The sequence below is a fragment of the Streptomyces yatensis genome, from assembly GCF_018069625.1.
Lineage (GTDB): Bacteria > Actinomycetota > Actinomycetes > Streptomycetales > Streptomycetaceae > Streptomyces > Streptomyces yatensis.
The window spans coordinates 5,376,092-5,603,829 of sequence record NZ_CP072941.1 but is presented as its reverse complement, the minus strand read 5'-3'; the positions used below and the strand labels follow the sequence as shown (position 1 = coordinate 5,603,829).

Annotated in this window: 211 protein-coding genes, 8 tRNA genes, 1 other RNA gene and 5 pseudogenes (1 of these 225 cut by a window edge); 83 read left to right on the top strand and 142 right to left on the bottom strand. The window is 70.7% G+C overall.

Features of this window, described 5'->3' with window-relative positions; translation table 11 throughout:
• The 7 genes from J8403_RS23565 to J8403_RS23535 form a co-directional block, all read right to left on the bottom strand.
• Positions 1-1,131 carry the 5' portion of a hypothetical protein gene (locus J8403_RS23565; protein WP_211124892.1) on the bottom strand. The gene continues 306 nt to the left of window position 1, outside the view, so the window shows 1,131 of its 1,437 coding nt (coding positions 1-1,131); its start codon is at positions 1,129-1,131; the stop codon falls past the left edge of the window.
• A gap of 106 nt (positions 1,132-1,237) precedes the next feature.
• Positions 1,238-2,023, bottom strand: coding sequence for an ABC transporter permease (locus tag J8403_RS23560; protein WP_211124891.1), 786 nt, complete (start codon positions 2,021-2,023; stop codon positions 1,238-1,240).
• Entirely contained in the window at positions 2,020-2,997 is a 978-nt protein-coding gene (locus J8403_RS23555; protein ID WP_211124890.1) for an ATP-binding cassette domain-containing protein, read from the bottom strand. The genes J8403_RS23560 and J8403_RS23555 overlap by 4 nt, the downstream gene beginning before the upstream one ends.
• A 148-nt stretch (positions 2,998-3,145) precedes the next feature.
• Complete coding sequence (locus J8403_RS23550; RefSeq protein ID WP_211124889.1) at positions 3,146-3,775, bottom strand: PadR family transcriptional regulator; 630 nt, start codon at positions 3,773-3,775, stop codon at positions 3,146-3,148.
• A 69-nt stretch (positions 3,776-3,844) separates the two neighbouring features.
• The gene (locus J8403_RS23545; RefSeq protein WP_211124888.1) at positions 3,845-4,414 is read right to left on the bottom strand and encodes a DinB family protein; all 570 of its coding nucleotides are present in this window, start codon (positions 4,412-4,414) and stop codon (positions 3,845-3,847) included.
• A gap of 117 nt (positions 4,415-4,531) precedes the next feature.
• Positions 4,532-5,989, bottom strand: a complete 1,458-nt coding sequence (locus J8403_RS23540) for an aldehyde dehydrogenase family protein (protein ID WP_211124887.1) — start codon at positions 5,987-5,989, stop codon at positions 4,532-4,534.
• A 90-nt stretch (positions 5,990-6,079) separates the two neighbouring features.
• Positions 6,080-6,943: a helix-turn-helix domain-containing protein gene (locus tag J8403_RS23535; protein WP_211124886.1), complete on the bottom strand. Its 864-nt coding sequence runs from the start codon at positions 6,941-6,943 to the stop codon at positions 6,080-6,082.
• Between the two features lie 305 nt (positions 6,944-7,248).
• Between J8403_RS23535 and J8403_RS23530 the strand changes: the two genes are divergently transcribed.
• Positions 7,249-7,740 carry an ATP-binding protein gene (locus J8403_RS23530; protein WP_211124885.1) on the top strand — a complete coding sequence of 164 codons (492 nt, stop codon included), beginning with the start codon at positions 7,249-7,251 and terminating at the stop codon, positions 7,738-7,740.
• A gap of 38 nt (positions 7,741-7,778) precedes the next feature.
• Here J8403_RS23530 and J8403_RS23525 read toward each other — a convergent pair whose 3' ends face one another.
• Positions 7,779-8,930 carry a site-2 protease family protein gene (locus J8403_RS23525; protein WP_211124884.1) on the bottom strand — a complete coding sequence of 384 codons (1,152 nt, stop codon included), beginning with the start codon at positions 8,928-8,930 and terminating at the stop codon, positions 7,779-7,781.
• Positions 8,931-8,992: 62 nt separating this feature from the next.
• Positions 8,993-9,274, bottom strand: a complete 282-nt coding sequence (locus tag J8403_RS23520) for a DUF397 domain-containing protein (RefSeq protein ID WP_211124883.1) — start codon at positions 9,272-9,274, stop codon at positions 8,993-8,995.
• Between the two features lie 255 nt (positions 9,275-9,529).
• On the opposite strand from J8403_RS23520, the gene J8403_RS23515 reads away from it, so the two are divergent.
• From J8403_RS23515 to J8403_RS44765, 6 genes and pseudogenes are all read left to right on the top strand, one after another.
• Complete coding sequence (locus J8403_RS23515; protein ID WP_211124882.1) at positions 9,530-11,215, top strand: bifunctional 3'-5' exonuclease/DNA polymerase; 1,686 nt, start codon at positions 9,530-9,532, stop codon at positions 11,213-11,215.
• 381 nt (positions 11,216-11,596) lie between these two features.
• Complete coding sequence (locus J8403_RS23510; RefSeq protein WP_211124881.1) at positions 11,597-12,634, top strand: rod shape-determining protein; 1,038 nt, start codon at positions 11,597-11,599, stop codon at positions 12,632-12,634.
• 170 nt (positions 12,635-12,804) lie between these two features.
• Positions 12,805-13,398 (top strand): sigma-70 family RNA polymerase sigma factor, encoded by a 594-nt coding sequence (locus J8403_RS23505; protein WP_059142437.1) that lies wholly within the window; start codon positions 12,805-12,807, stop codon positions 13,396-13,398.
• Complete coding sequence (locus J8403_RS23500) at positions 13,395-14,207, top strand: zf-HC2 domain-containing protein (RefSeq protein WP_211124880.1); 813 nt, start codon at positions 13,395-13,397, stop codon at positions 14,205-14,207. The genes J8403_RS23505 and J8403_RS23500 overlap by 4 nt, the downstream gene beginning before the upstream one ends.
• 158 nt (positions 14,208-14,365) lie before the next feature.
• Positions 14,366-14,911, top strand: a complete 546-nt coding sequence (locus J8403_RS23495) for an RNA polymerase sigma factor (protein WP_211124879.1) — start codon at positions 14,366-14,368, stop codon at positions 14,909-14,911.
• Positions 14,908-15,060 (top strand): annotated as a pseudogene (locus tag J8403_RS44765) (zf-HC2 domain-containing protein); the annotation flags it as partial. The gene J8403_RS23495 and the pseudogene J8403_RS44765, both read left to right, overlap by 4 nt.
• Positions 15,061-15,151: 91 nt before the next feature.
• Here J8403_RS44765 and J8403_RS23490 read toward each other — a convergent pair.
• The 5 genes from J8403_RS23490 to J8403_RS23470 form a co-directional block, all read right to left on the bottom strand.
• Positions 15,152-15,886 (bottom strand): signal peptidase II, encoded by a 735-nt coding sequence (locus J8403_RS23490; RefSeq protein ID WP_211124878.1) that lies wholly within the window; start codon positions 15,884-15,886, stop codon positions 15,152-15,154.
• 205 nt (positions 15,887-16,091) lie between these two features.
• Positions 16,092-17,366, bottom strand: a complete 1,275-nt coding sequence (locus tag J8403_RS23485) for a glycoside hydrolase family 5 protein (RefSeq protein ID WP_211124877.1) — start codon at positions 17,364-17,366, stop codon at positions 16,092-16,094.
• Positions 17,363-17,710, bottom strand: a complete 348-nt coding sequence (locus J8403_RS23480; protein ID WP_211124876.1) for a response regulator — start codon at positions 17,708-17,710, stop codon at positions 17,363-17,365. The genes J8403_RS23485 and J8403_RS23480 overlap by 4 nt, the downstream gene beginning before the upstream one ends.
• Before the next feature lie 306 nt (positions 17,711-18,016).
• Positions 18,017-19,090: a glycoside hydrolase family 6 protein gene (locus tag J8403_RS23475; protein ID WP_211124875.1), complete on the bottom strand. Its 1,074-nt coding sequence runs from the start codon at positions 19,088-19,090 to the stop codon at positions 18,017-18,019.
• Between the two features lie 18 nt (positions 19,091-19,108).
• Positions 19,109-20,095, bottom strand: a complete 987-nt coding sequence (locus tag J8403_RS23470; RefSeq protein WP_246585949.1) for a S8 family serine peptidase — start codon at positions 20,093-20,095, stop codon at positions 19,109-19,111.
• A 467-nt stretch (positions 20,096-20,562) separates the two neighbouring features.
• Between J8403_RS23470 and J8403_RS23465 the strand changes: the two genes are divergently transcribed.
• The 11 genes from J8403_RS23465 (at position 20,563) to J8403_RS23415 (ending at position 33,570) form a co-directional block, all read left to right on the top strand.
• A complete protein-coding gene (locus J8403_RS23465) occupies positions 20,563-21,072 on the top strand; it encodes a GtrA family protein (RefSeq protein ID WP_211124873.1) in 510 nt (169 codons plus the stop codon).
• The gene (locus tag J8403_RS23460; protein ID WP_211124872.1) at positions 21,069-22,364 is read left to right on the top strand and encodes a glycosyltransferase; all 1,296 of its coding nucleotides are present in this window, start codon (positions 21,069-21,071) and stop codon (positions 22,362-22,364) included. Before J8403_RS23465 ends, J8403_RS23460 begins: the two co-directional genes overlap by 4 nt.
• Positions 22,354-24,252, top strand: coding sequence for a glycosyltransferase family 39 protein (locus J8403_RS23455; protein WP_211124871.1), 1,899 nt, complete (start codon positions 22,354-22,356; stop codon positions 24,250-24,252). Before J8403_RS23460 ends, J8403_RS23455 begins: the two co-directional genes overlap by 11 nt.
• 24 nt (positions 24,253-24,276) lie before the next feature.
• Positions 24,277-25,794 carry a hypothetical protein gene (locus J8403_RS23450; RefSeq protein WP_211124870.1) on the top strand — a complete coding sequence of 506 codons (1,518 nt, stop codon included), beginning with the start codon at positions 24,277-24,279 and terminating at the stop codon, positions 25,792-25,794.
• Positions 25,795-25,950: 156 nt separating this feature from the next.
• The gene (locus J8403_RS23445; RefSeq protein WP_093462896.1) at positions 25,951-26,382 is read left to right on the top strand and encodes a hypothetical protein; all 432 of its coding nucleotides are present in this window, start codon (positions 25,951-25,953) and stop codon (positions 26,380-26,382) included.
• Between the two features lie 2 nt (positions 26,383-26,384).
• Complete coding sequence (locus J8403_RS23440) at positions 26,385-28,292, top strand: PAS domain S-box protein (RefSeq protein WP_211124869.1); 1,908 nt, start codon at positions 26,385-26,387, stop codon at positions 28,290-28,292.
• Positions 28,289-28,975: a response regulator gene (locus tag J8403_RS23435; protein ID WP_211124868.1), complete on the top strand. Its 687-nt coding sequence runs from the start codon at positions 28,289-28,291 to the stop codon at positions 28,973-28,975. Before J8403_RS23440 ends, J8403_RS23435 begins: the two co-directional genes overlap by 4 nt.
• A 213-nt stretch (positions 28,976-29,188) precedes the next feature.
• The gene (locus tag J8403_RS23430; protein WP_211124867.1) at positions 29,189-29,881 is read left to right on the top strand and encodes a phosphatase PAP2 family protein; all 693 of its coding nucleotides are present in this window, start codon (positions 29,189-29,191) and stop codon (positions 29,879-29,881) included.
• 5 nt (positions 29,882-29,886) lie between these two features.
• On the top strand, positions 29,887-30,576 hold the full coding sequence (locus J8403_RS23425; RefSeq protein ID WP_059142423.1) for a response regulator: 690 nt from the start codon (positions 29,887-29,889) through the stop codon (positions 30,574-30,576).
• The gene (locus J8403_RS23420) at positions 30,573-32,465 is read left to right on the top strand and encodes a sensor histidine kinase (protein ID WP_211124866.1); all 1,893 of its coding nucleotides are present in this window, start codon (positions 30,573-30,575) and stop codon (positions 32,463-32,465) included. Before J8403_RS23425 ends, J8403_RS23420 begins: the two co-directional genes overlap by 4 nt.
• A 49-nt stretch (positions 32,466-32,514) precedes the next feature.
• The gene (locus J8403_RS23415; RefSeq protein WP_211124865.1) at positions 32,515-33,570 is read left to right on the top strand and encodes a polyprenyl synthetase family protein; all 1,056 of its coding nucleotides are present in this window, start codon (positions 32,515-32,517) and stop codon (positions 33,568-33,570) included.
• Here the strand turns inward: J8403_RS23415 and J8403_RS23410 are convergent.
• Genes J8403_RS23410 through J8403_RS23400 form a run of 3 tightly spaced genes read right to left on the bottom strand, consistent with a single transcriptional unit; the run spans position 33,545 to position 35,313 of the window.
• The gene (locus J8403_RS23410; RefSeq protein ID WP_211124864.1) at positions 33,545-34,750 is read right to left on the bottom strand and encodes a glycosyl hydrolase family 8; all 1,206 of its coding nucleotides are present in this window, start codon (positions 34,748-34,750) and stop codon (positions 33,545-33,547) included. The genes J8403_RS23415 and J8403_RS23410 overlap by 26 nt on opposite strands.
• Entirely contained in the window at positions 34,747-34,917 is a 171-nt protein-coding gene (locus J8403_RS23405) for a hypothetical protein (RefSeq protein ID WP_014061701.1), read from the bottom strand. The genes J8403_RS23410 and J8403_RS23405 overlap by 4 nt, the downstream gene beginning before the upstream one ends.
• 39 nt (positions 34,918-34,956) lie before the next feature.
• On the bottom strand, positions 34,957-35,313 hold the full coding sequence (locus J8403_RS23400) for a PRC-barrel domain-containing protein (RefSeq protein WP_211124863.1): 357 nt from the start codon (positions 35,311-35,313) through the stop codon (positions 34,957-34,959).
• 165 nt (positions 35,314-35,478) lie between these two features.
• On the opposite strand from J8403_RS23400, the gene J8403_RS43745 reads away from it, so the two are divergent.
• Positions 35,479-35,646: a hypothetical protein gene (locus J8403_RS43745; protein WP_059142419.1), complete on the top strand. Its 168-nt coding sequence runs from the start codon at positions 35,479-35,481 to the stop codon at positions 35,644-35,646.
• A 223-nt stretch (positions 35,647-35,869) separates the two neighbouring features.
• Here the strand turns inward: J8403_RS43745 and J8403_RS23395 are convergent, their stop codons facing one another.
• Both J8403_RS23395 and J8403_RS23390 read right to left on the bottom strand, forming a co-directional pair.
• On the bottom strand, positions 35,870-36,769 hold the full coding sequence (locus J8403_RS23395; protein WP_246586369.1) for an RNA polymerase sigma factor SigF: 900 nt from the start codon (positions 36,767-36,769) through the stop codon (positions 35,870-35,872).
• A 97-nt stretch (positions 36,770-36,866) separates the two neighbouring features.
• On the bottom strand, positions 36,867-38,006 hold the full coding sequence (locus J8403_RS23390; RefSeq protein WP_211128391.1) for an MFS transporter: 1,140 nt from the start codon (positions 38,004-38,006) through the stop codon (positions 36,867-36,869).
• A gap of 199 nt (positions 38,007-38,205) precedes the next feature.
• Here J8403_RS23390 and J8403_RS23385 point away from each other — a divergent pair, with 199 nt between their 5' ends.
• Together J8403_RS23385 and J8403_RS23380 are read left to right on the top strand one after the other, a co-directional pair.
• Complete coding sequence (locus J8403_RS23385) at positions 38,206-38,619, top strand: ArsR/SmtB family transcription factor (protein WP_211124862.1); 414 nt, start codon at positions 38,206-38,208, stop codon at positions 38,617-38,619.
• Between the two features lie 123 nt (positions 38,620-38,742).
• On the top strand, positions 38,743-39,420 hold the full coding sequence (locus J8403_RS23380; RefSeq protein WP_211124861.1) for a DUF4232 domain-containing protein: 678 nt from the start codon (positions 38,743-38,745) through the stop codon (positions 39,418-39,420).
• Between the two features lie 119 nt (positions 39,421-39,539).
• Here the strand turns inward: J8403_RS23380 and J8403_RS23375 are convergent, their stop codons facing one another.
• The 14 genes from J8403_RS23375 to bldG form a co-directional block, all read right to left on the bottom strand.
• Positions 39,540-40,199, bottom strand: a complete 660-nt coding sequence (locus tag J8403_RS23375) for a response regulator (RefSeq protein WP_211124860.1) — start codon at positions 40,197-40,199, stop codon at positions 39,540-39,542.
• Complete coding sequence (locus J8403_RS23370) at positions 40,196-41,392, bottom strand: sensor histidine kinase (protein WP_425519825.1); 1,197 nt, start codon at positions 41,390-41,392, stop codon at positions 40,196-40,198. Before J8403_RS23370 ends, J8403_RS23375 begins: the two co-directional genes overlap by 4 nt.
• 79 nt (positions 41,393-41,471) lie before the next feature.
• A complete protein-coding gene (locus J8403_RS23365; RefSeq protein ID WP_211128389.1) occupies positions 41,472-42,395 on the bottom strand; it encodes an alpha/beta fold hydrolase in 924 nt (307 codons plus the stop codon).
• 276 nt (positions 42,396-42,671) lie between these two features.
• Positions 42,672-42,745: transfer RNA gene (locus J8403_RS23360), tRNA-Thr, on the bottom strand.
• A 103-nt stretch (positions 42,746-42,848) separates the two neighbouring features.
• Positions 42,849-44,393, bottom strand: a complete 1,545-nt coding sequence (locus tag J8403_RS23355) for an alpha/beta hydrolase (RefSeq protein ID WP_211124859.1) — start codon at positions 44,391-44,393, stop codon at positions 42,849-42,851.
• Between the two features lie 265 nt (positions 44,394-44,658).
• Entirely contained in the window at positions 44,659-45,879 is a 1,221-nt protein-coding gene (locus tag J8403_RS23350) for a DNA polymerase III subunit delta' (RefSeq protein ID WP_211124858.1), read from the bottom strand.
• Positions 45,880-46,418: 539 nt separating this feature from the next.
• Positions 46,419-49,733: a dTMP kinase gene (tmk, locus tag J8403_RS23345; RefSeq protein ID WP_211124857.1), complete on the bottom strand. Its 3,315-nt coding sequence runs from the start codon at positions 49,731-49,733 to the stop codon at positions 46,419-46,421.
• 103 nt (positions 49,734-49,836) lie between these two features.
• A complete protein-coding gene (topA, locus tag J8403_RS23340; RefSeq protein ID WP_211124856.1) occupies positions 49,837-52,671 on the bottom strand; it encodes a type I DNA topoisomerase in 2,835 nt (944 codons plus the stop codon).
• 211 nt (positions 52,672-52,882) lie between these two features.
• Positions 52,883-53,080 carry a hypothetical protein gene (locus tag J8403_RS23335; RefSeq protein ID WP_014061724.1) on the bottom strand — a complete coding sequence of 66 codons (198 nt, stop codon included), beginning with the start codon at positions 53,078-53,080 and terminating at the stop codon, positions 52,883-52,885.
• Between the two features lie 226 nt (positions 53,081-53,306).
• Positions 53,307-54,881, bottom strand: a complete 1,575-nt coding sequence (locus J8403_RS23330; protein ID WP_211124855.1) for a DUF7059 domain-containing protein — start codon at positions 54,879-54,881, stop codon at positions 53,307-53,309.
• Positions 54,882-55,046: 165 nt separating this feature from the next.
• A complete protein-coding gene (locus J8403_RS23325; RefSeq protein WP_246585948.1) occupies positions 55,047-55,619 on the bottom strand; it encodes a small secreted protein in 573 nt (190 codons plus the stop codon).
• Between the two features lie 238 nt (positions 55,620-55,857).
• Positions 55,858-58,296, bottom strand: a complete 2,439-nt coding sequence (locus J8403_RS23320; protein ID WP_211124853.1) for a sodium-translocating pyrophosphatase — start codon at positions 58,294-58,296, stop codon at positions 55,858-55,860.
• Positions 58,297-59,326: 1,030 nt separating this feature from the next.
• Entirely contained in the window at positions 59,327-59,755 is a 429-nt protein-coding gene (locus J8403_RS23315) for an ATP-binding protein (RefSeq protein ID WP_211124852.1), read from the bottom strand.
• 92 nt (positions 59,756-59,847) lie between these two features.
• A complete protein-coding gene (gene bldG / locus J8403_RS23310) occupies positions 59,848-60,189 on the bottom strand; it encodes an anti-sigma factor antagonist BldG (protein WP_014061729.1) in 342 nt (113 codons plus the stop codon).
• Between the two features lie 54 nt (positions 60,190-60,243).
• Between bldG and J8403_RS23305 the strand changes: the two genes are divergently transcribed.
• Positions 60,244-62,700, top strand: coding sequence for a DEAD/DEAH box helicase (locus J8403_RS23305; RefSeq protein WP_211124851.1), 2,457 nt, complete (start codon positions 60,244-60,246; stop codon positions 62,698-62,700).
• A 111-nt stretch (positions 62,701-62,811) separates the two neighbouring features.
• Here the strand turns inward: J8403_RS23305 and J8403_RS44760 are convergent.
• The 7 genes and pseudogenes from J8403_RS44760 to ssd all read right to left on the bottom strand — a co-directional run.
• Positions 62,812-63,009 (bottom strand): annotated as a pseudogene (locus J8403_RS44760) (Rv3654c family TadE-like protein); the annotation flags it as partial.
• A gap of 65 nt (positions 63,010-63,074) precedes the next feature.
• Entirely contained in the window at positions 63,075-63,560 is a 486-nt protein-coding gene (locus J8403_RS23295) for a TadE family type IV pilus minor pilin (RefSeq protein ID WP_246585947.1), read from the bottom strand.
• Positions 63,547-63,744, bottom strand: coding sequence for a DUF4244 domain-containing protein (locus J8403_RS23290; RefSeq protein WP_059142404.1), 198 nt, complete (start codon positions 63,742-63,744; stop codon positions 63,547-63,549). The genes J8403_RS23295 and J8403_RS23290 overlap by 14 nt, the downstream gene beginning before the upstream one ends.
• A gap of 126 nt (positions 63,745-63,870) precedes the next feature.
• Positions 63,871-64,713 carry a type II secretion system F family protein gene (locus J8403_RS23285; protein ID WP_211124850.1) on the bottom strand — a complete coding sequence of 281 codons (843 nt, stop codon included), beginning with the start codon at positions 64,711-64,713 and terminating at the stop codon, positions 63,871-63,873.
• On the bottom strand, positions 64,703-65,629 hold the full coding sequence (locus tag J8403_RS23280) for a type II secretion system F family protein (RefSeq protein WP_211124849.1): 927 nt from the start codon (positions 65,627-65,629) through the stop codon (positions 64,703-64,705). The genes J8403_RS23285 and J8403_RS23280 overlap by 11 nt, the downstream gene beginning before the upstream one ends.
• Positions 65,626-66,792: a TadA family conjugal transfer-associated ATPase gene (locus J8403_RS23275; protein WP_211124848.1), complete on the bottom strand. Its 1,167-nt coding sequence runs from the start codon at positions 66,790-66,792 to the stop codon at positions 65,626-65,628. The genes J8403_RS23280 and J8403_RS23275 overlap by 4 nt, the downstream gene beginning before the upstream one ends.
• On the bottom strand, positions 66,789-67,898 hold the full coding sequence (gene ssd / locus J8403_RS23270; RefSeq protein WP_211124847.1) for a septum site-determining protein Ssd: 1,110 nt from the start codon (positions 67,896-67,898) through the stop codon (positions 66,789-66,791). The genes J8403_RS23275 and ssd overlap by 4 nt, the downstream gene beginning before the upstream one ends.
• Before the next feature lie 453 nt (positions 67,899-68,351).
• Here ssd and J8403_RS23265 point away from each other — a divergent pair, with 453 nt between their 5' ends.
• Positions 68,352-69,188 carry an HAD family hydrolase gene (locus J8403_RS23265; RefSeq protein WP_211124846.1) on the top strand — a complete coding sequence of 279 codons (837 nt, stop codon included), beginning with the start codon at positions 68,352-68,354 and terminating at the stop codon, positions 69,186-69,188.
• A 368-nt stretch (positions 69,189-69,556) separates the two neighbouring features.
• Here J8403_RS23265 and J8403_RS23260 read toward each other — a convergent pair whose 3' ends face one another.
• Positions 69,557-70,384: a Fic family protein gene (locus J8403_RS23260; protein ID WP_211124845.1), complete on the bottom strand. Its 828-nt coding sequence runs from the start codon at positions 70,382-70,384 to the stop codon at positions 69,557-69,559.
• Positions 70,385-70,486: 102 nt separating this feature from the next.
• On the opposite strand from J8403_RS23260, the gene J8403_RS23255 reads away from it, so the two are divergent.
• The gene (locus tag J8403_RS23255) at positions 70,487-71,491 is read left to right on the top strand and encodes an ATP-binding protein (protein ID WP_211124844.1); all 1,005 of its coding nucleotides are present in this window, start codon (positions 70,487-70,489) and stop codon (positions 71,489-71,491) included.
• On the opposite strand, the gene J8403_RS23250 is transcribed toward J8403_RS23255, so the two are convergent.
• Complete coding sequence (locus J8403_RS23250; protein WP_211124843.1) at positions 71,488-72,759, bottom strand: polysaccharide deacetylase family protein; 1,272 nt, start codon at positions 72,757-72,759, stop codon at positions 71,488-71,490. The genes J8403_RS23255 and J8403_RS23250 overlap by 4 nt on opposite strands.
• 541 nt (positions 72,760-73,300) lie before the next feature.
• Here J8403_RS23250 and J8403_RS23245 point away from each other — a divergent pair.
• From J8403_RS23245 to J8403_RS43740, 6 genes and pseudogenes are all read left to right on the top strand, one after another.
• Positions 73,301-74,314 (top strand): annotated as a pseudogene (locus tag J8403_RS23245) (carbonic anhydrase); the annotation flags it as partial.
• Between the two features lie 114 nt (positions 74,315-74,428).
• On the top strand, positions 74,429-76,390 hold the full coding sequence (gene acs, locus J8403_RS23240) for an acetate--CoA ligase (RefSeq protein WP_211124841.1): 1,962 nt from the start codon (positions 74,429-74,431) through the stop codon (positions 76,388-76,390).
• A 289-nt stretch (positions 76,391-76,679) separates the two neighbouring features.
• Positions 76,680-78,071: a Na+/H+ antiporter NhaA gene (gene nhaA / locus J8403_RS23235; RefSeq protein WP_211124840.1), complete on the top strand. Its 1,392-nt coding sequence runs from the start codon at positions 76,680-76,682 to the stop codon at positions 78,069-78,071.
• A gap of 129 nt (positions 78,072-78,200) precedes the next feature.
• Entirely contained in the window at positions 78,201-78,662 is a 462-nt protein-coding gene (locus J8403_RS23230; protein WP_059142389.1) for a phage holin family protein, read from the top strand.
• Positions 78,659-79,585: an alpha/beta fold hydrolase gene (locus J8403_RS23225; RefSeq protein WP_093462938.1), complete on the top strand. Its 927-nt coding sequence runs from the start codon at positions 78,659-78,661 to the stop codon at positions 79,583-79,585. The genes J8403_RS23230 and J8403_RS23225 overlap by 4 nt, the downstream gene beginning before the upstream one ends.
• Positions 79,586-79,728: 143 nt before the next feature.
• A complete protein-coding gene (locus tag J8403_RS43740; RefSeq protein ID WP_078642266.1) occupies positions 79,729-79,932 on the top strand; it encodes a hypothetical protein in 204 nt (67 codons plus the stop codon).
• 193 nt (positions 79,933-80,125) lie between these two features.
• Here J8403_RS43740 and J8403_RS23220 read toward each other — a convergent pair whose 3' ends face one another.
• The 3 genes from J8403_RS23220 to nth are packed head-to-tail and all read right to left on the bottom strand — an operon-like array spanning position 80,126 to position 82,866.
• Entirely contained in the window at positions 80,126-81,325 is a 1,200-nt protein-coding gene (locus J8403_RS23220) for a MarP family serine protease (protein WP_093462939.1), read from the bottom strand.
• Between the two features lie 12 nt (positions 81,326-81,337).
• Entirely contained in the window at positions 81,338-82,024 is a 687-nt protein-coding gene (locus J8403_RS23215) for an NUDIX hydrolase (protein WP_211124839.1), read from the bottom strand.
• Positions 82,021-82,866 (bottom strand): endonuclease III, encoded by an 846-nt coding sequence (nth, locus tag J8403_RS23210; protein WP_388584699.1) that lies wholly within the window; start codon positions 82,864-82,866, stop codon positions 82,021-82,023. The genes J8403_RS23215 and nth overlap by 4 nt, the downstream gene beginning before the upstream one ends.
• A 248-nt stretch (positions 82,867-83,114) precedes the next feature.
• Between nth and J8403_RS23205 the strand changes: the two genes are divergently transcribed.
• Positions 83,115-83,789 carry a Crp/Fnr family transcriptional regulator gene (locus J8403_RS23205; RefSeq protein WP_014061749.1) on the top strand — a complete coding sequence of 225 codons (675 nt, stop codon included), beginning with the start codon at positions 83,115-83,117 and terminating at the stop codon, positions 83,787-83,789.
• Positions 83,790-83,951: 162 nt separating this feature from the next.
• Here the strand turns inward: J8403_RS23205 and J8403_RS23200 are convergent, their stop codons facing one another.
• The 4 genes from J8403_RS23200 to sp36 form a co-directional block, all read right to left on the bottom strand.
• The gene (locus J8403_RS23200) at positions 83,952-84,782 is read right to left on the bottom strand and encodes an MBL fold metallo-hydrolase (protein WP_211124838.1); all 831 of its coding nucleotides are present in this window, start codon (positions 84,780-84,782) and stop codon (positions 83,952-83,954) included.
• On the bottom strand, positions 84,779-85,837 hold the full coding sequence (locus tag J8403_RS23195) for an NUDIX hydrolase (RefSeq protein WP_211124837.1): 1,059 nt from the start codon (positions 85,835-85,837) through the stop codon (positions 84,779-84,781). The genes J8403_RS23200 and J8403_RS23195 overlap by 4 nt, the downstream gene beginning before the upstream one ends.
• A 254-nt stretch (positions 85,838-86,091) precedes the next feature.
• Entirely contained in the window at positions 86,092-86,562 is a 471-nt protein-coding gene (locus tag J8403_RS23190; RefSeq protein WP_211124836.1) for a RidA family protein, read from the bottom strand.
• Positions 86,562-86,717, bottom strand: a complete 156-nt coding sequence (gene sp36, locus J8403_RS23185; protein WP_020870215.1) for a Sp36 family protein — start codon at positions 86,715-86,717, stop codon at positions 86,562-86,564. The genes J8403_RS23190 and sp36 overlap by 1 nt, the downstream gene beginning before the upstream one ends.
• A gap of 72 nt (positions 86,718-86,789) precedes the next feature.
• On the opposite strand from sp36, the gene bagA reads away from it, so the two are divergent.
• On the top strand, positions 86,790-87,767 hold the full coding sequence (gene bagA / locus J8403_RS23180) for an ATPase BagA (protein WP_211124835.1): 978 nt from the start codon (positions 86,790-86,792) through the stop codon (positions 87,765-87,767).
• A 53-nt stretch (positions 87,768-87,820) separates the two neighbouring features.
• Positions 87,821-89,233 carry an ATPase BagB gene (bagB, locus tag J8403_RS23175; RefSeq protein ID WP_211128387.1) on the top strand — a complete coding sequence of 471 codons (1,413 nt, stop codon included), beginning with the start codon at positions 87,821-87,823 and terminating at the stop codon, positions 89,231-89,233.
• Between the two features lie 647 nt (positions 89,234-89,880).
• On the opposite strand, the gene J8403_RS23170 is transcribed toward bagB, so the two are convergent.
• Positions 89,881-90,216, bottom strand: a complete 336-nt coding sequence (locus J8403_RS23170) for a WhiB family transcriptional regulator (RefSeq protein ID WP_014061756.1) — start codon at positions 90,214-90,216, stop codon at positions 89,881-89,883.
• 385 nt (positions 90,217-90,601) lie between these two features.
• Here J8403_RS23170 and J8403_RS23165 point away from each other — a divergent pair, with 385 nt between their 5' ends.
• Positions 90,602-92,875 (top strand): transglycosylase domain-containing protein, encoded by a 2,274-nt coding sequence (locus J8403_RS23165; RefSeq protein ID WP_211124834.1) that lies wholly within the window; start codon positions 90,602-90,604, stop codon positions 92,873-92,875.
• A 255-nt stretch (positions 92,876-93,130) separates the two neighbouring features.
• On the opposite strand, the gene J8403_RS23160 is transcribed toward J8403_RS23165, so the two are convergent.
• On the bottom strand, positions 93,131-93,601 hold the full coding sequence (locus J8403_RS23160; protein WP_059148187.1) for a GatB/YqeY domain-containing protein: 471 nt from the start codon (positions 93,599-93,601) through the stop codon (positions 93,131-93,133).
• Between the two features lie 77 nt (positions 93,602-93,678).
• On the opposite strand from J8403_RS23160, the gene J8403_RS23155 reads away from it, so the two are divergent.
• Both J8403_RS23155 and J8403_RS23150 read left to right on the top strand, forming a co-directional pair.
• Positions 93,679-94,608: a metallophosphoesterase gene (locus J8403_RS23155; RefSeq protein WP_211124833.1), complete on the top strand. Its 930-nt coding sequence runs from the start codon at positions 93,679-93,681 to the stop codon at positions 94,606-94,608.
• 106 nt (positions 94,609-94,714) lie between these two features.
• Positions 94,715-94,788, top strand: a tRNA-Pro gene (locus J8403_RS23150).
• Between the two features lie 127 nt (positions 94,789-94,915).
• Here J8403_RS23150 and J8403_RS23145 read toward each other — a convergent pair.
• The 3 genes from J8403_RS23145 to J8403_RS23135 form a co-directional block, all read right to left on the bottom strand.
• Positions 94,916-95,269, bottom strand: a complete 354-nt coding sequence (locus tag J8403_RS23145; protein WP_211124832.1) for a hypothetical protein — start codon at positions 95,267-95,269, stop codon at positions 94,916-94,918.
• Between the two features lie 419 nt (positions 95,270-95,688).
• A tRNA-Trp gene (locus tag J8403_RS23140) sits at positions 95,689-95,764 on the bottom strand.
• Between the two features lie 397 nt (positions 95,765-96,161).
• Positions 96,162-96,674, bottom strand: a complete 513-nt coding sequence (locus tag J8403_RS23135) for a pyrophosphohydrolase domain-containing protein (RefSeq protein ID WP_485129827.1) — start codon at positions 96,672-96,674, stop codon at positions 96,162-96,164.
• 225 nt (positions 96,675-96,899) lie between these two features.
• On the opposite strand from J8403_RS23135, the gene J8403_RS23130 reads away from it, so the two are divergent.
• The 5 genes from J8403_RS23130 to J8403_RS23110 all read left to right on the top strand — a co-directional run bounded on the left by J8403_RS23130 (position 96,900) and on the right by J8403_RS23110 (position 99,846).
• The gene (locus J8403_RS23130) at positions 96,900-97,322 is read left to right on the top strand and encodes a TOBE domain-containing protein (RefSeq protein WP_211124831.1); all 423 of its coding nucleotides are present in this window, start codon (positions 96,900-96,902) and stop codon (positions 97,320-97,322) included.
• 194 nt (positions 97,323-97,516) lie between these two features.
• The gene (locus J8403_RS23125) at positions 97,517-98,092 is read left to right on the top strand and encodes a TerD family protein (protein WP_211124830.1); all 576 of its coding nucleotides are present in this window, start codon (positions 97,517-97,519) and stop codon (positions 98,090-98,092) included.
• A 144-nt stretch (positions 98,093-98,236) separates the two neighbouring features.
• Entirely contained in the window at positions 98,237-98,785 is a 549-nt protein-coding gene (locus J8403_RS23120) for a hypothetical protein (protein ID WP_211124829.1), read from the top strand.
• Positions 98,782-99,372, top strand: coding sequence for a TerD family protein (locus tag J8403_RS23115; protein ID WP_137966447.1), 591 nt, complete (start codon positions 98,782-98,784; stop codon positions 99,370-99,372). Before J8403_RS23120 ends, J8403_RS23115 begins: the two co-directional genes overlap by 4 nt.
• Positions 99,373-99,417: 45 nt before the next feature.
• Positions 99,418-99,846, top strand: coding sequence for a DnaJ family domain-containing protein (locus J8403_RS23110; RefSeq protein WP_211124828.1), 429 nt, complete (start codon positions 99,418-99,420; stop codon positions 99,844-99,846).
• Positions 99,847-100,035: 189 nt separating this feature from the next.
• Here J8403_RS23110 and J8403_RS23105 read toward each other — a convergent pair whose 3' ends face one another.
• Positions 100,036-100,422 (bottom strand): VOC family protein, encoded by a 387-nt coding sequence (locus J8403_RS23105; RefSeq protein ID WP_211124827.1) that lies wholly within the window; start codon positions 100,420-100,422, stop codon positions 100,036-100,038.
• Positions 100,423-100,702: 280 nt separating this feature from the next.
• Positions 100,703-101,485 carry a VOC family protein gene (locus J8403_RS23100; RefSeq protein ID WP_211124826.1) on the bottom strand — a complete coding sequence of 261 codons (783 nt, stop codon included), beginning with the start codon at positions 101,483-101,485 and terminating at the stop codon, positions 100,703-100,705.
• Positions 101,486-101,772: 287 nt separating this feature from the next.
• Here J8403_RS23100 and J8403_RS23095 point away from each other — a divergent pair, with 287 nt between their 5' ends.
• Complete coding sequence (locus J8403_RS23095; protein ID WP_211124825.1) at positions 101,773-103,050, top strand: cytochrome P450; 1,278 nt, start codon at positions 101,773-101,775, stop codon at positions 103,048-103,050.
• A 243-nt stretch (positions 103,051-103,293) separates the two neighbouring features.
• On the opposite strand, the gene J8403_RS23090 is transcribed toward J8403_RS23095, so the two are convergent.
• Positions 103,294-103,668 carry a nuclear transport factor 2 family protein gene (locus J8403_RS23090; protein WP_211124824.1) on the bottom strand — a complete coding sequence of 125 codons (375 nt, stop codon included), beginning with the start codon at positions 103,666-103,668 and terminating at the stop codon, positions 103,294-103,296.
• Positions 103,669-103,774: 106 nt separating this feature from the next.
• On the opposite strand from J8403_RS23090, the gene J8403_RS23085 reads away from it, so the two are divergent.
• A complete protein-coding gene (locus J8403_RS23085) occupies positions 103,775-105,622 on the top strand; it encodes a S9 family peptidase (protein WP_246585946.1) in 1,848 nt (615 codons plus the stop codon).
• On the opposite strand, the gene J8403_RS23080 is transcribed toward J8403_RS23085, so the two are convergent.
• From J8403_RS23080 to ffs, 10 genes are all read right to left on the bottom strand, one after another.
• A complete protein-coding gene (locus tag J8403_RS23080) occupies positions 105,528-106,472 on the bottom strand; it encodes an SURF1 family protein (protein ID WP_211124823.1) in 945 nt (314 codons plus the stop codon). The two genes, J8403_RS23085 and J8403_RS23080, sit on opposite strands and share 95 nt — an antisense overlap.
• Positions 106,473-106,644: 172 nt before the next feature.
• Positions 106,645-107,697 carry a DUF4232 domain-containing protein gene (locus J8403_RS23075; RefSeq protein WP_246585945.1) on the bottom strand — a complete coding sequence of 351 codons (1,053 nt, stop codon included), beginning with the start codon at positions 107,695-107,697 and terminating at the stop codon, positions 106,645-106,647.
• Positions 107,698-108,125: 428 nt separating this feature from the next.
• Positions 108,126-108,701 (bottom strand): SigE family RNA polymerase sigma factor, encoded by a 576-nt coding sequence (locus tag J8403_RS23070; RefSeq protein WP_030829843.1) that lies wholly within the window; start codon positions 108,699-108,701, stop codon positions 108,126-108,128.
• Positions 108,702-109,275: 574 nt separating this feature from the next.
• Positions 109,276-110,367 (bottom strand): aspartate-semialdehyde dehydrogenase, encoded by a 1,092-nt coding sequence (locus tag J8403_RS23065; protein WP_211124821.1) that lies wholly within the window; start codon positions 110,365-110,367, stop codon positions 109,276-109,278.
• Positions 110,364-111,644 carry an aspartate kinase gene (locus J8403_RS23060; RefSeq protein ID WP_211124820.1) on the bottom strand — a complete coding sequence of 427 codons (1,281 nt, stop codon included), beginning with the start codon at positions 111,642-111,644 and terminating at the stop codon, positions 110,364-110,366. Before J8403_RS23060 ends, J8403_RS23065 begins: the two co-directional genes overlap by 4 nt.
• A gap of 441 nt (positions 111,645-112,085) precedes the next feature.
• Positions 112,086-112,751: a DUF5063 domain-containing protein gene (locus J8403_RS23055; protein WP_211124819.1), complete on the bottom strand. Its 666-nt coding sequence runs from the start codon at positions 112,749-112,751 to the stop codon at positions 112,086-112,088.
• The gene (recR, locus tag J8403_RS23050) at positions 112,744-113,343 is read right to left on the bottom strand and encodes a recombination mediator RecR (protein WP_211124818.1); all 600 of its coding nucleotides are present in this window, start codon (positions 113,341-113,343) and stop codon (positions 112,744-112,746) included. Before recR ends, J8403_RS23055 begins: the two co-directional genes overlap by 8 nt.
• 352 nt (positions 113,344-113,695) lie before the next feature.
• Complete coding sequence (locus J8403_RS23045) at positions 113,696-114,031, bottom strand: YbaB/EbfC family nucleoid-associated protein (RefSeq protein ID WP_014061795.1); 336 nt, start codon at positions 114,029-114,031, stop codon at positions 113,696-113,698.
• A 129-nt stretch (positions 114,032-114,160) separates the two neighbouring features.
• Positions 114,161-116,728 (bottom strand): DNA polymerase III subunit gamma and tau, encoded by a 2,568-nt coding sequence (locus J8403_RS23040; protein ID WP_211124817.1) that lies wholly within the window; start codon positions 116,726-116,728, stop codon positions 114,161-114,163.
• Between the two features lie 64 nt (positions 116,729-116,792).
• An RNA gene (ffs, locus tag J8403_RS23035) (signal recognition particle sRNA small type) lies at positions 116,793-116,891 on the bottom strand.
• A gap of 73 nt (positions 116,892-116,964) precedes the next feature.
• On the opposite strand from ffs, the gene J8403_RS23030 reads away from it, so the two are divergent.
• A tRNA-Ser gene (locus tag J8403_RS23030) sits at positions 116,965-117,049 on the top strand.
• A gap of 65 nt (positions 117,050-117,114) precedes the next feature.
• Here J8403_RS23030 and J8403_RS23025 read toward each other — a convergent pair.
• From J8403_RS23025 to J8403_RS44375, 22 genes are all read right to left on the bottom strand, one after another.
• Positions 117,115-118,401: a tyrosine-type recombinase/integrase gene (locus tag J8403_RS23025; protein ID WP_211124816.1), complete on the bottom strand. Its 1,287-nt coding sequence runs from the start codon at positions 118,399-118,401 to the stop codon at positions 117,115-117,117.
• Positions 118,402-118,480: 79 nt separating this feature from the next.
• Entirely contained in the window at positions 118,481-118,708 is a 228-nt protein-coding gene (locus tag J8403_RS23020; protein WP_211124815.1) for an excisionase family DNA-binding protein, read from the bottom strand.
• A 338-nt stretch (positions 118,709-119,046) separates the two neighbouring features.
• Complete coding sequence (locus J8403_RS23015; protein ID WP_211124814.1) at positions 119,047-120,588, bottom strand: YfjI family protein; 1,542 nt, start codon at positions 120,586-120,588, stop codon at positions 119,047-119,049.
• Positions 120,585-120,860 carry a hypothetical protein gene (locus J8403_RS23010; RefSeq protein ID WP_211124813.1) on the bottom strand — a complete coding sequence of 92 codons (276 nt, stop codon included), beginning with the start codon at positions 120,858-120,860 and terminating at the stop codon, positions 120,585-120,587. Before J8403_RS23010 ends, J8403_RS23015 begins: the two co-directional genes overlap by 4 nt.
• On the bottom strand, positions 120,857-121,765 hold the full coding sequence (locus J8403_RS23005; protein ID WP_211124812.1) for a bifunctional DNA primase/polymerase: 909 nt from the start codon (positions 121,763-121,765) through the stop codon (positions 120,857-120,859). Before J8403_RS23005 ends, J8403_RS23010 begins: the two co-directional genes overlap by 4 nt.
• A gap of 117 nt (positions 121,766-121,882) precedes the next feature.
• On the bottom strand, positions 121,883-122,230 hold the full coding sequence (locus J8403_RS23000; RefSeq protein ID WP_211124811.1) for a hypothetical protein: 348 nt from the start codon (positions 122,228-122,230) through the stop codon (positions 121,883-121,885).
• Between the two features lie 172 nt (positions 122,231-122,402).
• Complete coding sequence (locus J8403_RS22995) at positions 122,403-122,705, bottom strand: hypothetical protein (RefSeq protein WP_211124810.1); 303 nt, start codon at positions 122,703-122,705, stop codon at positions 122,403-122,405.
• A 19-nt stretch (positions 122,706-122,724) separates the two neighbouring features.
• Positions 122,725-123,045 (bottom strand): hypothetical protein, encoded by a 321-nt coding sequence (locus J8403_RS22990; protein ID WP_211124809.1) that lies wholly within the window; start codon positions 123,043-123,045, stop codon positions 122,725-122,727.
• Positions 123,042-123,539: an AAA family ATPase gene (locus tag J8403_RS22985; RefSeq protein ID WP_211124808.1), complete on the bottom strand. Its 498-nt coding sequence runs from the start codon at positions 123,537-123,539 to the stop codon at positions 123,042-123,044. Before J8403_RS22985 ends, J8403_RS22990 begins: the two co-directional genes overlap by 4 nt.
• Positions 123,540-123,553: 14 nt before the next feature.
• Entirely contained in the window at positions 123,554-123,877 is a 324-nt protein-coding gene (locus tag J8403_RS22980) for a hypothetical protein (RefSeq protein ID WP_211124807.1), read from the bottom strand.
• A gap of 44 nt (positions 123,878-123,921) precedes the next feature.
• Positions 123,922-124,113, bottom strand: coding sequence for a hypothetical protein (locus tag J8403_RS22975; protein WP_206332822.1), 192 nt, complete (start codon positions 124,111-124,113; stop codon positions 123,922-123,924).
• A gap of 238 nt (positions 124,114-124,351) precedes the next feature.
• Entirely contained in the window at positions 124,352-126,706 is a 2,355-nt protein-coding gene (locus J8403_RS22970; RefSeq protein ID WP_211124806.1) for a P-loop NTPase family protein, read from the bottom strand.
• Between the two features lie 79 nt (positions 126,707-126,785).
• Complete coding sequence (locus tag J8403_RS22965) at positions 126,786-128,486, bottom strand: hypothetical protein (RefSeq protein WP_211124805.1); 1,701 nt, start codon at positions 128,484-128,486, stop codon at positions 126,786-126,788.
• Positions 128,487-128,562: 76 nt separating this feature from the next.
• The gene (locus J8403_RS22960) at positions 128,563-128,766 is read right to left on the bottom strand and encodes a hypothetical protein (protein WP_191064343.1); all 204 of its coding nucleotides are present in this window, start codon (positions 128,764-128,766) and stop codon (positions 128,563-128,565) included.
• 57 nt (positions 128,767-128,823) lie between these two features.
• Positions 128,824-129,159 (bottom strand): RRQRL motif-containing zinc-binding protein, encoded by a 336-nt coding sequence (locus J8403_RS22955; RefSeq protein ID WP_206332818.1) that lies wholly within the window; start codon positions 129,157-129,159, stop codon positions 128,824-128,826.
• Positions 129,156-130,760, bottom strand: coding sequence for a DUF2637 domain-containing protein (locus J8403_RS22950; RefSeq protein ID WP_206332817.1), 1,605 nt, complete (start codon positions 130,758-130,760; stop codon positions 129,156-129,158). Before J8403_RS22950 ends, J8403_RS22955 begins: the two co-directional genes overlap by 4 nt.
• A complete protein-coding gene (locus tag J8403_RS22945) occupies positions 130,757-131,248 on the bottom strand; it encodes a Pycsar system effector family protein (RefSeq protein ID WP_425508825.1) in 492 nt (163 codons plus the stop codon). Before J8403_RS22945 ends, J8403_RS22950 begins: the two co-directional genes overlap by 4 nt.
• The gene (locus tag J8403_RS22940) at positions 131,245-131,904 is read right to left on the bottom strand and encodes a GGDEF domain-containing protein (protein ID WP_206332816.1); all 660 of its coding nucleotides are present in this window, start codon (positions 131,902-131,904) and stop codon (positions 131,245-131,247) included. Before J8403_RS22940 ends, J8403_RS22945 begins: the two co-directional genes overlap by 4 nt.
• On the bottom strand, positions 131,901-132,275 hold the full coding sequence (locus J8403_RS22935) for a hypothetical protein (RefSeq protein WP_211124804.1): 375 nt from the start codon (positions 132,273-132,275) through the stop codon (positions 131,901-131,903). Before J8403_RS22935 ends, J8403_RS22940 begins: the two co-directional genes overlap by 4 nt.
• Complete coding sequence (locus J8403_RS22930; RefSeq protein ID WP_211124803.1) at positions 132,272-132,577, bottom strand: hypothetical protein; 306 nt, start codon at positions 132,575-132,577, stop codon at positions 132,272-132,274. Before J8403_RS22930 ends, J8403_RS22935 begins: the two co-directional genes overlap by 4 nt.
• 147 nt (positions 132,578-132,724) lie before the next feature.
• Complete coding sequence (locus tag J8403_RS44380) at positions 132,725-132,847, bottom strand: hypothetical protein (protein ID WP_269788926.1); 123 nt, start codon at positions 132,845-132,847, stop codon at positions 132,725-132,727.
• Between the two features lie 13 nt (positions 132,848-132,860).
• Complete coding sequence (locus J8403_RS44375; RefSeq protein ID WP_269788925.1) at positions 132,861-132,989, bottom strand: hypothetical protein; 129 nt, start codon at positions 132,987-132,989, stop codon at positions 132,861-132,863.
• Between the two features lie 662 nt (positions 132,990-133,651).
• On the opposite strand from J8403_RS44375, the gene J8403_RS22925 reads away from it, so the two are divergent.
• Both J8403_RS22925 and J8403_RS22920 read left to right on the top strand, forming a co-directional pair.
• On the top strand, positions 133,652-134,422 hold the full coding sequence (locus tag J8403_RS22925; protein ID WP_206332813.1) for a helix-turn-helix domain-containing protein: 771 nt from the start codon (positions 133,652-133,654) through the stop codon (positions 134,420-134,422).
• Complete coding sequence (locus tag J8403_RS22920; protein WP_211124802.1) at positions 134,419-134,892, top strand: NUDIX hydrolase; 474 nt, start codon at positions 134,419-134,421, stop codon at positions 134,890-134,892. The genes J8403_RS22925 and J8403_RS22920 overlap by 4 nt, the downstream gene beginning before the upstream one ends.
• Here the strand turns inward: J8403_RS22920 and J8403_RS22915 are convergent.
• The 8 genes from J8403_RS22915 to J8403_RS22880 form a co-directional block, all read right to left on the bottom strand.
• A complete protein-coding gene (locus J8403_RS22915) occupies positions 134,880-135,446 on the bottom strand; it encodes an HD domain-containing protein (RefSeq protein ID WP_211124801.1) in 567 nt (188 codons plus the stop codon). The two genes, J8403_RS22920 and J8403_RS22915, sit on opposite strands and share 13 nt — an antisense overlap.
• A 10-nt stretch (positions 135,447-135,456) precedes the next feature.
• Complete coding sequence (locus J8403_RS22910; RefSeq protein ID WP_211124800.1) at positions 135,457-135,903, bottom strand: GntR family transcriptional regulator; 447 nt, start codon at positions 135,901-135,903, stop codon at positions 135,457-135,459.
• 147 nt (positions 135,904-136,050) lie between these two features.
• Positions 136,051-137,142: a helix-turn-helix domain-containing protein gene (locus tag J8403_RS22905; RefSeq protein WP_281427945.1), complete on the bottom strand. Its 1,092-nt coding sequence runs from the start codon at positions 137,140-137,142 to the stop codon at positions 136,051-136,053.
• Between the two features lie 27 nt (positions 137,143-137,169).
• Positions 137,170-137,832, bottom strand: a complete 663-nt coding sequence (locus J8403_RS22900; protein WP_211124798.1) for a hypothetical protein — start codon at positions 137,830-137,832, stop codon at positions 137,170-137,172.
• Between the two features lie 222 nt (positions 137,833-138,054).
• The gene (locus tag J8403_RS22895) at positions 138,055-138,387 is read right to left on the bottom strand and encodes a hypothetical protein (protein ID WP_211124797.1); all 333 of its coding nucleotides are present in this window, start codon (positions 138,385-138,387) and stop codon (positions 138,055-138,057) included.
• A 1,035-nt stretch (positions 138,388-139,422) separates the two neighbouring features.
• The gene (locus J8403_RS22890) at positions 139,423-139,881 is read right to left on the bottom strand and encodes a flavoprotein (RefSeq protein ID WP_246585944.1); all 459 of its coding nucleotides are present in this window, start codon (positions 139,879-139,881) and stop codon (positions 139,423-139,425) included.
• 124 nt (positions 139,882-140,005) lie between these two features.
• On the bottom strand, positions 140,006-140,608 hold the full coding sequence (locus J8403_RS22885) for a hypothetical protein (RefSeq protein ID WP_211124796.1): 603 nt from the start codon (positions 140,606-140,608) through the stop codon (positions 140,006-140,008).
• A gap of 460 nt (positions 140,609-141,068) precedes the next feature.
• Entirely contained in the window at positions 141,069-141,635 is a 567-nt protein-coding gene (locus J8403_RS22880; RefSeq protein WP_211124795.1) for a TetR/AcrR family transcriptional regulator, read from the bottom strand.
• A gap of 131 nt (positions 141,636-141,766) precedes the next feature.
• Between J8403_RS22880 and J8403_RS22875 the strand changes: the two genes are divergently transcribed.
• Positions 141,767-142,708, top strand: a complete 942-nt coding sequence (locus J8403_RS22875; protein WP_211124794.1) for an NADP-dependent oxidoreductase — start codon at positions 141,767-141,769, stop codon at positions 142,706-142,708.
• Positions 142,709-142,748: 40 nt separating this feature from the next.
• On the opposite strand, the pseudogene J8403_RS43735 reads toward J8403_RS22875, so the two are convergent.
• Positions 142,749-142,901, bottom strand: a pseudogene (locus J8403_RS43735) (ABC transporter permease); the annotation flags it as partial.
• 298 nt (positions 142,902-143,199) lie between these two features.
• Between J8403_RS43735 and J8403_RS22870 the strand changes: the two are divergent.
• On the top strand, positions 143,200-143,631 hold the full coding sequence (locus tag J8403_RS22870) for a hypothetical protein (protein WP_211124793.1): 432 nt from the start codon (positions 143,200-143,202) through the stop codon (positions 143,629-143,631).
• A 16-nt stretch (positions 143,632-143,647) separates the two neighbouring features.
• Here J8403_RS22870 and J8403_RS22865 read toward each other — a convergent pair whose 3' ends face one another.
• On the bottom strand, positions 143,648-143,815 hold the full coding sequence (locus tag J8403_RS22865) for a hypothetical protein (protein ID WP_165449173.1): 168 nt from the start codon (positions 143,813-143,815) through the stop codon (positions 143,648-143,650).
• Between the two features lie 194 nt (positions 143,816-144,009).
• Between J8403_RS22865 and J8403_RS22860 the strand changes: the two genes are divergently transcribed.
• Positions 144,010-145,176 carry a sensor histidine kinase gene (locus J8403_RS22860; RefSeq protein WP_211124792.1) on the top strand — a complete coding sequence of 389 codons (1,167 nt, stop codon included), beginning with the start codon at positions 144,010-144,012 and terminating at the stop codon, positions 145,174-145,176.
• A complete protein-coding gene (locus tag J8403_RS22855; protein ID WP_211124791.1) occupies positions 145,164-145,808 on the top strand; it encodes a response regulator transcription factor in 645 nt (214 codons plus the stop codon). The genes J8403_RS22860 and J8403_RS22855 overlap by 13 nt, the downstream gene beginning before the upstream one ends.
• Positions 145,809-145,997: 189 nt before the next feature.
• Here the strand turns inward: J8403_RS22855 and J8403_RS22850 are convergent, their stop codons facing one another.
• Both J8403_RS22850 and J8403_RS22845 read right to left on the bottom strand, forming a co-directional pair.
• Entirely contained in the window at positions 145,998-148,529 is a 2,532-nt protein-coding gene (locus J8403_RS22850; RefSeq protein ID WP_211124790.1) for an FtsX-like permease family protein, read from the bottom strand.
• Positions 148,526-149,302, bottom strand: a complete 777-nt coding sequence (locus J8403_RS22845) for an ABC transporter ATP-binding protein (protein ID WP_211124789.1) — start codon at positions 149,300-149,302, stop codon at positions 148,526-148,528. Before J8403_RS22845 ends, J8403_RS22850 begins: the two co-directional genes overlap by 4 nt.
• Before the next feature lie 283 nt (positions 149,303-149,585).
• Between J8403_RS22845 and gdhA the strand changes: the two genes are divergently transcribed.
• Positions 149,586-150,932 carry an NADP-specific glutamate dehydrogenase gene (gene gdhA, locus J8403_RS22840; RefSeq protein WP_211124788.1) on the top strand — a complete coding sequence of 449 codons (1,347 nt, stop codon included), beginning with the start codon at positions 149,586-149,588 and terminating at the stop codon, positions 150,930-150,932.
• Between the two features lie 43 nt (positions 150,933-150,975).
• On the opposite strand, the gene J8403_RS22835 is transcribed toward gdhA, so the two are convergent.
• From J8403_RS22835 to J8403_RS22805, 7 genes are all read right to left on the bottom strand, one after another.
• Positions 150,976-152,109, bottom strand: coding sequence for a PP2C family protein-serine/threonine phosphatase (locus tag J8403_RS22835; protein ID WP_246585943.1), 1,134 nt, complete (start codon positions 152,107-152,109; stop codon positions 150,976-150,978).
• Between the two features lie 102 nt (positions 152,110-152,211).
• Positions 152,212-152,991 carry an IclR family transcriptional regulator gene (locus J8403_RS22830; protein WP_211124787.1) on the bottom strand — a complete coding sequence of 260 codons (780 nt, stop codon included), beginning with the start codon at positions 152,989-152,991 and terminating at the stop codon, positions 152,212-152,214.
• Between the two features lie 145 nt (positions 152,992-153,136).
• Positions 153,137-153,595, bottom strand: coding sequence for an SRPBCC family protein (locus J8403_RS22825; RefSeq protein WP_211124786.1), 459 nt, complete (start codon positions 153,593-153,595; stop codon positions 153,137-153,139).
• A gap of 164 nt (positions 153,596-153,759) precedes the next feature.
• Positions 153,760-155,025 (bottom strand): NAD(P)/FAD-dependent oxidoreductase, encoded by a 1,266-nt coding sequence (locus J8403_RS22820; protein WP_246585942.1) that lies wholly within the window; start codon positions 155,023-155,025, stop codon positions 153,760-153,762.
• Positions 155,026-155,114: 89 nt separating this feature from the next.
• Positions 155,115-156,539 carry an amidase gene (locus J8403_RS22815; RefSeq protein WP_211124785.1) on the bottom strand — a complete coding sequence of 475 codons (1,425 nt, stop codon included), beginning with the start codon at positions 156,537-156,539 and terminating at the stop codon, positions 155,115-155,117.
• A 192-nt stretch (positions 156,540-156,731) separates the two neighbouring features.
• A complete protein-coding gene (locus J8403_RS22810) occupies positions 156,732-159,059 on the bottom strand; it encodes a terpene synthase family protein (RefSeq protein ID WP_343245306.1) in 2,328 nt (775 codons plus the stop codon).
• Positions 159,060-159,170: 111 nt separating this feature from the next.
• On the bottom strand, positions 159,171-160,316 hold the full coding sequence (locus tag J8403_RS22805) for an acyltransferase family protein (protein ID WP_211124784.1): 1,146 nt from the start codon (positions 160,314-160,316) through the stop codon (positions 159,171-159,173).
• A 314-nt stretch (positions 160,317-160,630) separates the two neighbouring features.
• Between J8403_RS22805 and J8403_RS22800 the strand changes: the two genes are divergently transcribed.
• Positions 160,631-161,086 carry a tellurite resistance TerB family protein gene (locus J8403_RS22800; RefSeq protein ID WP_211128382.1) on the top strand — a complete coding sequence of 152 codons (456 nt, stop codon included), beginning with the start codon at positions 160,631-160,633 and terminating at the stop codon, positions 161,084-161,086.
• A 63-nt stretch (positions 161,087-161,149) separates the two neighbouring features.
• Here J8403_RS22800 and J8403_RS22795 read toward each other — a convergent pair whose 3' ends face one another.
• Positions 161,150-162,097: a M56 family metallopeptidase gene (locus tag J8403_RS22795; protein WP_211124783.1), complete on the bottom strand. Its 948-nt coding sequence runs from the start codon at positions 162,095-162,097 to the stop codon at positions 161,150-161,152.
• Between the two features lie 3 nt (positions 162,098-162,100).
• Positions 162,101-162,511: a BlaI/MecI/CopY family transcriptional regulator gene (locus tag J8403_RS22790; RefSeq protein WP_211124782.1), complete on the bottom strand. Its 411-nt coding sequence runs from the start codon at positions 162,509-162,511 to the stop codon at positions 162,101-162,103.
• Positions 162,512-162,806: 295 nt separating this feature from the next.
• On the opposite strand from J8403_RS22790, the gene J8403_RS22785 reads away from it, so the two are divergent.
• Entirely contained in the window at positions 162,807-164,093 is a 1,287-nt protein-coding gene (locus tag J8403_RS22785) for a cytochrome P450 (protein ID WP_211124781.1), read from the top strand.
• Between the two features lie 63 nt (positions 164,094-164,156).
• On the opposite strand, the gene J8403_RS22780 is transcribed toward J8403_RS22785, so the two are convergent.
• On the bottom strand, positions 164,157-165,746 hold the full coding sequence (locus tag J8403_RS22780; protein WP_211124780.1) for an SDR family oxidoreductase: 1,590 nt from the start codon (positions 165,744-165,746) through the stop codon (positions 164,157-164,159).
• A gap of 350 nt (positions 165,747-166,096) precedes the next feature.
• Between J8403_RS22780 and J8403_RS22775 the strand changes: the two genes are divergently transcribed.
• Both J8403_RS22775 and J8403_RS22770 read left to right on the top strand, forming a co-directional pair.
• Positions 166,097-166,396: a type II toxin-antitoxin system VapB family antitoxin gene (locus J8403_RS22775; protein ID WP_014061825.1), complete on the top strand. Its 300-nt coding sequence runs from the start codon at positions 166,097-166,099 to the stop codon at positions 166,394-166,396.
• A 132-nt stretch (positions 166,397-166,528) separates the two neighbouring features.
• The gene (locus J8403_RS22770; RefSeq protein ID WP_246585941.1) at positions 166,529-167,230 is read left to right on the top strand and encodes a LytR C-terminal domain-containing protein; all 702 of its coding nucleotides are present in this window, start codon (positions 166,529-166,531) and stop codon (positions 167,228-167,230) included.
• Positions 167,231-167,284: 54 nt separating this feature from the next.
• On the opposite strand, the gene upp is transcribed toward J8403_RS22770, so the two are convergent.
• Positions 167,285-167,920, bottom strand: coding sequence for a uracil phosphoribosyltransferase (upp, locus tag J8403_RS22765; RefSeq protein ID WP_211124779.1), 636 nt, complete (start codon positions 167,918-167,920; stop codon positions 167,285-167,287).
• Between the two features lie 187 nt (positions 167,921-168,107).
• Here upp and J8403_RS22760 point away from each other — a divergent pair, with 187 nt between their 5' ends.
• From J8403_RS22760 to J8403_RS22745, 4 genes are all read left to right on the top strand, one after another.
• Complete coding sequence (locus J8403_RS22760) at positions 168,108-168,275, top strand: hypothetical protein (RefSeq protein ID WP_014061828.1); 168 nt, start codon at positions 168,108-168,110, stop codon at positions 168,273-168,275.
• Positions 168,276-168,456: 181 nt separating this feature from the next.
• Positions 168,457-168,993, top strand: coding sequence for a tRNA adenosine deaminase-associated protein (locus tag J8403_RS22755; protein WP_185930066.1), 537 nt, complete (start codon positions 168,457-168,459; stop codon positions 168,991-168,993).
• Positions 168,994-169,094: 101 nt separating this feature from the next.
• Positions 169,095-169,595, top strand: coding sequence for a tRNA adenosine(34) deaminase TadA (gene tadA / locus J8403_RS22750; protein ID WP_211124778.1), 501 nt, complete (start codon positions 169,095-169,097; stop codon positions 169,593-169,595).
• Between the two features lie 69 nt (positions 169,596-169,664).
• Positions 169,665-169,751: transfer RNA gene (locus tag J8403_RS22745), tRNA-Ser, on the top strand.
• Between the two features lie 766 nt (positions 169,752-170,517).
• Here J8403_RS22745 and J8403_RS44600 read toward each other — a convergent pair.
• Positions 170,518-171,126 (bottom strand): annotated as a pseudogene (locus tag J8403_RS44600) (DUF6777 domain-containing protein); the annotation flags it as partial.
• A 390-nt stretch (positions 171,127-171,516) separates the two neighbouring features.
• Between J8403_RS44600 and J8403_RS22735 the strand changes: the two are divergent.
• A complete protein-coding gene (locus tag J8403_RS22735) occupies positions 171,517-172,401 on the top strand; it encodes a universal stress protein (RefSeq protein ID WP_211124777.1) in 885 nt (294 codons plus the stop codon).
• 4 nt (positions 172,402-172,405) lie between these two features.
• Here J8403_RS22735 and J8403_RS22730 read toward each other — a convergent pair whose 3' ends face one another.
• Entirely contained in the window at positions 172,406-173,431 is a 1,026-nt protein-coding gene (locus tag J8403_RS22730) for a 6-phosphofructokinase (protein WP_211124776.1), read from the bottom strand.
• Positions 173,432-173,658: 227 nt separating this feature from the next.
• Between J8403_RS22730 and J8403_RS22725 the strand changes: the two genes are divergently transcribed.
• The 4 genes from J8403_RS22725 to J8403_RS22710 all read left to right on the top strand — a co-directional run bounded on the left by J8403_RS22725 (position 173,659) and on the right by J8403_RS22710 (position 176,730).
• Positions 173,659-173,823: a hypothetical protein gene (locus J8403_RS22725; RefSeq protein WP_165449176.1), complete on the top strand. Its 165-nt coding sequence runs from the start codon at positions 173,659-173,661 to the stop codon at positions 173,821-173,823.
• A 161-nt stretch (positions 173,824-173,984) separates the two neighbouring features.
• A complete protein-coding gene (locus J8403_RS22720; RefSeq protein ID WP_059147253.1) occupies positions 173,985-174,818 on the top strand; it encodes an RNA polymerase sigma factor SigF in 834 nt (277 codons plus the stop codon).
• 188 nt (positions 174,819-175,006) lie between these two features.
• Complete coding sequence (locus tag J8403_RS22715; RefSeq protein ID WP_211124775.1) at positions 175,007-175,837, top strand: RNA polymerase sigma factor SigF; 831 nt, start codon at positions 175,007-175,009, stop codon at positions 175,835-175,837.
• A gap of 65 nt (positions 175,838-175,902) precedes the next feature.
• Entirely contained in the window at positions 175,903-176,730 is an 828-nt protein-coding gene (locus J8403_RS22710) for a hypothetical protein (protein WP_211124774.1), read from the top strand.
• Between the two features lie 92 nt (positions 176,731-176,822).
• On the opposite strand, the gene J8403_RS22705 is transcribed toward J8403_RS22710, so the two are convergent.
• Positions 176,823-177,023, bottom strand: coding sequence for a hypothetical protein (locus J8403_RS22705; protein ID WP_211124773.1), 201 nt, complete (start codon positions 177,021-177,023; stop codon positions 176,823-176,825).
• 203 nt (positions 177,024-177,226) lie between these two features.
• On the opposite strand from J8403_RS22705, the gene J8403_RS22700 reads away from it, so the two are divergent.
• Both J8403_RS22700 and J8403_RS22695 read left to right on the top strand, forming a co-directional pair.
• On the top strand, positions 177,227-177,715 hold the full coding sequence (locus J8403_RS22700; RefSeq protein WP_211124772.1) for a MarR family winged helix-turn-helix transcriptional regulator: 489 nt from the start codon (positions 177,227-177,229) through the stop codon (positions 177,713-177,715).
• Positions 177,716-177,843: 128 nt separating this feature from the next.
• Positions 177,844-180,342 (top strand): MFS transporter, encoded by a 2,499-nt coding sequence (locus J8403_RS22695; RefSeq protein WP_485129832.1) that lies wholly within the window; start codon positions 177,844-177,846, stop codon positions 180,340-180,342.
• Positions 180,343-180,467: 125 nt separating this feature from the next.
• Here J8403_RS22695 and J8403_RS22690 read toward each other — a convergent pair whose 3' ends face one another.
• Positions 180,468-180,671, bottom strand: a complete 204-nt coding sequence (locus J8403_RS22690) for a hypothetical protein (protein ID WP_211124770.1) — start codon at positions 180,669-180,671, stop codon at positions 180,468-180,470.
• Here J8403_RS22690 and J8403_RS22685 point away from each other — a divergent pair.
• Complete coding sequence (locus tag J8403_RS22685) at positions 180,670-181,521, top strand: YceI family protein (RefSeq protein WP_211124769.1); 852 nt, start codon at positions 180,670-180,672, stop codon at positions 181,519-181,521. The two genes, J8403_RS22690 and J8403_RS22685, sit on opposite strands and share 2 nt — an antisense overlap.
• Positions 181,522-182,042: 521 nt before the next feature.
• Here the strand turns inward: J8403_RS22685 and J8403_RS22680 are convergent.
• The 6 genes from J8403_RS22680 to J8403_RS22655 all read right to left on the bottom strand — a co-directional run bounded on the left by J8403_RS22680 (position 182,043) and on the right by J8403_RS22655 (position 191,131).
• Positions 182,043-182,825 carry a TetR/AcrR family transcriptional regulator gene (locus J8403_RS22680; RefSeq protein ID WP_211124768.1) on the bottom strand — a complete coding sequence of 261 codons (783 nt, stop codon included), beginning with the start codon at positions 182,823-182,825 and terminating at the stop codon, positions 182,043-182,045.
• A gap of 77 nt (positions 182,826-182,902) precedes the next feature.
• On the bottom strand, positions 182,903-184,426 hold the full coding sequence (locus J8403_RS22675; RefSeq protein WP_211124767.1) for an MFS transporter: 1,524 nt from the start codon (positions 184,424-184,426) through the stop codon (positions 182,903-182,905).
• 210 nt (positions 184,427-184,636) lie between these two features.
• Positions 184,637-187,042, bottom strand: coding sequence for a glycosyltransferase family 39 protein (locus J8403_RS22670; RefSeq protein WP_211124766.1), 2,406 nt, complete (start codon positions 187,040-187,042; stop codon positions 184,637-184,639).
• A complete protein-coding gene (locus J8403_RS22665; RefSeq protein WP_211124765.1) occupies positions 187,039-188,337 on the bottom strand; it encodes a bifunctional glycosyltransferase family 2/GtrA family protein in 1,299 nt (432 codons plus the stop codon). Before J8403_RS22665 ends, J8403_RS22670 begins: the two co-directional genes overlap by 4 nt.
• Before the next feature lie 26 nt (positions 188,338-188,363).
• Positions 188,364-190,151, bottom strand: a complete 1,788-nt coding sequence (locus J8403_RS22660) for a sensor histidine kinase (protein ID WP_211128380.1) — start codon at positions 190,149-190,151, stop codon at positions 188,364-188,366.
• A gap of 242 nt (positions 190,152-190,393) precedes the next feature.
• Positions 190,394-191,131, bottom strand: a complete 738-nt coding sequence (locus J8403_RS22655; protein ID WP_093463028.1) for a response regulator transcription factor — start codon at positions 191,129-191,131, stop codon at positions 190,394-190,396.
• A 266-nt stretch (positions 191,132-191,397) separates the two neighbouring features.
• On the opposite strand from J8403_RS22655, the gene J8403_RS22650 reads away from it, so the two are divergent.
• Positions 191,398-192,276 (top strand): LLM class F420-dependent oxidoreductase, encoded by an 879-nt coding sequence (locus tag J8403_RS22650; protein WP_211124764.1) that lies wholly within the window; start codon positions 191,398-191,400, stop codon positions 192,274-192,276.
• Positions 192,277-192,448: 172 nt separating this feature from the next.
• On the opposite strand, the gene J8403_RS22645 is transcribed toward J8403_RS22650, so the two are convergent.
• Both J8403_RS22645 and J8403_RS22640 read right to left on the bottom strand, forming a co-directional pair.
• Positions 192,449-193,315 carry an amidohydrolase family protein gene (locus J8403_RS22645; protein ID WP_211124763.1) on the bottom strand — a complete coding sequence of 289 codons (867 nt, stop codon included), beginning with the start codon at positions 193,313-193,315 and terminating at the stop codon, positions 192,449-192,451.
• A 45-nt stretch (positions 193,316-193,360) separates the two neighbouring features.
• Positions 193,361-193,588, bottom strand: a complete 228-nt coding sequence (locus tag J8403_RS22640; protein WP_211124762.1) for a hypothetical protein — start codon at positions 193,586-193,588, stop codon at positions 193,361-193,363.
• Between J8403_RS22640 and J8403_RS22635 the strand changes: the two genes are divergently transcribed.
• Entirely contained in the window at positions 193,587-194,225 is a 639-nt protein-coding gene (locus J8403_RS22635) for a hypothetical protein (protein ID WP_211124761.1), read from the top strand. The two genes, J8403_RS22640 and J8403_RS22635, sit on opposite strands and share 2 nt — an antisense overlap.
• 115 nt (positions 194,226-194,340) lie before the next feature.
• On the opposite strand, the gene J8403_RS22630 is transcribed toward J8403_RS22635, so the two are convergent.
• The 3 genes from J8403_RS22630 to J8403_RS22620 all read right to left on the bottom strand — a co-directional run bounded on the left by J8403_RS22630 (position 194,341) and on the right by J8403_RS22620 (position 195,498).
• A tRNA-Met gene (locus J8403_RS22630) sits at positions 194,341-194,414 on the bottom strand.
• 62 nt (positions 194,415-194,476) lie between these two features.
• Positions 194,477-195,010: a hypothetical protein gene (locus tag J8403_RS22625; RefSeq protein WP_211124760.1), complete on the bottom strand. Its 534-nt coding sequence runs from the start codon at positions 195,008-195,010 to the stop codon at positions 194,477-194,479.
• Positions 195,011-195,195: 185 nt separating this feature from the next.
• Complete coding sequence (locus tag J8403_RS22620; RefSeq protein ID WP_211124759.1) at positions 195,196-195,498, bottom strand: helix-turn-helix transcriptional regulator; 303 nt, start codon at positions 195,496-195,498, stop codon at positions 195,196-195,198.
• 82 nt (positions 195,499-195,580) lie between these two features.
• On the opposite strand from J8403_RS22620, the gene map reads away from it, so the two are divergent.
• Complete coding sequence (map, locus tag J8403_RS22615; protein ID WP_211124758.1) at positions 195,581-196,363, top strand: type I methionyl aminopeptidase; 783 nt, start codon at positions 195,581-195,583, stop codon at positions 196,361-196,363.
• 189 nt (positions 196,364-196,552) lie between these two features.
• On the opposite strand, the gene J8403_RS22610 is transcribed toward map, so the two are convergent.
• Positions 196,553-197,251: a haloacid dehalogenase type II gene (locus J8403_RS22610; RefSeq protein ID WP_246585940.1), complete on the bottom strand. Its 699-nt coding sequence runs from the start codon at positions 197,249-197,251 to the stop codon at positions 196,553-196,555.
• Between the two features lie 312 nt (positions 197,252-197,563).
• Between J8403_RS22610 and J8403_RS22605 the strand changes: the two genes are divergently transcribed.
• On the top strand, positions 197,564-197,905 hold the full coding sequence (locus tag J8403_RS22605) for a hypothetical protein (protein ID WP_246585939.1): 342 nt from the start codon (positions 197,564-197,566) through the stop codon (positions 197,903-197,905).
• Between the two features lie 57 nt (positions 197,906-197,962).
• Positions 197,963-198,511 (top strand): GNAT family N-acetyltransferase, encoded by a 549-nt coding sequence (locus J8403_RS22600; RefSeq protein ID WP_211124757.1) that lies wholly within the window; start codon positions 197,963-197,965, stop codon positions 198,509-198,511.
• A gap of 687 nt (positions 198,512-199,198) precedes the next feature.
• Here the strand turns inward: J8403_RS22600 and J8403_RS22595 are convergent.
• From J8403_RS22595 to J8403_RS22575, 5 genes are all read right to left on the bottom strand, one after another.
• Positions 199,199-199,774 carry a hypothetical protein gene (locus J8403_RS22595; RefSeq protein ID WP_211124756.1) on the bottom strand — a complete coding sequence of 192 codons (576 nt, stop codon included), beginning with the start codon at positions 199,772-199,774 and terminating at the stop codon, positions 199,199-199,201.
• A gap of 830 nt (positions 199,775-200,604) precedes the next feature.
• The gene (locus J8403_RS22590; protein WP_211124755.1) at positions 200,605-202,620 is read right to left on the bottom strand and encodes an NACHT domain-containing protein; all 2,016 of its coding nucleotides are present in this window, start codon (positions 202,618-202,620) and stop codon (positions 200,605-200,607) included.
• Positions 202,617-202,970 (bottom strand): hypothetical protein, encoded by a 354-nt coding sequence (locus tag J8403_RS22585; protein ID WP_143645228.1) that lies wholly within the window; start codon positions 202,968-202,970, stop codon positions 202,617-202,619. The genes J8403_RS22590 and J8403_RS22585 overlap by 4 nt, the downstream gene beginning before the upstream one ends.
• A gap of 209 nt (positions 202,971-203,179) precedes the next feature.
• A complete protein-coding gene (gene ribD, locus J8403_RS22580; protein ID WP_211124754.1) occupies positions 203,180-204,064 on the bottom strand; it encodes a bifunctional diaminohydroxyphosphoribosylaminopyrimidine deaminase/5-amino-6-(5-phosphoribosylamino)uracil reductase RibD in 885 nt (294 codons plus the stop codon).
• Positions 204,064-205,611 carry an NsdA family TPR-like regulatory protein gene (locus J8403_RS22575; RefSeq protein ID WP_211124753.1) on the bottom strand — a complete coding sequence of 516 codons (1,548 nt, stop codon included), beginning with the start codon at positions 205,609-205,611 and terminating at the stop codon, positions 204,064-204,066. Before J8403_RS22575 ends, ribD begins: the two co-directional genes overlap by 1 nt.
• Before the next feature lie 135 nt (positions 205,612-205,746).
• Between J8403_RS22575 and J8403_RS22570 the strand changes: the two genes are divergently transcribed.
• Both J8403_RS22570 and J8403_RS44920 read left to right on the top strand, forming a co-directional pair.
• On the top strand, positions 205,747-206,208 hold the full coding sequence (locus tag J8403_RS22570) for an ATP-binding protein (RefSeq protein WP_211124752.1): 462 nt from the start codon (positions 205,747-205,749) through the stop codon (positions 206,206-206,208).
• On the top strand, positions 206,205-206,498 hold the full coding sequence (locus tag J8403_RS44920) for a DUF7848 domain-containing protein (RefSeq protein ID WP_485129826.1): 294 nt from the start codon (positions 206,205-206,207) through the stop codon (positions 206,496-206,498). Before J8403_RS22570 ends, J8403_RS44920 begins: the two co-directional genes overlap by 4 nt.
• Before the next feature lie 1,020 nt (positions 206,499-207,518).
• Here the strand turns inward: J8403_RS44920 and J8403_RS22565 are convergent.
• Complete coding sequence (locus tag J8403_RS22565) at positions 207,519-207,953, bottom strand: GntR family transcriptional regulator (protein ID WP_211124751.1); 435 nt, start codon at positions 207,951-207,953, stop codon at positions 207,519-207,521.
• Positions 207,954-208,096: 143 nt separating this feature from the next.
• Between J8403_RS22565 and J8403_RS22560 the strand changes: the two genes are divergently transcribed.
• The 7 genes from J8403_RS22560 to J8403_RS22530 all read left to right on the top strand — a co-directional run bounded on the left by J8403_RS22560 (position 208,097) and on the right by J8403_RS22530 (position 213,788).
• A complete protein-coding gene (locus J8403_RS22560) occupies positions 208,097-208,435 on the top strand; it encodes an SCO3933 family regulatory protein (protein WP_147966917.1) in 339 nt (112 codons plus the stop codon).
• On the top strand, positions 208,432-208,635 hold the full coding sequence (locus J8403_RS22555) for a hypothetical protein (protein WP_137966505.1): 204 nt from the start codon (positions 208,432-208,434) through the stop codon (positions 208,633-208,635). Before J8403_RS22560 ends, J8403_RS22555 begins: the two co-directional genes overlap by 4 nt.
• Positions 208,632-210,023: an FtsK/SpoIIIE domain-containing protein gene (locus tag J8403_RS22550; protein WP_211124750.1), complete on the top strand. Its 1,392-nt coding sequence runs from the start codon at positions 208,632-208,634 to the stop codon at positions 210,021-210,023. The genes J8403_RS22555 and J8403_RS22550 overlap by 4 nt, the downstream gene beginning before the upstream one ends.
• A gap of 52 nt (positions 210,024-210,075) precedes the next feature.
• The gene (locus J8403_RS22545) at positions 210,076-210,744 is read left to right on the top strand and encodes a DUF2637 domain-containing protein (RefSeq protein ID WP_211124749.1); all 669 of its coding nucleotides are present in this window, start codon (positions 210,076-210,078) and stop codon (positions 210,742-210,744) included.
• Between the two features lie 130 nt (positions 210,745-210,874).
• Positions 210,875-212,338: a replication initiator gene (locus tag J8403_RS22540; RefSeq protein ID WP_211124748.1), complete on the top strand. Its 1,464-nt coding sequence runs from the start codon at positions 210,875-210,877 to the stop codon at positions 212,336-212,338.
• Complete coding sequence (locus tag J8403_RS22535) at positions 212,335-212,517, top strand: helix-turn-helix domain-containing protein (protein ID WP_211124747.1); 183 nt, start codon at positions 212,335-212,337, stop codon at positions 212,515-212,517. Before J8403_RS22540 ends, J8403_RS22535 begins: the two co-directional genes overlap by 4 nt.
• Positions 212,517-213,788 carry a site-specific integrase gene (locus J8403_RS22530; RefSeq protein ID WP_211124746.1) on the top strand — a complete coding sequence of 424 codons (1,272 nt, stop codon included), beginning with the start codon at positions 212,517-212,519 and terminating at the stop codon, positions 213,786-213,788. Before J8403_RS22535 ends, J8403_RS22530 begins: the two co-directional genes overlap by 1 nt.
• 91 nt (positions 213,789-213,879) lie before the next feature.
• Here J8403_RS22530 and J8403_RS22525 read toward each other — a convergent pair.
• A tRNA-Arg gene (locus tag J8403_RS22525) sits at positions 213,880-213,952 on the bottom strand.
• A gap of 425 nt (positions 213,953-214,377) precedes the next feature.
• A tRNA-Ser gene (locus tag J8403_RS22520) sits at positions 214,378-214,468 on the bottom strand.
• A gap of 402 nt (positions 214,469-214,870) precedes the next feature.
• On the opposite strand from J8403_RS22520, the gene J8403_RS22515 reads away from it, so the two are divergent.
• Positions 214,871-215,320 (top strand): SSI family serine proteinase inhibitor, encoded by a 450-nt coding sequence (locus J8403_RS22515; RefSeq protein WP_211124745.1) that lies wholly within the window; start codon positions 214,871-214,873, stop codon positions 215,318-215,320.
• A gap of 213 nt (positions 215,321-215,533) precedes the next feature.
• Positions 215,534-220,048 carry a PAS domain-containing protein gene (locus J8403_RS22510; protein WP_211124744.1) on the top strand — a complete coding sequence of 1,505 codons (4,515 nt, stop codon included), beginning with the start codon at positions 215,534-215,536 and terminating at the stop codon, positions 220,046-220,048.
• 394 nt (positions 220,049-220,442) lie between these two features.
• Here the strand turns inward: J8403_RS22510 and J8403_RS22505 are convergent, their stop codons facing one another.
• The 6 genes from J8403_RS22505 to J8403_RS22480 all read right to left on the bottom strand — a co-directional run bounded on the left by J8403_RS22505 (position 220,443) and on the right by J8403_RS22480 (position 227,012).
• The gene (locus J8403_RS22505) at positions 220,443-222,101 is read right to left on the bottom strand and encodes a long-chain fatty acid--CoA ligase (protein WP_211124743.1); all 1,659 of its coding nucleotides are present in this window, start codon (positions 222,099-222,101) and stop codon (positions 220,443-220,445) included.
• Positions 222,102-222,369: 268 nt separating this feature from the next.
• On the bottom strand, positions 222,370-222,900 hold the full coding sequence (locus J8403_RS22500) for a SigE family RNA polymerase sigma factor (RefSeq protein ID WP_078642344.1): 531 nt from the start codon (positions 222,898-222,900) through the stop codon (positions 222,370-222,372).
• A gap of 342 nt (positions 222,901-223,242) precedes the next feature.
• Complete coding sequence (locus tag J8403_RS22495) at positions 223,243-224,211, bottom strand: DUF1906 domain-containing protein (protein ID WP_211124742.1); 969 nt, start codon at positions 224,209-224,211, stop codon at positions 223,243-223,245.
• A 53-nt stretch (positions 224,212-224,264) separates the two neighbouring features.
• Positions 224,265-225,431: a lipid-transfer protein gene (locus J8403_RS22490; RefSeq protein WP_211124741.1), complete on the bottom strand. Its 1,167-nt coding sequence runs from the start codon at positions 225,429-225,431 to the stop codon at positions 224,265-224,267.
• Entirely contained in the window at positions 225,428-225,922 is a 495-nt protein-coding gene (locus J8403_RS22485; RefSeq protein WP_211124740.1) for a MaoC family dehydratase, read from the bottom strand. Before J8403_RS22485 ends, J8403_RS22490 begins: the two co-directional genes overlap by 4 nt.
• Before the next feature lie 61 nt (positions 225,923-225,983).
• A complete protein-coding gene (locus tag J8403_RS22480) occupies positions 225,984-227,012 on the bottom strand; it encodes a bifunctional MaoC family dehydratase N-terminal/OB-fold nucleic acid binding domain-containing protein (protein ID WP_211124739.1) in 1,029 nt (342 codons plus the stop codon).
• Between the last annotated feature and the right edge of the window lie 726 nt (positions 227,013-227,738).

Genomic DNA, 227,738 nt, shown 5'->3' with positions numbered 1-227,738 from the left:
GATCGCCTCGTCGGAGCGGGGACCGGCGGTCCGGAGGGCCTCCTGCTCCCAGGCGGCCGCCATCGAGGCGGCCTCGCTGTGCCGCCCCGAGTTGGCCGCCTCGAAGATCGCCGCGTGCGTGGCGGCGAGCGGATCGACCACGGGCGCCCGCCTGGGCGGCGGGGGCAGGGGGGCGTGCGTCGGCTGGGGCGGGCGCAGTGATGGTGGCGCCGGTCGGGGATCGGCGGGGAGGAACGATTCGGGAGGGCCCGGCGGCATGCGCGGCGGCGTGACCGCCACCGCCCCGGCCGCCCCAGCTGCCCCAGCCGACCCGGCTGCCCCAGCCGACCTGGCTGCCCCGGCCGGTCCGGTCCGCCCGGCCCATCCGGCGGCCTCCGGACCAGGAGCGGCCTCCGGGCCAGGAGCGGCGCCCGCGGCCGGATACGCCTCATCCGGCCCGGCGCCGCCCAGCAGCAGCTCGGGGCCGCTGCCCAACCCGGCCTCCACCGCGGCCCGCTGGTGCAGCAGCGCGAGCGGCGGGCGCTCGGCGGCGCCCCGCAGCAGCCCGGCGAACGCCCGGCTGTACTCCGGCGTCGCCATCCCCCGCCTGGGCGGGGCTCCCCGCTTGGGCGGGGCGGGCGCCACCGTGCCGTACAGCGTCAGTCCGGCGGCGAGTCCGGACGGCCCGGCGGCCCTCAGCGGCGGCCACGCCGTCTCGTCGGCCACCAGATCGGCGACCACGACGGTGCTGCCCGGCGGCCGCCGGCCCAGCTCGGCCGCCAGCCAGTGCCAAGGGAGCGCCGTATAGCGGGCGGTCCTCGGCGTCGTACGGGCCAACGCCAGGTGCGGCAGCCGCTGTTTGGCGTCGAGGGTGAGCTGGCCCGCGAGATGGACCAGCACCGGGCCGGGGTGGGCGGCGGCGGTGCGCAGATGCGTCAGCACGGTCTGCGGGTCGGCCGGGTCCACGAGTTGGACGACGCTGGCGCCGCCGGGCGTGCCCAGCAGCGCCGCCGGCGGTACGGCGGCGAGCTGGGGCAGCGCGGCGGCCGCGTCCATCAGTCGCTGTTTGCCGGCCGGGCCGGCGGCGAGCAGCAGGGCGTATCCGGGCCCGCTCGCCGTCTCCGCCCCCGTGCCCGACCTGTCGTTCCCCATATATGCACCGTATCCGCAACCGGCGACGACCGGATATGCACCGTATCCGCAACCGGCTACGACCGGTGGGGGTGTGACCCGCCGGACCTCCGGCCCCGGGCCGCCGTCAGCGGCTGAGCCGCCCGTAACGCCGCACGGCGAGCGGCGCGAAGACCGCGATGAGCGCCAGCGGCCAGCAGACGGCGAGGAGTTGGGCATGGCCGGCGGCCCAGCCCTCGCCGCCGCCACCGGGACCGCCGAACAGATCGCGGATCGCGGTGGCCGTCGCCGACATCGGGTTCCAGACCGCGAGGGCGCCGAGCCAGCCGGGCATGGTCTCGGGCGAGGCGAAGACATTGGAGAGGAAGCCCACCGGCCAGACCAGGATCTGGACGGCCTGCACCATCTCCGGGCGCCCGGCGGCCATGCCCAGGAAGATCCCGAGCCACAGCATCGCGAACCGCAGCCACAGCAGCAGCCCGACGGCGAGGAGCCCGTCTCCGACGCCGCCGTGCCAGCGCCAGCCCATCGCCAGACCGACCCCGAGCAGGACGAGCAGGCCGAGCGCCGACTGGAGCATGTCCAGCACGCTGCGCCCGACCAGGACCGCCGAGCGGGCCATCGGCATCGAGCGGAAGCGGTCGATGACGCCCTTGTTGAGGTCCTGGGTGATGGCGAGCATCGTCCCTTCGAGGCCGAACACCATGGTGAGCGCGAGCGTGCCCGGCACCAGGAAGTCCTTGTAGTCACCGCCGCCCGGGACGGTCATCCCGCCGCCGAGGAAGTAGGCGAACATCAGCAGTATCAGCACCGGGAAGACCAGCTGGACGACCACCTGGACGGGCTGCCGGGCCCAGTGGGCGAGCCCGCGGCGGGTCATGGTCCAGGAGTCGACGAGGGTCGCGGTCGTCATACGGGGGTCTCCTCCTTCGCGGTGTCCGCAGGTTGCCCGGTGAGACGCAGAAAGACCTCATCGAGAGTGGGGCGGCGCAGCACGATGTCCTCCGCCTCGATCCCGGCCGCCGCCAGCGCCCGTACGGTCTCGGTGAGCGCGGCGACCCGGTCGGTGACCCGTGCGCCGAGCCGCCGGCGGTCGGGGTCGGTCTCGACCTCGCCGGCGCGGATCGCCATGCCCACGACCGAGGCGGCGGCGGGCAGTTGGCCCGCGTCGCGCAGCACCACCTCGATACGGTCCCCGCCGAGCCGGGCCTTGAGCTCGTCGGCGGTCCCGTCGGCGATGGCCCGCCCGCCATCGATCACGCAGACGCGGTCGGCGAGTTGGTCCGCCTCCTCCAGGTACTGGGTGGTGAGCAGCACGGTCGTACCGCCGCCCACCAGCGAGCGGACCGCGCTCCACACCTCCGTACGGCCCCGGGGGTCGAGCCCGGTGGTCGGCTCGTCCAGGAAGAGGATCCGCGGCCGCATGACGAGGCTCGCCGCCAGGTCCAGCCTGCGCCGCATGCCGCCGCTGTACTGGCCGACGGCCTTGGTGCCGGTGTCGGCGAGGCCGAACCGCTCCAGCAGCTCGTCCGCGCGGGCGGCCGCCTGCCGGCCGCCCAGGTGGTAGAGGCGGCCGAACATCTCCAGGTTCTGCCGTCCGCTCAGCTCCTCGTCCACCGCGGCGTGCTGGCCGACCAGGCCGATGCGGTAGCGCACCTGGTCGGGGTCGCGCAGCACGTCGTACCCGGCGACCTCGGCCCGGCCGCCGTCGTGGCGCAGCAGGGTGGCCAGGATCCGTACGCAGGTGGTCTTGCCGGCGCCGTTGGGGCCGAGCACGGCGTGCACGGTGCCCTGCGGGACGGTCAGATCGAGCCCCGCGAGGGCCCGTTTGTCCCGGTAGGTCTTGCGTAGTCCTTCGACGACGATCGCGGGATCGCTGTCGGCCAAGGCCTTCCCCTCTCCTTCTGCGCTTCTCCGGCGCCGCGTAGTCAAGTTTGACTACGCGGCCCGGAACGTACTGCCCGCGGCGGCTACTAGTCAAACTTGATTAATAGGGACGACGGCCGTCAGCCGTCCTCCCCCGGCATGGTCTTCCTCAGTCCGCGTCGGGCGCGGCGTACGGGTTGCGGACCCCCTCCGGCAGCACCTCCACCGACCGCTCCCCCTCCCCCGCCATCACATACGCCCCGCCCTCGAGCCGCTCGATCAGCCCACGGGTCCACTCGGCGCCGCTGTCCGCGGAGTGCACCCAGAACTTCATGATCTCGCCGATATGGCCCCACTCCTCGGGGGTCCCGTCCGGCGGCGTCCAGTGCCGGGTCACCTCGGCCCGCCACTCCTCCAGCGCCGCCACCCGCTGTTTCAGCAGGGCGATCGCCTCGGCGCGGGGCAGGTCGACGATGAAACCCACCCCGGCCGTCAGCTCGTCGATCTTCTGGTCATGGCGCAGCAACGCGTCCCGCAGCAGCCGGAAGTACTCCTCCTCGCCCGCCTCGGTCAGCTCGTACTCGGTCCGCGGCGGCCCGCCGACCGTGCTCGGCGCCACGTCGTGCGCGCGCATCAGGCCCTGTTTGGCCAGCTGTTTGAGGGCGTGGTAGATCGACCCGGGTTTGGCGTTGGACCACTCATGGGCGCCCCAGAACTCCAGGTCGTTACGGACCTGATAGCCGTGCGCCCGCCCGTGCTGGCGCACGGCCCCCAGCACCAGCAACCGGATCGCTGACATCGCCCGCTCTTCTCCATCCTGGTCCCGGCCCCGCCGTGACCAGGCTAGGCCGTCGCCGGGCCCGGCGGATCACCCCTCCAGGATCGACCAGTCCGGCTCCGGCATCGCCCCCGTCTCGAAGACCAGGTCGAAGGCGCCCTTGCCGTCGATCGTCTCGCGGATGATGTCGGCGTGACCGGCGTGCCGGGCGACCTCCTCGATCAGATGGAGGACGGCCCAGCGCCAGGTGCGGGTGCCGCCCTCGTCCCAGGGCAGCCGGAGGGCCTCGAAGGTCGTGTCCAGCGACGGCAGGGCCCGCACCGCCTCCTCGGTCTCGCGCGCCACCTCGTCGTAGAGGGCGAGCATCGCCTCCACCGTCTCGTCCTCGGTGGGCTCGAAGGTGTGCTCCCACTCGGCCATCTGGTCCTTGGCGTTCCCCGGCGCCTTGCCCTGGAGGACGCGCAGCCAGCCGCGCTCGCCGGTGACCACGTGCTTGAGCAGCCCGGCCAGGGAGAGCGCGCTCGCGCTGGGGGTGCTGCGGGCCTGCTCCTCGGTCAGGCCGTGCACCGAGCGCCGGATGCCGCCGCGCTGCGCGTCCAGGTACGCGAGCAGCGCACCGCGCTCGTCGTTACATGCCTCGGGGTTCACGATCACGGGCATGGCTGCCGCCTCTCATCTGGAGGGCGCCCGGGTCCGGCGCCCTTCGATGAACCCCACGTTAGGAAGGCTTGCGGTCAGCTTCTGTCCGCGTGTCGGCGCGCGTTTTTCCGTGCCGGCTCAGAACGGGAACTGGCTCCGGCCGTGCTGGATGGAGATCCACTTGGTGGTGGTGAAGTCCTCGATCATCGACTCCCCGTTGAGCCGTCCGAGACCGGAGTGCTTCTCCCCGCCGAACGGCACGATCGGCTCGTCGTGGACCGTGCTGTCGTTCACATGGATCATGCCGGTGTGGATCCGCCGGGCGAACCGCACCCCGCGCTCGATGTCCCCGGAGTGCACGGCGCCGCTGAGCCCGTAGTCGGTGTCGTTGGCGATCCGGACGGCCTCCTCGTCGCCGTCGAACGGAATCAGCGTCACCACCGGGCCGAAGATCTCCTGTCCGAGGATCGCCGCGCCCTCCGGGACCCCGCTGAGCACGGTCGGCCCCATCAGGGTGCCCTCGGTGCGCCCCCGCACCAGCGCGGTGGCGCCCTCGGCGATCGTCTGCTCGACGAGCGAGGCGATCGCCTCGGCCTGGCCCTCGTTGATCAGCGGGCCGATATGGGTGGTGGGGTCGCCCGGGTCGCCCACCTTCAGCGTCTCCACCTTGGCCACGAACTTCTCGGTGAACTCCCGCTCCACCGCCCGGTCCACCAGCACCCGGTTGGCCGCCATGCAGACCTGCCCCTGGTGGACGAAACGGCTGAAGACGGCCGCGTCGACCGCGTAGTCCAGGTCGGCGTCGTCCAGCACGACCAGCGCGCTGTTGCCGCCCAGCTCCAGGACCGTGCGCTTGAAGTGGGAGGCGGCCACGGTGGCGACGTGCCGGCCGACCTTGTCGGAGCCGGTGAAGGAGATCACCTTCGGTATGGGGTGCTCGATCAGGGCGTCGCCGATCTCCGCTATGTCGGTGACCACGACATTGAGCAGCCCGGCGGGCAGCCCGGCCTCCTCGAAGATCCTGGCGACCAGGCCACCGCCGCACACCGGGGTGTTCTGGTGCGGCTTGAGGACGACGGCGTTGCCGAGGGCCAGCGCGGGGGCGACCGACTTCAGCGACAGCAGGAAGGGGAAGTTGAAGGGGCTGATGACGCCGACCACACCCACCGGCAGCCGGTAGAGGCGGTTCTCCTTGCCGTCCACCGGCGACGGCAGGATGCGGCCCTCGGGCCGCAGCGCCAGATGGACCGCCTCCCGCAGGAACTCCTTGGCGAGGTGCAGCTCGAAGCCCGCCTTCACATGGGTGCCGCCACACTCCGCGATGATCGTCTCGGTGAGCTCCTTCTCGCGGTCCTCGATGATCCGCAGCGCCCGCTCGAAGATCGCCCGCCGGCCATAGGGGTTGGTGGCGCCCCACTCCGGCTGCGCGCGCTCGGCCGCCCGGTAGGCCAGGTCCACCTCCTCGACGGTCGCCACGGTGATGGAGGCCAGCTTCTCCCCGTTGTAGGGGTTGAAGTCGACGATGTCCCAGGAACCGCTTCCGCCGCGCCACTCGCCGTCGATGAACTGAAGGGCCAACTCGGAGAAGTAGGACATGCCATCCCTATCTGCGGGACGCGGTGCCGGGCACCGACACCCGCGCATGTGTGGGGGGTATTCCTGACAGAACGTCATCCTACTGACGAGTCAGGCGTCGTGAAGGAGCCCTCGGAGCAAATCCCGGCTCTTCTCCGGGGAGAGGCTGTCCGCGCTGAGCCGCTCCAACACCCGCTCGTACTGGGCGACCTCATCGCGCTTGTCCAGATAGAGCGCGCTGGTGAGCTGTTCCAGATAGACGATGTCGGGGAGGTCGGACTCCGGGAAGCGCAGCCGGGTGAACGCCCCGCTCTCCCCCGCGTGCCCGCCGAAGGCGAACGGCATCACCTGGAGCGTCACATGCCGATACTCGGAGACCGCGATCAGATGGCGCAGCTGGGCCGACATCACGCCGCGCCCGCCGTAGGGGCGGTGCAGCGCGGCCTCGTCCAGCACCACATGGACCGCCGGGGCCCGCTCGGAGACCAGCAGCTTCTGCCGCTCCAGGCGCAGCGCCACCCGCCGCTCGACCTCCTCGGTGCACGCCTGGGGCTGGCCCCGGGTGACCACGGCATGGGCGTAGCCCTCGGTCTGCAGCAGACCGTGCACGAACTGGACCTCGTAGCAGCCGATATGGGAGGCGGCGCCCTCCAGGCCGACATAGGTCTGGAACCAGCCGGGCAGCACATCGCCGTAACTGTGCCACCACCCGGCCACATTGGCCTCGCGGACGAGTCCGAGCAGTGCCGTGCGCTCCGCGTCGTCGGTGACCCCGTACAGCGTGAGCAGATCCTCGATGTCCCGCGCCTTGAAGCTCACCCGGCCCAACTCCATGCGGCTGATCTTGGATTCGGAGGCCCGGATCGAATAGCCCGCCGCCTCGCGGGTGATGCCGCGGGCCTCGCGCAACCGTCTGAGCTGAGAGCCCAGGAGGATACGGCGCACCACCGATCCACTCGACTCGCCTGCGGCCATTTCCGCGGTCCTCCCTGTACGGAAAGCATCCTTGCGAACGGCGCCCCCGCAGCCTCTGAGGGTGAAGTCTGCCACTGTTCGGGCTCCGCGCTGTAGGCATGTCGTTACTCAGCCCGAGGTTGTACGTCAGTGTACGGAGTCAGATATCCGACTAAAAGTGATCGGACCGGACCAACTGATGTGCGTGCACGTGCATTTGCCCTTGCATCTGACGTGCGCATTCGGAACCATAGGCTGTGCGCACGTGCTAGCTGGTACGAAATCTGGCCAGAGTTCGTCACGGCCACGGATGCAGGAGTGCTCGCATGGGGAGCGAAGGTTCGGCCCTGCTGGAACCCTTGTGGCAAGGGCTTACCGCGATCGATCCCGCCGCCGTCTCCGGATCCGTCTCCTGCGCGCTTCCCGCCCGCTTCGAGGCGGTCAAGGGGGCCCGGCAGTTCACCGGCTCCACCCTGCGGCAGTGGAACATCCCCGAACTCCTCGACGAAGTGGCGCTCGTCGTCTCCGAACTGGTCACCAACGCGCTCCGGCACGCCCTGCCCGGCACCGCGGCGACGGCCGCCGAGCCGGAGCGTCCGGTGCGGCTCCATCTGATGCGCGGCCCCTCACGGCTGGTGTGCGCCGTACGGGACCCCAGCGAGGTGGGCCCGGTGGCCGGCGAGGCGGGCTGCGGCGAGGAATCCGGGCGCGGGCTCCATCTCGTGGAGTCCTTCACGGACGGCTGGGGCTGGGAGCCGCTGCCGGGCACCCCGCGCGGCAAGATCGTCTGGGCCGTCTTCCATATCCCCCCGGCGTGAGCCTCTCCTGCCCCTGAGCGCCCCTTCCGCATCAGCGGTCACGGGCGGGTGGACTCCGGCGGGGCCGTGGTGATGCCCAGGCCGTGCAGCTGGAAGAGCCGGTTCACATCGTGCATCGTGACGATCCCCTCCAGCTGCCCGTGGTCCACCACCAGCACCGGCATACCGCCGCCGCCCGGACGCGCCCGCTCCAGCACCTCGCTCAGCAGCTCACCGGGCTCGGCCACGGTGCACCGCGACAGCGGCGTGGCCACATCGCGCACCCGCTGGGTCTCCCGCGCCTCCGTCGGCACCGCCGCGAGCGCGCGCAGCTGGACGGCCCCGCTGGGCTGTCCCTCGAAGTCCAGCACCGGCATCACCGAATGCCGGGAGTGGGCCGCCACGTCGTCGATGAACCGTCCCACGGTCAGCCAGTCCGCCCCGGCGGCGACCGGCGCCGACATCGCGTCCGCCACCCGCACCCCGCGCAGCGCCGTGTTGACCCCGGCCCGCTGCCGCTCCGCGTTGGCGATGATCACCATGAAGAGGCCGATGAGCGAGAGCCACAGCCCGCCGGTGTTCCCGCGCAGGAAGGAGATCCAGCCGAGGGCGATGAGCGCCACGCCGAGGATCTGGCCGCTGCGCCCCGCCGCCCGGTCGGCCCGCTCCCGGTCCCCGGTGCGCCACCAGACCGCGGCCTGCACCACCCGGCCGCCGTCCAGCGGCGAGGCCGGCAGCAGATTGAAGACGCCCAGCAGCAGATTGGCCCAGCCCAGCCAGATCAGGACGGCGGTCGGCACGCCCCATCCGGTGAGCGCGTGCACCCCGATCCCCACGCCGAGGGCGGCACCGCCGATGACCAGGCTGGTGAGCGGTCCGACGACGGCCACCCAGAACGCGACCCCGGCGGTGCGGGGCCGTCCCATCTTGGTCATGCCGCCCAGCGCCCAGAGCGTCACGTCCTCCACCGAGACGCCCTTACGGCGGGCGGCGACCGCGTGCGCGGCCTCGTGCAGCAGCAGGCTGCCCATCAGCAGCACGGCGCCGACGACGCTGGCGAGGGCGTAGACGGTGCCGGTGCGGCCGGGGGTCCACGCGGGCAGCGTCTCGCGGCCCAGCCCGTAAGCGAGCAGGACGATCAGCACCGGGACGCTCCAGTGCATCCGCAGTGGAACCCCGAGTACGCGTCCGACCCGGACCGAGCCGCTCATCGCCGTCTCACATCAGTCGGGTGCCCCCGCTCGCCACTACCAGTGTCGCGCGTCCGCGGCGATCAGCCCAGACCGGCCGAATCGCGCGCAAGGTGGTCGAACTCGCCGTCCTTGGCGCCGAGCAGCATCGCCTCGACCTCGGCCGGGGTGTAGATCAGCGCCGGTCCGTCGGGGAACCGGGAGTTGCGGACAGCCACGTTCCCACCGGGCAGTTTGGCGAACTCGACACAGGAACCCTGGGAGTTGCTGTGTCTGCTCTTCTGCCAGACGACCCCCTGGAGGTCCGCGGCCGCCATGCCGTTGTAGGGGTGGTCGCGCACAGGGCTTCTCCACTGTTCGTGCATGCGTGCAGCTGTCAACTGTCTCGGATCATAGCTGCGTTCCTTTGCAAACGCATGGGCAAATGCATCTGCGTATGCGCAGGTAGATGCACAGGCAGATGCACGTGCACCATGCGTATCTGCATGATCACCCGACACCGGCATCTTCTGCCCGGAGTGAAGAAGAGCAGTCGTCATGTATGACGTCCGGGTCCCCCTCGGGGTTGAGCGGGCCTCGTTGTCGGGGCGTTGTCAGACCCCCCTGAAAGACTCACGGGCATGAGGTGGGCGGCGGCGGAGACGGGCGACGGGGGTGTTCGTCTCTGCCCGCTCGACCCGCGGGGAAAGGCCGCCGGGCCGGTAGTGGAGGTCACGGCGGCCCAGGGCGGGATCGCGGAGGCCGTGCGATCCCGCCCCGAGGCCGACCGGTGGGTGTGGCGGTCCACCGCCGAGGTCTATCCGCGGCTGCTGGTCGCCGGCGTCCGGGTCGAGCGGGCCTATGACATCGAGGCGGCCGAGGCGCTGCTCCTCGGCCATGAGGGGCGCTCGGGCGCACCGCGTTCGCTCGCCGCCGCCTGGGCCCGGCTGCACGGGCTGCCCGTCCCCGAGGATCCGCCGCCCCGGGCGGCCGGAGGCCAGCCGTCGCTGTTCGAGCCCGGTCCGCCGCCGCTGCCGCCGGGCGCCGATCCGCTGGAGGCGCTGCTGGCGGTCTACGCGGAGCAGCTGGTCCGTACGGAGGCGGCCGAGCACCCGGACCGGATGCGGCTGCTCACCACCGCCGAGTCGGCCGGGATGCTGATCGCCGCCGAGATGCGGCGGGCCGGGGTGCCCTGGAGCGCCGACCGCCACCGGGAGCTGCTGGACGAGCTGCTCGGCGAGCGCTATCCGGGCGGTCTGGAGCCGCAGCGCCTGGTCGAGCTGGCCGACGAGGTCTCGCGCGCCTTCGGCACCCGGGTCCGGCCCGATCTGCCCGCCGAGGTCGTCAAGGCGTTCGCCCGTGCGGGCATCGCGCTCGGCTCGACCCGCGCCTGGGAGCTCGAGCGGATCGACCACCCCGCCGTGGAGCCGCTGCTGCGCTACAAGAAGCTGTACCGGCTGCACACCGCCCATGGCTGGGCCTGGCTCCAGTCCTGGGTGCGCGAGGGCCGCTTCCGCCCGGAGTACCTGCCCGGCGGCACCGTCTCCGGCCGCTGGACGACGAACGGCGGCGGGGCGCTGCAGATCCCCAAGGTGGTGCGGCGCGCGGTGGTGGCCGATCCGGGATGGCGGCTGGTGGTGGCCGACGCCGACCAGATGGAGCCCCGGGTGCTCGCCGCGATCTCCCGCGACCCCGGGCTGATGGAGGTCGCGGGCAGCGGCCGGGATCTGTACGCGACGCTGTCCGACCGCGCCTTCTCCGGCCGCCGCGAGCTGGCCAAGCTGGCGCTGCTGGGCGCGGTGTACGGCCAGACCTCCGGCGACGGCCTGAAGCATCTCGCCGCCCTGCGGCGGCGCTTCCCGGCGGCGGTGGCGTATGTGGACGACGCGGCCCGCGCGGGCGAGGAGGGCCGGCTGGTGCGCACCTGGCTGGGCCGCACCTGCCCGCCCGTGGGCGGCGCCGAGGAGGCGGCCGACGAGGCGGGGCTGCCGCGGGAGCAGGAGGAGCCGTCGTACGGCAGCACGGCGAGCGCCCGCGCGCGGGGCCGGTTCACCCGGAACTTCGTGGTGCAGGGCAGCGCCGCCGACTGGGCCCTGCTGATGCTCGCCGCGCTGCGGCGGTCGCTGACCGGGGCCGGGCTGCGCGCGGAGATCGTCTTCTTCCAGCACGACGAGGTGATCGTGCACTGCCCCCAGGAGGAGGCCGACGCGGTCCGGGAGGCGATCGCCGAGGCGGGCGAGACGGCCGGGCGGATCGCCTTCGGAGCGACACCGGTGCGGTTTCCCCTGACCATGGCCGCGGTGGAGTGCTACGCGGACGCGAAGTAGGCGGCCCGGGTCCGGTGCGGTGGAGCTTCCCGGCAGCGACAGCAGCGGCTGACGCCCGGTGCCGGCATCCGGTGCACCGGGGCACCCGGCACCCGGCATCCGATGCACCGGAGCATCCGGCATCCGGCACCCGGCACACGGCACACGGCACACGGCACACGGCACCCGATGCGGGGGCGGCCCCGGCGGTCCCGCCGTAACCGGGCGGCGCGCCGTACCGGGCGGCGCGGGTCCGCGAAGAGCCACCGCACCGGGCCCAGGGGGCAGTCGCTCCCCCGACCGGCTCAGCCCCGCAGGCAGCGGCCCTGATCGTCCCCACACGATGAGAGCGGAGGGCCGCCGGGCGGCGGCCCGCCACGCCGCCCACAGGGGAGACCTGCCATGACCATCAGCCTCGAGGCACTGCGCCGCTGCTCCATCGCCGTCGACCTCGGCGCGGCCAGAACGCGTGTCTACCTCCGGCGTACCGGGCTCATCGTCGACGAGCCGACCGTCGCCGCCGTGAACACCCACACCGGCGGGCTGATCGCGGTCGGCGCGCTGGCCGAGCGGATGACCGGGCGGACGCCCGAGCACATCCGCGTCGTACGGCCGGTCTCCAACGGCACCGTCGTCGACATCGAGATGGCCCAGCGGATGCTGCGGCTGCTGCTGGGCAACAAGCTGCGGCGGGCGTGGCGGCGCCGCCCGCTGGTGAGCGCCGCCGTCTGTGTGCAGCACGACGCCGACCCGCTCGCCCAGCGCGCCGCCGTGGAGACGCTCACCGGTATCGGCGCCAAGCGGGTGGAGCTGGTGGACACCCTGATCGCCGCCGCCGTGGGCTGCGGTCTGCCGGTGGAACGGCCCGAGGCGACGATGATCGTGGTGTGCGGCGCGGCCACCACCCAGGTCGCGGTCCTTTCGCTGGGCTCGATCGTGGCCGCCGAGCGGGTGCCGGTGGGCGGGGAGACCGTGGACCACGCGGTCGTCCAGTACCTGCGCAACGAGCACGCGCTGATGCTGCCCAGCCAGGCCGTCCGCCCCCTGCAGCTGCTGCTCAAGCACGGCGCGGACGGCGCAGCGGCCGTGCCCGGCACCGAGGTGCACGGCCGGGACGTGGCCACCGGGCTCGCCCGGACCGTACGGATCGACGTCGGGAGCGTACGGAGCGCCATCCGCACCCCGCTCACCGGAGTGCTGGACGCCATCGGCACGGTGCTGCGCCGCTGTCCGCCCGATCTGGTGGCCGACCTCGCCGACCGCGGCATCATGCTGGCCGGCGGCAGCGCGGTACTGCCCGGGTTCGACACGATGCTGCGGGAGGCCACCGGGATGCCGCTGAACATCGCCGACCACCCCGACGTCTGCGCGGTCGAGGGGCTCGGCGCGATGCTCGACGGCAAGGTGCAGCCCCTGCTGCTGGACGCGATGGTCTCCTGACCGCCCCGCCCCCGCACCCGGACCGTCCCCTGGCCCGCCGGGCCCCTGGCCCCTGATCGGAATTTCTTCGCGACGCGTTGAGCGGCTGCCTCCCCCCGTGCGTAGTGAAGGGGGAAGAGGCCGACATGGCCGCCGATCCCCCCCGGGGCTCAGACCGGGAGCGTCCGTAGATGTCCAACTCAGGTCAGGTCCTGGAGGTTCAGGTGCACGACGACGCCGCCGTGGCCGATGAGCGTCCGTCAAGATCCCGGCGTGGTACGCCGGACGAGCACCTCATGCGCGCGCTCTACCAGGAGCACGCCGGGCCGTTGCTCGCGTTCGTCCTGCGGCTGGTCGCGGGCGACCGTCACCGCGCCGAGGACGTCGTCCAGGAAACCCTGGTGCGCGCCTGGCGGAACGCCGACCAGCTGTCCCGGGCCACCGGCTCCATCCGGCCCTGGCTGGTCACGGTCGCCCGCCGGATCGTGATCGACGGACACCGCAGCCGGCAGGCCCGGCCGCAGGAGGTCGACCCCTCCCCGTTGGAACTCATGCCCGCGGAGGACGAGATCGACCGTGCACTGCGGCTCATGACCCTGACCGACGCGATGCAGGACCTCAGCGACGCCCATCGCGAGGTGCTGGTCGAGACCTACTTCAAGGGCCGGACCGTCAACGAGGCGGCCCAGACCCTCGGCATACCCAGCGGGACGGTACGGTCCCGGGTCTTCTACGCGCTGCGCTCGATGAAGCTCGCGCTCGAGGAGAGAGGAGTAACGGCATGACAGCGCAGACGCACCACTCGGGACATGACGCCGTTGGCGCGTATGTGCTCGGCGTGCTCGACGAGGCGGAGGCCACCTACTTCGAGGAGCATCTGGCCGGCTGCGACCAGTGCGGACGGCAGCTCGACGAGCTGACCGGACTGGAGCCCCTGCTGGCCGATCTGGCGGCCGACATCCCCGGGATCCACGGCAGCCCCGGGCGGACCCAGCTCACCGGCCACACGCCACATACCTTCAGCGCCACCCCCAACGCCATCGAGACCCTCACCGCGCGCCCCGGCCCGGCGCTGCTCCAGCGCATGGTCGGCGAGGTGGCCGTATCCCGCGCCAAGCGGCGGCGGCGCGGGCTGTACCTGGTCGCGGCGGCGGCCGTCCTGATCGTCGGCGGCCCGGTCGGCACGATCGCGGTCACCTCCGGCGGTTCGGACAGCTCCGTGACGGCCGCCCCCAGCGAGAGCGCCCTCTTCTCGGGGATGCCCGACAAGGTGCAGGGCACCGACCCGGACACCAAGGTGAACGCGGCGGTCGCGCTGGAGGACAAGATGTGGGGCACCGACGCCGTGCTGCGGCTGAAGAACCTCAAGGGCCCCCTGGACTGCAGCCTGATCGCGATCTCCAAGGACGGCCACGAGCAGACGATGATGACCTGGTCCGTGCCCGAATGGGGGTACGGGATCGAGGACAGCCCCAAGGCGGAGGCGAGAGATCCGCTGTGGGCCCACGGCGGCGCGGGCATGAAGCGTGCCGACATCGAACGCTTCGAGGTCCGTACGGCCGAGGGAAAGCGCCTGGTCTCCCTGAACGTCTGAGCCGCGGCTGAGCCACGTCGACGCCTGGTCCGCCGGAACGTCCGATCCGCCACTCGGATCGCCGATCATCCCGTGCGGCGCGGTGAGCGAGATGTTACACAGAGTGTGATATGTCGTGCTTCGCGTCCCGGGGGGTCCGGATCCGAGGAGGCACCCCCGTGGCTGACCCGGACGCCCATCAGCAGCGCATGTTCGCTCAGTATGTGCTGCCCGAGGTCGAGGTGCTGCTGCGCGTGGCCATGTCACTGACCACCCAGCGAGCCGACGCCGAGGATCTCGTGCAGGACACGTTACTACGGGCGTACCGGGCAGTCGGCCGTTTTGACGGGAGACATCCACGGGCCTGGCTGCTGACGATCATGCGGCATGCGGAGGTCAGCCGGCGCCGCCAGCGCCGGCCCCGGCTGCTCGACGATCCGGATACGGAACTGGAGCGGCTGGTCCCGGCCCGGGACGCGACACCGGAGGAACTGGTGGTCGACACGACGTTCGACGAGGCCGTGGACGCCGCGTTCACGGCGCTTCCGCTGCGGGACCAGCAGGTGGTGCGGCTGGTGCATGTGGACGGACTGTCGTACGCGGAGGCCGCACAGGTGCTGGACGTCCCCAAGGGGACGGTGATGAGCAGGCTGCACCGGGCGCGCAAGCGGATCCGGAACCAGCTGCTGGACGCGGGAGCGGAATCGGAGCGAGGTGGCGCATGAGCAGATGGACATGGTGGCGGACCACACAGACCACCGGACGGCTCCGGACCACACGGTGTCCCCTGGGCGCGCCGATGCTCCAGTCGTATCTGGACGGCGAACTGGAGGCGCCGGCCGCGGCCCGGGTGCGGACCCATGTGGCCGAGTGCCACCGCTGCGCCCGTGAGCTCGCCGTCTACCAGCGGATCAGCGAGGCGCTGGCCGCCCACGGGACGACCGATGAGATCGTGCTGGACCGGCTCAGGGACTTCGCGGCAGTCCTCGCGGACCGGGAGAGTCATGTGCCGGGGACGGAGGCGGCGCCGCCGCAGCCGGTCCCGGGGGCGGAGACGGTGCCCGGGACGGTGCCGACGGAGGCGGAGCCGGAGCCGGTCCCAGGGAGGGCGCCGGGGCCGGATCGGGACGCGGATCAGGGCGCGGTGCACAAGGCCGGAGGCTGACGATCGGGTCGGGCCCCACGCCCCCGCCGGGCAGCGCGACGGCCCGTTCGCGCGAGGTTCTGCGCAGCAGCAGGGCCGCGGTGAGCAGGGTCCCGGTGATCAGGGCCACATCGGCGAGGTTGAACACCGGCCCGCGGGCGTCCAGCGTGATCCAGTCGATGACGGCGCCGCGCAGCGGGCCCGGCGACCGGATCATCCGGTCGGCGCCGTTCCCCATCGCTCCCCCGGCGATCAGCCCCAGCCCCAGCGCCGCGCCCCGGCCGCGGACCCGCAGCCCCGCGCCGGCCGCACCCAGCGTGGCCACCGCGCCCGCGAGCGTGATCACGACGATCAGCGCGGGCCGGCTGTGGCCCAGGCCGAAGGCGACCCCGGTGTTGCGGACCAGCAGCGCGCAGAACGGGCCGAACCGGGCCTGTGGCCCGGCGGTGCCGCTCCAGGCGGCCAGCGCCATCGCCTTGCTGAGCTGATCGGCCACGATCACGACGAGCGCGATCAGGGGGAAGAACAGCCGGCCGGTCGCCGGATGGGGCTTCATCATCGGCCTCCCTGGGGGTGGGGGCCGGTCCGCGGGCGCGGTCCGCGGCCCGGGAGGGAAACCCGTCGGGGGTCCGCCGCGCTTCCCTTCCGGCCGGGAAAAAGACGAGGGCCCGCAGGCGGCTGCCTGCGGGCCCTCGCTGCTGCCCACTGCCCATGACCTCCAGGTGGTCATCGGCGGTGTACCGAAGGGGTCACTCCGACGATTACTTCCCCTTCTTCGCCTCCAGCAGAGGCGTCTGGTACTTGGACAGCATCTTCATCTTGTTCTGGTCGATGGTCTTCCAGTCGTTCTTCAGCACACCGCCGGTGTCACCCGAGTCCGGGTTCCAGGTCCAGTAGGTGTAGCTGATCTGGTGCTTCTTGAGGTAGTCCATCAGGGCGTTCTGCCACACGGCCTCGGAGCTCTTACCGGCGGTCTTCTTACCACCGAACTCACCCATCAGCAGCGGGGCGATGTTCTGCTTCTTGATGTACGCCCAGTGCTTGTCCCAGATGGCCGGCATGTTCTTCGGGAAGTCCTTCGCCATGAACCAGTTCTGGTTGTAGACGCCCGGACCGTAGTCGTGGGCCGAGTAGACGACCTTGTTCGGCTCCTTGAGCTTCACCGGGTGCTTCTTCACACCCTGGAGGTCACCGCCCCACCAGAACTGCTCGTTCTTGTGGCGGTCCGTACCCTCGACGAAGATCAGCCAGTCCTTGTTGACCTTGTGGATGGCGTTACCGGCCTTGGTGGCCGCCAGCTGCCAGTCGGTCTTCGGGTTGCCGTCGCCCCACGTGGCCTGGCCACGCGGCTCATTGTGGAGGTCGGCGCCGATCACCCGGTCGTTGTTCTGGTAGCGCTTGGCCAGCTTGACCCAGTCGTCCAGCCACTGCTTCTCGGTGAGGCTCTGGGAGTACCACAGCTCACTCTGGCCGTACTGGTCCGGACGGTGCTGGTCCAGGATCACGCGGATGCCGCGGTCGGTGGCACCCTTCACGATCTTGTCCATGATCTGCTGGGGGGTGAGGCCCTTCAGATCGGGGTTCTTGTGCCAGTCGATGCCGTTGGGCTTGGCCGACGACTTGAACATCTCGTTCGAGTACGGCAGACGCATCGTGTTGAAGCCCTGCTTGGCCATCTGGTCCAGCATGGACTCCCAGTTACGGGTCCACAGGCCGTGCGGCGCGTAGGTGCCGGTCTCGAAACCGAACCAGTTCACACCGGTCAGGACGACCTTCTTGCCGTTCGCGTCCACGATCTCGCTCTTCTTCGTGGACAGCGGGCCCTCGGCGCCCGCACCGGTGGCCTTGGCCCCGGCGGCGGAGGTGGTGGTGGCCGACTGGCCATCGGTGTTGTTCACCGCGAAAGCGGTGACAGTGCCACCCACGGCAGCAGCAGCGACGACGGCCGCGGCGATACCGAAGCGGAGACGCTGCGAGCGCGGCGTGCGCTTGGTCTCGGTGGTCGGGGCGTTGTTCTGGTCCATGGGGGAATTCATTCGGTGATGCTCCTGAGGAATTCGGGTACTGCGGTCTTGAGGATGCTGGGGTTGTTCGTCGGAGATTCCAGACATTCCATCTGCGGGTCGGAGACTGCGGTCAGCCGGACAATCCGCGCGGACGGTAGGAGTTCGCCGATCAGGCGGACCAGCCGCTGCGTTTGCCAGCTGGGCTCATCCACGTCGATCAGCACCACATCCGGCTGCATGTGATTGGCCAGAGAAATTGCTTCTCGGACCGACCCTGCAATTCCGGATAGCTCCAGTCCGGGCTCCTCGACAACGAGATCGGCGAGAGCACTCAACACCAGTGGGTGGTGCTCCACGACGAGAACTCTGTGCATCGATGGGAGCTCCTTCGTGGCTTGTCCTTTCGCTCACCGACATTAGGGACTGACCGGGGCCCGAATCGCCGTACGGCTGACTGAAATCTGCGTACCTCAATTGCAGGAATTCCGGGCACACCAAACGACCGAATTCCGCCTACCTCAATTGAGGTAGGAGAATTCGGCCGTTTTATGGGGGTTATGTCCGATATGGGGGGGCGGTGCGGGGTGCTCAGGGCATACGAAAGGCGCCGGTCACGGGGTGACCGGCGCCTTTGAGGAGGTCAGCGGGGAGGGGAGCAGAGGGGCCAGGGGGCCCGCGACTCAGCGCGTCAGCCGGTAGGCGTACCCGGGGAGGAACATGCCCGCACCGGCGGCACAGCCGTCCGCCTGCCCCGGCTGCTTGACCCACAGGAAGGCGTCGATGCCGGGGATGCCGGTGGCGGCGGTGGGGGGCCTGCCCAGCTTGCGGCCCGGCGGATCGCAGAAGCTGTGCTTGCGCGTGGGCCCCGCCCCATTGCGGCTGGTGTCCACCACGACCCCCAGCCGGGGCCGCCGCAGCTCCCTGATCACGGAGAGTCCGTAGCGCACCTCGTCGGCGGTGGCGTTGAAGTTGGAGACGTTGACCGCTATCCCGTCCCCGTACCGCTCTATACCGGCCCGCCGCAGCCGATCGGCCATGGTGCGCGCGGGCTGCCATCCGGAGTTCCCGGCGTCGTAGTAGACCCGGGCCCGTGGCGCCCCGCGCTGGAACGCCCGCGCTGCGTACGACAGAGCCGCGAACCGCTCCGCCTGCTGCCGCCGCTTGAGACAGCTCATATGGGCCAGCGCGTCCGGTTCCAGGATGACGATGGCGCGCCCGTCCCCTATCCCCCGGGCCAGCGCCTCGCTCCAGCGCCCGTAGGCCGCCGCGTCCCCGGCGCCGCCGGAGCTCAGCTGCTGGCAGTCGCGCTGCGGGATGGTGTACGGGACCAGCACCGGCAGCCTTCGCTGTGCGGCGGCGGTGCGGACCAGGGCGCGGGTCCGCTCCTCGACCAGGGATTCATTGGTCTCGGTGAGCCAGGCGGCCTGGGGCTCGGCGGCGATCCGCTTGCCGATGGCCGCCGCCCGCCGGTCGTGCGGATGGTCCCGCACCCAGGTCGCGGCCGGGTTGTGGGGGTCGGTGTAGAAGCGGGTCGTCGCCGGGAAGAACGGCTTGGCCACGGGGAGTGACGGCTTGCCGTTCGGCTGCCGCACCGGGCCCACGAACAGGGCCTGCACGGTGGTGGCCGCCATCACCACCTCGACCACCAGCACCATCACGATCAGCTGGGCGATGCCCCGCCCCGCCCACCTGGGCTTACGTCCGCCGGCCGGCGGGCGGGGGCGGCGGACGCGTCCGCAGAGTTTCGTGATCATGGCGAGTCCAGCCCGGCCTCAGCCGTTGTGGGAGTTGTCGGGCGGGGGCCTGCGGCGGCTGATGAGCACCACCGCCAGCACCGCGAGCACCACCAGGACTCCGGCCACCACCCCTATCGTGACCAGGGCGGATTCATCCCCGTCGGTTTTGTCGGCGGCGGCCGGGGTGGCGGCCGGATGGCGGCGCGGGGCGGAGAGCTCGGCGGAGGCCGGTGGCGCGGCCCGGTCCGCCAGCGCCTTGGCCGGGGCGATCACCCCGTATCCATAGCGCGGGTCATGGCCCGCGGAGCCCTTGCGGTCGGCGGTGTCGATCAGCTTCTGGACGACCTGGTTGGCGTTCCAGCGGGGGTGCTCCGAGCGCAGCAGCGCGGCGCCCGCCGCGACCCAGGGCGCCGCGAAGCCGGTGCCGTCGCCGGTCCAGTAGTCGTTGTTGCCGGAGGTGGTGAGGATGGAGACGCCGGGGGCGGCCAGGAGGGTCTTCCCACCGTGGTGGGAGGAGGTCCAGACGGCGCCCTTCTTGTCGGTGGCCACCACGGCGACCACCCCGGGGAGGGCGGCCGGGTAGGTGGGCTTGTTGCCCTCCTTGCCGTTGTCGCCCGCGCCGGCCACGATCACGGCGTCCTTGTCGACCGCGTACTTCACCGCGGACCGCAGCGCGGGGGTCGGACGCTTGAAGGAGACGGCCAGATCGATGACGCGGGCGCCCTGGCCGACCGCGTGGCGTATGGCCTTCGCGGTGGGGTCGGGCTGGGCCTTTCCGTCGCGGTAGACGCCGAGCGGCATCACCTTGGCCTGGGGCGCGAGGCCGTACACCCCGTCGCCGCGGTAATTGCGGCCGGTGCCGGCGATGATTCCGGCGGCATGGGTGGACTGCTCCGCCGCCTTTCCGCCGTCCCGGGTGCCGAAGCCGCCGGTGCCGCCCGCGAAATCCTTTCCGCGGACCACGCGCCCGCGCAGATCCGGATGTGTCGCGTCGACCCCGGTGCCGATGACCGCCACGGTCACTCCGGCCCCTTTACTGATTTTCCAGGCGCGTTCCGCTTTGAGCGCCGTCAGCGCCCATTCGGAATCGTGCAGCCCACCGGAATGGGAACCACTTGCCGCAGCCGGCGTGGCCAGTGCGAGCGTCATCGCTGCGATGACCGCTCCGGCCCGGCCGGCGAATGGATGGCGTGACATCACGTGACCTGACATTACGTCACCTACTCTCTTCGCACGGGACGCAAGGCCGTCGGGCCCATTTCATCTTGGGCATCCCCCGCAGGTACTGACACCCGCGAGAGGGTGAGCCACCCGTCCCTTCTTTGGGGGACCGGTCGGGATGGCCGGGACCCGGCTCTCCCCAATACGGGGGAGCCGAGGGGTCCGCCGAAGGTGTACCACCCGCTCCCCCGGTCGCGGGTACTACCTCCTTTTCGGGTGACGCACTCTTGGGTCAACGGCGATAAGAGCCTCCTGCCGAGGGAGTCGCGATGCAGCGTTTCCGAACGTTCAGCGAGCGCACCGGAGAGCCGGACGAAGAGGCGGATACCTCCGCCGGCAACGCCCGTAAGCGGACCGGAATACTCTCGCGAGTACGCCCGGTCCGGAACCCGATGGCCGGTATGCCCGGGCTGGCCCTTCGGTTCGCGGTCGTCGGCGGGGGCGGTGTGCTCGTGAACACGGTGGTCCTCTTCGTTCTCTATCACTGGGTCGGACTTCCGCTCCTGGCGGCGTCGGCGATAGCGGTGGAACTGGCCGTGGTGCATAACTATCTGCTGAACGACCGATGGACCTTCGCGGTCGGCACCCCGTCCCTGCGGCGATTCATCAAGTTCAATGTCTCGGTCCTGGGCGGACTCGGGGTCAATGTGCTCATCGTCTGGTCACTGGTGCGCGGCGGAACGCATCTGCTGCTGGCGAATTGCCTCGGCATCGCGGCGGCTTTCGCGGTCAACTTCGCGTCGAGTACCGGCTGGGTCTGGGGGAGGCGGAGCCGATGATTGTCGCCATCATCTACCTGGTGCTGATCGTGGTCTCGATTCTGCTCACCGTGCAGTCGGCCCACGTCCTCTACCTCATGCTCTACACCTGGGACCGGGCGGATGCCGAACGGAAGGCCAGGGCACCGGATGAATTCCTGCCGCCCCAGATCTCCTTCAGTGTCCTGCTGCCCGCCCGGCATGAGGAAGACGTCATCCAGAGCACCATCGAGCGCGTGGTGCGGGCCAACTATCCGGCCGAACTGCTGGAGGTCTTCGTGATCTGCTCACAGGACGACGACGGCACGATCAAAAAGGCCGAGGAGAAGATCGACGAACTGCAGCGGAAAGGGCTGCGCAACGTGCGGGTCGTGGTGTTCGACGACAAGCCGATCAACAAACCGCACGGCCTCAACACGGCCCTTCCGCACACCGCCAACGAGGTGGTGACGATCTTCGACGCGGAGGACGACATCCACCCGGAGATCTTCAGCATGGTGAACACCGTGATGGTCCAGGAGAAGGTCAAGGTGGTCCAGGCCGGTGTGCAGCTGATGAACTACGAGTCCAACTGGTACTCGACGCTCAACGTCCTGGAGTACTTCTTCTGGTTCAAGAGCCGGCTGCACTACCACGCCCACTACGGCTCGATCCCGCTCGGCGGCAACACCGTCTTCTTCGCCCGTGAGCTGCTGCTGCGGCTCGGCGGCTGGGACGACCGCAACCTCACCGAGGACGCCGATATGGGCCTGCGGATATCCGCCATGGGCGAGCGGGTGCGCGTCGTCTACGACGACCGGTATGTGACCAAGGAGGAAACCCCGCCCACCCTCGGCCACTTCATCCGGCAGCGCACCCGCTGGAGCCAGGGCTTCATGCAGACCCTGAAGAAGGGCACCTGGAAGAAGATGCCGACGCGCAAACAGCGCTGGCTCGCCGTCTACGTCCTAGCGTTCCCGCGCGGACAGGCGCTGCTCGGCATCTATCTGCCGATCTCGCTCGGCATGATCCTGATCCTCAAGGTGCCGGTGCTGATCGCGCTCGTCTCCTATCTGCCCGTACTCCTGCTGGCCGCGCACTTTCTGGTCCAGGCGGTCGGTCTGTACGAGTTCACCAACGCCCACGGCCTCGAAGCCTCGCCGAAGGCCGTCCTGCGCATGGCCGTCGCCTGGTTCCCCTTCCAGATGGTCCTCGCGTACGCCGCGCTGCGGGCCATGCGGCGCGAGATGCTCGGCCGCCACGACTGGGAGAAGACACAGCACGTAGGCGCCCACCGGGCCACCACCGAGGAGGCGGAGTCGCGTGTCGGATAACCCCACGCCCTCGCGGCCGACGGCCGCCGACGCGGAAGACCGGAAGACCGCGGCGAGGAAGAGCACCGCGCCGGGCAGGAAGGCCACCGCGAACAAGAGCACCACGACAGCCAAGACCACCGCGACAAGCAAGAAGACCGCGGCGAACAAGAACGCCACAACAGCCAAGACCACCGCGACAAGCAAGAAGACCGCAGCGAACAAGAACGCCACAGCCAGGACCACCCCAACAGCCAAGAGCACCAAAGCCCCCGCGCGAGGTCCGCACCGCCGCCCGCGGTTCTCCGTGGAGCGCGGCTGGTTCCCGCCGCTTGGGAGCAAGGGCAGAATCGCCCTGGTCGCCTCCCTGCTGACCGGGCTGCTCACCCACGGCTACCACCTGTTCCGCTATCCCCTCTACCTCACCGACGAGGGCATCTATATGCAGCGGGCGTGGTCGGTGCTGCGGGAGACCAGCCTGTCCCCGTACACCTACGACTACGACCACGCCCCGCTGGGCTGGATCACCCTGGCCGGCTGGGCCTTTCCGCTGCCGAAGCAGTTCGAGACCTTCGGGAACGCGATCAACACCGGACGGTTTCTGATGCTGCTGGTGCATGTCGGCAGCGTCTATCTGTTGTTCGAGATCGCCCGGCGGCTGTCCGGCAGTGTGCTGGCCGCCACCGTCACCTCGTTCCTCTTCAACGTCTCGCCCATCGCGGTCTACTTCCAGCGGCAGGTCCTGCTGGACAACCTGATGATCTTCTGGCTGTTGCTGAGCCTGTTCATGCTGCTCCGCCGTGAAGTCACGATCAGATCGGTGTTCGGCGGCGGGGTGGCGCTGGGGATCGCCCTGATCACCAAGGAGAACGCGATCTTCTTCGTGCCGACCTTCATGTATTTGCTCTACCGAAGAATCAAGGGATCGCCCAGCCATCGGTTCACCAGGGCCCTCTGGCCGTTCGCCGCGCTCAGCCCGATCGGCGCCTATGTGACCTACGCCCTGCTCAAGAACGAGCTGCTGCCGAGCGGTTTCGACTTCGACCTCAACAATCCACCCGCGGACCACGTCTCGTTGCTCTACACCCTGTGGTGGCAGCTCAACCGCAACCAGGGCACGCTCTTCAGCCACACCGGGCTGTTGCAGACGAGCTGGCTGGTCCGGGACAAGTTGCTGCTGATCGCCGGGGTGTGCGCGATGGTGATCTGTCTGTGGGTCGGCGTGCGGGACCGCAAGCGCAACCTGGGCTTTCTGGTCGCCGGGACGCTGGCCTTCGGATACGCCTTCTATCTGGTGCGCGGCAGCGTGGTGCTGGACTTCTACGTCACCCCGCTGATCCCGATGTTCGCGCTCAACATCGGCATGGTGGCGGACCGGCTGCTCAAGGGCTCCTTCACCAATCGATTCATGCGCGGCGCGCATTCTGCGACCCGGGTCGCCGTGCCGTCGTTCGTGGCCATTCTGCTCCTGGCGTCACCGGCCTCCGGATATCTCGTCCACACCAATACCGAGGGCCATACGCAGATCGCCGACCAGTACCAGTCGAAGATCAATCTCACCGGAATGCAGCATGCCCAGATCGCCTGGGTGCGCAAGCACGTACCACCGAATTCGCGCATCATCATGGACGACGACCTGTGGGGTGAACTGCACGATGTGCGCCCGTTCTACCCGTACGCGCATTCCCACTGGAACGCCTCGTCCGACCCGGATGTCCGCGACAAGCTCTTCAGGAAGAAATGGCAGTACGTGGACTACATCATCATGTCGAACAAGATGCGCAGATCCATGATGCTCAACAATGGCGACGGCCGAGAGAACTGGATTCTCCAGGCGCTGCGAAATTCCACCCGCGTCTGGTCGGAGACCCGGGGCAATATCAAGCTGGAAATCTACCGTGTGCAGTAGCCATGGGAAGAGGAGGTGAAGGCCATGCCTGAGTACGACGACGACTGGGATGTTCCGGAGGACAGGGATGATCCCGAGAACGAGGAGGAAATCCTCGAGGACGAGGACGTCCCCGACGAGGAGGACATCCTCGAGGAGGAGGAAATCCCCGACGAGGAGAACACCCTCGGCGAGGGGAACACCCCCGACGGTGACAAGAAGAAAAAGCTCTCCTGGAAAACCGTCCTGCTGGCTCTCGTGGTCTTCGCGATCGTCGGATCGCTCGTCCAGGTGGTCGCGCGCGGCGGCTTCGGAGGCGCCCTGAACACCACCGGTGGCGGGGGCGGGGGCGCCCCGAAGAAGGAGCACTCCCGGCAGGAGCAGGAGATACGCCCGCCCAAGCAGCCCAAGACCATCAAGCTGGGCAACCAGCGGGTCCCCCAGGCGTCCGGGCCGATCATCGTGATCAACCCGGGTCTGGTGAACCCCGGCGGCAGCGCCGCGGTCGAGGGCGGTGGCTTCGACAAGAAGGCCACGGTGGACATCCTGCTCAAGGTCCGGAAGTCGGACACCAAGGGCCGCGCCATCGGCAGTGTGCGCTCGGACCGGTTCGGATCGATCTACGCCCGGTTCACCATGCCCGAGAGCGCGGGCAACCGGCCCGCGACCCTGGTCGCCCAGCAGCGCGGCAGCACCAAGGCGGCCGAGGCCAAGGTGATCACCGGTGGCGCCGTCGGCACCGCGAAGATCAACAAGCTGGTCGGCCGCCCCGGTGACGTGGTGACGGTCACCGCCCGCGGCTTCCGCCCGGGGGAGACGATCGACGTCTTCTGGGGACGGACCACCGGCACCCCCGTGACCACGCTGCACACCGACAGCAGCGGCGGCGTCGGCCAGGCGGCGATCAAGGTGGGGGTGGCCCCGACCGGCTCCAGCACCCTGGTCCTGGTGGGCAAGCGCAGCAAGACCACGGCCACCGCGCCGTTCCAGATGCTGGCCATGTACCCCTCGATGAAGTCCAAGCCGTACGCGCTCAAGGCCGGCCAGCGGATCACGCTGTCCGCCAACAAGTTCGCGCCCGGCGAGCGGGTGCTGGTCTACATCAACTCCACCGGCGGCCTGCCGGCCTTCACCGCCCAGGCGAACGCCATGGGGCAGATCCGCGACGTGGCGTTCAACGTGCCGTTCGGCCTCAAGGGGCGGCAGACGCTGATGGCGATCGGCGACCAGAGCCGGGCCGTGGTCCGCTCGGGCTTCACCGTGCTGCCGTACACCCCGTCCGCCGAGCCCAGCGCCTTCGGCGGCAGGGCGGGCACCACGCTCAGCTTCTATGTCGCCGGGTTCGCCCCGGGCGAGACGGTGAACGCCTACGCCGGGTCGGGCTCGAAGGGCCAGCGCAAGATCGGGACCTTCCAGGTGGACAGCCGGGGCAAGGCGTCGGCCGTGGGCTCGTACAAGATCACCCCGGCGGACGAGAGCGGTGTCGCCTTCCAGCTCATCGGCCAGAAGAGCGGTGGCGTCGCGAAGGCGAGCATCAACATGTCCCAGGGACGCGGAGATTAGGACGGCGATCGGCACCGAGGAAGAACGTGGGCCGGTCCGTGCCGGACGGCGAAAGCGGCCGAAAGGCGGGCCCACGTTCCAGGGAGCGGCCGGCCGCCGGCGGCCGTAGGGCGGCTCACCAGTTCCATAGATGTACCATGCGTCCTGGAGTGTCCTATGAGCGTAGTTTTCGGCCCTAACTCACGAAGAGTCCTACAATTCCTGACCCATATCGAGGACCTCTCCCCGGAGGAAATCGACCGGGTGGCCGATCTGTGGAAGCAGACGTCCAGCCAGACCCGCGCCGAGGGCTGGGCAGTGGTCCATCGCACCACCACGCCCGAGGAGCGGTACCGCATCCTGGTCGCCGCCTCGGTGGCGCGCCGGGCCGCCCTGGACACCGCGCGGAACCACCAGAGACACGACTGGGCCTTCTGGGCCGCGGTGTGGGACGCCGCGACGGCGGTCGCCGTATGCGACCGCATCGGAAGCCACTACAACGTGCTGGTCGCGCCACTGGCCGCGGTCATGCCCTCGCTGGCGCACTGCCGGCGCGATGAATTCAGCATCCGCGAACTGCAGGGTGCCGTCCTCAAGGGAGGTGGGTAGTGATGGGCGACAACCGGATCGATGTTGTGGTGGCCGATGACGACCCGGCCGTCCGGGAGGCGCTCGCCGACCTCATCGACTCCCACCCCGACCTGGAACTCGTGGGCCTGGCCATCAACCACGAGCAGGCCGTCCGCGCGGCGGTCGACCACCACCCCCGGGTCGTGATCATGGACGTGCACATGCCCCGGGGCGACGCCCCCAGCAGCGTCCGGGCCATCCGCGACCAGGTCCCCGACGCCCGGGTGGTGGCGCTGTCCGCCCACGGCGAACGCGAGACCGTGCTGAACATGCTCGCCGTCGGGGCCAGCGGCTACCTGGTCAAGGGCACCCCCGCCGAGGAGATCCTCGAGGCGATCATCCGGGCCGCCCGCGATCAGTTCAGCATGTCCGCGGAGCTCCTCGCGGACTGCGCCGAGCCGCTGCGCCGCGCCGAGCGCGCCTCCTGGCGGTTCGAGGACCTGGTCGGCAACCGCCTGGAGGACTCCTTCCTGGAGCTGCTCGGCCACGCGCCGTGCGGCGTGCTGATCGTCGGCCCCCGCGGCCGGATCGAGTACGCCAACGCCCACACCCGGCACATGTTCGGCTACAGCTCGGCGGAGCTGCGCGACAAGCGGCTGCGGGACCTCGTCCCCGAGCGCTACCGCACCGCCTCCGAGCAGTTGATCGGCCGGGTCTTCAGCTCGCCGTCGGCGATGAGCGGGCGCCGCCGCGACGGCACCGAGTTCCCCGCCCAGTTCAGCGGCGGCCATCTGCAGGGTCGGCAGCCCCGCGGAGTGGTCTTCATCGCCGACCTGAGCCAGCTCCGCGCGGCCGAGAGCCGGTTCCGCCAGCTCATCGAGTCCTCCCCGGACGCGATGCTGATCGTGGACACCAGCGGCCGGATCCAGGCGGCCAACAACCGCACCGAGGCGCTCTTCGGCTACGACCGCGACCATCTGATCGGCCGGGCCGTGGAGGCCCTCCTGCCCGACCAGCCGCTCACCGTCTCGCTGCGCGAATGGGACGACAGCCTGGAGGAGCCGGTGGGCCACAGCATGGAGCTGGTCGGCCGGCGCAGCGACGCCAAGCAGTTCCCCGCCGACGTCAGCATCAGCCCGCTGCGTACGGAGGAGGGCCTGCTCACCGTCCTGACCGTCCGGGACATCACCGAGGTGCAGCGCGCCCAGTTCGTCCTGGAGCGCAGCCTGGAGCTGCTGGAGGGCACCGACCGCGACCGCCAGGCGCTGCTCAGCCATCTGGTCCACGCCCAGGAGGCCGAGCGCGGGCGGATCGCCGCCGACATCCACGACGACACCATCCAGGTGATCACCGCGGCCAGCCTCCGCCTCCAGCAGCTGCGCCGGCGGCTGCGGGACCCGGACGAGCAGCGGGTGATGGACAAGCTGGACGAGACCCTGAAGCTCTCGCTCAGCCGGCTGCGGCAGCTCATCTTCGACCTGCGGCCGTCCAGCCTGGAACACGGCTGCCTGGCCGGGGCGCTGCGCGGCCTGCTGGAGCAGATACGCACCGAGACCGGTATCACCTACCGGCTGGAGGACCGGCTCACGGCCCATCCCCCGGCCGAGACGATGGCGCTGATCTACCGGACCGCCCAGGAGGCGCTGGTGAACGTGCGCAAGCACGCCCACGCCAAGACGGTCCACGTACAGCTCCTCGGGCTCGACGACGGCTGCCTGGTGCGGATCGTCGACGACGGCGAGGGCTACAACCCGCTCGAGGTGGAGTCCCGCCCCGGCCATCTCGGGCTCTCCCTGATCCAGGAGCGGGCCCAGATCGCGGGCGGCTGGTGCCGGATCGAGAGCGAACCCGGCTCCGGCACCACCGTGGAGTTCTGGGTGCCGCTCGGCGCTCCCCCGGGCGCGTCGCTCGACCCCGCCGACTCCCCCGAAGGGGACCCACAGCCGTGACCGCACCTCCCGAACTGACGAAGGTGCTGATCGTCGAGGACCACCGGGTGGTGGCCGAGGGGCTGTGGGCCCTGCTGGCCGAGTACTCGGATCTGACGGTGGTCGGCTGGGCGGACTCGGTCGCCGAGACCGTCCCCATGGCCAAGGAGCTGAAGCCCGATGTCGCCCTGGTCGACTTCCGGCTGCCCGACGGCACCGGGGCCGACGCGGCGGCCGGCATCCGGGCCCATGACCCCTCCGTCGCCATCGTGATCCTCAGCGCCGACGCCAGCGACTCGGCGCTGCTGGCCGCGGTGGAGGCGGGCGCCTGCGGCTATCTGCTGAAGTCGGCGAGCGGCGACGAGATCGCGGCCGCCATCCGCTCGGCCGCCGAGGGCGAGACCCTCATCCCGGCCAGCACCCTGGTGGAGGTGCTGGCACGGCACCGCGAGGACGCGCGGTCCACCGCCGAGCAGACCGAGCGCCTGGACAGCATGACCCCGCGTGAGCAGGAGATCCTGACCCTGATGAGCCAGGGCCTGGACAACCGGGCCGTCGCGGAGCGGCTGAGCATCAGCTACGCCACCGTGCGCACCCATGTCCGCAGGATCCTGGAGAAGCTGGACGCGCGCTCACAGCTGGAGGCGGTCGCGAGGGCCGCCGAATTCGGTTTCAAGCCCGCGCAGCCGGAACCGGAGGAGTGACGGGCTGACCCCGGAGCCCCTCCGGGTACGGCCATGGCCCCCTCCGGCGCGGGGGCCGTTCGCTTCCGCCGTACGGGGTCCTCACGGGCTCTCCCTCGTATGGGCCGGTACGAAGGGGGCGGACCACCCGGGCCGGGCGCACTGAGGGCCGAATGGGGCAGAAAGTCCCCCTTCGGATGGAATCGCGGGCATACCGAGACGGGTTTCCTCCCCATGCGAGTCCTTGGACGGATCCGATGCCCGCTCAGCCGCGGACACACGATCGCCTTCCTGGTGGCCGCCGCCTGTTACGCGGCGGTCCTCGCGGCCGTCCTCACCGGCTCGCAGCTCGTCCGGCTCGACTGGCAGGTGGCCCTGTTCAAGCCGTACAAACAGTGGCCGCAGCTCCGGCCGGTGCTGGACGCCTTCGTCATCACGGGCCAGCGCGGCCCCGCCGCCCTGGCCGCCCTGGCCTGGGCCTGCTGGCGCGGCGGGCGGACCCGAAGCCCGCGCCCGCCGCTGGTCCTGGCCGTGGCGCTGCTGCTGCTCAATGTGAGCGTCGGCGCCGTCAAAATCCTCACCGGGCGGGTGGGCCCCTCCTACGCCCAGACCCCCGGATCCGCCGAGCTCTTCCACGGCGGAATGGCCTTCCCCTCCGGTCACGCGGCCAACGCCGTCGTGGTCTGGGGCACCGTGGCCTATCTCGCCGGTCGCCTCCGGCGGACGGGCGCGCTGATCGCCTGTGTGATGGCGCTCGGCGTCGGTCTGACCACCGTCTATCTGGGCACCCACTGGGTGAGTGACGTCCTGGGCGGGTGGGTGGCGGGCGTCCTCGTCCTGCTGGTCCTCCCCCTCTTCGAACCGCTGATCGCGACCGTTTCCGCGTCCGTCTCCGCTCGTGCGGCGATGTACTCCATGGGCAGGTGAACCAAGTGGCGCTTCGCGTGCTGATCGCAGACGACCATGCGGTGGTCCGGCAGGGCCTACGCATGATCCTTGGGCTCGACAACGAAATCAAGGTGGTGGGCGAGACGACCAACGGCCGGGAAGCCGTGCGGCTGGCCCGGGAACTGTGCCCCGACGTCGTCCTGATGGATCTGCTGATGCCGGTGATGGACGGCGTATCGGCCACGGCCGAGATCCGTCAGGACCTCCCCGAGGTCGAGGTGGTGGCGCTGACCAGCTCCCTCGACGACGCCATGGTCATGGGCGCGGTCCGGGCGGGGGCCATCGGCTTCCTGCTGAAGAACGCCGAGGCCGACGACCTCCGCAACGCGGTGAAGGCCGCGGCCGCGGGCCAGATCCATGTCTCCCCGGCCGCGATCTCCCGGCTGATGGGCCAGGTCAGGGAGCCGAGCGGCCCCGAGCAGCTCACCGAGCGGGAGACCGAGGTCCTCACCATGCTCGCCCGCGGCAAGGCCAACAAGGAGATCGCCCACGATCTGCGGATCGGCCAGCAGACGGTGAAGACCTATGTCAGCCACATCCTGACCAAGCTGGGGGTGCACAGCCGGACCCAGGCGGCGGTCTACGCGGTGCAGTCCGGCCTGGTACCGGCGGGTGAACTCACCCCTCCGGAAGCACTGGAGTCGACGACGAGGGAGCAGTGGTGGTCGGCGTGATCAGTACACGATGGGCCCCGACCCGGCGACGGCGGAGCGCCACCGCGCTCGCCGAGGTCACCCAACACATCCTGGCGGGCGAGACCGCCGACGCCACGCTCCGGCTGATCGCCCGCCGGGTGCGTGAGCTCCTGGGCGCCGATATGGCCCGGGTGATGGTGCTGGAGCCGGGCGACGTCCTGACGATACGAGCCACCGACGGCGCACCGTGGACCGCGCCGAGCGGACCGCTGACGCCCGGCGGCTCCTCCCCCGCCCGCCAGGCGATCCGCGCCGGCCGGCCCACGGTCTCCAGCCACGAACGGCGGCCGCGCCGGCTCGGCCGGGACCCCCGGCACGCGGTCCCGGCCTCGGTGCTGGACGCGCCGCTGCTGGTGCGCGGCCACCCCGTGGGGGTGATCGAGGTGGCGAACCGCGGCGGCGGGCGGCGGCTCAGCCATGCCGATGTGAGCACCGTGGGACGCTTCGCGGCCCCCGCGGCCCACGCCGTCGCCCAGATCCGGCACCGGGAACATCTGCGGCGGCTGGCCTCCGCGGCCGCCGGACCGGGCTCCGCCGGTTCCGCGGGCTCCTCGGGCCCGCCGGAGCCTTCGGGATTCGCGGGGGCTTCCGTGTCTTCCGGGTCTTCCGGATCTTCGGGGCCCTCGGGGTTCGCGGGGGCGTCGGGAATCGCGGGAGCCTCGGGTCCCTCGGGTTCCCTTTGGGGCTCGTCCGGTTCCTCGGGGTTCGCCCGTTCCTCCGGCCCCTGCGTACGGCGGACCCTGGACTCCCTGGCGGCGGGCGCGGTGGCCCGTACCGGCGCCGCGAGCTGCACCGTCTATCTGCTGGAGCCCGGACCGTCGGCGAACCTGCGCCTGGTCGGCGGCGGCCACGGCCACACCCCGCCGTCCCGGAAACCGGCGCTGGAGGCGATCGCCGGGGCCGCGCCCGTCATCCACGGCGGCGGCCGTACCGGCACGGACGGCGACGGCCCGGCCCGGGGCGCGGTGGCCGCCTGGCCGCTGCTGCGCGAATCCACCGCGATCGGCGCGATGTGCTGCCACTTCCCGCCCGGCCGCGACCCCGGCGAGGCGGACATCACCCTCCTGGAGGTGATCGCGGGGCATGCGTCCTGCGCGGTGGAGAACGACCGGCAGCAGGGGGCCACCCAGGAGAGGTCCGTCCGCGAGGAGCGGCAGCGCATCTCGCGCGAGCTGCACGACTCGGTCTCGCAGGCGCTCTACGGCATCGCACTGGGTGCCCGTACCGCCCGCGAAATGCTGGAACGCGACATCGACAGCGCGGAGCCGGTGGGACGGGCCGAGACGCGGAGCCCGGGAGAAGGGGCGGTATTCGTCGATCCGGCACGCGGCCACGAGGCCGTCGGAGAGATGGTGGACCTCGCCGAACTGGCCGAACTCGCCGAGCCCATCGAGTACATACGGCGGCTCGCGGACGCCGCGATCGCCGAGACCCGGACCCTGCTGTGCCGGCTGCGGCCCGAATCGCTGGAGACCGAGGGCCTGGTCGCCGCGCTCACCCAGCATGTCGAGGCGCTCCGGGCCCGGTACGGGATCACCACCGAGGCCAAGCTCGACGCCGAACCGGAGACCACACCGGAGGCCAAGCACGCCCTGTACCGGATCGCCCAGGAGTCGCTGCACAACATCGCCAAGCATTCGCAGGCCCGGAACGTACGGCTCCATCTGCTCAACGAACCGGGCGCCGTCACCTTGACCGTCGCCGACGACGGCGTGGGCTTCGACTGCAAGGGCTCCTTCCCCGGCCATCTCGGGCTGCTCTCCATGCGGGAGCGGGCCCGTGAGGTGGGCGGCACGCTGAACGTGGACAGCCGCCCCGGGCAGGGAAGCCGCATCCGGGCCAGGGTCCCGGCCACACCGGAATCCTGAGCCGCCTTCCTGAGACCGGCCACCGACGACATATGAGACATTTCTGTCCATGCAGCCGACCGTGCGGGACCGCGCGCTGGCGGACGGCCTCCGGGCCGCCCAGGCGGCGGTCGACGAGGGCCTGTTGAAGGCCACCAAGAGCGATGTGCCGTTCATCACCGAGGCGGCGCGGGAGCTGACCCGCACGGCCGGGCAACGGCTCCGGCCGCTGCTGGTGCTGCTGGCGGCGCGGTTCGGCGACCCCGGCGCACCGGGCGTGGTGCCCGCCGCCGTCGTCGTCGAACTGACCCATCTGGCCACGCACTACCACGACGGCGTACGGGACGAGGCGACCGTACGCCGCGGCGCCCCGCGCCCGGACGCCAACTGGGACAACACGGTGGCGGTGCTCATCGGCGACTTCCTCTTCGCCCGCGCCTCGCACATCCTCGCCGACCTGGGGCCGCGGGCCGTACGGCTACAGGCCGAGGCGTTCCGGCGGCAGGTCACCGGCCAGATCCTGGAGACGACCGGACCGCGCGACGACCGCGACCCCGTCGAGCACCATCTGGAGGTGCTGGCGAGCCGGACCGGCTCGCTGACCGCCGTCTCCGGACGGCTGGGCGCGCTGGCCTCGGGGGCGGACGCGAGCACCGGAGACGCCCTCGCGCGGTACGGCGAACGGCTGGGCGTGGCGAGCCACCTCGCCGACGAGCTGGCGACCCTCACCGCCCGTCGCCCCACCTTGCCTGTGCTGCTGCTGACGGAGCGGGCGGGGGCGGCGGAGCGCACGGATCGTGGGGGCCGTGGGGATCGTACGGACCGCGGGGATCTCGCGGACCGTGGGGATCTCACGGACCGGGAGCTGTACGAGCTGCTCACCGGGCCCGCCGATCGGCCGGGGTACGCGGAGGCGGTGGCGCGGCTGCGCACCCACCCGGTCCTGGACCGGGCCCGCGAGGAGATCGCCCGTCAGGCCGACGCCGCCCGCGCGGCCCTGGCGACGCTCCCCGACTGCCCGGCCAGGACCGCCCTGGAATCGCTCTGCGAGACGGTGGTGCGGCGGGCCGACGCCGTTCCGCCGCCCGGGCCGGGCGCCCCTACGGCACCCAGTAGTTCTGGCTGACCACCAGCATCGACTGGAGTTGCACCCCGGCCGCGTAGGCGCGGGCCGGGTCGGGCGGGGAGCCGCACATCCGCGCCCACAGCGCGTCCAGCCAACGCTGCGCGGCCTCGCCCTCCCCCTCGCCCCCGTCACCGTCGCTCTCGCCCTCCGTCATCGCGGCGACCGCGAAGGGCGCGAAGAAGGCGGGCGAGCCCGGGCCCCCGTAGGCCGTGCCGTCGAGCCGGTATCCGCTCCGGATTTCCCCGGGGTCACCGCCCGTCGCCGTCCTCGCCCAGCGGCTGAGCCCGCGCGCGGCGGCCCGGCTCCGTTCGTCGCCGCTGATCACCGCGTCGGCGCCGAGCCGCCAGGGGACGCGGCAGGCGTTCCAGTGGTAGTCGCCGTCATGCGGGCTCTCCAGCACCTTCCCCGGCGCGGGCCTCGGAGCGCCGGACGTGGTGTCCACGACGAAGTCGGGGAGCAGCCCGATGGCCGGGGCATGGCGGGCACGCAGCGCACCGGCCGACGACAGGTGCGCGTCCAGCACCTCGTCCCACCGCGGATCGCCGGTCGCCGCCCGGAACGCCCGGAAGTGGTCCGGCATCCAGTCCGACGTACGGGAGACCTCGTCGAAGCGGCCCGAGGACCAGTCGCCGAGCTTGGTCAGCCGGGTGCCGGGGTGCACCTCGCACTCCATGACGGCGTCGATCCGCCGCAGTGCGAGCGCCTTGTAGTCACCGTGGCCGCCGCCCCACTGCCGGTCCGCGAGCAGCAGTCCGTACGCGATGTCGAGGTCGCCGTCGGTCGCGGAGTCCCGCCCCCCGACGTCCCGGCCACCGGCGTCCTGCTGGGCGGCGTGCAGCTCGGGGTGGTTGACGGAGGGGTGGGCCAGCACATGCCGGAGGATGCCGTCGAAGAGGGCGTGGGCGTCGGGGTCGGCGCCCGCCATCAGCGCGGTGATCACCAGTCCGTAGCCCTGGGCCTCGGCGACGAAGGGGTGTGCCGCGTCGGGCGTGAACACCGCGCACCGCCCCCGGCCGCCCACCTCATCGCCCGACCGGAGGAAGGACGCCTTCCACCGCCGGTAGTGCTCCAGGACCTGCCGGTCGGCCGCCGCCGGGTCGCCGACGGGCCGGAGCGTGCCGGGGGCGTAGGGGACGGAGTGCGCGCCGAACGGGACGGCGGCCGCCTCGCGTCCCGTCATCGGATCCGGTGCCGCCGCGACCTCCGCGCCAGCCGCACCAGACCCAGGACGATGTCGATCACCAGCACCACCACACCGATGACCAGCAGATAGCCCAGTCCGTGCACCACCCAGCCGATGAGGCCGAGCACGATGGCCACGATCACCAGGAACAGGAAGAGCGCCACGGCCGACACCTCTCCTCGCGCGTCAAGCGTCCTCGACCATCAGCGGCGTGCGAGCTGCCGCCCGCCGCCCGGACCCGACTGGTACGTCTTCCCGTAGTGCTGGAAGATCGCCCCCTCCTGCTCCGCGGGCAGCACGTCGTCGATGCCGAGCGAAGGGGCCTTCTTCACCAGCGCCCGTGGGTAGGAGACCTTCACATAGCCCGGCCCCACCACCGCGTCCTCCACCGGGACGAACACCAGCCGGTGGCGGGTGGGCAGTCCGGTGCGGACCGTGGCCATGGCGGGTTCATCGGTGGCGGTGGCCACGTAGATCGCCTCGAGCACCCCGATCTTGCGGCCCTGCTCATCGACGACATCCTGGTCACGCCACTCACGGATATCGGCTGGCTGGATCATGACGTATCACCCTCTGACCTCTGCTCCTCCAGCCTGCCTCCGCTCACCGTGGGACGCCAGGCCACCCATCCACCAGGGGTAACGGGGGTGTTCGAAACAGCATGAATTGATGAGGTGTGCTGGAAAGCCGACGGGGTACTCGCGGCGTCGAGGAGGTTGGTAATTATGGTCCCCCTGCTAGTCGTTCTTCTTCTCGCACTGCTTCTCTTCGGCGCCGGATTCGCCTTGAAGGCTCTGTGGTGGATCGCGGTCATTGTGCTCGCCGTCTGGCTGATCGGATTTATCGTCCGGCCGACGGTCGGTGGGCGACGTGGGCGGTGGTACCGCTGGTAGCCCGCAGACGGTGCGGTTAAATCAGGGACAGCGCAGACCGAAGGGGCCCGGCCGGAGAAATCTCCGGCCGGGCCCCTTCGGTCTGTGTTTCCTTTGTTCTGTTGTTGTGCCTGGGTTCTGCTGTAAAGGCCAGTGCGGCTGTTGTTCCTGGATTCTGCTGTAAAGGCCAGTGCGGCGGTCGAGCCGAATTCGCTACGCGGAGTACGCGACAAGCACCGCGTGCCTAGTCCTCGGCGAGCATTCCGCGCCGCAGCCGGCCCAGCGCGCGGCTGAGCAGCCGGGAGACATGCATCTGTGAGACGCCGAGTTCGGCGCCGATCTCCGACTGGGTCAGCTCCTCGCCGAACCGCAGCTGCAGAATGCGGCGGTCCCGCTCACCGAGCTCTTCCACCAGCGGCTTGAGCGCGTGCAGATTCTCCACGGCCTCCATCGCCGGGTCGACGTCGCCGAACCGGTCCGCGTAGGTGGTCACCCGCGTGGCCCCGCTCTCCTGCTCCGCGGGCGCGTCCAGCGAGGTGGTGAGATAGCCGTTGCTGGCCACCAGTCCGTCGACGACCTCGTCCTCGCTCAGCTGCAGATGCTCCGCGAGCTCGGCCGTGGTGGGCGACCGGTCCAGCCGCTGGAACAACTCCTCGTTCGCCTTGGCGAGGTCGATCCGCAACTCCTGCAGACGGCGGGGAACATGCACCGCCCAGCTGGTGTCGCGGAAGAAACGCTTGATCTCGCCGACGATGTACGGAACGGCGAAGGTGGTGAACTCGACCTCGCGACTCAGGTCGAACCGGTCGATCGCCTTGATCAACCCGATGGTGCCGACCTGGACGATGTCCTCCATCTCCACCGAGCGGTTGTGGAACCGCCGGGCGGCGTACCGGACCAGCGACAGGTTGAGTTCGATGAGGGTGTTCCGCACGTACTGGTACTCGTGCGTCCCCTCCTCCAGCTCGGTCAGCCGATCCAGGAACGTCTTGGTCAGCGCCCGTGCGTCCTTGGGCGCCACCTTTGCCGGATCGTCCACTGTGGGCAGATCGGACGTTCCGGCGTTTTCCGTTCCATTCAGAGCAATGTCACGTACCTGAACACCATGTGCTTGCTCAGCTTCGGCTGCCGTCAGTGTCGACATTGTCACGGGTGCCGTGTCGTTCACGTCGCACTCCCTGTATCGGCTGCGTGCATAGGCTGATTGGGGACCCGTCTACCCAGCCTCCATGCCCTCATGCCTACTTCCTGCGGACGGATCGCGGACCGGTGAGCACCACCAGCCCCCCGACGAGGGCCAACGCCATGAGAACGGCCCCGAAGACGGTCGCCCCCGTCGTCAGCCCCGCCGCGTCGCTGAGGTAACCCGCCGTTACCGGCAGCACCCCCGCGGGCACATAGCCCCCGACGTTGAGCGCCGCGTTGGCCTCCGCCAGACGGCTCGCCGGAACAACGGAGTTGAGCAGCGACAGCCCGCCGAGCTGCCCCATCCCCTGCCCCGCCCCGGCCAGCAGCGCGGCGGCGACGAGCAGCGGCACGGAGGAGGCGCGGACGGCGGCGATGAGTGCGCCCATGCCGATCGTCGTACTGACGGCTCCGGCGATCAGGATCGTCCGCCGGTCCAGCCGCTGGACCGCGAACTGCGCACCGGTCGCGGTGAGGAACATCACGAAGGCCATGGCCCCCGCGGCCACCGGGTTGGTGGTGTCCAGCAGCCCCGACAGCAGCGACGGCCCGAGGGACAGCACGAAGGAGGTGGCGGTGATGCCGGGCGCGAAGACGGCGATGCCCATGAGGAGTTGCCCGCCGCTCCCCCGCGGCACCCCGGGTATCCGCACCCACGCCCCCTTCGCGGGCGCGGCGGGACGCCGTACCGGCATCCGCACCACGGCCACGACCGCCGCCGCCAGCAGCACCGCCTCCAGGACGAACACCCCCTTGCCCAGCACCCCGGCGAGCAACGGCCCCAGCCCGGCCCCGAACACCATCGCGCACGAGGCCAGCAGCGCCGCCAGCCGCCGTCGCCCCGGCCCGGCCACATCGGTCACCGCCGCCATTCCGGCGGAGACGACGGCGCCCACCGCGATCCCGCTGAACAGCCGCGCCACGATCAGCGCCGCCACGGCCGACGCGCTCGCGAAGATCGCGCATGCCGCCATCGCGAGCCCGAGCGCGGGCAGCAGCACGGGCTTGCGTCCCACCCGGTCCGACACCACGCCGGAGACCAGCAGCGAACCGAGCAGTCCGACGATGTAGCAGGCGAAGATCACCGTCAGGGTGCCCTTGGAGAACCCGATCTCGCGCTGCCACCGCACATACAGCGGCGTCGCCGCGTTCGAGAGGACGAACACGGCGGTGACCGGCCATGCGGCCGTCCACACCCACCGGGTCGCGGCCGCTCCCTCCCCCCTCTCCCCTTTCTCCCCCTTTTCCTCATGCGCCTCCCGCGCACCCGGCACCGCCACGGCCCGACTCCCCGTCACGACAGCTCCTCCCGACGACCTCAGTACGACTCGAGTCGAACTTAGCATGCAGTACGATCGAACTCGTACAACGAGCCGCGCGACGAGGATCCCGCCGATGACCACCCGGACCACGCAAACCGCCCATACGGCACCACCACCCCAAAGCGCCCGCCCCGCCATCAAGGCGCTCCCCGAACCCCCCGACCTCCCGCCCCCGCTCCCGGAGCCGGCCGTGGAGGAGATCCGCCTGGAAACGGTCCTGGGCGCACTGAGCGACCCCCTCCGCCTCCGCATCGTGCGCAAACTCCTCCTCGAATCGGAGCGGTTCGATCACACCTGCGGCTGGTTCGGCCTGGACCGCCCCAAGTCCTCGCTCACCCACCACTTCAAGGCCCTCCGCGAGGCAGGCATCACCCGTCAGCGCCAATACGGCCTGGAGCGCCGAAGCCACGTCCGGGTCGCCGACCTCGATGCCCGCTTCCCCGGTCTCCTGGAGCTCGTGGCCGACTGGACCCCGGCGGAGCGCTGACGGCGGGCGTTAGCCGGACGTTAGTGAAGCGGCAGCGGTCGTTAAGGGAACGCCAGCGGCGGCCGACACCATGGATGGTGCGTAAGCAGGAACCGCACCATCCGGAAGCCCATGGGGGTCGTCATGTCGCACCACATTCTCAACCGCCGAGTCCGCAAGGCCGGTGTGGCCGCGCTGATCGCCGCCGCCTCGGCCGTCGCCCTCACCGCCTGCGGGAGCAACGACTCGTCGTCCGACGCCAAGGGGAACTCCTCCTCCCACGCGTCGTCCTCCGCGAAGTCGTCGCAGTCGGACTCCTCGATCCACAACCAGGCCGGCCAGTCGGACAAGCAGGCAACGGCCCTGGGCTCGGGGTCCGACAAGGCACGGGCCACCGCCGAATGCCAGCCGGGGACGCTGCGGGCGACCCTCGACTCGGCCGGTACCTCCCAGGCGGGGATGAACCACCGGGGTACCTTCCTGCGGGTGAAGAACACCGGCGACGAGACCTGCGTCATCAGCGGCTACGCCGGGCTGGCCCTGGAGGGCGCCGGACACACCGCCATCAAGACCACCGCCCGCCACGGCAGCACCTACTTCGCCACCGACCCGGGCTCCCACCCGATCACCCTCGGACCGGGCAAGAGCGCCTGGGCCGACCTGGTGTGGACCACCACCGGCGCCTCGACCGCCCACGCGAAGTACCTGCAGATCTCGCCGACGGGCAGCAACTCGCACAGCACCGTCGCCTTCGGCGAGGACCTCGACAACGGCACCCTGTCGCTGACGGCCTGGTCCTCCAAGCCCCCCATCAACAGCTGACGGCACAGCGGACAACTCGGCTGACGCCACGCCTGACAACACCGCTGACGACAGAGGAACCCCAGCCCGGACCCGGTCCGAGCTGGGGTTCCGCGCTCCCCGGGCGCCCGCGCGGCGGGTCAGGTCACCAGACCCTGGCGGTAGGCGTAGACGACCGCCTGGACGCGGTCGCGGAGGCCGAGCTTGGCGAGGATGCGGGAGACGAAGGTCTTGACGGTCTCCTGGCTGATCACGAGGGTCCCGGCGATCTCGCTGTTGGAGAGGCCGTTGGCGATGAGGCGGAGGACTTCCAGTTCGCGAGGGGTCAGCGGGATGTCGCGCGGAGGACCCTCGGCGGGCCGGATGCGGGCGGCGTACGTGCCCACGAGCTGCCGCGTCACCTCGGGGTCCAGCAGTGCCGCCCCGGTGGCCACGGTCCGGATGCCATGGAGCAGTTGGGACGGCGGCGCGTCCTTGAGCAGGAACCCGCTCGCCCCCGCGCGCAGCGCCTCGTAGACGTACTCGTCCAGGTTGAACGTGGTCACCACGAGCACCTTGACGGGATGCGGCACCCCGGCACCGGCCAGCAGGCGGGTGGCCTCGATGCCGTCGAGCACCGGCATGCGTACGTCCATCACCACGACCTCCGGGCGCAGCCGGCCGGCGAGCTCGACCGCGGTCTGCCCGTCCCCGCACTCGCCCACCACTTCGAGGTCGGGCTGAGCGTCGATGATCGTCACCAGTCCAGTGCGGACCAGTACCTGATCGTCACAGACCAGGACCCGGATCGGCTCGGTCACGACGGGCTCCTCGCGGGTATCCGGGCCCGTACGACGAAGCCGCCGCCCGTCCGCGCGCCCGCGCTGAAGTCGCCGCCCAGGACGTCGACCCGTTCGCGCAGCCCGGCCAGGCCCCGCCCGCTCCCACCGGGCGAACCGGCGGGGGACCCGCCAGGAGACCCGGCCCGCGAGCCGGAGCCGTCCGTGCTGACCTCCACGGTGATCTCCCTCGCGCCGTGGTGCACCTGGACCGAGGTGTGGCTGCCGTGAGCGTACTTGAGGGCGTTCGTCAGGGCCTCCTGCACCACCCGGTAGGCCACGAAGTCGGCGCTGCCGGTCGATTCCGCCGGCGTGCCCTCCTCGGTGAACTCCACCGGCTGCCCGGCCCGCCGGGTCTGCTCCACGAGCGTGCGAAGCCTGCCGACGGCCGGTGTCCTGGCCTCGGTGCCGTAGTCGGGATTGAGCAGATCGAGCAGATGCCGCAGATCGGTGATGGCCCGTCGGCCGGTGTCGGTGACGGCGGTCAGGGCCTGGTCGAGCCGGTCGGGCGCGGCGGTCAGATAGCGCGCCGCCTCGGCCTGCACGACCATCGCGGTCACGTGGTGGGTGACGACGTCGTGGAGCTCGCGGGCGATACGGGTGCGTTCGGCGGTGCGGGTGTGCTCGGCGACCCGGCGGCGGCGTTCGGCCTCCGCGACCCGGGTGGAGCGCAGCCATGACCCCATGCCCCACGGGAGGGCCAGCGCCAGGTAGTACATCAGGAACTCACCCGGCGATTCGGCGCCCGAACCGAGCCGGTAGAGCGCGACCGCCAGCGGCACATACGCCGCCGAGAAGAGGAGCGCGGTGGCGCGCCGGTGCCGTTCCAGATGGGACCCCACGCTCAGCAGCGCGACGGGCACCGCGGTCCCCGCGAACGAGTGGTAGCCGCGGAGCTGGTCGACGGCGAACCCGACCGACACCAGGGCGAGACAGACGACCGGCCACCGCCGCCGCACGGCGAGCGGAAGGCACTGGAGGGCGATCGCCACCACGGCCGGCACATCGAAGGGGCGGGCCGGCAGACCGCCGAGCTGCGTCCCGTGGTTGTGGAACGCCGGTACGAGCGACCCGGCGAGGATCAGCAGCCCGAGCGGCAGATCCCGGACCGTGACGTCGAACCGGCGCCACAGCTCCGGCACCCGCCGAACGGCCATCACCGGCACCGGTCTCATCATCGACTCCTTCGTCCCTCCACAGCCAGGGCGCCGCGGACGGAGGAAACGCTACGCAGGGAGATCTCCAACTCGGGCCCTACGCGCGGTCGGCGGCCTGTGAGGTGACGCGCTCTATCGCCCGGACGGCGACCTCGGGCTGGTCGACGTAGATGTAGTGCTCGCTGTTCTTGGCGGTGCTCAGCCTGCTGTGGCTGGAGACCGCGAGCCACTTGCGCTGACCGTTGGTCCACGCCCGCTCCAGGCCCGGCCCGTAGTCGGGAACCGCCGCGAGGTACTGCTTCCCGTGATGGATCACCTCCACCGGGATGTCCCCGGCGGAACGGACCTTGCCATCCGGCACCGTGAGCATCTCCGGCTCCCCTCCGTGAAGGATCGCGAGGGTCTGATCACGCAACGCGACCGCCGGGCCGGTCGCGGACTCGGGGATCCCCTTGTTGAGATCAGCGGTCTGCGTCGGCGAGGTGGCGTCCATCAAGACCAGCCCCTTGACCCTGTCCTGATGCTCGGGCGCATACCGGGCGGCGATCAGCCCGCCCAGCGAATGCCCCGCCAGCACGACCGGACGGTCACCGGCGACACGATCGAGCACGGCGGTCAGAACCTTCCCCGTGCTCTTGAGGGTCTGAGGCCCCTCGGGCTTGTCACTGGCCCCCTCGCCGAGCCGGTCATAGGAACAGACCCGATTCTTCTCGCTCAGGGTCTTCTGAATACCGGCCACCTTCTCCAGCCCATCGCCACCCCCGGACAGAAGCACGATGACCGGCTTGCCGTCCGCCGACGTACCCGCACAGGACACGTTCACCAACCGCCCGCCGACCTCGATCTTCTTGGTGCCGGTGAGCAAGCCCTCATCAGCCGCCTTCTCCGGAGCGGCGGCGGACCTCCCGCCGGCGGACGCGTCCGCATCCGCCTTCGTGGAGTCCTCACAGCCGACAAGCCCCACACCTGCCACGGCACACGCCAGCGCGATCACAGCCGACAGCCGACCATTGCGGACCATGTTTGCTCCCCAGTAAGAGAATTGACGCCGAAAAGGCTGCTTTTCCATGGCGGTCATGCAATGCGCCGCCATATCCGCAGCCGAACCGCCGCGGCGATCCCGAACGCTACGGATCCGGCCCCCCGGATTCGTCACCACACGGTGGACACCTAGGCGTAGCTCGCACGGGGGACAGCCCCACAAGGCCCGGCACAAGCCAGGTCACGGCATCCGCGCCGAACAAGAGCCGAACAAAAAAGGCCCAGGTCACAGAGAAGGTGACCTGGGCCTCAAATGAGCCGCCTAAGGGAATCGAACCCTTGACCTACGCATTACGAGTGCGTCGCTCTGGCCGACTGAGCTAAGGCGGCATGCTGCGGAGCCAGATTGGCAGCAGCAGCGTCGCCAAGTCTACACAGTTTCGAGGGGTGCTCCGTACGGGGCCGGGTGGGGCCCGGGCGGGGCCGGGGCTGGTCAGCGGCAGCGGGTGTGGGGGGCGGGCGGGCGGCCGGCGAGGAGGTAGGTGTTGATCGCGTTGTCGATGCAGCTGCTGCCGCGGCCGTAGGCCGTATGGCCGTCGCCGTCGTAGGTGAGGAGGGTGGCGGAGGAGAGCTGGGCGGCCAGGGCGCGGGCCCAGGGGTAGGGGGTGGCGGGATCGCGGGTGGTGCCGACGACGACGATGGGCGCGGCACCCTTGGCGTGCAGGGCGTGGGGGGTGCCGGTCGGGCGGACGGGCCAGTAGGCGCAGTTCAGGGCCGCCCAGGCGAGGGCGCCGCCGAAGACGGGGGATGCCTTCCGGAAGGCGGGGAGGGACTTCTTGACCTCGGCGGGGGTGCGGAAGGCCGGTGGGAGGTCGAGGCAGTTGACGGCTGGGTTGGCGTACATGAGGTTGGCGTACGAGCCGTCGGTGTCGCGCTCGTAGTAGAGGTCGGCCAGGCTGAGCAGACCACCACCGTGGCCGCGCATCGCGGAGCGGAGGGCGGTGCGCAGCTGGGACCAGGCGGTCTCGTCGTACATGGCGGAGATCACGCCCATGGTGGCCAGGGGCTCGCCCAGGGAGCGGGACTCGCCGGTGGGGACCGGGTGGGAGTCGAGGCGGGTGAAGAAGGCGCTGAGCCGGTCGCGGGCGGCGGCCACGGAGCCGGTACCGAGGGGGCAGCCGGTGCGGCGCACGCAGTCCTCGGCGAAGGCGGTGAAGGCGGTTTCGAAACCGGCGGTCTGGTCGCGGTTGATGCGCCGGGAGGACAGCGTCGGGTCGAGGGCGCCGTCGAGGACGAGACGGCCCACGCGGTGGGGGTAGAGGTCGGCGTAGGTCGCGCCGAGGAAGGTGCCGTAGGAGGCGCCGACGTAATGGAGCTTCCGGTCGCCCAGCGCGGCGCGCAGCACATCCATGTCGCGGGCCGCCTCGACCGTCGAGACATGGCGGAGGATCCGGCCGGAGCGGGCCGCGCAGCCATGGGCGAACTTCTTGTAGGCGGCGACGAGACGATCGGTCTCGCCGCGCCCGTCGGGCGTCTGGTCGGTCTGGGTGAAGGCGTCCATCTGCTTGTTGCTCAGGCAGGTGACGGGCTCGCTTTCGGCCACGCCGCGCGGGTCCATCGCCACCATGTCGTAGCGGGCGCGCACCCGGGTCGGGTAGCCCACGGCCGCGAAGCTCTGCAGATAGCCGACCGCGGAGCCGCCGGGGCCGCCGGGGTTCACCAGGAGCGAACCGAGGGAGCGGCCGGGGCCCGTCGCCTTCTTACGGGAGACGGCGAGCCTCAGATCCCGGCCGGTGCCGGGTCTCGCGTAGTCGAGCGGGGCCTTGAGCGTGGCGCATTCGAAGTCCGCGCCCCCGCAGGGGCGCCAGCTCAGCGACTGCTCGTAGTACGGCCTGAGGGCGGCGGGGACGGCCTTCTTCGACATCGACGCGGCGGGCGGCGAGGAGGCGTCCGCGGAGCAGCCGGCGGACAGCAGGGCGGCGGAGGCGAGGGCGGCGCCGAGGATCCGGAGCGGGCGGCTGCTGTGCGGGGTGTTCATGGGCTGATCCCTCGGTTCGCGCGGTCGAGTCGCGGGATCGCACCGGTCGGAACCTCCGGATCACGTCGAGCCGGGTGATCCATGTGGCCAGGGTCGTCAGGTGATCACCCTGATCACCCTGATCGCTCGGATCGCTCGGATCCTGGAGATCGGGTCCTGGAGACCGGGCCCATCGAGCCCTGGAGATACGGCCGGTTTGCCCCCTTACGGAGGGTATCCGCCCGGACACGCTTCATGCGCGCGACAGCGAACCCGTACGGGTGACTCAGCCGGCCCGCAGCGCCATGGTCATCGCCTCGACCGCCAGCAGCGGCGCCACATTGCTGTCCAGCGCCTGACGGCACGCCGTGATGGCCTCGATCCGGCGCAGCGTCCGCTCGGGCTTCGAGCCCGAGGCGATCCGCTCCAGCGCGTCCCGGACGTCGGTGTTGGCGAGCGCGACCTGGGAGCCGAGCTGGAGGGCCAGCACATCGCGGTAGAAGGCGATCAGATCGGTGAGCGCGAGGTCGAGGGTGTCGCGCTGGGTGCGGGTGGCACGGCGCTTCTGGCGGTCCTGGAGATCCTTCATGGCCCCGGCCGTGCCGCGCGGCAACCGCCCGCCCGTCCCGGCGGCGGCGCCCAGGGCGGCCCGCAGCTCCTCGGTCTCCTTGACGTCGACCTCCTCCGCCACCTGCTTGGCGTCCTCGGCCGCCGCGTCGATCAGCTCCTGGGCCGCCTTGAGGCAGCCGCCCACGTCGTCGACGCGCAGCGGGAGCTTCAGGACGGCGGCGCGGCGGGCCCGGGCCCGGTCGTCGGTGGCCAGCCGGCGGGCGCGGTCGATATGGCCCTGGGTGGCGCGGGCGGCGGAGGCGGCGCGTTCGGGGTCGATGCCGTCGCGCCGGACGAGGAGGTCCGCGACGGCCTCCACCGGAGGCGTGCGGAGGGTGAGGAGGCGGCAGCGGGAACGGATCGTGGGCAGCACATCCTCCAGCGAGGGCGTGCACAGCAGCCATACGGTGCGCGGCGCGGGCTCCTCGACGGCCTTGAGGAGAACGTTGCCCGCGCCCTCGGTAAGGCGGTCGGCGTCCTCCATGACGATCACCTGCCACCGGCCGCCGGCGGGCGACAGCTGGGCGCGGCGGACGAGCTCCCGGGTCTCCTTGACGCCGATGGTGAGCATGTCCGTACGGACCACCTCCACATCGGCGTGGGTGCCGACGAGGGCGGTGTGACAGCCGTCGCAGAAGCCGCAGCCGGGGGCGCCGCCGAGCGCCCGGTCCGGGCTGACGCACTGCAGCGCGGCGGCGAAGGCGCGGGCCGCGGTGGCCCGGCCGGAGCCGGGCGGGCCGGTGAACAGCCAGGCGTGGGTCATCTTGGACGACGCCATGGGCTCCTCGGCCGAGGCCGCCTCGCCCGCCGCCGTGACCAGGGCGTCCGCATCCCGCGCGGCAGCCGTCAGCTGGGCCGCTACTCGGTCCTGCCCGACCAGGTCGTCCCACACCGCCATGGCTGCCTCCGCCGTTCGTGCTTACCGGCATCCCATTGTGGGCCACCCCACCGACACCCGGGCACGACGGTCGAGGGCGGCGCCCGGCTGGGCGGCCTGTCAGCGGGCCCGGCCCCCGTCGGCGGGCCCCCGTCGGCGTCCTGTCCGGCTGCGGCTCTGGGTCAGCGGGCCTCGTCGACGCCTGCCGTCAGCGGCTACCCGCCGGCGCCCTACCGTCGGCGTGCACCCGTCAGCGCCCTGTCTCCAGCGTCCCAACGTGTCACCGTGCGGCGGCCCTGTCGGTGACGTCCTCGCCGAGATACCTCTCGGCGTCGCGCTGAGCTTCCGCAGCACCCGCGCGGAGAACTCCCGCGCGGTGTGGCTCTTGCCGTCGGCGTCTGCCGTCAGCAGGCCCGGTCAAGCGCCCCAACGTCACCGACCGGCGGTCAGCGGCCATCCGCCGGCGCCCTACCGTCAGCGGCTACCCGTCAGCGCCCTGCCTCCGTCGGCGGGGCTGCTCGGAGCCCTACCGTGAGCGGCCACCCGTCACCGGCCTGCCGTCAGCGGCGCCGGCCGTCCTCGTCGTCGCGCGGGCCGAGCAGTTCGTCGGCCAGCGACGGGAGGTCGTCCAGCGGGGTCTCCTCCGCCCACTCGGGACGGCGGCGGCGCGGACGCGGCGATTCCGCACCGCCCTGCGCCTGACCCTGACCCTGGTCATGCCCCTGCCCCTGGCCGTACTGCGGCATCTCGCGCGTGCGCTCGTTCCCCTCGCCCTGCTCCTGCCCCTGCTCCTGCCGGAACAGCCACGGCGGGACCCGCTCCGCCGGGTCGGAGGAGCGCTCGTCCCGTACGGGCGGCAGCACGGCCGTCTCGTCGGCCGCGTTCGTGGGCGGCTCGGCGGGCGGCTGGGGCAGGACGGCCGTCTCCTCGGCGTCCGGGCCGCCCCGGCGCTCCGGGCCGTCCTGGGGCCGTACGGGCGGCAGCACCGCGGTGTCACCGGCGTCCGGGCCGTTCTGGGGAGGCACGGGCGGCAGCACCGTGGTCTCGTCCGCGTCCGGCCCGGCGGCGGGACGGCCCGAGCCGCCCTCGCCGACGTACTGCGCCCACGGGTCGAACCGCGGTGTCTGGACCGTCTTCGTCGAGTCCGGGTCGCCGGAGGCGGGGCCCGCCGCGTCCCGGGCGCCGCCGGTGTCCTGGTAGCCCTCCGCGCCCCGGGGCCCGTCCGTGTCGTGGGGCGGCGGGGCCGGGGTCTCGGTCTCCACGGTCGGCGCCTCGGCCCCGGAGGAGGCCGCCGCATCCGCCGCGTCCGCGGCCAGCCGCGCCTGCTCCGCCCGCAGCAGCGCCTCCTCGGCCTTGCGCTGCTCCTCCTGGCGGCGCGCGTCGGCCTCGGCCCGCCGCAGCGCCTCCGCCTCCGCCTCCAGGCGGCGCCGCTCCTCGTCGGCGGCGCGGGCGCGGTCCTCGGCCTCGATGCGCTTACGGTCCTCCTCGGCCCTGCGGCGCGCGTCCTCGGCCCGCTGCCGGGCCGCCTCCGCCTGCCGCTCGGCCTCGCGCTGGCGGGCCTCCTCCAGCTCGCGGCGCTTGCGCTCCTCCTCCTCGGCGCGCGCCTTGGCGAGCGCCTCCTGGCGCTCGCGCTCCAGCCGCTCCTCCTCGGCCTTACGGGCGGCCTCTTCCTCGGCGCGGCGGCGGGCCTCCTCCTCGGCGGCCTTACGGGCCTCCTCCTGAGCCTTCACCTCCGCGTCGGACAGCGGCAGCATCTGGTCCAGACGGTGGCGCACCACGGCGGTGACCGCCTCCGGCAGCTGCCCGGCGTCGGCGACGAGATAGCGGGCCGGGTCGGCGGCGGCGAGGGCCAGGAATCCGGCCCGTACGCGCTGGTGGAACTCGGCGGGCTCGGACTCGAGCCGGTCCGGGGCCTCGGTGAAGCGCTCGCGCGCGGTCTCCGGCGAGACGTCCAGCAGCACCGTCAGATGCGGCACCAGGCCGTTCGTCGCCCAGCGCGAGATGCGGGCGATCTCGGTGGCGGCGAGGTCGCGCCCGGCGCCCTGATAGGCGACGGACGAGTCGATGTAGCGGTCGGAGATGACGACCGCGCCGCGCTCCAGCGCCGGGCGGACCACGGTGTCGACGTGCTCGGCGCGGTCCGCCGCGTACAGCAGCGCCTCGGCGCGGTGCGAGATCCCGGCGGACGAGACGTCGAGCAGGATCGAGCGGAGCCGCTTGCCGATCGCGGTGGCGCCCGGCTCACGGGTCACCACGACCTCGTGCCCCTTGGCCCTTATCCATTCGGCCAGCGCCTCCACCTGCGTGGACTTGCCCGAGCCGTCGCCGCCCTCGATGGCGATGAAGAAACCGGTGGCGGCCGGGGCCTCGTCCGCGCCCCCGCCGCCGAGCAGCGCCTCGCGCAGATCGCGCCGCAGCGGCACTCCCTGCCGGTCGTCGGTCCGGCCCAGGACCAGCGCGGCGACGGGCAGCAGCAGCGCGCCCACCAGCATCAGGGTGAAGGCCGCGCCGCCGTGGGCGAAGACGAAATCGCCGCTGCCGAGCCGGTGCGGTCCGATGACGGCGGCGAGCAGCGGCGCGACGACCGCGCCGAACCCGACGCTGACGCGGACGACGGCCTGCAGATGCGCGGTCATCCGGGGCCGGCGGGCCTCCTCGGACTCCTGGTCCAGGAGGGCGTGGCCGGTGTGGGCGGCGATCCCGGCCAGCACGCCCGCGACCAGGGCGATCAGCACGACGGTGGTCGTGTCGTGCACCAGGCCCGCCGTGAGCAGCGCGAGCCCGGTCAGCGCGACCGACAGCGCCAGCAGCCTGCGCCGCGACAGCCCCGGGAGGAACTTCGGGGCCCAGCGGATGCCGAGCGCCGGGCCTCCGGCCAGCACGAAGGCGAGCAGCGCGAAGGCGACCGGCCCGCCACCGAGGTCCATGGCCTGCAGCGGGGCGACGCCCACGGCCGCGGCGATCGCGCCCGCCACCCCGGCGCAGGCGAGCACCAGCAGCGGAACGGCACCGGTGCGGCCCTTGTCGGCGCCGGTACCGGAGGCGGCGCGGGGCCGGCGCAGCCCCTCCAGGGGGGAGCGGGTGCGGCTGGTCTGCGCGCCGGGCAGTTCGAGGAAGGTGAGGATGGAGATCGACGCGGCGAAGAGTCCGGCGCCGACGTACGAGCCGAGGGCGGCCTGGTGGGTGTGGAACCACTCCACTCCGGTGCCCAGCAGCCTGCCGATGAGGGTGACGACGAGCAGCCCGGCGGCGGCGATCGGCAGCGTCAGGAAGTTCGTACGGAGCGAGAGCCGCCGCAGCGCGTCCAGGTGGTCGGGCAGCGGGCGCACGGCCGCGCCCTCGGCGGGCGGTGCCGGGAGCAGCGAGGGCGCCGCGCCGTCCTTGGCGACGGTCCAGAAGCGCTCCGCGACGCCTACGACGAAGGCCGTGATGAGCAGCCAGGCGACGGCGTCGGCCGGGGCCCAGTCGATCCACAGCGGTGCGATGAGGAGCAGCACCAGCCGCAGACCGTCCGCGCCGACCATGGTCCAGCGGCGGTCCAGCGGACCGGAGGGGCCGATGAGCGCGGCGAGCGGCCCGAGCAGCACCGCGCCGAACAGCACGGTCGCCAGGAGCCGTACGCCCAGCACCACCGCGACCGCGAAGGCCGCGCCGCGATACCCGCCGCCGAAGGCGTCGGCGGCCACGGACGCCTGCAGCGTCAGCAGCACCAGCACCAGCACGGCGAGCGCGTCCCCCACGCCGCCGACGAGTTGGGCGCTCCAGAGCCGTCGCAGCGGCTGATAGCGCAGCAGGGCTCGTACGGCCCGCTCGCGGGAGTCCGCGGCAAGGGCACCGGAAGTGGCGGTCACGTCCGTTGGCTGCTCTCGCGTCATCCCGCCAGCCTATCCGGATCACATGAATCCACGGCCCCCCGGCCGAACAAACGGGCGGTGAGCCGTGGATGGCGCGGGGATTGCTCCGCCTTGCTCCGCTTTCCTACTCGGCGTTGGCCGACGACTTCTTGGCCGCCGCCGTCTTCTTGGCGGCGGTCTTGGCGGTCGTCTTCTTGGCCGTCGTCTTCTTCGCCGCGGTCTTCTTGGCGGCCGTCTTGGTCGCCGTCTTCTTGGCCGCGGTCTTCTTCGCCGCCGTCTTCTTGGCGGTCTTCTTGGCCGGGCCCTTGGCGCGCTTCTCGGCGAGCAGCTCGTAGCCGCGCTCGGGCGTGATGGTCTCCACGTCGTCGTCGCGGCGCAGCGTCGCGTTGGTCTCGCCGTCCGTGACGTACGGGCCGAAGCGGCCGTCCTTCACCACCACGGGCCGCTCGCTGACCGGGTCGGTGCCCAGCTCCTTCAGCGGCGGCTTGGCCGCGGCCCGGCCCCGCTGCTTGGGCTGGGCGTAGATCGCCAGCGCCTGCTCGAGCGTGATGGTGAAGAGCTGCTCCTCGCTCTCCAGCGACCGCGAGTCCGTGCCCTTCTTCAGGTACGGGCCGTAGCGGCCGTTCTGCGCGGTGATCTCCACACCCTCGGGGTCGGTGCCGACCACCCGCGGCAGCGACATCAGCTTGAGCGCGTCCTCCAGGGTCACCGTGTCCAGGGACATCGACTTCAGGAGGGACGCGGTGCGCGGCTTGACGGCGTTCTTACCGCTCTTGGGAGTGTCCTCGGGGAGCACCTCGGTGACGTACGGGCCGTAGCGGCCGTCCTTGGCCACGATCATGCGACCGGTCTCGGGGTCGGGGCCCAGCTCGAACTCACCGCTCGGCTTGGCGAGCAGTTCCTCCGCGTACTCCACGGTCAGCTCGTCCGGCGGCATGTCGTCGGGGACGTCGGCGCGCCGGCCGGTGCCGCCCTCGATCTCCGTCGGGCGCTCGACGTACGGCCCGTAGCGGCCGACGCGCAGCACGATGCCGTCGCCCACGGGGAAGGACGAGATCTCCCGGGCGTCGATCGCGCCCAGGTCGGTGACCAGCTCCTTGAGGCCGCCGAGGTGGTCGCCGTCGCCGTTCCCGGCCTCGGCGGCGCCGGCCTGCGCGCCCTCGCCGAAGTAGAAGCGCTTCAGCCACGGCACGGCCTCGGCCTCGCCGCGCGCGATGCGGTCGAGGTCGTCCTCCATCTTGGCGGTGAAGTCGTAGTCGACCAGCCGGCCGAAGTGCTTCTCCAGCAGGTTGACCACGGCGAAGCTCAGGAAGGAGGGCACGAGCGCGGTGCCCTTCTTGAAGACGTAGCCGCGGTCGAGGATGGTGCCCAGGATCGTGGCGTAGGTCGAGGGGCGGCCGATCTCGCGCTCTTCGAGCTCCTTGACCAGCGACGCCTCGGTGTAGCGGGCCGGGGGCTTGGTCGCGTGGCCGTCGGCGGTGATCTCCTCGGCGGAGAGCCGGTCGCCCTCGGTGACCTGCGGCAGCCGGCGCTCGCGGTCGTCGAGCTCGGCGTTCGGGTCGTCGGCGCCCTCCACGTAGGCCTTCATGAAGCCGTGGAAGGTGATCGTCTTACCGGAGGCGGAGAACTCGGCGTCCCGGCCGTCGCTCGCCTGCCCGGCGATCTTGACGGTGACCGAGTTGCCGATCGCGTCCTTCATCTGGGAGGCGACGGTCCGCTTCCAGATCAGCTCGTAGAGCCGGAACTGGTCGCCCGTGAGGCCGGTCTCCGCCGGGGTGCGGAAACGGTCTCCCGAGGGGCGGATGGCCTCGTGCGCCTCCTGGGCGTTCTTGACCTTGCCCGCGTAGGTGCGCGGCTTGTCGGGCAGGTAGTCGGCGCCGTACAGCTGCGTGACCTGCGCCCGGGCCGCCGTGACCGCCGTGTCCGACAGGACGGTGGAGTCCGTACGCATATAGGTGATGTAGCCGTTCTCATACAGCTTCTGCGCGACCTGCATGGTGGCCTTGGCCCCGAAGCCCAGCTTGCGGCTGGCCTCCTGCTGCAGGGTCGTCGTACGGAACGGCGCGTACGGCGAGCGGCGGTACGGCTTGGACTCGACCGAGCGCACCGTGAAGGCGGTGTCGGCGAGGGCCGTGGCCAGGGAGCGGGCACCGGCCTCGTCCAGCTGCAGGACGTTCACGCCGTCCTTGAGCCGGCCGAGCGAGGTGAAGTCGCGCCCCTGGGCGACCCGGAGGCCGTCGACGGCGGTAAGGCGGGCACCGAAGGTGCCGGGGTCGCTGACGTCACCGGCCCGGCCGGTGGCAAAGGTGCCGGTGAGGTCCCAGTACTCGGCGGAGCGGAAGGCGATGCGCTCGCGCTCGCGCTCGACGACGAGACGGGTGGCGACGGACTGGACCCGGCCCGCGGACAGGCCGCGCATGACCTTCTTCCACAGGACCGGCGAGACCTCGTAGCCGTAGAGGCGGTCGAGGATGCGGCGGGTCTCCTGGGCGTCCACCAGGCGCTGGTTCAGCTCGCGCGGGTTGGCCACGGCGGCCCGGATGGCGTCCTTGGTGATCTCGTGGAAGACCATCCGGCGCACCGGGACCTTGGGCTTGAGGACCTCCTGGAGGTGCCAGGCGATGGCCTCGCCCTCGCGGTCCTCATCGGTGGCCAGGAAGAGCTCGTCGGAGTCGGCGAGCAGCTCCTTGAGCTTCTTGACCTGGCTCTTCTTGTCGGAGTTGACCACATAGACGGGCTGGAAGTCGTGCTCGACGTCCACGCCGAGCCGCCGGACCTCGCCGGTGTACTTGTCGGGGACCTCGGCCGCACCGTTCGGCAGGTCCCGGATGTGCCCGACGCTGGCCTCGACCACGTAGCCCGGGCCGAGGTAGCCCTTAATCGTCTTCGCCTTGGCAGGCGACTCGACGATGACGAGTCGGCGGCCGCCCTGTGCGGTCTCGCTGGTGGTCGGGGACAACTTGGCTCTTCTCTCCGGTCGACGCTCGGTGAACGGGCAGTGCCGTGTGGGTAACGCTCACACGGCCTCCCTCTACGGTGACGCTGCGGAGTGTGACGGTACATCCCGCCCCCGTGTCAAACGGAAAAAGCCCGCAACGCCACTCGAACGGTAACCCGACAACCGACCTGTCTGCCGCCCGGACCGGCACGAGGCAGCGCGGAAGGCCCTGTCAGGCGTAACCGAGACACCAGATTCCGCCGCCGAGCGCGGCGACGCCGAAGAGAAGGGAGAGCGCCGCGGAAGCGACAGGACTCACACCATGTGCCACCGGTGCGCGCAGCCTCAGGCGCGCCGCCGTCCACAGCAGCAGCGCGGCGCCGAACAACACGAATGCCGTTCCGGCGAAGATCGCAGGTCCGCTCTCCATGCCGGGAGCGTGGCACGCACGGGAGGCGTGAGCGCGAACCCCGGGTGAACAGCGCGCGTCGCCTCGTACGGCCCGTGCCCCGGGTGGCCTGTTCTGCGCTCCGGCGGCAGCTTTCTGCCATACGGGAGCGCGCGGGAGGGCGCCGTACCACCGGCGTACGCCCCCAGCGCCTCGCCCGGCGCGCCCTTATCGCACCTCTATGCCCTCATCGCGCCTTTTATTGCCCTCATCGCGCGTCTATGCCGTCGTCGCCGACCGGCCGCAGAAATCCCTGCTCGACCAGGAGCCGGATGGACTGCGGGGTGCGGTCGCGCAGCACCACCGGGTCCTCCCCGAGCAGCTGGGCGATGGCGTCCAGGATCCGGCCCGCGCTCAGTGTGCCGTCGCACACGCCGGCGAAGCCCGCCCCGACCGTGTCCACCGTCGTCGCGCGCCGCATCCCCCGGTACTGCCTGAGCACCACATGCTCGGGGTCCTCGGCCCCGGGCGGGCCCACCTGCTCCTGGACGACCTCGTCCGCCAGCCGGAAGCCGGCGGTCAGCAGCGCCGCGTCGTCGTGCGTGCGCAGGAAGTCCTGGCGGTCGAAGTGGGCCATGACCTCGCCGCCCAGCGGCTGCTCGACCGGATGGGGCCACTCCTCCACGGTCACCGACGGCCGGTCGGCACCGGACTTGCGCAGGGTGATCCAGCCGAAGCCGACGGCCTTGGTCTTCCGCGCCTCGAATTCGTCCAGCCACGCGTCGTAGCGCGCCGCGTACGCCTCGGGGCCGGCCAGATGCTCACCGGCGTCGCGCAGCCACAGCTCGGTGTACTGGGTGACGTCCTGCACCTCGCGCTGCACGATCCAGGCGTCACAGCCGGACGGGACCCAGGAGGCCACCCGCTCGCGCCAGTCCTCCCCCTCGACGTGCTGCCAGTTCGCCAGCAGCTGACACCAGCCGCCGTCGGCGAGATGCCCGGCGGACTGCTGGACGAGCGTGCGGCACAGGTCGTCCCCGGACATTCCGCCCTCCCGGTAGACCAGCTCGCTGCCCTCCGGGGAGCGGGGGGAGATCACAAAGGGCGGGTTGGAGACGATCAGGTCGTACGTCTCGTCCCCGACCGGCTCGAACAGCGACCCCTCCCGCAGATCCGGCTCCGGCGCCCCGGACAGGGCGAGGGTCAGCCGGGCGATGGCCAGGGCGCGCGGATTGCGGTCCGTGGCGGTGACACGGGTGGCGTGGCGGCCCGCGTGCAGCGCCTGGATACCGGAACCGGTGCCGAGGTCCAGAACCCGGCCCACGGGCGCGGGCACGGTGAGACCGGCGAGCGTGGTGGAGGCGCCGCCGACCCCGAGGACGAGCCGGGAGCGGTCCTCACGGCCGCGCGCGCCGCCCGGGCCGCCGATCCCTCCGGCGCCGCCGACCGCGCAGCCCAGGTCGGAGACGATCCACCAGTCCTGGCCCTCGGGGCCGCCGTAAGGCCGCACATCCACGCTCGCGCGCACCTCGTCGCCCTCGCGCACCAGCCAGCCGTCGGCGAGGCAGTCCTCGGCCGGCAGGGCCGCGGCCGCCCGCCCGTACGCCACGGGGCGCTGCAGCAGAAAGAGCCGCACCAGGGTCTCCAGCGGGCTGCTCTCGCCCCTGGTGGCGCGCAGCGCCGGGACGGTCTCGCCGCGCGCCAGGGCCGCGTAGGCGGACGAACCGAGCAGATCCAGCAGACCATCGGCGGTGAAGGAGGCGGCCGACAGCGCCTCACGAAGGCGGGCGGTGCGCTCGGGGTCGGCGACGGGGAGGCGGAACGGAGGCTGGTGCGTACTCACGCCCCCATTGTCGGGGCAACCACCGACAGCGGGCGACGACAGTCGGCATCGGGACGACATCGCCCGCGTCGGCCGGGCTGACGATCCGGCAAAGGCGGCGTGAGGCGGCGGCGTTGCCCCTGGCGGCAGAAACCGGGGCGGCCTTGAGCGGCCCCGGGCAGTCCGTCAGGACTGCGCCGTGGCACCGCCGGCCGTCTTCGGCTTCTGGCAGCCGGACTGCTTGGCCATCGCCGAGCCGACCTTTCCTTCCTGCAGCTTCTGCAGGGCCTGGTCACCCGACTTGCTGAGCTTGTCGAGCTCGTCGGCGACGCCCTTGAGCCCCTGGGCGAACTTGGACTTGTCCGAGGTGTCCAGCTTGTCGACGGACGTCTTGAGCTTCGTGTACGCCCCCGAGGTGGCGTTGAGCTCCTTGACCGCCTGCTGCTGGGTCTTGTCCCCGTTGTCGACGGGCGGGGGGCCCGCCTTGTTCACGGCCTTGGCGAGTGCCCCGTAGGACTCGGAGATCTCCTGGAACGCCTTGGAGTCCGTCTGCTGCAGCTTCTTGGAGTCCTGCTCGTCGGCGGCACCCTGGATCGCGGTGTTGGCGCCCTGGATCTTCTTCAGCTGAGGCTGCACCTCGTCACAGACCGACTTGGCCCAGTCGTCGACCTTCTTGTCCTCATCGCCGCCCCCGCAGCCGCTCAGCGCCAGTACGAGCGCCGCACCGCCGGACAGTGCAGCCACAAGCTTCTTGTTCACCGGATTGGTCCCTTCCATGGCTCTCGGCCCCGGAACATACACGTCCATCCGGCGAGACCCACCCGGCGAGCGCCCCATATGGATCTCTTTTGAGCTATTTGCACCCCGCTCGTTGTGGACATGGCCTCATCGAGCGGACGGGACACCCCGGACAGGGACACGGGCGGACGGTGTGCTGTCGCACATCGCCCGCCCGCATGTCGCAGGGGCTTTCCCGGCCCCCTGGCCCCTTCCGGGGCTAGGACACCACCGCCGCGTCGGCTGACTTCGCCACGCGCTCGGAGTTGTCTTCGTCACCTACGACGATTCCGCGCCGCTTGGAGATGTAGACCGCGGCCACGATGATCGCGACGGCGATCCCGGCGACGACCGCACGCAGCCCAGGGCTGGCGTTGTCCCCGTAGGAGAACTTCACCACCGCGGGGGCGATCAGCAGCGCCACCAGGTTCATCACCTTCAGCAGCGGGTTGATCGCGGGGCCCGCGGTGTCCTTGAAGGGATCGCCGACCGTGTCGCCGATCACCGTCGCGGCATGCGCCTCGCTCCCCTTCCCGCCGTGATGGCCGTCCTCGACCAGCTTCTTGGCGTTGTCCCAGGCGCCGCCGGAGTTGGCGAGGAAGACGGCCATCAGCGTGCCGGTGCCGATCGCGCCCGCCAGGAACGAGCCGAGCGCGCCGACCCCGAAGGTGAAGCCGACGGCGATCGGCGCCAGGACGGCGAGCAGACCCGGTGTGGCCAGCTCGCGCAGCGCGTCCTTGGTGCAGATGTCGACGACCCGGCCGTATTCGGGCTTCTCGCTGTAGTTCATGATCCCGGGCTTCTCGCGGAACTGCCGCCGCACCTCGAAGACCACCGCACCGGCCGACCGCGACACCGCGTTGATCGCCAGCCCGGAGAAGAGGAAGACGACGGCGGCGCCGAGGACGAGGCCCACGAGGTTGTTGGGCTGCGAGATGTCCAGGTTCAGATTCATCTCTCCGGCCACGGAGGTGTGGACATCGCTCACGGCCTCCGCGATGGCGTCGCGGTACGAGCCGAAGAGCGCGGCCGCGGCGAGCACCGCCGTCGCGATGGCGATGCCCTTGGTGATCGCCTTGGTGGTGTTGCCGACCGCGTCGAGGTCGGTGAGCACCTGCGCGCCCGCGCCCTCGACATCGCCGGACATCTCGGCGATGCCCTGGGCGTTGTCGGAGACCGGACCGAAGGTGTCCATGGCGACGATCACACCGACCGTGGTGAGCAGGCCGGTGCCGGCGAGCGCCACGGCGAACAGCGCCAGCATGATCGAGGTGCCGCCGAGCAGGAAGGCGCCGTAGACGCTCAGCCCGATCAGCACCGCCGAGTAGACGGCCGACTCCAGACCGAGCGAGATACCGGAGAGCACCACCGTGGCCGGGCCGGTCAGCGAGGTCTTGCCGACATCCCGCACGGGACGCCGGGTCGTCTCGGTGAAGTAGCCCGTGAGCTGCTGGATGAGCGCGGCCAGCACGATGCCGATGGCGACGGCGACGAGCGCGAGAATCCGCGGATCACCGCTGTGGCCGAGGATCTCGCGGTTGGTGACCCCGTCGAGATCCGCGTAGCTGGACGGCAGATAGGTGAAGACCGCGACCGCCACCAGCGCCATCGAGATCAGGGCGGAGATGAAGAAGCCGCGGTTGATGGCGCTCATTCCGCTGCGATCGGCGCGGCGCGGGGCCACGGCGAAGATCCCGATCATGGCGGTGACCACGCCGATGGCCGGAACGAGCAGCGGGAAGGCCAGCCCGGAGTCACCGAAGGCCGCCTTGCCGAGGATCAGCGCGGCGACCAGGGTGACGGCGTACGACTCGAAGAGGTCGGCGGCCATACCGGCGCAGTCACCGACGTTGTCGCCAACGTTGTCCGCGATGGTGGCGGCGTTGCGCGGGTCGTCCTCGGGGATGCCCTTCTCGACCTTGCCGACGAGGTCGGCGCCGACGTCGGCGGCCTTGGTGAAGATGCCACCGCCGACCCTCATGAACATCGCGATCAGCGCGGCGCCGAGCCCGAAGCCCTCCAGCACCTTGGGCGCGTCGGCCGCGTAGACCAGCACCACGCAGGAGGCGCCCAGCAGTCCGAGGCCCACGGTGAACATGCCCACCACACCGCCGGTACGGAAAGCGATCTTCATCGCCTTGTGCGAGACGGCCGTGAGATCCACGCTCGGCTTACCGGGTGCGGAAGCGGCCGAATCGCCATTGACGGGTGTGGTGGGGGGCTCGGGGGTGGCCTCACGGGCGGCGGCGGCGACGCGCACATTGCTGCGCACCGCGAGCCACATCCCGATATAGCCGGTGGCTGCCGAGAATGCCGCACCGATCAGAAAGAACACCGAACGCCCGATGCGCTGCGCCCAGTCGTCCGCCGGCAACAGCATGAGCAGGAAGAACACCACCACGGCGAATCCGCCGAGGGTGCGCAGCTGCCGGGCCAGATAGGCATTGGCGCCTTCCTGAACGGCCTCGGCGATCTTCTTCATACTGTCCGTGCCCTCGCCCGCCGCGAGGACTTGTCGTACCAGGACCACCGCGACCGCGAGCGCCGCGATCGCGACGGCGGCGATCACCAGCACGATCACACGGTTGTCGTCGGTCAGCTCTGCGGCGGCCAGGGTTGGGGTGAGGTCCAGCTGATGAGGGGTGAGAGGCCCCGCCATTCGTCCTCCTTGACGTTTGGCACATGGGCGCGCAGCAGTTCTGCGACCGCAGAAGAGCCGCCGCGCTCAGGCGTCCTGAGCTCGAGATGTGGACGGATTGTAGGGAGCGTCACACGATCAAAACAGGGCGCCGGAATGGGAATTCGCCCGCACCAGCGAAGATCAATTGGTTTGGCGGTATGAATTCCTTCGGAAGAAGGAAGGTCGACAATTCACTGACGGATGTAAAATGATCTCTACAAATGATCTATATAGATGATCTAGCGGCAGTCCTGCGTCGTCGAGAAAAGCGCTGTTCAGAGCCTAAGCCAGAGATCGAAAAAGCGCGCGCCGAGAGGTGCGCGGGGACCACGCGGCCGACCGGGCGCGGGCATGCCAACAGCCGGACCGGCGATCATGAAACGGCCGGTTCGGAGGGTTCCAGCGGGTCCTGCGGGTCGGGACAGGTCGGAAGAGGGATGACGGACAGATGACCCTCACGAGGGACCCGGCTTCGGCGATCAGGACGAGCGAGGCCACTCCCGGCCCCGACGAGCCGTGGTGAAGAGGACCCGGCACGGCGCCAGCCGGACGCAGCCTGTGCGAACAGGATCCAGCCCGGCCCGGGCAGGGCTCAGCCCGACGCGGGCAGGACTCAGCCCGGCGGGACAGGGATCAGCCCGACGCGGGCAGGACTCAGCCCGACGGGACAGGGATCAGTCCGGCGCGGGCAGGACTCAGCCGGCGGAACAGGGATCAGCCCAACGCGGGCAGAGCCCAGCCCGGCGGGACAGGGCTCAGCCCGACGCGGGCAGAGCCCGAACCGACGAGAGCACGAGGCAGCCGGACGTGGCAGGACCCGAACCGACTGGGGCATGAACCAGCCCCCTGCGAGCAGGCCCCGACGAACGGGGGCAGGACGCAGCCCACCGCGAACAGGACCCGGCACGGCGAGGCAGCATTCAGCCCAGTGGGTCAGAGCCCGGCGCGGCAGGACCCGGCACGGGGAGAGACAGCCAGCCCGATGGGGCAGGGCCCGGCACTGTGGGGGCTAGGACACCACGGGCTGGGGTGACGTCGGCCAGCTCATCCGGATCACTCCACCGGATTCGCTGGTCGTCACCTCGACATCGTCGACGAGCCCGCTGATGACGGCGAGACCCATCTCGTCCTCGCCCTCGGCCTCGTCGTCCATCTCCGGATGGGAGCCGGACGCCAGGGCCGCCGAGGTCGGGGATTCGTCACCGACCTCGATGGAGAACTTCTTCTCCTCCTCGGTCAGCGACACCCGCACCGGCGCCTCCACCCCATTGCTCAGGTGGAGCCCGACCGCACGCGTGCACGCCTCGCCGACCGCGAGCCGCACCTCGTCGAGCACGGCCTCATCCACCCCCGCCCGACGCGCCACGGCGGCCGCGACAAGACGAGCGGTCCTGACGTGCTCAGGCAGCGCGCTGAAGCGGAGTTCGACGGTGGCCATGCCATCCCCCTCGGGCGTATGGGCGTGCTTATCGGGAGGGCCGGGCGTACGCCGCCCGGAACCCCCTTCTGTGTCTTCCTTCGGCGATCTTGTCAGTCGGTCGCCGCGACAGCGTCCTCGACCGAGGTGTGAATCGGGAACACCTTGGTCAGGCCGGTGATGCGGAAGATCTTCAGAATGCGCTCCTGGTTGCACACCAGGCGCAGCGAGCCCTCGTGGGCCCGCACTCGCTTGAGCCCGCCGACGAGCACGCCGAGTCCGGTGGAGTCGAGAAAGTCGACGCCCTCCATGTCGACGACCAGGTGGTAGTTGCCGTCGTTGACAAGCTCGACCAGCTGCTCGCGCAGCTTGGGCGCGGTGTATACATCAATCTCGCCACCGACCTCGACGACCGTGCGGTCATCGACGGTCCGAGTCGACAGGGACAGGTCCACGGATCCTCCAGCACCTTGCATCGAGCGGTCGCCCCCCATGGATCGGCAGCCGCGATGGCATTCAATCACTTACCAGCAGGCGTGCACGACGCCTTGAGACCATTGTCCGTCAGACCAGTGACACACTCGGTGTCGATGGCCCACGACCAAATCCCGCGGCAGGCGGGCATACGCCCCTCACCCCGGGCCGTCCTCGGTGGGCTGAGCACCGGGGCGGGCCGGGGCGCGCGCATCACTCATACGGAGCACTTGCCCCCGCGTCCGGGAACCCATGCCGACTGGCCCTCGGCGATCCGGCCGGAGGTGATCAACGCCATTCGCGCGGCCGGCATCGATCGCCCGTGGGCCCACCAGGCGCGTACGGCCGAACACGCGCTGCGCGGGGATTCCGTGGTCGTGGCCACCGGAACCGCCTCCGGCAAGTCCCTCGCCTATCTGGCCCCCGTCCTCAGCACCCTGCTGGATGGCTCGGAGGAGCCCAACGGGCGGGGAACGACCGCCCTGTACCTCTCCCCCACCAAGGCACTGGCCGCCGACCAGCGCCGCGCGGTGGCCGGCCTCACCGCCCCGCTGGGCACCGGCGTCCGGGCGGCGGTCTACGACGGCGACACGCCCGTGGAGGAGCGCGAGTGGGTGCGCCAGTACGCGAACTATGTGCTCACCAACCCCGACATGCTCCACCGCGGCATCCTGCCCGGCCACCCCAGGTGGTCCTCCTTCCTGCGCGCGCTGCGCTATGTGGTGATCGACGAATGCCACACCTACCGGGGTGTCTTCGGCTCCCATGTGGCCCAGGTGCTGCGCAGGCTGCGCCGCGTCTGTGCCCGCTACGGTTCCTCGCCGGTGTTCCTGCTCGCCTCGGCCACCGCCTCCGATCCGGCGGTCGCCGCGAGCCGGCTGACCGGCGTGCCGGTCGTGGAGATCACCGAGGACGGCTCGCCCCGCGGTGAGGTCGTCTTCGCCCTCTGGGAGCCGCCGCTGACCGAGCTCCACGGCGAGCAGGGCGCCCCGGTACGCCGCACGGCCACGGCCGAGTCCGCGGACCTGCTCACCGACCTGGCCGTCCAGGGCGTCCGTACGGTCACCTTCGTGCGCTCCCGGCGGGGCGCGGAGCTCATCGCGCTCATCGCCCAGGAGCGGCTCGCGGAGGTGGACCGCTCGCTTCCGGACCGGATCGCCGCCTATCGCGGCGGCTATCTCCCCGAGGAACGCCGCGCCCTGGAGAGGGCCCTGCACTCCGGTGAGCTGCTGGGGCTCGCCTCCACCACCGCCCTGGAGCTGGGGATGGACATCGCCGGGCTGGACGCCGTGGTCGTGGCGGGCTACCCCGGCACCCGCGCCTCCCTGTGGCAGCAGGCGGGGCGGGCCGGGCGTACCGGCGAAGGGGCCCTGGCGATCCTGGTGGCCCGGGACGACCCGCTGGACACCTATCTCGTCCACCATCCGGACGCCCTCTTCCGGCAGCCGGTGGAGTCCACCGTCCTGGACCCGGACAACCCCTACGTCCTCGCGCCGCACCTGTGCGCGGCCGCGGCCGAGCTTCCGCTCACCGAGCCGGACCTGGAGCTCTTCGGCCCCGCCACCGAGGAGCTGATGCCGCAGCTCGAGCAGCGCAAGCTGCTGCGGCGGCGGGCGACCGCCTGGCACTGGACGCGCCGTGAGCGCGCCGCCGACCTCACCGACATCCGCGGGGCGGGCGGCAGCCCGGTCCAGGTCGTGGAGGCGGCGACCGGGCGGCTGCTGGGCACCGTGGACGCCGCGGCGGCCCACACCACCGTCCACGAGGGCGCCGTCCACCTCCATCAGGGCCGGAGCTATCTCGTCAGGCAGTTCGACCTCGACGACTCGGTCGCCCTGGTGGAGGAGGCCGCTCCGCCCTACTCGACCACGGCCCGCGACACCACGGCGATCTCCATCCTGGAGACCACCACCGAGATCCCCTGGGGGGACGCGCGGCTGTGCTTCGGCTCGGTCGAGGTCACCAACCAGGTGGTCTCCTTTCTGCGCCGCAAGCTGATCACCGGTGAGGTCCTCGGCGAGTCCAAGCTCGACCTCCCGCCGCGCACCCTGCGCACCCGGGCCGTGTGGTGGACGGTCACCGACGACCAGCTCGAGGAGGCCCGGGTGCACCCCCAGGCCCTCGGCGGTGCCCTGCACGCCGCCGAGCACGCCTCGATCGGCATCCTGCCGCTCTTCGCCACCTGCGACCGCTGGGACATCGGCGGGGTGTCCGTCCCGCTGCACCCCGACACGCTGCTGCCGACCGTCTTCGTGTACGACGGCCATCCGGGTGGCGCGGGCTTCGCCGAGCGCGCCTTCCACACGGCCGCCCGCTGGCTGGCCGCCACCCGCGAGGCGATCGCCGTCTGCGAATGCGAGGCGGGATGCCCGTCCTGCATCCAGTCGCCCAAGTGCGGCAACGGCAACGACCCGCTGGACAAGAGGGCCGCCATCCGCCTGCTGACGACCCTGCTCGCCGGGGCCCCGGAGCAGCCGCCGACCGCCGAGTGAGCGCTGCCCACCGCCCGACGCCGGCGGCGGTCCGGTGAGGGGAGTGCCCGCGGGCCCCGCCCGTGCCCTGGCCCGGAGGGTGAACGGGCCCGTGCGCACCTCCGCCGTAAGGTCCGCGATCTCACCGCTCAGGGCACATCGCACCACGCGCGCCCCCTGGGCGGAGGCCACCCGCCGGGCCAGACCGCAAGCCGTTCGAGGGCCCTCCAGGCCGTGGTCCGCCGCCGCGAGCGCCGCCAGATCGGCGGCTCCGCCCGCCCGATGGCGCGCCACCATGGCCTGCCCTGCCGCCAGTACAGCCGCGAACACCGCGCACAGGGCCGTCGCGGCCAGCGCCGCCCAGACGGTGGCCGACCCCCGGTCGTCCGCCTTCCTCACGGGGCCGCCTCCCGGGCCGCACCACCCGCGTCCACCGCGCCCACCGCGTCCTCGGCGAGCGCGGCCGCCTCGCCGTGCAGATTCACCGCCAGCGGGCCGGGACCGGCGGCATGCGTCCGGACCCGCACCCGCACCAGGTCTCCCTCCTGCCAGAGCTCGACCCGCGCTCCATCCGGTGCAGCCGAGCGGGCGGCGGCCATCGCGTCCGCCCTCGGCTCCGAACGCGCCGCCGCCCTCGCCCCGGCCCTGGCCGCGTCCACGCACTGAAGCTGCGCGGCCGCGGCCATCAGCCCCCAGATCAGCATCAGGGCGAACAGCGCCAGCACCGGCAGCGCGACGGCCGTCTCCGCCGTGACGAAGGCGCTGTCCCGCCCCGTGCGCTGGGTTCTTGCGATGCCCCGGAGCCCTGGGACGCCCCGCGCGCCGCTTCTGGCGCGCGGGCCCGTCCGCTCCGCCGTCCCCGGCGCCTCAGAACTGCGCATCGAGCGCCCGTCCGATGACTGACTGCAGCGCGCCGCTGACGGTCCCGCTGGTCACCACCTTGTAGAGCACCGCGGCGAAACCGCATGCCGCGATCGTCCCCATCGCGTACTCGGCGGTGGCCATGCCCGCCTCGGCCTTCGCACGCGCCGCCGCATACCGGCGTACCCACCACTGCTTCACCATGTCGGCCCCCTTGTCCCTGTCCGCGGTGTCACTGACCGCGGTTCGTCGTTCGCCGTTCTTCGTTCGCCGTGCTGTTGTCGTTCGCTGGTGTGGTTGGTGCTGGTGTGATTGGTGGCCTCGCCGTGCTCAGGGGCCGTCGCCCATCAGGCCGCGGGCCAGCCCGATCATCACCGGGGCCAGGCCGACCAGCAGGAACGCGGGGAGGAAGCAGCCCGCGAGCGGTGCGTTGACCAGCACACCGGTGCGGTCGGCCCGTTTCATCGCCGCCCGGCCCTGCGCGGCCCGGCATTCGGCCGCCAGGCGGGACACCGGCTCCACCGCCGGAGCGCCCGTTGTCCCGGCCCGTTCCAGGGCGCGCGCCAGCCCCTGTGCCCCGGGCAGAGCCCCGATGCGCTCCCAGGCGTGGGCGGGTTCGCCTCCCAGCCGCAGCTCCGCCGCGGTCTGGGCAAGCCGCTCGCCTACCGGGCCGCCGAGCGAACCTCCCACCGCCTCCGCCGCCCTCCGCGGGCCCGCTCCGGCCGCCAGGCAGGCAGTCAGCAGATCGGCGGCCAGCGGGATCTGGCGCGCGGCAAGTGCCTCGAGGTGCCGGTCACGGCCGGGGCTCCCGGCCGCCGTGCGGCGGTGTCGCTGCCACCGCCAGAGGCCGTAGGCCGCGGTGAGCCCCAGCAACCACCCCGGCGGCCCTCCGACGAGGACGACAGGGATCGTCACAGCGCCGCACGGCGCCGCCCAGAGGGGCAGCGCGCCCGCAGTGGCCCCGGCGCGTCGGCGCCGCCACGGCCGCGCCCTCCTCGGCCGCCTGGGCCAGGCCCTCCTCGGCCGCTCGTCCTCCGCGCCCGGAAGCAGCGCCGCCAGCCGCCGTCGGGCGCCCCGCTCCCGATGGGCCTCGACCATCGCCATCACCGTGCACAGGACCGCCGCCAGGAAGGACAGCGAGATCCCCAGGCTGTGGACAACCTCAGCGCTCATCGGCCACCGGCCGCCCCGGCTCACGCGCCGCCCGCACCATCCGGCCGGTCCACACCAGGCCCGCCCACTCCAGCAGGCCGCCCACCAGGAGGCAGCTCAGCCCGGTCGTGGTGTGCAGCAGCTCATGCAGTGGATTGGAGCCCAGCAGCCCGCCCAGCACCAGCCCGACGACGGGCAGCACCGCCAGTGCCACGGCGGTGGCCTTGGCCCCCGCCAGCTTGGCGTCCAGGCTCTCCCGCTGGTCCCGTTCGGCACGCAGCGCCGCCGCCACCCGGTCGAGACCCGCCGCCAGCCCCGCTCCCTCGTCGACCGCCACCTGCCAGCAGGCCGCGACCCCGGTGAGCCCCTCGGCACCCGGCAGCCGGGCCACCCTCCGCAGCGCATCCGGCACTTCACCACCGAACCGGGCCGCGGCCGTCACCAGCCCCCAACGCTCCCTCAGGTGCCCCGGGTCCACCGCCAGCAGCGCCTCGCCGGGATGCCGCCCGGCCCGCAGCTCACCCGCCACGGTGGCACAGAGGTCGATCACCCCGGCGGCGCGCCGCATACGGTCCCGCTCACGCCGCCGGGACCGCAGCCACCGGCCGACGACCGGGGTGGCCACCACCGCCCCGAGCAGCGGCAGCACCGACGCGCCCAGCAGCGCGATCGCACATCCGACCGGCAGACACAGCAGCTCACGCCCCATCCGCCCGCCGTACCCGACCCGCCAGCGCTCCCGCAGCCAGGCGGCCGTCTCGGACAGCCGCTTGGCTGGGCCGGGCCCCGTCGGCTCGACGGGTCCGCCGCCCGCGAACAGCACCCTCACCCGGCGCAACTCCCGGTCCCGCCCGGCGAGCAGCCATACGGCCGCCCCCGCGCACAGCATCGCGGCGCACAGCGCCAACGCCCCCTGGTCCGCTCCCGCGCCCGTCATGCCGCGCCTCCGCCCCGCGCGCACAGCCGCTGGAGCCGCTGCCAGCCCGTCGCCCGTTCGAAGCCCTCCGGGCTCCAGACGGCCGCTGGGACGGTCGTGACGAAGCCCGCCCGGTCCCGGTCCAGCACATGCAGCTCGGCGATCCTGCGCCGCCCGCCGCGGTCCCGCACCAGATGGACCAGGACCGACAGGGCCGCCGCCAACTGGCTGTGCAGCGCGGCCCGGTCCAGACCCGCGGTCGAGCCGAGCGCCTCCAGCCGCGCGGGAACGTCGGCCGCCGTATTGGCGTGGACAGTGCCACAGCCGCCCTCATGGCCGGTGTTCAACGCCCCCAGCAGATCGGTGACCTCGGCGCCTCGCACCTCCCCGACCACCAGCCGGTCGGGGCGCATCCGCAGCGCCTGCCGCACCAGATCCCGCAGGGTGACCTGGCCTCGGCCCTCCTGGTTGGCGGGGCGGGTCTCCAGCCGGACCACATGCGGGTGGTCGGGCCGCAGCTCGGCCGAGTCCTCGGCGAGGACGATCCGCTCCCGCGGGCCGACCAGCCCCAGCAGGGTGCTCAGCAGCGTTGTCTTGCCCGAGCCCGTGCCGCCGCTGATCAGGTAGGACAGCCGGGCGTCCAGCATGGCCCGCAGCAGATGCGCGCCGCCCGGCGGCACCGTCCCGGCCGCCTCCAGCTCCGCGAGGGAGAACGCGCGGGGGCGCACCACTCGCAACGACAGACAGGTCGAGCCGACCGCGACCGGAGGGAGCACCGCATGCAGCCGTGTCCCATCCGGCAGCCGGGCGTCCACCCACGGCCGGGCGTCGTCCAGCCGCCGCCCGGCCACCGCGGCGAGCCGCTGCGCGAGTCTGCGCACTGCGGCCGAGTCCACGAAGGCGACGGCCGTGCGCTCCAGCCCCGAACCCCGGTCCACCCACACCTCATCGGGGGCGGTGACCAGGACGTCCGTGACATCGGGGGCGGCCAGCAGCGGCTCCAGGGGCCCGGTGCCGACCAGCTCCGAGCGCAGCGCCTCCACCACCCCGAGCACCTCGGTGTCGCCGAGCAGCCGCCCCTCCTCACGCAGGGCCGCCGCCACCCGGGCGGGCGTGGGCTCCGCGCCGCTCCCGGCGAGCCGCAGCCGCACCGCGTCCAGCAGATCCGGCGATACGACGCTCATGCGGTGATACCTCCCTCGTCGGCGAGGGCACGCGCCCAGAACTCGGCGCAGAACCGGCCGAGCGGCCCGCGGGGGCTGCCGCCCGGGGGCTCCCCGCCCTCGAACGCGTCCGCCAGACCGGGCTCCGGTGGCAGCTGACCGGCCAGCGGCAGCCCGAGCAGCGCCGCGATCTCCTCGTCGTCGAGCTCCGGCCCGCATGGGCCTCGCACCACGGCGCGCAGGTCCCGCAGCACCATGCCCACCGTGGACGCCACCCGGTGGGCGGCCGCGACCGCTCGCAGCTCCGCCGGGACGACCAGCAGCCCGAGGTCGATCTGGGCCAGCGCCTCGGCCGCCGCGTCGTCGACGCGGCGCGGCAGGTCCACCACCACGACCCCGCCGCGCCGCCTGGCCGCGGCCAGCACCGCCCGCATCGCGGAGGCCGGGATGACGACCGAATCGCCGCGGTCCCAGCTGAGCACCCGCAGCGCGTGCAGCTCGGGCAGCGACTCCTCCAGAGCGCTTCCGGCCACCCGCCCCCGCGACTCGGCGAAGGCGGGCCATCTCAGCCCCTGCGCGCCCTCGCCGCCGAGCAGCACATCGAGCCCGCCGCCCAGCGGATCGCCGTCGATCAGCATGGTGCGCCGACCGGAGCGGGCCGCGGTGACCGCCAGGGCGCAGGCGAGGGTAGAGGCGCCCGCGCCGCCGCGGCCGCCGATGACCCCGATGGTCAGGGCCTGCCGGCCCACACCCTCGGCGACATCGGCGATCCGGTCCACCAGCCAGGTCTCGGCATCGGGCAGGAACGCCACGTTGTCCGCGCCGAGCGCCACCGCCCGCCGCCAGATGCCGTGGTCGTCCAGATCGCGCCCGATGAGCAGCACCCCTTCTCTGCGGGCCCGGTCGCACAGCCGGGCGGCCGAGTCGTCGCCGACCAGAATCAGCGGCGCGGCCTCCCAACTGCCCCGGCGGGTGAGTGCGCCATGTGCCACTTCCGGTTCGGCTCCGGCCGCCGCGCACAGCCGCAGCAGATCGTCGAGAAGCTCCTCGTCCTCGGTGACGATGAGCGGTCTGCCCCGTTGCCCTTCGGCCGCCGAAGGGCGTTCCGGTGTGATGGATGCAGTCACGATCCCCTCCCATATCCGTTACGCGCTCTCACTCCCGCGAACAGCGAGTGCGAGCACCGCGGAGAATCACCGTGCTGCGATCCAGGAAATCTTGGGGATCTTGGTCCAAAACTGTGGACAACTCATCACTTGTGAATATCCCAGTCACCTAAAGCAGTGACTTCCGGAGCGCAGCCTAGCGATTACGTACGGTTACCACTCAAGCTGTGGAGAGGCGGGGCCACGCGGGCCCGAGGGAGGGGAGCAAGATCTCGTGAGAACGCCGAAAATGCGTCCGGACATGCGACGACCCCCGCCGGGGGGGAGAGCGGGGGTCGTCCCCACGGCCGACTCGGGGGGGGAGGAGTCGGGCCGGGTTAGCACGGTCGCGAACGATCCGTGACTTCCATGGTGTACCCGAGAGCCTTCTCAGGCAAACCCACGCGCCTGAGCTTACGCCGAATGGTGGGCCCTATGCTCGGCGTCGTGGAAAACCACTCCTTGCCCCGGACAGCCGCCTTCTTTGACCTGGACAAGACGGTCATTGCGAAGTCAAGCGCGTTCACCTTCAGCAAGTCCTTCTACCAGGGTGGTCTGATCAACCGCCGCGCTGTACTGCGTACCGCCTATGCGCAGTTCGTCTTCCTCGCCGGCGGCGCCGATCACGACCAGATGGAGCGGATGCGCGCGTACCTCTCGGCGCTCTGCCGCGGATGGAATGTCCAGCAGGTGAAGGAGATCGTCGCCGAGACCTTGCACGATCTGATCGACCCCATCATCTACGACGAGGCCGCCTCGCTCATCGAGGAGCACCACCTCGCCGGCCGCGATGTAGTGATCGTCAGCACCTCCGGGGCGGAGGTGGTCGAGCCGATCGGCGAGCTTCTGGGCGCGGACCGCGTGGTGGCCACCCGCTTGGTCATCGAGGACGGAGTGTTCACCGGAGAGGTGGAGTACTACGCCTATGGCCCGACCAAGGCGGAGGCGATCGCCGAGTTGGCGGAGTCCGAGGGCTACGACTTGTCACGCTGTTACGCCTACAGCGATTCGGCGACCGATCTCCCGATGCTGGAGGCGGTCGGCCACCCTCATACGGTCAACCCGGACCGGGCGCTGCGGCGCGAGGCGGCGGCCCGTGGCTGGCCGGTGCTCTCCTTCAACCGCCCGGTCCGGCTGAAGCAGCGCAGGCCCTCGCTCTCCATGCCACCCCGCCCGGTGCTCGCCGTGGCCGCGGCCGTCGGCGCGGCCGCCGCCACCGCCGGGCTGGTGTGGTACACCAATCGGCGCCGCGCCCTTTATGCCCGCGTTTAGGGGTAATAGCAAAGATCTACGGCGAGGGGTTCCGCTTGGCCTCTCGCAGGAGTACAAAGGAATCGACGGCCCGCGAGACCAGGGGTATCCGGGAGGAAACCCTCAGACGCCAAGGCCCCACGGACCGAGCATGGATACTGAGCACCCACGCGACGTCGACCCGTCGATTACGGGCCAGCCGCACCAGGTGACGGGCAGAAGTTCCCGACCTGATGGGCGAATGAGATTGCACGCATGGTAACCCGGTAGCTGTGCCAGCGGCGGTGCCCACGGGTACCGCCGCAACTCTTGTCGGGCGTCAGGCCGCTCCCGTCCAGCCTCTGCCCAGCCTCAGACCGCCGTTGCGGCGTCAGGCCGCTCCTCCAGCCTCAGGCCGCCCCGCGCTGCAGGGCCTCGCAGACCGCCGTGGACTCCCGCACCCCGAGCTCAACCGCCCGTCCGCAGTGTGCGATCCACACCGCCATACCCTCCGGCGTCCCGGACGCATAGCCCTCCAGCGCCGCCATGTACGGCGCCACGCCCAGCTCCGCGTAGCCCACCTCGGCCGGGCAGATCGACTTCGGATCGAGACCGCTGCCGACCAGCACGATCCGTTCGGCCGCGCGCGCCACCAGACCATTGCGGGAGACAAAGGGCCGCAGGGCGAGCAGTTCGCCATGCACCACCGCCGCCGTCACCAGCGCCGGAGCCTCGCTGCCCGCAAGCAGCAGCCGGGCCAGCCCATCGAGCCGCCCCGCCACCTCGTCCGCGTCCGGCAGCGGCAGAGCGGACCCGACCAGCGGCTCGTCCACCGGCTCACCCGACTGCCGGGGGCGCCCGACCCCCTCGTCGCCCTCCACTCCGCCCGCCGCGACCAGATGCAGCCGGGCCAGAACGCGCAGCGGCGACTGACGCCAGATGCTCAGCAACTGCCCCGCCTCGGCGGTCAGCCGCAGCGCCGCCCCCACCGTGCGCGGCTCGCCCTCGGCCCCGAAGTCGGTACGGCGGCGCACCTCTTCCAGCGCCCAGTCCGCACCGGCCAGCGCGGCGGAGCCCCGGGCCCCGCGCAACGCCGCCTCGGAGGTGACCTCATTGCTGCGGCGGCGCATCACCCGGTGTCCGTAGACCCGGTCCACCGCGTTCCGTACGGCGTTCACGGACTCGGCCACACCGGGCAGCGCGGCCAGGGCGGCGAGCGGATCAGCTGACGTACTCATGAGTACGACACTACGCACACCGCACCCGGCACCCCTCGTTGGAGTGGTGTTCTTCACGTAAATCCCGCATGGTCCGCGATCACTCACCTACGCTAGGTGAACATGAAGATCGCTTTCGTAGGCAAGGGTGGAAGCGGCAAGACCACGCTGTCGTCGCTGTTCATCCGCCATCTCGCCGCCGCCCAGGCCCCTGTCGTCGCCGTCGACGCCGATATCAACCAGCATCTGGGCGTGGCGCTCGGACTCGACGAGGCGGAGGCCGCCGCACTGCCCGCCATGGGTGCCCATCTCCCGCTGATCAAGGACTACTTGCGCGGCACCAACCCCCGCATCGCCTCCACCGAGACCATGATCAAGACCACCCCGCCGGGCGAGGGGTCGCGACTGCTGCGGATCGGCGAGGACAACCCCGTCTACCAGGCATGCGCCCGCACCCTGCGGCTCGACGGCGGGGCGGTGCGGCTGATGGCGACCGGCCCCTTCACCGAATCCGATCTCGGCGTCGCCTGCTACCACTCCAAGGTCGGCGCGATCGAGCTGTGCCTGAACCATCTCGTCGACGGACCCGGCGAGTTCATCGTCGTCGACATGACGGCGGGCAGCGACTCCTTCGCCTCCGGCCTCTTCACCCGCTTCGACATGACGTTCCTGGTGGCCGAGCCCACGCGTAAGGGCGTCTCCGTCTACCGCCAGTACAAGGAGTACGCCCGCGACTTCGATGTGGCGCTCCGGGTGGTCGGCAACAAGGTGCAGGGCCCGGACGACCTGGACTTCCTCCGTGCGGAGGTGGGCGAGGACCTCCTGGTGGCGTTCGGCCACTCCGATTGGGTCCGGGCGATGGAGAAGGGTCGTGTGCCCCGATTCGAGGAACTCGAGGAGACGAACCGCGACGCACTGCGGACTCTGCGGGACGCGGTGGACGCCTCCTACGAGCGGCGCGACTGGCAGCGGTACACCCGTCAGATGGTGCACTTCCACCTCAAGAACGCGCAGAGCTGGGGGAACGCGAAGACGGGTGCCGATCTGGCCGCCCAGGTCGACCCCGCCTTCGCGCTGCGGGAGTTCGCGCCGGAGGAGGGACCGGCGGCTGCTCCCGCTCCCGCTTAGGGCACGGCCCGCTCGGCGGCCAGGTACCTCTTCCAGCCGCCCGGCGGCCGCTTCCCGACGTCCAGCACCCGCAGCTTCTCGAGGACGCGGGGGTTCTGCGCGTCCAGCCAATCGGCCAGCTGCTTGAAGGAGACGCAGCGCACGCCCGTGCGCGGGCACACCTCCTTGATGACGTCCTCCACGGCGCGCATATACGTTCCGCCGTTCCAGGATTCGAAGTGGTTGCCGATGAACAGCGGCGCCCGGTTGCCCTCGTACGCCCGGTCGAAGGCGGCGAGCAGGCCGTCGCGCATCGGACGGCCCCAGGTGGAGCGTTTGGGCCGCTTGCCCGCCTTCTTGCGCGGCTTGTTGGCGAGGAAGTTGTAGTCCATGGAGAGCGTCTGGAACGAGCGGCCCGGTACGGGGATCTGCTGCAGCGGGAAGTCCCAGATGCCGTGGATCTTGCGAGGCCAGATCTGCAGCCCGCCGGGCGAACTCGCGTCATAGCGCCATCCCAGCTTCGCGGCCGCCCGGATCAGCTTCTTCTGCCCCTCCAGACAGGGCGCACGGCCGCCGATGAGTTCCTTGCCGTAGTCGAAGGGGAGCGGTTTCTCGTGCTCCAGACCGGAGTTGGTCTTCCAGTTCTCGACGAACGACTCGGCCTGCTCGATCTCGCTGGTCCACTGCCGCGCCGACCAGCTGCCGACTCCGCGCTTGCGTCCACAGAAGTGGCCGTTGAAGTGGGTGCCGATCTCATTGCCGTCCAGCCAGGCGCCGCGGAGCTGCTCCACCGTGGCCTTGATGCCCTTGACGTCGTTGAAGCCGATGGACGAGGCGCCGCGCCGGTGCTTGGGCGGATCGTAGAGGTACCGCTTCTCCGCGGGCAGCAGGTACACACCGCTGAGGAAGTACGTCATCGTCGCCCCGTACTTCCTGCCGACCGCGCGGAAGTGGGAGAACAGCTTGTGCTTGTCCTGGCCGGCGCCGTCCCAGGAGAAGACGACGAACTGCGGTGGTCTCTCGCCCGGTTCAAGCCGCTCGGCCTTCGGCTGATGGGGCTGCGGGCCGGTGTCGGAGGTCGATCCGTCGCCGATGAGCCGTAGCGTCTTCGGGGCCTTGTCAGGGTGGTCCGGCGCCCCCGGACCCTTCTGGGGGCCGTCCCTGTCGTGGCGCGAGCCTGCGGTGCCGCCCGGCCCATGGGTCCGGGCGGAGTCCCCTGAGCAGCCGACCGGCATGGAGAGCGCCACCACCGTGGTCAGCAGTGCAGAGACGTTTCTTCTGGCCCGCATACCGCCACCTCGTCCCTCGTGTCGTGCTGTTTCCAGGAGATCCGGCCGGATGGGAGTCAACCTCGCACGGACCGAGGAAAAGACAGAGGATGACAAGCCGTTTTAAATGACTATTCACCCCATAGATGGAATAGCGACCCACTCCCTCCCAAAAGGCTTCCCTGCGACTTTACTCAGCATTACGATTCATTTACCAACGCTTGGGATTCAATACCGCAGTACGCCGTGCCCCACGGCCGCGCCCCTATCCGCGACCGAAGCCCCGGAGGAGACGGGAATGTTGAAGCTCTTGGACCGGATCCACCGGGTCTCCCGCCGCAGACTCGGAGATCTCTCCACCTCGGCCGTCCTCTTGCTGTTCGCCGCTCCTCTCTCACTGGTCGTCGCCCCGGCCTCACTGGGCATCGCATTGGCCTGCGGCGCCTCGCTCCGGGGCGGTCTCCTGGCCGCCGCCGCGGTCCTTGCGGTCGCCCTCCTCCCGCTCGCTCCGCTCACGGTGCTCCGCCGGTCCTCGGGGTCACGGTGGGCGGCGGGCGATGAACGACCGGCGCGGCGGATCGCGGAAGCGGGCGGCGCCCGGGCCTGTCGGCCGTGGACACCATGGCGTGATCATCACTGCACCCGTCCCGCCCCGGCGGTCGGGGGCATCGACGGGCACGCAGGCGGTCAGCTGCTCGGCGGGGTGAGAGCGTTCCAGCGCCATACGGCACCGCTGGTCCGCGACGAGCTGGCCCGGCTGGCGCGGGAGGGGCAGCGGCCCAGCCAGCTCTTCCTCACCTGCGCCGACTCCCGCCTGGTGACCAGCATGATCACCTCCAGCGGCCCTGGCGACCTGTTCACGGTGCGCAATGTCGGCAATCTGGTGCCGCCTTCGGGCGCCGATGGCTCCTGCGACTCGGTGGGCGCGGCGATCGACTATGCGGTGGAGGTGCTGAAGGTCAGCAGCATCACGGTGTGCGGGCACTCCGGGTGCGGTGCGATGCATGCGCTGCTCGGCTCATCGGCGCCGACCCGAACGCCGCCCCGGCCCGGGGCCGGGGCATCCGCCGGCGGGGACCCGACGGCGCTGGACCGCTCACCGCAGGAGCGCTCACTACAGGAGCACTCGCCACAGGGGCGCTCACCGCAGGACCGATCTCCGCTGGAGCGCTGGCTGCGCCACGGCGGACCGGCGCTGGCGCGGATGGAGCGGATCGGTCGACTGGGGCGCGGCGAGGTCGCCCTGTCGAGCCGGCCGATCGCCGACGATGTGGAGCGGCTGGCGCTGGTCAATGTGAGACAGCAGCTCGACCATCTGATGGACCACGCCTGCGTGGCACGGCGGGTGGCGGAGGGCGGGCTGGCGCTGCATGGCATGTATTTCCACGTGGCGGAGGCGCAGGCGTATGTCCTGGACACGGGCTCGGGGAGATTTGTGCCCGTCCGTCCGGACCATGGCGCGCCCCCGTCCGCCTGCCTCACCACCGCGGCTCCCGCCCACGCCGGAAGCGGCCGTTCCGTCGTCGCGGAGCGGGGAGGCGACCCCGTCCAGGGGGCCCTGGAGCTGGGGCGGTGACATAGACCATGACAGGTCTAAACCAATTTTCGGCGACAGCCCTTGTCAGGGTGTGCCGTTGGCTGATGAGCTATGGCCTGGGACACAACGGACACCCTGGGAATGGGAGATGTCGTGAGTAACGAGAGCCTGGCCAACCTTCTTCGGGAGGAGCGTCGCTTCGCGCCGCCCGCCGAGCTGACCGCGAACGCCAATGTCACGGTCGAGGCGTATGAGCGGGCGAAGGCGGACCGCCTGGGCTTCTGGGCCGAGCAGGCCCGTCGGCTGTCATGGGCGACCGCGCCGACCGAGACACTCGACTGGTCGAACCCGCCGTTCGCGAAGTGGTTCGCCGACGGCAAGCTCAATGTGGCGTACAACTGCGTCGACCGGCATGTCGAGAACGGTCTGGGCGACCGGGTCGCGCTCCACTTCGAGGGCGAGCCCGGCGACACCCGCTCCCTCACCTATGCCGAGCTGCAGCGGGAGGTCTCCCAAGCGGCCCACGCGCTGACCGAGTTGGGCGTCCAGTCGGGCGACCGGGTCGCCATCTACATGCCGATGATCACGGAGACCGTGGTCGCGATGCTGGCCTGCGCCCGCATCGGCGCCCCGCATTCGGTGGTCTTCGGCGGCTTCTCGGCCGACGCTCTCGCCACCCGCATCCAGGACGCCGACGCCCGCGTGATCATCACCTCGGACGGCGGCTACCGACGCGGCAAGGCCTCCGCGCTCAAGCCCGCCGTCGACGAGGCACTCACCCGGCCCGGCACCGAGAACGTGCGCAGTGTGCTGGTCGTCCGCCGCACCGGCCAGGAGGTGGACTGGCACGAGGGTCGCGACGTCTGGTGGCACGAGATCGTGGAGCGCCAGCCGGAGCAGCACACCCCCGAGGCGTTCGACGCCGAGCACCCGCTGTTCATCCTCTACACCTCGGGTACGACCGGAAAGCCCAAGGGCATCCTGCACACCTCCGGCGGCTACCTCACCCAGGTCTCCTACACCCACCACGCCGTCTTCGACCTCAAGCCGGAGACCGACGTCTTCTGGTGCACCGCGGACGTCGGCTGGGTCACCGGCCACTCGTACATCGTCTACGGCCCGCTCTCCAACGGCGCCACCGAGGTGCTCTACGAGGGCACCCCGGACACCCCGCACCAGGGCCGCTGGTGGGAGATCGTCCAGAAGTACGGGGTCACCCTCCTGTACACCGCCCCGACCGCGATCCGCGCCTGCATGAAGTGGGGCGACGACATCCCGGCCAAGTTCGACCTCTCCTCGCTGCGCATCCTCGGCTCCGTCGGCGAGCCCATCAACCCCGAGGCGTGGGTCTGGTACCGCAAGCACATCGGCGCGGACACCACGCCCGTCGTCGACACCTGGTGGCAGACCGAGACCGGCGGCATCATGATCAGCCCGCTGCCGGGCGTCACCGCCACCAAGCCCGGTTCGGCGCAGGTCCCGCTGCCGGGCGTCGCCGCCACCGTCGTGGACGACGAGGCCAACGAGGTGGCGAACGGCCATGGCGGCTATCTGGTGCTCACCGAGCCGTGGCCTTCCATGCTCCGCACCATCTGGGGCGATGACCAGCGCTACCTGGACACCTACTGGTCCCGCTTCGACAAGCGGTACTTCGCGGGCGACGGTGCCAAGAAGGACGACGACGGCGACATCTGGCTGCTCGGCCGGGTCGACGATGTGATGCTGGTGTCCGGCCACAACATCTCCACGACCGAGGTCGAGTCGGCGCTCGTCTCGCACCCCAAGGTCGCCGAGGCGGCGGTCGTCGGCGCCACCGACCCGCAGACCACCCAGGCCATCTGCGCCTTCGTCATCCTGCGCGGCGGCGCGGCCGAGGACGAGGGCTTGGTCGAGGAGTTGCGGGCGCATGTGGCCAAGCAGCTCGGCCCGATCGCCAAGCCCAAGAAGATCCTTCCGGTGGCCGAGCTGCCCAAGACCCGCTCCGGCAAGATCATGCGCCGTCTGCTGCGCGATGTCGCCGAGAACCGGGCGCTGGGCGATGTCACCACGCTCACCGACTCCTCCGTCATGGAGCTGATCCAGAGCAAGCTGCCCTCCGCCCCCAGCGAGGACTGATCCGGCCCACCTCAGGGCTGCCACACCACAGGCGCCACAGAGACCACAGGCGTCACCGACGCCAAAGGCGCTGAAGGCGCCACACCAGCACCAGGCACCACATCAGCACCACATGAGCACCACATGAGCGAGGGGCGCTCCCGCCAGGCGGGGGCGCCCCTCGCCGTGATGGCCGCAGGTGGCTGTCGCATAAAAATTACGACAAGATGAGGGGCGGGAGCGCCGGGAAGTCTGGTCGGCATACGCCACACGTGTATCCGCACCACCGACCCACCCAGGAGGCCCGCCCGTGGCCGCGCCCACCAGCCGCAAGTTCCTCGGACGCCTGTCGCTGCCCGAGCGGACGTTCATCACCGACGCGCTGCGCACCGAAACCGTCGGCGGTGTGATCCTCCTCGTGGCCGCCATCGTGGCGCTGATCCTCGCCAACACCCCGCTCAGCGGCCTCTACGGCGGCATCAAGGACTTCTCCTTCGGCCCCCGGACGCTGCACCTGCACCTCTCGGTCGCCTCCTGGGCCACCGACGGCCTGCTCACGATCTTCTTCTTCGTCGCCGGTATCGAGCTCAAGCGCGAGTTGGTCGCGGGCGAGCTGCGCGACCCCAAGGCGGCCGCGCTGCCCGTGATCGCCGCCGTCTGCGGCATGGCCGTGCCCGCGCTCGTCTATGTCGCCGTCAGCGCGAGCGGCGGCGGCAGCCTCAAGGGCTGGGCCGTACCGACCGCCACCGATATCGCCTTCGCGCTCGCCGTCCTCGCCGTGCTCGGCACCGCCCTGCCCGCCGCGCTGCGCGCCTTCCTGCTCACCCTCGCGGTCGTCGACGACCTCGGCGCCATCCTGATCATCGCGATCTTCTTCACCCAGCACATCAACTTCATCGCCCTGGGCCTGTCGATCGCCGCGCTCGTCCTCGTCTGGCTGCTGCACCGCAAGGGCGTCCGGACGGCCTGGATCCATCTCCCGCTCGCCGTGGTGGTCTGGGCGCTGATGCACGCCAGCGGTGTGCATGCCACCATCGCCGGGGTCGCGATGGGCCTGATGCTGCGCTGCACCGTACGGGAGGGCGAGGAGCACTCCCCCGCCGAGCGCGTCGAGCACCGGCTGCGTCCCGTGTCGGCGGGCGTGGCGGTGCCGCTGTTCGCCCTGTTCGCGGCCGGGGTGCCACTCTCCGGCAGCGCCGTGGCGGATGTCTTCTCCCGCCCGGAGACCCTCGGCGTCGTCCTCGGCCTCGTCGTGGGCAAGGCCGTCGGCGTCTTCGGCGGCACCTGGTGCGCCGCCCGCTTCACCAGGGCCGAGCTGAACGAGGATCTGGCCTGGGCCGATGTCTTCGCCGTGGCCGCCCTCGCCGGAATCGGCTTCACCGTCTCCCTCCTCATCGGCGAACTCGCCTTCCCCGCCGATCCCACGCTCGCCGGGGAAATCAAGGCGGCGGTCCTCATCGGCTCGCTGAGCGCCGCCCTGTTCGCCGGCATCCTCCTCAAGCTGCGCAACACCAGGTACCAGCGGCTGTGTCAGGAGGAGGAGCGGGACGAGGACATGGACGGCATCCCGGACGTCTATGAGCTGGACAGCCCCGAATACCACCTGCGGATGGCCGCCATTCACGAGGCAAAGGCCGCCGAGCACCGGCGGCTTGCCGAAGTGGCCGCCGCAAACGACTCCGGCGACGATGGTCCGGCATGATCTGAGAGGCTTGACGCCCGCAGAAATGCGCAGAAGACGTAGCAAGCACAGACGACGTACCAAGCGAGACGTACCAAGCGCGGACGGCGCAGCACGAGCGAAGACGCACAAGAGCAGAGGGAGATGGCGATGAGCGCAGCCGATGACGGCGGCAACCGCAGCCTCGGCCAGCTGGTGGCGACGGCGACCACCGAGCTGTCGGCGCTGATGCACGACGAGATCGCGCTGGCCAAGGCCGAGCTCCGGGTGGGGGCCAAGAAGGCCGCGGTCGGCAGCGGCGCGGGGATGGCGGCGGGGGTGCTGCTGCTGTTCTCGCTGCCGGTGCTGAGCTTCGCCCTCGCCTACGGCATGCGCGCCTGGACCGGCCTCGGCCTCGCCTGGTGCTTTCTGATCGTGGGCGGTATCTACTGGCTGTTCGCCGGGATCCTGGGGCTGCTGGCGCTGTTGAAGTTCAAGAAGGTCAAGGCCCCGAAGCGGTCGATCGCCTCGTCCAAGGAGAGCGCCGCCGTGCTGGGCAGCGTCAAGCCGCATCCGCGTGCCGAGAGCAATGGCGGACGCTCCGTGCGGGATATGACACGCTCGTCGGCATGACCGTCCCTGATACCTCCGCGTCGGTCGTACGGCTCGACGGCCCCTGGACCCACCGGGATGTCGCGGCCAACGGCGCGCGCTTCCACATCGCCGAGCTGGGTGACGGCCCGCTGGTGCTGCTGCTGCACGGCTTTCCGCAGTTCTGGTGGACCTGGCGGCACCAGCTGCCCGCGCTCGCCGACGCCGGCTACCGCGCGGTCGCGATGGATCTGCGCGGGGTGGGCGGCAGCGACCGTACGCCCAGGGGCTACGACCCGGCCAACCTCGCCCTCGACATCACCGGTGTGATCCGTTCGCTGGGCGAGCCGGACGCCGCGCTCGTCGGCCATGACCTGGGCGGTTACCTGGCGTGGACGGCCGCCGTGATGCGGCCGAAGCTGGTGCGGCGGCTCGCGGTGGCCTCGATGCCGCACCCCCGCCGCTGGCGCTCGGCGATGCTGGCGGACGTCAAGCAGAGCGCGGCCAGCTCCCATGTGTGGGGCTTCCAGCGGCCCTGGCTGCCCGAGCGCCGGCTGGTCGCGGACGACGCGGCGGCCGTGGGGCGGCTGATCCGGGAGTGGTCCGGGCCGCGGCTGCCCGAGGACGAGGCCGTGGAGGTCTACCGGCGGGCGATGCGCATCCCCTCGACCGCGCACTGCTCGATCGAGCCGTACCGCTGGATGGTGCGGTCGCTGGCTCGGCCGGACGGTTTCCAGTTCAACCGGCGAATGAAGCGGCCGGTGCAGGTCCCGACCCTGCATCTGCACGGGTCACTCGACCCGGTGATGCGGACCCGCAGCGCGGCGGGCTCCGGGGAGTATGTGGAGGCCCCCTACCGCTGGCGGCTCTTCGACGGCCTCGGTCACTTCCCGCATGAGGAGGACCCCCGGGCCTTCACCTCTGAGCTGATCAACTGGCTGAAGGACCCCGAACCCGACCGCTGAGCGGCGTCGGCCGTACGCATTCCGACCGCGCGACGACGGTTGGGCGAACATCTGTTTTTCGAACAGCCAATTGCCTGGAGCATAGGCCAATTGCCGCAGCCACCGGCGATTACGGACCTTGGGTCAGGGGCAGACACCGAGGTATGGGCTGGACGCACGACTACCGTGACGCACCAAACAGCCGCGGCCCTCAGGCCGCCGCTACTGCCAATGCCGCGCTGAGTGTTTCCGAGCGGGGCGGCTCCGGGCCTACCCAAGGCCATGACCCGAATCTCGGGATTCCCCGCATCATCCGCCGCCGGGCCCGGTGGGTCTCGGCGCGGTTGCGCCATCCACGCAGCCGCTAGCAGTACCTCCGGCGCGGCCCGGGGCCCGGCGACACCGGAAAGCCCTGGTAGCACGCTCGGCACCACCGGATCACCCCGCTGTGGAGGGCCTCTCCGCTCTGGAGGGCCACACTCCGCCGGGCGCGTCCGCTCCGGAGGGCATATCCCTGGGCCACGGCGCCAAGCGCTCCGCGGGAAGTGCGGCGAGGTGCACTTAGAGGGCACACCCCTGGCTGTCCACCGGCTGGTCGGCCGTACGCCCCTTCTCGATGTCCTCGCTCACCTCGTCCGCCGTCAGCGCGTACCCGGTGTTGGCATCGTCGAGGGACTTGGCGAAGACCACGCCGTACACCCGCCCCTGCGGGGTGAGCAGCGGGCCGCCGGAGTTGCCCTGCCGCACCGTCGCGTACAGCGAGTACACATCGCGGTGCACGGTGGAGCGGCGGTAGATGTCGGGGCCGTTGGCCTCGATACGGCCGCGGACGCGGGCGGCGCGCACGTCGAAGGCGCCGTTCTCCGGGAAGCCGGCGACGATCGCGCCGTCACCGGAGCGCGCGTCGTCCTGGGCGAACTGGAGCGCCGGGGCCTGCAGGGAGGGCACATCGAGGACCGCGATATCGCGCTTCCAGTCGTAGAGCACGACCTTGGCGTCATACAGCCGGCCCTCGCCGCCTATCTGTACGGTCGGGTCGCTGACGCCGCCGACGACATGGGCGTTGGTCATGACCCGGTTCGGTGCGAAGACGAAGCCGCTGCCCTCGAGGACCTTGCCGCAGCTGGGGGCGGTGCCGACGACCTTGACGATGCTCTCCTGCGCCCGCGTGGCCACCGGGGACTGGGCGAGCGCGGGGTCGGGCTGCGGCACCGAGGTGATCGGCTCATTGGCGAAGGGCGAGAAGACCTGCGGGAAGCCGTTCTGCGCGAGCACGGACGAGAAGTCGGTGAACCAGGTGTTCGCCTCGTCCGGAACGACGCGGGAGACCCCGAGCAGCACCTTGGAGTCACGGACCTCCCTGCCCAGGGTGGGGAGCGAGGTCTGGGCCACCAGGGAGCCGATCAGCCAGGACACCAGCAGCATCGCCAGGACGTTCACCAGCGCGCCGCCGGTCGCGTCCAGGGCGCGCGCCGGTGACCAGGTGATGTACCGCCGCAGCTTGTTTCCCAGGTGGGTGGTGGCGGCCTGGCCGACCGAGGCACACACGATCACCAGGACGATCGCCACCACGGCACCGACCGTGCCGGGGGATGTCTTGTCGGATGTGCCGTCCCAAATAAGCGGGAGCAGATAGACCGCGATCAGCCCACCCCCGATGAACCCCGTCACCGACAGCACGCCGACGACGAAGCCCTGGCGGTAGCCGACGACCGCGAACCATACGGCGGCGAGCAGCAGCAGGATGTCCAGCACATTCACCGGAACACCGTCTCACGCGCGCCAGTCGAGTGAGACGCGCTTGGTGCGGTCCCACGGTCGCTCCCACCCGGCGAAATGCAGGATGCGATCGATCACTCCGGCGGTGAAGCCCCAGACCAGAGCGGATCCCACCAGGAAGGCGGGCCCGCGGTGGCCGCTGGGGTGGACGGTCGTGGCCCGGTTCGCCGGGTCCGTGAGATCCGCCACGGGAACCGTGAAGACCCGGGCCGTCTCGGCCGGGTCCACGGCCCCGACCGGGCTGGGCCGGCGCCACCAGCCGAGCACCGGGGTGACGACGAAACCGCTCACCGGGATGTAGAGCCGCGGCAGCACCGCGAAGACCTGCACCCCCGAGGGGTCGAGCCCGGTCTCCTCCTCGGCCTCGCGCAGCGCCGCGCGCAGCGGGCCCTCCTCGTCCGGATCACCGTCCTCCGGGTCGAGGGCGCCGCCGGGGAAGGAGGGCTGGCCGGCGTGCGAGCGCAGCGAGCCGGAGCGCTCCATGAGGAGCAGCTCCGGGCCGTCGGCGCCCTCGCCGAAGAGCACCAGCACGGCGGAGGGGCGGCCGCCGCCCTGCGGGGGCGGCAGGAACCGGCTCAGCTGACGCGGCTCGATCGTCTCGGCCAGCCGCGCCACCGGCAGCAGCCACTCGGGCAGCCCATGGGCGCTGACCTCCACGTCCCCGCCGTACGTGCTCGTCACTCGGCGGCTCCCAGGGGGGCGGCGGGACGGCCGGGGTAGTCGGACGGCGGGCGCAGGCGCTGGCCCGGCTGTCCGCCCATCTCGTACTTCAGCAGCTTCTTCGCCTTGTCCGGGTCGGTCTCGCCCTCCCCGTACGCCGGGCAGAGCGGGGCGATCGGGCAGGCGCCGCACGCGGGCTTGCGGGCGTGGCAGACGCGGCGGCCGTGGAAGATGATGCGGTGCGAGAGCATCGTCCACTCGCTCTTGGGGAAGAGCGCGGCGATCTCCGCCTCGACCTTCTCGGGGTCCTCCTGGGCGGTCCACTTCCAGCGCCGCACCAGCCGCCCGAAGTGGGTGTCCACGGTCAGGCCCGGCACCCCGAAGGCATTGCCGAGCACCACATTGGCCGTCTTACGGCCGACACCGGGCAGGGTGACCAGATCCTCGAGCCGGCCCGGGACCTCGCCGCCGAAGCGGTCGCGCAGGGCGGCGGACAGGCCCAGCAGCGATTTGGCCTTGGCGCGGAAGAAGCCGGTCGGCCGGATCAGCTGCTCCAGGGCCTCCGGATCGGCCGCCGCCATGTCCTCGGGCGTCGGATAGGCGGCGAAGAGCGCGGGGGTGGTCTGGTTGACCCGCAGATCGGTGGTCTGGGCGGACAGGACCGTGGCCACCAGCAGCTGGAAGGGGCTCTCGAAGTCCAGCTCGGGATGGGCGTACGGATACACCTCGGCGAGCTCGCGGTTGATGCGACGGGCACGGCGGACGAGGGCGAGCCGGGACTCGGGGCGGGCGCCCTTCGAGCCCTTGACTGATTTATGCGGCTTCGCGGCTTCTGTCGACTCAGCGGACTCTTGTTCGCCCACAGCGGAATTACGAGGTGCGGTCACCCGTCCGGCCCCCTTGCCCTGTGCTCTCACCGGCGTATTGGACACCCGGCCAGCCTAAGCCCACCCACTGACATCCGCCCCGGCCACCGCGAAGAGGTCCCCAATCGGACCCCTGCCGCACAGCTCGGCAGGCCAGTGCGTCAAACTTGTGATTGATCGCACTGTTTTACCGTCCGGCATCATGGGGACGTCGGTCCCCTGTGCATGTCGACAAGGAGAGACTCGTGGACGACGTTCTGCGGCGCGCCCCGCTCTTCGCGGCGCTCGATGACGAGCAGGCCGCTGAGCTGCGCGCCTCCATGGGAGAGGTCACCCTCGCGCGGGGTGACGCGCTCTTCCACGAAGGGGACCCCGGCGATCGCCTGTACGTGGTCACCGAGGGCAAGGTGAAGCTCCACCGCACCTCTCCCGACGGCCGCGAGAACATGCTCGCCGTGCTCGGCCCCGGCGAGCTGATCGGCGAACTGTCGCTTTTCGACCCCGGCCCGCGTACCGCCACCGCCACCGCCCTCACCGAGGTCAAGCTGCTCGGCCTCGGCCACGGCGACCTGCAGCCGTGGCTCAACGCCCGGCCCGAGGTCGCCTCCGCGCTGCTGCGCGCGGTCGCCCGGCGCCTGCGCAAGACCAACGACCAGATGTCCGACCTGGTCTTCTCCGACGTTCCCGGCCGGGTCGCCAGGGCCCTGCTGGACCTGTCGCGCCGCTTCGGCGTGCAGTCGGAGGAGGGCATCCACGTCGTCCACGACCTGACCCAGGAGGAGCTGGCCCAGCTGGTCGGCGCCTCCCGCGAGACCGTCAACAAGGCGCTCGCCGACTTCGCGGGCCGCGGCTGGCTGCGGCTGGAGGCGCGCGCGGTGATCCTGCTGGACGTCGAGCGGCTGGCCAAGCGCTCCCGCTGACGCCGCCGGACGGAACCGCGGACGGAACGGATACGCGAAAACGGAAACGTAAGGGCCCCGCCGGGCTTCCGGTGGGGCCCTTACGGCGCTCCTGGATTCCGGCGGGGCCCTTACGGCGCTCGTGAACGGGCCGTAGTCCCAAAAGCTCCAGGAAGAGCGGCCTCAGATCAGCCCGTGCTCGCGCAGATAGTCCAGCTGGGCCCGCACCGACAGCTCCGCCGCCGGCCACAGGGACCGGTCCACGTCCGCGTACACCCGCGCCACGACCTCCGAGGGCGTCCGGTGGCCGTCCTCGACGGCCGTCTCCACCTGCGCGAGCCGGTTGGCGCGATGCGCGAGGTAGTACTCCACGGCGCCCCGGGCGTCGTTCAGCACCGGCCCATGGCCCGGCAGGACGGTGTCCACCCCGTCGTCCACCGTCAGCGAACGCAGCCGCCGCAGCGAGTCCAGATAGTCGCCGAGCCGCCCGTCCGGATGCGCGACGACGGTCGTGCCCCGCCCGAGCACCGTGTCGCCCGTAAGGACCGCGCCATCGGCCGGAAGGTGGAAGGACAGCGAGTCGGCGGTGTGGCCGGGCGTGGGCACCACCCGTAGCTCCAGACCGCCGGTGGTTATGACGTCCCCCAGCCCCAGCCCCTCGTCCCCCAGCCGCAGCGCCGGATCCAGCGCCCTTACGGACGTCCGCGTCAGCTCGGCGAAGCGCGCCGCGCCCTCCGCGTGGTCCGGGTGGCCATGGGTGAGCAGGGTCAGCGCGACCCGCCTGCCCGCCCGCTCCGCGGTCGCGATGACGTCCTTGAGGTGGGCGTCGTCGAGCGGCCCGGGGTCGATGACGACGGCGAGGTCGGAGTCGGGCTCGGCGACGATCCAGGTGTTGGTGCCGTCCAGCGTCATGGGCGAGGCGTTCGGCGCCAGGACGCAGAAGGCCCGGTCGGTGGCCGGGCCGCCGATGCTGCCCCCACGCGGCTGGCCGGGCAGAGCGGATGCGTACGTCATGCGGAGGGTCCCCCCGTGGCTCCCGGGATGTGCTTGGTGAACTCATCATGACCCGGCCAGCTCAACACCAGTTCCCCGTTTTCCACCCGCGCCTGGGCCAGCACCGGCGTCAGGTCCCGGTCCGTGGCCGCGGCCAGTACGTCGGCGACCGAGCCATGGGCCACGAGCTGGCGCAGCGTCGCGATCGTGGGCGGCATCATCAGCAGCTCGCCCCGGTCATAGCCGTCGGCCGCGTCCCGGGGGCGGATCCAGACGGTCCGGTCCGCCTCCGTGGAAGCGTTACGGGTGCGCTGCCCCCGCGGCAGCGCAGCCACGAAGAACCAGGTGTCGTAGCGGCGCGGTTCGAACTCCGGGGTGATCCAGCGCGCCCAGCAGCCCAGCAGATCCGAGCGGAGCACGAGCCCCCGGCGGTCCAGGAACTCCGCGAACGACAGATCCCGGGCGACCAGCGCCGCGCGGTCCGCCTCCCAGTCGTCCCCCGTCGTGTCCGCGACCACGGTGTGCGGCGTCGGGCCCGCGAGCAGGACCCCCGCCTCCTCGAAGGTCTCGCGGACCGCCGCGCACACGATGGCCTGAGCCTGCGTCGCCTCGCTCGGGTCCAGGCCCAGCCGCCGCGCCCACTGCGCCCGCGAGGGACCGGCCCAGGTGACCATCCGCTCGTCGCGCGGGTCCACGGAACCGCCCGGATAGGCGTACGCGCCTCCGGCGAAGGCCATGGAGGCGCGTCTGCGCAGCATGTAGACGGCCAGCCCGTCGGCCCCTCCGGCCGCGTTCCGCAGGCCCTCTGGGGGCCTTTCAGAGCCTTCCGGGGCCTCCGCCGGCTCCGGCACCGTGTCGAGCCTCTCCGGTGCGTCGAGCTCCTCCGGTGCGTGCTCCCCGTCCCCGCCCTGTGCGTCCTGTGGGCCCTGTGGTGTGTCCGTCCCGTCCGGTCCGTCCCGCAGCAGCAGCACGGTGGCGGCCCGGCGCGGTGTCACCGGTGTGAGCTCGCCCGCCGCCAAGAGGCGGATCCGCTCTGGCCACTCGGGTGGATACCACTGGCCATTCGTAGTGGACATGGCCGGATGCTATGCGCTTACGGGCTGATGTTCGAGTGGCACCGGCGGCGCCACGCCGGGGCCGGCCCGCGTACCGGCGGTCACACCGGTCCGCGCCCACCGGCCCACCGGAACGGCCCGCCCACGGGCCCGGCTCCCCCGTCCGCGCCTTCGAGGCCCGTCAGCCCCCCACTTGCGAGGACCGTCAGTCCCCGACGTGCGAGGACCGTCAGTCCGCGAGCTTGAGGGCCGTCGGTCGGCGCACTCGACGCTCGTTAGTCGGCGACCTCGACCTGGATCTCGACCTCGACCGGCGCGTCCAGCGGCAGCACCGCCACGCCCACCGCGCTGCGCGCGTGCACGCCCGCGTCGCCCAGGGCCTCGCCCAGCAGCTCGCTCGCGCCGTTGACGACACCCGGCTGGCCGGTGAAGTCCGAAGCCGAGGCGACGAAACCGACGACCTTCACGACACGCACGACCCGGTCGAGGTCACCGACGACCGACTTCACGGCGGCCAGGGCGTTCAGCGCACAGGTGCGCGCCAGCTCCTTGGCCTCCTCCGGGGTCACCTCCGCGCCGACCTTGCCGGTCACGCCCAGCTTCCCCTCGACCAGCGGCAGCTGGCCCGAGGTGTAGACGTACGGGCCGGTGCGCAGCGCGGGCACATAGGAGGCCAGGGGCGCCGCGACCTCGGGCAGCTTCAGGCCGAGCCCGGCGAGCCTGCCCTCGACGGTGCCGCCCGCCATCAGCCCTTCTCCCGCTTCAGGTAGGCCACCAGCTGCTCGGGGTTCGGCCCGGGGACGACCTGGACCAGCTCCCAGCCGTCCTCGCCCCAGGTGTCCAGAATCTGCTTCGTGGCGTGTACGAGCAGCGGTACGGTCGCATATTCCCACTTGGTCATGGGGCCGACTGTAATGCCTCTCCGCCGGGCCCTGGTGCGTAGGGCGAGGGGCGACTGGTTAGGCTCCCCAGTGTGAGCAGGCTCCATGTCGTCAGCGGTAAGGGCGGAACCGGCAAGACCACGGTCGCCGCCGCACTCGCGCTGGCCCTCGCGGCCGAGGGCCGGCGCACCCTGCTGGTCGAGGTCGAAGGCCGTCAGGGCATCGCACAACTCTTCGAAACGGAGCCGCTGCCCTACGAGGAGCGGAAGATCGCCACCGCGCCGGGCGGCGGGGAGGTGCACGCTCTGGCGATCGATCCGGAGTTCGCACTTCTGGACTACCTCCATATGTTCTACAAGCTGGGCTCGGCCGGACGCGCCCTCAAGAAGCTGGGCGCGATCGACTTCGCGACCACCATCGCCCCGGGGCTGCGGGACGTCCTGCTGACCGGCAAGGCGTGCGAGGCGGTGCGCCGTAAGGGCAAGGACGGCCGCTTCGTCTACGACTCCGTGGTCATGGACGCGCCGCCGACCGGCCGCATCACCCGCTTCCTGAACGTCAACGACGAGGTGGCGGGGCTGGCCCGGACCGGCCCGATACACAATCAGGCGCAGGCCGTCATGCGCGTCCTGAAGTCGCCCCAGACGGCGGTCCACATGGTGACCCTGCTGGAGGAGATGCCGGTCCAGGAGACCGCGGACGGCATCGCCGAGTTGCGCGCCGACGGCCTCCCCACGGGCGGGGTCATCATCAACATGGTGCGGCCGGCGGTCCTCGACCACGAGGCCGTCGAGGCCGTCGCCAACGGGCAGCGCACGGCCGTCGCCAAGGCGCTCTCCCAGGCGGGCCTGGGCGGTGCGCGCCGCGGCGGCATGGCCGAGCGGCTGGTCGACCCGCTGCTGGAGCAGGCGCGGGAGCACGCCGAGCGGGTGGCGCTGGAGCGGGCGCAGCGCGCCGAGCTGACCGGCCTGGGGCTGCCGCTGCACGAGTTGGAGCTCCTTACGGACGGCATCGACCTGGCGGGGCTCTACCGGCTCGCGGCGGATCTGCGCAAGCAGTGGCCGGCGTGAGCGGCGCCCCCCGTAAGGGCGCCACGGACAACGAGTCGTACGCAGGAGGCGGCATGGGCATGGACGTGGCACCCCGGCTGGACATCGACGTCCTGCTGGACGATCCGCAGACCCGCATCGTGGTGTGCTGCGGCTCCGGCGGGGTCGGCAAGACCACCACCGCCGCCGCCCTGGGCGTACGGGCCGCCGAGCGCGGCCGTAAGGTCGTCGTCCTCACCATCGACCCGGCCCGCCGGCTCGCCCAGTCCATGGGCATCGACGCGCTGGACAACATCCCGCGCCGGGTGGAGGGCATCGGCGACGGGAACGGCGGCGAACTGCACGCCATGATGCTGGACATGAAGCGGACGTTCGACGAGTTCGTCGAGGCGCACGCCGACCCCGAGCGCGCCCGGGCCATCCTCGCGAACCCCTTCTACCAGTCGCTCTCGGCCGGTTTCGCGGGCACGCAGGAGTACATGGCCATGGAGAAGCTCGGCCAGCTCCGGGCCCGCGACGAATGGGACCTGATCATCGTCGACACCCCGCCCAGCCGGTCGGCGCTGGACTTCCTGGACGCGCCGAAACGTCTCGGCTCCTTCCTGGACGGGAAGTTCATCAAGGTGCTGATGGCGCCGGCGAAGGTGGGCGGCAAGGCCGGGATGAAGTTCCTGAACGTGGGCGTGTCGATGATGACGGGCACGGTCAGCAAGGTGCTCGGCGGGCAGCTGATGCGCGACGTGCAGACGTTTGCTGCCGCGATGGACACCATGTTCGGCGGATTCCGCACTCGCGCGGAGGCCACCTACCGGCTACTGCAGGCTCCCGGTACCGCCTTCCTCGTGGTGGCCGCACCCGAGCGGGACGCCCTGCGGGAGGCCGCGTACTTCGTCGAACGCCTGGCCGCGGACCAGATGCCGCTGGCCGGGCTGGTGCTGAACCGGGTGCACGGCAGCGGGGCCGAACAGCTGTCGGCGGAACGGGCGTTGGCCGCCGCGGAAATCCTTTCCCTGACGGGCGACCCCGCGGATCCGGCGGATCCGGACGATGCGGCTGATCCAGACGATGCGGTTGATACGGCTGACCCGGACGATGCGCTCGCGAATGCGCTCGCGACCGCGGCGGAGGAAAGCGATCCGGCCAAGAACGATGCCGGGGCAGAAAATCTTGCCGAGGGCGGATTTGTCGATCCCCCCTCAGGGAATGCTCAAGCGCGGAACCCCTCGGCAGCGGACCCCGACGTCTCCCCCACGTCGGCGGACTCGTCGGCGGAGCGGCTCGCCGCGGGCCTGCTTCGGCTGCACGCGGAGCGTATGCAGGTGCTCGGACGCGAGCAGCGCACACACGACCGCTTCACGGCGCTCCACCCCGAGGTTCCGGTGGCCCAAGTGGCCGCACTCCCTGGCGACGTACACGACTTGGCAGGGCTGCGAGCGATCGGCGATCGCCTCGCGGTCCCACTGGAACGGACCAAACGCGCGGGCTGAGTCGGTGCCCGCGCGGCGGTCGGCAGCGCGCATGAACGCGCATGAAGGAGACGCAGACGCACGGCAGGCAGCACGCATGACGGAGAGCGGTGATGGACGGCGGCGCCGTACCGCGGTGACCGGCCTGGGCGACCATCGCCGAGACAGGCAGACGCGCCGAGGCAAGCCGAGGTAAGCAGACGCGCGGGCGCGCGTAGCGGGTCTCAGCGGACACGGCTGCACAGCGAGCGGCGCTTGGCACCCGACGGCGCACACACACGGCCACGGCACGCAGCGCACGGCACACGGCAGGCCGCAGTCACCGGCGGCGCAGAGCGTGACCAGTGGCGCAGGTGGCGGCAGATCAATCGCGGATCAGTCGCAGCCCCAGCACAGACCAGCCGCAGACCAACCCCCGGCCCGCACCGACCCGTCAGCCCGCGTCACCCATGTCACGCGCGACCCATGTCACTCGCGCCCCACGGCCGACCGCGGCCCTGGCCGCGGTCGTGCTCGGAGGCGTGCGCGTACCCATACCCGCCCCTGACGAGGCGCGCCGTACTCGCACCCCCACTCGTACCGATGACGAGAGGTGGGTGAGGTGATGGTGAGGCAAGACGCTCACACCGGCGGGCCGTCAGCCGACCGCCGGCGCACCGCCGTCCGGCCTATCCGACCGCGGCGAAGCGCTCGTAGTCCTCGTCGTCGAAGGGCAGAATCCCCGCGCTGCGCTCGTACTCGACGCGCGCGGTCTCCAGGAGCCTGCGCCAGGAGGTCACCGTCGGCCGGCGGCGCAGCAGTGCTCGCCGCTCGCGCTCGGTCATCCCTCCCCACACGCCGAACTCCACGCGGTTGTCCAAGGCATCCGCAAGGCACTCGGTGCGCACCGGGCATCCGGTGCAGACCGCTTTGGCCCTGTTCTGTGCCGCGCCCTGGACGAACAGTTCATCTGGATCAGTAGTGCGGCAGGCGGCCTGCGCACTCCAGTCGGTTACCCAGCCCATGCTGGCGCCGTCCTCTCCCGAATCGGAGCTCCCCCACGGCGACAAACGGCATATTCACCGTCGCCAGTTGAGGACGTTACGGAAGCGAGACAAGGCGCAACACCCCCTGCAGGCCCAATCTTGGATGGTCCGAACGGACTATGGGTACGCGGCAGATCACCCAACGGAGTGAGCTGACGACATTTGCGATTACTAGTGCAAATGTGGGCAGTTCACCCGCCGAACAAGGGGCAGTTCGGGGCGGAGGCCGCAATCCGGGCAGGTCTCATCACTCACTTGAGTGAGGGTGGAGGTGTGGCTCAGCCACTCACCTGTGGCTGGCGTGAAACAGCGTATGCGAACACCCGGTCCCCTGTCCGGCGATTCGAGACGTAGGCTGCGTCCTATGGGAAACACGCGCTCGAGCGGCGGGCTGTCCACCGCTCAACAGGCCGCCAAGTTCCTCGGCGTCAGCGCGCTGGCCGGAGCCGTGATGGCCGGGCTCGCGCTTCCCGCCGTCGGGGCGCTCGGCCTCGCGGCCAAGGGAACGGTCGAGGAGTTCGACGGAATTCCGGCCAATCTCAAGACGCCGCCGCTCAGCCAGCGGACGACGATCCTGGACGCCGAGGGCGGAGAGATCGCGAAGGTCTACTCCCGCGACCGGACGATCGTGAAGCTCAACGACATCTCCCCCTATATGCGGCAGGCGATCGTCGCGATCGAGGACGCCCGCTTCTACGAGCACGGGGCGGTCGATCTCAAGGGCGTGCTGCGCGCGGTCAACACCAACGCGCAGGACGGCGGGGTCTCCCAGGGCGCCTCCACACTGACCCAGCAGTATGTGAAGAACGTGTTCGTCGAGGAGGCGGGCGACGACAAGGAGAAGGTCGCCCAGGCCACCCGCCAGTCCATAGGCCGCAAGATCAAGGAACTGAAGTACGCGATCAAGGTCGAAAAGGAACTGGGCAAGAAGCGCATCCTCGAGAACTACCTGAACATCACCTTCTTCGGGCAGCAGGCGTACGGCATCGAGGCCGCGGCCCAGCGCTACTTCAGCAAGTCCGCCAAGGACCTGAAGCTGGAGCAGGCGGCGCTGCTGGCCGGTCTCGTCCAGTCGCCCAGCCGCTACGACCCGGTCAGCGCCCCGAAGTCCGCCAAGGAGCGCCGCGACACCGTTCTGCGGCGCATGGCCCAGGTGAAGGACATCACTCCGGCGCAGGCCGCCGCGGCCCAGAAGAAGCCGCTCGGCCTGAAGGTCAGCATGCCCAGGAGTGGCTGCATCACGGCCGTCCAGGGCGCCGGGTTCTTCTGTGACTACGTCCGGGAGACCCTGCTCAACGACCCGGCCTTCGGCAAGACGGCGGAGGCGCGCGCCAAGCGCTGGACCCAGGGCGGCCTGACGATCCGTACGACGCTCGACCCGAAGGCCCAGAAGTCGGTTCAGAAGTCGATCAAGGCGCATGTCTACCAGTCCGACCCGGTGGCCACCGCCGTGACGCTCGTCGAGCCGGGCACGGGCAAGGTGCTGGGGATGGGCCAGTCCAGGCCGTACGGCTTCGGCGAGAACGAGACCCAGATCAACCTGTCCGCGGACAAGTCCATGGGCGGCTCGAACTACGGCTTCCAGGTCGGCTCCACGTTCAAGCCGATCACCGCGGCGGCCGCGATCGAGCAGGGCAAGAAGCCGTACCAGCGCTACTCCTCGCCGTACAAGATGGCGTATCCGAGCCCGGTCACCACCTGCAAGGGCACCTGGACCAACGACGAGGGCGCGACCGTCGAGAACGAGAACGAGAAAGAGGTCGGCCCGTACGGGATGCGGGACGCGACCGCCAAGTCGGTCAACACCTACTTCGTCCAGTTGATCAGCGACATCGGGGTCTGCCCGGTGACGCGGATGGCCGACAAGATGGGGGTGAAGCGCGCCGACGGCAAGGAGCACAACCAGGTGCCCTCCCTCACCCTCGGCTCCGAGGGCTTCTCGCCGCTGACGATGGCCAACGCCTACGCGACCTTCGCCAACCGCGGTGTCTACTGCTCCCCGGTCTTCATCGAGTCGATCACCGGCCCGGACCGCAAGGAGCTCAAGGTCCCGCAGTCGAAGTGCTCCCGTGCGATGTCGGCGAAGACCGCGGACACCATCAACACGCTGCTGCGCGGAGTGGTCGAGGACGGCACCGGCAAGCAGGCCGGCCTCCAGAGCCGAGCGAGCGCCGGTAAGACGGGTACGACGGACGAGCGCAGGGCCGCGTGGTTCGTCGGCTACACCCCGAACCTGGCCGGTGCGGTGTGGGTCGGCGGCCCGGGCGCCAAGGGCGTCAAGATGGAGAACATCACCATCGGCGGCGTCCCCCACGACAAGGTCTACGGCGCGGACACCCCCGGCCCGATCTGGAAGGACGCGATGAGCGGCGCGCTGGAGGGCAAGCCGGCGCCGAACTTCGTGAAGGTCCCGATCAAGGACCCGAACGAGCGCAAGCCCCACGACGGCAAGAAGCCGGGCGACCGCGACCACAAGCCGGGCCGTGGCAACGACGGCGGCGGCAGCGGCGGCGAGGACAACCCGTGGCCGGACATCTCCCTGCCCCCGGACCTGATCGGCGGCGGCAACGGGAATGGCGGCAACGGCGGCAATGGCGGTAACGGCAATGCGGACGGCGGCTGGCACTGGCCGAGGTAGCGAAGCCGCGCGCTGAAGCGCCGAAGGGGGCCGGACAGTGATGTCCGGCCCCCTTCGGCGTGTGGGCGTGATGACGACGCTGCGATCCGCAAGCGCAAGACAACGCAACGCACACAGCGGGCCACGACGGAACGCACAGCGCACGCCACCTAACGCAACGCGAGGACCGCCCGGCGCAACACCAGGTCCGCCCGGCGCAACGCGAGGACCGCCCGGCAGTGAGCGGGAGCTACCCGCCGGCTGGCCGCCCGCTGGCTACCCGCCCGCGAGCTGCCGCTTCACCGCGGCGGCGACCCGGCCGCCGTCCGCCCGCCCGGCGATCTTCGGGTTCACGATCTTCATCACGGCGCCCATGGCCCGCGGGCCCTCGGCACCGCCCGCCGCGGCCTCCCCCACGGCCTCGGCCACCAGCGCGTCCAGCTCGTCGTCCGTAAGGGGCTTCGGCAGATACTCGGCGAGCACCTCGCCCTCCGCCCGCTCCCGCTCGGCCTGCGCCGCGCGTCCACCCTTCTCGAACGCCTCGGCCGCCTCACGGCGCTTCTTGGACTCCCGCGCGACGATCTTCTCCACCTCGGCGTCGGACAGCTCACGGGCCCTCTCGCCCGCGACCTCTTCCTTCGTGATCGCGCTGATGGTGAGCCGGAGAGTCGAGGAACGCAGCTCGTCGCGCGCCCTGATCGCCGCGGTGAGATCGTCCTGCAGCCTGGACTTGAGCGTGGTGGTCATGGCGTCGAGTCTGCCAGCACTGGCCGGGAATCACCCGAAGATTTCTCCCCCGGCGGCGTTCTGCGACCATGGACACCATGCGCGCGCGATACGGAGTACCCCTGGGAATCACGGCGGTCGGCGCGGCCGGCCTCGCCTACGCCGCCGGCTTCGAAGTCCGGTCCTTCCGGCTCCGGCGGATCACCGTTCCGGTGCTCCCGCGGGGGATGCGACCCCTGCGCGTCCTGCAGATCTCCGACATCCACCTGGTGAGCGGACAGCGCAAGAAGCAGCGTTGGCTCCAGTCCCTCGCCGGACTGCGCCCCGACTTCGTGGTGAACACGGGCGACAACCTCTCGGACCCGGAGGGCGTGCCGGAGGTCCTGGACGCGCTGGGCCCGCTGATGGAGTTCCCCGGCGCGTACGTCTTCGGCTCGAACGACTACTACGGCCCGAAGCCGCGCAACCCCGCCCGCTATCTGCTCGAGAAGGCCACCGGACGGCACGGGCTGAACGGCAACGCCCCGGTCGTCGGCGCCATCCACAACCCGTGGACGGAGCTGCGTGACGCCTTCGACGCGGCCGGCTGGGTCGGGCTGTCGAACACGCGCGGCCGACTGAAGCTGGAGGACATCGAGATCGCCCTCACCGGCCTCGACGACCCCCACATCAAGCGCGACCGCTACGCCGAGGTGGCCGGCGGCCCCGAGGCGGGCGCCGACCTCTCCCTTGCCGTGGTCCACGCCCCGTACCTGCGCGTCCTCGACGCCTTCACGGCCGACCGCTACCCCCTGATCCTCGCCGGCCACACCCATGGCGGCCAGCTGTGCATCCCCTTCTACGGCGCCCTGGTCACCAACTGCGACCTCGACACCCGCCGGGTCAAGGGCCTCTCCCAGCACCAGGCCGGCGGCCACACCTCCTACCTCCACGTCTCCGCGGGCTGCGGCACCAACCGCTACACCCCGGTCCGCTTCGCCTGCCCCCCCGAAGCCACCCTGCTCACCCTCACCCCTCAGACCCCCTGACCCCACCTCCACCCGCCGAGCCCGCCCGGAACGCCCCGACCTGCGAGACCTCGGAAACCGGATTTCGTCTCTGGCCACAGGTCCGCTAAAGTAGAGCTCGTTGCTTCGGGGTGTAGCGCAGCTTGGCAGCGCGCTTCGTTCGGGACGAAGAGGTCGTGGGTTCAAATCCCGCCACCCCGACTGAAGGAACACAGGTCAGGCCCGGTACTGAGAGATCAGTACCGGGCCTGACGCGTTGTGCGTGACTAACTGCGTGACTACCGCCGATTCCTGGCCACGCCCGAGCCCGGACCGGACAGGACACCGTTCAGTAGGCGTAGATCGAGGTCGCCTTGATCCTCCTGTAGGCACCCCACGTCGTACACAACGTGGTGCTGGTCTTGTTGTACTGGGTGCCGTGTGCCGCGATCTTCCAGCCGGGGTACGCGATGAAGCCGCCGCCCTTCTTGTACAGGCCGCCGTTGCCCCCCATCGTGTAGCCCTCCAACAGATAGTGGTATCCGGCCGCGGAACGCAGGTACACGCACCCGTCGGAGTGCTGATAGGTGCCGTAGAACGTCCCCGTGCGGGACGCGGCCGTCGTCGGCGCGGCCGCTGCCGGGACCGCGGTGCCGAACACGATGGCCAGAGCGCCCGCGGCCAGAGCCGTCTTCCTGTTCATCATGCTTCCTGCCTTCTCCGGTGCTCCGAGTCGATCACTGCCCCCTCGCGGGGCCCTGGCCTCGAATCCTTCCTGAGCTCAGGAGGAATGTCCTTGACGCTCAGCGCACTCGAATTGACCCACAACGCCCTGCCGCCCGCAGTGAGTGAAGAACCGCGTGACCACGACGATGTTCGCCAACGGCACATCGATGGCGCCCGCCAGCTGGTCGCCGTCGTGAGGTTCTGCCTGTACGCAGGGGGGTTGGGCAACTGTGCCGACTGACATGCCTCTCATGTCGGAGAGCCACACGAGGAGCCATCCGACTGCAACAGGACCGGGGCATTCCGGCACGGCCAACCGCGAACGCCGGTGACCCTGCGGGGTTCCGCGAGATCACCGGTGTTCCTTCCGAGACCGTGCTCGGTTCCATGCGGCTATGGCAGGGGTGACAGGAGTTGAACCTGCGACATCCGGTTTTGGAGACCGGCGCTCTGGCCTCTGAGCTACACCCCTTCGACGCCGCCCAGCCTGGCACGGCCAGGCACGTGATTCCACGGGTTTTGGGGCAGCGTCAGACGTGCCGAGTGGTCCGCGGCCCCCGCACTCCCAGCCGTCGGTCAGGCACGGCGTGGCTTCCGCGTTGGCCGGCATCCATCCGGCCAGGCCGCTATTGGCGGCTCAGGGAGCGGGTGATGCCCGCCGCGATGGTGGTGGCCAGGACCCAGCCGGTGACGATGAGGGTGTAGGAGAGTCGGGGCTCTCGCGCATATCCACGGCCTCGCCCAGCGGAAACGCCTCCCAGACACGGCGCTCGGCTGGTGTCAGGTCGCGATCTCCATCGGCCGGATGGTGGCGCGGGGGTGCTCGGGGTGTCAACCGCCGGGGCGGCAGTGGCCGGGCCGCCGGTCGCCTATTCGGACGCGGCGGATCCGGCGGACTCGTTGGATGCGGCGGACACGGCGGATGCGTCGGACCCGGCGGATGGGGTGGACGTCGTTGATGCGGTGGACGCCGTGGATGCGGTGGACGCGTCGGTCCAGCCCTGGCGGCGGAGGACGGCCGGGATGTCGGGGGCCTGGTAGTGGGGGCCCTTGAGGACCTTGCCGTCGGCGCGCAGGGTGGGGCGGCCGTCGGGGCCGAGTTTGGTCATGTTGGCCCGGTGGATCTCGGCGATCACCTCGTCGAGGTCGATGCCGTGGACCAAGGCGGTGCCGTAGGCGACGTAGACGACGTCGGCCAGTTCATGGGCCAGGTGGTCGAGGGTGCCGTGGGCGCTCGCCTCGGCTACTTCGGCGCACTCCTCGGCCAGGAGGTCCTGGCGGTGGGCGGCGAGTTCCGGTGAGACCTCAGTGGGGGTCGTATGTGCGTCGAGGCCGAAGGCCAGGTGGAATTCGCGGACGAGGTCGGCGGGAGAGCGGCGCATTCGTCCGATCGTACGTGGGGTGGGCGGCCGGGTGCGTCTGGGCGACGGGTGGTGCGGGGTGGGTGGGCGGTCAGGCATCGTGGGGGCACCGGGGGGACGTGGGGCAGGAGGGCGTGGGGGCGCGCGTTGTGGGGAGGCGTCGTGCGTCGGCGCGCGGATCCTTGGGTGGGTGCCTAGGGTGAGGCGTATCAGGCCCTTGACCTCCGCCTCCGGGGTGATGCACCGATGAGTCTCAGCATCCGCAATCAGCTCCCCGCCACCGTCGTGTCCGTGACCCCGGGCGAGGCCATGGCCACGGTCCAGGGGCGGCTGTCCGGGGGTCAGATGGTGACGGCCGCAGTGACCATGAGCGCCGTGAAGGAGCTCGGTATTGGGGAGGGCTCCGAGGTGACGGCGCTGGCCAAGGCCACCGAGGTGGCTCTGGCCACCGGGGAGGTCTCGGGGCTGAGCATCCGCAATCGTCTCCCGGGCACGGTCACCCGCCTCACCCTCGGGGCCGCCATGGCCACCGTTGTCATCGCCATCGGCGCTGACCAGGAGATCACGGCCGCCATCACCCAGGACGCCGCGGCGGAGCTTGGGCTCACCGAGGGCAGCCGCGTCACCGCGCTGATCAAGTCGACCGAGGTGTCGCTCGCCACCGCGTAGGCCGATGAGTCGGTGGGGGCGGTGGGGGACGGCCGATGGTCGGTCGATGGGCCGATTGGCTGTCGTCCCCCGGCCCGGCCCGGCCCGGTCCGGTCCCGGCCCGCCAGATCGCGCCAACCTCTCCGCCCCCACCCCACCAACTTCTACAGTGCTGTAGATTTTAACTCCGGTCCACCGAGCGCTTGGAGAAGATCGTGGGAGTTTCCCTGTCCAAAGGCGGCAACGTCTCGCTGAGCAAGGAGGCGCCGGGCCTGAGCGCGGTCGTCGTCGGCCTGGGCTGGGACGTACGGACGACGACGGGCACCGCCTACGACCTCGACGCCAGCGCCCTGCTGTGCGACGAGGCCGGGAAGGTCGCGTCCGACCGGCACTTCGTCTTCTACAACAACCTCACCAGCCCCGACGGCTCCGTGGAGCACACCGGCGACAATCTGACCGGTGAGGGCGAGGGCGACGACGAGGCCATCAAGGTCGATCTGGCCGCCGTGCCCGCCGAGATCGCCAGGATCGTCTTCCCGGTCTCCATCCACGACGCGGACAGCCGCGACCAGAACTTCGGCCAGGTCCGCAACGCGTTCATCCGGGTGGTCAACCAGGCCGACAACGCCGAACTCGCCCGCTACGACCTGAGCGAGGACGCCGCGACCGAGACGGCGATGGTCTTCGGCGAGCTCTACCGCAATGGCGCGGAGTGGAAGTTCCGCGCGGTCGGCCAGGGGTACGCCTCGGGGCTCGCGGGCATCGCCTCCGACTTCGGCGTCAATCTCTGACGCGCTCCCCCGCGGCCGTCGGGCCCGCCCTTCCCTCCTGAGGCGGGCCCGGCGGCCGGTTCACGCGGCGCGCGCGGCTACGCGGTCTGCGCAGCCGGATGGCTCGCGCAGCTCATACGGTTCGGACACATCGAGAAAGCGGACATGACCGCCCCACCCGGGTTATGGGCCGAGGACAGGCCCGACTTCGAGCGGGCGCTGCGTACGGCGGAGATCCGTGGGGCCCTGCGGCGCAACGGGGCCACCGGGGACGCGGACGTCCAACGGCTGTGCTCCCGGGCGCCGGTGGAGAGCGAGGCGTTCGCTACGGCCGCCGCGGCCTTTCTGCTCCTCGGCGGACTGCTGAAGCTCTTCCCCTCCCAATGCGAGCTGGCCGAGGCACTGTTGACCGCCGGGCTGACCAGCGCGACGATCGCGGCGGTCACTCTGGCGGCGGGAGTGGCCTGCCTGCTCGCCACCGCCGTACGCCACCGCACCTCGTCGGCCCCCGACCAGCACCCGCGCGCCCAACGGCTTCCGTACACGTACCCGCCCCACATCAGGCGCCGGGATGACGCGGCCGTGGCCACGGCCCGCGACGCCTGGCTGAGGACCCTTCTTCACCGCGGCATCCTGCCGTTTCTACGCGACCGGCTGAAGATGTCGCAAAGCCCGTCCCGGATGAATCAGAAGAGCGAGAAAGGAAGCACATGACCGTAAATCTGGCCAAGGGCCAGCGGATCAACCTGAGCAAGTCCGACGGGGGCGAGCTCAGCGCGGTGCGCATGGGCCTGGGCTGGCAGGCCGCGCCGCGCAAGGGGTTACTCGCCCGGTTGACCGCCAAGGAGATCGACCTGGACGCCTCGGCCGTGCTGTTCGCCGGGCGGGAAGCCGTCGACGTCGTGTTCTTCCAGCATCTGACGAGCGACGACGGATCCGTACGGCACACCGGCGACAACCTCGTCGGTGGCACCGGTCAGGGCGGCGACGATGAATCGATCCTGATCGATCTGCAGCGCGTTCCGGCCCATGTCGATCAGATCCTGTTCACGGTGAACTCCTTCACCGGACAGACCTTCGCCGAGGTGCAGAACGCCTTCTGCCGTCTGATCGACGAGACCAACGGACAGGAGCTGGCCCGCTACACCCTGAGCGGTGGCGGCCCCTACACGGCCCAGATCATGGCCAAGGTGCACCGCGAGGGCGGGGCAGGCGGGGCCTGGCAGATGTCGGCGATCGGCGCGCCCGCCACCGGCCGGACGTTCCAGGATCTGCTGCCGGTCCTCTCCTCCCACCTCTGAAACGACCGGTGGCGCGTTTCGCGCCGTCCGAGGGAGAATCTGAGGGTGACCGAGCGAAAGCCACCGGGCATCAGCTTCGAAACATGGGCCGACCGACAGATCCGCGAGGCCGAGGAACGCGGCGCGTTCGCGAACCTCCCGGGAAAGGGAAAACCTCTCCCGAACCTCGACAAGCCCTACGACGATCTGTGGTGGGTCAAGGAGAAGATGGCCCGCGAGAATCTGTCGTTTCTGCCCCCGACACTCGTACTGCGCAAAGAAGCGGAGGACGCGCTCGCCGCCGTGGAAAGGGCGCCCTCGGAACGGGTGGTGCGGGAGATCCTCTCGGAGGTCAATGACAAGATCCGTGAGGCGCTCCGGCGGCCCCCGCCCGGCCCCCCGCTCAACCTCACGCCCTTCGACATCGACGAGGTCGTCCGGGAGTGGCGGGAGCACCGGGATGGGATGCGGCACGACGAGAACCGGCCCGGCTGACCGCCGACTGCTGACTGCTGGCCGCCGACTGCTTGCCGCTGGCCGCCGGCCGCTGACCGCTGGCGCCGAACACCGACACCACTGACCGCTGACCGCGACGCGAAAGCGGGCCGGGGCGCACCCGCCCCGGCCCGTTCGTCGTTCAGGGTCTAGCCCGATGCGGGGCCCATGGTCCAGGGCCGCCCCGGGCTACTCCTCGTTGCCGTACGGGCGAGTGATGATCTCCATGCCATGACCGGCCGGGTCCATGAAGTACAGCCCGCGCCCGCCGTGATGGCGGTTGATCTCGCCCGGCTGCTTCAGATGGGGATCGGCGTAGTACGTGACCCCCTGCTGCCGGATCCGCTCGAAAGCCGCGTCGAATTCCTCGTCCGAGATGAGGAACGCGTAATGCTGCATGACGATCGACTCACCGGGAATGGTGGCGAAGTCCAGGGTGACGCCGTTACTCGTCTCCAGCGGAACGAACGGGCCCCACTCTTCTCCCACCTCGAGGCCAAGGATGTTCGCCAGGAATTCCGCGGATTCGCGGTTGTCCAGAGAATGGACGATCGTGTGATTCAACTCGACAGACACTGTGGAATGCCTCCGTAAGGCAATCTCACGGGCACCTCCATGCCTCACCCAGCCGGTGACCGACACGCGATGCCGTATCTCCGATCGTAGGCGGCATCACCTACGACCGTCGAGGCCCGGTTCGCTCGCCCTGATCACGATCTCGACCCCACGTCTCGTTCACACGTCTCGACCCCGCGTCACACGTCTCGTGCACACGTCTCGTCCGCACGTCTCGTGCACACGACGTAACCGATCGAGCGCCCCTCGGCGGCGAGCACACGCTCTCCCGCGCTGCTCCTCAGTCGCGCCCCGCGGAAGCGGCATTCCCCTCGGCCGGTTCATTCCTGATCGCCGCCACGTTGAAGATTCCGCCCTCCGGGTCGCGCAGCGCCGCGACGCGCCCATAGGGGGTATCGGTCGGCGGGGCGAGGATGCCGCCGCCGAGCTCCGCGGCGCGTTCGGCGACCTCGTCGACGTCCTTCACGCAGAAATAGACCCGCCAGCGGGGCCGGACGTTCGGGTCCGGGGCGGCCTCGATGGCTCCACCGCGCAGCCCCGCGACCGCCTTACCGTCGATATGAAGGACCACCCGGTCGTGTTCGAAGCGGACGTCGCAGCGCTCGCGCTCCTGGCTGTCCCAGCCGAAGACCCGCCCATAGAAGAGCGCCGCCTCGAAGGCGTCGCGGGTGCGCAGCTCCAGCCATACGGGCGCGCCCGGTCTGCGCTCGCCCCACCAGGCGGAGGTCAGATCGCCCTCCCAGATGCCGAAGTTGGCCCCGTCCGGGTCGGCCGCCCAGGCCACCCGGCCGCTGCCGAACTCCAGCGGCCCGACGGCGACCGTGCCACCGCGCTCCTGGACGCGCGAGGCCACCTCGTCCGCGCTGTCGGCCGCGAAGTACGTGGTCCAGGTGACCGGGAGGGTCACCCCCGCCGACGGGGACGAGGCGCCGATGCCGACGGTCGGTACGCCGCCCTCGGTGTACGCGATGGTGTAACGGCCGTGCCCCTGCCGGGTAGGGCGGAAGCCCCAGCCGAAGAGCTCTCCGTAGAAGGTGTGCGCGCGGTCCAGATCCGCTGCCATGAGACTCACCCAGCACGGTGCGCCCTGGACAGCACGGAACCTCTCCCGCAAGGCCGCTCACCTCACTCATGTCCCTGGGGGCGCCACAGGCGTCCCGCAGGCAGCCGTCATCGCTCGTGCATCATGCCCGATATCTCCACTTTCCTCTGATTTCGCGGTCGGCGCCACCTTGATGCCCACCGGCGCGCCCGCCCGAGCAGGGAGCACGTGCGTTGTGGCGCATCACACCGGGGCACGTCCGGCACCGGAGCATGGCCGGCCGGCCATGGCAGGGCAGTATTGCGCCCATGTCGAATCTCCGCTCAAACATCGTCTCCTGGCTGGGCCGCAAGTACTTTTCGAGAATTCAGAAGAACGGCTTCGACTTGTCCAAGATGTCGTTCCTCCCGGACGCCACGCTGGCGCCGCTGAGGCGCGATGGACTCGACCCCATTACCGATCTGTCCCGAACCAGGGCAAAAGAACCCATCAGCAAGATATGGCTGCCTTTCGGCATCAATGCCTGGCTTGTCACCGGATATGACGAGACCAAGGCGGTGCTCGGAAAGGCGAAGGGGTTCAGCTCCGATTTCACCAACCTCGCGGAACGGAACATCGGCGTCGCCCCGCAGCAGAATCCGGGAGGTCTCGGCTTCAGCGATCCACCGACGCATACGAGACTGCGACGCCTGCTGACGCCCGAATTCACCATGCGGCGGCTCAGCAGGCTCACCCCGCGCATCCACTCCATCGTGGAGGAGCGCCTGGACGAGATGGCGGCGGCCGAGGGCCCGGTGGATCTCGTGGAGTCATTCGCCCTCCCCATTCCCGCGCTGGTCATCTGCGAACTGCTCGGGGTGCCGTACGAGGACCGCGATGACTTCCAGCGCCACAGCACCGCGCGCTTCGACCTCTTCGGCGGGGCGAACGCCTCCCTCGGCGCGATGTCGGACTCCCTTTCCTATCTGCACGGGATCGTGCGGAAGCAGCGTGAGACGCCCGGCGACGGGCTGCTCGGCATGCTGGTGAAGGAGCACGGCGATGAAGTCGACGACCAGGAGCTGGCCGGGCTCGCCGACGGGGTGCTGACCGGCGGTCTGGAGACGACGGCGAGCATGCTGGCGCTGGGCACGCTGGTGCTGCTCCAGGCCCCCGAGCACTTCGCCGCGATACGTGATCACGACAATTCCGTGGACCCGTTCGTGGAGGAGCTGCTGCGCTATCTCACGGTCGTGCAGGTGGCCTTCCCGCGGTTCGCCCGCGAGGACATGGAGATCGCGGGCACGCGGATATCCGCCGGCGATCTGGTGCTGTGCTCACTGAGCGGCGCCAACCGCGACGAGAAGCTGGGCCCGGACATGGAGCGGGTCGATCCGCACCGGCAGGCCCCCTCGCACCTGGCCTTCGGATACGGCATCCACCGCTGCATCGGCGCGGAGCTGGCCAAGATGGAGCTCCGGGCCGCCTACCCCGCCCTCATACGGCGGTTCCCCGAGATGCGACTCGCCGTACCGGCGGAGAAGCTCTCCTTCCGGAAGCTCTCCATCGTCTATGGCGTGGACGAGCTGCCGGTGCTGCTGAGGTAGCGGAGCCCGGGGAAGGGTCGGGGGGAAGGGGAGGAGGGGCTGGGGCCGGGGCCGGAGAGGCGGTGCCCGGAAGGGCGGGAGCCGGAGGGGTAGGGCCAGGGGGAAGGGGCGCAATCGCGCACGAAGGAGCTACGGACGGGTGCGGACGGAAGAGTTCGAGCTGCCGCCCGGCGGTGCCTGCGAGCAGTCGGAAGCGGCCAGAACCACAGCCAGGACCACAGCCAGAACCACGGCCAGAACCCCTCAGAAGCGCTCGACCATTTGCTCGCGCTCACGCGGAGGCTCGTACGGCGCCGGCCAGAAATCGGTGATGGTCTGGATCCGGCCGTCCGCCGCGGCGGTGAAGAAGCTGATCGCCTGTGTCTCCTCCTCGTCCTCGCTGAAGCGCACCCAGGAGACCGCCTGTTCGCCGTCGGCGATGACGCGCTCGACCTCCAGACTCCACTCGCCCAGGTACTCGGCGTTGAAGCGGACCACGCCGTCCCGGCCGAGCACCCGCTCGCGGGTCTGCGGCAGTTCGTAGCGGACGTCGTCGGCGAGCGTGGCACCGAATGCCCGCCAGTCCCTGGCCTGGGCCGTTGCCCAGTACGTCTCCACTGTCGCGGCTATGTCGGCCATCAGCTCCCCCTCGGTGTACGGCCCCCGTCCATCCCGCCGGGAACGTTATCCACAGGCGCGGGGCGACGCCAGCGCGGATGTCGGGGTGCGGCGCAGAATGGTGAGCATGACTGAGAGCACGGAATCCATGCCGGACTGGGAAAAGCGCTTCCGGGCGCCGCGAGTGGGGCTGCCCGACTGGGCGGAAGAGGCCCCGGACCACTCATTGTTCGTCTCCAACGCCACGGGCACCTACGAGCTGTACGCATGGGATCGGGCGACCGGTGCGCAGCGGCAGGTCACGGACCGGACGAATGGGACGACCGACGGGGTGTTGTCGCCGGACGGCCGGTGGATCTGGTGGTTCTCGGACACCGATGGTGATGAGTTCGGGGTGTGGCTGCGCCAGCCGTTCAGCGGCGGCGAGGGGGACGAGCGCCCGGCCGACGAGCCCGCGGCCCCCGGCCTTGACCCCTCCTATCCCGCGGGGCTCGCACTGGGCCGCGACGGCACGGCGGTCATCGGGCGGTCCACCGACGAGGACGGCTCGACCATCCATGTGGTGCGGCCGGGCGGCGAGCCCGAGGAAATCTACCGGCATCGCGAGTCCGCCGGAGTGGGCGATCTCTCCCATGACGGGACGCTGATCGCGATCGAGCACACCGAGCACGGCGACGCGATGCACTCGGCGATCCGCGTCCTGCGGCTGGACGGGACGGCCGTCGCGGAGCTGGACGACACCAAGGGCGGCACCGAGGAGCTGGGCCTGTCCGTGATGGGCTTCGCGCCCGTCGAGGGGGACACCCGACTGCTGGTCGGGCACCAGCGGCGCGGCCGGTGGGAGCCCATGGTGTGGGATCCGGTGACCGGTGTGGAGACCGCGCTGGCGATCGATCTGCCCGGTGACGTCGGGGCGGACTGGTTCCCGGACGGATCGGCGCTGCTGGTCGAGCACAGCCATCAGGCGCGCAGCGAGCTGCTGCGGTACGACCTCGGCTCCGGCGAGCTGACCCGTCTGGAGACCCCGGCGGGGACGATCTCGGGCGCCACGGCGCGGCCGGACGGCACGGTGGAGTTCCTGTGGTCGTCGGCCCAGAAGCCGCCCCAGGTGCGGTCCACGAGCGGGCGGACGGTGCTGGACCCGCCGGGTTTCGCGGCCCCGGAGTCGGTGCGGGTCACCGACGCATGGGTGGACGGCCCCGGCGGGCGGGTGCACGCGCTGGTGCAGAAGCCCGCGGGCGAGGGTCCCTTCCCGACGGTCTTCGACATCCACGGCGGGCCGACCTGGCATGACAGCGACGCCTTCGCGGCGGGTCCCGCGGCCTGGGTGGACCACGGCTTCGCCGTCGTGCGGGTCAACTACCGCGGCTCGACCGGTTACGGACGGGCGTGGACGGACGCGCTCAAGCACCGGGTCGGGCTGATCGAGCTGGAGGACATCGCGGCCGTGCGCGAGTGGGCGGTGGCCTCCGGGCTCGCCGACCCCGAGCGGCTGGTGCTGTCCGGCGGTTCATGGGGCGGCTATCTGACGCTGCTGGGGATCGGGACCCAGCCGGATTCCTGGGCGCTGGGGCTGGCGGCGGTCCCGGTCGCGGACTATGTGACGGCCTACCACGACGAGATGGAGGCCCTGAAGGCGATGGACCGCACCCTGCTGGGCGGCACCCCGGAGGAGGTGCCGGAGCGGTTCGAGGCGTCGTCCCCGCTGACCTATGTGGATCAGGTGCGGGCGCCGGTCTACATCTCCGCGGGGCTGAACGACCCCCGCTGCCCCATACGGCAGATCGACAACTATGTGGAGCGGCTCGAGCAGCGCGGCGCCCCGCATGAGGTCTACCGCTATGACGCGGGGCACGGCTCGCTGGTCGTCGAGGAGCGGATCAAGCAGTTGCGCTTGGAGATCGAGTTCGCTCGGCGTCATCTGGGGTCCGGTCCGCACCCGGCGCCGTCGGAGCCGCCGGCTCGGGCGGTGTGATGCCGAGGGCCAGATCGCGGGCCGTCTCGGCCTCGCGACGGAACAGCCGGAACCACATGAAGATCACGAAGCCCGCGAAGACGAACCACTCGCCGGTGTAACCCAGGTTCTGGAACGCCTTGATGTCGAGCCCGGTGCCCTCCGCCGCCGTGGGGGGCACCGGCTTCAGGGCCCCGGGAGCCTGGGAGGAGGTCACCCAGGCGTCGTACACCTGGTACGGCACCAGGTTGACCAGGGAGGCGGCGCTGATCATGCCCAGCTGACCGTGGGGGAGGCCACCGGCCGCGCTCACCCCGTCGCCGCCCTGGTGCTCGGACGCCTGGAGGGCGCCTGTGACGGTCACCTCACCGGAGGGGGGCGCGGGCACCTTGGCGGCGGCCGCCGGATCGTCGGCGTCGCCGGGGAGCCAGCCACGGACGACGGGCAGCGCCTTGGCCCCGGCTCCGGCCTTGGCCTCGGGCTCGTCCTTGGCCCCGGCTCCGGCCTTGCCGTCGGCCACGCTCTCGCCTCCGCCGACGTCCCCGTCCACACGGAGCAGAGTCAGCACATAGAAGCCGTCGCGGCCGTCCAGCCGCCTGTCGGGCACGAGGAGTTGATGTGTGGTGTCGTATCGGCCGGTGGCGGTCGCCCGCTCCCCGGAGGTCTTCGCGGTGACCGGCAGCAGATCGCTCAGCGGCCGGGCCGCGGCCTTCCGCTCGCGGGAGGCGTCGTCCTGCTGCTGGTTATGCGTGTCGACGCGCGTCTCGAAGCGGCTGAGCTGCCAGCTGCCCATGAAGAGGCAGACCGGGATCGCCAGCAGGGTGAACACGTTGATCACCCACCAGCGGGGTGTCAGCAGAAACCGATACACACCACCACGGTACGGGCTTGGCGTCGGGGTCCCGGCGGCGGGGCCGCCCCGCAGACCCCCGCGCGTCGGCCCCGGGACCCCGCCGCGGCGGCTCAGGAGCGCCTCAGTGGCCACCCGGGGGCGGCTCCCCCGGAGGCTGCCGCCCCACGGCTCCAGAGGGACGCCGGCCGCTCTAGAGGGACGCCAGCAGACCGGTGCGGTAGATCGTTCCGGCGCAGGCGCCGCCGATCGTCACGCTGGCCGCGGCCGGGTCGCCCGCCTCCGGTGTGTGGCTGACCAGGACGCTCGCGTCCGGCGGCTCACCGCCGTCGCCACCGCCACCGCCACCGCCCGGCTCGCCCGTGCTGGGGTTGTCCTGCGGCCCTTCCTGGGCCGGGTCCGTGGACGGATCGGGAGTCGGTGTGCCGGTGGTGGAGCAGCCGCTGGTGCCGCCGCCCGCCGCCGGGATCCAGGCGAACTTGACCTCGTACGCCTGGCCGGGCTTGAGGATGAGCGTGCCCGGCTGGAGGGACGGGTCGGGCAGCCCTGCCGCCGCGTCCCCCGCCGTATGGTCGACGACGAGGATCCGCGCGGCGTCCGCACCGCCCTGGGCGCTCGCGCCCACCGAGCCACTGCCCTCGACGGTGCAGGCGCTGTCCGAGATGTTCGCGACGCGGAACGAGCCGTAGACCCGCCCCTCGGCGTCGGCCGCACCGACCGATCCGGCGCCACCGCTGGTGAGCTGGGCGCGGCTGCAGGTGGGGGAGGTGGCGTTCAGCGTGTTGGAGGGGTCGGGGGCCATACCGCCGGAGCCGCCCTCCTCCTCGCCCTTCGGCGGCTTGTCCTTCCCCTTGTCCTTGTCCTTGTCGCCCTTGTCCTGCTCGACCGTGTCGGCGGGCCCGTCGGAGCCCTTGCCGCCACTGCCCTCGCCGTGCCGACCACCGCTGGTCTCAGGGGTGCGGTGGCTGCTGGCGGCATTGGCCGGGCGGTCGTCCGCGCCGTTGCTGGTGGTCGCGACGTGCACCAGCGCCGGTACGGCCGCGCAGCCGAGCACCAGCGCGGCCGCGGCCCCGACCAGGGCCTGGCGCCGCCGCGCACGGCGGGCGGGCACGGCGCGCCGCAGATGGTCGAGGGAGTCGGAGGACGGTTCGAGATCGTCGACGGCGCGGTGCAGCAGCCGCCGCAGCGCCTCCTCGTCCTCACCGCCGGGCCCGTCGTCGTCGAGCTGAATCCGGAGGGGCGTCACCCGCCCCTGCCCGGACGCAGCGGACTCCCTGGCCGCTGCGGACCTGGTGGACGCCTCGGCCCCCGTGGACCCGGCAGCCCCAGTGGACCCGGCAACCCCAGTGGACACGCCGGACTCACGGGTCCCCGCAGGCTCCGTAGAGCTGGCGGTCTCACCGGCCTCCACAGACCCCGAGGACCCGCCGGACCCACCGGCCTCCGTAGACCCCGCAGACCCGCCGGACCCACCGGCCTCCGCGGACCCACCGGACTCCTCGGCTCCCGAGGAACCCGCAGACCCGCCGGACCCACCGGCCTCCGCGGACTCCGCGGACTCCGTCGGCTCTACCGGTTCCCTCGGCTGCGTGGACTCCGCTGGTTCTCGGGATTCGGGCTCGTGGCCCGTCCGCCGCCCGGGATCGTCCGGGTCCGGCGTCTGTGTGATGTGGTTCATGCCGGAGCCTCCATGGCGACGCGAAGCGCCGCGATGCCGCGCGAGCCGTACGCCTTGACCGAGCCGAGCGATATGCCCAGCGTCTCGGCCACCTGGGCCTCGGTCATATCGGCGAAGTAGCGCAGCACGAGGACCTCGCGCTGACGGCGCTGAAGTCCCCTCATCGCCTTGATCAGTTGATCGCGTTCAAGCTGTTCGTACGCCCCCTCCTCGGCACTGGCCATATCGGGCATCGGCTTGGAGAGCAGCTTCAGCCCGAGGATGCGCCGACGCAGCGCGGAGCGGGAGAGATTGACGACCGTCTGCCGCAGATAGGCAAGGGTCTTCTCGGGATCCCGGACTCTCTTGCGCGCCGAGTGCACACGGATGAACGCTTCCTGCACGACGTCCTCGCAGGACGCGGTGTCGTCGAGAAGGAGCGCGGCGAGACCGAGCAGCGACCGGTAATGGGCGCGGTAGGTCTCGGTGAGGTGATCGACTGTGGTGCCCGCTGCCATCGCGTCGTCAGTGTCCTCGCGCCCTGTTGTGATGTGCGCGGGGCGGGCCGTCGGCCATGGCGCGATCACGGGCATGCCACCTGGCGTACGCGGGGGGCGTACCGCCGCGCCGCCGCGCCCTGGAACCGTTGCGATGCCGAATACCTCTGCCACGCCTGTTGGACACGCCGCCCCCTGTCAGGGTTGTACGCGCGAGGCACCGCTTTTGACGATGCGTTCAATGCCCCCATGCGCATCAAATCTTCCCCAATGCCCCAGTTGTCCCCGCGCCCACTTCGGGGCGGCTGGAAAGACGCTCCCCGCCCACTGCCGGTTGCAGCGGGCGGGGAGCGAATACGTCGATCAGATCAACGGCCCAGCTCAGCTGGTCCAGGCCAGTGACATGCACACAGGATATTCACATCTGCCGGTCGACGCACTGGTGAAACGTCACTTTAAGACGGCCGCTCACCTTGCGGAGGCCCGGGCCCCTCACTTGACCACAGATCGTCATCCGATGGCAGGGCCCAGTTGGTGGCGGGGCCTACCCGGTGAGGGGTCCTGCTTGGTGAGGGGTCCTGCTCGGTGATGGGCCCTACTGGGCGATGGGGTCCTGCTTTCCCGCCCCGCGCACATCACAAGTGGTGACATGACGGGCCCTGCGACCCGCTCACCTCGCGGCGGCGCCGCCGGCCAGCTCCGCCGCGACGACCTCCGCGATCTGCGCGGTGTTCAGCGCCGCGCCCTTGCGCAGGTTGTCGCCACAGACGAACAGCTCCAGCGCCCTCGGGTCGTCCAGCGACCGCCGCACCCGGCCCACCCAGGTGGGGTCGGTGCCCACGGCGTCGGCGGGGGTGGGGAATTCGCCCTCCGCCGGGTTGTCGCACAGCACCACACCGGGGGCGCCCGCCAGGATCTCGTGCGCCGCCTCGACCGTCACCTCGTTCTCGAACCGCGCGTGCACGGCCAGCGAATGCGTGGTGATCACGGGCACCCGGACACAGGTCGCGGTGACCCTCAGCTCCGGCAGCCCCAGGATCTTGCGGGACTCGTTGCGCACCTTGAGCTCCTCGGAGGACCAGCCGTCCTCCTTGAGCGAACCGGCGAACGGCACCACATTGAGCGCCATCGGCGCCGGGAACGGCCCGGTGTCACCCACCGCCCGCCGTACGTCCCCGGGGTGAGTGCCCAACTCCGTACCGGCGACCAGCGCGAGCTGCTCGCGCAGGGCGTCGATGCCTTCCTTGCCCGCACCGGAGACCGCCTGGTACGAGGAGACGATCAGCTCGCTCAGCCCGAACTCGGCGTGCAGCGCGCCCATCGCCACGATCATCGACAGGGTGGTGCAGTTGGGGTTGGCGATGATGCCGCGCGGGCGGACCCGGGCCGCGTGCGCGTTCACCTCCGGCACCACCAGGGGGACATCGGGGTCCATCCGGAACGCGCCGGAGTTGTCGACGGCCACCGCGCCCTTGCTCGCCGCGATGGGCGCCCACCGCGCCGAGATCTCGTCCGGCACGTCGAACATCGCGACGTCGACGCCCTCGAACGCCTCCTCGCTCAGCGCGATGACCTCGACCTGCTCACCCCGGACGGTCAGCTTCCGGCCGGCCGAGCGGGGCGAGGCGATCAGCCGGATCTCGCCCCAGATGTCGGCACGCTCCGAGAGGATCGAGAGCATGACGGTGCCGACGGCGCCGGTGGCACCGACGACCGCGAGGGTGGGCTTGTCGCCCCCGGCGGCACCGCCATGACCGATCATCGGCCAGTCCCTCCGTAAACCACCGCTTCGTCGCTGTCGCTGTCCAGGCCGAAGGCGCTGTGCACGGCGACCACCGCGTCCTTCACATCGTCGGCGCGGGTGACGACCGAGATGCGGATCTCGGAGGTCGAGATCAGCTCGATGTTGACCCCGGCGTTCGACAGCGCCTCGAAGAAGGTCGCGGTGACCCCCGGGTTGGTGCGCATTCCGGCACCGATCAGGGAGATCTTGGCGATCTGGTCGTCGTAGCGCAGCGAGTCGAAGCCGATCAGCGACTTCGCCTTGGTCAGCGCCTCCATCGCCCGGTGGCCGTCCGTCTTCGGCAGGGTGAAGGAGATGTCGGTCAGCCCGGTCGACGCGGCGGAGACGTTCTGCACCACCATGTCGATGTTGATCTCGGCGTCGGAGATGGTGCGGAAGATGGCCGCGGCCTCACCCGGCTTGTCCGGCACCCCGACGACCGTGACCTTGGCCTCGGACGTGTCGTGCGCGACCCCGGAGATGATCGCCTGCTCCATGCCTTCTTCTCCTTCTCCCGCTTCCGGCCGGTTGCGCACCCAGGTGCCCTGGTGGCCGGAGAAAGACGACCGTACGTGGATGGGGATGTTGTACCGGCGCGCGTACTCCACGCAGCGCAGGTGCAGCACCTTGGAACCGCTCGCGGCGAGCTCCAGCATGTCCTCGTACGGAATCTCGTTGATCTTGCGAGCCTTCTTCACCACGCGCGGATCGGCGGTGAACACGCCGTCCACATCGGTGTAGATCTCGCACACCTCGGCATCCAGGGCCGCGGCCAGCGCGACCGCCGTGGTGTCCGAACCGCCCCGGCCGAGGGTGGTGATGTCCTTGCTCTTCTGGGACACGCCCTGGAAGCCCGCGACGATCGCGACCGCGCCCAGCTCGAGCGCGTCACGGATGCGACCCGGCGTGACGTCGATGATCCGTGCTTTGTTGTGAACCGCGTCGGTGATGACTCCCGCCTGGCTGCCGGTGAACGACAGCGCCTCGTGACCGAGGTTTTTGATCGCCATGGCCAGCAAGGCCATGGAGATCCGCTCTCCCGCGGTCAGCAGCATGTCGAACTCGCGCCCAGTAGGAATCGGGGATACCTGCTCGGCGAGATCGATCAGCTCGTCCGTCGTGTCGCCCATCGCGGAGACCACGACGACCACCTGGTGGCCGTTCTTCTTGGCTTCCACGATTCGCTTGGCGACCCGCTTGATGCCTTCGGCATCGGCAACGGAGGAGCCTCCGTACTTCTGCACGACAAGGCCCACGTGCGCTCCTCGCAGCTCTCAATAATGCGGTCGGCTCAGTTTAGCGAGCGGCCGGAATTTGCCCTCCCAATATCACATAGCGAGACGAATGCCTCACAAAGTGATCAAGAAGGGCAAGGGGACAGAGGGCATCACGCGACGCATACGTCCATGCGTCCGCGAGATTCCCCGCATCCCTCCCACCCGCTCAGCGACGAACCCTTCCCTCTCGCCGCCGAAGCACACGGGAACGTAACCCAGCTCACAGGCTCGGACGGGTCGCGGGTCGCCCCCGCGGGCCGTTGCGGATCTTGCCGTCGGCCGCCCCGGGGACGCCTAGGCGCGGCCCCGGGCAGCCATTCCGGGCACCCGTCAGCGTGGCCCCGAGCAGTCGTCCCGGGCAGCCCCATTCCGGGCACCCGTCAGCGCGGCCCCGAGCAGCCGGCCGCCGCCGGGCAGGCCTCAGCGCGGCCCCGAGCGCAGACCGAGCGGTCCCGCGATCTCCGCCGCCATGACCCGGCCGGCCTCCTCCGCGAGCTGCTCGTCACCGCCCGCGTTGCTGTCCGTGTCCAGGCCGTCCAGCTCGTCCAGCGGGCTGTCCAGCCGTACGTGCGCGACCAGCGACTGCAGGGCGCGCAGGGCCGCCGAGGCGGTCGTCCCCCAGTTGGAGAGGTACGAGAACTGCCACCACCACAGCGCCTCGCTGATCCGGCCCTCGCGGTAGTGCGCCATCCCGTGCCGCAGATCGGTGATGATCCCGGCGAGATCGTCGGAGATCCGGCAGGCCACGGGCTGGCTGCGCGGCACGTACGGGTCGAAGACCTCCGAGTAGATGTCCACCGGCTCCAGCAGCACGGCGAATCGCTCACGCAGCTCGTCGACGTCCGGCTCCGGGCCGACATCCGGTTCGTACCGCTCGTCCGGAACGAAGTCCTCGTGCGCGCCGAGCCGGCCGCCCGCGAGGAGCAGCTGGGACAGCTCGAGGAGCAGAAACGGCACAGCGCTGTCCGGCTCGTCCCCCTTGGCGACTTCGGTGACCGCGACGATGAAGCTCTCGATCTGGTCGGAGATCTGGACCGCGAAGTCGTCCGGGTCCGGGTGGGCGTCGTGCAGCGTTGCGTCAGACATCGAGAAGTCTTCTCCCTTCGAAGGCACGACCCAGCGTGACCTCGTCGGCGTACTCCAGGTCTCCACCGACAGGGAGGCCGCTGGCCAGGCGAGTGACCTTCAAACCCATGGGCTTGATCATGCGCGCGAGGTACGTGGCGGTGGCTTCGCCCTCCAGATTCGGATCGGTGGCCAGGATGAGCTCTGTGACCGTCCCATCCGCGAGCCGCCCCAGCAGTTCCCTGATCCGCAGATCGTCCGGACCCACGCCCTCGATGGGGCTGATCGCCCCGCCGAGCACGTGATAGCGGCCCCGGAACTCACGCGTCCGCTCGATCGCGACGACGTCCTTCGGTTCCTCGACCACGCAGATGATCGCGGGGTCGCGGCGGGGGTCCTGGCAGACGCGGCACTGTTCGGCCTCGGCGACGTTCCCGCACACCGCACAGAACCGCACCTTCTCCTTGACCTGCGTCAACGCATGCGCGAGGCGGCGGACGTCGGTGGGCTCGGCCTGCAGGATGTGGAAGGCGATCCGCTGCGCGCTCTTGGGACCGACGCCGGGCAGCCTGCCCAACTCGTCGATGAGGTCCTGGACCACGCCCTCGTACACGCCTTCATCCAATCTCGCGCCGCCGCGCGGTGGCTGTACTGCATATGAATATTCGGTTGCGCCGCACCCTCTTTGCGGGGCCGCCGTGGTCCCGCGGCCGGGCCCGGGGAGCCGGGTGGGCACGGGAGCCCTGGGCTCCCGTGGGCCCGAGGACCCTGGAGACCCGGTGGGATTACGGAACCCTATGAGATTGGAGAGCCCGGGGACCCGAAAACCCGAGGAACCGAGAACCCGAGGATCCGAGAACTCGATCCGGAATCCCGAGGACCGGGCCCGGGGGACCCAAGACATCCAAGGGACCCGAGGAACCCGGCGGACCCGAGGGACCCGAGGGACCCGGCGGACCCGAGGTTCAGAACGGGAGCCCGGGCATACCGCCCAGCCCCTGGGCAAGCGGGCCGAGCTTCTGCTGCTGGAGCTCCTGCGCGGCGTTGTTGGCGTCACGGACGGCCGCGACGACCAGATCCGCGAGGGTCTCCGTGTCCTCAGGATCCACGGCCTTGGGGTCGATGACCAGGCCCTGCAACTCACCGGAACCGGTCACGGTCGCCTTCACCAGGCCACCGCCCGCGGAACCCTCGACATGAGTCCGGGCCAGCTCCTCCTGGGCCGCGGCGAGGTCCTGCTGCATCTTCTGAGCCTGCTGCAGCAACTGCTGCATATTCGGCTGGCCACCACCGGGGATCACGGCTTCGCTCCTGGCGCTCGACAGTCGTTCTCTTCGATAGCCCGAGCCTACGTGCTCCCCGAGCGCCCTGCTCTACGCCGTACGGAGGAGACACGGCTACATCGGGCATGGGCGCGGGGCCCACGCCTCCTACTCGTTGACGATCTCTTCGATCACCGTGGCACCGAGCTCGCGAACGATCAGGTCATGCCCGCTCAGCGCGGTGTCGTCCAGGTCCGGATCGTCCTCGGCCGGCATGTCGTCCTCCAGCGCGATCCGCGGAGGCGCGGGCTCCCGGTACGCCACCGCCTCGGGGGGCGGGCCCGCGTCCGCGGCCCCGGACGGCGCGGCGGGGGCGGCCGGGGGCGGGGAGGCGGGAGCGGGCCGGGGCGCGGACTGCCGTGGCGCGGCGGACTGGCCACCGCCGCCGGGGCCGCCGCCACCGGGGCCACTCCCGCCACCGAAGCCACCGCCACCGCCGAAGCCACCGCCGGCGGCGCCACCGCCGCCGCCTCCGCCGAAACCACCGGAACCGCCCGCACCACCGGGGCCGGCCGGACCGCCCGGGCCGCCGCCCTGCTGTCCGGCGCCGCCCGAGGGGTCGACGATCGCCTCGATCCGCCACTGCACGCCGATGGCGTCCTGGAGCGCCTGCCGCAGGACGTCCTCGCTGCCGCCGCCCACGAAGCTGTCGCGCGCGCCCGCGTTGGAGAAGCCGAGCTGGAGGGTGGTGCCGTCGAAACCGGCCACCGTCGCGTTCTGGCTCAGCAGGATCCAGGTGAAGCGGCGGCGGTTCTTGACCGCCTCCAGGATGTCCGGCCACATCTGCCGCACCTGCACGGCGCCCTGCGCCATGCTCGGCGCACCCTGCGCGGGTGCGGAGGGGCCGGCGGACGCGGCAGGCGAGGGTGTGGAAGGTGTGGAGGGTGCCGCGGGCGTCTGCGCAGGTGGGCCGCCGCCCTGCCCCGGCGCGGTGGCCGTGGGCCAGCCACCGGGCTGCCGAGCTGGCGCCCCACCACCGGAGGCACCCCCACCACCGGACCCAGCGCCGACATCGGAACCACCAGACGGCCCGGACGCACCGCCCGCACCACCTGCACCGGGACCACCAGACGCACCGGAACCAGGCGCCGAGGCGGTAGGCCAAGCTCCGGGTCGCGATCCCCCGCCCTCCACCGCCGCGGGCTGGGCGCCCGACGGCCATGCTCCGGGCCGCTGCCCACCGCCGCTCTCCACGGGCGCGGCCGGGGCACCGGCCTGCTGTCCTCCCTCTGCGGCGCCGCCCGAACCGCTGTCCGCGGCCGGCCGCGCACCCGCGGGCCACCCGCCGGATGCCTCGGCATCGCCCGGCCCCCCTGGGGCCTGCCCCTGGCCGGCCCCTCCCCCGGCCATCGCCGCACGCGCGGCGGCCGGGCCGGACGGCCCGGCGGCGGGGGGCGCTGCCGGAGCATGAGCGTCGGGCCCCGGTACGTACCCCATGGCGGGCCCGGGCCCCGCCGCCCCGGCGACGCCACCGCCACCGGCTCCAGCACCGGCTCCACCGCCCAGGCCGCCCGCGAGGGCCCCGCGCTCCAGCCGCTCCAGCCGCGACTGCACCGATCGCTCGTCGTCGAAGGCGGCGGGCAGCAGCACCCGGGCGCAGATCAGTTCAAGCTGCAGCCGCGGCGAGGTGGCGCCGCGCATCTCCGTAAGGCCCTCATTGACCAGATCGGCCGCGCGGCTCAGCTCGGCGCCGCCGAAGACCGACGCCTGCGCCTGCATCCGCTCCACCACATCGGCCGGGGCGTCGATGAGCCCCTTCTCCGCGGCGTCCGGCACGGCGGCGAGGATCACCAGGTCGCGCAGCCGCTCCAGCAGGTCGGCGACGAACCGCCGGGGGTCGTTGCCCCCCTCGATCACGCGGTTGACGACCTCGAACGCCGCCGCCCCGTCGGTCGCCGCGAAGGCGTCCACGATCGAGTCGAGCAGCGAGCCGTCCGTATAACCGAGCAGCGCGGTGGCCATGGCGTACGTCACACCGTCGTCGGCCGCGCCCGCGAGCAGCTGGTCCATCACCGACATCGAATCCCGCACCGACCCGGCCCCGGCCCGCACCACCAGCGGCAGCACCCCGTCCTCGACCGGGATCGCCTCCCGCCCGCAGACCTCTCCCAGATACTCGCGGAGCGTCCCCGGCGGCACGAGCCGGAACGGATAGTGGTGCGTACGCGACCTGATCGTGCCGATGACCTTCTCCGGCTCGGTGGTCGCGAAGATGAACTTGAGGTGCTCCGGGGGCTCCTCGACCACCTTCAGCAGGGCGTTGAACCCCGCCGAGGTGACCATATGGGCCTCGTCGATGATGTAGATCTTGTACCGGCTCGACGCGGGGCCGAAGAACGCCTTCTCCCTCAGCTCACGGGCGTCGTCCACACCACCGTGGGACGCGGCGTCGATCTCGATCACGTCGATCGACCCCGGTCCGTTCCGCGCGAGGTCCTGGCACGACTGGCACTCGCCGCAGGGCGCCGGAGTGGGACCCTTCTCACAGTTCAGACAGCGGGCCAGGATGCGCGCACTGGTCGTCTTGCCACACCCGCGGGGACCGCTGAAGAGATACGCGTGGTTGACCCGGTTGTTGCGCAGCGCCTGCTGCAGCGGGCCGGTGACATGCTCCTGCCCGATGACCTCGGCGAAGGTCTCGGGGCGGTAGCGGCGGTACAGCGCGAGGGACGACACGCTTACGACGATATCGGGGACGACCGACAACCGGACCACGCCCGCGTCCCCACACTCCCCGCAGACGCAAAGCGCCCCTCACGCACCCACCAGAGCCCACTTACCCTTGCTGCCTTCCGGCCCTGGGGGAGTTCGGTGAGATAGCGCCACGTGAGGGGCTGCGCCCCACCATAGCGGATCGAACCCCGTGGGAACGAGTTCGCGAGCACGGCATCCGGTCTTGTATTGTTCTCGGCGGAGGATTCGCCTAGAGGCCTAGGGCGCACGCTTGGAAAGCGTGTTGGGGGCAACCCCTCACGAGTTCGAATCTCGTATCCTCCGCACTCGCCTGAACAGGCAAAACGAGGGGCCCCGCTGGTGATCAGCGGGGCCCCTCGTCGTTGCCCTCAGTGCTCGTTGTCCTGGTTTTTGTCCACAGCGGGCGTTTCCGAGGGCCCCCAGATGGCATCTGCGATCTTCCGGGCCACGTCCTTGAGCATGGCGTCCGGCACGTGGAGGTACCGCGCCCGCATGCTTGCGGACGTGCCCGGCTCCCACCCCATGATCTGATCAATGACGCGGTCCGGGACACCGAGCAGCATGAGCACGGTGGCGGCCGTGTGCCGGGCGTCGTGCAGCCGGGCGTCCCGAACCCCCGCGTCTTCCAGCAGCCGCTTCCAGTCGTGGTAGTCCGTGTTCGGGCTCAGTGGGCCACCGAGCGGCTTGGTGAACACATAGTCCGACTCAACCCACAGGTTCCCGGCCGCCTTGCGCTCGCGCTCTTGCGTCTCGGCGTGTGCGCGGAGCATGGCGACCAGCGGGCCCGGCAGGGGCACGGCGCGCCGGCCCGCTCGGGACTTGGTGTTCTTGGTCTCGCGCCGGACCTGCACCTTGCCGGGGCAGTAGCCCGCCTTCCTGCCGCACGGTGAGGCTTCCGGGCATCCGTGCTCGTACCTGGGGCGCAGACGGTTTCTCCGCAACTTCAGATACTCGTTGCCCAGGTCAACGTCAGACCAGCGCAGTCCGAGCGTCTCGCCCTGTCGCAGTCCGAGCGCCAGCGCCAGCATCCAGCGGGCGCTGTTCCGACGCTTGTTGGCTTCGAGCAGCAGGGCTTGAACCTCTTCCACGGAGTAGGGCTCTACCTCTGTTTCGTCCTCCTCCATCCGTGGCGGCTTCGCCAACGAGGCGGCGTTCTTTGCCGCGTAGCCGCGCCGTACCGCCTCCCCCAGAGCGGTTCGGGCGGTGCGGTGAGCCTGGTGAGCCGTACCAGCCTTGCGCGCCCCCTTGGCCTGCATGCGGCGATACAGACTCTCCAGGTGCTCGGGCTGCAAGCGGTCAAGGCGGTGCTTGCCGACACCGGGCACCAGGTGAACGCGAACGGCGACCTCGTAGCCGTCGTACGTGTTCTCGCTGACGGTCGGCTTGGCGATGTTCTCAACCCAGTGCCAAAGCCACTTCTCGACCGTCCACGGCTTGCCGGGCTGACGCGCCGAACCCGCGTCGCGCTCCTTCTCCAGCCGCCGGACTTCGTCAACCAGTTCGTCGCGCGTCGGGCGCGTCACGTGTCGGCGGTACGGCTCCCCGTTGTCCTTGTAGCCCATCGGCACACGGGCGTGCCAACGGCCGTCTTTCCCGAAGTAGATCGCGGACTCGCCGTTGGCGCGGCGGGTGCCCTTCTTCTTTTCCTCTGCCACAGGCGGGCTCCTTACCGAGGTGCGATGAAAAGCACGGAGGGCTGGCCCCAGGTAGGACCAGCCCTCCGAGGGAGGCGATTCAGGCGCTGCGCTGCTGGGCGCGGCGGCGGGCGACGTATGCGGCGGGCGCGTCCGCGGGGACACGACGGAGACGGCCAACCGGGATGGACTCCAGCTCTCCGGCGCGGATGAGCGCGAAGCATGTGGTCCGGCCGATGCGAAGTCGGCGGGCAGCCTCCTCGACCGTGAGGAGAACCAGGGTCGGATCGTCGGTGGCGGAGGGCGTAAGGGTCCCGTATTCGTCCAAGGGGCACTCCTGTTGAACCAGGTGGGGATGGGCGAACAGGGCGGCGGGCTGTCCTTGGTCGGGGGCCGCTGCCCTGGGATTCGGTGACAGAACTGACAGAACCCTGGTGATAGCGCTCTGACCTGCCGGTTTGGGCTCACAGACGGCTGTGACAGAACTCGCGAAAACTCTGACAGAACCTCCTGGCAGGGGGTTCTGTCACAGACGGCCCATCCGGGTCGGTTGGGTTCTGTCAGAGTTTCCGGAGGTTTTGTCACAGCCGCTGAACCGGCTATTTCCGCAGGTCAGGGGGTGCTGGTCGGGGTTCTGTCAGTTCTGTCGGTCGGTTGGGGGTTGTGTCAGGCGCCTCGGGTGAGGCGGGGGTGGGTGTCGTAGCGGGGGGAGGGTGGCCGGCCGCCGCGTCCGGAGCGCGGGGGCTGGGGCTGCTGGCGGATCCAGCCGTGTTCCTCCAACAGCGCCAGGGCAGGGTCGAGGTCGGCGATGGCGGGGAAGTCGCCACGGGGCAGACCCCGGAAGAGGTCGCGTTTTGTGAAGCCGGTGAGGCGGGCGTCGGTGAGGTGGGTGAGGACCTGGTGGGCTGCTTCCTGGGCGGGGTCGGCGCCCATGGAGTCGAAGACGTGCTGAGCGTGGACGGTGAAGTAGTCCCCGAGGCGGGTGGCGGCGGCCAGCGTCGCGGCCTCGATGGGCCGGGCCCAGCCGTGGTCGGGGTGGGTGGCCAGGTGGAGCAGCCCGGCGATGCGGGCCACGGCTCCATCCCGCTTGCTGGCCCACTTCACGATCCCGGCCAGGGAGCCGCCCTTGCCGATCCTGGACTCGGTGACCTTCTGGTAGGCGAGCATCACCTGGTCCGCCTCGGGGGTGAGGGTGAGGACGGCGGGGTCGGTCCATCCGGCCATGGCCAACGCGAGGCCGCTGAGCCGCTGGGTGTAGGTGTCGGCGACGTGGTCGGGGATGAGGTCGGGCTCAAGGTTGCGGCGGCCGACGAGGGATTCGGGCTGGGCGTACAGGAAGCGGGCGAGCAGCCCGCGGCCGTCCGCGCCCTTGATCTGACCGATGGACTCCAGCACTTCGGGCTGGACTGCCAGGCCCATGGTGACGGCGGGGTGCTCGATGTGCTGGGCGTCGCGGCCCTGCCGGTTGACCCGCACCATGTCCCCGGCATGTCCCTTGAGGAAGACCTCCATGTTGGGGGTGCCGCTGTAGCGTCCGGCGATGATGTCGAAGATGCCGCCCTCCGGAGAGAGGACCGAGATGCGGCCCTCCTGCTCGGCCAGGAGGGTGGCCAGGTTCTCCGGGGTCACGTCGTCGGCGACGAGCTGGGGCTTGCAGGGGACTTTGATGTCCTCGGCGGCCTGGGCGAGTTCGACGGCCTCGGCGGTGAGCTGGTCCCGCAGGCCCGGCTCGGCGTTCGCGGCTTTGGCGGCGGCCTTGTCGGCGGCGGCCTTGGCCAGGCGCGCGGTGGTCTCGGCCTCGGCGCGGGCCGGGCCGGAGAGCTCCACGAGCGTCTTCTCCGCCGCCATCAGCGGTTCGGTCATCAGGGCGAAGACGGCGGACTTGCGGTTGCCGGGGTCGAGGGCGACGGCGGTGTAGAGGTTGACCGGCTCGCGCCAGCGTCCCCGCACGCAGACCGTGGCCCGGCCGCCGGCCGCCGTGGCGATGACGGACAGGGCCAGGCATCCGGCCAGGTCTGCCGGGGTCTGGGTCTCCTCGGCGACGGCGGTGACCATGTCGGCCAGCCAGTCGGGCAGGGCGTCCACGGGGAACGCCGGAAGCGCCCGCTGCGGGGCCAGGGGAACCGGTTCGTCCCACACGGGCCCAGTGACGGCTTCAGCCGCCTGTTCGTCGAAGCCCGCCCACAGATCGGTGTCGGGTGTCGTCATGCGGCGTTCTTCTCTTCCTTCGTGCTGACGGTCGTCTGGTGGGTGCGGGTGCTTCCGCAGAAGCATTTCGAGGTGGCGGTGGGCATGGCCTGCCAGTCCGGCGGTGCGGTGATGTGGAGCCAGGCAACCGGGTACCGGCCGTCGCCCCGCTGCGCGTCAGAGCCACAGGCACAAGGGACGCCCTGACGGGCGGCGTCTTCCGGCGCGCCTATGGCCGTCTCGGACGGGGCCTGTACGGCGTCCTGAGGCGGGTTTCCCGTGCGAGTCGTCATGTGGCCGCTCCCAAGCCGTTGAGGCCATTGGTGACGGCTCGTTCCGCGTATGCCTCGGGTACGCCGACCGAGACGGCGGCGGCGATGATCTGGCCCGCGATGACGTCCAGTCCGCACGGTCCGGGGCACTCGGTGTGCTGGGCTGTCAGGAACCGGGCCACGCCGAATGCCTGCGATCCGGCGCCTGATTCGGTGTGGGAGCGCACCATGTCGAGGCCGCGTTGCAGCCCGGTGCGGATGTACCGCTCGGTGTGCCGGCACCCGGTGGCCACGGTCCGGTCCCACTCGGCGCGGGCCGGAGACGAAGAGACCACGGCGCCGCGGGCGGGGGTGGTCTCTTCCTTGCCCAGCAGGGCACGGACGGTGGACGGCAGGTTGGTCATGGTGCCGTTGCCGGGGCCGAGCCAGCGGGCGTAGGCCATGCGCGACTTGATGTCCACGCCGGGCCGGACCTGGTTGGCCGAGGGCATCGTTCCTCGGTAGATCCAGTGCTCGCCGCGTGTGGTCGGCACGGTCCGGGTGACCGGGAGGGTTTGCCGGGCCCATGCGACGGCAGCGGCGTTGTCCAGGTCCACCACGGTCAGCCCGGCGCCTCCCGGGTGGTAGGCGACGGCGACGGCCTGGCGCCAGGCCGGGGCCCATGCGGGGGAGGTGATCACGATGGGGTCGGTGGTCGCGGCTGCCCAGGCGTGGCAGACGGCGGGGCACTGGCAGGTGCCGGGTGCCTTCATGTTGGGCCGTCCACCGCAGGCGGGTGGGCGGCCTGTGCAAGTGCGGCAGTTCCCGAACGGCACCTTGCCCTGGCGGAGCGGCAGCACCGGCACCCCGGTCTTGGCCAGTTCGAGCCCGGTCCGCAGGAGGTTGTGGGCGGGGTCGTCTCGCCGGATGGGGGTGGGTTGGGCCATGCTTGGGGTTCTCCTGTTCCGTTGTGGATGGGCAGGGGAAGCCGGGGCGGCGGGCTGTCCTTGGTCGGAGGCCGCCGCCCCGGGCGTATCTAGGTGTGGTGTCTCAGGGGTTTCAGGTCAGGAGCGGCGCCAGAGGCGGTCCAGGTCCACGTCGAGGACTGCAAGGTCGGGGTGATCGCGGAGCTGCTGCTCCTGTCGCCAGTCGGCGAGGTCTGCCTTGTGTGCGGCGCGTACCTCGTCGGGACTACAGCCAATGAGGCTGGCGAGGTTTCCCGCGTCGATGTCCGTGAGCCCGTGGTAGCGGTTGGCGGGAGCGGAGCTGGTGGCGGTTTCGGCCGCGAAGCTCCAGCCCGCCTCCGTGAGTTTTTCCAATAGCCAGCGGCGGAACGGGGTGTCCTGATGCCGCCAGGAGGGGTCCCAGTTGTCGTACTCGGGGTCGTCGGGGCCGGGGCCGATGATGGGCATGAGGGGTCCCTTTCCAAAGCGTCAGCGATTGACTTCGAGGTTCGTCAGGACGAGCAGGGGGGCGCAGGAGGCGGGGTGGTGCGGGGAGCCCGGCGCGCAGGATGAGCAGGGGAAGCCGGGGCGGCGGGCTGTCCTTGGGCGGAGGCCGCCTCCCCGGGTTTGAGCAGGGATGTCAGGGCTGGTGCGGGCGGTGTTCGGCTCCGAGGTCAATGAGCCAGGCGGGCCAGTGCTCCGGCCACCCCTGGTAGAACCACTCGGTTTTCCGAGCCGGGCTGTTGAAGCTCCACCTGCCCGGGCGGACCATGCGACGGCGCCCGTAGACCTCGGCACGGATGGGCCAGATCCCGTTGACGGGTTCGGTTGAGTCGAGTTTGTAGATGAAGGTGATGATCTCGGGCGTGATGATCACCCTGTCCCGATAGACGATGTCGGGCTTCTCTTCCACGTGGAGCTTCACGGTCACGGTGTCCGTCACGCGCTTCGGTCCTCTCGGTCTAGAAGGGCGGTTCATCGCTGTAGCCGGGCCGGTTGCGGCGGCGGAAGCGGGTGGTGTCGGCCCATTTCGGCAGCCACAGCGTCACCAGCGGCAGGAAGGGCGCGCAGTGGCAGTCCTCGAAGTCCGGCTCTTCCGGGTCCCAGGCGCTGCGGATCATCACGCTGCCGTCGCCCTCACAGGTGGGGCAGTCGGGATCAGGCAGCCGGTGAAGGCCGACCATGGGCCGGGGGCCGATGGGGCGTTTACCGATCGGGTGGGAGAACCACGCCGCGTGGTACACGATCTCCAGCCGTCGGCGGGCCAGGATGCGGCTGATCATGAGGTCCGCCCTAGGTGTGCCGGGGTCTGTGCGAGGCTGACGGTGCGGATGTTGGTGAATCCTTCGGTAGCCAGCTGCTCGGCTGTGGGGGTCATCTGGTGCAGCTCGTGCACCACGTCCTGCGGGACCTGGCGGGTGCGGGCGGTGTTGCGTGCCTGGCAGATGGCCAGCGGCAGTTCGAAGAGGATGGCCACGGCGGGGCGCTGGTAGTAGCGGGCGCGGGCGAGGAGCCCGGCGCGGACGTGGGGCAGCACGTTGGTGCTGTCCACGACGGTGGTCAGCCCGCGTGCGAGCCGGGCTTCCAGCAGGAGGTTCTGGATCTGGGCTGCCGTGGGTGTGGCCGACTGGTCGGCAGCGTCGTCGGTCGCCATCTGGCGGAAGTCGTCCAGGCACAGACGGCCGGTGGGGAAGTGACGGCGGGCGTAGGTGGACTTGCCCGCTCCAGGCGGGCCGACCAGGACAATGAGACTTCCCGGGGCATACGGAGCTTCCACGTGGTGGGCTTTCCTCACTTCTTGGACTGGACGAGCTTGAGGGTGATACCGCCGACTCCGAGGGGTCCGGCGACGGCCCCGGCAATAGCCGTTGCGGTGTGGGCGGCGACGTCCATCAGCCAGCACAGGGCGGCGGCCAGCCCCCAGCCCCCGGCGACGACCGCCCCGGCGATCGCGAACGGGATCAGCACGCGCCGCCACGGGAAGCCGCTCGGGTCGGTGCCGTTGACGACGATGACGACCGGCTGTCCGGTGGCCTGTGCGCGCTGGTAGACGTCGGCGGGTATGTGCGGGGCGAGGTCGCCCGGGATCGTGTGGTGTGGGTCGGGCTGCTGCACGGATGCCTCCTGGGCGGTTCAGTGCGGGCGGTGGCGGTGGCGTGTCAGCCGATGCGGCCCAGGGACTCCGCGAGGGACTGCAAGGCGTCGTTGATCGTGGGGGCGGCGCCGGTCGAGGCGAGGCAGAAACCGAAGAGCGCGGCGATGGTGGCACCGCCAGCACCGAGGGCGCGGTTGCGGAGCATGAGGCCCAGGAGAGCTCCGAGGAGGAGGACGGTGGACATGGAGACGATCACGGCAGCTCCTTACTGAACGTGACAAGTGAGGTTGTGCGGGTGTGGGGGTCCCACGGTTGTTGTGGAAGGGGGTTGAAGCCGCCTGAATCCGTCTGAGGGGCGGATTCGTGGGTGGCTGTGTGGGACTCCCACAGCCCCCACATGCAGGTCACAGGCCCCCACAGGGTGTGGGACCCCCACAGGGCCTGTGGGGGCCGTTGTGGGGGGCGTGGGAGTCGGCGTGTGGGAGGGGTACCGGTTACCGTGCGTCGCGGTAGCGGCGGATGGCTTCGGCGAGGGTCTCGGCGAGGTAGCCGGTACGCGGCTCGCTCTTGCCGACGCGCACGGTGCCTTTGCCGGGCCGCTCGACGCCCACCGCGCGCAGGATGCGGCCGAGCTCGGTGCCCAGTTCGGTGGCGGCGAGGCCGAGTTGCTCGGCGAGGTCGGCGGTGTGCATCCGCCCGCCCGCGGCCCTCACCGCGTCGTACGCGCGCTGGAGCAGCGGCGGTACGCGCTCGGACCCGTCGCCATCCTCGGTGGTGTCGCTGTTCTCCTGGGGGTTGGTGCGGCTGTAGGAGAGGTTGAGGCCGCGGGGCCGCTGCCGGTCGGTGCGGCGGGTGCGGTCGGGTTCCTCGGTGGTGCCGTAGGTCTGATCGATCTCGGCGAGGAACCGGGCAGCGAGCTCATCCGGGTCCTCCCCCTGGCCCTGGCGCTGGTAGGACAGGTTCAGCGACCTGTGCCGACGCCCGCTGTCGTCACCGGCCCCGGACGGTTCGGGCTTGTCCAGGACAGCGGTCGTCGTTCCGGCCGCGCCGGGCGCCTGATCGTCATCGGTCTCGCCGTTCCTGACGGCCTCGGCGGCCGTGGCCAGCCAGCCTGCCCGCGCCTGGCTCCACCGCTCACGGTAGTCCTCACCGGCCGCCTCGACCGAGACCTGATCGAGGGTGGGGCGGCGGTCGTTGGTGGCGAGGACCACGCGGCGCACCATGGACGGGAGGGACTTCCAGCCCTTGAATTCGGTGGGGGCGAAGCCGTTGGCGCCGCTGTCGCCGATGATGCCGGCGCCCTTCTCGTTGAGCTGGTTGCTGTCGATGCGCACCTTGGGGAAGAGCTTGCCAACGTTGTGGCCGGAGTTCTCGCCGGAGGTCAGCGCGATGGACAGCGGGGAGAACCGCTTGACCACGGTGTCGCCGATCGTGTTGAGGTTGCCGTCCACGGCGGTGAGCACCTTGCGGAGGCCCATCGCGCGGGTGGTGCGCATGACTTCCTTGATGAGTTCGGCCAGCTCCCGTTTCTCCGGCTCGCGCCGGTTGTTGGCGTGCGCCAGCGCCTCGGCACCCTCATCGATGACGATCTCGATCTGCGGCAACTCGGGCGAGATGGGCAGCAGGGTGGTGTCCTGCTGCCGCATCAGCTTCTGATACCGCAGCTGACGGGCCTTGTTGATGCGCAGCGCGCCCTTGAGCATCCGGATCGCTTCCTTCGGCGTGGCCGCGAGCCAGTCCACCCCGGGCCGGGTGCCGGCCGGGGCGGGGTTGTCCGGGTCGTCCGGCTCGATGAGCCCTTGTGCTTCCAGCCAGGGCGTGACCCAGGGGATGCCGATGGCGCCCTGTTTGAGGTCGATGACCCAGGTGAGGACGTCGGTGCAGCGGGCGAATCCGGCGAGGATGACGTCCATGAACGTGGACTTGCCCGAGCCGGGCGGGCCGAGCAGCAGCGCGCACGCCTCCCGGAGGAAGACCCGGATTTCCTCCCCGTTCGGGCGCAGGCACCAGGGGATCCCGGTGAGGATCGACAGGGGGCTGTAGTCCTCGGGGTAGAGCTTCTCTTCCCGCATGATGTTCTTGGTCATCACGTCGAAGACGACCAGCCCTTGTGCGGCGCCTTCCTCGACGTGGACGGTGCACCCGAGCGGCAGGCGGGCGTCGGCGGCCAGGGCGCGGGAGCGGGAGCTGATGCGGTCCCAGGTCACCCCGCCGCCGGGCAGCTCGGCCTCGACGGAGAATCCGGCGCCGGTCTCCCAGAACTCCACCGCCACGACCTTCACGTCCGCCATGCAGACCCGGCGGACGCGGTCCTGCCACTCAGCGGCGATCACGCGACGGCGGCCATCCATCTCAGCAGCGGCGGCCCGCGCCTCGGCGGTGAACCGCTCCTCTTCGGCGACTTCTTCCCAGGCGGCGGTGTGGGAGGCGGCCGCCCCGATGCCCACCCCGAGCGCGGCCAGTGATCCGGCCGCCGCCCAGGACAGCGGCCCGTGGGCCATGGCCCAGGTGGTCCAGCCTCCGGCCACGAGCCAGGACGCGGCACGGGCGACGGCGGTGCGGAGGGTGAGTTTGCGGCGGACGCTGTGGCCGATGCCGTGGCCCACGGCTCCGGCGGCGCCGATCAGCAGCGGCCAGCCCTCGGGCATCCCGGTCGCGGTGCCCAGCAGCGCGGCCGCCGCCGCGCCGGTCGTCGCGGACAGGGCTCCGGTGATGGGGCCGTGGCTGCGGGCCCAGTCCAGCGGCGGCAGCGTGCTGCTGGCGCCGGGGGTCTTGGTCTTCTTGGTGCTGTTGAGGTTGAGTTTCTTCGGGCTGCGGGGTTCTCGGCTCATCGTTTCCTGCGTCGTCATGTCCGGCTCCAGACGGGGAAAGAGGTCGGGCCCGCACACCGGGGGGTGTGCGGGCCCGTGCGGAGTAGCGGCGAGGGCTCTACTGGTTATTGGTGGTGTCCCAGCCCTCTTCGGCGTTGTTGCGGGGCTCCTCGTGGCGCCGGATGTCCTGCTCGTGGACCACGCGGAAGGTTGTGAACGCGTCCTCGGCCTCATCGATGGCCAGTTGCAGCGCCTGGTAGATCGCGTCCAGGGAGGTGCCGACTTCCGGCTCCAGCGGGAATTCCTCGTCCGACTTCTGGGCGAGGATGGCGAAGGTGTTCGCCACGCTCGCCAGCGCTTCGGGGAAGCCCTTGATGGTGTCGTGGACGTGCATCATGCCGTCCGGGTCGTAGTTCTTCGCCGCGGATTCCATCTCGGATGCCGACTCGTTGAACAGGAAGCCGGGCCCGGCGGTGGTGGACATGGTGGTGGAACCTCCTGTGCTGGTGCCTGCGTAGGCGTGGTGGCTGCGGGGAGCGCGCCGGACCCTGGAGCCGATCGGCTCCTCGTCCTCGGCAGCGGCGGCGTTGTCGAGCGTGGCCTTGTACTCGGCGCGGATGGTGATGTCGCGGTCTTCCCGGGTCCGCCGCGCTGCGGCGGCCAACCGGGCGTACACGCGCTGCCCGGGCCACATCAGCCAGCGCCAGCCGAGCCGGACCCCGATCGGGTGGGTGATCATCCCGAGGGCGAAGAACGGCACACTGATCGCGGCAGCCAGCACTTTGCGGCCGTAGCAGCGCAGCGCGGAGGCGGTCAGCCGCCGCCACAACCGCCACCGGGCCCACGCCCGTTTCCGCAGCTCCCGCATCCCCGCCAGCCGCCGCGCGGTGCGCTCATCCTTGGCCGTGCGGACGCGTGAGCGCATCCGGCGCATGGCCTGCCGCATCCGCTCCCGAGCCGAACCCACCAGGCCCCTGATGCCCCCGCCCCTGGCACGCGGGGCGCGGCCACCGGCCGCCTTGGACCTCGGGGATTTGGACAAGCCCAACCCCTTGCCTCCCGACCCCCGGCCGCTGGAGCCTTTGCTCCTGGTTGCCCGCTTCTCGGCCTTCCGGGCGGCCTTGGCTGCGCGGCGAGCGTCGCTGAGGTTCCGCCGGTCGGCGGTGTCCTGACGGCGCCGCTCAGCACGCGTGGGGGCGGCCGCCTGACGGTCCGCACGGGCCGCCTTGACCGCGCCGAACGCGCCCTTGACGCCCCTGGGGCTGCGGCCAGCCTCGGCCGCCCGGAGCTTGGCCGCCTGACCTGCCGCGCGCAGCGACCTGGCCCCACTGGGGTTCGCACTGCCCGGGGCCGCATGGGAGCCTCGGCCCCGGGGCGTGCCTCCGGCTCGGCCAGTACCGCCGTGACCCGTGCTGGAGCCGTGCCGGGCACGGCGGCCGTTCGATCCGAAGCCGGTACGACCGGCGCGGGGGCCGGTCTTCCCACCTCCGGGGTGCCTGCCAGCACGGTTGGCGTGCTGCTTGGCCGTGGCCCGGCGGCGCAGTGCTGCGGCACCGGCTGCGGTCGCGGCGATGCCGGCGGCCGCCAGACCCGTGATGGGGGCTCCGGCGGTCAGGACGGAGGCGGATACGGCGGCAACGGTGCTGTTGGCGCCGATGACCGTCAGCGGAACAGCAGGAAGGCCGCCCGGCGTATGTGCCAGCCCACCACCCGGAACCTCCGGCTCGGCCGCCGGGGCGTGGTCGGGTGCGGATGGTGCGTCGGGGATCTGTTCGTCATCGGTCGCGGTCTCGTCGGCGGTCAGGATGGTGTCGGACACTGGTCACACTCCTTTCCAGGAGCAAGGAGGGCGGCCCCGGCCGGGCCTGGACAGCGGGCCGGGGCCGCCTGGTGCGTCACTTGGACTTGTTGAGGTAGGCCGCCAGGGCCAGGAGCGCGGTGGCCAGCTGCGTTTCGGTGGTCAGCGTGGCGGGGTCGTGGCTCTGGTGGGCGATCTGCGCGTTCTGGATGTGGTCGTACGCCTGGGCGGCCAGCTCATCCGGTTGCAGACGCTTCAGCTCACGGACGGAGGTACGGCCGGAGAACAGCCGAGCAATCACCGTGGGTCCTTCCTGTCATCAGGGCTGGTGGGGAACTGGGAATCGGGTGGCTGTGGGTCAGGCAGCTAGGCCGAGCGAATGCGCGCAGTTCACGCACGTTCCGAGTGAGGGCGGGATGACGTATCCGGCGTCGCGTCGGCAGGCGGGGCAGGTGCGGCGGGCGGTGTTCGCCTTGGCCAGCGCTGCCCACTTCGCCGGGGTCATGGGCCGGACGGGCTTGGCCCGGTCGATGCGGTACAGGTATGCGACCAGCGGCCCGCGCGTGCGGCGGGGCCGCTGGAGCTCCGCGACGACGTCCTGGCCGCCGGGGCGCAGGTTCATCGCGCGCAGCTGGCGGCGCGTGGCCAGCCCGTCCGGCGCCAGATGCCACCGGTAGACCGGCAGGGCCGTCATGAGCGATCGGTGCCGTTGACACCGGTCAGAGCGCGCGGCTGGCGCGCGGTGAGCTGCGCGGCGCGCGCGGCACGAAAGTCACGCAGCCAGTTCCGCGCGTTCCCCGGATCCACCGAGCACCGCTCGGCCAGCTCCCCGGCGCTCGGCTCGGCCCCGTTCCCGGAGGTGACCTTGGTTTGGTAGAGCTGCCATCCGGCTTGCTTGGCCTCGGACTTGAACACCGGGTCCGGATCGCCGCTGGAGTGCTCGGCCACGTCCCCCAGCAGCCGGTCCCGCAGTGTGGCGGCTTCCTCGATTTGGTCTCTGACCTGCCGCAACGCGGTCTGCGCCTGGCTATAGGCCCGCTGGAACGCGTCGGTCTCGGCGGTGAGCCGCTTCAGGTGCTGCTGCTCATCCTCGACGGTGGTGCGGATGCGGTCGGCTTCCTGCTGCGCGGTAGTGATCAGGTCATCCGCGCGCTTCCGCGCGGCCTGCTCGGCCTGCCGCGCGTCCTCCGCGCGCTGCCGCGCAGCCTCCACCTCACCATCCACACCCTGCCGCTGCTCAAGCAGCGCGGCGTGCTCCTCACGGACCGATTCAAGGTCTCGCTGCGCGGTACGCAGGGCCTCTTCCGCGCGCTCCCGCGCGGCTTCGGCTTCCTGCCGCGCGGCATCCGCGCGCGAGGACTCCAACCGCTCCGCAGCCGGGGTGACCGCCAGATCCTCGATCAGCGCCAGCACCGCCGGGGCGTCCGCATAGTCCAGGCGAGCCACCTCATCCGCGCGGGTGAGCGCGGCCAGACGGCGCACCAAGGCCAGCGACTGGCCGGTGTCGGTGGCGACATCGGCACGATCCAGCGCCTTCTGCGCCCGGCGCCGCAACCCCCGCAACCGGCGCCGCGCCCACCGGGAGCTCCCCTTGACTGGCCCGGTTTCCAGAGCCAGACGGAGCCGGTAGACGCGGTGCGCGGCCCGCTGCGCCAACGCGGCGCGAGCGACACTGGAGGAGGAAGTGCGGGCGTCCAGGCCCAGCAGCGCGAACAGTCCGGCCCATGCGTGCTGCCACAGCAGCACCACCAGCCGGACCGGGCCCGGCCGCCCACCCGTCTCGTCCTGGTCGGGGCGCTCCTGGTGCAGCTTGCTGCGCAGTTGCAGCTCGATCAGCCAGGCGGCCAGGCCGGGGATGGCGGCCAGGACCGGGCGGGCCCACCAGTTCGGGGCGTGGACGGCGTTCATCGCGGCCGAGAAGGACACCAGCAGCCACGCGGTGCGGTGCATCAGCCGCAACTCCGGCGTCCACCCCACCTCCGGATCAGCCGCCCGGTACATCATCACCAGCAGCGTCATCTCCGCCGCATCGAACACCGCGATGAACGCCACCGCCAGCAATGCCGGCAGTCCAGCAGTGCCGGTGGCGAACCCCCACAGACCGTGGACGGAGACCGCGACGCCGCCGAGGGCCACGACGGCCTGAGGGCCGATGCCAGACAGCCACGCCGACTGCCGCAACCGCCCCACCGCCCACGCCGCGAGCGCGAGCACCAGGACGGCGGCAGCCAGCGGAGCGGCCCACGACAGCCAGCCCGGAGCGGCCGGGAACAGCTCAAACATCCAGGAGGTCATCGGACACCTCCCACCAGGGCCAGCGCGGCCGCGACCAGCGCGGCGGCGGTGAACGCGGCACCGGCGGCGCGGGTGAGGTCCACCGCGCGCTGAAGCCGGGCAAACTTGCCCACCGCCAGCCGGGACAGACGGCCCACATGCTCGCCCAGGTCATCGGCGAGCAGTGCCGCGCGCAGCTGCTCGGCGGGCAGCGTCGCCCACAGCGGGAAACCCTTCGGCCGGGCGCCACCGAGGTTGGGGCGGACCGCGGCCAGCAGTACGGCGACCGAGGCCACCAGCAGCACGACGCCCACGGCGCCGATGGCCAGTGCCGCCGGGGGGAGGGGCAGGCTGGTGGCGACGGTCCACACCCCGGCCAGCAGGGCGCCGTTGAAAGCCAGCAGCAGCGACGCCTTGCTGTCCGTGCGGCCGATCTCCGTCTTCACCTCCGCGTGCGCGGCCGCCAGCACGGCATCGGCCCCCGGGGCTGTCATCGTCTCCGGGGTCACTGCGCACCTCCTTCGGCATCGAGGTCGGTGCCACGGCGGCCGTCGCGACGGCCGTTGACGGTCCGGTACGAGGGGTTGAGGGTGTGGGTGATGGACCAGCCGCCGCCGGTCTGCTTGACCCCGTACATGGCCTCATCCGCCACCCGCAGCGCCGCCGACAGATCGACAGCGGGGCGGTGGGTGTGGAGGTAGGCGCCGATGGAGGCACCCAGGGGCAGCAGCAGTCCGTCGTAGGTGACCGGGGAGCACAGCCACTGGTGCAGGTGAACCAGCTCCCCGCGCAAGGCGTCGGGGTCGGAGCAGCGGATGACAGCGGCGAACTCGTCCCCGCCCAGCCGTGCCACGGTGCCCAGGGGCTCGGCCCACTGGGCCAGGCGCCGGCCGGTCTCGCGGATCGCGGTGTCCCCGGCCGCATGCCCATGGACGTCGTTGACCTGCTTGAAGCCATCCAGGTCAATCACCAGGGTCGCCACGACATCCCGCCGCGCCTTGCGGAGTATCCGGGCGGCGCTTTTCTCGAACGCTGTCCGGCGGGGCAGGCCGGTGAGGTCGTCGCGTTCGGCGCGGTCGATCAGATGGTGCTGCCAGAGTCCGTGGACGGTCCATCCGGCGGCCAGCGGGGCGGCGGCGGACAGGGCGGTGAGGGTGTGGCTCATGACCGGCCCCTGTTCTCGCGCCAGGCGGCGGTCTCGGCGTCATCCAGGATGTGGCAATGCCACACCCGCACCAAGGTCCCGTCGATGGTGACTTCGGCGGCGGTGTGGCGGAACACGGGCCCGTATCCGGGGTCGCTGGTGTTCGTGGTGGTCTCGGCGCCCAGCCGCTCGGCCCAGGCGCGCACGCCGTCGGCGGTGTGCGGGTTCAGGCGGATCTCGCTGTCGAACCGCAGGCGCGCCCCCTTCAGCGGAAGGTCGGCGTGGCGGGCCAGGAGTTCCCGGGCCGCCTGGCCGGTACGGAGCAGGGTCTGTTCGTCGGCGGCGATCATCTCCAGTAGCGACTGATCGACTCCGGTGGTGGTCGCGCTCACGCTGCCACCGCCTTCGACGCGGTCGCGGTACGGCCCGTGCTGCGGGCCGGGCGCGGGAGGCGGCCGGTGCTGTGGAACAGCACCGGGGCGTGGGCTTCGATGGCCTCGGCGGCGATCCGGCTGACGCTGTCGATCAGCTCGGGGTCGTCGGCGAGGATGTCGCGGGCCGCGTCGAGACGGGCCGCGCGCTCCTCGGCGCTCTCTCCCTTCTCGCCGAGCCACAGCTCGAGCGGGGTGCCGAGGGCGAGTTCAAGGTAATCGGTGTCGGTGGCCACCTCGTGGTGGCCGATGAAGCTCTTCATGGGGAAGCTCCGAAGTCTCGGATGGGCAGAGGGAAGCCGGGGCGGCGGGCTGTCGTTGGCCGGAGGCCGCCGCCCCGGAGCACCGCAGTAGGGCGGCCGTTCCCGAGTTGCGGGGTGCTGCCGCCCTGCTGGCGGGGTGCGTGGGCGTTACTTCTTGCCGCCCTTGAAGACCTGGAAGCCCTGTGGCTTCGGGGTCGGCGGGTTGGTCGCGCCGGGGTCGCGGCGCGGCAGCGGCGGGGGCGGTGTCTGGGAGGCGTTCTTACGCTTCATGGCGCTGCCCCCTTCAGCCGCGCTTGGCGCGGGCGTTGTCCTCGCTGCGCTTGTTCTGCTCGGCGTTCCTGCGGGCCAGTTCCTCCCGCTCGGCCTCGGTGAGCTGGACGACGGCGCCGGGTATCCGGACAGGGAGCTTCATCGGGAGCCCCCCGACCGGACGCGTCGCAGGGCCTCGTCCATGTCCGGGTCACTGTCACCGGGGTTCGCGGCGAGGATGCCGCGTGTCATGCTGGTGATCACAGGTTCCTCCAACCAGGTGCCTGTACGCGGTCCCCGGGTGCCACCGGGGACCGCATCTGTTTTGACCTCTCTCACGAGTGGCCACAGCCACCCGGCAACCGGCGCTGGAGCGCTGTTGTCGGGGACTGTGAGCACTGGTGCTCAACCCGGGATTCGTACGCCCCGGGTAAAAGTTCTGCGGTCTCAGATCACTCGATGCCGGCCACCGCTTCGAAGAGCGGAGCCGGGCAGGTCACCCGGCCCGACATGGGCGGTCGGGGTGGTGACCTGCACCCATCACCACACGTGTGCATGTGGCTGGGTCGGCACTCTGTGGAGTTCTCAAAGCACGAGCGCTGCCTTCGAACCCGTGTCACGGGGTGCTCCGGACGCTGTTGCGATACATGTAACACATGTATCGCTCCACCCGTCAAGCGACTGCCGAGCGGCAGTGCTCTTTGGTGTGACTCCAGATTGCTGGCGCAGCGTCAGACGTACGACTGCGCTGATGGACGGCTCCAGGACGACTCGCTAGGGTCGAAGTCGTCCCAAGACGTCCCTGCCCTGCGGGAGGACGACGAGATGGCCAACGAGCGGCTCCGAGGCGCGATCTTGGAGCGCGGATTCACCTACGAAGAAGTCGCGGAGCGCCTGGGCGTCGCGGCCAAGACGGTGGAGCGCTGGGTCAGCGAGCCAACCCGCAAGCCCTACCGCCGCTTTCAATACGCAGTGGCGTCTCTGCTGAGATACGAGGTGTCCTACCTCTGGCCCGATGAGCGCACCATGGCGGAAGTCGCGGCTGCGGGCAATGCCGAGTTGGTCAAGCTCTACCCGCACCGATCCGCCGTGCCGCACAGCCTTTGGCCCACTCTCTTCTCCCAGGCCCTCCGGCACTTCGACGTGCTGGTGTACTCCGGCTTCTGGCTCACGGAAGACTCGGCATTCCTGCGCGTCGTGAAGGAGAAAGCCAGCGCCGGTGTACCGGTCCGCTTCATGCTCGGCGACCCGGACAGCGCGGCCGTCGCGACGCGAGGCGATGACGAGGGCATCGGCCCGTCCATGGCCAGCAAGATTCGCAACGCCCTGCTGAACTACAGCCCCCTCTTCGGCCTCCCTGGCGTGGAGTTCCGGCTGCACAGCACCACGCTCTATAACTCGATCTACCGGACGGACAACGAGCTGCTGGCCAATGGCCACGTCTATGGCGTCGGTGCGTACCTGGCGCCGGTTCTCCACCTCCAGCGGGTCCCAGGGGGCGAGCTCTTCGACACCTACGCTGAAAGCGTCGAACGCGTCTGGGAGGGCGCACGTCCGATTTCGTCCCCTACCGATTGTGCAGGCATTCACGCATGAGCCGCATCGACTATTACCACGACCCCGACGGGCCCAAAGCGAACTCCGTCGTGCCATCCGTCACCGCTGTGGTTCAGGACGAGGCAGGGCGCCTCCTGCTCATTCACAAGACGGATAACGACCTGTGGGCCCTCCCCGGAGGGGGCCACGACATCGGCGAATCTGTCTCCGAAACCGTCATCCGAGAGGTGGCAGAGGAGACAGGCATCACCGTCGAGGTGGACAACATCGTCGGGCTCTACACCGACCCCAACCACGTGATGGCGTACGACGACGGAGAGGTCCGGCAGCAGTTCTCGATCTGCTTCCGAGCTCACCCCACCGGCGGGCAGCTCCGGACGAGCAGCGAATCAAAAGAGGTCCGCTGGGTCTCCCCAACGGACCTCGATGACCTCGACATTCACCCGTCGATGCGGCTGCGCATCACGCACGGCTTGGATGCTTCCCGGAGCGAGCCCTACCTCGGCTGACCGGCTTCTGCCTCAGCCATTCGGCTCTCGACCCGCGCAGCAGCAGCATGGATCTCGGGGGCGGCGCGCTGAATGAATCGGGCGACGATCGTGTCCGGCCCGTAGCGCTGCACGATCTCATCGAGCCGCGCGGTCGGCGTCGTGTGGCCACCGTCCGGGGTCGTTGTCATGTCGCAGAAGATGAGCGCATCCACCAGCTCGGGCCGCTCCATCGGGAACTCCCTCTCCAGCTCCTCGCGCAGCCCCCGCTCCTCGGCCTCCAGGAGCGCGCAGGAGTGGTGCGCCACAAGCCGGACGACACGCTCGTCGGCGCCCTCCTGGTCCCGCAGAAACCGTGCACCGTCGAGAGGATGGAAGCCGGTGGTAGCGATCGAGGGCGAGTACCCGATGTCGTGGAGAACCGCGGCGGCCTCCAGGAGGTCGGCATCGCGGCCGAGGATCGGACGTAGGGAAGTAGCGCGCTTCGCGACGCCCAGAGAATGCGCCCAGCGGCGCGGGAGCGGTTCGGCCAGCAGCGATTCGGAGAGCGCGTATGCCCGCTCGGTCAATGCCATGCTGGCCAGCCTACGAAGTCTCGGTGGCAGCCGGGAGAGCACGAACCGTGCGGCCCTTGCCCTGGGCCGTCACGAGCAGCCCTTGCCCCTCCATCTGCGCCAGAGCCCGGCGTACCGCTGTCCTCGATGCCCCGAAGTCTTCGCAGAGCCGAGCTTCGGAGGGGTAGGGATCCCCGACGGCGAGTGGCGTTGCCGTGATCAGCTCTGTCATGCGCTCGATCAGCGGGCGCTGATCGGCCGCTCCGTTCACCGCACGGCCAGCCCCGGGCACCGAGTGGATAAGGCCCTCATCCTGGAGCAGCGCCAAGGCCCGTCGGACCGTCGTCCGCGATACGCCGTGCTCCCCCATGAGCTGCGCTTCAGAGGGCACCGTCGAAGTGATTCGTCCCTCCCTGATCTCCTTGCGCAGAGCATCCGCGATCACCAGATACGTACCTCGCGGGCTAGCCCCGGGCATGTTGGCCTCCTTCGGTCCTGTTCGAATGCTCACGACCTAGCCTCGCATGCCTGCGAGTGAAGACGCCGTTGTTGAGAACTGGGCACGCCTAGGAGGGGCTGATGCAACAGAAAATGGTCGGCAATCACCTGCGTTGGTTTCGATATCTCAGCCGCTGACCAAACGGAGATTCGGGCGAACTTTCGAATAACTGGACTCTTGTTCGCCGTCAATTACTAGCGGAACCAAGCCAAAGACATGCCTGTTTAGCTCATCGACAGTGATGTTTAGGTCGTCTGCCATTTTTGATGTAGGGAAGTCGCTTGCCCGGAGGGCCGAGAATACCTTTCCGAGGAGCTGTGAGCTTTCGCGAATTATTCCGTCTGGCTCCCCGCGCCGATACCCCATTTGCGACAAATGTTTCACTGTCGTGCGGTATCTCCAATCGGTCACAAGGCCAAGATCTTTGAGTCGATATGCCAGTGCGACCGCAGCAACTTTCCACTTTTTCTTAGCGCTCAGGATTCGCTTGGCGTCTGCATTATGCAACATCTGAGCCAGGATCCCTGACCGTGGCATTAGAAACGCTGACGCAAACTGTTGTGCTTCATTTTCAGCTTCTGGGCCGTGAGGGATTCTGTGTTGCGCATGCAACACCAGGTGGCCAAGCTCGTGAGCAGCGTCAAAACGGCCGCGCTCCCCACTTTTCTCAAGATTCAGGTAGATGAAGGGGGTCTTCTCTTTCCATCGCAGCGAGAAAGCGTCTACCGAGGCGCAGTCGGCTGCTAGGGAGAATACCCTAACTCCGTGAGACTCTAGTAGGTGAACCATATTTGGGATGGGTGCCTCACCTAGGCCCCATAGGGCACGCACCCGCTCAGCAGCTTCTTCGGGACTTAGGTGCGGGAGAGTAGGAACGTTTGGCTTCGGCAAGGTGAAGCGCTCTTCCATCCACTGGTTGATCTCGATGGCCAACCTGCCAGCGGCGCGAGCTGAATCCCTGTCGAGGGCGCTCATCTTGGAAAGGGCACGGAACGAGAGAGCGTCAATTTCGATTTCTTCGACTTCGGAAGCGGAGAAGAATGAAACAGGAAGATCCAATGCTGACGCCAAAAGGTCCAGCGTTTCGGGAGAAGGTGCCTTGTGGCCATTTTCAAAGGCTGTGAGGCTGCGTACCGAAACGCCGGACTCTTGAGACAATCTGGATAGCGTCATGCGCCTTCGCTTTCGCGCAAGAATTAGCCGCGAAGAAGTCAACATGACTACCATCTCCAATGTTTGGACGAGTTAGATTGCTCCCTTGAACTCCACCGGGACGTCGACGGTGACGTCTTCCACGGCTTCATCAAGCCTCTTGATGTCGAACTCCGGCCCACGGAAGGGGTTCTCATCGAGAACGATCCGTTCGCGCCAGGTATCCACATACTTGCCGTGCATATCCACGGGCATGGAAAGCTCGAACGCAAGTCCTTCTTTGCTCGACTTGTACAACAGGAACCAAGTCGGGATCTCGTTGATGTCGGGGGTCTCCACACGCTGTCCCGGCACGTGGAACAGCGCCAACTGTTCTCCGTTCCACTGGACCAGTCTGGCAACGGCTGGACCTTTCGGGTTCTTAGTCCGAATATCCCCAGACCAGGAGGCCCCTTCTTCGCCGACATTCCCCGAAGCACTCACAGCCGTGATGGCGAAGCGACCGGAGGGATGGATGCACCGCAGGATCTGCTGTGAGTTGCTGTACGTCCAGCCGTCATCCTGCATCTGCTCTCGGAAGAAGCGGTTGCAGCGGGACCAGAACGTGTAGCCGGCCATGCCGGGCGAGTCCAGCTCCGTCGACAGCCTTGCTTCAGCAGAGGCCCTGCCCAGCGGCACGTAGATGTCGTCAGGCTCGAGCCCGAGGGTGTGCAGTCGCTGGACTGCGTCGTCACCAACGTGGCACACGGCTTCCATGTAGTCCTCCCGATCAAACGTTCCAAAAATCTTACCTCACAAGAGGGCCAAATTTTGGAACCGGGCGCATCGAACCTTAGTTCGGCTTTCAGTTACCGTCAAGTAGGTGCCGCATGGTTGCCCACTGTCGCAACAACAACGACTGATCACGCCTTCGGGCTACTGTTTTATCCTGGTTTGGTCGTCTATGAACGCATTCGGCCGATTTGGTGGACTTACAGATCACATGTCAGCCCAAATGGATAGCAGTCCAGCAGTTGTAGAGCAGAGGAGTCCAAGTCCGGCCAGAACTGCTGGCCTGCTGATGTCTGGCACTGTCTGCTTAAGGAGCTGTAGCTGCAGGTACTCGCGGCCGTACAGCACATCGGTCCAACTGCCCTCGGGCGGCGCCTCCTGCTCAAGTCGACTGCTCTTGTCTGCATCTGGAATCGCAGGATCAGACATAATTTGGTCGACACGCTCAAGCTTGGCCTGGAGTTCCTTACGCCTGGTGCCGAAGTCGCGCCACGCAAAATAGAGCCCCATTGCAGGCAGGCCCCCTCCCAGCAGCGTCAACGCTGTGACTGTCCACTTCACGTCGTGCCGACCCCCTCCCGTCCTGGAGTGATCATGCCAGACGATCCATAGCGGATGGCCATGTGATCACCCCTCGGCCTTGAGCCTGTGAAGCAGTCCCAGAGGGACGCGGCCAACCTGTGGCCAGGTTCGTTCCACCAGCGGCAGGGCAGAGAGACGATGCGCAGGTCGGAGCGAGTACGGGGTCTGTGGAGCGACCGGTCTTGAAAGCCGTTGCCGCTTGCGCCCCTAGCTGTTCCACACGCGCCGGGCGCACACCTATCCGCATTCATGCGCTCTACCGCAGAACTCCGAGGTCGCGAGGCTGGCAGGACAACGCTCTCGACCCGCCGGAGGCACAGTGGCTCAGCAGAAGAAGAAGTGGGACCAACCAAAGTGCGGGGCTCCGCTGAAGTACCGCCGTGGTCGTTGCAAGCAACCAGCGCAGATAGGACGCACGTGGTGCGCGGACCACCCTCCCGCCTGGACGAAAGAGGGGGTGGCCAAGCGGAAGGCCGAGGAAGCCAAGCGAGCCCGTAAGCGGTGATCATGTGGGCTGAGACGGGTTCGCTCCGTCTCAGCCCACGCGAGCACCCCGATGCGCGCTCTGTCGCTGAGGGGTTGGCAACACCCCGAGGGGTCAGGTCGCTCAACACGCCTCACAGGCGAACGGCCGAGCCGAAGATCTGTTGTCCTGGTCTTTGTCCAGTGCGCTGACGTACACCACCGTTCACCAACGTACGCGTACCCCGTCTGAGCTGCTGCGTGAACGCCCACAGACGCCCCCGTACAGCCATGCGGACAGTTGGAAAGCGTGTTGGGGGCAACCCCTCACGAGTTCGAATCTCGTATCCTCCGCCAGTGCCTCACCGGGCACGATGTCGAAGGGCCCCACCGCTCGCGGTGGGGCCCTTCGGCGTTGCCCGTCTCAGCTCGGGGTCAGCGAAGCCCTGGCGCCGTCTGGCCAAGATTCCCAGCCCTTGATCAGCAAGCGTGGCGACGTAGCGCCAGGTCTGGTGATCTGCCTCTTCACGATCACCGCACCATGGGGCTCAGCAGTTCCAGTGCTTGCTCCCACCGGAATGTGTCGCGTCCGCCACCGGCCTTCGGCTGGTGCGGCTCGTAGTCGGCGATCAGCACACCCATGTCCCGTAGTCGCTCCAGGCTCTGCCGGTATGCGGGATGGGCGGCCTGGGCGGCGTTCAGATAGGGCAGGGCAGCGGTGGGGATGCCCAGGCCGTACGCCTCGCACACGATGCCCACCGCCAGTGTGTCCGAGATCCCGGCGGCCCACTTGTTGATCGTGTTGAAGGCCGTCGGGGCGACGGCGATGGCGTCCGGAGGCGGGAGGGGGCGTAGGTCGCCGGGCGAGCGCCAGGCGGAGCGGATCGGGTAGCCGGTCTGGGCCTCAACCGCTCGGGCATCGATGAACCCAGCCTCGCGCGTGCGATCGGCGCGTGGACAGACGTCGTGCCGGATCGTGCGGAGAACCACGGGGAATAGCGGAGAGCAAGGCAGACGTCGCCCGAACCTGAATCGCCGCTCCGCCATAGGTCAGCGGGATGGAGACTCGTGGATCACCTGAGCACCCCAAGGGCACTGTCCATGAGCCCAGGAGTCAGAGGAGGTCCCGCCAGAAGGGGATTGTCGCCTTCGGGTTCCAGTTCTCGTCAACGCCGCCACGTGCCTCGTCAAACTCCTGGTGCATGTAGTCGGCCAGGTCCAGGCCGTAGTAGATGGCATCGGTCTGCCACATCGAGAGAACAGGATGGCCGTAGCTCCCCCGACCCGCCGGGAGGTACCGATGGGCGTACACGGGCACCAGCGTCGGCGCTTTCGCGAGATGATGCCGTGCCGTAGTCAGTGCCGCCGCCCCGTCGGCCGGACGTTCACCCCAGCCCTCGTGCCAGAAGCCGTTGTGCTCAACGCTCAGGAGAACGCCTTCCACCGGCCAGCCGAGTTGATCACGCAACTCGTCCGGATCTCCACCGCGCCAGTCGGGCCAAGGCTTGGACCAGGTCTGCCCCTCCTCAGGAGGAACGTTCACCGGAAGGCCAACCGCGAGGAACGCGCGGTGGTCATCTGCGAACTGAAAGCCGTACTCGCGCTCGATGCGCGCGAACTCACCCTCCGACAGCCCCGACTCGAACTCGTAGAGTCCGGTCTGTGCCAAGCAGCGCGCGGCTTCCGCGCCCAGACGTGCCCCCTCATTGCTGATCATCGCCGCACGGTAGCGCCAACGGAACCTGCCGTCACCCGAGTTGACCAGGCGCTCAGTCCGTCTCGGCCTTCGTCTCATTCAGCGCCGTTCACGAGCGTTCAGACAGGACCGAGTGGCGGTCCACAAGAAGGTCCGGTCGCCCATAAACGCAGGTGAACGCCCCCGCATGCTGCCCAAAGCCATCGACACCGTTGGAAAGCGTCTTGGGCAACCCCTCACGGTCATCTCGTGTCCTTCGTCATGCGGGCGTTTTCGTGCACGGGTCTTGGTGTCCTTTGTCTCGTGCCGGATGCTGACCTTCCGCAGGCTGTAGCCGGGTTTGCGCCCGCATTTGTCGCCGCAGCCGTGCTCGATCGGGGCCGGGGCGCCGTGCCGGCGGTGGTCCTTCCGTCACCTCCCATCGCGGCCTTTCGGGCCATGGCACGTGGCCCATCCAGGCTCGCCGACGCCGATGAGTGGATCAGCTTGCGGCGGTCAAGGTCCGCAGCTGGGTCAGCGTCTCGCGGATGACGTCGCCCAGGGCGCGGTCCTCGGCGGCATGGACCCATCGCTCGAAGGCGACACGGAACACGGCGACACCGGTCTCGGCGGCCAGCGTGGCCTCGGCGTCGCCGACACCCCGCCGGCGCAGCCCGTCGGCCACGGCGAGCGACATGGTCGTGAGCTTGATCAGCTCACGTTCACGGAGACTGGCGTTGGCCATGATCACCTCTTGGCGCACCCGTGCGAGGTCGCGGTCGTCGCCGATGACCTGGGCCGCGGCGTCGAGCGCGGCCGCGACGGCGTCCAGCGCCGGTGCTGTGGCCGGCGCCGCCTCCAGGGCGGCGAGCGCCTTCTCCTCCAGTTCGGCCGACGCGTCGAAGAAGACCTCGCGCTTGTCGGCGAAATACCGGAAGAAGGTGCGGGCGGTGACGCCCGCCCGTTCGGCTATATCGGCCACCATGGTCTGTTCGAAGCCACGTTCCAGATACAGCGCCAGCGCGGCCTCCCGCAGTCGGCTACTGGCTCCAGGCTCCCACCGTCCCATGCCGCGAGTTTAGGCGATCGCGACATGGTGACGCTCCGTGCCGGTGCGATCTCATCTCCCTTGATGTCATCAGGTGACATCAGAGTGGTACGGTGATGTCACCTGATGACATCACTCTCTGGAGAGCTCGCATGGCGACGATGAAGCGCATCCAGTACCACCAGTACGGCGGGCCCGAGGTGTTGCGGCTCGAGGACTTCGAGCCCGCACGGCCCGGTGCCGGCGAGATCCTGGTCCGGGTGCGGGCGGCGGCGGCCAACCCGATGGACTGGAAGATCCGCAACGGCGAGATGAAGATCATGACCGGCCGTGGCTTCCCGCGCGGGCTGGGTCATGACTTCGCCGGCGTCGTCGAGGCGGTCGGCGACGGCGTGACCCGGCTCGCCGTCGGCGACGCGGTGCTCGGCGGAGCCGGCATCAAGGCGGCGGGCGCGTTTTCCGAGATGGTCCTTGCCGAGGAGAAGGCGGTCGTGAAGAAGCCGACGGAACTCTCCTTCGAACAGGCCGCCGCGATCCCCACGGTCGGGCTCACCGCCTTCCAGGCCATCACCGGCAAAGGGAAGCTGCGGCCCGGGCAGACGGTGTTCATCCACGGCTGCCTCGGCGGAGTCGGCCGCGCCGCCGTTCAGTTCGCCACGATGCGCGACGCCTCGGTGGCGGGCAGCTGCCGCGCGAGTGCCGCGCAGGACGCGCACGACCTCGGTGTCACCCCGGTCGTGGAGTTCGACTTCGACCCCGCGGCGCTCGGCGGACGGTTCGACCTCGTCCTCGACACCGCCGGTACCCTCCCGATCAAAGCGGCACGGACGTTGCTGAAGCCCGGCGGCCGCATCCTCGACATCACCCCCACTCCCGCGAAATTCGCGAGGAGCGCACTGCCCGGGCCCTTCCAGGTCATGATCGCCCAGCCCATCACTAAGGACCTCGAAGAGGTCGCGCGAGCCGCCGGGCAGGGAATGCTACGGCTGCCGATCGCTCGCACCGTACCGCTCGGCGAATCGATCGCGGCGCTCATGGAGCTCGAACGCCACCGCACGCCCAAGGGCGGCAAGCTCGTCATCGCCGTCGACTGACCGGCACCCACGGCCGGCGCGCGGCGCGCGGCCGGGAGCGTCAGGCGTCGCGTCGGTGTACGGCTCGCCAGCCGGCCAGGAGCACGGCCGTCGCCCATAGTGCCGTCACCCCGAGGCCCGTCCAGGGGCCGAGGTCGCCGGTCGGGTGCTGGTGGAGGACTTGCTGTCCGGCGCGGTCCGGAAGGTAGGCGGCGGCGCTGAGGAGCGGGCGGCCGCCTGACGCGCCGACGCGCCCCGGGGCCGCGCGGCATGGCATGAAGGCGGCGATCGCGGTCACGCCGAGCAGGAGGGCGCGGCCCGATTCTCGTCCCAGTCGGAGTCCGCGGGTCTGGGCTCGCCGATGCGGCGGGCGGCCTCTGCGGTCGTCACGCGGTCTCGCCCGGTCGGAGTCGCTTCCGTCCCAGGAGCGTGCTGCGCTGCCCAAAAACCGCTTGGCCCGCCGCCCTTGGTGGGCGGTACGTTGACCGCCATGACCAGCAACCGAAAGGGCCATGCCGCGTAGGCGCCCCTCAGCCCTGCGGGGCGACATCCCGGTCCGTGTCCTGGGTCGTCGGCGGTATCCGCCGATCGACCGTCTGTCGGGTTCCTGCGCTGCCGCTCTGCGTCGGCTCGAACGCACCCGCTTCTGGCCCGGGGCGATCGAGACGGCCTTCTGGCACTGGAGGACCCTGGCCCACGGCCCTCTGAGATGTCTGGTGGACGCGTTCTCGGCGCCTCGATGCGGCATCCACGAGTGTGGCTGCGATCCGGCGTACTTTCGCGACTTCCTCGAGACGGTGCTCCACGCCCTGCCCAAGAAGAGCGCGCGGGAGCTGCGTGTGCTCGTCCTGGCCCTCGACGCCACGATCGCGGCGAGGGCCAGGATCCTTCCCGTGGACGCTCCGGACAGCCCGTGGTGGCGGGGCCTGTCCGAGATGCCGTAGCGGCCGTCGCAAGGGCTCAGGCGGCGCGGCGGTCGCGGGTCAGGTAGAGGCCGGTGGCGGTGCCGATGGCGGTGAGGCCGGTGACGGAGCTGATGACGATCTGCTCGATGCCGGTGAAGGCGAAGCTGGAGGCGACGTTGACGAGGGCGGCGAGGGCGAGGACCAGCCAGAGCAGGGACTTCATTGCGGGGTTCCTTTCGCGGGGCCCTTGCTGGGCCGGTGGGTCGGTGGGTCGGCCGGTGTCGCGGCCGTTCCTTGTCCGAGCTCTACGATCCCGTTTCCGCGCCGCCGTCTCGATGGGCCGCGCCCCCGATTCCAGGGTGTAGCGCGCTACACCCCCGCTGCCGTGAACCCTCCCCGTCACTTAGCCTGACCGCCATGCGGGAGACGGTGTGGCGCGCGGTGCGGGCCTCGGTGGAGTTGCTGCGGGGGGCGGGGATCGCCCTGGCCTCGTATCTGTTCATCGGGGTGGCGATCTTCGCCGCCGTCGCGATGGTCACCGTCGTGGGCGCGGGGGTGCTGCCCGAGTCCGTACTGCTGGTGCGCAAGACGGCCGGGTACAAGCGGCGGTGGGTGGGCGCCTGGACCGGTGAGCCGGTGCCCGAGGTGTACCAGCCGCTGAACGGGGAGGCGTTCGCGCGGGTGCGGACGGCGGTCGGGGATCCGGCCACCTACCGCGATCTGCGCTGGCTCGGGGCGCACGCGGTCTACGGCTGGCTGCTGGCCTGCTGCGCGATGCCGGTGTGGGTCGTCGGGCTGATGGTCGACGGGGTGTGGTGCGGGCTGCTGAAGCAGCGGGCCGTGGTGCTGCCGCTGATCGAGCGGCTCGTCGACCTCGACGCGGCGTGGTCGCGGGCGCTGCTGCTGCCGTCGCCGGAGGCGCTGCGCACCGCCCGGCTCGCCGAGCGGGTGGAGGAGCTGTCCGAGACCCGGGCCGGCGCCGTCGCCGCCCACGGGGCCGAACTGCGCCGCATCGAGCGGGACTTGCACGACGGTACGCAGGCGCGTCTGGTGGCGCTCTCGATGCGGGTGGGACTGGCCCGGCGGGCGTACGACAAGGACCCCGACGCGGCGCACAAGCTGCTGGAGGACGCGCAGGACCAGGCCGAGGAGGCCCTCACCGAGCTGCGCCATGTCGTGCGCGGCATCCATCCGCCGATCCTCACCGACCGCGGACTCGTGGGCGCCGTAAGGGCACTGGCGGCCGGCAGCGGGCTCGAGGTGTCGGTGGACGACGACGGGGTGGAGGACGGCCCCCGGGCACCGGCGGCGGTCGAGGCGGCCGCGTACTTCGTGATCGCGGAGGCGCTGACCAACGCGGCCAAGCACAGCGGGGCCGAGCGGGCGTCGGTCGAGCTCGTGCGGAGGAAGGATAGGTTGAGGGTCGCGGTACGGGACGAGGGGCGGGGCGGGGCCGATCCGGCGGGCGGCAGCGGGCTTCTCGGCATGCGGCGCCGGGTCGCGGCGCTCGACGGGACCGTGGAGATGACCAGCCCCGCCGGGGGGCCGACGCTGATCGAAGTGGAGCTGCCGTGCGTGTGGTGATCGCCGAGGACAACGCTCTGCTGCGGGAGGGCATGGTCCTGCTGCTGAACTCCGCCGGGCACGAGGTGGTGGCGGTCGCCTCCAGCGGCCCCGAGGTGCTGCCCGCCCTCCTCGAACACCGTCCGGACGCGGCCGTGCTCGACGTCCGCATGCCGCCGGGCTTCCGCGACGAGGGGCTGCGCGCGGCGCTCGCGGCGCGGCGGGAGATCCCCGGTCTGCCGGTGCTGGTGCTCTCGCAGTACGTCGAGGAGACCTACGCGACCGAGCTGCTGGCCGATGGCGCGGGCGGGCTCGGCTATCTGCTGAAGGACCGGGTGGGGCGGGTCGAGGAGTTCCTGGACGCGCTGGAACGGGTGGTCGCGGGCGGTACGGCGCTGGATCCCGAGGTGGTCAAGGAGCTGATGACCCGGCGCCGTGACGATCCGGTGGACTCCTTGACGCCGCGCGAGCGCGAGGTGCTGCATCTGATGGCGGAGGGGCGGGACAACACCACGATCGCTCGGACGCTGGTGGTCTCGGAGCGGGCGGTGAGCAAGCACATCGGCAATGTCTTCGCGAAGCTGGGGCTGCCGCCCAGCGATAGTGGGCATCGGCGGGTGCTGGCGGTGTTGGCGTATCTGAACAAGGGGTAGGGCGAGGGGGCTCCGCCCCTCACCCCCGCCGGGGCTCCGCCCCGGACCCCGCTCCTCAAACGCCGGAGGGGCTGGAAGATTGGGGTGTACCGCCCCCGCCGCGCCCGCGCCTCCTCAAACGCCGGAGGGGCTGGAGGAGCGGGGCTCAGGGGCTGGAAGAGCGCGGATCAAGAGCTGGAAGACCGCGGATCAGGCGCTCGAAGACCGCGGATACCGGCCTCGCAGCGTCGTCCATACCGGCGGCAGCGACCCCGCCGCCGCCGTCAGCACCACCACCGAGACGATCACCGCGGCCTGCACCGGGGGCAGGTACGGCAGGGTGCCCGCCATGGCCAGGCTGAAGGCCAGCAGGGGTACGGCGGCCACGGCCGCGCCCACCACCAGGCCGGTCACCACCGTGGCCGCCGCCTCCAGGCGGAGCATGCGGCGCAGTTGGCCGCGGCCCGCGCCCGCGAGCCGGAGCAGGCGCAGCTCGGGGCGGCGCCCGGTGGCGATGAGGGCGAGGGTGCTCAGGACGGCGATCACCGTGAAGCCGCCGACCGCCCCGACCACCGCGACCGATACCACCTCGGCCAGCGCCTGCTCCGCCGCCTCGCCCCGCACCGGGGCCGGGTCCCGCTCCACACGGGCCCCGGGCACCGCACGCGTCAGGGCGTTCGTGACCGCCTTACGGTCGGCACCGGGCGCGGTCGCGACCAGGATCCGGCCCGCGGCGGGCAGGGAGGTGTGGCGCAGCAGATCCTCGCGGGCAAGGAGGAAGTCCCCGAGCGCGAGCGAGCGTCGGTAGGTCGCCACGACCCGCAGCCGGGTCTCCTGGCCGTCGCCGAACCGCAGGGTCACCGTGGAGCCGGGCCGTGCGCCGAGGGAGTCCGCCCGGTCGGCGCCGACGGCGACCGTGCCGGGCCGCAGCCGGGCGAGGTCCCCGTCCCGCACGCCCGGGTCGAGAGTGTGGGTCAGCCGCTCCGGGGTGACGCCGAAGACCGGCAGCCGCTCCAGTTCGGGCGCGCCGAGTTGGCTCCCCGCGAGGAGCACCGTGCCGGGGACGGCCTCCGTCGCCGCCCGTACCCCCGGGACCTCACGGATCCGCTCGACGGCACCGGCCGGGAGCCCGCCGTCCGCGCGCACCGCGAGATCGGCGCGCAGCACCTGGCGGGCCTGGGCGTCCCCGGCGTGGGTCATGGTCGCGCCCCCGGCGAGCTGGACCCCGGCGAACGCGGTGACCAGCACGATCGGGGTGATCGCCGCGCCCAGGCGGTGGGCGGACGCGGCGCAGTTGGCGGCGGCGAGGCGGCCGCCGGGGCCGAACAGCCGCAGCGGAGCGCCGAGCAGCCGCATCGCGCCCTCGGCGATCCACGGTCCGAGCACCGCGCAGGCGATCACCATCGTCACCGCCGCCCCACCGGCCGCGGCCGCGGCGGTCGCGCCCTGCTGGAGGGCGGCCGTCCCGGCCGAACTCGCGCCCACGAACAGCAGCACCAGCCCCGTGATGCGGCGCGCGCTGCCGGGTGCCCGCTCGCGCAGCGCCTCCGCCGGGCGCAGCTTGGCGGTCCCGGAGCAGCCGATGAGCGCCGCGATCCCGGCCACCAGGACGGTCACGGCGGCGGTGACCAGGGGCGCGGGCCACAGCAGCGGGGGAAGCGTCAGCTCGAGTCCGGCGGGCAGCGCGCCCCGGGCCTCCAGCAGCGCCCGCAGCCCCAGGTACGCGGGGACCGCCCCGGCCGCGCCCGCCAGCGCCGCCCAGGCCGCGACCCGCCCCACCTCCCGGCCCACGGCGCCGCGCAGCTGTCCCGGGGTGGCGCCGACCGCCCGCAACAGGCCCAGTTCGTGGGAGCGTTGCCGCAGCGCCTGGACGATGGTCGACGAGACCACGAGCAGCGCCACCAGGACGACGGCACCGGCCACGGAGCCGAGCGCCGCCAGCAGCTCGTCGCGGGCGGGCGCGGCGGCCAGGAACTCGGCCTCTCCCCGCTCGCCCCCGGTCAGGACGCGCACGGCCGCCGGGTCGCCGTCCGCGCGGTGCCCGACGTCGGTGACACCGGCCGCCTCCAGGGCCTTCCGCACCCGCCCGGCCAGCTCCCCCGGGTCCGTGCCGGGTTCGGCGACGACCCCGACGGCGTCCAGCGCCTGAGGGTGGCCGGCCAGGCGGCGGGCCTCGGAGCCGGTGAACCAGACGGCGGAGCCGGGCCCTTCGGCGACGCCCACGACGGTGTACGCCCTGTCGCGGCCGCCCACGCGCAGCGTCAGCCGCGCCCCGACGCGGCCCGCGCCGCCCGTCACGACCTCGCCCGCGCGCTGCGGGGCGCGCCCCGCCCGTAGCGCGTAGGGCGCCAACCGGGCGGCCTCCCAGGGCCGTCCGGTGGCGGACCGCCCCGCGCGGCCCACCGGGAATTCCACATCGGCGACGGCCGCCCGCACCCCGGGCACCGCGCGCACCGCGGTCAGCGCCGTACGGGGGATCCGGACCCGTTCGGTGAGTCCGGCGCTCACGGTCTCGCGGTCGCCCAGCGACACCGCGCTGAAGCGGGTGGTCTGGTCGCCGGCCACGACGAGGTCGGCCCCGGCGTACCGCTCCACCCGTGGATGTGCGCTCCAGGCGGAGGCGAGGGTCAGCCCGAAGGCGCCGAGCAGCAGGGAGGTGAGGGTGAGCGCGGCGAAGACGGCGGTCCACGCCTTACGGTGGGCACGGCCGGCGCGAGCGGCCAGCAGGGCGGTGACCTTCATGCCGTCCGCCCTCCCAGCTCCTTGAGGACGCGGCGGATGTCGGCCGCCTCCGGCCGCTCCTGCCGCCAGACGAGCTTTCCCCGCATCAGGAACAGCGCCTCGTCGGCCCAGGCGGCGGCGAACGGGTCGTGGGTGACCATGACGACCGTATGGCCGTCACGGTCGACGGCCTGCCGCAGCAGCGTCAGCACCTCCTCCGCGGCGGCGGGGTCCAGCGCCCCGGTCGGCTCGTCGGCGAAGACGATGTCGGGCTGGGTCACCAGCGCTCGGGCGATCGCCACCCGCTGGCACTGCCCGCCGGACAGCTCCGACGGCACGGCGCCGCCGCGGTCCGCCAGCCCGACTGCCGCGAGTGCCCGCAGGTGCCGGTCGCCGGGGCTCTCGCCGCCGAGCATCAGCGGCAGGGCGACGTTCTCCGCGACGCTCAGCGACGGCACCAGGTGGTGCGCCTGGAAGACGAAGCCGATCCGCTCCCGCCGCAGCCGGGTCAGCGCCGCCTCGTTCAGCGAGGACAGTTGGGTGCCGCCGATGCGCACCGTGCCCGCGGTCGGCCGGTCGAGCCCGGCGGCGCACTGCAGCAAGGTCGACTTCCCGCACCCCGAGGGGCCCATCACCGCGAGGAACCGTCCGCGCGGCACCGTCAGATGGATGGGGTGCAGCGCCACGGCCCCCGGCCGGTACTCCCGGGTGACTCCGTCCAGGGTCAGGGCGTGGTGCCAGGTCCCCGTCCGCTCCGCGGTGGCCGTCGTACGGCCGCGCCACTGCCTCTTCATCGGTCCGCCCCTCCGTCGACTCCGGGCGGATCGAACGGGTCCGCCGGTCACCGAGAACGCTAGGAACGGGCGCGGTCGCGCGGGAGAGAGCACAGTCCCGTACCCGCAGGTGGTACGGCCCCCGCCCCGGGGTGGAGCAGGCTCCACCATCGCCTGATCTTCCCGGTCCGCGAGCGACTCCCTGGGCGCGCCGCCGTGGTGAACCCCGCCGGGGACAAGATCCTGGACATCCTCACAGGACCGGCATATGAGACAGAAGACAACAGAGAGGCATCAGTCACCCATGGATGTCAGCGCCCGCATCGAGGCCGTCTACGCGCAGATCGTGCACCGCAACCCCGGGGAGTCCGAGTTCCACCAGGCGGCGCGCGAGGTGCTGCCGGCCCTCGCCCCCGTGCTCGGCGCGCATCCGGAGTATCTGGACGCCCGGATCGTGGAGCGGCTGTGCGAGCCCGAGCGGCAGCTCGTCTTCCGGGTGCCCTGGGTGGACGACGACGGCGAGGTGCAGGTCAACCGGGGCTTCCGGGTGGAGTTCAACAGCGCGCTGGGCCCCTACAAGGGCGGCCTGCGCTTCCACCCCAGCGTCAATCTGGGCATCGTGAAGTTCCTCGGCTTCGAGCAGATCTTCAAGAACGCGCTGACCGGCCTGGCCATCGGCGGCGGCAAGGGCGGTGCGGACTTCGACCCCAAGGGCCGCTCGGACGGCGAGGTCATGCGGTTCTGCCAGTCCTTCATGACCGAGCTGTACCGCCATCTCGGCGAGCACACCGATGTGCCCGCCGGGGACATCGGGGTGGGCGCCCGTGAGATCGGCTATCTCTTCGGCCAGTACAAGCGGATCACCAACCGCTTCGAGGCCGGTGTGCTGACCGGCAAGCCCGTCGGCTGGGGCGGTTCGCACGCCCGTACCGAGGCCACCGGCTACGGCACCGTCCACTTCGCCCAGGAGATGCTGCGCACCCGTAAGAAGGACTTCGACGGCCTTACGGTCGTCGTCTCCGGGTCCGGCAATGTGGCCCTCTACGCCATCGAGAAGGTCCACGCCCTCGGCGGGCGGGTGGTGGCCTGCTCCGACTCCACCGGCCATGTGATGGACCCGGACGGGATCGACCTCGCCCTGCTCAAGGAGATCAAGGAGGTCCGCCGGGAGCGGATCGACGCCTATGCGGCCGCCAAGCCGGGCGCCGTCTTCTCCGGCCGGGGTTCGGTCTTCGAGGTGCCCTGCGAGGTCGCCCTGCCCTGCGCGACCCAGAACGAGCTGACCGAGCAGAGCGCGATCGCCCTGGTCAAGAACGGCGTACTCGCCGTGGCCGAGGGCGCCAACATGCCCTGCACCCCGGCGGCGATCGAGATCTTCCGGGAGGCCGATGTGCTCTTCGGCCCCGGTAAGGCCGCCAACGCGGGCGGGGTGGCCACCTCCGCCCTGGAGATGCAGCAGAACGCCTCCCGCGAGCGCTGGACCTTCGCCCAGACCGAGGCCCGCCTCGCTGCCGTCATGACCGAGGTCCACACCCTGTGCCGCACCACCGCCGACCGCTACGACTGCTCTCCCGACGACTACGCCCTGGGCGCGAACGCCGCCGGTTTCGTGCGGGTGGCGGAGGCGATGGCCGCCCAGGGCGTCGTCTGAGCCGTCGCGCCCTGCTGCACGGCTCCGCTCAGCCGCATGCGGTTCACGCCGACGACGCCAACGGCATGTCGACCGCCGCGCGCACCGCGCCCAGCACCGGCTTGCGGAGCAGCAGCAGCGCCGCGTCGTCGTGGAGCCGCCCGCCCACATGGGTCAGCAGTTCGTCGTGGAGCGAGGCGAGCGTGCGGGACGGCTCGTCGCAGACGTGCCGCGGCACCCGCTCCAGCAGCGGGAAGTACTCCCGGCCGCGGTCCCGCGCCTCGATGACCCCGTCGGTGTAGAGCAGCAGCTGGTCCCCGCCCGCGAACGGCACCACTTGGAGGCTCGGCCGATCGCCGCCCAGGGAGGCCAGACCGAGCGGCGGGGCCGGGTGGGTGGGCTCGACGGCGATGACCCCGGACTCGCCGACCAGCAGCGGCGGGGCGTGTCCGCAGTTGACGAGCTCCATCCGGCCGTCGCTGGGGTATCCGGCGACCACGGCGGTCACGAAGTCGTCGGGTGCCAGGTTGCGGGACAGGCTGCGCTCGATCCTGGCGACGACGTCGAGCAGATCGGGTTCGTCGTAGGCGGCCTCGCGGAAGACACCGAGCACCAGCCCGGCGGTGCTCACCGCGGGCAGCCCCTTGCCGCGCACATCGCCGACGATCAGCCGGATTCCGTACGGGGTGGGCAGCAGGGCGTAGAGATCGCCGCCCACCCGTGCCTCCGCGGCAGCGGCGCTGTAGCGGACGGCCACCTGGAACTGGCCGACCCGGGAGGGCACCGGTTGGAGCAGGGCGTTCTGGGCGGCCTCGGCGACCGAGCGGACGTCGGCGAGGACCCGCTCACGACGTCTGCGCAGGGCGCTGGCCCCACAGCTCGCCAGGGCCACGGCGGCGGGCGTGGCCAGCAGGATCGCCTGGGTGCGCACCGGCTCCGCGCCCTGGGTGCCCAGGAACGCGCCCACCGCCACGGCGAGCAGCCCGATGCGGATCACCCCGTACGGTCCGCATTGCGCGGCGGCGAGCGCCGGGCCGACGGCGAGCAGGGGCAGCCAGGCCAGCCCCTCCGAGGTGACGAGGGCCAGCAGGGCCACCCCACAAATGATGACGACGGGGACCGCGGGGGCGAGGTGCCGACGGCCGATCAGCTGGTCAGGGTGGTCAGGGTCGGATGGGCGGAGTCGGGCCGGGAACATGACCTGCTTCGCTGCTCTCTTCCACTGGGGACAAGTGATACCGGAAATGTCCGTTACATCCAGAGAAACAGCGATTCCATAGGTTCGGCAAGGGCGGCGTTTTCAGATAGTGAGCGAGAGGTGCCTGCTCACCCGGTTCGCCGTCGGGACCAGATGGGTCCGGAACCGCTCACGATGCGGATCCAGCCGGGCCAGCCGGGCCAGCCGGTCCGCCGGCAGCGAGATCCCGAGCGAGCCGATCCGGTCCCCGTAGGAGATCGGCACCGCGAAGCAGACCGTGCCCAGGGCGTACTCCTCCAGGTCCGCGACCAGCGGACTGCCGGTCGGGGAGTCCAGCCGGCGCAGCAGATCGTCGGAGCGGGTGACGGTGCGCGGGGTGAGATCGACGAGCGGATGGCGGGACAGATAGTCATGGCGGGCGTCGTCGTCCAGCTCGCGCAGTACGCATTTGCCCAGCGCGGTGGCGTGCCCGGCTTCCTCGCACCCCACCCACAGATCGACCCGGGGTGCCTGCGGGCCGTCCACGATGTCCACGACCCGGATCTCGCCCTCGTCGTAGAAGGTGAGGTAGGCGGCGGCGGAGAGCTCGTCGCGCAGCGCGGTCAGGGTGGGCCGGACCCGGGCGAGCAGCGCCTGTTCCCGGCTTCCGGACTCGAGGGTGCGCAGCTTGTCGCCGATCACGAAACCGCCGTCGTCCAGCCGGCGCACATAGCCGTCGTGGACCAGCGTCCGCAGCAGGTGGTACGTGGTCGCCAGCGGCAGCCCCGTCTCCCGTGCGAGCCGCTTGGCCGGCGCACCGCCCTCATGCGCGCCCACCGCCTCCATCAGCCGGAAGGCCCGCTGTACGGATGTGATCAGCGTAGGCGCCGTTTGAACACCCATACATCCAGCTTGCTCCCGGTATGACCGGATGAGCAAGATCTGAGGGATGGGACGCGCCTGAGGGCGCCGACCGGTGCGGTCGGCGCCCTCATGGACGGACGGAATCGGTACGGTCGGCCGGGGGAGAGCCGACCGCGCGATGGGGTCAGCCGGGGGAGATCCGGCCGCGCCAGGCGCCTTCCGCCTCGCCCCGCCGCTCGATGAAGTCCTTGAACCTCCGCAGGTCCCCCTTCACCCGCCGGTCGAGCGTCCCGGTCATGTCCGCGGCCTTCTCCGCCATCCCGCTCGGCTGGAAGACCAGGGCCAGATTGACCCGGGTGTGGCGCTCGTCGAGGGGCTCGAAGGTCACCAGGCCCTGCTGCTGCACCTCACCGGAGGTGGTCCGCCATGCGATGCGCTCGTCGGGAAGCTGATCCACGATCTCGGTGTCGAACTCCCGGTGCACACCGGCGATGGAGGTCGCCCAGTGGTTGTGGCGTTCGTCCACCTGGGTGACCTGGTCCACACCTTCCATGAACCTCGGGAACTCGGTGAACTGCGTCCACTGGTTGTAGGCGGTGTGGAGCGGAACCCCAACCTCGACGGACTCCCGCACGGTGCTCATCGGTGACTCCTTTCGATGTGGTCGTGTCGCTCACCACGGCGGGTTTCCGAGAGTGCTGCGCCAAAACATGCCCTCGGACGATCGACGCGACGACAGCGGACGACAGCGGACGACAGGAGACGACAGGGAGAGAATCGGAGGCTGAGCCCGGGGACGGCCGCGGATCAGCGCAGCGGATGCAGCGGCGCCAGTTCGGCCGGGGAGGTGCCGGTCGCGATGGCGTCGGCCAGCAGCCGTCCGCTGAGCGGGCCGAGGGCCACACCCCACATGCCGTGGCCGCCGTTGACGTAGACGCGCGGGGAGGCGGTCGGGCCGACCAGGGGCAGTCCGTCGGGGGTGCAGGGGCGGGCGCCGACCCAGGTGTCCTTGCGGGCCTCCCAGTCGATGCCGGGCAGCAGCGGACCGGCCGCCGCGATGATCGCCTGGATGCGGCGCGGGTCCACCGGCCGTTCCACGGGCGCCAGTTCCATCATCCCGGCGACCCGCACCCGGCCCTCGCCCAGCGGGGTGCAGACGACCTTCTGGGCGGCCAGATACGTGGGGCGGGTGGGGGCGCCCTCGGCCGGCACGCTGAAGCTGTAGCCGCGTCCGGCCTGGACCGGCACCCGCACCCCGAACGGCCGGACCAGCCCGTCCAGCCAAGCGCCGGTGGCCACGACGGCGACGTCCGCGCGGAGTTGGCCCCGGGAAGTGGCGACGGCCACGCCCTGCCCGAGGTCCCGGATTCCGGACACCTCCGTCCCCTCCAGGATCTCGCCGCCGCGCTCGCGCACCGCGTCGGCCAGCGCGCCGACGAAGTTCCCCGGGTTCAGATAGCGCTGGCCGTGGAGTTCGAGGGCCGCACCGATGCCGTCGCCGAGCGTCGGCTCCAGCTCGCGGGCCCGGTCCCCGTCGATCTGCTCGTACGCGATCGAGAAACCGGCCGCGCGGGCCCGCTCCAGCTCCTCGGCCATCGCGGCGCGCTCGGCCGCGGTGCGGAAGGCGAGCAGACAGGGTTCGGCGGGCCGGGTCGGCTCGGCGACGCCGTCCGCCGCGAGGGCGTCGTACGCCTCCAGCGCCCGGCGGTTCAGCGTGGCGAAGGTGGCGGCCAGCACCCGCCAGCGGCGCGGGGTGCAGTTCCGGGTGAAGGAGAGCAGGAAGCGGGCGAGCCGGGGATCGGGGCGGGGCGGTATGTAGACGGGCGACTCGGGGGAGACCAGGCTGCGCAGCCCGTAGCGGAGCGCGGCCGGTTCGGGCAGCGGCAGCGTCAGGGCCGGGGACAGCCAGCCGGCGTTCCCCCAGGACGCCCCGGCCGCGGGGTGACGCCGCTCCACGACGGTGACCTCGACGCCGCGGTTCCGCAGCGACCAGGCGGTGGCGAGGCCGACCATGCCGGCGCCGATGACGATGGCGCTGCGGGGAGGGCGGGACGGGCCGGTGGCAGAGGGCACGGATGTGCTCCTTCCAATGCGTGGAACGTCATCATCGGCGGTGGCGGCCGGACGCGGCACCGCCCCGCCGCCCTGGTGTGCGCCCTCGGTCACCCGATGCCCGCCGGGCGCCGCCGCCAGTGCCCGGTGGCCTGCTCGAAGGCGTGGCCGACCTGGAGGACCGCGAAGTCCGCCCGGTGCGGCCCGACGATCTGCAGCCCGACGGGCAGCCCGCCGGGTGTGAACCCGGCCGGTACGGACAGCGCGGGGCTGCCGGTCGAGCTGATCAGATACGCCGAGCGCATCCAGTCCAGATAGTCGTCCATGGCCACCCCGGCGACCTCGGTCGGGTACTCGATGCCGACGTCGAAGGGCAGCACCTGGCTCACCGGGAGCAGCAGCACGTCATAGCGGCCGAAGAACTCCCGGACGCGGTGGTAGAGCTGAGTGTGCAGCACCTCCGCGCGGGCGACGTCCGGCCCGCTGAGCTTGCGCCCCTCCTCGGTGTTCTCCCGGATCGTCTGCTTCAGCCCGTCGGGGTGGCGGTCCATGAGCGCGCCGAAGGCGACCTCGAACATCGAGGCGCGCAGCGTACGGAAGACCTCCTCGGCCTCGGTCAGGTCCGGGCAGGCCCGCTCCACGACGCAGCCGAGGTCGCCGAAGACCTCGACCGCCGACTCGACCGCCGCGGCCACCTCGGGCTCGACCGGCACCAGCCCCCCGAGATCCGGCGACCAGGCCACCCGCAGCCCCGTCAGATCGCGCTCCAGGGGGCGGGCGAAGCGTGCGCCGGGCTCCTCCAGGGCGATCGGCGACCGTGCGTCGGGTCCGGCGACGGCGGACAGCAGCAGGGCGGCGTCGGCCACGGAACGGGCCAGCGGGCCCCTGACGTTGAGCGTGCTCCAGGCGGTCGCGGCGGGCCAGCCGGGGACGCGCCCGGGCGACGGGCGCAGACCGACGACATTGCAGAACGAGGCCGGATTGCGCAGCGAACCGCCGGTGTCGCTGCCGTCCGCGATCGGGATCATGCCGGAGGCCAGCGCGGCCGCCGCGCCCCCGCTGCTGCCGCCCGCGCTGCGGCCCAGGTCGTACGGGTTGTGGGTGGCACCGAAGATCGGGTTGAACGTGTGTGACCCGGCCCCGAACTCGGGCACGTTGGTCTTGCCGATGGTGATCGCCCCGGCGGCCCGGATCCGTTCGATCAGCAGATCGTCCTGGTCGGGCACGCCGTCGGCGAGCGGCGAGCCATGGGTGGTGCGGATGCCCGCGGTGTTGTGGGTGTCCTTGTGGGCGATGGGCAGCCCGTGCAGCGGCCCGAGCTCCTCCCCCGCCGCGATCCGCTCATCGGCCCGTTCGGCGGCCTCGCGGGCACGGTCCGCGACGAGCGTGACGATCGCGTTGACGGCCGGGTTGACCCGTTCGATACGGGCCAGATGGGCCTCGAGCAGCTCGCGCGCGGACAGCTCGCGGGTGCGCAGCAGGCGGCTGAGGTCCAGCGCGGTCCTGAAGCAGAGGTCGTCATCCGTCGTCGTCACGGTCGCTCGCCTTCCTTACGGGGCCCAGGGGCAGAACCCATGGTTCGGGAAGCGGCCGGTCGAGGGAAGAGCACCTGGGGCCGGGACATCGGTCCGGACGGCCGGGGTCAGGCCGGTCGGCCCGGTCAGGCCGGCAAGCGACCGCCCCGCCGTGTCCCGTCGGTCACGGCGGGGCGGCCGGCCCCGAGCCCCTTACGGACGTGCTCCGGCCGCCCCGGCGGGCACCGGAATCCGCGCGGCCGAGGTGCCGAGCCCGGTGGGGCCGTGCCACGGGGCCACCGGCCGCGCTCCCGATCCGGCCCCGGCCCCGACCGGCCGCCGCCGCGCGCGGAGCAGCTCCGCCTCGCGGTAGCGCGGGACCTCCCGGTGCCAGTTCATGATCCCGGTCATCCAGTGGCGCAGCGCCCGCACATAGCCGTCCATCGCCCGCCGGGCCTCCGGCGCCAGGCCGAAATCGTCGTAGAGCACCGGGAACTCATGCTCCGCGACATGCTGGAACTGCCGCATCCGGGACGTCATCAGATCGTTCACGACGGCGACCCCGGTCGGATAGTCGCAGTCGAAGAAGTTCTGGACGACGAGGACGCCGTTGTGGATCTCGCCCTCGAACTCGATCTCCTTCTGGTACGAGAAGACGTCGTTCAGCAGCGTCGCGTAGTCCATGGCGGCGCTCTCCAGCGACCGGACCGGGCCGCTGCGGTAGATCTCGGGCGGCACCCGCCGTGCGCGCCCCAGCCGGCACAGGCTCATGGTGAGGTCGGAGCCGAAGGTGTGCCGGCGCATCTCGATGTAGTCGACCGGGTCGGGGATCCGGTTCTTCGTCTGGTTGGCCAGCTCCCACAGCCAGCTTTCGGTCATGTCCTCGACGGACTGCCGCAGATCGCGGCGCGCCGCGTCCTCCATCGGGCCCGCCGTACGGGTCCACAGATCGGCCAGCGATCGCTCCAGCGCGGTCGCCGGGGCCGGGGTGGGGCCCATGTCGAGCGGCATGAACTCCCCGAGCCGGGCGTTGCACGCCCAGGCTCCGGCCAGGTCGTGGGTGCGGCCGAAGACCGCCGGGTAGTAGTCGTCCGCGTAGGTGCCCCAGGCCAGCCAGCCCGACGCCACGTCGAGCTCGTCCAGGGAGCCGTCCGGGTGGATGCCCGCCGCGCACAGCGGGAGATCGGCGGCCAGCAGCCGCTCCTCGTCCCAGACCTGCGCACCGGGGATGCCGGGCTGCGGTTCGAGGATGCCCATCCGGTGTGCCCAGTCGGTCAGATGGCGGCGGGCGGCGGGCAGATGCGCGTTGAGCCGGAGGGGGAACGGCATGAAGAAGTCCGGCAGCAGGGACGGCCCGGTCCGCTGGAACGGGACATGGCTGAACGTGCGCGCCCTGGCCACCTCCGCCCGGCCGGTGGTCACCGGCAGGCTCGCCGCGGAGACGCCGAGGCCGCTGAGCGCGAAGGGGGACCACGCCCCGGGTATGGCCGCCTGGCCGGTGCCGCTCGCCTCGTCGGCGGCGTGAGCGCCGCCCGCTTCGTTCGCGCCGTGAGCCCCGTTCATATAGCGGCTGGAGCGCATATGCCACTCCTGGCCGCCGGACTGCCAGTCCTGGAGCCCCTTGACGTAGGCGAGGACGCCCGCGCAGGCCACCGGGTCCAGGCCGTGCTCGGCGAAGAGCGGGCCGAGCTCGGTGAGCGTGGTGTCCTCGAACTGCCGCAGCCGCGAGGTGAGCAGCTCGTTGACGGAGTCGGCCGCCTCCTGGGTGGTGCAGCACAGGAACGTCTCCAGGACCAGGACGCCATTGCTGAGCTCGCCCTCGTCCTCGATCTCCCGCTGGTAGGAGAACAGGTCGTTGCGCAGATGCACCGCGTCCGCGAAGGCGTCCCGCAGCACCCGCATCGGCCGCGACCCGGCGATCACCGCCGGCACCTCGGCCCCCACCGCATGCTCGACCAGCCCGGCCGACCAGGGCGCGCCGCCGACCTTACGGCGCATCTCGATGTACTCGACCGGATTGGGGATCCGGTGGATGTTGATGTTCGAGAGCTCCCAGAGCGATTCGTTGAGCAGATTCTCGGTGCTCTCCCGGAACCGGGCCCGCCAGTCCGACGACATCGAGGGCACCGTGCGCGCCCATAGATCCGCGAGCCCCGCCTCGACCGGGTTGGTGGGCTCGGGGGTCCCGGCGGCCGGGTCCATCGGCATGAAGGCGGGCAGCCGGTCGAGATACGCCTTACCGGCCACACGGTCCTGGGAGCGCTTGAACGTCTCCAGGAAGTGGTCGTCGAAGAAGAAGACCCACACATACCAGTCCGTGATCAGCGAGAGCTCCGCGCCGGAACAGTCGGGGTGGGTGTAGGCGCACAGCAGGGCGTAGTCGTGGGCGTCGAGATCCTCCTGCTCCCAGATCCCCGAGCCCTCGAGCATTCCCATCGCGCGGGCCCACCGGGTGGAGTGCTCCCGTGCCTCCTGGAGGTGGGGGTTCAGCCGGGCCGGGTACGGCATGTAGAACTCGGGGAGTTGAAAGGGCTGTGTCACTGCTGGGCCGGCACCTCTCCGTGCGACGGTGACCCGTAGCCGTCCGGCTACGGACCGGGGTCGGCTACGGGCTACCCATGCCACTCCCGGCCTATCCGAAAGCCCCATTAGTCACACGAATGCGCTGTCGGGCCGGTCGGCCCGGGCCCGGTCGGCGGCGGTCCCGCCGCCGGAGCGCGCGGCCGGCCGGAAGGCCCACTCCATCCGCGGCTCCATCGCGAACCGGAACATCCGCTGGACGGGCGGTGTGCACAGGGCGGTCACCACGGCCACCGCCACCGCCGTCACCGCGATCTCCCCCAGCGGCCGGTGCAGCCACGGGTGGTCGTACCAGTCCCAGAAGCGGGAGCCCTTGGCGAGGAAGCCGTGCAGCAGATAGCCGTACAGCGTCCCCGCGCCGAGCACCGTGAACCACATCCGGCGCCGGGGCACCCAGGCGAGGAAGCACACGGTGAGCACCATGGAGCAGCCGAAGAGCGCGAACGTCATCACCGGCCCGGCCCACCACGGCGCACCGAGCTCCTGCGCGCTGTCCCGGCGGTAGAGCCACGCCGGGTTCATCCGCGGCACGGCCCAGTAGGCGAAGACCACCGCGGCGGCGGCCACGGGCACGGACAGCCGTCTGACCCCGCGTCGGCGCAGCATCCGGAAGTGCTCCGGCCGCAGGTGCAGCCCCAGCACGAAGAAGGGCAGGAACTGCAGCACCCGCTGCAGATCGAGGTCGTCACCGATGTTCGGGGAGCAGGTGGCGAGCGCGGCGACGGTGAGCGCCAGCGCCACCGGCCACCGGGCGATCCGCCACAGCGGCGTGGTCAGCCGCCAGACGAAGAGCGCGATCAGGAACCAGGTCAGGTACCACGGGTCGAGCGGGGTGATCGGATAGGACGGATCGTCGTCCGCCCACCGCTTGAAGAGGGTGTACGCGACCTCGAAGAGGAGGTACGGGACGGCGACCCCCGTGATCAGGCGCCTGAGCCGGTCCGGCCGGACGTCGAAACTCCGTGAGAAGTAGCCGGAGATGAGCACGAACGCCGGCATATGGAAGGTGTAGACGGTCATATAGAGCGCGGCCGCCGCTCTGCTGCCGCCCCGCAGGGGCTCCCACGCATGTCCCATCGCGACCAGCACGATCGCCAGGTACTTGGCGTTGTCGAAGAACGCGTCACGTTGTTTCGGCGCGGGGGACGAGGCCGGTACCGCCTCGGGGGGCGGGGTCGCCGGTGCCCGCCGCGCGGGCAGTAAGGACGAGACGTTCATCACATACGCCCTCCCGGGGAACCCGCGGGGAACATCCCGCCTCTTTCCAGGTTTCGGTGGGGGGTTGCGGAGTGGAACATTCCACGCACCATAGTGGCGCCCGCCGAGCCTCGCCCGAAAAGGCTCAGCTCTCGCGTACGACGGTTTACGCCCAGCCCAGCGCATCCTTCACCTCCTCGACTTGGGAACTTCTTTACCCCTCCGGGAAGTTCACAGAGCGATGAAGAGGGCCGATCCGCCCGGCCTTGACCGACCCAGCCTGCTAACTTCTACACAACTGTAGATGCTGACGACCCTATGGAGTGTGAGTGGCCATGGCCCTGTGGGACCGCATCAAGGAATCCGCCCAGACGATGCAGACTCAGCTCGTCGAGAAGAAGAACGACTTGAAGAGCGGCGCGTTCCGCGACGCGAGCATGGCGATGTGTGCCCTGGTGGCGGCGGCGGACGGCTCGGTCGAGCCGTCCGAGCGGCAGCGCGTCGCCCAGCTGATCGCCACCAATGACGTGCTGCAGAACTTCCCGGCCGAGGACCTGCAGCGGCGCTTCAACGACTACCTCAACAAGCTCACCACCGACTTCGACTTCGGCAAGGTGAGCGTGATGCAGGAGGTCGCCAAGGCCAAGAAGAAGCCCGCCGAGGCGCGCGCCGTGATCCAGATCGGCATCGTGATCGGAGGCGCCGACGGCAACTTCGACAAGACCGAGCAGGCCATGGTCCGCGAGGCGTGCTACACCCTGGAGCTCCCGCCGGCCGAGTTCGACCTGTAAGGCGGCCCCGCACGCCGTGAGCCGCACGGTCGTTGGCGATGCGCAAGCCGTAAGGCGCGCGTCCTACAGCGGCGTCGCGGCGTGCAGGACGAGGACCAGGGCGACCGCCGCGTTCGCCGACGACAGGGCGGACGCGGCCGTGCCCACCGCCGCGATCCACAGGGCCAGCCCCGCCGCCGTCCACGTCGGCGGCCAGTGCCGGGACGGCGGCACCGGCCCCAGCAGCGCCGCGACCCGCCGCGGCACCGGCCCCGGCGCGGCGAACCCGGCGAGCGCCGGTCCCGGCGCACCCTGGGAGACCAGGGCGGCCTTGCCGACCGCCCGCGCCGTGACCCGGCGGTCGCCGACCTCCCGGGCCGCCTCCTCGTCCGCCCAGCGCTCGGCGCAGTAGTCCACCGCGGCCCGCAGCGGCCGCAGCAGCGGATTGGCCCGCGCCGCGAGCTGGGCGGCCAGCAGATAGCGGTGGTGGCGGGCGGTCAGATGGGCGCGCTCATGCGCGATCAGGGCCCGCCGCTCGCGGGGGTTGAGGCTGTCCAGCATCCCGGTGGAGACCACGATCCGGCCCGGCCGCCCCGCCCGCCCGGAGGTCCCGGGCAGCGCGTACGCGTACGCCTTGGCGTCGGGCAGCACCGCGACCGGTGACTCCGGCAGCCCGGCGAGCGCGAGCCGGGCGTGCCGCCGCACCCGTACATGGCGCACACAGGTGGCCGTACAGGACACGGTCACCGCCCCCAGCGCGCCGATCGCCGCCTTTCCGGCCACCGCGTCCCAGGGCACCGCGGCCCGTACCTCGGGGTCCGACCAGCTGTCCGGCAGCGGATTGCCCGGCAGCTGTGCCGTGCCGACGACCATCAACAGCCCCAGGCACAGCGTGGAGCACACCGTGAGGACGGTGCCGACGAGCGTCAGCAGCCGGGTGGCGGTGCGCGGGTGGAGATGCTGTTCGGCGAGCCGGGCGATCGGCAGCGCCGTCAAGGGCAGAACCAGCGGGAGGAAGACGAAGACACCCATCGGTCAGTCCTCCGGCTCCTCCGCCGCATCGCTCAGCAGGTCGCGCAGCAGCCGCTCGTCGTCCTGGGTCAGCCCGGTCACAAAGCTGGCCAGAACCGCCTCGCGGTCGTCCTGGCCGTCCAGCACCCGGCGCATCCGCAGCGCCGCGAGCCCCGCCTCGTCCGAGGCCGCCCGCCAGACGAAGGAGCGTCCCGCGCGTTCACGGGTCACGGCCTGCTTGGCGTGCAGCCGGGACAGGATGGTCATGACCGTGGTGTAGGCGAGTTCGCCCTCGATCCGCTCCTGCACCCATGCGGCGGTCACCGGCCCCGGCGCCCGGCGCAGCGCCGCGAGCACCTGCGCCTCCAGCTCGCCCTGGCCACGCCGACGGGGGCGGCGGGGCCAGCCCGGCCCGCCGGTCCGGTCGTGGTCCATCACACCGTCTCCTTCCACACCGCACGCGCCCGGCGCGTGGCGCTTCATGGTAGCGAGCTGCGGACCGCCGCCCTCCCCTTCCCCGGACCGCGACCGGGCCGTCGCCGCCCCTGGGGCCCCGGTCGTACTCCCGGGTCCGGTCGTACCCCCGGGTCCGGCCGTGTCCCCGGGTCCGGCCGTGTCCCCGGGGCCCCGGTCGTGCGTTCGCCCCTTTGGCCGGGCTGTACGCGCGACCCCGGGCCGCCTCACCGATGCTGAGCAGGGGGACGACCCCGACGAAGGAACTCACTCAGCCATGACGCAGACGCAAGGCTCACTCGCGCGGCAGATCACCGACTACGCCCATCGCGCCGACCCGTACCCGATCTACGCAGAGCTGCGCAAAACGCCCGTGGTGCACGACGAGGAGGGCCCGTACATCGTCTCCACCTACTGGGAGATCCACGGTCTGCTGCACGACCCCCGGCTCAGCTCCGAGGCGCGCAACCTGGACCCCGAGGCCGCCCCGGAGCTGGTCGAGGAGGACGACCCGGGGCTGCCGCCCAGCTTTCTGCGGCTGGACCCGCCCGAGCACGACCGGCTGCGCCGGCTGGCGATGGCGCCCTTCGGCCCGCCGCACACCCCGCGCCGGCTCCACGCCATGCGCGGCGAACTCACCCGAATCGTCGGCGAGCTGATCGACGGCTTCGAGGGCCGGGACCGGATCGATCTCGTCGACCACTTCTCCTACCCCTTCCCGGTGACCGTGATCTGCCGGCTGCTCGGGGTGCCGCGGGAGGACGAGCCGCGCTTCCACACCTGGGCCGACACCCTCGCCGCCAGTCTGGACCCCGACCCGGGCGCGGACGCCGCCGAGCGGCGGCGGATCACCCGGCAGGCCCGTACCGAGCTGTCGATGTACCTGTCCGAGCTGATGGAGGAGCGCCGCCGCGCACCCCGCGACGACATGCTCTCCGCCCTGGTCAACGGGGAGGGCCCGGAGGGGCGGATGAGCCGTGTGGAGCTGCTGAGCACCGCGGCGCTGCTGCTGGTGGCGGGGCATGAGACCACCGTCAACCTGATCACCAACGGCATGCTGACCCTGCTGCGCAACCCCGATGTGCTCGCCCGGCTGCGCAAGGATCCCCATCTGGTGGTCCCGCTGGTGGAGGAGCTGCTGCGGTTCGATCCTCCGGTGCAGATGCTTCCGCAGCGCACCCCGCTCTCGGAGATCGACATCGCGGGCGTGACCATCCCCAAGGGGGCGCCCGTCTGGCTGCTGCTGGCCTCGGGCAACCGCGATCCGCAGCGCTTCCTGGACCCCGACCGGTTCGATCCGCAGCGCAGGGACAACCAGCACCTCGGCTTCGGCAGCGGCATCCACAGCTGCTTCGGCGCCCCGCTGGCCCGGCTGGAGGCGCAGATCGCGCTGACCGAGCTGGCCCGGCGGCTGGACGGGCCCCGGCTGCTGGAGGACCCGCCGACCTACCGGCGCAACGCGGTGCTGCGCGGACCACGGCACCTGCCGATCGCCCTGGAGGGACTGCGCCCGAGCGCCTCCCCGAACGCCTCCCCGAACGGGTCCCCGAACGGGTCCCGGTGACGGCGGGGCTCAGCGGCCCGGGGCCCGCCGGGCCGACGGCGGGGCTCACCGCGAGCGGGACACTCACCGCGAGCGGGACGCCGACGTACTCGTCCCGGCCGCGTCCGTCCCACCCGTGTCCCTCCCGGCCACGTCCTTCTCGGCCCGGGCGGCGATGTTCCGCGCCATCCCGCCGAAGACGAGGGCGTGGAAGGGCGCGATCGACCACCAGTAGAGATGTCCGGCGAGGCCGCGCGGATGGAACAGCGCCCGCTGCCGGTAGACCGTCCCGCCCCGCGCGTCCCGGTCGACCGTCATCTCCAGCCAGGCCAGGCCCGGCAGCCGCATCTCGGCCCGCAGCCGCAGCAGCCGGGGCGGCAGGACCTCCTCCACCCGCCAGAAGTCGAGGCTGTCCCCCACTCTGAGCCGCGCCGCGTCCCGGCGGCCCCGGCGCAGTCCGACGCCGCCCACCAGGGTGTCGATCCAGCCGCGCAGCGCCCAGGCGAGCGGCATCGAGTACCACCCGTTCTCCCCGCCGATCCCCTCCACCACCCGCCAGACGTCCTCCGGCGAGGCGGCCACCGCGCGTGCGCGGCGGTCCTGGTAGAGGCTGCCGCCCGCCCAGTCGGGGTCGGTGGGCAGCGGATCGCCGGCCGCGCCGGGGGTGGCGGCGGAGGACCAGCGGGTGGCCACCTTCGCGTCGCGGACCCGGCGCAGGGCCAGCTCCAGCGCCCGGTCCACGCCGAGCGGCCCGCCCGGCGGATCCGGCACATAGCGGGCGATGTCCCGTTCGGCGCACACCACTTCATGGCGCAGCGACTCCACCAGCGGGCGGGCGATGGCGCCGGGCACGGGGGTGACCAGGCCGACCCAGAGACTGGAGAGCCCGGGGCTGAGCACCGGCACCGGGGCGACCAGACGCCGCCGCAGCCCGGTCACCTCCGCGTACCGCCGCATCATGTCGAGGTAGGTGAGGACGTCGGGGCCGCCGATGTCGAAGGTCCGGTGCACGTCGTCGGGCAGCGTGGCGCAGCCCACCAGCAGCCGCAGCACATCGCGGACGGCGATCGGCTGGGTGCGGGTGTGCACCCAGCGGGGCGTCACCATCACCGGCAGCCGCTCGGTGAGGTAGCGGAGCATCTCGAACGAGGCCGAGCCCGAGCCGACGATCACCCCGGCCCGCAGAACGGCCGTCGGCACCCCGGAGTCCAGCAGCACCCGGCCCACCTCGGCCCGGGAGCGCAGATGGGGCGAGAGCGCGCGCTCGGGGACCCCGCCCGGGGTCAGCCCGCCGAGATAGACGATCCGGCGCACCCCCGCCGCCCGGGCCCGTTCGCCGAAGATCCGCGCGGCCCGGCGGTCGGTCTCCTCGAAACCGGGGCCGGTGCCCAGCGCGTGCACCAGGTAGTACGCGACGTCCACGCCCTCCATGGCGGCGCCGATGGACTCCTCGTCGGTCACATCGCCGCGTACGGTCTCCACCCGCCCCGCCCAGGGGTGATCACGCAGCTTCTCGGGCGAACGGGCCACACATCGCACCTGATGCCCCGCGTCCAGCAGCTCGGGCACCAGCCTGCCGCCGATGTAGCCGGTGGCGCCGGTGACCAGACAGCGGCGCGGCTCCTGCGCACCGCGCTCACGGCGCGACTCCGGCGGACGCTCGGGAACAGCCATGAGGCCATGGTGCGCGGGCAGGACAAAACCTGCGAGGTGGGCTCCCTTCGGCGGCATTGTCCGTATCAGGTAGTGGAGGTCGCTTTCCGGTCTCCCCGACCTTCGAGCCTCTCAGCCCGGCCATCTAGGAAACGCTCCGGGGGACTGACGTCCTCTGTCCTGAGCGTCTCTCCGGTCGAGCTCCCTCGCTCGCCCCGCAGGCTGCTATTTACGTTACTCCGACCCCCTTTGGGCGCCTAGTCCCTTTCGAGCATTTTTTCCAATTTCCCGATCCGGGCGAAGATCGGCCCCGGCCCGGCACTCGGGCGCCTTGGCTGCGCCGGGAGGGGCTTGCCCGGTAGGCTTTCCGTGTGATCTTCAAGCGCATCGGAAACGGTCGGCCCTATCCCGACCACGGACGGGAAAGCACCCGCCAGTGGGCGGATGTCGCCCCACGCCCGGTACGTCTTGACCAGTTGGTCACGACGAAGCAGCAGCTCGACCTGGAGACGCTGCTCGCGGAGGACTCGACCTTCTACGGGGACCTCTTCGCCCATGTCGTGAAATGGCAGGGCGACCTCTATCTGGAGGACGGGCTGCACCGGGCGGTGCGCGCCGCCCTCCAGCAGCGTCAGGTGCTGCACGCGCGGGTCCTGGAGCTCGAGGGCTGACCGCGCCCGCGCCCCCGGTGACCGATCGTCGCTGATCGACTTCCGATCTCTGTTGACCCTTTCGGGTTGGTCTGAGCACCAACCATTGATCATTTAGTAGGCATCGCCACCTGGCCGCACTACGCTGCGCTCATGAGCATGCTGACCCCTCCCGGCATGGGCGGAAAGTACCGCATTACGGGCGATCGCTACCCGCGGATGAGCCGACCCCGGAGCCGCCGGCGGCTGATGTTCGCCGCATTCGGCTCGGTCCTGACGCTCGGCCTGGTCGGCTGGGGAACACTTCAGCTCATCGACGTCTTCTCCGGCGACAGCGACGACCAGACGGTCCGCGCGGCGCACGGCACCGGGGACTGCGAGCGCGGCGACAAGCGCCCCGACGAGAAGGCGAAGTCCGGCCGGTCCGACGGCGGCCAGAGCGGTCAGAGCGGCCGGCAGGGCCGTACGGGCGGGAAACTGCCGAAGCCCTCCCAGATCACGGTCAACGTCTACAACGCGACCACGCGCTCCGGCCTCGCCAAGGACACCGCGAAGGAGCTGGAGAAGCGCGGCTTCAAGATCGGAAAGGTGGGCAACGCCCCGGAGCAGTACGACAAGAAGGTCAAGACCACCGGGATGCTGCTCGGCGCCCCCGGCGCCGGCGACGGGGCCTTCAACGTGCTCGGCACCCAGCTCAGCGGCGCCCAGACCAAGAACGACGCGCGCGACGGCAAGGACATCGACCTGATCATCGGCAACAGTTTCAAGGACCTGGTCAAGCAGAAGGACGCCGACAAGGCGCTGGCCGCCCTGGCCAAGCCCTCGCCCGCGCCCTCCGGAAAGCCCTGCCGCTGACCCGGCGCCGCCCACGCGCGTGGGAGCACCCCGGGCCACCGCTTCGAGCAGGGCTCAGCCCGCGCTCCCGTACATCCGGTCGCCCGCGTCCCCGAGCCCGGGCACGATGTACCCCTGCTCGTTGAGCCGCTCGTCGATGGACGAGGTGACCACCGTCACCGGCGCCCCCGCCAGCTCGCGCTCCATGAGCTCGACGCCCTGCGGCGCCGCCAGCAGACACAGCGCGGTCACATCGTCGGCGCCCCGGGATATCAGCTCCTTGATCGCCGCGACCAGCGTCCCGCCGGTGGCGAGCATCGGGTCCAGGACGTACACCTGACGGCCGGAGAGGTCCTCGGGCATCCGGGTGGCGTACGTGGACGCCTGGAGCGTCTCCTCGTCACGGATCATGCCCAGGAAGCCGACCTCCGCGGTGGGCAGCAGCCGCACCATGCCGTCCAGCATCCCGAGACCGGCCCGCAGGATCGGCACGACCATGGGGCGCGGGTGGGACAGCCGTACTCCGGTCGTGGCCGTCACCGGGGTCTGGATGTCGACCTGCTCGGTGCGCACATCGCGCGTGGCCTCGTACGCGAGCAGGGTCACCAGCTCGTCGGCGAGCCGCCGGAAGGTGGGGGAGTCGGTGCGCTTGTCGCGCAGCGTGGTGAGTTTGTGCGCCACCAGCGGGTGGTCGACGACGTGGATCCGCATGGCAACGACACTAACCGAGCCTCCGGAGCCCGGCTGCCGCCGGTGACCCCGTCCGCCCCCTCCGTGCGCCTCCCCCGCGCTCAACCGTCTGCCGCCGCACTGGAATCAAACCGCCGTTTCGGGGGAAAGTGGGCAGCAGCGCCCGGGGTGCCCCGGGCGACACCTCGGCCCCGAGGAGTGATTGACCATGGCCGACGCGACCGCGAAGGAAACCTCCGCGGAACGCCGCCGCCGTCGCGACCGCTTCCTGCGCGCGCTGAACGAGGCCAGAGCGGTGCGGAACAGGGTGCGTCCCCGCCAGGCCCGCGCGGCCCGGATGCGCCGGGCGATACACATGCGGACCTTTTCCTGGTGAGTCCTGGTGGGCTTCCACCGAACCGCCGGAGGGGGTTTCCGCGCGTTTCGATTCCGTCCGCGTGAGCCACATCTCTTTGGACTGGTGCACGACGCAGCGTGGAAGACCTCTCGCGACGCGACGGTTTCTGCCACGATTCCGATTGGGGCGGGACACTGTCCCGCCCGCCCCCGGCACGCCTATGACCAGTGGGAGAGTCACGGTGTACTTCGCCGCATTGCTCGCGCGCACCGCAGAAGGGTGGGAAGCGAGCGACACAGAGCTCGATGACGTGGAAACCCTGACGGATCTGATCGAACTGGCCCGTCTGGCCTCCAAGGACGACGACACGGTTTTGGCCTTCATCGAGCACGAAGACGCGTGGTTCGGCGTCGTCCGTGTGGACGGCGAGGACGACCCGCACATCTACGTATCGGACGCGGCAGCGGCCGCCCGCACCTCGTACGGCTCGATGCTCACCGACGAGCTGCTCGGCCGGGACCCCGACGACGATCTGGACAGCCTGGTCGACCTGGACGGCACCGAGGACGGCGAGCCGGACCGGGACGACGAGGACGCGGACGACGCCCCGGTCCCGCTCGGCCCGCTCGGCGACGCCGACATCCTGGCCGACTACGGCATGGACGAGAAGGAGCTGAAGTCCCTCGACGGGGACGCCCTCGAATCGATCGCCGAGATGCTGGGCTGCAGCATGGAGGGGCTGGAGGCGGTGCGCTGACCGCCGCAGCCATGCCACCCACCCCGTCACCGCACTGATCCGAGTGATCCACACGAACCGCGGACACAACCGATCCGCACGAACCGATCCACACTGACGTCATGACCGATCCGCTGACCGGCCTCCTGCCCGGCCCCGAACCCGACCCTCTGCGCGATCCCTGGCGCGCCCCGATGCGCCTGGCGCTGGAGGAGGCGGTACGGGCACCCGAGACGGGAGATGTGCCGGTCGGCGCCGTCGTGCTGGGCCCGGACGGCTCGGTACTCGGCCGCGGCCGCAACGAGCGCGAGGCCCACGGCGACCCCACGGCCCACGCCGAGGTCCTCGCCCTCCGAGCCGCCGCCCGCCACCTCGGCGGCTGGCGGCTGACCGGCTGCACCCTGGTGGTCACCCTGGAGCCGTGCACGATGTGCGCCGGCGCGATCGTCCTGTCCCGCCTGGACCGGCTGGTCTACGGCGCCGTGGACGAGAAGGCGGGCGCGGTCGGCTCCCTCTGGGACGTCGTCCGCGACCGCCGCCTCAACCACCGCCCCGAGGTCATCGCGGGCGTCCTGGCGGAGGCGTGCGCGGCCCCCCTGACCACCTTCTTCCGCAAGTCCTGACCCCTGCGCCCGGGTCCCCCCCCGTAACCGATTTCGGTTCCCGGCCACCCGTCCGCTAGGCTCTCCCTCGGTAGCGTGTCCGAGCGGCCGAAGGAGCGCGCCTCGAAAGCGCGTGAGGGGGCAACTCCTCCGTGGGTTCAAATCCCACCGCTACCGCCGCGAAGAACGTAGGGCCCGGTTCGATGAACCGGGCCCTACGTGTGTCTGGGGGTCGTACCGTCCCGTCAGGGGCCGGACGGGGGCGGCTGCTGCGGGGGTTGCTGCTGATTGGGGTCGGGCTGCTGCTGTGGCTGGTCCTGCGGGGGCTGGTTGGGGGGCGGTTGGTTCGGAGGAGGTTGGTTGGGCGGGGCTGGTTCGGGGGCGGCTGGTTGGGCGGGGGCGGAGGCGGAGGAGGCTGGTTCGGCGGGGGCTGGTTGGGCGGCGGCTGGTTCGGGGGCGGCTGATTGGGCGGGGGCTGGTTCGGCGGGGGCTGCGGCTGCTGCTGGCCCGGATCCGTGGGCTGGTCCTGGGGCTGCTGCTGGCCCGGGTCGGAGGGCTGATCCTGCGGCTGGGGCTGCTGGCCGGGATCCGACGGCTGATCCTGCGGCTGGGGCTGCTGGCCCGGATCCGTGGGCTGGTCCTGCGGCTGCTGACCCGGGTCCGTGGGCTGGTCGGAGGACTGGTCGGAGGGCTGCGACTGCTGCGAGGGGGTCCCGGACGGCCGGTCGGTCTCCAGCGGGGTGAACCGGTCGGACGGCTTCAGGCTGACCTTCGGCGCCTCCCGCAGCCGCGGGGCGTGCTGCTCGCCCGGCATCGCCAGGGTGGACGGGTAGTCGGCCCGTGCCAGCACGGTGTCGCGGGGGTCCCCGCTGCCGTCACCGTCGCCGAGCGGGCGCTTCAGGAGCTCGGTCTTGCCGGTCCCCACCAGGACGAGGTGCTTGATGTCCTTCGTGGCCGGCCGGATGACGGTCACCGTGGTCCGGGAGAAACCGTTCCACTGGGGCCCGGTGAAGGTCGGCTTGGCGTTGCGCGGCGGGGCCGAGACCCTTACGGGATTTCCGGAGTCGCACTTCACGACGGGCGCGCCGTGCTCATCGACGAAGACCGCCGTGCCGGCCTGGAGGACGGCGGACACCGGCTTCACCCCGCCGCGGTAGCCGTAGGTCTTCGCATAGGTGTCGGAGCGCAGCGTGACGCTCGTGAGCCGCTGGACGAAGCCGGGGATGTCGTCCTGGCCGATGTGCTGGACCCGGCTCCAGGCGGCCCCCTTCTTCTTGTCGGCGTCGAGGTCATGGGTCAGTCCCTGCCGGTCGCAGGGCTGCCGGTTCCGGACGCCGGCGTAGAGACCGGGGGTGTCGCCGCGGAAGGCCCGGCCTCCGTTGGACGGTGAGACCACGTTCTTGCGGTCATGGCCGACGGAGGAGGTGAACGCGGGGACCGAGGTCCTTCCGACGGGTTCGCGCCGGTATTCGACCGTCGAGGCGTATCGGGGGGCTTCCCCGGAAGCCTCTCTGGAAGCCTTCCCGGAGGCCTTTTCGGAGGAGGAGACCATCCCAAGGACCACCACGACGGCCACCACGACGACGAAACCGACGAAGAGTGCTGAGCGACGTGAGGTGAGGTGCCATGAGATCGAGCGCATTTCCCTCTCCTTCCCTTACCTCGCCCCCATCCTGCGCTCGCCCCGCACGCCCCCGCTTCCCCCGAATCCTTGACATCTCACCCCACTTTTGGGGGACTTGGCCCGGGTTTGCCCGCCGCCGCTCGCAGAACCGCCCCCGGTCCGGTGGCCCGGACCGGGGGCGGTCGCTGCCCCTCGCGGTCTGTGTGCGGCGCCCCCTCCGACCATGTCGGATGTTCGCCGCGTATCTAGACTAAACGGACCTGCTCCAGTTGGCAGGGGAACGGACCGGAGAACGGACGGCGGCCGAGGAGGACCCGGATGAGCGGCGCTGTCGTGGCGGGGGTCGACGGATCGCGGCGCAGCCTCACGGCGGCCGAATGGGCCGCGCGGGAGGCGGCGCGGCGCGGGCGCGTCCTGCGGCTCGTGCACGCCAGTCCGCCGCTGCCGCGCCGGGTCTCGCCGGTGCCCGGGGCGGACGCCTGGCAGCACGTGGGCGAGCAGATGCTCGGGCAGACGGTCACCGACTTCCGGGCGCGCGATCCGGACCTCGAGATCGTCGGGGAGCACACCGCCGCCGAACCGGCCGAAGCGCTGCTCGAGGCCGCCGCGGGCGCCGGGCTGCTGGTGGTCGGGGCCCGGGGCTGGGGAGGCTTCGACGGGCTGGCGGTGGGCTCCGTGGCGCTGCGGGTGGCGGCGATGGCGCAGTGCCCGGTCGTCATGGTCCCGGAGGCGCGGCGTACGGGCGGCGGATGGGACGGTGCGCATACGGACGAGGTGCAGCTCGGCTTCGACGCGCACGCCCCGGCACAGGCGCCGGCCGACTTCGCGTTCCGCGCCGCGCAGGAGCGGGGCGTACCACTGCGGGTCGTGCATGCGTGGGCGCTGCCTCCGGCCTCCCCGTCGGCCTGGATGCTCACGGTGCTGGAGGAGGACCGCGCCATGTGGGAGGACCAGGAGAGCCAGGTGGTCTCCGACGCCCTGCGGCCCTGGCGGGAGAGCTATCCGGAGGTCACGGTGGTACGGGACGTCATTCTGCTCAATCCGGCGGAGGCGCTGGTGAGGGCCTCGGAGCGGGCCGGACTGCTGGTGATCGGGCGCCGTGCGGCCACCCGGCCGACCGAGCTGCGGCTGGGGCCGGTCGCCCATCCCGTCCTGCACCACGCCCACTGCCCGGTGGCGGTCGTGCCGCATCCCGCGCTCTGAGCGCTCAGCCGAAGAACACCCCGAATTCGGAGTAGAGCGCGGGATCGACGGTCTTGGTGCCCGCCGTGGCCTCGGCCAGCGGTATGCGCACGATGTCCGTGCCGCGCAGGGCGACCATCGTGCCGAAGTCCTGGTCCCTGACGGTGTCGATCGCGCGCAGCCCGAAGCGGGTGGCCAGCCAGCGGTCGAAGGCGCTGGGCGTCCCACCGCGCTGGATATGGCCCAGGACCGTGGTGCGCGCCTCCTTGCCGGTGCGGTCGGCGATCTCATGGGCCAGCCACTCGCCGATACCGGACAGCCGGACATGGCCGAACTCGTCCCGGCTGGAGTCCTTGACCACCATCTGGCCCTCCTTCGGCACGGCCCCCTCCGCCACCACCACGATCGGCGCGTATCTGATCTTGAAGCGGTTCTCCACCCAGGCGCAGACCTGGCCGATGTCGAAGGGCTGCTCGGGGATGAGGATGACATTGGCCCCGCCCGCGATGCCCGAGTGCAGCGCGATCCAGCCGGCGTGCCGCCCCATCACCTCGACCACCAGGGCGCGGGTGTGGGATTCGGCGGTGGTGTGCAGCCGGTCGATCGCCTCGGTGGCGATATTGACCGCGGTGTCGAAGCCGAAGGTGTAGTCGGTGCCGGCCACGTCGTTGTCGATCGTCTTGGGCACTCCGACCACCTGGACGCCCTCGCCGCCCAGGGCCGCGGCGACGCCGAGCGTGTCCTCGCCGCCGATCGCGATGAGCGCGTCCACCTCGTACTCGGCGAGGGTCTCCCGCACCCGGCCGACCCCGTCCTCACTGGCCAGGGGGTTGGTCCGGGAGGAGCCGAGGATGGTGCCGCCGCGCGGCAGGATGCCGCGCACGGCCGGGACGTCCAGCGGCACCACGGCTCCTTCGAGCACGCCGCGCCAGCCGTCCCGCATTCCGACGAACTCGAAGCCGTGGACCTCCACGCCCTTTCGGACGATGCCGCGGATCGCGGCGTTGAGCCCGGGGCAGTCACCGCCGCCGGTCAGCACACCGACACGCATCTCCGCTCCCTCCGCCGACGCCGCGAGCCGCTGCCGCCGCTGCTTCTGGCGCCACTCGTGTCACCCCCTCTTTCTCCAGAATCCACCCATTTGTAGCGCGGCGCCCACACCGGCGAAGGACCGTTTCCACAACACCAGTCTGTTCATCCGACTGATACGACTGATGCGCCAGAGGTGTGGATAGACTCTCGCGACTGCACAAGGGCACAGCGGGAGAGGCAGCACAGATGGCCCAGGCGAAGAAAATCGTGCTCTATATGCTGATCGTCTTCGTGCTGTACACGATCATCAAGACGCCGGCCAGGGCGGCCGACCTCGTCCAGGTCGGTTTCGAGGGCATATCGGACGCCGCGACGAGCGTCGGCGAGTTCATGACGGAACTGACCAAATAGCCTCGTTCCACCCCGCTCCCACCCCTCGAACTACCGCCCCCATTGGCCCATTATTGGGCGATTCCTCCACCAACACGTGGTAAAGCGGTGCTTGCACACAGTGCACATGTCTTGTGATGCTATGACCGCTTTTGCCGGGCGAGTAATCGTGAAGGGGTGGCGTGACCGTGTCGGCCCGTACCGCGCCCAGAACCCCGCCCCAGGGCGATGGCGGCAGCGAAAGCGGCAGAAGCCGCGGGGCTGACGCCAGAGCGCTCACCCAGGTGCTCTTCGCCGAGCTCTCCGGCCTCACTCCCGGGACCCCCGAGCACACCCGTGTGCGCGCCGCGCTGATCGAGGCCAATCTGCCGCTGGTCCGCTACGCCGCGGCCCGCTTCCGCAGCCGCAACGAACCCATGGAGGACGTGATCCAGGTCGGCACCATCGGCCTGATCAACGCGATCGACCGGTTCGACCCGGACCGCGGGGTGCAGTTCCCGACCTTCGCCATGCCGACCGTCGTCGGCGAGATCAAGCGCTACTTCCGCGACAACGTCCGCACCGTCCATGTGCCACGCCGGCTGCATGAACTGTGGGTGCAGGTCAACGGCGCGACCGAGGACCTGACCGTGCTGCACGGCCGCTCCCCGACGACGGCCGAGATCGCCGAACGGCTCAAGCTCAGCGAGGAGGAGGTGCTCGCCTGCATCGAGGCGGGCCGCTCCTATCACGCCACGTCCCTGGAGGCCGCCCAGGAGGGCGACGGACTGCCCGGGCTGGTCGACCGGCTCGGCTACGAGGATCCGGCGCTCGCCGGAGTCGAGCACCGCGATCTGGTGCGCCACCTGCTCGTACAACTGCCCGAGCGCGAGCAGCGTATCCTTTTGCTGCGTTACTACAGCAATCTGACGCAATCTCAGATCAGCGCGGAGCTCGGCGTCTCCCAGATGCATGTGTCCCGGCTGCTGTCCCGCAGCTTCGCCAGGCTGAGGTCCGCAAATCGGATCGAGTCCTGATCCTTGCGAGGGACCTGCGCCCCGGCACCCCAAGGCTGTAATGTCGACTTGGCGCTACAGCGTGTTGCCGACATGTGACATTCTGCAGGAACCGCGTTTGGGGCGGCCCGACCTCCGGTATTCAGGGGGAGGCTGCGTCGGACGCGAACCGCGCAGCTGGGATCCGTCCGCGACCTCTAGGGGGTGGCATGTCCGTAGAACTGGGCAGCTCGAAGGTGCTCAACAACGACGCACCGCTCATGCCTGACGACTGCGACGCCATCGACACCCGCACCCTCTCCCGCTCCCTCTTCCTGCGGCTCGCCACACTCGACAAGGACGGTGCGGAGGCCGGCTACGTCCGTGACACCCTCATCGAGCTGAACCTCCCGCTCGTCCGCTACGCGGCGGCCCGGTTCCGCAGCCGTAACGAGCCGATGGAGGACATCGTCCAGGTCGGCACCATCGGCCTGATCAAGGCGATCGACCGCTTCGACTGCGAACGGGGCGTGGAGTTCCCGACGTTCGCCATGCCGACGGTCGTCGGCGAGATCAAGCGGTTCTTCCGTGACACCAGCTGGTCGGTGCGGGTCCCGCGGCGGCTGCAGGAGCTGCGACTGGCGCTCACCAAGGCCAGTGACGAGCTGTCACAGAAGCTCGACCGCTCCCCGACCGTCCCCGAGCTCGCCGCGGCGCTGGGCGTCTCGGAGGAGGACGTGGTCGACGGGCTCGCCGTGGGCAATGCCTACACGGCCAGCTCGCTGGACTCCCCGTCCCCCGAGGACGACGGCGGCGAGGGGTCGCTCGCCGACCGGCTGGGGTACGAGGACAGCGCACTGGAGGGCGTGGAGTACCGCGAGTCGCTCAAGCCCCTGCTGGCCAAACTGCCGCCGCGCGAGCGCCAGATCATCATGCTGCGCTTCTTCGCCAATATGACGCAGTCGCAAATCGGCGAAGAGGTCGGGATCTCCCAGATGCATGTCTCCCGGCTGCTCACCCGGACCCTGGCCCAGCTGCGCGAGGGCCTGATCTCGGACTGAGCCGACCGCCCGGTCGCCCTGTCGGATCCCTGTACACCTGACGGGCCGTCAGACACACTGGCCCGATGCGATACGCATCGAGCCGGACAACCGGCCGCCGAGGCACGGCGCTCGCCTCCTCGGCGGCCGCGCTGTGCCTGGGGGCCCTGCTCAGCGGCTGCGGCGCGGGCGGCGACGGCTATGTCGCCGCCGGGGCGGCCGGGCCCGACGGCCAGCGGAGCGCGAAGGCCGTACCGCCCAAGGGCGGTGTCGACCTGGTGCCCCTGGACGAGGACGGCACAGGGAACGATCGCGACGGCAAGAGCGGCACGGGCGGGAAGCGCGATCAGGGCGCGTCCGGCCCCGCCGCCACCGGGGACGGCAGAGCGGACGGACCGGCCTCGCGGGCGCCCTCGGCATCGGCACGGGCCCCCGGCCGTACGGACGGCCCCGGCGGCGGGAAGGGCGGCTCCGGGACCCCGGGGCATACGAACGACGCCCCCAAGGGCGACGACGGACCCAAGGGCGACGAGCCGGGGAAGCCCTCACCCTCCGGACCCGGCTCGGACCCCGCGGACCCCTCCGGCTCCCCCACGCCCACCGGGCCGGCCGCCCTCGAGGTCGGCAAGCCGGAGCGCACGGCGACCGATGAGCGCTGGTGCGAGAAGGTGAAGGTCGAGTTCCGCAACACCGGAGGATCCGCCGTCGCCTCGGGCACCGTCACCTTCTCGACGCATGTGATCGACCTCCTCGGCATCGACTGGGCGACGCTCAAATCCGAGGAAGAGCTGCCCGCGCCGATCGGCGCGGGTCAGAAGAAGGACAAGACCTGGACGGTGTGCGTGGACGACTGGCGGGTGCCGCTGGGCATGCATATCGAGACCAAGGACGTCTCGGTCGCCTGGAAGCCGTAAGGTCGGCCCGGCAGCCGTAAGGGGCGCGGGAGCTCACGCTCCCGCTGAAAGCGTCAGGGGCCTCGGGGTTCAGCCCAGCGGGGCCTCGGGGTTCAGCCCAGCGCCAGCCAGGCCACCGCGGCGACGATCACGACCGCCGCGATCACACCGACGATCACGCCCACGCGCGAACCGCCGCTCGACGCGGTGGCCGCCTGGGGCTGCCGCGTGCCCTCGTCGACGAAGGCGCGGAACATCTGAGTGGAACCGGACGGGTCCTGGTTGCCGTTGGGGCTCTGGGGGTTGTTCGCCATGGGCCCCGACCCTAGCGAACGAGCGGATTCCGGGACACCCCCGGGTCTCAGCCGCACCGCACGCCTCAGCCACCCCACTTGACCGACTCCAGAACGACTCTTTAACGGCAATTTACCGCCCAGACCGCCCTTTCATTTGCCTGTTGCAACTAACTTCTTCTATGGTTGCCCTAAGCAACTGACCAATCCCTCTGGGGGGTGCCGTGGCCACACAGCGCCACTACGAGGAGCTGGCCCGGCAGCTCAGCGCCATCGGCACCGTCAAGCGCGGGCTCGGGCGCGTCCTGCCGACCGACTGCCCATCGGGCGCCGCCATCGTCCTGATGCTCCTCGACCGCTACGGCGAGATGCGCATGAGCAAGCTCGCCGAGCTGCTCGACATCGACATGTCGGTGACCAGCCGGCATGTGGCACATGTCGCGGACCGCGGCTGGGTGGACCGCAAGCCCGACCCGCTCGACCGCCGGTCGCGGCTGCTGACCATCAACGCCAGCGGACGAACCCTGCTCGGTGAGGTGTCCGAGCGCTACACGGACGCGCTCGCCAACTGTCTGAGCGACTGGTCGGACGAGGACGTCGACCACCTCAACGAACTTCTCGACCGCTTGCGGACGAGTTTCGGGGACACACGTTCCCGGCCCGTACCGCAACAGGCCGAGAGCAGCATCACCCGTACACCTTCGCAACGTTAAGGAACTTCATGGCAACGACCACACCGGACGGCGGTGTGCGGGGACCCGCGGGGCACCCCGCCCACGCCAAGCACGGCGGGGGAGGGCACCGGGGCCATCACGGCCACGACGCGGACTCCTCGGCGCCGATGACCCACCGGCAGATCATGGAGGCGCTCTCCGGGCTGCTGCTGGGGATGTTCGTCGCGATCCTGTCGTCGACGATCGTCTCCAACGCGCTGCCCGAGATCATCGCCGACCTCCACGGCGGTCAGTCCGCCTACACCTGGGTCGTCACCGCCACCCTGCTGGCCATGACCGCCGCCACCCCGCTGTGGGGCAAGCTCTCCGACCTGTTCAGCAAGAAGCTGCTGGTCCAGATAGCCCTGCTGATCTATGTCGCGGGCTCCGTGGTGGCCGGTCTGTCGCAGAACCCCGGCATGCTGATCGCCTGCCGTGTGGTGCAGGGCATCGGCGTCGGCGGTCTGTCCGCCCTGGCCCAGGTCGTCATGGCGGCGATGATCTCCCCGCGTGAGCGCGGCCGGTACAGCGGCTACCTCGGCGCGACCTTCGCCGTCGCGACCGTCGGCGGTCCGCTGCTGGGCGGCGTGATCACCGACACCTCCTGGCTGGGCTGGCGCTGGTGCTTCTACGTCGGCGTTCCGTTCGCCGTCATCGCGCTGATCGTGCTGCAGAAGACCCTGAAGCTCCCCGTGGTCAAGCGGGACGTCAAGGTCGACTGGAGCGGCGCCTTCTTCATCAGCGCGGCGGTCTCGCTGCTGCTGCTCTGGGTGACCTTCGCGGGCGACAAGTACGACTGGATCTCGTGGCAGACCTACGCGATGGTCGGCGGTTCGATCGCGCTCGGTCTCATCTTCATCCTGATCGAGTCCAAGGCGCGCGAGCCGATCATCCCGCTGCGGCTGTTCCGCAACAAGACGATCACCCTCGCCTCGCTGGCATCGCTCTTCGTCGGTATCGCGATGTTCTCCGGCACCGTCTTCTTCAGCCAGTACTTCCAGCTGGCGCGCGGTGAGACGCCCACCATGTCGGGCGTCATGACCATCCCGATGATCGGTGGCCTGTTCGTCTCCTCGACCGTTTCCGGTCAGGTCATCACCAAGACCGGTCGCTGGAAGGCATGGCTGGTCATCGGTGGTGTGCTGGTGACGGCGGGCCTCGGGCTGCTGGGCACCATCCGGTACGACACCCCGTACTGGCACATGGCGATCTACATGGCGCTCATGGGCCTCGGCATCGGCATGATGATGCAGAACCTGGTGCTGGCCACCCAGAACCAGGTGGCCCCGCAGGACCTCGGCGCGGCCAGTGCCGTCGTCACCTTCTTCCGCTCCCTGGGCGGTGCGGTGGGCGTCTCGGCGCTCGGTGCGGTGCTCGCCAACCGCGTCACCCACTACGTCAAGGACGGCCTGTCCGACCTCGGCCCCAAGGGCGCCGCGCTGGGCCACGCCGGCACCGGCGGCGGTGGCATCCCCAACGTCAAGGCGCTGCCCGAGCCGATCCGCACCATCACGGAGAGCGCCTACGGGCACGGTGTCGCGGACGTCTTCCTCTTCGCCGCCCCGGCCGCGCTGCTCGGCCTTCTGCTGACCCTGTTCATCAAGGAGGTCGCCCTGAAGACCAACTCCGGATCCCAGCAGGCCGCGACCGCCTCGGACGCCCCGGCCACCGACGCCACCCCGGCCGACGCGATGGCGGCCACGGCCGCCGCCGGACAGGTCGCCGACCTCGAGCCCGCGCTCGTGGGCGCCCCGGCCGCCGCGATGCCCGAGCCGGACTCGAGCGGTGCCCTCGCGGCCACCGCCCCGCAGCGCCTGGCGGCCTTCGCCTCCGCCGGGGGCGACGGCGCGGACCATCAGCCCCGGCAGGGTGTGCACGGCTTCGTGCGGAACGCGGACGGCGGCCCCGTCGCCCGCGCCGCGGTGACCCTGATCTCGCTCGCCGGGCGCCAACTGGGCCGCTCGGTGGCGCACCCCGACGGCTCGTACGCCCTGGACGCGCCGAGCTCCGGCTCCTACGTCCTGATCGCGGCGGCCGACGGCCACCAGCCGCAGGCGTCCACGATCGTGGTCGGGGACGACCCGCTCGCCTTCGACATCGTCCTGTCGGGCACCAGCGGTCTGGTGGGCACCGTGCGCGGCGCCGCCGACGGCCGTCCGGTGGACGCGGCGATGGTCGTGGTCACCGATGTCCGCGGCGAGGTGCTGGCCACCGGGAAGACCGGTGAGCAGGGCGACTTCGGCTTCGAGGAGCTGGTCTCCGGGACCTTCACGCTCGCGGTGAACGCGCCGGGCTACCGGCCCGCGGCCCTGCCCGTCGAGGTGGGCGCCCAGGGGCTGACCCGGGTGGAGATAGCCCTGCAGGCCGGCGCCCGGGTGCAGGGCATAGTCCGGGCCGGTGCCGACCGGCGCCCGCTGCCGGACGCGCGGGTCACCCTCGTGGACGCGGCCGGGAACGTGGTCGCCACCTCCACCACCGGTGAGGACGGCGCGTACGCCTTCACCGACCTGGACGCGGGCGACTACACGGTCATCGCGAGCGGCTACCCGCCGGTCGCGGGGGCGCTGACGGTCTCCGGGCCCGGCGTCGACGGCCACGACGTCGAACTCACCCACCCGGGCGAGTGACGGAACTCCGGGCCCGGGGCGCGTAAGAGCGGAGACGCGCCCCGGGCCCGGTCCGGGTGACGGATTTTTCCGCCGGTCCCGGAACCCGGATCCCGGCGGCGGTGTAGTGAAGGCAGGGGACGGCCTTACACCGCCGCCCGGATCCGGCGCACAAACACCACGAACACGATGCACACGACGTACCCGGTGAACACGACGAGCACGACGAGCACGACCGACCCGTCGAGTACGACCAGCTCGACGGGCACCACGCACACGACCAGCAACACCAGCACGACCAGCAGCACGAGCAACACGAGCGACACCCGAGCGGGAGCGAAACGCGGCATGACGACCACAGGAGCAGGAGCAGGCGGGGGAGCGGGGCTGCGGGCCCGGATCCGCACCCGCGACGGCTGGGCGGTCCAGCACGCGGTGCTGACCGTCACGGATATGACGGGCGCGCAGGTGCTGCGCGCGCAGGCCGACGGGGACGGCGCCGTGCGGACCGACGAGCCGCTGCCGCCGGGGCCATACACGATCATCGCCACCGCCGTCGGCTATGCCCCGGTCGCGTCCACGGCGATCGTCACCGCCTCCGGGCGGGCCGATGTGGGCACGGTGGTGCTGGCGCGTCAGGGCGGGGTGGAGCTTCCCCCGCCCGGTGCGTGGACGCTCGACCCGGCGCATTCGACGGTGGGCGCGGTCGCCCAGCACCTGGGGATATCCAGCGTGCACGGCCGGTTCACGGAGTTCGCCGGGCGGATCGAGGTCGCCGAGGACATCGAGAAGTCGCGCGTCGAGGCGGTCATCCAGGCCGCCAGCATCGACACCGGCAATGCCATGCGGGACGGCCATCTGAAGTCGCCCGACTTCCTCAATGTGGAGGAGTTCCCGCAGCTGACGTACCGGAGCACGCATCTGAGCGCGGCCGGGGCCGACCGCTGGACGGTCCACGGCGAGCTGTCGATGCACGGCGTCGTCCGGGACGTGGACCTGGACCTGACATACCTGGGCACGGGCCCCGACCCCTGGGGCGGGGTGCGGGCGGCCTTCCGGGCCGTCGCCGAGCTGCGTCGCGAGGACTTCGCGATGAACTACAACCAGGTGGTCGCGGCGGGCATCGCGGCGATCGGCACGACCCTGCGGGTGGAGCTGGACATACAGGCGGTGCAGGGCGAGGAGCTCCCCACGGCCTGACGGCCCGACGGCAGGCTGATGGGTCGGGCCCGGGCCCCGACCGCCCGGCAGCCGGACCATCCGGTGCCCTGGCCGTCCGGCAAGCCCGGTCCCCCGGCGGCCTGGTCGTCCAGCGGGCCGAGCCCCGCAGCCCGACCCACCGGCACCCTGGCCATCCGGCAGCCCGGCCCTCCGGCAGCCTGACCGTCCGGCGCCCTGACCGCTCCGCAGCCCGACCCACCGGCGCCTTGGCCGTCCGGTGGCCCGGACCCGCCGGCGCCCTGGCCGCCCGGCAGCCGGACCGTCCAGCGCCCTGACCGCCCCACAGCCCAGACCCTCCGACACCCTGGCCGTCCGATAGCCCGGCGCCCTGGCCATCCGGCGGCCCGACCTCCGGCGGCCCGACCGCCCCACAGCCCGACCCACCGGCGCCCTGGCCGTCCGGCCGCCCGACCATCCGGCGGCCCGCCCTCCCGCGGCGGATGCCCCGGGGCGGCGCCCCGGTCCGCCGGGCGCGCGCTACCGGTCCCGCCGGGGGCGCGCTACCGGTCGCGCAGGGCTTCGATACCGGCGATCGCGAGGTCCAGGGCGAACGTGAAGTCGCGGTCCCGCATCTCCTCGACCGTATTGCCGCCCCGCGCCTTCATGATCTTCCGCGACTCGTCGAACTCCATACGGTCCGCGACCGAGCTCATCGTCTCGTGGAACAGCTCGTCCTGGGTGAGTCCCGCCGCCCGGCAGCGGGCGGCGAAGCGGCCCTCGATCGTGCCGAAGCCGTAGACGAACTGGTAGACGAGGGACAGCGCGCTGGTGATCTTGTCGTCCGGCAGCCCGCTGTTGCGCATCACGGCCAGCGCGGCGTTGCTGAAGCCCACCGCGTTGGGCCCGATGTTGAGGTACTCCCCCAGCAGCGCCGGCAGCCAGGAGTGGCGGACCATCACCTGCCGGTACTCGGCGGCGAGCTGGCGCAGCTGCTCCCGCCAGTCCCGCGGCTCGGCCGGGGAGTGCTCCTGGCTCTCGACGGGCCCGACCGCCTCCGCGGGCAGTGCTATCTCGCCCATCGCGGCGTCGAGGGCGAGTTCGAGCAGATGGTCCTTGGTCTCCACGTACCAGTAGACCGACATGGCGGTCACCCCGAGCTCCGCCGCGAGCCGTCGCATCGAGAAGCCCGACAGACCCTCGGCGTCCAGCAGCCGCATCGTCGCCGCGACGATCTTCACATGGTCGAGCCCGACGGGCTGCTGGTCGCCCTTGCGCTTGGGGGCCTTGCGTTCGGAGAGCCAGACGCTGGACCGCGGGCGGACGGTACGGCTGCCGGTTGCCATGGCGGCGCCTCTCTTTCTCCGATGCGCTGGCACCACGTCCCGGGACCCGGCACGCGGCACCTCACTCCCTGCGAATGCTATGCCGCCGGGGCCTCCTGTGAAGATCGTTCGGCCCTGCTGAGCAGGAGCGCGGCCAGCAGCCCGCCCGCCAGCACGGCCGCCGCACCGACGAGCTGGCTGGTTTCCAGCCCAGCGGAGAAGGCGTCCGTGACGGCCGCCCGGTCCCCGGGAGTACGGGCCGCGGCGAGGGCGGCCGGGAGCGAGCCGGCTCCGGCGGCGGCCGCGGGCAGCAGCGAGCCGAAGCGGGAGTTGAGCACCGCGCCGAGGACGGCCACGCCGAGCCCGTTGCCGAACTCGGTCAGGGTCCCGTTGACGCCCGCGCCCACCCCCGCCTTCTCCGGCGGAATGGCCGACATGATGGCGTTCGCCATCGCGGGCATGGCGAGCGCGATCCCGGCCCCCATCACGACCAGCCCCAGCAGCAGTCCGCCGTAGCCGTCGGCGCCGAGGACCGCGATGAGCGCGAGGCCGGCCGCGAGCAGCCCCATGCCGCCGACGATCGTCAGCGGCGTCCCGAGCTTCGGCAGCAGTCGGGCGCCGACCCCGGCGAGGTTGAGCGCCACGATCACCAGCGCGAGCGGCGCGGTGCGCAGCCCCGCGTCCAGCGCGTCGTAGCCGAGCACGAACTGCAGATGCTGGGTGAGCAGGAAGAGCGAACCACCCATCCCGAAGGCGACGAGGATGCCGCCCGCCACGGCGCCCACGAAGCGGCGGTCCCGGAAGAAGTGCATATCCAGCATCGGATACGGAATATGACGCTCCCACAGCGCGAAACCGGTCAGCACCACGACCCCGACGAAGGCGGACAGCAGCACCCGGACCGAGGTCCAGCCGTGGTCGGGCCCGGCGATGATCGCGTAGACGACTCCGGTCATACCGATGGTGGAGAGCACCGCGCCCAGCAGATCGGGCCGGTCGCCGACCGGGTCCTTGGACTCGGGCACCAGCCAGATCACGGCGATCAGCCCGAGCAGCGCGACCGGGATGTTGATCAGGAAGATCGAGCCCCACCAGAAGTGCTCCAGCAGCGAGCCGCCGATCAGTGGCCCGGCGGCGAAGCCGAGCGAGCTGACCGCGCCCCACAGACCGATCGCCTTGGTCCGCTCGGCCTCGTCGAAGATCTGCACCACGACGGCGAGCGTCGTGGTCATCAGCAGCGCCCCGCCGACCCCCATGCCCGCGCGGGCGGCGATGAGCTGACCGGCCCCCTGCGCCAGCGACGCGAACAGCGAACCGACCCCGAACAGGGCGAGCCCCGCGACCAGCATCTTCTTACGGCCGTAGCGGTCAGCGGCATTGCCCGCGGTGAGCAGCAGCCCCGACTGGACCAGCGAATAGGCGCTGATCATCCACTGGATCTCGGCGGTGCTCGCGTCCATCTCCCGGGCGAGGGAGGGGACCGCGACATTGAGGATCGTGTTGTCCAGCAACACGGTGAGCTGGGCGAGGCAGATCACGGCGAGGATCAGCCAACGCTGTGGATGACCACCCGGGGACGGGCCGGGCGGAGCGGAGGCGGCGTCGGTGGTCGAAACCGTCATGGGGACTCCAGGCAGAGGCTTCTACGGTGTAGGACGATGTGGTCGCCGTACACCGTACAAGCGTCGCTGTACGGCGTACAGCGAATTACCGTCCGTGCGCCGCACGCGCGTACGGGCCGGCGACCGGGGGAAACCCGGCCACCGGCCCGTAAGTACGGGACTCCGGCGTCAGTCGGAGAGCGTCTGGGACGTCGAGGACTTCGGGGACGCCTAGGCCTTCTGTGTCAGGTCATAGAGCGTGGTGCTGCCCACGGTGACCTTCTTGTAGGTGGCCTCGATCCAGGAGGTGATCTGGGACGAACTCCCCTGGCCGCCACCCGGACCGCCGCCCATACCGGTGCCCGAGGAGATGAAGTAGTGGATCTTGCCCTCCTGCACATACTCCTTGAACTGGGCAAGCGTCGGGGACGGGTCGCTGCCGTTGAAGCCACCGATGGCCATCACGGGCTTCTGGGTGGCGAGTTGATAGCTCGCGGCGTTCTGGGAGCCGATCGCCGCGGCCGCCCAGGTGTAGTCGTCGGCGTTCTCCTCCAGCTTCGCCTCCGTCTTGGCGTCGACCTGCTGACCGTCGAGCAGTCCCCCCATACCGCCGCCGCGCCGGCCGCCCTCGCCCACGCCGCCGCCACCGGGCAGCATGCCCGGGCGGCCGTTCTGCCCCTGGCCCTGGCCCTGTCCCTGGGCGTTGCCCTGGCCCTGGGCGTTGCCCTTACCGTTCTGCGGAGACTGGCCGCCGCCCGGGAAACCGCCGCCGGGGAAGCCGTTCTGACCGCCCGGCTGACCGCCGCCGGTGCCGCCGCCCGGCATGCCCTGCCGACCGCCCTGCCCCTGGCCCTGCTGGCCCTGGCCGCCCTGCTGATTGCCCTGGCCCTGGCCCTGCCCCTGCTGGCCCGCGCCCTGGCCGCCGTTCCGCATCCCCGGCGGGCCGCCCATCCGGCCGCCGCCACCGGGACCGCCCATACCGCCCGCCACCGACGGACCGGCCGTCACGATGGAGCCGCGCTTCGGGGTGTCCACCGTGTTGAGCGTGTACGCGACCGGCCCGGCCAGCCCCGCCGCGAGGCCCAGGCCCGCAGCGGCCAGCGCCGCCGTCCGGCCCAGGCGCCCCGTCACCAGCCGCCCGGTCAGCAGCAGCCCGGCCGCCGCCGCGAGTCCGCCGATCAGCACCGCCCAGCGCAGCCAGGGGTGCCAGTCCGCCGACCGCCCCAGCAGCACGTACGCCATATAGGCGGTCACCGCGACCGTCACGGCCAGCACCGCCGAGGCCGCCGACCCCGCCCGGCCGCCTTCGTTCCGCCGCTCCCACAGCAGCGCCGCGCCCATGCCCACGACCGCCGCGATATAGGGCGCCAGGGCGATGTTGTAGTACTGGTGGAAGATCCCGGACATGAAGCTGAAGGTGGCGAACGTCATCAGCAGCGCCCCACCCCACACCAGGAAGGCCGCGCGCCGGGTGTCGGTGCGCCCGGCCCGCCAGGTCAGCCAGACCCCGGCCGCCAGCAGGATGAACGCCGCGGGCAGCAGCCAGGCGATCTGACCGCCCATGTCGGAGCCGAAGAGCCGGTCGATCCCGGTCTCGCCCCACCTGCCGCCACCGCCACCGCCGCCACCCGGGCCGCCCCCGCCGACGCTGCCGGTCTCATTGCCGTTGATCCGGCCCAGGCCGTTGTAGCCGAACGTCAGCTCCAGGAAGCTGTTGTGCTGCGAGCCGCCGATGTACGGACGCGAGGACGCCGGCCACAGCTCGACGATCGCGACCCACCAGCCGCCGGAGACCACCATCGCGAGTCCCGCGAGCAGCAGTTGCCCGATCCGCCGGCCGAACTTCGCCGGGGCGCACACCGCGTACACCACCGCGAGCGGCGGCAGGATCAGCCACGCCTGCAGGGTCTTGGTGAGGAAGCCGAGGCCGAAGCAGACGCCCGCGAGCAGCAGCCACTTGGTGCGGGCGTCCTCCAGCGCGCGCAGCACGCAGTAGACGGCCGAGACCATCAGCAGACAGAGCAGCGCGTCGGGGTTGTTGAAGCGGAACATCAGCGCCGCGACCGGGGTGACCGCGAGCGCCGCGCCCGCGATAAGCCCGGCGGCCGCGCCGAACCTGCGCCGTACGGCCGCGTACAGCACCCCGACCGTCGCGACGCCCATCAGCGCCTCGGGGACGAGGACCGCCCAGGAGGAGAGGCCGAAGAGCCGCACCGACAGGGCCATCGGCCACAGCGCGGCCGGGGGCTTGTCGACGGTGATGGAGTTCGCGGCGTCGGAGGAGCCGAAGAAGAAGGCCTTCCAGCTCGCGCTGCCCGCCTGCACGGCGGCCGAGTAGAACTGGTTGGCGTAGCCGGACGCGCCCAGGCTCCACAGATAGAGCACGGTGGTCACGGCCAGCAGGGCCCACAGGGCGGGCCGCGCCCAGCGCGGGTCCTCCGGCCGTCCCCGCCAGACCCGCGTCAGACGCGAACCGCCGGTGGCCGCCGGGATCGCGCCGGTGGCCGCCGAGGCCGCCAGGGGCTGTGGAGGCCGCGCGGCCGCCGGGGGCTGCGGGGCTCCCGGGGGCCGCGGGGCTCCCGGGGGCTGCGAGGGCGGCGGTCCGGCGTCCCGGGTGCCGTGGTCGTACGTCGTCATCGGTTGTCGTTCCTCGAGTCGTCGGTGGTGGCGCCGCTGTCCGACGGGAAGACCCAGGCCCGGAAGAGCAGGAAGCGCAGAACGGTCGCGGCGAGGTTCGCCGCGATCAGCACGGCCAGTTCGGTGCCGTGCGCGGCGGTGCCGGGGGCGGCGTCCAGAGCGGCGAGGGAGCCGCTGGTCAGCACCAGGCCGATGCCGAAGACGACCAGCCCCTGGGCCTGGTGGCGCATCGCGCGGTCCCGGCCGCGTACCCCGAAGGTGAGCCTCCGGTTGGCCGCGGTGTTGCCGAGCGCCGACAGCAGCAGCGCCAGCGCGTTGGCCACCTGCGGGCCGGTGCCCAGCCGGAAGAGCGAGTACAGCAGCAGATAGACCAGCGTGCTCAGCGCGCCGACCACACAGAACCCGACCAGCTGGCGGGCCAGCCCCTTCGGCACCCCGCTCAGCTCGCGGTCGCGCGGATCGTCGCCGAACGGACGGCGCACCCGGTCCAGCGGCAGCGCACCGGTGGCCAGCGCGCGCCCCACCCGCCACACACCCCTGAGGTCCTCCGTGGCCGTCCGCACGATGTGGACCGTGCTGTTGGGGTCGTCGACCCAGTCCACCGGCACCTCGTGGATGCGCAGCCCGGCCCGCTCGGCGAGCACCAGCATCTCGGTGTCGAAGAACCATCCGGTGTCCTCGACCAACGGCAGCAGCCGCTCCGCGACGTCCTTACGGATCGCTTTGAAACCGCACTGGGCGTCGGAGAAGCGGGCGGCCAGGCTGCCGCGCAGGATCAGGTTGTACGCCCGCGAGATGAACTCCCGCTTGGGCCCGCGCACCACGCGTGAGCTGCGCGCCAGCCGCGATCCGATGGCCAGGTCGGAGTGGCCGGAGATCAGCGGGGCGACCAGCGGCAGCAGCGCCTTGAGATCCGTGGACAGATCGACGTCCATATAGGCGAGCACGGGCGCCTCGGACAGCGACCACACGGTGCGCAGCGCCCGCCCGCGCCCCTTCTGCTCCAGCCGGACCGCCGTCACCTCCTCGATGGACTCGTCCAAGCAGGCCGCGAGTTCGGGTGTGCGGTCCGTGCTGGCGTTGTCGGCGATGGTGATCCGGAAGCCGTACGGGAAGGTGCGGGCCAGATGGTCGTGGAGCCGTCGCACACACCGCTCGAGGTCCGCTTCCTCGTTGTAGACGGGGATGACGACGTCCAGCACCGGACGGCCGAGATCGGCCATCACCGGCCCGCGCACGGGCAAGGTCTGCAGGGGTGTCTCGGGCGGAGCCCCGAGAGGGGTGTCGGTTCGCATGAGGTCGACAGTCGCGAGCCGCGCTGTCACGGCTGTGTGGTCAGCCTGTGGCCTGCCTGTGAGTCCGTTACGGCCTGCTGAACGCCTTGCTGAACGCCTTGGTGACCGGCTTGCTGAACGCCCCGGTGGACGGGCGGGTGGACGGGCGGGTGGACCGGCAGGTGGACGCCGAACACGGTGCGCCCGGGAACGCTGTCCACCGTCACCCGCCCGTCGTGCGCGGCCACGACCGCGTGCACGATGGCCAGGCCGAGCCCCGTACTGCCCGCGCCGCGGGAGCGCGAGGCGTCGCCGCGGGCGAACCGTTCGAAGACATGCGGCAGCAGCTCGGGCGGGATGCCCGGACCGTCGTCCTCGATCTCCAGCGAGACGTACGAGGGCGGCTGCTGGGGCGGGCCGAAGGCCCCGGCGGCGGCGCGGGCGGCCGCGTACGGCGAGCCGTGGGGCGGGGCGTAGGGCGACCCGTGGGACGGGGCGTAGGGCGAGCCGCCGCCCTTACGGTGCCCACGGGGCCCACCGGTCCCGGGGGACATGCCTGCGGACATGCCGTACGGCGTCCCGTAGGACAGGCCGTGCGGCGCCAGGTACGGCGAGGGGTACGGCGCCGCCTGCGGCCCGCCCCACAGCACCCGCGCCGTGACCGTGGTGCCGGCCGGGGTGTGCGTACGCGCGTTGGCGAGCAGGTTGACCAGCACCTGGTGCAGCCGGGCGTCGTCACCGTGGACGACCGCGGGTTCATCGGGCAGCTCGAGCCGCCACTCGTGGTCCGAGCCGACCGCCCGCGCGTCGCTGACGGCGTCGACGACCAGCGGGGAGAGGTCGACCTCCGCACATTCCAGGGGCCGGCCCGCGTCGAGCCGGGCCAGCAGCAGCAGATCCTCGACCAGCCCGGTCATCCGCCCGGCCTCGGACTCGACGCGGCCGAGGGCGTGCCGGGTGTCGGGCCCGATCTCCTCCCGGCCGCGCCGGGTCAGCTCGGCGTAGCCGCGGATCGAGGCGAGCGGCGTACGGAGCTCATGGCTGGCGTCGGCGACGAACTGCCGCACCCGCGTCTCGCTCTCCTGGCGGGCCGCGAGCGCCGACTCCACATGGCCGAGCATGCGGTTGAGCGCCGCGCCCACCTGGCCGACCTCGGTGCGCGGATCGGCCTCCGAGGCCGGGACGCGCTCGCGCAGCGCCACCTCGCCGCTGTGCAGGGGGAGTTCGGAGACCCGGGTCGCGGTCGCGGCCACCCGGCGCAGCGGGCGCAGCGAGATGCCGACCATCGCGGCCCCGGCGATCCCGGCCGCCACCAGCCCGGCCGCGGCCACACAGAACTCGACGAGGATGAGGGTGTTGACCGTCTCCTGGGTCTGGTCGAGCGGGAAGGCGAGGATGATGCCGCCTTCCCGGTGGTCCCACTGGGCCACGGCCCGATAGCCGCCGAGGCCGGGCAGATCGATGGTGTGCACCTGTCCGTCCAGGGGGACGGCGGCGAGCGCCTTCCGCTGACCGCCGGTCAGGGAGTCCACCCGGCTGTCGACGTCGACGTCGTTCGTCATGGGCGAGTCATTGCTCTTGCCGGACGTGGAGATCTCGCCGTCCTGGCCGAAGCGCGCCCCGACCGTGCCGATGGGCTGACCGGGCGAGGCGACGAAGAGCACGTCGTCGCGGGGGAGTTCGCCCGCCGGGCCCGGCTTGTTCAGGAACCGCCCGACCGATGCGCGCAGATCGTCGTCCACCTGGCCCTGGAGGTAGGACTGCAGGGCCAGGGTCGTGACCGTGCCGATCACCGCGCAGACCACCGCGATCAGTGCGACGGCCGAGACGACCAGGCGGGTGCGCAGGGACCAGGGACGGCGCCCGCCCCGCTGAGCGCGCCGAGCGTGCGCACGGCCCTGCGCCGCTCCCGGGCTCCGGGGCAGGTCGGGGTCGGGGGCCGGCCCGGGGGCGGGAGGAGGTCCGGGCGCGGGGGGAGGTCCGGGAGCGGGGGTCGGCCCGGGGACCGCGGACGTTTCGCGGACACCAGGCGCCTCAGGGACCCCGGACGGCCGGATCGGGGGGTGCGCCACGGTGTCTACTCCCCGGGCTTGATCAGATACCCGGCGCCACGCCGGGTATGGATCATCGGGCTGCGCCCCGCGTCGATCTTGCGCCGCAGATACGAGATGTAGAGCTCGACGACGTTGGCCTGGCCGCCGAAGTCATAGCTCCAGACCCGATCGAGGATCTGCGCCTTGCTGAGCACCCGGCGCGGATTGCGCATGAGATAGCGCAGCAGCTCGAACTCGGTCGCGGTGAGATGGATCTCCCGGCCGCCGCGCGACACCTCATGGCTGTCCTCGTCCAGGATCAGATCGCCGACGGCCAGCACCGACTCGCTGCGCGCGGCCGCCGCCCCCGACCTGCGCAGCAGGCCCCGCAGCCGGGCGACGACCTCCTCCAGGCTGAACGGCTTGGTGACGTAGTCGTCGCCGCCCGCCGTCAGCCCCGCGATCCGGTCCTCCACCGCGTCCCGCGCGGTCAGGAACAACACCGGGACATCGGGCAGTTCGCGGCGCAGCCGCCCCAGCACCGTGAGCCCGTCCATATCGGGCAGCATGACGTCCAGGACCACCGCGTCCGGGCGCAGCTCACGGGTGATCCGGATCGCCTCCGCGCCGTCGCCCGCGGTGCGCACCTCCCAGCCCTCGTAGCGCAGTGCCATCGACAGCAGGTCGGCGAGCGCCGACTCGTCGTCCACGACCAGCACCCGGACGGGGCTCCCGTCGGGGCGCAGCAGCTCGGTACGCCCGTGGGGCGAGGTCGGCATCATGGGCCCTACCCTCCGGGCGGGTCCTGAGAGGTCGCTTTCGGCTGCCTGTGAATTACCTGAGAATCCTGTGGGGCCGCGGAACAACGCCGGAGACACGGAACAGCGACGGGGAACCCGGAACACCCGCGCGGAACGCAGGACGACCTGAGGGGCCCGGAACAACCTGAGGGGCCCGGAACAACCGGAGGGACGCGCGACGACCTGAGGGGCCCGGAACAACCTCAAGGACGCGGAATAAGCGGAAGGACTCTCCGGCTTCCCCCTGTATGAGTTCTCGTCCCGCACTTGGCAAGATCGGCGTCTGGACCGCGGCCCTGAAGACGGATTCCCTACCATCAGAGCAGGTCAGCGAGGTGGCGGCCGAACTGGACGAGCTGGGGTACGGCGCCATCTGGCTCGGTGGCAGCCCCAGCCCGGATCAGGCCGGTGTCCTGCTGGAGGCCACCTCCCGGATCACCATCGCCACCGGAATCCTGAGCATCTGGGACCACGAGGCGGCCCACGTGGCCGAGCGGCACGCCGCGCTCAACGCGGCCCACGACGGCCGCTTCCTCCTCGGCCTCGGCGTGAGTCACAGCGCGCTCGCCGGTGAGCGCTATCGGCGTCCGTACACGGCGATGAAGGAGTACCTGACCGCGCTGGACTCCGCGCCGACCCCGGTCCCCGCCTCCCAGCGGGTCCTGGCCGCCCTGGGCCCCAAGATGCTGAAGCTGTCCCGCGACCGCGCGGCCGGCGCGCACCCCTATCTCGTCACTCCTGAGCACACCGCCGAGGCCCGCGACATCCTGGGCAAGGATTCCGTGCTCGCGCCGGAGCTGAAGGTCGTCCTCGACACGGACCTGGAGCGCGCCCGCGCCACGGCCCGCGGCTACCTCGCCCGCTATCTGGCGCTGCCCAACTACACCAACAACTTCCTGCGGCTGGGCTTCGAGGACGCGGACTTCGCGGACGGCGGCAGCGACCGTCTCATCTCCGCCATGTTCGCCCTCGGCGACGCGGAGGTGATCCGGGCGCGCGTCGACGAGTTCCTGGCCGCGGGCGCGGACCACGTCGCGATCCAGGCGGTGACGGACAGCCCGTTGGCCGACGTCCCGCGCGCGGAGTGGCGCACGCTGGCCGAGGCACTCCCGCTGGACAAGGGCTGACCTCCTAACCCCTCAGCCCTCTCAGCCCTCTCAGCCCTTCACTCCCCCGCCCGGCGCCGAGCTGGCGCCGGGCGGCCCGCGTCACACCCCGAACAGGCGCGACGTCACACCCCGAACAGGCCCGACGTCACACCCCGAACAGGCCCGACGTCACACCCCGAATACCCGCGCCTCATATCCCGAACAGCCGCGCCGCGTTCCCGTAGCACACCGCCCGCAGCCACTCCTCGTCCTGGCCGATCCGCGTCAGCACGTCCAGCGCATGCGGGTACCCGTACGGGATGTTGGGGAAGTCACTCCCGAACAGCACCCGGTCCCCCAGCGCGGCCAGCCTTCCCCACTCCGCCCGCGGAAAAGGCCACCGGCTCTCGGTGAAGTCGGTGAAGGCCATCGTCGTGTCCAGATGCACCCCCTCGTACCGCTCCGCCAGCGCCAGGAAGTCCGCGTACTCCGGCAGACCCATATGCGCGATGATCAGGCGCAGCCGAGGATGACGGGCCAGCACCCGCCCCACCGGCTCCGGTCCGGTGTACTTGCCCGGATCGGGCCCCGATCCGCAGTGGATGACGATGGGCGTCCCGCTCTCGGCGAGCGTGCCCCACACCGGGTCGAGCAGCGCGTCGCCCGGGTCGTACGCCCCCACCTGCACATGGGCTTTGAACACCCGCGCCCCGCCCTCGAGCGCCGCGCGTACGTACCCCTCCACACCGGGCTCGGGGAAGAAGGTCGCGGTGTGCAGACAGTCGGGCGTACGGGCGGCGAACCCGGCCGACCAGTCGTTCAGCCAGCGCGCCATGTCCGGTTTGTGGGGATAGAGCATCGAGGTGAAGGCCCGCACCCCGAACGCCCTCAGCACCGCGAGGCGTTTGTCCTCCTCCTCGCGGTAGGTGATGTGCCAGCGGGGTTCGACGGCGTCGAAGTAGGCCCAGACCTTGTCCAGTACACGCTGCGGCATGAAGTGGGTGTGCACATCGATGAGTCCGGGCAGCCCGAGTTCCTGCCAGAACCGCTGCACCGACACCACGGCGAGATCGTCCATGCGGGTCACGGTAGTTGCCCCGGGCGTCCGCGCTACAGCCTCGTCTCAGGGGCGCTGCGAGTTGATCACAGCCCCAACCAGTGGTTTTGTCACGCCCATGATGATCTGCGATGACAAGATCACCACAAGGGGAACCGACACGGTGAACTGACGCTCCGGCACCGGCGTATCCATCTGGGACCGGCCTGAGGCCACCATGAGGCCACCACCTGAGGCCGACGCCGCCCGCCCGACGTCGTCACCGACCATGACCAGCCACGGGGGACCATCCATGCCCAACCGCCCACCTCGCACCACCCGATTCCGGACCGCTCTCGTCTGCGCCCTCGGTGTCACCCTCCTCGGCCTCGCCACCGCCGGCTGCGAGGACGACACCGCCGCATCCGGCTCCGGCGGACGGCAGTCCGCGACCCGCGCCGACCTGGCGACCGACGGCGACGGCGACGGCGATGGCGGCAAGACGCTCCGGCTCGGCGAGCCCACGTCGATCACCTACAAGCGCGGCTCGGACCATATGCGGGGCGCCCTGCGGGTCACGGCGGTGAGCGCGCGCAAGGGCACCCATGCGGAGCTGAAGAAGGCGGGCACGGAACCGTCCGACGTACGGACGACCCAGCCGTACTACGTCACCATGACCTTCGAGAACGTCGGCGCGAACTCCCTCCACTACCCCTTCCTCAACACCCCCACCGGGCTCGAGGACGCCAACGGTGTGGACGACCAGCCGCTCATCACCGGCGACACCGAGGTGGCGGCATGCCCGGGCAAGGACCCGGACGACTTCGCGGTGGGGGCGAAGGTGTCCTTGTGCAAGGTGTTCCTGGTGCCGAACGGCATACGGCCGTCGGTGGTGACGTACAGCACAGGCGATGCCACCAAGCGGCCGGTGAGCTGGAAGGTCGGGCGCTGACGGCGGCGACGGGGTGGAGGCGGCGGGACGCTGTGGTTCCGGCCGCCGGAACCACGGGATGACCGAACGACCGAGGGCCCGGCACTGGAATAGTGCCGGGCCCTCGATACCTGAGTAGCGGGGACAGGATTTGAACCTGCGACCTCTGGGTTATGAGCCCAGCGAGCTACCGAGCTGCTCCACCCCGCGTCGGTGAACGTAACTCTACGTCGTTCTCCCCGCTAAGGGAAATCCACCCTCCCCACACCGACTCACCGAAGCACCTCGACCACGACCGAGACGGCACCGACGACCGCGCCGTACCCGAAGATCGTCAGCAGCGGCCAGGGCACGGGCCGGGGAACGAGCACCCGCCAGTGGAAGCCGTAGTCCCGGTACTCGGCCATGCCCTCCGTCCCGGGCAGCACCATGAACCGGGGCTGGACCGTGCAGAACAGCCACCAGTCCAGAATCACCAAGTCGAAGAGGGTGAGCACAAGCCAGACCAGCGCCCCGAAGACGAACGCGCGCCAGAAGCCGGGCCCGCCATCGGCCCGGCCGTGCAGATCGATCATGCCGACGATCGGCACAGCGACGAAGATCACCGCGTTCAACGCGCCCATGACCCCGGCCGCCCGCTTTCCCCGCGCGCCCTGCGGGCCGTAGCGCTCGCGGATCGCGGGCGGATAGTCATCGACCAGCGCGTCCCTGGCGACCAGCAGCCCGCCGCCGATCACGGCGGCGAACAGCACCACCAGCACGAGAGCGTAGGAAAGGCTCACCGCGACCAGCTGCCACCAGCTCATGACACCGCAGCATAGAGCAGAAACTTAGGCTTGCCTAACCTCATCGCCCCGCCTGGCCTCACCGACCCTGAAAGTCGAGTTCCGCCGCAAGTCGGCACAAGGTGCAACGGAGCTGCGGGACCGCGGAGCTGCGGAGCTGCGGGACCGCGGAGCTGCGGAGCTGCGGGACCGCGGGGCCCCAAGCCTCAGGAGGCCAACCGCTCGCGCGCGGTGCGACCGACCCCTGCGGGTTCGGCCTCCCCGTCGGACTGGTTGATCTCGGCCCACACCTCATCGAGCGAAAGGCCGAGGACATCGGCGATCGCCGCGATGGTCGGGAAGGCAGGGGTGGCTACGCGACCGGACTCGATCTTCCGGAGGGTCTCCGGTGAGACACCTGCGTCCAGCGCGGTATCGAGCATCGAGCGCTCCCCCCTGGCCCGACGGAGGAGGGCGCCGAGGCGCTGACCGCGCTCGACCTCGGCGGGAGTGAGCGGCAACCTGACCATGGCGCCGATTCTAATACCGGTATAGTAAGCCCGGTATAGTTATTGGTTCCGTGAGTACATGAGTACGTCAGAAGGACGCCGCATGATCGAGATCCTGAGCCCCACCGAACTGACCCGCGCAAAGGACACAGGCGCTCTGGTCGCCGACATCCTGCACACGCTGAAGAGCCGTAGCGCGGTCGGCACGAACCTTCTGGACATCGATCGGTGGGCCAAGGCCATGATCGTCGAGGCGGGGGCGCTGTCCTGCTACGTCGACTACGCGCCGTCCTTCGGACGCGGCCCGTTCGGCCACTACATCTGCACGGCCGTCAACGACGCCGTGCTCCACGGACGGCCGTACGACTACACCCTTGCCGACGGCGACCTGCTGACACTCGACCTCGCCGTCTCCAAAGCCGGAGTCGCCGCAGACGCCGCCATCAGCTTCATCGTGGGCGACGCGAAGCCCCCGGAGAGCGTCGCGATGATCGACGCGACCGAACGCGCACTGGCCGCGGGGATCGCCGCCGCCGGGCCCGGGGCTCGCATCGGCGACATCTCCCATGCCATCGGCACGGTCCTCAGCGAGGCGGGGTACCCGATCAACACCGAGTTCGGCGGTCATGGCATCGGATCGACGATGCACCAGGACCCGCATGTGTCGAACACCGGACGGCCCGGCCGCGGCTACAAACTGCGCCCTGGGCTGCTGCTGGCACTGGAGCCGTGGATCATGGCGGACACCGCCGAGCTCGTCACCGACGCCGACGGCTGGACCCTCCGCAGCGCGACAGGCTGCCGCACGGCGCACAGCGAGCACACGATCGCCATCACCGACGACGGAGCCGAAATCCTCACCCTGCCCCAGCAGATGCGCCCGTGAGACCGGAGCGACCCGTTCCCAGCCGCACACCAGCCGCGCCAACCAGCCGTCCATCACACGGCTGATTCAGGTAGTCGTCACTCCCTGGGCGCGCGACGGCGCAGGACAGCTGGAGTGACGACGGCGAGCGACGACACACACGCCACTCCTCCACTGCCACTGCCCCACCACCGAGCCCTCGGCACAGCGTCAACCGCCATACCGCTCGACCAGCCGGTCGGCAACCGCATCGAGGTCCTGCCCGATGTAGTCGGGCTGCGGGCCGACGTCGAGGGGCGCGTTGCCCTCGCGGAGGATGAGCGCGGACTGCCAACCGGCCGCCGCAGCGCCGATCGTGTCCCAGACGTGGCACGCGATCATGCAGATGCCCCCAGGATCGGCCTCGAGCGCGGCGGCCACTCCCTGGTACACCTCCGGCGCCGGCTTATGGCGCCGTACGGTCTCCACGCTGAAGCGGCGCTCGAAAAGATCGATCACACCCGCCCGCTCCAGCTGCCGTTCAGAAACCTCCAGCGTGTTGTTGGTGAGCGTGAACAGCCGGAAGCCGTGGTCGCGCAGCCGGCGCAGGGCCGCCGGGACTTCGGGATGGGGCGGCATACTGCCAAACCGCTCCGTGAGCTCGGCGCCGTCGGCGTCACTGATCGTGATGTCGCGTGTGGCGGCGAGCATCCGGAGCACGGCACCGCCGATGTCGGCGAACGGAACGTACGCTCCGCTGAGCGTGAGCGCCTCGGAGTAGGTGACCAGGTTGGCGAACCACAGGCGCATGGCGCCGGGGTCGTCGAAAATCCTGTCAAAGGCGGGGCGGAGCGCCTCCAGGTCGAGCAGGGTTTCGTTGACGTCGAAGACCAGGATCGGTCGCTCAGGCATAACGGATCCTTCGTTCACCGGCGGGACAGAAGACCTTCAGGCCGGCGCGGGTCACCAGCACCACCAGCATGTCCCAACACAACCGCGATCGACAGCATCGACAGCGTTCACGGCACGCACGGCACGCACGGCATCCACGGCACGCACGGCATCCACGGCACGCACTGCGAACGATGCGGCCGGGAGCCCGTTGTTCCCGCCGCTCGCGACCGAACTACCAACCGCCGGCCCAGGACGTTAGCCGGGCGTTAGCCGTACGGCGATGGATCACCAGCGGTGCCCGACAGTCTTGTTCTCACGAAGCCGAAACTCCACGTCGAGCGAACGGGAATGAAGATGTTGCACCGCACCACAGTCCGCCACGCCCGCAAGACCGCCGCCGCCATGCTGATCGCCATCGCCGCCTTCGGGCTCACCGCCTGCCAGGACGGCGACACCAACTCCTCCTCCTCGTCCCCCTCCGCGAGCGCCACGCAGTCCCCCACCTCCGCGGCCAAGCCCAGCCAGGGCTCGGACCAGGACTCCGCCAAGAGCACCCCGTCGGGCATCCCCAGGAAGCCCGGCATGCGCTGCACCAACCAGATCGACTACGGCGACGACCCCCGGGACAACGCCACGATCAACAGCATCGGCTCCGACACCGGCTACTGCCCGCCGGTCCAGCACCAGTGAGTTCTCGCAGTAATTCCCGCCTCCGGGGTCCACGAGCAGGCTGCATAGGATCCCCGGATGGCAACCACCAGCTACCTTCTACACGGGCCGCGAGTGGCCTTACGCCACGTCCGCCGTCAGGACTACGACGAACTCACAGCGCTGGCCCAAGAAAGCGCCGAGATGCTCCGCCCCTGGCTCGGCGCCCGCGATCACACGCCGGAAGCTTTCGAGAGCTACCTTGAGCGGATCGAGCGGCCCACCCACGAAGGCTTCGTGATCTGTCTGAACGGCACTGGAGCGATCGTGGGTGGCATCAACATCAACAACATCGTCAGGGGCACCTTCCAGAGCGGGACCGTGGGCTATTCCGCCTACGCCTCCACCACCGGCCGCGGCTATATGACCGAAGGACTGAGGCTCGTGCTTCAGCTCGCCTTCGGTCAGCTGGCACTGCACAGGCTGGAGGCGAACATCCAGCCTGACAACACCTCCTCGCTGAACCTCATCAAGCGCCTGGGCTTCCAGCGCGAGGGCTACTCGACAGCCTTCCAGCTCATCAACGGCGAGTGGAGGGACCACGAGCGCTGGGCCATCACTGCCGAGATGCAACGGCGGTCCGGCTAAGGCACGAACACTTCTGATCCGTAGGTCTCCCAGCAACGTCGCCCAGGTCCGCGTCCCGACCTCATGAGCGACATCTCTTCACCATGCCCGAAAGAGCGTTCCTCAGCTCTTGAGGGCATTTCTTTTGCTCCATCATCAGCCCCCCTGCATACCCGGGAGCGAGTAACGGGTAAGGCCAACAATGAACATGCGCCAGACACTGTCAGGGAATTTCAGTGAGGCGGGGGCCTGTTCATGAGCAGTACGTCACGGTCGCATCAGAACGGCGCGGAGGCAGGGAACACCACCCCTGAACCACAGCGTCACAACGTCAGGCAGATAGCGCACACGCCGCCGTCCCCGGGACCGCTGTCTGAGCGCAAGCATTCGGACGACGAGCGCATCGACCGCCAACTCGCCTCGACACAGGCCAGAATCGATGCCGGAGAGAAGATCCCGACTCCTGGAAGCACCGCGGGCAACGAAGACCGCGACATCCATGAGGAGGAGTGGCGCGCACACGATCGCCACGGCCCCTATGGACAGCGGCGCCGCCGCAAGAATTAACCCGACATGCTCCGCAGGCAACGACCACCGTCACTGGACAACGCAAGAGGCCCCATCCATCTCTGGAAGGGGCCTCTTAGCTGTTTCGCCGCAGAGCCACACCGGGGCGCGGCAAGGGCGTTTCACGCCCAAGACGACGACTTACGGGTGGTACTTCTCCTCGACGACCTCGGCACCGCCGGACTTACGGTCCATGGTGACGCGGACGGTCACGCTGTTGGTCTTGGCGGCCTTCTCCAGCTCGTCCACGGTGCACTTCGCGGTGCCGTAGCCGTCGTCGCCGATGGCCACGCTGCCGTCGGGGGCGGTGCAGATCGCGGCCGCGCCGAGGATCTTCGTGGCGTTGGCGACCAGGAACGCCTGGTCCATGCCTCCGCTCTTGGGCTTGACGATCAGCTTGCCGGGCGCGAGGTACTCCATCGTGCCGACGATCGTGCGGTGGTTACCCGCGTTGGCGACACCGCCCCCGGGGGCGGCGGACTCGCCTCCGTTCTGACCCTGCGACCCAGAGTTGCCCGAGGAGGAGCCGCCGGTGGGCTGGCTCGATGCTTCCTGCGAGGGGGACGCGGTCGAAGAGGCCGAGGAGCCGCTGGAGTCCGCAGCATCGGAGTCAGGCCCGCAGGCCGTGGCCCCCAGTCCCAGCGCCGCGGCGGCGACGATCGTGGCGGCGATGCGGCGGCCGGCGCGGCCGCGGAAGCGGTTGGTGATGGTGCTCATCGTGTCTCCCATTACTGCGTTGTCTTGTCTCGCTCCCGGACGACAATCAGCTTCGAAGACCGCGTTGGCGTTCGACTAACGGATGCCTAATGGAACCCAGCAACGCTTAACACCACGCTTACGCCGATGCGCGCCACACCCACTGACCTGGGAAAACGTCCGCCCCGGACGGAGTCCGAACGCCGTCGGCAGGTGTCGCGTGCCGACGTTGCCGTCAACACCACTCCCCCGCCCACGACTACGCCTTCGGGAACGCCTGGCGGCCCGACTGTGACCCGCCACCCCCGCCCAGCAGTCCGTCGGATCCGGTCTGCGGCGCGGTGAGGTTCTGAGCCTCCCCTGGAAGGACGTGGGTCTGTCGGACGGCACGGCCGCCACCCGACAGAAGATCCAGCGCGTTGACGGGGAACTGCTGATCGCTGCCGAAGACTCAGCGATCGGCCCGGCGGGTGGTGCGTGAGGGATGGGGCGGAGTCCCGGCAACGGCCTGAGAGAGCCGCGCGGCGGTTGCTGTCACCGCCCGCCGTCACCGCATACGCAAGAGGCCCCTTCCATCACTGGAAGGGGCCTCTGAGCTGGTGCGCGCTCGGCAGGATTCGAACCTGCAACCTCTTGATCCGTAGGTTCGGGCGGGGTGCTGGTTCGGGTCTCGGTGGTGGTCCGGCCTGGTGTCCATAGCGGGCCGATGGCGGACGTCGTGTGCCGTCGTTGATGTCAACACTGATGTCAGCAGCCCCGCACATGGTGCACAGTCGCAACAGCTTTAAAGAGAGGGTAGTCAGACTAGGTACACCACTGCCCGAACCCGCTCTAGCAACCTTCGGCCACGATCATTCGGCTTTTTGCGTGCTCCGAAGGGACACGAATGGGTGCAAGCCATCCCCGGAAATACACTCAGAAAGATAATCTCTGATCAGTGGGTGCCTAAACTCCAAAGCCCCTCGGCGCGGAACCAGTAGCGAAACCCGCCTGGCTTCCTCAAGCGAAGTCTTATGACGCCGAGGAAAATAACCCGCCTTTGTCATTATTCGCCTACATTGGCCTCTCCGGATCAAATCCAATCCCCCATTCCTTAGAGCGGCAATGAAGGCGGTCGGAACTACGTAGAAGAAGGAATTAAGAAGCGGAGAGTAGAGCATTCCTTGACTGACGACAGAGGCGGAACGAAAAAAATAGAATGCCGCAGACAAGGTTACATAAGTTGCCGCAGATACGAGGATGGCGACTGTCACAGTGGAGCGAACCAGATTAGAAATCTCTCCACCTACACGATCAGGCATCTCGCTCGGGTCTAACGTCTGAGATTCACGAGCCATCTTAAGCGCAGGAAAGATTGCAAGCACGGTTAGAAAAGCCAAACATATACCGCCCAGAAAATCATCTGCCGCGCCAGACAGAACAAGCGAAATCCCCATCACTCCCTCCACAAGGAGCACCCCGAGAAGCCGCTTGGCGAATTTAAACAGGCTGCGCGCCACCGATGTCCTTCTAGCAACCGCAGGCGCCCATATGTCACCTCTAGCTACCATCCAAGCAAGGGATCCATAAGTAATCGGCACAGCAAAAGCCAAACTGAGATGAACGCTTTTAGACGGCGATTCCGGGGCGAATAGAGCCATCACAAGCCGCAGAATAAACGAGGGGACCGCAACAAACAGAAACGCCATCAGCAGCGTACGCGTCTCCGCCAATTTCTTAAACTTATTGGGGAGAAATTCCACCGGGGCGCGATCCGGGCAAAAGAGCGACCTACGCTGCTCTCTCAACCCAAGGGCCGTGAAAGCGAGCCACATTCCCGCGTCAGCCCCCCTCTTCATGCTACGCTCGGCGGAATTAACATAGGCCGCCAGGATACTCCTTCGCCTGTCACCAGATGCAGCAAAATCCGGCGAATCGCCTGCTGAGTACACAGAAATCGCTAAGCGGAGCATCAGCGGGTTGCACAGGAGTTGCCTGAGTTGGCCATCCCGACCCAGAGCGTGATTGAGGTTAGAAAGAGAATCCCCGAAGCTACCGACAAAATCGGATACTTGACGCTCGTCGATTTCATTGATCACCAAAGAGGCTTTAAGATTAAGCTTCCTCCCCGTGTCACGGTATTCATTCAGTCGACTAGCAACCACAACTTGCGTACCGGGGTTACTGGACACGAATTTATTTAGAGCAGATATACACTCGCGCCGCTCTCGGAACCTCAGTTCATCGAGACCGTCAAGGATCAGCATTAACTCGGAGTCCGTGAGCCATTGAACTAAAATTCTCTGGGGAACTCCATATGTTTCGTGAATGGACTGAACGAACCAGCGCCACATCTCCTTGCGAGGTCCAGACCACTCGGACAAATGCAGGTAGAAGGGTACAGGGCTGTGATCGCCCAACGTAGCCTGATTAATCGCCGTGTGCATAATTTTATGTAAGGCACGGGTCTTACCGGTGCCAGAGTTACCCAGTATGAGCAGCTTGCCAGACGATACTTCTAGCGCCTGATTGACATCCATGGACTCCCATCTTTCAGCCGCGAAAAGTTGGTTCATCGGATCCCGATGCAGCTGCTGTCGAGCCACATAGGAGATCCCAAACTCCATCGATGCAGGAAGATCCATACTTTCCCCGCCGCGCCAATACTCCTCCCCTCTCACCCACGCGGGCAGCACTTTAGTAATGAGCTTCCTACGAATACGCGCATCCCGCTTCTCTAGAAGCGAATCCACAACGGCCACATTGCGTACGTTGATATCGCGACCGGCCGCAAAGTAGCCAGATATATCAACGTCACCAAATGTGGTCTGAGGTGACCTGGAGTTCAGGCGGCGTCGCAAGCTGTTTAAAAAACTTATGGGTGTCAACGCCCATCAAACCTAATGTCGCGACCGGCCACATACTTGCCGCGCAGGTTAACGTCGCCATAGACCGTTCCAGCACCTTCAATATTTGTTTGTTTGGAAATACCGCCAAGGATTTCCTTCAGCGCTGCAACGCTGCTGGGATCTTCCTCCAACAACGTCAGGATTCTACTCGACAGGGCAGGTTCATCGATGACCTGGAGTTCTTCCTCACTTACAGCACGAGAAGTTAGGAACGAACGAAGTCGCAGAAAGTAAGTTCGGATCGCGGAGTCTGTGGCAGTCGCAGCATGACTTGCCACACCCGATACGTACGCTGTGGCTCCTGCATCAGCTAACGTGGTCAGATCCATACGTCTTCCCCCTGATCTGCATTTTTGTGACCGCCTACTCGGCGTAGGTCGTGCTGATTAGCCTTCGTCTAAACGTCGCCGCAGCAGTACTACCCAAGCGATGGAGGCTTAGAACATTGGGCCCGCGTCGAGGGCCCAGCCACCCCAAACGTCTGCTGCCAAGCACCGCTCTCGCGCGTCAGCGGGCACGTTCCCACCAACATCAGCCATCAGCTAATGGTTCCGGCTGACTCTCGTATCGCTATCAGACGCACCTGCGGGCCAGGGCACCCTGCATCTACCAGCCGGAATTCGCTCGGGACCAACTTGCTTGCTGGTGTTGGTACTGAGGACGGAGGAGTGCTGGGCACATCGATGACTATGCGGTCCACCAGGTCAGCAAGCAAACGTGCTACCTCGTTATCGCTGCCCTCGATGAGCACCGAGCGTGCGCCGGACTCGGTGAAGTCGCGTACGACCTTGGCTGGCTCGTCACCAAGCGGTCCAGTTGGCACACGGAACGCGTCTTCGCCGTGGCCGCCTAGCACGCCTTCCTCAATCGCCCCGTACCGCCGTATCACCAGATCGTGCGTGCGGCGGAGCTCGGTCAAGACCTGGTCGCTGTGGCCCTCGTTGATGCCAACGCTGTACGCCCAGGTGATGTGCGGCCTTCCGGTACGCAGTGAGTGGAGCCACGGGCCGAGGACGAGTAGCGCTTCCTGCTCCAGGACGCCGCGCTCTACCTCAATGCCGGCCTGCTCCAGCACCGCCGCGCCGCCCTCTCCTCGTGAGGTCGGGTCCATGACGGCTATCAGGACGCGGGACACCTTTGCGTCGATCAGTGCCTGTCGGCAGGGCGGGGTCCGGCCGTGGTGGTTGCAGGGCTCCAGGGTCACGACCGCCGTGCCGCCCTCGGCCCGCTCCCCCGCTGCGGTGAGCGCGTTCACCTCGGCGTGGTGGTCGCCCTTGCGGAGGTGGTACCCCTCGCCGACCGGTACGCCGTCGCGGTCGAGGATCACGCACCCGACGGGCGGGTTGGGGCTCGTCGTCCCGAGGCCCTGGGCAGAGATGGCGATTGCTCGCCGCATGGCCGTCAGTTCGTTCGGCGTGGCCATCAGAACCCCGCATTCTCCTTGACTGCGTCGAGTAGATCCCGCACAGCGGGAACATTACTCGCCGCCGCGAGAGCGTTGACTGCCGTGACGGCCTCTTGCAGAGTGCGGCCGGAACCGGAGCCCCGGGCCATGTCGAGAACGGCTGCGGCCTCGGCAGCGGCCTGCTCGTACTCCTGGATTCCCACGTAGGCCATCGCGAGCCGCGCCTGGGCGAATCCCCGGTCGCGCTGATAGACGTCCGGGAGTTCGGTCAATGCGGTCTGGAAGGTAGAGACCGCTCGATCCGGCCGGGAGAGGTTGAGCCAGCAATTCGCGCGCTGGATTTCGATATAGCTGGGAGTGCAGAAGTCCCCATGGCCGGATCGGGCGTCACCGGAGGATTCGGCGATGGCGGCGAACTCGTGCGCCTCGTCCAGCTTCCGCTGACAGGCGATCTCGTCCCCGTCGAGCGCAAGTCCCTGCGCCTCCTGCTGGATGGCGGCTGCCTTCATCGGCCGGGAGAGCGCTCGTTCGTGGCGCTGCACGGCCTGGGCAAGGCCGATCGCCTGGCCTGCGTTCTTCTTCCTTGCCGCAAGCTGGCTGCGGCGGAACAGCGTCCACGAGAGCATGGCTTCGTCTCCGGCCTCCATGGCCCATTCCATGGCCCGGCTCGTCCATGTCTCCGCGCTGGACACGTCCATGGAGTCCTCGTGGAGCCACGCGGCGGACTCGGCGTATTGGGCCGAGAGCTTCAGCAGCTCTTGCCGGTGCTCGCCCCTGCTGTCCTCCAGAAGACCTTGCAGCATGTCGAGCTGCTGATGGACTCCCGCGAGAGCGTGACGCGGGCCGAAGAGGTTGTCGGCCCTGACCAGGGTGTGCCACATGTCGCGGAAGTGCTCGATGGCTGCTTCGCCTCGTCCGGCGGGGAGTCGGTGTGGTCTGGTGGGCTGGGGACTGACGATCTCGGCGGAAGCGTTGACGGCACGGAGGGCTCCGCTTCCTTGCAGGGCGACACCAATTGCGTGCCCGAGAAGGGCTCGGCGATTTATCGGCACGATCTGCTCCCTTCCATCGACGTACACCGAAACCAGAACGATTTCGGGTAGCGCATCCGCGTCCGCCGACTTCGATGGGTCCACGTGCACAATCGGCAGACCAGGAATCGCCCCCGTTGCGGGTAGGGACGGGGGTTCGTTCGAGCCGTCTGGGCTACTGCGAGCGTAAGCCTGGTTCTGGGCAGCGGCGGCCGGTGGCGGGGTACCCTCCCAGGGCCGTTCGGGCAGGTCGAGCATGTGGCCGGGAATGCCCAGACCATCAGCGATGCGTTCCATGACGGCGACGCTGCGAATGCCCCGATCGCCTCGGATGACGTCGCCGACACGCGCGCTGGTCATCTTGGTGACGGCGGCGGCGATCGCCGCGTAGCTCGCTGGGGCTCGTCTGTTGACGAGACGGAAGATCTCGCCGAAGTCCCTTCGCCTGCATGCCCGTTTCATGTCCTCGCTCAGGAGCAAGCGGTCCGGGATGGTGAGGGGGTATCCGCTGCGCCTGGCTTCACGTTCACTCATGGGCCGCTCACGAGGTGTAGGGACGTGCGTCCAGTCCAGCGTAGATCGCGCCATGGATTGGGGTACCCCGTTTCACCGCCTGGGGTACCCCGTTGGCTGTCCCGATGAGGGCGTCTCACCTGCACGCTTGTGGCCATGAAGCCAGAGCTGACAGGCCCGGATGGACGCGTGGTGGTGAGGCGTTGGACCCGCCACCCCCGCTGTGTCGCCCTGGCCCGAGCCGACTTGCGGAAGGCTCTGGCTGGTTGGGGGCTGATCGCGGTCGAAGAGGCCGCGCTGTTGGTGCTGTCCGAATTGATAACGAACGCCGTGCGTCATGCGCGGGTGCCGGGGCGCCAGATCGAGACGCGCTATCTGCACCAGGGCGACAAGGTGCGGATCGAGGTTCACGACGCGGCCGACCAGTTGCCCAAGCTGAGGACTCCGACCCCCGAATCGGTACGCGGCCGAGGGCTGGTCCTGGTGGAAACGCTCGCCGATCAGTGGGGCGTCACCCCACGGCCAGCGGTGGGCAAGGCGGTCTGGGCGGTCCTCGCACTTCCTGCCGACGAACGGGCCTCACTGGCCAGTGGAGAGCGTAGAGAGGGGCAGTCGTGACGACCGCCGGAAACTCCGTGATACGGCAGGGCGATTGGACCCTGTGGACCCTGAGCACAGACGTCACCGGAAGTCCTCCGATCTTGGAGGCCGAATGCACGACGTGTGACGACTCATCCGGGGCGACTGAAGAGGCCAAGCAGCCGGAGGTGTGGTGCCTGCGTCACGCGAACCAGACGGGCCACACGGGATTCCGCCTGATCATCACGAGCTTCTTCCGCGCGTCCACGGCGAACGTGGGCTCTTCCGCGACGGCTGTGCGAGGCCGAACGGCGACGCCTGACGCGTAGCCCCTCAAGGCTGGGCGGGGGTCGCAGTCGTGGAGGGACCGGCGGCCCCCGCCCTCAACAACTTCAGACCTGAAGCCGGACCACCCCTCAAACCCTGGCAGGCGCGGGGTGGTCCGGCGGAGAGTCCATGATCAGGACCCCGGTGCCGATGGTACCGGGGCGGTTGTCGTGCTCGCTTCGACTCTGCCTGTCCCCAGATGAGTTCAGACGCAGGAAAGGGATGGTGACGAGTGCGAGGCAGATGCGAGGTGGTGGCAGTCTCCAGAGCGTTTACGACACGGTGGTCAGCCACGGTGATACGGAAACCGACGCGGAGCGACCGCGACGGCCTGAGCCACCGCGCGGCAGCTGCTGCTCCCCGCCCACCAGGACCGGGCAGTTCGGTCTGCTCACGCGCCCGCATCCGTGACGGCGACAGTACGACGGCCGGCCACATCGGGCCGGGGCCGACGGCCGACATACCCCCGGCCAGGCACCCCTCCCCTCCCCGCTGGCCGTTGCTACGCGCACAACGACGATGGCCGCAGTCGGCGGACGGTCCGCCATGTAAACCGCTCTGCGTAGCCGCCCCTCGACGGCTGGCAGCTCGGGCCCTTGGTCCTGGCCGTGCCGCTGCGTCGGCATGTTCGCGGTGATCACCAGGCGCTCCGTGGGAGCTGTTCCGGGTACTGACTGCGCTTGGTGGGCTACTGGTGCGGGGTGGCGCGCTGAGTGGCACGGGGACGCCGCTGAGCGGGGCGGCAGACAGGAGCGGGCGGCGGCCACGGGCCGCCAGCGCGCGCGGCCCGCGCAAGCGGGCCGCCTTGATCCAGTAAGGAAACTCTGAACAGCTCGCACCAGAAGATCGCCGGAGGATCGCAATGCAGGATGCGCGCGACCAACGCGCAGACGACAAGGGGGAACTGGTGCTGACCGAGCAGGAGCGGGCGCTGCTGGCAGAGATCGCGTCGATGGCTGAGCGCCTGCACGGTGAGCTGGAGGAGATTCGTGCGGAGGTGGCGGAGATCCAGGAGGAGCGGGCTACGAGTCCTGCCGCGCCTTCAGTTCGGCGACTTCCCGCTTGAGGGTCTGGACCTCCGCGTTCAAGGCTCGGAGCTGGTCACGGACAGCCTGAAGGGTTTCGATCACGGCCCCGTCTGCCTCAGCGCTGTCGGGGTCCGGAACCTTTCCTGCCTGCACCACCAGACCTGACACAACCCCCATGACCTCGTTGCTGGGTCCGACGACGTCTGCGACATAGCTGCCACGCCCCTGCACCGTGTAGATCAAGCCCTCTTCCCGGAGTACGCGAAGAGCGCTGCGGGCGGTCATGTTGGCGATGCCGAACCGCTCTTGCAGCTCGCGATGCGAGGGGAGCTGTTCCCCCGGCTTGAGCTTGCCCGCCTTGATCTCGGCCCGGATGGCCTCGGCTGCCTGCTGATACGGCGGGCGGGCGTCGTGCGTCGACGGCGTCATGGTCCCAGGGTAGCCGTGTTAGCTCACCTAACACACCCAGGCCCTTGAACTCTCGTAGCTAGCTCACTTGACCTAGCTAGCCTGGCTAGATCATAGTTGTGCCCCGATCGCACAAGCGGTCGGCCACAAAAGGGAGTTCGAGCATGGCTATGACCCGTATTCGCGTGGGGCTGCTGCCCTCCACTCAGTTCATCGCTGGCACCCTCCCGGTGCCGAAGGTCAAGAACCCCGAGACGGGTGAGGTCGCCACCGACCGTGACACCGGGGAGACCCTGCACACCCTGACCGTGTTCCTCATGGAAGAGGGCCGCGCCGAGCAGATGAAGATCACCGTGCCGGAGAGCGGTCTGCCGGGTGGTCTCCAGCCGGGGATGCCGGTGCGGGTGGCGGAGCTGTTCGCCACTCCGTGGGCGCGGCTCTTCAACGGCCAGTTGTCCGATGGCGTGGCTTACCGGGCGGCGGCGCTGGAGTTGGTCAAGTGACGGCCGCTGCCCCTGAGCCGGTCTATCCGGTTGAGCCGGAGAGCGGGGATGACGACTCGCGGTTCACCAACGGCCTGCTCTTCGACGTGGCCAAGGTGATCGAGTCGCACGGCTACCCCAAGCTCGCATCCGGCCGTGACCTGCTGGAACTGCGGATATCCCTCTACCGATTCCTCTACACGAACAAGGACGTGCTGTGACTGTGCAGGAGGTGTTCGGGTCTGCCCCGGCTGTTGCCGGGGCGGCCCTGGCCCTGATCGGCATATGGGCCCTGTGGTGGCTGGTGCGCTATGTGCGTGCCGACAAAATGACGCGGGCGAGCATGCGGCAGGCCATCGGCGTACGGCGGCGCTGGCGTCGGCTGGCCCCGATGGTCGGGCTGTCGGTGACCGACAAGACTCCTCCGGCCGTGATCGTGGCCCCGGACGGCAAGGTCCCCAAGCCACGGGTCCTCATCCCGAAGATCCGGGTCGCGGCCGACCGGTACGGGGTGCTGGTGCACGCGGTCTGCCTGCCCAAGGTGGGCCTGGCGGAGTTCCAGCGGGCGGCCCCGTATCTGGCCGATGCATGGCGGTGCACGCGGGTTTCGGTCCTACCGGACCAGCCGGGGACGCTGGTGATCCGTGGGGTGCGGGTTGATCCGCTGATCGTTCCCACCGAGCACACCCCGTCTGGGGCTGTGCCGGAGGATCTGGCGGTGTGGGATCTGGGCCTGGACGAGTACGCGCAGCCGGTAAGCGTCAGCCTGGCCAACGTGCCCGGTGTCACCGTGGCCGGGCTGCCCGGCTTCGGCAAGACGTCCCTGGTCAACCGGTTCATCTGCGATACGGCGCCGTCCGATGCGGTGCAGTACGCGGTGGCCGATGGGAAGGTGACCTCATCCCATGAGGGCGACTACGCCGACTTGACGGACCGGATCTTCGCGTTCGTCGGTGACGATCTGGAAGAGGCGAACGCGCTGTTCACGCGGCTGGTGAAGCTGCGGCGGGACCGGTCGGCGTCCATCCGTGCCCTGCTGGGCGTGAAGAACATGTGGCACCTCGGGCCCTCAGCCGCCTGGCCGTTGACCGTGCTCATCGTGGACGAAGCGCACACCTACTTCCGCGACTACAAGGGATCGGACACGCGGACGAAGAAGCTCGCCGCGCTGGCCGCCGAGAACGCGCGGCTGGTGGAGGACCTGGTGAAGAAGGGCCGCAACGTCGGCATCCTGGTGATCATCGCGACACAGAAGGCAACCGGGGACGCCATCCCCACCTTCATCCGGGACGTGTGCCCGGTGGGCCTGTCCTTCGCCCAGAAGACCGCCGAAGCGGCCGTGGTCGCGCTCGGGGAGGACATCCGCAACTGGCCCGACGCCAGCCCCACCGCACTCCAGGACCCGGCCTACGTCGGGGTGGCGGCCATGGCGCACCAGGGCCGTCCCGGCTTCGCCCGCATCCGCACGCCGTACGTGGCCGACGCGGACGCTGCCCGCATCGCCACCGACACCGCCCACCTGACCCGCGACCCCGCCGAACTGCTGGAAGAACTGGCGGTCTCCGCGATGCGGGTGGACGACCCGTTCACCAAACGGGAGGCCGCCTGACCCGTGCCCTCTGACCTGCTCGTCGCTACACGTGGAAGGAGGTGAATCCTCTATGTCTGAGGACCGGATCACTCAGCGCACCGTGACCGTGATCATGGGCATAATCGCGGCCCTGGCCTTCGTCTTCTCCTTCGGCAACGTCTGGGCCCTCGCGCTGCGCCTCGGCGTCCCCGGCCCCATCGCACCGCTGATCGCCCCCATGGTGGACCTGTCCGTCGTCGGCCTCCTGGTCGCCCTGCGGTACCTGTCCCTGCGCGGCGTCCCGGCCGACCAGATCACGGGCGCCACTCGGCTCATGCACATGTCCGGGCTGCTGACCCTGGCCCTCAACGTCGCCGAACCCATCGTCGCCGAGCACTACGGCCGGGCCGCCGTGGACGCGGTCGCCCCGCTCCTCCTCCTGGGCTGGGGAGCCGTCGGCCCCCAACTCCTGCGCCACTTCCACACCGTCGCCCACACCACCCCGACCCCTGCCGCGCCTGACGCACCGGTCGAGAAGGCACCGGCCCCCGAGCCGGAGCCTGCCCCGGCCCCCGAACCGGTCACGCCGAAGCCGGAGAGTTCCCCGGCGGTCACGGTGCCCGTGCCGCTGCTGAACGCGGCCCGCACCATCGCCGACACCTACCGGGCCGAGCACGGCGAGTCCATCACTCCGGCGCAGCTCCGGGCCCGCCTCGGCGTCGCACTGCCGCTGGCCACCGCCACGCACGCCCAGCTCTGACCCCGTGCCGGCCGTCCCGGCAACCCAGAAACCCCCGCCCCTGACCGGGCCCGGATTCGTCATGCCCCGAGCAGCACCCGCACCCCTGACCCAGTGCTGCCCGGGGCCCTCCCGAAAGGACACCTCACCCGTGAAAGCCCCTCTGGACCTGCGCCACGTGGCGAGCCTGGCCCTGCGGGACCTCATCGAGCTTGCCCATCTCCCCGACTTTGAGCGCGTCCACGACCAGATCAGCCGAATCCGCGGTTGTACCCGCCCGGTTCAGCTCGTCGGCTCCACCGAAACCCGCGACACAGCGACGGACACCATCGTCCGTGCGTACAGCACCGCTGGCGAACCCACCGGGCGGCTGCTGACCACCTGCGGTAACCGCCGTTCCTCCCGCTGTCCCTCCTGCTCCCGCCTGTACGCCGCCGACACCTACCACCTGATCAAGGCCGGACTCTCAGGCGGCAAGAGCGTGCCGGGGACCGTACGCACACACCCCCGCCTCTTCGTCACCCTGACCGCCCCGTCGTTCGGGCCGGTCCACAACCGCCGCATCACCGACGCGGGCGAGAACCTGCCCTGCCGCTGCGGCACCCGCCACCCCGCCGACGACCCCGCCTTGGGCACCCCGCTGTCCCCGGCCACCTACGACTACACCGGCGCCGTGCTCTGGAACGCCCACGCCGGAGCCCTGTGGGCACGCTTCACCACCTACCTCCGCCGTGAGCTGGCCGCGCACCTCGGCATGACGCAGAAGGCGCTGAATGCGGCGCTGCGGGTCTCCTTCGCCAAGGTCGCCGAGTACCAGCGGCGCGGCCTGGTCCACTTCCACGCCGTTGTGCGCCTCGACGGCCCGGAAGGCAGCGACGAGCCCCCGCCCCGGTGGGCCACCGCCGACGCGCTCACCCACGCGGTCACCGAGGCGGCCGAACGCGCCGTGCTCACGGTCACCTCCGACGCCATCGGCGAACGCCGACTCACCTGGGGCGATCAGCTCGACATCCGCGAGATCGCCGCCCTGGGCGACGGAGAACTGACAGATCAGAAGGTCGCCGCCTATGTCGCGAAGTACGCCACCAAGAGCGCTGAGGACTCCGGGACCGTGGACCGCTCCCTGCGCTGCCCTCACTGCACCGGACGCGGCTACCAGCGCGGTCCTGACGGATTCCGGGACCTGTGCGAGGAGTGCAAGGGCACCGGCCAGTCCGAACCCATCGCGGACCTGCCCGTGCACAGCCACGTCCGCCAGATGATCCGCACCGCCTGGAACCTCGGCCACCTCCCCGAGTTCGCCGAACTCAAGCTCTGGAAGTGGGCCCACATGCTCGGCTTCCGAGGCCACTTCTCCAGCAAATCCCGCCGCTACTCCACCACCCTCAGCGCACTGCGCGACATCCGCCGCACCTGGCGCACGGAGCAAGCACGCGCCACAGACGACCGGCCCGAGCGGGAGGAGGAAACCACCCTCGTCGTCTCCCACTGGCAATACCTGGCCTCCGGCTACAGCCCCGGCGAAGAACTCCTCGCCGCCCAGGTACGCCACGACATCGCCCAAGCACGCGACCACGCCGACCGCCGCAAGACAGAAGGAGACCCCTGGCTGTGACTCCGGGCCTGCTCAACGTGGGCCAGGTCGCGGCTCGGCTCCAGGTGAGCCGCTGGACGGTCTACAACCTCATCCGCTCACGGGAGCTGGCCTCCCTGACCATCGGCCGCTGCCGACGCATCACCGAATCCGCCCTGCACGACTACATCCACCGCCAGACCGAAGGAGAGGCCGCCTGATGGCCGGGAGGAACGTCAACGGAGAAGGCACGATCGTCCAGCGCAAGGACGGCCGTTGGCACGGAGCGGCGTACGTCCTCACGCCGGACGGCACGTACAAACGGCGCTTCGTCTACGGCAAGAGCTGGGATGACGTTCACGAAAAGCTGACCCGCCTCAAGGCGGACTCACAGAGCGGTATTCCCGTCGTCACGAGCAAGCTGAGCCTGGGCGAGTTCCTGACGTACTGGCTGGCCAACGTCGCTCGCATCAAGGTGCGGCCGTCCACGTACGCGGCCTACGAAACGCTCGTACGGATCTACCTCGCTCCGGGCCTGGGGAAGAAGAAGCTGGCCCGGCTCACCGCACGGGACATCCGGGCCTTCCTCGCCACCACCGCGCGTACGTGCCAGTGCTGCGCTCAAGGGAAGGACAAGGCACGGCCGGAACGGAAACGCCGCTGCTGCGCGCTGGGCAAGTGCTGCGAGTCGTACCCGTCCGATCGGACCGTGCGTTTCCTCCTGGTGCTGCTGCGGGCGGCACTGGAGCACGCGGTGCGGGAGGACGAACTACCGCGCAACGTGGCCAAGAACGTCGAGCTGGGCATGGGCACGAAGCGCGAGATAGAGCCGCTGACCGTGGAGGAGGGGCGTCGGCTCCTGGCGGCGGCGCGTGGCAATCGGATGTGGGCGGCGTACGAACTGGCCGTACGGATCGGGCTGCGACGCGGGGAAGTCCTCGGCCTTCGGTGGAAGGACGTGGATCTTACGGACGGCACAGTCACCATCCGCCAGACGCTCCAGCGCGTTGGCGGGGAACTGCTGGTCGCTGCTCCGAAGACTCAGCGCTCGGCCCGCCGGGTGGCGCTGCCCGGCGAGTGCGTGACGGCGCTCCGCGCTCGCCGAGCCCAGCAACACGGAGACCGCCTTGCGGCAGGAGACAAGTGGAAGGACGACGGCAGGGATCTCGTCTTCACCACGAAGAACGGAACGCCCATCGAACCGCGCAACCTGAACCGCGCCTTCACCCTCCTGTGCGACAAGGCAGGCGTCCGGCGCGTCCGGTTCCATGATCTCCGGCATACCTGCGCGTCGCTGCTGCACGAGCAGGGGGCCGACGCCCGAATGATCATGGAAGTGCTCGGGCACAGCTCGATCCGCGTGACGATGGACATCTACACCTTCGTCCGGCTCGACTCTCAGCGCTCCGCATTCGATCGCGTCGGCGATGCCCTGCGTGACATCAACGACGACGGCGACGACGGCCCGAGCGGCGTCCCCGTACCCGCCTGATCCAACCCGCGTGGCCGTTGATGTCAGTTTGGATGTCAACGCATACGCAAGAGGCCCCTTCCGATGATCGGAAGGGGCCTCTGAGCTGGTGCGCGCTCGGCAGGATTCGAACCTGCAACCTCTTGATCCGTAGTCAAGTGCTCTATCCGTTAAGCTACGAGCGCTTGGCTTCCCGGCGGTTTTTCTTGCCGGTCGGCGTTGCGGGGACAACATTACATGACCTCTGCCGCCAGGCGAAATCCGTTTCCCACACCCACGCTGACCTGCGGAAACTCCGTTTTCAGGGGCTGCCGGAGCGGCCGTCGCGAGACATCGGGGAGTGGGCCTTCGCGTCGCGAGGCCGTTGAGGAGCGACGGACGGCGTCACGGAAGGCAACGTTGCAGTCGCCCTGCGTTGCTTCGGTGGTAGTCCGGGGTTGCAGGGCTATCGGGCCGCGGTCGGCCGGAGCCGCAGTTCCCGTCACCGTCGCCGTAGTAAGGGGAGCGCGGGGGGGTCGTCGCGCCGGGCCGCTTCCGTGATCGTTGGCGGCGGGCCGCGGAAACGACACAGGGAGCCCGCGCCATAGGCACGGGCTCCCTGATCAGAGAGCGGAGGCTGAGGGATTTGAACCCTCGATGGGCTTTAGGGCCCAAACCGCATTAGCAGTGCGGCGCCATAGACCAGACTAGGCGAAGCCTCCAGCACACCGGTTTCGCTCGCGCGAGCGCGACGTGGTGTGTGCAGATGATGTCATAGCCCAGCGGGATGTCACCAATCGCGGACTACGGTACTCGGCGGGCGGGGCCCATCGCAAAGCCCTAACGCCCGGGAGCAGCCCCAATGCCTGAGTGCAGCCCTTACGGCGGAGCGGCAGCCCCCTTCGGCGGAACGGCAGTCCGCACCGGCCGGGCGCAGTCCTCACCGGCCGGGCGCAGTCCTTACCGGCCGGGCGCAGTCCTTACCGGCGGAGCGCAGCCCTCACCAGCCGAGCGCGGCCCTTACCGCCGAGCGCAGCCCTTATGGCGGCGCAACGCGCGCCGCGGCGGCGCGTTAGAGGGGGCAGGGGCAGCGCGCCCCGTCTGATCACTCCAGGAGTGTCCCGATGCCCCTGCTGCACCGCCTCGTCGTCACCGCCGCTCTGACGACCGCCGCCACGGCGGGCGCGCTGGCCCCCGCCGGGGCCACGCCGCTGCCGCTGCCCCTGCCGTTCGACGGGGAGAGCGCCGACCGGCTCGTGATCACCGTCAGCCAGAACGGGGATCCCGACGATGCCTCGACCTTTGTGCTGAACTGCCACCCGACCGGGGGTACGCACCCCCGGGCCCGGGCCGCGTGTGCGCAGCTGGACTCGCAGACCGTATGGGGCCGGGATCCGTTCGCGCCGGTGTCGCCCGATGCGATGTGCACCGGGCAGTACGGCGGGCCGGCCACGGCGCGGGTGACGGGTCACTGGGCGGGGCGTCCCGTCAACGCGTGGTTCAACCGCACCAACGGGTGTGAAATCGCCCGATGGAATCGGTTCTCCGTCGTTTTGCGCACGCCTGGGAGCTGACCTGGGGATTGGGGCGGGAGTGAGAAGAGGAGAGCACGGAGAAGTTTGTCCGGGCGTGCGTCGAGACGCGTACGTCGTGCTGCGACCTCCCTCTCATCCGCCGTCACGTCCGCCTTCGGTGGCCGTAGACTCCCCTAGAGACACTCCGCAGACGGGACGGCAGAATGACCGCGAGTGTCAGCAAGATGCAGTAGTCAGGGAGGAAGCGTCGTCGTGAGCAGCAGGCCATCCCGAGGCGCTGCTCGCCTCGCGGCGATACTCGACGCCCTCCCCGACGCGCTGTTGCTCGTCAACTGCAACGGCACGATCGTCAACGCCAACCACATCGCGCTGGAGTCCTTCGAGGCTCCGGGCACCGCCCTGGTCGGCCGTGGTCTGCTCGATCTGCTCCCCTCCTTCGATCCCAATCGCATTCCCGGGTCGATGCGGCGCCCCGAGTCGGCCCAGCGGGACGGCATCAAGCCGACCCGGATGATGGCCCGGCGCACCGACGGGGCGCAGATTCCCGTCGAGGTGACCAGCGCGAATCTGGAGGATGGGCGGACTCCTTACGCCGATCAGTACAGCTACACCGGTGATGAGCTGCTGATGCTCATCGTGCGCGACCTGACCGGGACGCTCGACACCGAGGCCGAACTCGCCCGTCAGCAGCGCCAGACCGAGATGATCCTGCGCGCGGCGGCGGAGGGCGTGGTCGGCGTGGACACCGAGGGCAAGGTGGTCCTCGTCAACCCGTCCGCCGCGCAGATCCTCGGCTACCGGGCCAGCGACATGGGCGGTCAGGAGCTTCACTCTCTTGTACACCACTCGCGCCCGGACGGTTCCCCGTTCCCATACGAGGAATCTCCCCTCGCCGACTCCCTGCGCTCCGGCCGCAAGCACCGGGTGCGCGGCCAGGTGCTGTGGGCCAAGGACGGAAGCGAGGTGCCGGTCGATCTGACCACCGCGCCCGTCCGCGACGGCGAGCAACTCGTGGGCGCGGTGATGACCTTCACCGACCGGCGTGCCGAGAAGGCCATGGCGGCCAAGCACGCCGAGGAGGTGGAGAGCCTCACGACCCAGCACACGGAGGAGGTCGAGAGCCTCACCACCGAGCACACGGAGAAGGTGGAGAGCCTCACCGCCCAGCACGCCGAGGAGCTGGAGAACCTCACCGCGCAGCACACGAAGACCGTGGAGGAGCTGCGGACGCAGCTCGCCGAGGAGCGCGCGCGGTACACCGCGCAGCTGGAGTCCGTGACCGCCCGGAACAGCCAGCTGCTCGCCGTGCTGGACCAGTCGCTGCGCGGACCGCTGCTGCAGCTGCGCGGCGAACTCGGTGTGCTCGCCGACGACCCGGCCGGGCAGCTGTGGCCCGAGGCCAACCAGATCCTGCACCACCTCGCCGCCGGCTACACCCGGATGACCACGCTCGTCGACAACGTCCTGAGCTACCAGCGGCTCGACGCGCACAGCGAGGAGCTGGCCCGCCGGACGGTCTCGATGGACGAGGTCGTATCGGCCAGTGTGGAGGGCGCGGTCGAGCTGATCGGCCCGGGCCGCGCGCAGTTCGCCGTGCACGCGCCGCCGATCGACGCCGAGGTGGACCCGGAGCGGCTCGCCCAGGCGCTTGCCCATCTGATCGCGGACGTGGCCGGGGTCGACTCCACCGGCAACACCGCGGCGGGCAGCGCGGCGAGCGACTCGACGATCGTGGTCGCGGCGGCGCAGCGCGGCGATGTCGTACGGATCGAGGTCCGCGGGCCGTACGCGGGCGGCGACCCGGTGCACGAGCCGATCGTGCGCGGGATCGTGCGCCGGCACGGGGGCGTGCTCCAGACCCATGAGATGCCGGGCATGGGCGGTCACGCCTACGTCCTTGAGGTGCCGATCTCGGCGGCGGCCGCGGCCGAGCAGGAGCGCGCGAACGGCGACGCCGCCGGGCACGGCGACGGTACGCGGGGACAGGGCACCTCCGGCGCGGGTACGGGAACCGACGCGGGTACGGGTACGGGTACGGGCACCGCGGGCGGCAACGCCACCGGCCAGACCCCGACCGGCCAGACCCCGACCGGACGCCGCGCCCGGCACGGCGCGGCCCCCAGCGGCACGCCGGGCGACACCAGCGGCGGCGGTACGCAGGGCCACGGCACGCAAGGCAACGGCACACAGGGCGGTACGCCGCCGCCCAACCTCCGTAAGGCCGACCCGCATACGGCCGACCCGCATACGGCCGACCCGCATACGGCCGATCCCCGTACGGCCGACCCGCGCACCGCCGCTCAGCAGGGCGCCCCGGGCGCGCCCACCGCGCTTCCCGCGGTCGTCGGCGAGGACAGCGCGGCCCAGCAGCAGGGCACCGCCGAGGCCGCGGACACCCCACGGCCCACCGGGCGGCGCAGGGCGCGCCCCCACCCCGACGAGGCGGCGGCCGCGGCCACCGGACCGCAGCCGACGGGCGCGGCCGCCATGGGTGTTGTGCCGCCTCAGGGCATTCCGGCCCAGCAGCAGCCCCAGGGCCGCCGCGCCCGGCGCGGCGCCCCGGCGCAGGAACAGGGCGGCCCTCAGGCCGCCGGTGCCCCCGCCCAGGGCGCGAACGGCCGGCCTGCCCTCGCCCTGCCCGCGGCCGCCTCCGACACGCCCCAGCAGCCCGCCCAGCCGGTCGCGTCGGGCATGCCCGCGCTGCCCGCCGCCCGTACGCCCGAGGAGCAACAGCCCAACTGGGGCCAGGACACCGGCGCGGGCCAGCCGGAAGAGGTCCAGCCCACCGGACGTCGCCGGGCCCGCCGCACGCTGGCCGAGGCGCCGGAGTTGTCGGCGCCCGACCAGGCGCAGCCCCAGGCCCAGGGCCAGGCGCAGCCCCAACCTCAGCCGCAGCAAACCCAGCCGCAGCCGCAGGCCGCGGGGGAGTCCGGTCTCGTTCGCTCTCCCTTCGCGCTGCCCCCGGCCGCCGCCGACCGGGCGCAGCCCGGCGCGCTGCCGCCGGAGCTCGGCCCGGCCGGGCTCGTCCCCGCGCAGCACGGCGCTCGCGAGGCACGGGGCGGCGCGCCCCAGCCGCAGCAGGGCGGCGGCCTGGCGGTACGAGGCGAGCCCGTACCCCCCAACGGCGCCGCACGGCCCGGGGGCTGGCCATCCGACCCCGGTCAGGCACAGGGCCAGGACCCGCGTCGGCCCCAGCCGCAGGCCCAGGGCCCCGGCGCCGCTCAGCCCGCCGGGTCGGGCATGCCCGCGCTGCCCGCCGCCCGTACGCCCGAGGAACAGCAGCCCAACTGGGGCCAGGACACCGGCGGCGGCCAGCCGCAGGACGTCCCGCCCACCGGACGTCGCCGCGCCCGGCGGCCGCTGGCCGAGGAGCAGCCGGAGGCGACCCAGGGTGGTCCGGGTGGTCCCGGTCATCCGGTGGGTCCGCCCCAGGGTGGCCCCGGTGGTCCGCAGCCCGCGGAGGCGAGCGGGCGCCCACCGGCCCAGCAGCCACCCGCCCAGCAGCCGGCGCAGTGGCCGGACGCGCCCTCGCAGCCCCGCCCGCAGCCGCTGCCCGCCGAGGCCCCGCCGAACGCGGACACCGCCCAGGGGCGCGCGATCAGCGTGCGGACCCTGGGCCAAGGGGTGCCGTTCGCCCAGCAGGTGGGTGAGCACCCCCAGGGTCAGGGCCCGCAGGGCCAGCCGCTGGGACGCCCGCAGCAGGGCCAGCCCCAGACGCCCTCCGGAGGCACCAGCTTGGGCTCCGGCAGGCGCCGCAAGCTGGCCGCCCGGCCCGAGATGGCGGGCCAGGGCACCTCGGCCGAACTGCAGCCGGCCGGCAGCCGTTCGCAACCGCACCCCGGGGCACAGACCGGCCCGCAGCCCCGTCCCCAGCCCGGGCCGGGGGCGCAGCCGCAGCGTGCGGCGAATGCGTCGCAGAGCTCGGGCCGTGCGTTCGCCATCGGCGCGCCGGACGAGGGCGCCGAGGGGCCGGAACCGCTGGACGGGCCGAACGGCGCCGTCGAGATCGTCGACGACCGCACCCCGCCGCCCGACGACGAACTGCCCCCGGAGCCGCTGGACAACCCGCGCCGCCTCCTCGTGTGGCCCGCGCCGGACATGTCCACCCAGCAGGCGCTGAGCGACCGCGGCTACCGTCCGGTGATCGTGAACTCCCGTGAGGAGGTCGACGCGCAGATCGCCGCGTACCCGGCGGCGCTGTTCGTCGATCCGCTGACCGGGCCGATCACCCGGACCGCGCTGCAGTCGCTGCGTACGGCCGCGGTCGCCGCCGAGGTGCCGGTGCTGGTGACCGCGGGGCTCGGCCAGGCGACGCGGGAGGCGGCGTACGGCGCCGACCCGGCCGTCCTGTTCAAGGCGCTCGCCCCGCGCGACAGCGAGCAGCATCCGTCGCGCGTTCTGCTGATCGAGGAGCACGAGCCGATCTCGGCGGCCCTTACGGCGACGCTCGAGCGGCGCGGGATGCAGGTCGCCCGCGCGGCGACGGACGCGGACGCGGTCTCGCTCGCGGGGCAGATGCGGCCGAACCTGGTGGTGATGGACCTGATGCAGGTACGCCGCCGCCGGGCCGGGATCGTCGACTGGTTGCGCGGCAACGGACTGCTCAACCGCACCCCGCTGGTCGTCTACACCTCCGCGGACATCGATCCGGCGCATCTGTCGCGGCTGGCCTCGGGCGAAACGGTGCTGTTCCTCGCGGAGCGCTCGACGAGCGCGGAGGTGCAGTCGCGGATCGTGGACCTGCTGGCGAAGATCGGCACCAACTGACGCACGCGGGCCTTACGGTGACGCCCGGCCCGTAAGGGCACGGCCACGCTGTCCTTACGGTGGCGTGCCGCCTGTACGGGCACGGCCCACTGGTCCTTACGGTGGCGTGCCGCCCGTAAAGGCACGCCCGCTGTCCTTACGGTGACGCCCGGCCCCTAAAGCACGGCCACGCTGTCCTTACGGTGGCGTGCCGCCTGTACGGGCACGGCCCACTGGTCCTTACGGTGATGCGCGGCCCCGTAAAGGCACGGCCCGCCGATCCATACGGTGACATGCCGCCCGTAAGGAGACGCTCGCCTCCTTACGGTGACCGCGTCACCGACCGACCGGGGCGCGGACCCGCTCGGCCCGCGCCCCCGATCCGGCGTTCCTCAGCCCAGTCGTCCCAGCGTGATCACAAGCCCAGCGTGGTCACATCCAGCTCGCCGTCCGCGTACTGCTTGCGGATCACCTTCTTGTTGAACTTCCCCACGCTCGTCTTCGGCACCACCGGGATCAGCGCCCAGTGCTCCGGCAGCTGCCAGCGCGCGATCCGTTCGGCGAGGAAGGCCCGCAGCCCCTCGTAGTCGACCGTGGCGCCCTCCGTCAGCACCACCGTGGCCAGCGGCCGCTCTCCCCACTTCTCGTCCGGCACCGCCACCACCGCCGCCTCGGCGACCTCCGGATGGCCCATCAGCTGGTTCTCCAGCTCGACCGAGGAGATCCACTCGCCGCCCGACTTGATGACGTCCTTGGCCCGGTCGGTCAGCGTCAGATAGCAGTCGGGGCTGATGGTGCCGACGTCTCCGGTCTTCAGCCAGCCGTCCTCGGTGAACTTGTCCTCGGGGCGGAACGGCTCGCCGTCCGCCCCTCCGTAGTACGCGCCCGCGATCCACGGCCCGCGTACCTCCAGCTCCCCCGGCGTCTTCCCGTCCCACGGCACGACTTCGCCGTCCGCCGAGATCAACCGGCACTCGACGGACGTCGGGAAGCGGCCCTGCGACAGCCGGTACGGCCAGGCGTCCTCCGCCGAGAGCCCGCCCGGCGGATGGGCCACCGAGCCGAGCGGAGAGGTCTCCGTCATGCCCCATGCATGGACGACGTGAATGCCGTGGCGCTCCTCGTACGCCTTCATCAGGGAGGGCGGGCAGGCCGCGCCGCCGATGAAGACGTCCCGCAGACAGCTCACCTCCCGCGGCCTCGCGTCGAGTTCGGCGAGCAGCCCCTGCCAGACGGTGGGGACGGCGGCCGCGATGGTGGGACGTTCGCGCTCGATCATCTCGGCCAGCGGCTCGGGCTGGAGGAAGCGGTCGGGCATGAGTATCGAGGCGCCCGCCATGAAGGCGGCATGCGCGGTGCCCCATGCGTTGGCGTGGAACATGGGCACCACCGGCAGCAGGGTGTCGGCACCGGACATCCCGAACGACTCGGCGGTGTTGACCTGCATCGAATGCAGGTAGATGGAGCGGTGGCTGTAGGCCACGCCCTTGGGGTCCCCGGTCGTGCCCGAGGTGTAGCAGAGCGCGGCGGCCTGGCGCTCGTCGATCTCCGGCCAGGCGTAGTGCCGCGGCCGCCCCTCGATCAGTTCCTCGTAGTCATGGACCCGGGCGGCGCAGCCGTCCAGGACGGAACGGTCGCCGGGCCCCGCGACCACGATGTGCTTCACGGTGGTGAGGCCGGGGAGGAGCGGGGCGAGCAGCGGAAGCACCGAGCCATTGACGATGATCACGCGATCGGCGGCGTGGTTCACGATCCAGCCGAGCTGCTCGGTGGGCAGCCGGAGGTTGAGGGTGTGCAGCACGGCGCCCATGGAGGGGACCGCGAGATAGGCCTCCAGATGCTCGCCGTTGTTCCACATCAAAGTGGCCACGGCCTGCCCCGGCTCCACCCCGAGTTCATCGCGCAGCGCGTTCGCCAACTGGATCGACCGCATGCCCACCTCGTGGAAACTGCGGCGCCGGGGCTCGCCCTCACCCGTCCAGGTGGTCACATGGGCCGTACGGCCATGCACGAATGCCCCGTGCACGAGGATGCGGGTCACGGTCAGCGGTACGTCCTGCATCGTGCTGAGCACCGGGGCCTCCAGGGTTCCGGTTACGCGCGGGCTGAGGTTCCGCCGATTCTGCAGCCGACCGCTCGGTATGTCACTACCCCCGGACCCCGCCGATCAGCCCGTCGGCCGCCCCGGTGTCCGCGTCGATCGCCCCCGGTGGCCCCGTCGATCGCCCCGTCGGTTGTCCCCTGGGTGTCCCCGTCGATCGCCCGTCGGTCCCCCTGCCGACCCTGGGGCGGTCCCCGGGCCGGTCCCCCCGGTCAGCCCCCGTCGACCGGCGCGCGGCCGGTCACGCCGCGTAGCCGAGTTCCGGGTCCTCGCGGAGCTTGCCGAGGGCGCGCGAGACCGCGCTCTTGACGGTGCCGACGGACACTCCGAGTACCTCCGCCGTCTGCGCCTCGCTCAGGTCCTCGTAGTACCTGAGGACGACCATCGCCCGCTGGCGGTCCGGCAGCCGCAGTACGGCCCGCCACAGGGCGTCGCGGACGACCTGCCGTTCGGCGGGGTCCGGGGCGGGCACCGTCTCGGGCTCGGGCAGCTCCTCGCAGGCGAATTCGTCGATCTTGCGCTTGCGCCACTGCGAGGTCCGGGTGTTGACCAGGGCACGCCGCACATAGCCGTCCAGCGCGTTGTGGTCCTCGATACGCTCCCACGCCAGGTACGTCTTGGTCAGCGCGGTTTGCAGCAGATCCTCGGCGTCGCACACGTTGGAGGTCAGCGAGCGGGCGGTGCGCAACAGCACCGGCCCCCGCGCCCGTACATACGAAGTGAACGACGGGAACGCGGCGGCGGATACGCCTGTGCACACGGTCGTGGTCATGGCTTAACGCTAGGAGCCGGGCAGGTCGGAGCGGATCGGCCATAAGTGCCGAAGAGGGATCAGCCTCAGGTTGTACGGGTGGGGCTGGCACCACCTCCTCCGGGGGGAGGGGGCACGCCGAGGGTCAGGGTTCCGCCCGACGGTTCCCCGAGAGCGTCCCCTAAGGCGCTCCGGGAGAGTTCCCGAGGATTCCCCGACGATGCCTCCCAGGACTCCTCCGAGGACCCCTTCGAGAATGCCGCCGGAATCCTCCGAGGATGCCGTCCGGGATGCCGTCGGGGATGCCGTCGGGGATGCCGCCCGGATCCAAGGGTGTCCCGGACGGGGGCCGGTGGCGGTGGGTCACTTGATGATCGCGACCGGTGCGTCCACCTTGTTGCGGTCGATGCGCAGCTTCCGGCCGCCGTGCGTCACATCGACGTTGCCCTTGTACTGGTGGATGCGGCGGTGCGGATTCCACGCGCTCTTGGCCAGCGTCGGCTCACCGTACAGCGACGGCTTCCCCTTCCAGCGCGCGAACCACATGGCGGAGGGCAGGTCATGGACCCCGGCCCGGCGGGCCTGCTCCACATGGCGCACCCCGGACTCGGCGCTGCTGTAGAAGCCGGGGAAGAAGCCGCGCGAGCGGACCTCGCGGTTCCAGCCGCGGATGAAGGAGAGCGTCTTGGCGGCGCAGCCCGTCTTCGTCAGGTCGTACGCCTCCATGTCGAGGTAGAGCGCGCTGCGCTTCTTCAGGGAGAGCGCCTTGGCGCGCGCGACCGCGTCCTTGCCCTCCGCGCGCCCCTGGGAGAAGGGCTTGCTGCCGATCGGCACATGCTTCTTGTTGGCGCTGCGGACGCAGGGGGCCTGGGATCCGACGAAGATGGGCAGCACCCGCCACTTCATGCTCTTGACGCCGCGCATCCAGGAGACGGTGAGGTTGGGCTGGCTCGCACAGGCCCGGCCGCGGCCGGCGTAGTAGACGCCGACGGCGCGGTAGCGGGAGCTGTTCCACGCGCGGAGGGTGGCGAGGGACGGTGCGTGGCAGGTGTCGAAGGCCCAGCCCTGGAAGACCTTGGCGCCCAGGGGGCGAGGGTCGGGCAGGACCTCCGCCGAGGCGGCGGGGGTGGCACCGGCGATCGCGGTGGCCAGCGTCGCGGCCAGACCGGCGGTCCAGCCCGTGGCCTGCCATCTGCTCTGCCTGCCCTGCCTGCTGGGCCTGCCCTGCCTGCTGGGCCTGCCCTGCCTGCTGGGCCTGCCCTGCCTGCTGGGCCTGCCCTGCCTGCCGGGCCCGCTCGGCCTGCTCCGCCTGCTCTGCTCTCTTCGGGTCATATGACGAGTGAAGGTGGACCTCGTCGGCCCGATACCGCCGACACGCGCGCGGTTCAGCCGTCTGCGCCAAGGAGGAGCCCGGATGTCGGTACCCCGGTGCCCGCCGTGACCAGGGCGCGCGCGGCCCCCGGCACCTGGTTGACGGAAGTGCCGCGGATCTGGCGGACGGCCTCGGCGATCCCGTTCATCCCGTGCAGATACGCCTCACCGAGCTGACCGCCGTGGGTATTGAGCGGCAGCGCGTCCTCGGCGACGAATCCGGCCGCTTCACCGCGTCCGCAGAAGCCGAACTCCTCCAACTGCATCAGCACGAACGGCGTGAAGTGGTCGTAGAGGATGGCCACGTCGACATCGGCCGGGGTCACCCCGCTGCCGCGCCACAGCTGCCGGGCGACCACCCCCATCTCGGGAAGGCCCGTCAGGTCGTCGCGGTAGAAGCTCGTCATCTGCTCCTGGCCGCGGCCCGCGCCCTGCGCCGCGGCCGTGATCACGGCGGGCGGACGCGGCAGATCGCGCGCCCGCTCCACGCTGGTGACCACGAGCGCCTGGCCGCCGTCCGTCTCCTGACAGCAGTCGAGCAGCCGCAGCGGCTCGACGATCCAGCGCGAGGCGGCGTGATCGGCGAGGGTGATCGGCTTGCCGTGGAAGTACGCGGCCGGGTTGGTGGCCGCGTGGCGGCGGTCGGTGACGGCCACATGGCCGAAAACCTCGGGCGTCAGCCCATAGGCGTACAGATAACGCTGAGCGGCCATGGCGACCCACGACGCCGGGGTCAGCAGCCCGAAGGGCAGCGACCAGCCGAGCGCGGCGCCCTCGGCGGACGGCTCGCGGTGCTGTACGCCCGAGCCGAAGCGGCGCCCGGAGCGCTCGTTGAACGCGCGGTAGCAGACGACGACCTCGGCGACGCCGGTCGCGACGGCGAGCGCGGCCTGCTGCACGGTGGCGCAGGCCGCGCCCCCGCCGTAGTGGACGCGCGAGAAGAAGGTGAGATCGCCGATGCCGCACGCCTGCGCCACGGTGATCTCGGGGCTGGTGTCCATGGTGAAGGTGACCAGCCCGTCCACATCGGCCGGGGTGAGGCCCGCGTCGTCCAGGGCCGCCTGGACGGCCTCGACGGCCAGTTTCAGCTCGCTGCGGCCCGAGTCCTTGGAGAACTCGGTGGCGCCGATCCCGACGACGGCGGCCCGGCCGCCCAGGGTGTCCGCCTTACGGGCGCTCATCGGGGGGTGTCCGGGGTGGTGGGGGTGTCGGTGGTCGTGGCGGTGCCGGTGGTCGTGGCGGTGCCGGTGGTCCTCTTACGGGCGTCACCGGTTCCCGGGGCGTCGGTGGGGAGCTGCACCGTGACCTTGCCGGTCACATGGTGGCCGATGCCGTTCCTGCCGGTGACGGCGACCTCCGCCGTACCCTCCGCGACCGCGGTGACCTGGCCGGTCAACACCATCTCATCGCCGGGGTAGTTGGGCGCCCCGAGCCGGATGGCGACCATACGGAGGCGGGCCCGCGGCCCGAAGTGATCGGTGATGTACCGGCCGACCAGCCCGTTCGTGGTGAGGATGTTCATGAAGATGTCCGGAGAGCCCTTCTCCTTGGCCGCCTCGGCGTCGTGGTGCACATCCTGGTAGTCCCGGGACGCGAGGGCGCCGGCGACGATCAGGGTCCGGGTGATCGGGATACGCAGCGGGGGCAGCTCATCGCCCGTACGCACCGTCATGGGGCCGCCTCCTCGTTCGTCCTGTCCACTTGGTCCGCCGAGGGGCGCCTCCGTCCCTCGCTCATACCTCGGCGCCCCGGAACACGGGCAGCTCCAGCTCCTCGTCCACGCGCAGGAACTCCAGCTCGACGGGCATCCCGATGCGCACCTTGTCGTACGGCACTCCAGTGATGCCGCTGACCATCCGCACCCCTTCCGCGAGCTCGATCAGGCCGACCGCGTACGGCGGGTCAAAGGCAGGGAAGGGCGGATGGTGCATGACCACATAGCTGAACACCGTGCCCGCGCCGGACGCCTCGACCGCCTCCCACCGCTGGGAACCGCACGCCCCGCACCCCGGCAGCCAGGGGAAGCGCGGGGCGGCGCAGTCCAGGCAGCGCTGGATGAGCAGCCGATGCCGGGCGACGCCCTCCCAGAAGCCCGCATTGTCGCGGTTGATGACGGGGCGAGGGCGACGGGCGCGGTCGGCCACCCGCTCCGGGGCCCGCTCCCGTCTCGGCTCCGGGGACCGCTCCCGTCTCGGCTCCGGCTCCGGCCCCCGCTCCGGCTTCGCCTTCGGCCGCGCGGGTGCGTACTTGAGGATGCGGAAGCGATGGGTGCCGGCGAGCTCCCCGTCCCCCGTACGGACGTTCATCCGGGTGGTGACGAAGTATCCGGTGCCCAGTTTGGTGGTCTTGCGCGGCGACACCGACTCGATGACCGCGTCGAAGGTGACCCGGTCGCCGGGGCGCAGCGGCCGCACGTACTCCTGCTCGCAGTCGGTGGCGACCACCGAGGTGCAGCCCGCGTCGTCGAGCAACGCCAGCAGCTCGTCGTACGCCTCGGAGCGGGCAGAACCGCCGGGGTGCCCGGCCAGCCCGCCCATCGTCCATGCCTGCAGCATGGTCGGCGGGGCGATACCCGGATAGGCGGGGTTGGTGTCGCCCATCGCCTCGCACCAGTGTCTGATCATCGGCTCGTTGACCGGGTCCCTGCCCGCACCGCCGCTCGCGGCCGTGCGCCCCTCGTACGCTCTCAGCCGTCCGTACAGCTCACCGAGCTCATTCACGTCATCCAGGTCATCCACGTCGTGCAGCTCATCGCGCGTCATCGCTGCCCCTGCCGCATGTCCGCCGTAGAAAGCAATCTGACTATCCGTCAGGTACGCCGACGCCGTCAAGAACACCGAACCGGGCCGCCACACCTCAAGGCCACCACGCACGATCGCGCGATGGCGTCGATACGCCACCGCGCGACCGCACGACCTCACCCGTCCCGTTCGCTCAATGAATCACCACAGCTCACTCGGATCGATCGGACATTGCCCCACCCCGGCGTTCCCTTGCGGGCGCCCGCGATGGCGGCGACCTGCCCCCGTGCGATCGGGCCAGATCCCAGGAGCCGCGCCCCGCCCTGGACGCGGAGAACGGCGATGCGGTGACGGTGCGGCCGGAGCCCGCCCTTGAGTCCGCCATCTCGATTCCTCCGATCCGCCGACGCTCGGGAAGTGTCGCGGAAGCAGAGTTGCCCACCGATTCCCGGACGATGCGCACGGGCCAGGGGAATTACCACGCAAGCATGATGAACCTGTTTTAAACGCCCGACGCGCTCTCGCTCCCCGCACCGCGCCGATGCGCCGGGTGCGGCGGGTGCGCCGGGTGCGCCGGGTACGGCAGGCGCGGCAAGCGCGGCAGGTGCAGCTCTGCGCCGGTACGGGCACACCACCCCGCCCCACCCCACCGCAGGCTGGGCCTTACGAGGGAACCGGTTCCGCATAGTTTCGGCCATCCTCGGCGACTTGCCGGGCCCCCTTCCCATTACCGAACACTTGTCCGAA

Bases quoted from the DNA above. Each gene is read 5' to 3' on its own strand.
- J8403_RS23560 (WP_211124891.1), bottom strand. From the start codon at position 2,023: ATGACGACCGCGACCCTCGTCGACTCCTGGACCATGACCCGCCGCGGG.
- J8403_RS23550 (WP_211124889.1), bottom strand. From the start codon at position 3,775: ATGTCAGCGATCCGGTTGCTGGTGCTGGGGGCCGTGCGCCAGCACGGG.
- J8403_RS23545 (WP_211124888.1), bottom strand. From the start codon at position 4,414: ATGCCCGTGATCGTGAACCCCGAGGCATGTAACGACGAGCGCGGTGCG.
- J8403_RS23540 (WP_211124887.1), bottom strand. From the start codon at position 5,989: ATGTCCTACTTCTCCGAGTTGGCCCTTCAGTTCATCGACGGCGAGTGG.
- J8403_RS23535 (WP_211124886.1), bottom strand. From the start codon at position 6,943: ATGGCCGCAGGCGAGTCGAGTGGATCGGTGGTGCGCCGTATCCTCCTG.
- J8403_RS23530 (WP_211124885.1), top strand. From the start codon at position 7,249: ATGGGGAGCGAAGGTTCGGCCCTGCTGGAACCCTTGTGGCAAGGGCTT.
- J8403_RS23525 (WP_211124884.1), bottom strand. From the start codon at position 8,930: ATGAGCGGCTCGGTCCGGGTCGGACGCGTACTCGGGGTTCCACTGCGG.
- J8403_RS23520 (WP_211124883.1), bottom strand. From the start codon at position 9,274: ATGCACGAACAGTGGAGAAGCCCTGTGCGCGACCACCCCTACAACGGC.
- J8403_RS23515 (WP_211124882.1), top strand. From the start codon at position 9,530: ATGAGGTGGGCGGCGGCGGAGACGGGCGACGGGGGTGTTCGTCTCTGC.
- J8403_RS23510 (WP_211124881.1), top strand. From the start codon at position 11,597: ATGACCATCAGCCTCGAGGCACTGCGCCGCTGCTCCATCGCCGTCGAC.
- J8403_RS23505 (WP_059142437.1), top strand. From the start codon at position 12,805: ATGTCCAACTCAGGTCAGGTCCTGGAGGTTCAGGTGCACGACGACGCC.
- J8403_RS23500 (WP_211124880.1), top strand. From the start codon at position 13,395: ATGACAGCGCAGACGCACCACTCGGGACATGACGCCGTTGGCGCGTAT.
- J8403_RS23490 (WP_211124878.1), bottom strand. From the start codon at position 15,886: ATGAAGCCCCATCCGGCGACCGGCCGGCTGTTCTTCCCCCTGATCGCG.
- J8403_RS23485 (WP_211124877.1), bottom strand. From the start codon at position 17,366: ATGAATTCCCCCATGGACCAGAACAACGCCCCGACCACCGAGACCAAG.
- J8403_RS23480 (WP_211124876.1), bottom strand. From the start codon at position 17,710: ATGCACAGAGTTCTCGTCGTGGAGCACCACCCACTGGTGTTGAGTGCT.
- J8403_RS23475 (WP_211124875.1), bottom strand. From the start codon at position 19,090: ATGATCACGAAACTCTGCGGACGCGTCCGCCGCCCCCGCCCGCCGGCC.
- J8403_RS23465 (WP_211124873.1), top strand. From the start codon at position 20,563: ATGCAGCGTTTCCGAACGTTCAGCGAGCGCACCGGAGAGCCGGACGAA.
- J8403_RS23460 (WP_211124872.1), top strand. From the start codon at position 21,069: ATGATTGTCGCCATCATCTACCTGGTGCTGATCGTGGTCTCGATTCTG.
- J8403_RS23450 (WP_211124870.1), top strand. From the start codon at position 24,277: ATGCCTGAGTACGACGACGACTGGGATGTTCCGGAGGACAGGGATGAT.
- J8403_RS23445 (WP_093462896.1), top strand. From the start codon at position 25,951: ATGAGCGTAGTTTTCGGCCCTAACTCACGAAGAGTCCTACAATTCCTG.
- J8403_RS23440 (WP_211124869.1), top strand. From the start codon at position 26,385: ATGGGCGACAACCGGATCGATGTTGTGGTGGCCGATGACGACCCGGCC.
- J8403_RS23430 (WP_211124867.1), top strand. From the start codon at position 29,189: ATGCGAGTCCTTGGACGGATCCGATGCCCGCTCAGCCGCGGACACACG.
- J8403_RS23415 (WP_211124865.1), top strand. From the start codon at position 32,515: ATGCAGCCGACCGTGCGGGACCGCGCGCTGGCGGACGGCCTCCGGGCC.
- J8403_RS23410 (WP_211124864.1), bottom strand. From the start codon at position 34,750: ATGACGGGACGCGAGGCGGCCGCCGTCCCGTTCGGCGCGCACTCCGTC.
- J8403_RS23400 (WP_211124863.1), bottom strand. From the start codon at position 35,313: ATGATCCAGCCAGCCGATATCCGTGAGTGGCGTGACCAGGATGTCGTC.
- J8403_RS43745 (WP_059142419.1), top strand. From the start codon at position 35,479: ATGGTCCCCCTGCTAGTCGTTCTTCTTCTCGCACTGCTTCTCTTCGGC.
- J8403_RS23395 (WP_246586369.1), bottom strand. From the start codon at position 36,769: ATGTCGACACTGACGGCAGCCGAAGCTGAGCAAGCACATGGTGTTCAG.
- J8403_RS23385 (WP_211124862.1), top strand. From the start codon at position 38,206: ATGACCACCCGGACCACGCAAACCGCCCATACGGCACCACCACCCCAA.
- J8403_RS23380 (WP_211124861.1), top strand. From the start codon at position 38,743: ATGTCGCACCACATTCTCAACCGCCGAGTCCGCAAGGCCGGTGTGGCC.
- J8403_RS23370 (WP_425519825.1), bottom strand. From the start codon at position 41,392: ATGAGACCGGTGCCGGTGATGGCCGTTCGGCGGGTGCCGGAGCTGTGG.
- J8403_RS23365 (WP_211128389.1), bottom strand. From the start codon at position 42,395: ATGGTCCGCAATGGTCGGCTGTCGGCTGTGATCGCGCTGGCGTGTGCC.
- J8403_RS23355 (WP_211124859.1), bottom strand. From the start codon at position 44,393: ATGAACACCCCGCACAGCAGCCGCCCGCTCCGGATCCTCGGCGCCGCC.
- J8403_RS23350 (WP_211124858.1), bottom strand. From the start codon at position 45,879: ATGGCGGTGTGGGACGACCTGGTCGGGCAGGACCGAGTAGCGGCCCAG.
- tmk (WP_211124857.1), bottom strand. From the start codon at position 49,733: ATGACGCGAGAGCAGCCAACGGACGTGACCGCCACTTCCGGTGCCCTT.
- J8403_RS23335 (WP_014061724.1), bottom strand. From the start codon at position 53,080: ATGGAGAGCGGACCTGCGATCTTCGCCGGAACGGCATTCGTGTTGTTC.
- J8403_RS23320 (WP_211124853.1), bottom strand. From the start codon at position 58,296: ATGGCGGGGCCTCTCACCCCTCATCAGCTGGACCTCACCCCAACCCTG.
- J8403_RS23315 (WP_211124852.1), bottom strand. From the start codon at position 59,755: ATGGCCACCGTCGAACTCCGCTTCAGCGCGCTGCCTGAGCACGTCAGG.
- J8403_RS23305 (WP_211124851.1), top strand. From the start codon at position 60,244: ATGGCATTCAATCACTTACCAGCAGGCGTGCACGACGCCTTGAGACCA.
- J8403_RS23295 (WP_246585947.1), bottom strand. From the start codon at position 63,560: ATGCGCAGTTCTGAGGCGCCGGGGACGGCGGAGCGGACGGGCCCGCGC.
- J8403_RS23290 (WP_059142404.1), bottom strand. From the start codon at position 63,744: ATGGTGAAGCAGTGGTGGGTACGCCGGTATGCGGCGGCGCGTGCGAAG.
- J8403_RS23285 (WP_211124850.1), bottom strand. From the start codon at position 64,713: ATGAGCGCTGAGGTTGTCCACAGCCTGGGGATCTCGCTGTCCTTCCTG.
- J8403_RS23280 (WP_211124849.1), bottom strand. From the start codon at position 65,629: ATGACGGGCGCGGGAGCGGACCAGGGGGCGTTGGCGCTGTGCGCCGCG.
- J8403_RS23275 (WP_211124848.1), bottom strand. From the start codon at position 66,792: ATGAGCGTCGTATCGCCGGATCTGCTGGACGCGGTGCGGCTGCGGCTC.
- J8403_RS23265 (WP_211124846.1), top strand. From the start codon at position 68,352: ATGCTCGGCGTCGTGGAAAACCACTCCTTGCCCCGGACAGCCGCCTTC.
- J8403_RS23260 (WP_211124845.1), bottom strand. From the start codon at position 70,384: ATGAGTACGTCAGCTGATCCGCTCGCCGCCCTGGCCGCGCTGCCCGGT.
- J8403_RS23255 (WP_211124844.1), top strand. From the start codon at position 70,487: ATGAAGATCGCTTTCGTAGGCAAGGGTGGAAGCGGCAAGACCACGCTG.
- J8403_RS23250 (WP_211124843.1), bottom strand. From the start codon at position 72,759: ATGCGGGCCAGAAGAAACGTCTCTGCACTGCTGACCACGGTGGTGGCG.
- J8403_RS23230 (WP_059142389.1), top strand. From the start codon at position 78,201: ATGAGCGCAGCCGATGACGGCGGCAACCGCAGCCTCGGCCAGCTGGTG.
- J8403_RS23225 (WP_093462938.1), top strand. From the start codon at position 78,659: ATGACCGTCCCTGATACCTCCGCGTCGGTCGTACGGCTCGACGGCCCC.
- J8403_RS43740 (WP_078642266.1), top strand. From the start codon at position 79,729: ATGGGCTGGACGCACGACTACCGTGACGCACCAAACAGCCGCGGCCCT.
- J8403_RS23200 (WP_211124838.1), bottom strand. From the start codon at position 84,782: ATGACGTACGCATCCGCTCTGCCCGGCCAGCCGCGTGGGGGCAGCATC.
- J8403_RS23195 (WP_211124837.1), bottom strand. From the start codon at position 85,837: ATGTCCACTACGAATGGCCAGTGGTATCCACCCGAGTGGCCAGAGCGG.
- J8403_RS23190 (WP_211124836.1), bottom strand. From the start codon at position 86,562: ATGGCGGGCGGCACCGTCGAGGGCAGGCTCGCCGGGCTCGGCCTGAAG.
- sp36 (WP_020870215.1), bottom strand. From the start codon at position 86,717: ATGACCAAGTGGGAATATGCGACCGTACCGCTGCTCGTACACGCCACG.
- bagB (WP_211128387.1), top strand. From the start codon at position 87,821: ATGGGCATGGACGTGGCACCCCGGCTGGACATCGACGTCCTGCTGGAC.
- J8403_RS23170 (WP_014061756.1), bottom strand. From the start codon at position 90,216: ATGGGCTGGGTAACCGACTGGAGTGCGCAGGCCGCCTGCCGCACTACT.
- J8403_RS23165 (WP_211124834.1), top strand. From the start codon at position 90,602: ATGGGAAACACGCGCTCGAGCGGCGGGCTGTCCACCGCTCAACAGGCC.
- J8403_RS23160 (WP_059148187.1), bottom strand. From the start codon at position 93,601: ATGACCACCACGCTCAAGTCCAGGCTGCAGGACGATCTCACCGCGGCG.
- J8403_RS23155 (WP_211124833.1), top strand. From the start codon at position 93,679: ATGCGCGCGCGATACGGAGTACCCCTGGGAATCACGGCGGTCGGCGCG.
- J8403_RS23145 (WP_211124832.1), bottom strand. From the start codon at position 95,269: ATGAACAGGAAGACGGCTCTGGCCGCGGGCGCTCTGGCCATCGTGTTC.
- J8403_RS23135 (WP_485129827.1), bottom strand. From the start codon at position 96,674: ATGCGCCGCTCTCCCGCCGACCTCGTCCGCGAATTCCACCTGGCCTTC.
- J8403_RS23130 (WP_211124831.1), top strand. From the start codon at position 96,900: ATGAGTCTCAGCATCCGCAATCAGCTCCCCGCCACCGTCGTGTCCGTG.
- J8403_RS23120 (WP_211124829.1), top strand. From the start codon at position 98,237: ATGACCGCCCCACCCGGGTTATGGGCCGAGGACAGGCCCGACTTCGAG.
- J8403_RS23115 (WP_137966447.1), top strand. From the start codon at position 98,782: ATGACCGTAAATCTGGCCAAGGGCCAGCGGATCAACCTGAGCAAGTCC.
- J8403_RS23100 (WP_211124826.1), bottom strand. From the start codon at position 101,485: ATGGCAGCGGATCTGGACCGCGCGCACACCTTCTACGGAGAGCTCTTC.
- J8403_RS23095 (WP_211124825.1), top strand. From the start codon at position 101,773: ATGTCGAATCTCCGCTCAAACATCGTCTCCTGGCTGGGCCGCAAGTAC.
- J8403_RS23090 (WP_211124824.1), bottom strand. From the start codon at position 103,668: ATGGCCGACATAGCCGCGACAGTGGAGACGTACTGGGCAACGGCCCAG.
- J8403_RS23085 (WP_246585946.1), top strand. From the start codon at position 103,775: ATGACTGAGAGCACGGAATCCATGCCGGACTGGGAAAAGCGCTTCCGG.
- J8403_RS23070 (WP_030829843.1), bottom strand. From the start codon at position 108,701: ATGCCCGTGATCGCGCCATGGCCGACGGCCCGCCCCGCGCACATCACA.
- J8403_RS23065 (WP_211124821.1), bottom strand. From the start codon at position 110,367: ATGATCGGTCATGGCGGTGCCGCCGGGGGCGACAAGCCCACCCTCGCG.
- J8403_RS23055 (WP_211124819.1), bottom strand. From the start codon at position 112,751: ATGTCTGACGCAACGCTGCACGACGCCCACCCGGACCCGGACGACTTC.
- J8403_RS23015 (WP_211124814.1), bottom strand. From the start codon at position 120,588: ATGACGACACCCGACACCGATCTGTGGGCGGGCTTCGACGAACAGGCG.
- J8403_RS23010 (WP_211124813.1), bottom strand. From the start codon at position 120,860: ATGACGACTCGCACGGGAAACCCGCCTCAGGACGCCGTACAGGCCCCG.
- J8403_RS23005 (WP_211124812.1), bottom strand. From the start codon at position 121,765: ATGGCCCAACCCACCCCCATCCGGCGAGACGACCCCGCCCACAACCTC.
- J8403_RS23000 (WP_211124811.1), bottom strand. From the start codon at position 122,230: ATGCCCATCATCGGCCCCGGCCCCGACGACCCCGAGTACGACAACTGG.
- J8403_RS22990 (WP_211124809.1), bottom strand. From the start codon at position 123,045: ATGATCAGCCGCATCCTGGCCCGCCGACGGCTGGAGATCGTGTACCAC.
- J8403_RS22970 (WP_211124806.1), bottom strand. From the start codon at position 126,706: ATGACGACGCAGGAAACGATGAGCCGAGAACCCCGCAGCCCGAAGAAA.
- J8403_RS22955 (WP_206332818.1), bottom strand. From the start codon at position 129,159: ATGACGGCCCTGCCGGTCTACCGGTGGCATCTGGCGCCGGACGGGCTG.
- J8403_RS22950 (WP_206332817.1), bottom strand. From the start codon at position 130,760: ATGACCTCCTGGATGTTTGAGCTGTTCCCGGCCGCTCCGGGCTGGCTG.
- J8403_RS22940 (WP_206332816.1), bottom strand. From the start codon at position 131,904: ATGAGCCACACCCTCACCGCCCTGTCCGCCGCCGCCCCGCTGGCCGCC.
- J8403_RS22930 (WP_211124803.1), bottom strand. From the start codon at position 132,577: ATGAAGAGCTTCATCGGCCACCACGAGGTGGCCACCGACACCGATTAC.
- J8403_RS44380 (WP_269788926.1), bottom strand. From the start codon at position 132,847: ATGAAGCGTAAGAACGCCTCCCAGACACCGCCCCCGCCGCTGCCGCGC.
- J8403_RS44375 (WP_269788925.1), bottom strand. From the start codon at position 132,989: ATGAAGCTCCCTGTCCGGATACCCGGCGCCGTCGTCCAGCTCACCGAG.
- J8403_RS22925 (WP_206332813.1), top strand. From the start codon at position 133,652: ATGGCCAACGAGCGGCTCCGAGGCGCGATCTTGGAGCGCGGATTCACC.
- J8403_RS22920 (WP_211124802.1), top strand. From the start codon at position 134,419: ATGAGCCGCATCGACTATTACCACGACCCCGACGGGCCCAAAGCGAAC.
- J8403_RS22915 (WP_211124801.1), bottom strand. From the start codon at position 135,446: ATGGCATTGACCGAGCGGGCATACGCGCTCTCCGAATCGCTGCTGGCC.
- J8403_RS22910 (WP_211124800.1), bottom strand. From the start codon at position 135,903: ATGCCCGGGGCTAGCCCGCGAGGTACGTATCTGGTGATCGCGGATGCT.
- J8403_RS22905 (WP_281427945.1), bottom strand. From the start codon at position 137,142: ATGTTGACTTCTTCGCGGCTAATTCTTGCGCGAAAGCGAAGGCGCATG.
- J8403_RS22900 (WP_211124798.1), bottom strand. From the start codon at position 137,832: ATGGAAGCCGTGTGCCACGTTGGTGACGACGCAGTCCAGCGACTGCAC.
- J8403_RS22885 (WP_211124796.1), bottom strand. From the start codon at position 140,608: ATGATCAGCAATGAGGGGGCACGTCTGGGCGCGGAAGCCGCGCGCTGC.
- J8403_RS22880 (WP_211124795.1), bottom strand. From the start codon at position 141,635: ATGGGACGGTGGGAGCCTGGAGCCAGTAGCCGACTGCGGGAGGCCGCG.
- J8403_RS22875 (WP_211124794.1), top strand. From the start codon at position 141,767: ATGGCGACGATGAAGCGCATCCAGTACCACCAGTACGGCGGGCCCGAG.
- J8403_RS22870 (WP_211124793.1), top strand. From the start codon at position 143,200: ATGCCGCGTAGGCGCCCCTCAGCCCTGCGGGGCGACATCCCGGTCCGT.
- J8403_RS22865 (WP_165449173.1), bottom strand. From the start codon at position 143,815: ATGAAGTCCCTGCTCTGGCTGGTCCTCGCCCTCGCCGCCCTCGTCAAC.
- J8403_RS22860 (WP_211124792.1), top strand. From the start codon at position 144,010: ATGCGGGAGACGGTGTGGCGCGCGGTGCGGGCCTCGGTGGAGTTGCTG.
- J8403_RS22850 (WP_211124790.1), bottom strand. From the start codon at position 148,529: ATGAAGGTCACCGCCCTGCTGGCCGCTCGCGCCGGCCGTGCCCACCGT.
- J8403_RS22845 (WP_211124789.1), bottom strand. From the start codon at position 149,302: ATGAAGAGGCAGTGGCGCGGCCGTACGACGGCCACCGCGGAGCGGACG.
- gdhA (WP_211124788.1), top strand. From the start codon at position 149,586: ATGGATGTCAGCGCCCGCATCGAGGCCGTCTACGCGCAGATCGTGCAC.
- J8403_RS22835 (WP_246585943.1), bottom strand. From the start codon at position 152,109: ATGTTCCCGGCCCGACTCCGCCCATCCGACCCTGACCACCCTGACCAG.
- J8403_RS22830 (WP_211124787.1), bottom strand. From the start codon at position 152,991: ATGGGTGTTCAAACGGCGCCTACGCTGATCACATCCGTACAGCGGGCC.
- J8403_RS22825 (WP_211124786.1), bottom strand. From the start codon at position 153,595: ATGAGCACCGTGCGGGAGTCCGTCGAGGTTGGGGTTCCGCTCCACACC.
- J8403_RS22805 (WP_211124784.1), bottom strand. From the start codon at position 160,316: ATGAACGTCTCGTCCTTACTGCCCGCGCGGCGGGCACCGGCGACCCCG.
- J8403_RS22800 (WP_211128382.1), top strand. From the start codon at position 160,631: ATGGCCCTGTGGGACCGCATCAAGGAATCCGCCCAGACGATGCAGACT.
- J8403_RS22795 (WP_211124783.1), bottom strand. From the start codon at position 162,097: ATGGGTGTCTTCGTCTTCCTCCCGCTGGTTCTGCCCTTGACGGCGCTG.
- J8403_RS22790 (WP_211124782.1), bottom strand. From the start codon at position 162,511: ATGGACCACGACCGGACCGGCGGGCCGGGCTGGCCCCGCCGCCCCCGT.
- J8403_RS22785 (WP_211124781.1), top strand. From the start codon at position 162,807: ATGACGCAGACGCAAGGCTCACTCGCGCGGCAGATCACCGACTACGCC.
- J8403_RS22780 (WP_211124780.1), bottom strand. From the start codon at position 165,746: ATGGCTGTTCCCGAGCGTCCGCCGGAGTCGCGCCGTGAGCGCGGTGCG.
- J8403_RS22770 (WP_246585941.1), top strand. From the start codon at position 166,529: ATGAGCATGCTGACCCCTCCCGGCATGGGCGGAAAGTACCGCATTACG.
- upp (WP_211124779.1), bottom strand. From the start codon at position 167,920: ATGCGGATCCACGTCGTCGACCACCCGCTGGTGGCGCACAAACTCACC.
- J8403_RS22760 (WP_014061828.1), top strand. From the start codon at position 168,108: ATGGCCGACGCGACCGCGAAGGAAACCTCCGCGGAACGCCGCCGCCGT.
- J8403_RS22755 (WP_185930066.1), top strand. From the start codon at position 168,457: ATGACCAGTGGGAGAGTCACGGTGTACTTCGCCGCATTGCTCGCGCGC.
- tadA (WP_211124778.1), top strand. From the start codon at position 169,095: ATGACCGATCCGCTGACCGGCCTCCTGCCCGGCCCCGAACCCGACCCT.
- J8403_RS22735 (WP_211124777.1), top strand. From the start codon at position 171,517: ATGAGCGGCGCTGTCGTGGCGGGGGTCGACGGATCGCGGCGCAGCCTC.
- J8403_RS22730 (WP_211124776.1), bottom strand. From the start codon at position 173,431: ATGCGTGTCGGTGTGCTGACCGGCGGCGGTGACTGCCCCGGGCTCAAC.
- J8403_RS22725 (WP_165449176.1), top strand. From the start codon at position 173,659: ATGGCCCAGGCGAAGAAAATCGTGCTCTATATGCTGATCGTCTTCGTG.
- J8403_RS22715 (WP_211124775.1), top strand. From the start codon at position 175,007: ATGTCCGTAGAACTGGGCAGCTCGAAGGTGCTCAACAACGACGCACCG.
- J8403_RS22710 (WP_211124774.1), top strand. From the start codon at position 175,903: ATGCGATACGCATCGAGCCGGACAACCGGCCGCCGAGGCACGGCGCTC.
- J8403_RS22705 (WP_211124773.1), bottom strand. From the start codon at position 177,023: ATGGCGAACAACCCCCAGAGCCCCAACGGCAACCAGGACCCGTCCGGT.
- J8403_RS22695 (WP_485129832.1), top strand. From the start codon at position 177,844: ATGACCCACCGGCAGATCATGGAGGCGCTCTCCGGGCTGCTGCTGGGG.
- J8403_RS22685 (WP_211124769.1), top strand. From the start codon at position 180,670: ATGACGACCACAGGAGCAGGAGCAGGCGGGGGAGCGGGGCTGCGGGCC.
- J8403_RS22690 (WP_211124770.1), bottom strand. From the start codon at position 180,671: ATGCCGCGTTTCGCTCCCGCTCGGGTGTCGCTCGTGTTGCTCGTGCTG.
- J8403_RS22680 (WP_211124768.1), bottom strand. From the start codon at position 182,825: ATGGCAACCGGCAGCCGTACCGTCCGCCCGCGGTCCAGCGTCTGGCTC.
- J8403_RS22675 (WP_211124767.1), bottom strand. From the start codon at position 184,426: ATGACGGTTTCGACCACCGACGCCGCCTCCGCTCCGCCCGGCCCGTCC.
- J8403_RS22670 (WP_211124766.1), bottom strand. From the start codon at position 187,042: ATGACGACGTACGACCACGGCACCCGGGACGCCGGACCGCCGCCCTCG.
- J8403_RS22665 (WP_211124765.1), bottom strand. From the start codon at position 188,337: ATGCGAACCGACACCCCTCTCGGGGCTCCGCCCGAGACACCCCTGCAG.
- J8403_RS22655 (WP_093463028.1), bottom strand. From the start codon at position 191,131: ATGATGCCGACCTCGCCCCACGGGCGTACCGAGCTGCTGCGCCCCGAC.
- J8403_RS22650 (WP_211124764.1), top strand. From the start codon at position 191,398: ATGAGTTCTCGTCCCGCACTTGGCAAGATCGGCGTCTGGACCGCGGCC.
- J8403_RS22645 (WP_211124763.1), bottom strand. From the start codon at position 193,315: ATGGACGATCTCGCCGTGGTGTCGGTGCAGCGGTTCTGGCAGGAACTC.
- J8403_RS22635 (WP_211124761.1), top strand. From the start codon at position 193,587: ATGCCCAACCGCCCACCTCGCACCACCCGATTCCGGACCGCTCTCGTC.
- J8403_RS22640 (WP_211124762.1), bottom strand. From the start codon at position 193,588: ATGGATGGTCCCCCGTGGCTGGTCATGGTCGGTGACGACGTCGGGCGG.
- J8403_RS22625 (WP_211124760.1), bottom strand. From the start codon at position 195,010: ATGAGCTGGTGGCAGCTGGTCGCGGTGAGCCTTTCCTACGCTCTCGTG.
- J8403_RS22620 (WP_211124759.1), bottom strand. From the start codon at position 195,498: ATGGTCAGGTTGCCGCTCACTCCCGCCGAGGTCGAGCGCGGTCAGCGC.
- map (WP_211124758.1), top strand. From the start codon at position 195,581: ATGATCGAGATCCTGAGCCCCACCGAACTGACCCGCGCAAAGGACACA.
- J8403_RS22605 (WP_246585939.1), top strand. From the start codon at position 197,564: ATGAAGATGTTGCACCGCACCACAGTCCGCCACGCCCGCAAGACCGCC.
- J8403_RS22600 (WP_211124757.1), top strand. From the start codon at position 197,963: ATGGCAACCACCAGCTACCTTCTACACGGGCCGCGAGTGGCCTTACGC.
- J8403_RS22595 (WP_211124756.1), bottom strand. From the start codon at position 199,774: ATGAGCACCATCACCAACCGCTTCCGCGGCCGCGCCGGCCGCCGCATC.
- J8403_RS22585 (WP_143645228.1), bottom strand. From the start codon at position 202,970: ATGGATCTGACCACGTTAGCTGATGCAGGAGCCACAGCGTACGTATCG.
- ribD (WP_211124754.1), bottom strand. From the start codon at position 204,064: ATGGCCACGCCGAACGAACTGACGGCCATGCGGCGAGCAATCGCCATC.
- J8403_RS22575 (WP_211124753.1), bottom strand. From the start codon at position 205,611: ATGAGTGAACGTGAAGCCAGGCGCAGCGGATACCCCCTCACCATCCCG.
- J8403_RS22570 (WP_211124752.1), top strand. From the start codon at position 205,747: ATGAAGCCAGAGCTGACAGGCCCGGATGGACGCGTGGTGGTGAGGCGT.
- J8403_RS22565 (WP_211124751.1), bottom strand. From the start codon at position 207,953: ATGACGCCGTCGACGCACGACGCCCGCCCGCCGTATCAGCAGGCAGCC.
- J8403_RS22560 (WP_147966917.1), top strand. From the start codon at position 208,097: ATGGCTATGACCCGTATTCGCGTGGGGCTGCTGCCCTCCACTCAGTTC.
- J8403_RS22545 (WP_211124749.1), top strand. From the start codon at position 210,076: ATGTCTGAGGACCGGATCACTCAGCGCACCGTGACCGTGATCATGGGC.
- J8403_RS22530 (WP_211124746.1), top strand. From the start codon at position 212,517: ATGGCCGGGAGGAACGTCAACGGAGAAGGCACGATCGTCCAGCGCAAG.
- J8403_RS22515 (WP_211124745.1), top strand. From the start codon at position 214,871: ATGCCCCTGCTGCACCGCCTCGTCGTCACCGCCGCTCTGACGACCGCC.
- J8403_RS22500 (WP_078642344.1), bottom strand. From the start codon at position 222,900: ATGACCACGACCGTGTGCACAGGCGTATCCGCCGCCGCGTTCCCGTCG.
- J8403_RS22495 (WP_211124742.1), bottom strand. From the start codon at position 224,211: ATGACCCGAAGAGAGCAGAGCAGGCGGAGCAGGCCGAGCGGGCCCGGC.
- J8403_RS22490 (WP_211124741.1), bottom strand. From the start codon at position 225,431: ATGAGCGCCCGTAAGGCGGACACCCTGGGCGGCCGGGCCGCCGTCGTC.
- J8403_RS22485 (WP_211124740.1), bottom strand. From the start codon at position 225,922: ATGACGGTGCGTACGGGCGATGAGCTGCCCCCGCTGCGTATCCCGATC.
- J8403_RS22480 (WP_211124739.1), bottom strand. From the start codon at position 227,012: ATGACGCGCGATGAGCTGCACGACGTGGATGACCTGGATGACGTGAAT.